The following is a 170,242-nucleotide window of genomic DNA, read 5'->3' as shown; positions in this document are numbered from 1 at the left end:
AAGCCGGATCGAAGGTCAGATCAACCCTCGATCCAAGAAACACGGCCTAGTCTTGACGGTCATGTTCATCCTCGAGCTCACCTATACGGCCCCCGTCGAACGTGTCGACACCGTTCTGGCGGACCATGCCGCATGGCTGGACAAGCAGTACGAGGCCGGAGTGTTCCTCGCCTCGGGCCGTAAGGTTCCACGCGACGGCGGGGTGATCGTCGCTGTCGGCGGGGACCGTGCGGCCGTCGAGGCCCTGGTGGCGACCGACCCCTTCAGCGTCGAGGGGGTGGCCACCTACCGGATCATCGAGTTCCTCGCCGTCAAGACGGCCCCGGTCCTGTCCGCTTACCGTCAGGAGCTCCCGCCGGCCTGACCCCGGGTGCCGGCGCACCGTCCACCCGGTCGTCTGCCGTTGCCGGATCCTGCCGGCCGCCGCCTCGGAACGGCTCCCGTGATTCGCCGGGCAGGCCTCAGCCCTTGCCGGGGACGGGGGCGCCGGAGGGCAGGCCGGCGGCGACGTACCCGTCGTAGAGCTCGTCCCAGGAGGCAGCCGGGCCGTTGTGCGGGTCCTCGGCCGGTCGGCCGTCCGCGTGGGTGTCGAGGGCCGACAGGCACAGGTCCCAGCCGGCCGCGTTGCGGGCCGCGGTGTCCCGGTCCTGCAGGACGTTGGTGAGGGTGAAGCGGGTCCGGTGCTCCCCGAGCGGTTCCAGGTCGAAGTGGAGCTCGTCGCCGCCCCAGGTGAAGGCCAGCCGGCGGGGCGGGTCGACGGAGATGATCCGTCCGCTGGACTCGGGCATGCGGGGATCGCCGGAGAAGGTGACGGTGCCGCCCGGAGTGAGCTCAAGGGTGATCTCGGGGGACGGGAACCAGTGGGCCAGTCCGGCCGGATCGCTGACCAGGGCCCAGACCTTCTCGATCGGGTGGTCGTAGATCCGCTGGAAGCGGACCGCGGGGCGGGCGTCGTCGAGTTCGAGGTAGGTGCCGGAGTTCGTGGTGATCATGGCTTGCCGGTGCCTTTCTGCTCGTCGGATCTGCGGCGCTGTGCCGGACCGCCGTCGTGCTGCTCCGCGTCGACGGCGTCAAGATGGCGGCCCAGAGCGTCGAGGCTGCTGTTCCACAGTCGGCGGTACGGCGCCAGCCAGGCGTCCAATTCGGCCATCGGTGCGGGTTCGAGCGCGTACAGCCTGCGCTGGGCGTCGGGTATGACCCGGACCAGGCCGGCCTCGCGCAGCACTCGCAGGTGCTTCGACGTGCTCGGCTGGCTCAGGTCGCAGGCTTCGCTCAACTCGCCGACCGGGCGTGGGCCCTCCAGCAGGAGGTGGAGGATCGCACGGCGGTTCGGGTCGGCCAGCGCACTCCACACGATGGTCTCCACACAGCGAATATACCTGTTCGAGAATATGAACGACAAGGAATATTCACAGAAAGGCGGCAGTCGAGCTCCGGTCGATGCCTGATGGCGGAACGGCCGCACGACATGATCGGCCGGTCAGGAGCCGAGGATCAGGCCGACGACGCAGACCAGGAGGGACAGGGCCGACACCGCGAAGGCGCCGATCATCGAGGTTCTGCGGCCGCGCTGGATGCCGAAGCCGTACAGCACCATGGTGGGGATGAAGGCCAGGCAGAGCGGGACGAGGGCGAGCAGGGCCACCGAGGTCCAGACGCCGCGTTCGCCGGTGGGCACGACCCGGTCTCCCTCGGGGGTGAGGGCGGCGGGGAAGACCTCGCCGGCCTCCGCGTCGGGGACGGTGTCGATGACGATCGGCTCGCGTGCAGGATCGTCGAACGTGAAGCGGGCCTGGCAGTCGTAGCGTCCCTCGCCGAGGGCCTCGCAGGACAGCACCTCGGCGGTGCCGGGCGTGCCCCGGTCGCCGAGCGCGATCTCCAGGCCGGGACGGGTGGTGTCGATCACGGTGTAGGCCAGGAAGACCATCAGGCCGATCAGGAAGAGCATCCCCACCGGCCCGCGCGGCCGCCGGCCGGCGACGGGCTTCCCGGCGGGAGGACCGGCGGGCCGGGGCTGCCTGCCGGCGGGTGCGGGACCTGAGGGCCGCCGGGCGGGCTTCCTCCTGGACCGCCCCTTCCGGTTGGCGTGCTGCATGCGCGTCATGCTCCTGACCGTGGCAGACGACACTTGACGATCGCCTGCAGCCTATTTACAGGGCGACGGTGCCCGGGCCCGGGCGGTTCTGGCCGTGCCGGGCTCCCAGCGTGGGCTCACAGGCGGCCTCAGCGTGTCCTCAGGAAGGCTCAGCGTGTCCTCAGGAAGGCTCAGCGTGTCCTCAGGCGGGGTCGGGCAGCGTGGTTCATGATCCCTCGCGAAGGGTCCTCACACGGAGGAGTCCGTCATGCTCGTCCCCGCCACACGCCCGCAGCGCCCGGAGGAGCTCCTGGCCGGCCCGGTCCTCTCCGAAGGGCTGAGCCGGGTGGAGCGCCGCCTGAACCGGCTGAGCACCTCCTCCCGGCTGCCGCTCATCAACCGGGCGGCCGAGCGGATCACCGCGGCCGGGGGCAAGCGGCTACGGCCCGCGCTGACCCTGGCGACGGCGCTGGCGCTGAGCGGGCGGATCGACCGGCGGGCGGTGACCGCGGCGGCGTGTGTGGAGCTGATCCACGCGGGGTCGCTGGTCCACGACGACCTGATGGACAACGCCGCCGAGCGGCGCGGCGTGCGGACCGTCAACGCCGAGCTGGGCAACGGCGGAGCGATGATCGTGGGGGACTTCATGGTGGCCAGGGCCTGGCTCGCCGCTCTCGCCTCGACCCCCAGGGCGGTGGCCGAGACGCTGGCCACCACGCTGGTCGAGCTGGCCGAGGGCCAGTTCCAGGAGACGGCCGACCTCTTCGACGCCGGCCGTACGCCCGCCGACGCCCTGGAGTCGGTCCGCCGCAAGACCGCCTCCCTGTTCCGGGCGAGCTGCGTGGTCGCGCATCCGGACGGGCGGGCCATGGCGGAGTACGGCGAGCGGTACGGCACGCTGTTCCAGATCCTCGACGACCTGCTCGATCTGGCCTCCACCGCCGAACTGCTGGGCAAGCCGGTCGGCAACGACCTGCGGCAGGGCGTCTACAGCTTCCCGCTGCTGACGGCGGTGGGCCGTGACTGCGGGGACCTGCGCCCGTTCCTCGGACGGCGGCTGACCGAGGACGAGATCACCGTCGTCCTGGCACGGCTCAGGAACAGCTCCATGATCGACGACACGATCGAGTACTGCCGGGGCCTGGCCGCCGACGCGGTCGCCGCACTGCCGGTCGTCGCCCATCCGGAGGCGGCCGCCGTCCTGTGCGGCCTGCCGGTCGCCACCGTCGACCACGCACGGGCGCTGCTGGTCAGGTGAGCGTGACGGGCAGTTCCTTGATGCCGTTGATGAAGTAGGAGCGCAGGCGGCGGGCCGGGCCGGCCTGGGCGATCTTGGGCAGCCGGTCGGCCAGGACCTCCAGCATCACCCGCAGCTCCAGCTTGGCCAGGTGGTTGCCGAGGCAGAAGTGGGCCCCGCCGCCGCCGAAGCCGATGTGCTGGTTGGGCTCGCGGCCGATGTCGAAGACGTCCGGTGAGTCGAAGACGTCCTCGTCGCGGTTGGCCGAGCTGTAGAACACCACGATCTTGTCGCCCTCGCGGACCGGCTGGCCGCCGATGACCGTGTCGGCGGTGGCCGTACGGCGGAAGAGGTTGACCGGGGAGACCCAGCGGACGATCTCGTCGGCCGCGGTGGCGGCCAGGGAGGGGTCGGCCACCAGCCGGGCCCACTGGCCGGGGTGCTCGAAGAGGGTGAGCATGCCGCCGGAGGCCGCGTTGCGGGTGGTCTCGTTGCCCGCGACGAGCAGCAGCAGCACGAACAGGTCGAACTCGTCCTCGCTGAGCGCCTCGCCGTTCTCGGCCGGCTGCAGGAGCTTGGTGATGATGTCGTCGCGGGGCTCCGCGCGCCGCCGGGCCGCCAGCTCGTTGGCGTAGGCGTAGACCTCCATGGCGGCGGTCTGGCCCTCGGCCGGGTCGGTGGCGTAGTCGGGGTCCTCGGCGCCGATCATCCGGTTGGACCAGGAGAAGATCTTCTCCCGGTCCTCGACGGGCGCGCCGAGCAGCTCGCAGATCACGTACAGCGGGAGCGGGGCGGCGATGTCCCGGACGAAGTCGGCCGACGGGCGGCCCTTGGCCTCGTCCACCAGGTCGTGGCAGATGTCGCGGATGTGCTGCTCCAGCCTGCCGATGACCCGCGGCGTGAAGCCCCGGTTGACCAGGGAGCGGCGCCGGGTGTGCTCCGGCGGGTCCTGGTTGAGCATCATCAGCCGCTGCATCTCGCGCTCCGCCTCGGGGATCTCGTTGAACAGCGCGAGTTTGCGGCTGGAGGAGAACAGGTCGGAGTGCCGGGAGACGTGGACGACATCGGCGTGCTTGGTCACCGCCCAGAACTCCGGCCAGTCCTGCGCGGGGGCGCCGTGGTGCCGGTAGACCGGGGCGTTGGCCCTGAGCCAGGCGAGCTGGTCGAGCGGGGGACCGTTGAGCGCGTACGAATCCTGGTCGACAAGATCGATATTCATGAGCCCTCCTGCGTGAATCGTACGTGCCGGGGGGCGTGGACCGGGTCGGGCACGGCTCACGGCCAGGCACTTGATCAAGCGCTTGGTCGGATACGTTTCTGAAACATGTTCTATTGCGTGCGGACGCAACAGTCAAGGGAACGGGTCGGTTGCCTTACCGAAACGCCCGGTCAACACCCTTAGTAATCCGATGTATGGCCTCTCCGGATCGGGTCTGCGGGGAACGGTGCGGGCGCGCCCGGATGCCGCCTCCCGGTCGGCGAAACCCGATGACTGTGAGAAGGGGTGCAGCGAATATCCGGGAAATCGGCATAGCCTGCACGTTCTTCCACCTAACAGATCGGATGTATCTGGTGGTGAGGCATTGACAGGCGCCCGGAGGTCCGCCAGCATCACGGGACAAGACATCCGATGTATGAACTGTATGACCCAAGGGATGCGGTGTGAAGCTGCTGCGCGTTGGACCTGTCGGCCGGGAACGGCCCGTCGTGATGGACGAGGCCGGCAACCTCCGTGTGATCTCCGAGGAGATCGACGGGACCTTCTTCGCCTCCGGGGGAGTGGCACGCGTCCGCGAGGCGCTGGAGAGCGGGACGCCGCCCGTCCTCGACGCCGGGGGCCTGCGCGTCGGCGCGCCGGTCGCCCGGCCGGGGAAGATCGTGTGCATCGGCCTCAACTACCGCGACCACGCGGAGGAGACCGGCGCGACGCCCCCCGCCGAGCCCGTCGTCTTCATGAAGGCCGCCAACACGGTCGTCGGGCCGTACGACGAGGTCCTCATCCCTCGCGGCAGCGTGAAGACCGACTGGGAGGTCGAGCTCGCCGTGGTCATCGGCGAGACGGCCCGCTACGTGGAGACGCACGAGGAGGCGCTGGCCAAGGTCGCGGGCTACGCGATCTCCAACGACGTCTCCGAGCGCGAGTTCCAGCTGGAGCGCGGCGGCCAGTGGGACAAGGGCAAGTCCTGCGAGACCTTCAACCCCCTCGGCCCCTGGCTGGTCACCGCCGACGAGATCCCCGACCCGCAGGACCTGGGCCTGCGGCTGTGGGTGGACGGCGAGCCGTACCAGAACGGCTCCACCAAGAACATGATCTTCGGGGTGGCGGAGGTCGTCCGCTACCTCAGCCGGTTCATGGTCCTGGAGCCCGGCGACATCATCAACACCGGCACCCCCGCCGGGGTCGCGCTCGGCCTGCCCGGCACGCCGTACCTGCGCGAGGGCCAGGTCATGGAGCTGGAGATCGACGGGCTCGGCCGCCAGCGCCAGACGGTGGGGCGGGCATGAGCGGGCCCGCGGGCGCGCCCATGAGCGGCTCCACGGACACGTCCGCAGGCATGAGCGGCTCCAAGGACGCGCAGGCCGCCTCCACCGGTACGGCGGGCGCCGGTTACCGGATCGTCTCGCTGGACGGCCACGACATCCGCTTCCCCACCTCGCTGGAGCTCGACGGCTCCGACGCGATGAACCCCGACCCCGACTACTCGGCCGCCTACCTGGTGCTGCGGACCGACGACGGGTTCGAGGGCCACGGCTTCGCCTTCACCATCGGCCGGGGCAACGAGGTGCAGACGGCCGCCATCAAGGCGCTGGAGCCGTACGTGATCGGCCGGGACGTCGAGGACCTCGGCGCGCTGTGGCGGGACATGGTCCACGACTCGCAGCTGCGCTGGCTCGGACCCGAGAAGGGCGTCGTGCACATGGCGATCTCCGCCGTGGTCAACGCCCTGTGGGACCTGAAGGCCAAGCGTGAGGGCAAGCCGCTGTGGCTGCTGCTGAGCGAGATGTCCCCCGAGGAGATCGTCGCGCTGGTGGACTTCCGCTATCTCACCGACGCGATCACCCCCGAGGAGGCCCTGGCCATCCTGCGCGCCGCCGAGCCCGGCCGGGCCGAGCGGATCGCGCACCTGCGGGAGCACGGCTACCCGGCCTACACCACCTCGCCCGGCTGGCTCGGATACGACGACGACAAGCTCCGCCGCCTGTGCAAGGAGGCGATGGACGAGGGCTTCACCCAGATCAAGCTCAAGGTCGGCGCCGACCTCCAGGACGACCTGCGCCGCATGCGCATCGCCCGGGAGACCTGCGGCGAGGACTTCCCGATCGCCATCGACGCCAACCAGCGCTGGGACGTCGGCTCGGCCATCGCGTGGGTGAACGCCCTGGCGCCGTTCCGCCCGCACTGGGTGGAGGAGCCGACCAGCCCCGACGACGTGCTGGGCCACGCCGCCATCGCCCGCGCCATCGCGCCGATCCCGGTCGCCACCGGCGAGCACGTGCAGAACAGGACGGTCTTCAAGCAGCTCCTGCAGGCCGGCGCGATCTCCTACCTCCAGCTCGACGCGGCCCGCGTCGCGGGGGTGAACGAGAACGTCGCGATCCTGCTGCTCGCCGCCAAGTTCGGCATCCCGGTCTGCCCGCACGCGGGCGGGGTGGGCCTGTGCGAGCTGGTGCAGCACCTGTCGATGTTCGACTACGTCGCGGTCAGCGGCTCGATGGAGAACCGGGTGATCGAGTACGTCGACCACCTCCACGAGCACTTCGTCGACCCGGTGGTGATCAGGAAGGGCGCCTACACGGCCCCCAGCCGGCCGGGCTTCGGCGCGCAGATGCACGCGGCGTCGATCGCCGACCACACCTATCCCGGCGGCCGGATCTGGAGGTCCCCCGATGACTGAGTTCGACGGCCTGCGCGCGCTGGTCACCGGAGGCGGCTCCGGGATCGGCCTGGCCACCGCGACCCTGCTGGCCGGACGCGGAGCGGCGGTGGCCTGCCTGGACCTCGACCCGCCCGGCGAGCCGTTCGTCGGGCTGAAGGCCGACGTCACCGACGACGCGCAGGTCCGTACGGCGGTCGCCGCGGCGGCCGAACGGCTGGGCGGGCTGGACATCCTGATCAACAACGCCGGCATCGGCGCCGCCGGGACGGTGGAGGACAACCCCGACGAGGAGTGGCGGCGGGTCCTGGACGTCAACGTGCTGGGCATGGTCCGGGTGACCAGGGCGGCCCTGCCGTACCTGCGCCGCTCCCGGCACGCGGCGATCGTCAACACCTGCTCGATCGCCGCCACCGCGGGGCTGCCCCAGCGGGCGCTCTACAGCGCCTCCAAGGGCGCCGTGCAGTCGCTCACGCTCGCGATGGCCGCCGACCACGTGCACGAGGGCATCCGGGTCAACTGCGTCAACCCCGGCACCGCCGACACCCCGTGGGTGCAGCGGCTGCTGGACGCGGCGCCGGACCCGGTCGCCGAGCGCGCGGCGCTGGAGGCCCGTCAGCCGATGGGCCGCCTGGTCAGCGCGGAGGAGACCGCCGCCGCGATCGCCTATCTGGCCGGTCCGCTGGCGGCCTCCACGACCGGAACGGTCCTGGCCGTGGACGGGGGCATGCAGGGGCTCCGGCTCCGGCCCCGATCGCGACCGGTGTCCCCGTGAGGGACGAGATGAGTGACCGGTCCCCCCGCGGGCCGAGACGACTGGTCAGGCAATAATCACCCCCCATATGGTTCGAAACGAGGCAAAAGGCATGAAACTCGGAACCGCGGCGGCCGGCGCGGCGCTGCTCGCGCTCACTCTCCCCCTCACCGCGTGCGGCACGTCGGAGAGCGCCGGCGGCGGGACCACGTCCGCCGGTGAGACCGGGGCCGCCGGCGGCAAGGTCGGGATCGACTTCCCGCGCGCCGACTCCGACTTCTGGAACTCCTACACCAAGTACGTCCCGGACATGGCCGAGGAGCTGGGCGTCGACCTGATGCCCGGGACCAACTCGCAGAACGACGTGGCCAAGCTGGTGGCCAACACCCAGGCCCTCGTCGGCCAGGGCGCCAAGGTGATCATCATGGCCCCGCAGGACACCGGCGCGATCGCCTCGACGCTCTCGAACCTCGAGAACAAGAACATCCCGGTCGTCTCCGTCGACACCCGCCCGGACAAGGGCAAGGTCTTCATGGTCGTGCGGGCCGACAACAAGGCCTACGGCACCAAGGCGTGCGAGTTCCTCGGCGGGAAGCTCGGCGGCAAGGGCAAGGTCGTCCAGCTGATGGGCGCGCTGTCGTCGATCAACGGCCGCGACCGGGCCGAGGCGTTCCGCTCGTGCATGAAGGAGAAGTTCCCCGGCATCACGGTCTTCGAGGAGCCCACCGAGTGGGAGGGCACCAAGGCCGCCTCCATGCTGCAGACCCGCCTGGAGCAGCACCCGGACATCAAGGGCGTCTACATGCACGCGGGCGGCGTCCACCTGGCCCCGACCCTGCAGGTGCTCAAGGCCAAGGGCCTGATCGTGCCCCCGGAGGACCCCAAGCACGTCTTCGTGATCTCCAACGACGGCATCCCGCAGGAGTTCGAGGCGATCCGCAGGGGCGAGATCGACGCCACGGTCTCCCAGCCCGCCGACCTGTACGCCAAGTACGCGCTCTTCTACGCCAAGGCCGCGGTCGAGGGCAAGACCTTCCAGCCGGGGCCGACGGACCACGACAGCACGATCATCCAGCTGCCGAACGGGCTGGAGGACCAGCTCCCGGCCCCGCTGGTGACCAAGGAGAACGTGGACGATCCCAAGCTCTGGGGCAACCAGGTCAAGTGATGAAATCTAAGGAAAAAGCGTCGGCGGCCGGGGGCGTCCCGGCCGTCGAGGCCCGTGACATCGTCAAGCGCTTCGGCCCGACGACCGCGCTGAACGGCGCCGGCATCACCATCGCCGAGGGGGAGACCCACGCGCTGGTCGGCAGGAACGGCGCGGGCAAGTCCACGCTGGTGTCGATCCTGACGGGCCTGCAGCGTCCCGACGAGGGCGAGGTCAGGTTCGCCGGGGAGCCCGCGCCGCCGCTCGCCGACCGGGACGCCTGGCGGCGGCGGGTGGCCTGCGTCTACCAGAAGTCGACGATCATCCCCAGCCTGACGGTCGCGGAGAACCTCTTCCTGAACCGGCAGACCGAGCGGGGCGCGATCAGGTGGCGGGAGCTGCGGACCCGGGCCAGGGACCTGCTGGAGCAGTACGGCGTGGCCGTCGACGCCGAGGCCATGGCCGGCGACCTCGGCGTCGAGCGGCGCCAGCTGCTGGAGATCGCCCGGGCCCTGTCGTTCGGCGCCCGGTTCATCATCCTGGACGAGCCCACCGCCCAGCTCGACGGCCCGGCCATCCAGCGGCTCTTCGAGCGCATGCGCGCGCTCCGCGAGCAGGGCGTGACGATGATGTTCATCTCGCACCACCTGGAGGAGGTCTACGAGATCTGCCAGAGCGTCTCGGTCTTCCGCGACGCCCGGCACATCGTCACCGCCCCGGTCGGCGAGCTGCCGCACCAGCGGCTCGTCGACGCGATGACCGGCGAGGCCACCGCCGCCTACGCCTACCGGTCCCGTACGGTGCCCGCCTCGGCCCCCGTGGTGCTCGCCGCCCGCGGGCTCACCCTCGCCGGCCGCTACGAGGGGGTCGACCTGGAGGTCAGGGCCGGCGAGGTCGTCGGCCTGGCCGGATCCGGCAGCAGCGGGAAGGTCGGCCTGGCCGAGACGCTGGTGGGCCTGCGCAGGGCCGACTCGGGCACGGTGAGCGTCGGCGGCGCCGCGGTCCGGCCGGGCGACATCCCGGCCGCGCTGGAGGCGGGCCTGGGCTTCGTCCCCCAGGACCGGCACCGCGAGGGCTTCGTCCCCCTGCTGTCGATCGCCGAGAACGCCACGATGCCGATCGCCCGCAGGCTCGGCCGCTACGGGGCGGTCTCCCCGGCACGCCGGCGCGAGCACGGCGCGCGGATGATCGCCGAGCTGGACATCAAGACGACCGGGCCCGACCAGCCGGTGGGGGACCTGTCCGGCGGCAACGCCCAGAAGGTCGTGCTGGCCAGGGCGCTGGCCGACGACCCGAAGGCGCTCGTGGTGATCAACCCGACCGCCGGGGTGGACGTGAAGGCCAAGCACGCGCTCCTCGGCGCGGTCGAGGACGCGGCCGGCCGCGGGGCCGGGGCCGTACTGGTCTCCGACGAGCTGGACGACCTGCGGATCTGCGACCGGGTCCTGGTCATGTTCCACGGCAGGATCGTCAGGGACGTGCCGCGCGGCTGGACCGACACCGAGCTGGTGGCGGCCATGGAAGGTATCGAGAACCGATGACACGCCCGACTGCCGGGAGAGCCCCCATGAACCGGACCCGTCCTGTGAACGCGACGCGGACCTCCCCACCCCTGGCCGAGGCCGGCGCCGTGCCCGCGCGGCGCGGGTTGCGCCTGGGCCGCTTCCGGGACCTCACGCTGGTCCCGGTGATCATCGTCCTGCTGGTCGCCGGATCGTTCGTCGATCCGATCTTCCTCACCCCCGGCAACCTGACGAACGTGCTCCAGCAGCAGTCGGCGCTGGCGCTGGTGGTGCTCGCCGAGGCGCTGATCCTCATCGCGGGCAAGTTCGACCTGTCGCTGGAGTCCACCGTCGGCATGGCGCCCGCCGTGGGCGTGATGCTGGTGATCCCGACGGCGGCCGGCGGGTTCGGCCTGGAGCTGCCCGCGGTGCTGGCGATCCCGCTCTGCCTGCTCATCGGCGGCCTGGTCGGCGCGTTCAACGGTTTCCTGATCATGCGCTTCCAGCTGTCGGCCTTCATCGTCACGCTGGCCATGATGATCGTCGTGCACGGCCTCCAGCTCGGCCTGACCCAGGGCAAGAGCCTGTTCGAGCTGCCCGAGTCGTTCCTCTACCTGGGCAGCGCCACCTGGCTGGGCATCCCGGCGGCCATCTGGATCACCGGCGCGTTCTTCGCCGCGGGCATCATCGCGCTCGGCTACTTCCGGGCCGGCCGCGCGCTGTACGCCATCGGCGGCAACGCCGACGCCGCCCGCGCGGCCGGCATCCGGGTGGAGCGGGTCGTCTGGGCCGTCTTCGTCATCGGCGGTGTGATCGCCGCCCTCGCGGGCGTGCTGGAGACCGGCCGGCTGGGCGGCATCAGCGCCAACCAGGGCGTCGGCTGGATCTTCATGGCCTTCGCCGCGGCCGTCATCGGCGGCGTCAGCATGGACGGCGGCAAGGGCACGATCCTGGGCGCCCTGACCGGTGTGCTGGTCATCGGCCTGGTGGAGAACATCCTGACCCTCAAGGGCGTGCCCGGCGAGTGGAAGCAGCTCGTCTACGGTTCGATCATCCTCGTCGCGCTGATGATCAGCCGCCTCGCGGGGGGTAAGGCACAGGATTGACGTTCTCGTGGAAGCGTGGAATGGAGCGCGTGTGGAGCTCAGCAGGTACGGCTTCGGCGGTGCCCCGATCGGCAACCTGTTCACCGCGGTGGACGACGCCACGGCGACGGCGGCGGTCGATGCCGCCTTCGACGCCGGGATCCGGCTGTTCGACACCGCGCCGCACTACGGCCTCGGCCTGGCGGAGCGGCGGCTCGGCGCGGCGCTGGCCGGGCGTCCCCGCGACTCCTACGTCCTGTCGACGAAGGTCGGACGCCTGATCGTGCCCTCCCCGGGCGGAGGCGGCCGGGACGACGAGGGCTTCGACGTCCCGGCGGACCTGCGCCGGGTGCGCGACTACTCGCGCGAGGGGGTACGGCGGTCGCTGGAGGAGAGCCTGGAGCGCCTCGGCCTCGACTCGGTGGACATCGCGCTGATCCACGACCCGGACGACCACTGGGAGCAGGCCGTCTCCGAGGCGTACCCGGCCCTGGCGGAGCTGCGCGAGCAGGGGGTCGTCAAGGCGATCGGGGCGGGGATGAACCAGTGGGAGATGCTCGCCGGGTTCGTCCGGGAGACCGACGTGGACGTGGTCATGCTCGCCGGGCGCTACACGCTGCTCGACCAGTCGGGCGGGCGCGAGCTGCTGCCCCTGTGCCTGGAGCGCGGCGTCCGGGTGCTGGCCGCCGGGGTCTTCAACAGCGGCCTGCTGGCCACCCACGAGCCGTCGGGCACCTACGACTACGCGCCCGCCCCCGGCTCCCTGCTGGCCCGCGCCCGCCGGATCGCCGCCGTCTGCGAGCGCCACGGCGTCACCCTGCCCCAGGCGGCGCTGGCCTTCCCGCTGCGCCACCCGGCGGTCGCCTCCGTGGTCGTGGGGACCCGCTCGGCCGAGGAGGTCGCCCGAAACGCCGCCCTGACCGCCCGCCCCGCCCCCGAGGCCCTGTGGGCCGACCTCGCCGCCGAGGGCCTGCTCTCCGCCTGACCGGTCCCGGTACGGCGGCCGCCGTACCGGATGGGCGGCCCGGAGGCGGCAGGCCGTACCGGATCGGCGGCGGCCCGGACGCGCTCAGGCCAGGGCGTTGCGGAGCCACTCCTCGACGCCGGCGATGTGGACGGTGGCCCAGGCCCGGGCGACCTCCGGCTGGCGGGAGGCGATGGCCTCGCAGATCGCGGCGTGCTGCTCGCGGGTCTTCTCCAGGGCGTTCTCCTGGGTGAGGCCGCGCCAGATGCGGGCCCGGGTGGTTGGCCCCGACAGGCTCTCCAGCAGCGAGCACAGCACCGCGTTCCCCGAGCCCTCGGCGATGCGCTGGTGGAAGCGCAGGTCGTTGGCGACGAGCTGCTCGACGCTGGGATCCTCGGGCAGCGAGGAGAGGATCCCGCGCAGCTCGTCGATCTCGGGCTCGGTCATCGAGGTCGCGGCCATGGCGGTGGCCGCGGGCTCCAGGATCCGCCGTACCTGGAAGAACTGCAGCACCGTGTCGTCCTGGTGGAAGTCGACCACGAAGGACATGGCGTCCAGCAGCAGCCGCGGCTCCAGGCTGGTCACGTAGGTCCCGTCACCCTGGCGCACGTCCAGCACGTTGATCAGCGCCAGGGCCCGGACGGCCTCGCGCAGGGAGTTGCGCGACAGCCCGAGCCGCTCGGCGAGGTCGGCCTCCTTCGGCAGCCTGCTGCCCGGCGCGAGCTCACCCGAGAGGATCATCTGCTTGATCTTGTCGATAGCGGCGTCGGTGACCGCCACACTTCACCATCCCGGGTTCGCTAAGACATCGGATGTCTAGGAGTGTAGGGCGAACCGGACAGGCTCAGTCCCCCCACGCATCCAGGCTTCGGGCCCCGTCCCGGGTGCTCCCTCCTGTGACTCCGTGCCCGACGCCGACGCCGACGCCGACGCCGACGCCGATGCCGACGCCGACGCCGACTCCGACTCCGGCATGCGGCGGATCACGCCGCGCGCCTCCAGCGCCCGCAGGTGCGCCGCCGCCTCCCCCGCGGCCATGCCGCGCAGCATGCCCGACAGCTCCGGCCAGGGGCGGTTCCACGTCATCCGCTCGGCGACCTCCCAGATCGTCAGCGGCCGGCCGGCCTCCGCCAGCAGGGCGGCCAGGGCCGTCAGCTTCTCCTCGTGGTGGGCGCGGATCTCCCGGGCCCGTCCCGCGGCGTCGGGGAAGGTCCACTCGTGGGCGGGCAGCGCCTCAAGCTCACCCAGCCCGGCGACCTTCTCCAGGGAGAGCAGGAAGTCGCCGAGCGGGTCGACGTCGGCGCGGTCGTAGGGGTAGACGCCGACGTGCGGGGTGATCCCCGGCAGCACGTGGTCGCCGGTGAACAGCCGGTCGGCGTCCTGCAGGTGGAGACAGAGGTGACCCGGTGTGTGGCCGGGCGTCCAGATCGCCCGGAGCGCGCGCCCGGGGAGGTCGACGAGCTGCCCGTCGTGCAGTTCCCGGTCGGGCGGGGCCGGGGGACCGGGCCGGTTCGCGGTCACCTCCTCGACCTCGACCGCGCCGGCCCCCGCGCGCCGGAGCATGCCGGCCTGGAAGTCCCGCTGCAGGCCGTCGCCGACCTGGCGCATGAGCCTGACCAGGGCCGCGTCCGCCTCGTGCATGGCGATCCACGCGCCGGACTCCTCCCGCACCCGCCCGGCGAGCCCCGCGTGGTCGGGGTGGAAGTGGGTCACCACGACGCCGCGCACCTCGCGCACGTCCACGCCCAGCGAGGCGAGCCCGTCGCGCAGCGCGAGCCAGGCGTCGGGGTGGTTCCAGCCCGCGTCGATCAGGACGGGCCCGGCGGGCGACTCGATCGCGTAGACGAGCGTGTAGCCGAGCGGATTGCCCGGGATGGGCACAGGAACGCTCCACACCCCGCCGCCGAGGTCGGTCGGGCGCTGCTCGCTGTACGGCCTGCGGCGGGTCTTCACCAGGGGTTCTCCAGTGTTCAGAGGCGTTCGAGGATGGTGGCGGTGGCCAGCGCGCCGCCGGCGCACATCGACACCAGCGCGGTCGAGGAGTCGGATCTCTCCAGCTCGTGCAGTGCGCTGGTGATCAGCCGGGAGCCGGTCGCGCCGACCGGGTGGCCGATCGCGATGGCGCCGCCGTTGGCGTTGACGCGGCTCATGTCCGGCTGGTGCACCGACGCCCACGACAGGACGACCGAGGCGAAGGCCTCGTTGACCTCGAAGCGGTCGATGTCGTCGACGGTCATGCCCGAGGCGGACAGGACCCTGGCGGTGGCGTCCACCGGGCCGTCCAGGTGGTAGTACGGCTCGGCGCCGACGAGCGCCTGGGCGAGGATCCGGGCCCGGGGGCGCAGGCCGTGCCGGGCGGCGGCCTCCCGGCTCATCAGCAGCACCGCCGCCGCGCCGTCGGAGATCTGCGAGGAGGTGCCCGCGGTGTGCAGGGCGCCCTCGCCCATCACCGGCCTGAGCGCGGCCAGCCCTTCGGCCGTGGTCTCCCGCAGTCCCTGGTCCCGGTCGACGGTGCGGGTCTCGCCGGTCGGCAGGCCGTCCTCGCCGAGGACCGGCGCGGTCACCTTGACGATCTCCCGGTCGTAGCGGCCGTCGGCCCAGGCCTTGGCGGCCAGCTGCTGGGAGCGGGCCCCGAACCAGTCGAGCCGCTCGCGTGTCAGCCCGCGCCGCTGGGCGATGCGCTCGGCGGCGGTGAACTGGTCGGGCAGGTCGACGGACCAGTCGTCGGGCCTGGGGTCGGCCGGGAGCACGTTGCTGCCGAGCGGCGCGCGGCTCATCACCTCGATGCCGCAGGCCACGGCGACCTCGACGATGCCCGCGTCGATGAGGGCGGCGGCCAGGTGCACGGCCTGCTGGGAGGAGCCGCACTGCGCGTCGACGGTGGTCACGCCCGTCCGGTACGGCAGGCCGCCGTAGAGCCAGGCCTGCCGGCCGACGTGGCCGCCCTGCTCGCCCGCCTGGGTCACGCAGCCGGCGAAGACCTGGTCCACGATCGCGGGGTCGATCCCGGCCCGCTCCACCAGGCCGTTCAGCGCCGCGGCGAGCAGCGCCTGCGGTTTCAGGCCCGCGAGCAGGCCGCCCCGCTTGCCGATCGGCGTCCGCACGGCCTCGACGATCACTGCGTTCATCCGGAAATCCCCTCGTCGGGCGGTGCCCAGCCGCCGCCGGGGAGCGCACCGCCTGCGGGTCCGCTCCTCGCGGCCGCCCACGCGCCGCTCCAGAACATCGCTCCAGTCGCCTTCCGCAAGCGACTGTAACGCGTTCTATTTTGGTGCGGAAGGAGGGGCGTCGAAATCGGCGAGCAGGCGGGCGGCGGCGATCTCGATGCGGCGCTGGATCTGCTCGTGGGTGCGGCGCCCGCGCAGCATCTCCAGCAATTCCTGCACCCACACGCTCGACAGGGAGCCCACGAGGGCGAACTGCTCCTCGGTGGCGGTGCGCACGGTGACGCCGTCGGCGGTGACGCGCAGCAGCAGGTCGGTCATGCGGTCGCCGAAGGGCGTCTCCACCTCGGCCAGGATCAGCGAGCGGATGAGCGCGTCGGCCAGCTCGGGCTCGCGCATGAGGCCCCGGGTAGCGCGCATGAGGACGTCCACGGCCCGGCCGGAGGGCGTGGTGGCGCTCGGCGGGCGGCGCTCGATGCTGCTCTCGAGGAGGTCGATCTCCTCGCCGACCACCGCGACGACGAGATCCATCTTGGAGGGGAAGTAGCGGTAGAGCGTTCCGAGCGCGACGCCGGCGCGCTCGGCGACGGTGCGCATCTGCATGGCCTCCACGCCGCCGCGCGAGGCCAGCGCCGCCGCGGCCTGGACGATGCGCTTGCGCCGCTGGTGCTGGCTTCTCGTGCGGGCGCCGGTGGACGTCGTCTCGCTGTGCACGCCAGGGACCCCCTTGATCGTGGACGGTCCGGCGGTGCTCGGGGCGGACGTGCCGGCGGGGCGCCGGGTGGCGGGCGCCTCGGTGGTGGCATGCGGGATGCGCATAAGAACACGTTATCTGATTTCTTAGTACTCCGGCTGGTTACTCATCAGTCACAAGGAAGGCTGGTTTACATGGCATATGCCTCATAACACCATCTTCTGGATTGTTGCTTCCGGACGTAGTCTGGACAAACACTAGAATCCGTTCTAGTTTGCGGGCGGCTGACCTGAACACCCCCACCGGGAGGCGCGATGCCGCGGGAAGACTCCGGGGAGACACTGGCGGACCTGCTGGAACGGCGTGCCGGCGACGACCGGCCCGGCCTCCTGTCCGAGGACCGGGTGTGGAGCTGGCGTGAGTACGTCGCGGAGTGCCGGGAGCGCGCGGCCCGGCTGGACGCCCTGGCCCGCAAGGGCCGGGATGGAGACGGCCGGGCCGGGGAGGGGCAGGCCGGAGGCGGCCGGGCGCTGCACGTGGGCGTGCTGTTCGACAACGTGCCGGAGCTGCTGTTCCTGCTGGGCGGGGCCGCGCTGTCCGGCCACGTGATCGTCGCCCTCAACCCGACCCGGGGCGTCGCCGAGCTGGCCGGGGACGCCGACGCCACCGACGTCGACCTCATCCTCAACGACCCCGGCTACGCCGACCTCGCCGCCCGGGTCACCGGCCTGCGGGCGCCCGCGGGGGAGGGCGGGCGCGCCGGGGCGCCGCAGGGGACCGGGCCGGGCGACCTCGTGATGCTCATCTTCACCTCGGGGACCTCGGGCCGGCCCCGGGCGGTGCGGGTCACCCAGCGGAAGATCGCGGTGCCGGGGACGAACCTGGCGGCGCTGCTGTCGCCGCAGGACGTCGTCTACTGCTCGATGCCGCTGTTCCACTCGGGTGCGATCATGGCGGCCTACGCGCCCGCCGTGGCCTCGGGGGCCGCGCTGGTGCTCAGGCGGAGGTTCTCGGCCTCGGGCCTGATGGACGACGTGCGGCGCTACGGCGCGACCTACCTGCACTACGTCGGCAAGGCCCTGTCCTACGTCCTGGCCACCCCCGAGACGCCCGGCGACCGGGACAACACCCTCAAGATCGCCTTCGGGAACGAGGGGAGCGCCGCCGCGACCAGGCGCTTCGGGGAGCGGTTCGGCTGCTACGTGATCGACGCCTTCGGGTCCACCGAGACGGCGATCGCGATCACCCCCGACCCCTCGGGCCCGCCCGGCTGCCTGGGCAGGCTCCCCGAGGGGGTGGAGATCCGCGACCCGGCGGGCGGCAGGTGCCCGCCCGCGGTCATCGAGAACGGCAGGCTGCTCAACGGGGACGAGGCCATCGGGGAACTGGTCAACACCCGGGACCTGGGCCTGTTCGACGGCTACTACAACGACCCCGAGGCCGACCGGGAGCGGGTCCGCGACGGGGCGTTCTGGTCGGGCGACATGGCCTACGCCGACGAGAACGGCTACGTCTTCTTCGCCGGGCGGGGCACCGAGCGGCTCCGCGTCGACGGGGAGAACCTCGCGGTGGCCCCGATCGAGTCGGCGGTCCGCGAGTTCCCCGGGGTGGTGGAGGCTGCCGTCTACCCCGTGCCCGACGCCGAGGCCGGGGACCAGGTCATGGTCGCCGTCGTCCCGGAGCCGCCCGCCGGAACCGGGGGAGCCCGTTCAGCCGGGGGAGCCCGTTCAGCCGGGGGAGGCGGCGACGACGCCGTCGGCGGATGGGACGCGGAGGCGGTGACGGCGTTCGCGGAGTTCCTCGCCGCCCGCGCGGACCTGAGCCGCAAGGCCCTGCCCCGCTACGTCCGCGTCAGCGCCGAGCTTCCCCAGACCCCCTCCCACAAGGTCGTCAAGCGCCTGCTGGTGGCGGAGGCGTGGCGGACCGGCGACCCCGTCTGGTGGCGCCCGCCCCGCGAACCGGACTGGCGCCGGCTGACCCCGGAAGACGTCAAGCAGATCGAGAACGAGTTCGTCGCGAACGGCCGAGAACACCTCCTGGAGCGCTAGTGGACTTCAATCTTGACGAGACCCAAGACGACCTGCGCGAACTCGCGGCGAAGGTGCTCGACCGCGAGACGACCACCGCCCGGCTCGACGCCCACGACAAGAGCGGCGCGCCGTACGACGCGGGCCTGTGGGGAGCCCTGGCCCAGGCGGGCCTGCTGGGCGCCTGCCTGCCCGAGGAGGCGGGCGGGGCGGGGCTCGGGCCGATGGAGCTGGCCGTCATCCTGCGCGAGAGCGGCCGGCACGTCGCCCCCGTCCCCCTGCTGCAGAGCCTGGTCACGGCGATGACCGTCGCGCGGTACGGCTCCGGCGAACAGCGCGAGGCGCTCGCCCCGCTGGCCGCCGGGGAGACCCTCCTGGCCTCGGCGCCGAAGGCGCCCGGCCGCGACCTCGGCGCGGCCCCGGCCGTCACGGCCCGGCGCGGGAGCGACGGGGGATGGGTGCTGGAGGGCCGTACGGGCACGGTGCCCTACGGGGCCGAGGCGTCGAGCGTCCTGGTGCCCGCGGTCACGCAGACCGGTCCGGACGGCGCGGGCGGCGGCACCGGCGGGACGCGGAACGCGGACGGCACCGGCGGGCAGCCGGGCGCGGGGGGCGGGATCGGGCTGTTCCTGATCCCGCGGGGCGCCGCGGCGGTGACGACCGTGCCGCTGTCCACCGGGGAGCCGGGGGCCGTGCTCACGCTGGAGGATGTCCCCGGTGAGCCGGTCGGCGCGGCCGACGGCGAGGCGTTCCGCGGGCTGTGCCGCCTGGTGACGGCCGGGGCGGTGGCCACGGTCTCCGGCGTGCTGGCCGGCGCGCTCGCGCTGACCACCGAGCACCTGCGCACGCGCAGGCAGTTCGACCGGGCGCTGGCGGAGTTCCAGGCGGTGACCATGCAGGTCGCCGACGTCTACATCGCCGGGCGGGCGCTCGACGTGGCCGTCTGGTCGGGGGTCTGGCGGCTGGCCGAGGGCCTGGTGGAGGAGGCCGAGGCGGACCTGGCGGTGGCCGCGCTCACCGCGGCCGACTCCGCGGTCCAGGCGCTCTACACCTGCCAGCACCTGCACGGGGGGCTCGGGGTGGACGTGAGCTACCCGCTGCACCGCTACTTCGCCTGGGGCAAGCACCACGCCCACCTGCTGGGCGGCGTGGAGGCCCGGCTCGACACGATCGGAGCGCTCGTCTGATGCTGATCGACCTGACCCCCGAGCAGAAGAGGCTCCGCGACGAGCTGCGCGAGTACTTCCGGGGCTGCCTGACCGCCGAGGACCGCAAGAAGATCGCCCACGACCCGTTCGGCGACGCCTACATGGAGCACTGCCGCCGGCTCGGCCGCGACGGCAAGCTCGGGATCGGCTGGCCCGAGGAGTACGGCGGCGGCGGGTACGGCCCGCTGGAGCAGCAGATCTTCGCCAACGAGATCGCCAGGGCCGAGGTGCCCTATCCGATCATCACCGTGCAGACCGTCGGCCCCACCCTCATGCAGTACGGCACGCCGGCGCAGAAGGAGTTCTTCCTGCCGCGGATCCTGGCCGGGGAGTGCCACTTCGCCATCGGTTACTCCGAGCCGGAGGCGGGCACCGACCTGGCCTCCCTGCGCACCACGGCGGTCTTGGACGGCGACCACTACGTGGTCAACGGCCAGAAGATCTTCACCTCGGGCGCGCACTACGCCCACTACATCTGGCTGGCGACCAGGACCGATCCCGAGGCGAAGAAGCACCGCGGCATCACGATGATGATCGCCGACTGCTCCGACCCCGGGTTCTCCTGGACGCCGATCGTCACCATGGACGGGCGCCACCACACCAACGCCACCTACTACTCGGACGTGCGCGTGCCGGTGGACATGGTCGTGGGCGAGGTCAACAAGGGCTGGGACCTGATCGTCAACCAGCTCAACCACGAGCGGGTCACGCTCGGGCCGGCGGGCAACATCGCGCACACCTACGACCGGTTCCTGCGCTGGGCGCGCACCACGGGCCTGATCGAGGAGCCCGCGGTGCGCCGGGCGCTGGGCCGGGTCTACGCCTGCTTCCGTACCAACGAACTGCTCAACTGGCAGGTCGCGGCCAACATGGATCTGGGCTGGCTGGGCGCCCCCGACGCCTCCGCCACCAAGATCTACGGATCGGAGCGGATGCAGGAGGTCGGCAGGATCGTCGGCGACGTCCTGGCCCGCTTCGGCGACATGTCCGACCCGGAGACGGCGGAGTTCGCCGACCGGCTCGACCACGGCGTCAAGGGCGCGCTCGTGCTCACCTTCGGCGGCGGCGTCAACGAGGTGCAGCGCGAACTGATCACCATGCTCGGCCTGAACCTGCCGAGGCCGCCCCGATGACGCTCATCACCGACCCCACCCTGCACGACCGGCTGACGGCCCTGGCCGAACGGCAGGCCGCGGCCGGCGAGGTCCGCGGGCTCGCGGCGGCCGACCCGGTCAACGTCCCGATGATCCGGCACTGGGCGGACGCCATGGGCGACGCCAACCCGGTCTACACCGACGCCGAGGCCGCCGCCGCGAGCGTGCACGGCGGGATCGTGGCGCCCCCGGCGATGATCCAGGTCTGGACCATGCCGGGGGTGAACCGCAGGGCCAGGCAGGGCCCCACCCCGGTCGACGACGTGCTGGCCATGCTCGACGGCAACGGCTACACCGGCGTGGTCGCGACCAACTGCGAGCAGACCTACCACCGCTATCTGCGGCCGGGCGACCGGCCGGTCCCGGCGACCCGGTTCACCGGGCTGACGGGCCCGAAGCGGACGGCGCTCGGCGAGGGCTACTTCGTCACCTGGAACGTCACCTGGTACTGCGACGACGAGCCCGTGGCCGAGATGCTCTTCCGGGTGCTGAAGTTCCGCCCCCGCACGGACCGCGCGGGCTCCGGGGCGCAGGACGGCCGCACGGACTCCGGGACCGGGGAGGCCTCCGCCGGGCCGCGCCCGCCGTACCCGCTGAGACCGGCCGTCAACGAGGACACCGCGTTCTTCTGGGAGGGGGCCGCCCAGGGCGAGCTGCGGATCCAGAAGTGCGCCGACTGCGGGCAGCTGCGGCACCCGCCCGGCCCGATGTGCCCCTCGTGCCGCTCGGCCGCCCGCACCCACGTCGTGGCGAGCGGGCTGGGCGAGGTCTACAGCTATGTCGTGCACCATCACCCGCCGGTCCCGGGGCGTCAGGCGCCTTTCGTGGTTGCTGTGGTCGAACTGCCGGAAGGGGTTCGCATCGTGGGCAATGTCGTGGACTGCCCGCCCTCGGAAGTGGGTATCGGTATGCCGTTGCGTGTGACGTATCGACAGATGGACGACGAACTCGTCCTCCCCATGTGGATCCCCCGGGAGCCGTGATGCGGACACTTACCGAGGACCAGGTCGAGATCGGATCACCCCTCCCCGAACTGTCGATCGAGCTGACCCCCACCGCGATCGTCTCGACGGCGCTGGCGACGATGGACTTCACCCCGGTCCACCACGACGTCGAGGGCGCCAGGGCGCAGGGCTCGAAGGACATCTTCCTCAACATCCTGACGACGATGGGTCTCGTCGAGCGCTACGTCACCGACTGGGCCGGTCCCGAGGCGCTGATCCGCGGGATCAACGTCAAGCTCGGCGTGCCCGCCTACGCCGGTGACACGCTGACCTTCACCGGCACCGTCGTCGGCCGGGAGGACGACGAGTTCACCGTCGAGGTCCGCGGCAGGGTCAGCCTCGGCGACCACGCCTCGGGGACCGTGCGCTTCGCCCTGCCGGAATAGCCGCCGGCCGGTCTTCGTCACCGCTTCCAGCCTTCACCCACGAGAGGTGCAGACACGTGTCCTCACTTTCCGGCCGTACGGCCGTCGCCGGCATCGGCGCGACCGAGTTCTCCAAGAAGTCCGGCCGGTCCGAGCTGCGGCTGGCCGCCGAGGCGGTGTTCGCGGCGCTGGACGACGCGGGCCTGAGCCCGGCCGACGTGGACGGGATGGTCACCTACACCCAGGACGCCAACCAGGAGATCGCGGTCGCCCGCGAGGTGGGCATCGGCGATCTGTCGTTCTTCTCCCGCGTGCACTACGGCGGCGGGGCGGCCTGCGGCACGGTGCTGCACGCCGCCATGGCCGTGGCCACCGGGGTCGCCAGGACCGTGGTCTGCTACCGCGCGTTCAACGAGCGCTCCGGGCGCCGGTTCGGCCAGCCCGACGCCCGGCTCGGCGGCGAGCCGTCGTCCCAGGGGCTGGAGATGAGCTGGCACGTGCCGTACGGGCTGATGACCCCGGCGGCCTGGGTGGCCATGTTCGCCCGGCGGTACATGCACGCGTACGGCGCCACCTCGGAGGACTTCGGCCGGGTGGCCGTGGCGATGCGCCGGCACGCGGCCACCAACCCCGCCGCCTGGTTCCACGGGCGGCCGATCATGCTGGAGGAGCACCAGGCCTCCCGGTGGATCGTGGAGCCGCTGCACCTGCTCGACTGCTGCCAGGAGAGCGACGGCGCGGTGGCCCTGGTGGTCACCTCGGCCGAGCGCGCCCGCGACCTGCGCCGCTCGCCCGCGGTGATCCGGGCCGCGGCCCAGGGCTCGGGGGCGGGCCAGATGATGATGACCAGCTACTACCGCGACGACATGACCGGCCTGCCGGAGATGGGCGTCGTCGGCCGCAGGCTCTGGGAGCAGTCCGGGCTGGGCCCGTCGGACGTCCAGGCCGCCATCCTGTACGACCACTTCACCCCGTTCGTCCTGACGCAGCTGGAGGAGCTGGGCTTCTGCGGGCGCGGCGAGGCCCGGGACTACGTCGCCGACGGCGGCATCGAGATCGACGGGCGGCTGCCGGTCAACCCGCACGGCGGGCAGCTCGGCGAGGCGTACATCCACGGGATGAACGGCATCGCCGAGGCCGTGCGCCAGATCCGCGGCACCTCGGTCAACCAGGTGCGGGACGTGCGGAACGTTCTGGTCACCGCCGGGACGGGCGTTCCCACGAGCGGCCTGGTCCTGTCGGGCGGCTGAGCCGGGGACGGCGGGGAGCGTGTCCCGGTGGGCGCCGGCGGACGAGTCAGCAGGCGATGTAGCAGGCGATGTCAGTAGGCGATGTCCCCGAGCTCCGCCGCGGCGAGCTCGACGCTGGGATACGTCTGGAACGACCGGTCCAGCCCCGTCACGCGCAGCAGCCGGGTGAAGCGCTCGCCGACCCCGCTGAGGACCAGGCGCCCGCCGGCCCGCTTCACCTCGTTGAGCGTCTTGACCATCAGGTTCAGGCCGGAGGAGTCGCAGAAGCCGAGACCGGCCATGTCGACGACCAGGCGGGGCGGGGAGATGAGGCGGGCGGCCTCCGACAGCTGCAGGTGCAGACGGGGGGCCGTCGCCATGTCGAGCTCGCCGGACAGGTGCACGATGACGACGTTGCCGTGCAGGCCCATGCTGGCGGAGAGGGCATCGAGTTGGTCGGGATCGATCGATCGCATCGCCGTTCGCCTCTGCTTGCGCCCCTAAAAGCGCGCCTCCGACTCCGCTCCGTGACTGTCCCGTCACCAAGCGCTTACCATATTTATCATCGCACACGGCAAAGGAGCAGCACGAGGGGATCGCGGAAGATCATTTCGTGAGAAATCCGTGCGGGCCGCAAATCACGGGCCCGCGCCCGCTCACGGGGTGACGATCGTCGGGACCGCGAAGAAGACGATCAGTGCGATCACCAGGCAGATCAGGAAGCCGACCACTTCCCACGCCCAGTCGTAGTGGTGCTCGCCGCGCTTGACCGGCTTGGGCCTGCGGCGGCTCCCGCTCTCCACCCGCTTCGGGTTCGCGGTCTCACCGGAGGCCGTGCTCCGGCCGGATCCGGCGATCGGCCGCCCGTCCGTCCCGTCCTGCGTCCGGGGCTCCGCCGCGGACGCGGGGGAGGCGAAGGCGCCACCCGCCCCCAGGCCGCCCAGACCGAGAGTGTCCCTCAGCCCGAGAGTGTCCCTCAGCCCGAGGGTGTCGCCCGGTCCGGGGATGCCGCCAGGCCGGGACTCCCGGCCGAAGGGAGGCGCCAGGCCGCCCAGCTGGTCCACCGGCAGGGGCCAGTCCGGGAGCCGGGACTCCTCGGTCCCCTTCCCCGTCCGGCCCGGGGCCTCGGTCTCGTCCGGGGCGGGGCGCGGGGCGGAGGCGACGAGCTTGTCGGTGTAGGCCAGGGCCGCCCTGGCCTCCGGGGTCAGGGGACGGAACAGGTCGCCGGGAATCGGATAGTCCAGCCGGGGCGGGTTGCTCTCCAGGATGTCCGGCGGGATGGGCGAGGACAGCGGCATCGCCACCCGGGGCCTGGGCCGCTGCGGCCGGGGGCGGCGCGGCGGCTGCAGGGCCGCGTCGTCGAGGGCGTCCAGTACCGAGTCGCGCAGCTTGGGCATGGGCTCGGTGGTCGCCTCGTGGGCGGAGACGGCCTGCGGGTCGGGCGGCGAGAAGAGGTCGGGGCCGGTCTGCGGCGCGGACGGGACACCGGGGCCCACCGGCCGGGTGGAGGGGACGCCGATCCCCACTGGCGGGGTGAGGACGTCGAGCCCGGCCGGCTTTCCGGCCTCGGGCACGGGCGGCGGCCAGCTGCCGGCGGTCGGCCAGAGCGCCTTCACCGGGAGCGACGTGATCATGGGGGCGGGGGGCGCGCCGACCCCCGAGGCGGTCAGCACGGCGGCGCGCAGGGCGCCGGGCGGGGTGGCCCAGGGGGCGCGGGCCAGCACGTCGCGGATCGGGGCGACGGCGAGCGCGCCGAACACCTCCTCGGCGCCGGGCGGGACCCGGACCGAGGCCAGGGCGGAGTTGAGCGACTGGGCGAAGCGGCGGCAGGCGCTCACGGTGAGCTCGTCGGCGGTGTCGGCGGCCACGTCGAGCACCCAGGACATCTCGACGGTGTCCATCTCGCACACGCCCGACAGGTACAGCACCTCGCGCTGGTGGGGACGCAGCTCGCGCAGGACCCGTTCGACGAAGGCGGAGGCGGGATCGGTCACGGCGGGCGACGGGGCGTAGACGACGTCGCGCCGGTGGATCTCACGGCGGGCCAGGGCGTACAGCGCGGCGCGCGGGGGCTCCACGGAGGTGACGGCGGTGAGGACGGCCACGAGGGTCGCCCCGGCGGTCTCGGGATCGCCGAGCTGGTCGTGGCAGTACGCGAACAGACCGGAGGCGTGGCGGTCGTAGAGCTCGGCGATCAACTCGCTGCGTGATCGCTGACCGAGGAGCGGCTGGGTCACGGCGGGAACCGGTTCCTCTGGGTACGGACGGGGCGGGGCGGTGAAGAGTGTGACGCGTGGTGCGCGAGAGGGTGTCATGCCCACGATATGGGCAATGATGCCAAGTCAACGAGACCCTTCGCATTATTGGATACCTATTTGATGTCGAAGGCGTTTGACTGGGGGTAAGGGGACAGATCCGGAGCGACCGCCGTAGGCTGGTCCGCGATAGATCATGGGGCGGCTGTGGCAGGGGAGCCGCGGGCCCTGCGGAAATCCAGGGGTAATGCATGATCACATTTGACGGTGTCACCAAGCGGTATCCGGACGGGACCGTCGCCGTGGACGATCTCAGTCTCGAGGTGCCCACCGGGGAGATCACCGTTTTCGTGGGCCCGTCGGGATGCGGCAAGACCACGTCGCTCAGAATGATCAACAGAATGATCGACCCCTCCGGAGGGCGGATCCTGCTCGACGGCGTGGACGTGACGACGATCGACCCGCCGACCCTGCGGCGCGGCATCGGCTACGTCATCCAGCAGGCCGGGCTCTTCCCGCACAGGAAGATCGTCGACAACGTCGCGACGGTGCCGTACCTGCTGGGCTGGGACAAGAAGAAGGCCCGCGCCCGCGCCATGGAGCTGCTGGAGCGGGTCGGCCTGGACCTCCGGCTGGCGGAGCGCTATCCCTTCCAGCTGTCCGGCGGCCAGCAGCAGCGGGTCGGCGTGGCCCGCGCGCTCGCCGCCGACCCCCCCGTGCTGCTGATGGACGAGCCGTTCAGCGCGGTGGACCCGATCGTGCGGGCGAGCCTGCAGGAGGAGCTGCTGCGCCTGCAGGCCGAGCTCAACAAGACCATCGTGTTCGTCACCCACGACATCGACGAGGCGATCAAGCTCGGCGACCGGGTGGCCGTGCTCAGAGTGGGCGGCAGGCTGGCGCAGCTGGCCGACCCGGCGACGCTGCTGGCCGAGCCCGCCGACGACTTCGTCCGCGAGTTCCTGGGCCGCGACCGGGGCATCCGGCGGCTGTCCTTCGTCCCCGGCGACGGCCTGCGCCTGCGCGGGGACCTGACCGTGCCGGTCTCGGCCGAGGTCTCCTCGGTGCGCGGTACGGCGGAGGCCTGGCTGGTCGTGGTCGGCGACGACGGCGGGCCGCTGGGCTGGATCGCTCCGAAGGACCTGCCGGACTCCGGCACGCTGGCCGAGGTGCCGGCGGCGCCGTACGGCACCTTCGTCAGAGGCCGCGACTCGCTGCGCTCCGCGCTGGACGCGGCGCTGCTGTCCCCGTCGGGGAACGCGGTCGCCGTCGACGGGTCCGGCCGGGTCGTGGGGGTGGCGACCCGCGAGGCGCTGGACGAGGCGCTGGCCCGGGTCGCGGACGGTGCCCGTGGGTGAGGAGCCGCTGGTCCGCTGGGACTGGATCGGGCGCAACTGGCCGGAGATCCAGGAACTGCTGGCCGACCACATCATCATGGCGCTGGTCCCGGTGGTCGCCGGGCTGCTGCTGGCCCTTCCGCTCGGGCTGGCGGGCGCCCGCTGGCGCTGGCTCTACCAGCCCACGGTCGGCACGATGAACGTGATCTACTCGCTGCCCTCGCTGGCGGTCTTCATCGTGCTGATCCCGATCACCGGCCTGGCCACCCGGGCGACCATCATCGTGCCGCTCACCTTCTACGCGATGGCCGTGCTGATCCCGGCCGTCGTGGACGGGCTCACCTCGGTGCCCGAACACGTCCGCCAGTCCGCGGTGGCCATGGGCTTCACCCCGCTGCGGCGGCTGCTGCGGGTGGAGCTGCCGATCGCGGTGCCGGTGGTGCTGGCCGGCCTGCGGGTGGCGACGGTCTCCAGCATCAGCCTGGTCAGCGTGGGCGCGCTGGTCGGCCGGGGCGGGCTCGGCTATCTGTTCATCGACGGCTGGCAGCGGCAGTTCCCCACCCCGATCGTCGTCGGCGTCGTGCTGACCGCGATCCTGGCCGCGGTGGCCGACCTGCTGCTGGTCGTGGCGCAGCGGTGGCTGACCCCGTGGTCCACGGCGAGGTCGAGGGTGCGGGAGGCGGCGTGAACTGGCTGATCGACTTCTTCGGGGACGCCGCCAACTGGTCCGGCCCCGACGGCATCCCGCTGCGGGTGCTGGAGCACCTGGTGTTCGCCGGGCTCTCGCTGCTGCTGGCGGTGGTGCTCGCGGTCCCGCTGGGGCTGTGGATCGGGCACACCGGCAAGGGCGCGGTGCTGGTGGTGCTCAGCGCCAACGCGGCCCGCGCCCTGCCGACCCTGGGCCTGCTCGTGCTCGTCGTGCTGCTGATGGGCGTCGGCACGATCGCGCCGGTGCTGATCCCGCTGGTGGCGCTGGCCGTACCGCCCATCCTGGTCAACACCTACGAGGGCATCCGCGGGGTGGACCCGGAGCTGCGCGACGCGGCGTACGGCATGGGCCTGCGCGGGCGCCAGGTCCTGGGCGGGGTGCTGGTGCCGGTCGCGCTCCCGCTGATCCTGCTCGGCATGCGCACGGCCGCGATCCAGGTGGTGGCGACCGCGACGGTGGCCGCCTACGTGGGTCTGGGCGGTCTGGGGCGTTACATCATCGACGGTCTGGCGACCAAGGACTATCCGCGCGCGATCGGCGGGGCCGTCCTGGTGGCCGCGCTGGCCCTGGCCGTCCAGGGACTGTTCGCACTGGTTCAGAGGATCTCGGTGTCCCCCGGGGTGAGCGGACGCCAGAGGATCCGATAAAATATGCATTACCCCCCGTTTTAGAAGGGAAAGCACGATGAAGCGCTTCTTCGGCACCGCGGCCGTGATCCTGTCCGCGGCGCTCACTCTCAGCGCGTGCGGTGGCGGCGGAGACCCGCTCACCAGCGCGTCGGCGAGCCCCGCGGAGTCCGGCGCCGCGTCGGCGCCCGCGTCCGGGGGGAAGGTCGTCGTCGGCTCGGCCAACTTCCCGGAGAACGTCCTGCTGGCCGAGATCTACTCCCAGGCCCTGACCGCCAAGGGCGTGCAGGTCGAGGAGAAGCTCAACATCGGCAGCCGCGAGGTCCTCTACGACCAGGTCAAGAGCGGCGGCCTGACGATCCTGCCGGAGTACATCGGCTCGCTGCTGGCCTACGTCGACAAGGAGGCGACGGCCAAGAGCAAGGACGACGTCGTCGCCGCGCTGAAGGAGAAGCTCCCGGCCGAGCTGGAGGTCCTGGAGCCCGCCGCGGCCGAGGACAACAACTCGCTGACCGTCACCAAGGCCACCGCCCAGAAGGACGGCCTGACCACGATCGAGGACCTGGCCAAGGTCGCCAAGAACTACTCGGTGGGCGGCCCGCCGGAGTTCCAGTCCCGCCAGGAGCAGAACTTCAAGGACACCTACGGCCTGGAGTTCAAGGAGTGGAAGAAGACCGGTGACGCCACCGCCGACGCCATCAAGGACGGCACCGTCCAGGTCGGCAACGTCTTCACCACCGACCCCAAGATCGTGATCAACGACCTGGTCTCGCTGCAGGACACCAAGAACGCCTTCGCCGCCGAGAACATCACCCCGCTGGTGAACAAGGCCGGGGTGAACGACACCGTCAGGACCACGCTGAACGCGATCTCCGCCAAGCTCGACACGGCCGGCCTCGTCGCGCTCATGAAGCGCGTCGCGGTCGACAAGGAGGACGCCGACGCGGTGGCCAAGGACTGGCTGACCCAGAACGGCCTGCTGTAGCCTCCGCGGCTCCCGGCGCCGTGCGCTCCGGGGTCGCAGAGGCCGGATGGAAGGGGTCCCCGCCCGGAGCGGGGGCCCTTTCCCGTGTCAGGGATCCTTTGCCGTGCCGGGGCCCTTTACCGTGCCGGGGCCCTTTACCGTGCCGGGGCCCTTTCCCGTGTCGGAGGTCCTTTGCCGTGTCAGGGGCCCGGGACGGGGGCGGCGGCCCGTGACTTTAGAGTGGTTCGGCGTGAGGGAGGTCGGATGAGCGAGTTCACCGAGGCGATGGCGCAGGTCGCCGGGGCGGTCTCGGTCGTCACCGTGCAGGACGGCCGTGACGACGTGGGCACCACCGTGACCACCTTCGCCTCCGTCTCCCTCGACCCGCCGCTGGTGATGGTCAGCCTGGCCAGCGGGGGATACCTCAACGAGCTGCTGCTGCGCCACGACCGCTGGGCGGTGAGCGTGCTCTCGGCGGAGCAGAAGGCGATCGCCAGCCGCTTCGCCACCCCCGGCCGCCCCGGCGCCCGGCTGCTGCTCGCGGGCACCGCGCACCACCGCGGCGAGCTGAGCGGGGCCCTCGTCGTGGAGAAGGGCGTCACCGCCCTGGAGGCCGAGACGACCCAGGTCGTCCCCGCCGGAGACCACACGCTCTATCTGGCCCGGGTCCTGGTGGTCGACTACGTCGACGCCGCGGCCGTCCCGCTCGTACGGCTCCGCGGCCGCTATCGCCCCGTGGGCTGAGGCCCGCCGGCGTCGTCCGGGACCGTCAGGTCTCCATCATCATGACGATGACGAGGCCGACGAGGTGGATCAGCACGATGAACACCATCAGGGCGACGAACAGCCACTTGGCGGGGCCGTGCTCGAAGTGCTTGTCCTCCTTCAGGGGAGGGCGCTGCGCCTGGCGGTCGGCGATCCGCTCTTCCAGGCTCTTTCTCTTCTGACGTGCCATGACCGTTCCTCGGTGACGGGTGCTCGGTGCTGTCTCGATGCTGTCTGAATTATCGGGTTATATGGCTCCCTGCCCGAATGGCGGTACGGGAACCGGGAGAGCACTGGATCGAGCGCTAATGATTAGTGTGCTAACCATTAGCTTACTAAACGGGATAGCATGGCAGCGAGTGCGCTAGGAGGTGAACATGAGTGACATAGGCGACATCGCCGAGATCGAGAAGGATGCCGTCGCCGAGGATGCCGTCGATCCGCTGGCCTTGGAGAACCAGGTCTGTTTCGCCCTGGCGGTCGCCTCGCGGTCGGTGATCGGCCTCTACCGGCCGGTGCTGGAGCCGATGGGGCTGACCCATCCGCAGTATCTGGTGATGCTGGCGCTGTGGCAGCACTCGCCGCTGTCGGTAAAGGAGCTCAGCCGGCTGCTGCAGCTGGAGCCCGCCACGCTCTCGCCGCTGCTCAAGCGCCTGGAGGCCGCCGGGCTCGTCGAACGCCGCCGCGCCGCCGCCGACGAGCGCTCCCTGGCGGTGACGCTGACCGGGTCCGGCCGCGCGCTGCGGGAGCAGGCCGAGACGATCCCCGCGGCGATCGTCGAGCGGCTCGGCATGGACCTGACGGAACTGCAGGACCTGCACCGGGCGCTCACCCGGGTGATCGCCGCCGCGACCGGAGCCCCCCGAGCCGCGGACTGAGGCGCATCCCGCCCCGCCCGCCGTACGGCAAGCCGCCCGTGAGACGGGTCCGGGGCCGGACAGGTACTGCCCACCCGTGAGGCGCGTCCGTGGCAGGCCGGGTGTCGCCCGCCCGAGCTGCGCCGCATGCCGGCCGAGCAGGACGTCCGTGACACCCGGGCGGCCGTGGTCACCAGGGCAGTCGTGATGAAGGGTGCCCGGGGGCCGTGATGAACGGGTGCCGGGGTGTTCGCCGGGGCGTCAGCCGTTCATGGATCGCTATCGGCCACGGGCCCGTCGGCCAGGGTGTTCACCGGGCTGTCTTCGCGGCGGCGGCACGGACGGGCGGCACCCGGCCCAGCGTGGACGTGCCTCACGGACGGGCGGCACCCGGCCCGCCACGCACCGCCGTACCGTCCGGTCGCGGGCGGGGCGTGGCGGGTGATGTCAGCGGATCGTCCAGGTGCCGGGCAGGATGAGCGGGCCGTACGGCGACAGGCCCAGCTCGCCGGCCAGCTGGGCCAGCGGGCCCCAGGCCTCCAGCCGGACCCTGGCCAGCGCGGCGGACCTGTCCTCGCTGGACTCCGGCGGGCGCAGGCGCTCCAGCGGGTGCAGCTTGGGATAACTGCGCACGGGGGCGTCGGCCGCCAGCCCGGCCCGCTTGCGGGCCAGTTCGAGGGCGTCCTCCAGACCGCCGATCTCGTCGACCAGCCCGCCGGCGCGGGCGTCGGAGCCGGTCCAGACCCGGCCCCTGGCCAGCTCGTGGGCGCGATCGCGGGTCAGGCCGCGGCCCTCGGCCACCTTGCCGACGAAGTCGTCGTAGATCCGGTCCAGCCAGGCGTTGACCCGCGCCCACTGCGCCTCGGAGAAGCCGTGCGAGGGAGAGAACATCGCCGCGTTGGCGCCCTCGCTCACGGTCTCGGAGGTCACGCCGATCTTGTCCAGCAGCTCGCCGATGACGGGCTTGCCGCCGAAGACGCCGATCGACCCGGTGAGGGTGCCCGGCTGGGCGATGATCACGTCGGCGGCCATCGAGATGAAGTAGCCCCCGGAGGCGGCCAGGTCACCCATCGAGACCACGACCGGCTTGCCCGCCTTGCGCAGCAGCACGACCTCGCGCCAGATCGTGTCCGAGGCGACGTAGGACCCGCCGGGGCTGTCCACCCGGAAGACGACCGCCTTCACGTGGTCGTCGCGGCGGGCCGCGCGCAGGGCGGCGCTGATCGTGTCGGCGCCTACCGCGCCCCCGCCGCCCAGCGGGCTGCGCCCGCTGCGGCCGAGCCGGATCGCGCCGCTGGCCTGGATCAGGGCCACGACCTGCTCGCCCGGGTGCGGGAGCTTCTTGGCCAGGCCGCCGCGGTGGTAGCGGGCGACGTAGAGCAGCAGGGATTCCTCCCCGGTCTCCCGCTTGACCTCGTCGTAGACCTCGTCGCGGTAGGCGAGGCGGTCGACCAGCCCGGCGTCGACGGCCTCGGAGCCGATGAACGGGCCCTGGTCGATGAGCTCGCGGACCTTGGCCGGGTCGATCCCGCGCCCCTCGGCGATGCCGGCGACGACCTGCTCGGTGACGGACTCGGCGATGCGGGCGACCGACTCGCGGTGCGGCTCGGTCATGTGGTCCTGGGTGAACATGTTCGCGGCCGTCTTGTACTCGTGCCGCTGGCCGAGCTCGTACTCCACGCCGAGCTTGCCGAGCGCGCCCCGGACGAAGCGCTGCTCCAGCGAGACGCCGGTCAGCCCGACGTCGCCCGAGGGCTGGAGATAGACCCGCTCGAAGGCGCTGGCCAGGTAGTAGGGAACGGTGCCCGCGCCGAACTCGCCGAACGTCTCGGCGAACACCACCGTCAGCTTGCCCGCCGCCCGGAACCGGACCACCGCCTGGCGCAGCTCCTGCACCATGGCCAGACCGAGCGGGTTCGTGCCGATCTTGACGATCAGTCCCTTGACCCGGCTGTCCTGCCGGGCGCGCTTGAGTCCCGACAGCACGTCGGTCAGCCGCGTCTTGCGCATGGACAGGACCGCGCCGAGCGGATCGGTCGGCGGCCTGTCCGTCAGGCCCTCGGTGAGGTCGAGCTCCAGCACCAGCGGGGCGGTGCGCCGCTGCCGGATGCGGTCGACGGTCTCGGTGATCACCTTGGTCGCGTCCATACGCCTCACCCTAAGCGACGCGTCCCGGGCTCAGGCGATACGGCGGGCGTTCACATACTTTCGTAGGGTCGAGGTGGACTTGGTGAGAGATGTTCCCTTGAGCCGGCGCTTCTCGGCGGAGGCCAGGGCGGTCTTGACCGTGGCCGCGCCGCCGGCCTTCGCGGTGAGGTTGACCGCGCCGTTCGCCCAGTTCAGCCAGGCGGCCAGCAGCTCGCTGTCGAATTTGGCCTTCTTCGTCTTCGCGGTCTTCGCGGCGGGCTTGAGCACCCGGTAGGCCGTGCCCAGCGTGGAGGCGCGCGTCACCTCGGGGAAGACCGCGCTGGCCTTGCCGATCAGGCGCAGATAACAGCCGAGCGTCTCGTCCGGCAGGCTCCCCTTGCCCCGGGTGATCTCCGCGGCCCACTGGGCGACGGTCAGGGTCCCGGCCGCCTTGCCCCGGACGCACACCGCCGGCGTGCCCGCGGGGGGAGTGGCCGTCACGGTCACGGTGACGGTCACCGTGGGCAGCGGGACGGGCGCCGGGTCCGCCGGAGGCGGGGTGTCCTGCGGGCCGGGGCTCGGCTGCGGACCGGAGCTGGGCTCCGGGCTGGGGGTGCCGGGAGTGTCCGGGGTGTCCTCGGACGGGTCGTCCCCGGGCTCGGGCTCCTGACTGACGCCGGGCTGGGGCTCGCCGCCGAGGACCGCGACGCCCAGGTCGAGGCGGGGCGTGGTCACCCCGGCGTAGGTGATCGGGCGGCCCGCCGTCCTCAGCCTGTCCAGGAGGGCGTCCGGAGCCTCGCCGGGGAACTTCCCGGCCATGAGGGCGAACGCGCCGGCGACGTACGGGGTGGCCATCGAGGTCCCGCTGTAGACCTGGGTGCCGCCGCCGGGGACGGCGGAGTCGATCTCCAGCCCCGGCGCGAACAGGTCGAGCGTGGGGCCGTGGTTGGACCAGGAGGCCACGTGGTCGTCGTCACCGGTGGCGCCCACGGTCACCGCCCCGGAGAAGCACCCCGGGGCCCCGCCGCCGGTCACGCCGTCGTTGCCCGCGGCGGCGGCGACCGCCACACCCCTGGCGCGCAGCGCGTCGACCTTCTCCTTCATCGACTGCAGCTCCGCGACGTCGTCGCACGATCCCTCGAAGAGGCCGCCGCCGAGGCTGAGGTTGGCTGAGACCAGGCCGGGACGGGAGTCCTTGAGCCTGGCCACGTGGTCGAGGGCGAGCAGGAGGGAGGACTCGTAGGCGGTCAGGCAGACCTCCCCGCTGCCGTCGCCCAGGCAGTCGTTGTCCCGGCTGAAGACCTGGACCGCCACGATGTCCGCGTCCGGGGCGACGGCGTGGGCGATGCCCGCCACGTGGGTGCCGTGGTCGCAGAGGTTGGCGCCGTCGTGCACGCACTTGGCCGTCTCGGCGTCGGCGGAGCCGGGGTCGGCCGTCTGCCCGTTGGGGCACAGGGACTCGACCGTCCCGTCCGCCGCGGAGAAGCACGCCTGCTCCACGACCTTGCCGTTCAGCGCGGGGTGGTCGGCGTCGATCCCGGTGTCGATGACCGCGATCGTCTGCCCGGCCCCCCGCACGCCCGCGGCGTGGACCTTGTCCGCGCCGATCACCTGCAGGCTGGAGGCGAGCGAGGCGAGTGAGGCGGGGGAGTAGGTGCGGTCGCGCCGTACCGACACCACCCGGGGGTCCTCGGCCAGCGCGGCCAGGGCCTCACCGGTCGCCTCGACCACGATGAAGGAGGTGTCCGGCGGCTGGAGCACGACCTCGGCGTCCGGAAGGGCCTGCGCCTGGCCGGCCACCGGGGCGGTCTCGGCCGGGGCGGTCACCTCGACGATGACGCGGGTCCCGTCGGGGTCGGAGGCGAGCCCGTCCTCCAGCTTCGGCGCGTCCCCCGGCGGGGCGTCCCCGGGCGGCGGGGTCTCGGCGGGCGGGGTCTCCGCGGGAGGCGCGCTCTCGGCCGGCGGGTCCCCGGCGTCCGGTGCGGGACTCTCCTGCGCGGCCGGGGGTGGCGCGGCCGGACTCCCGCTGACCGCCGGAGGCGGCGCGGCGGGGTCCTCGGCGAGCGCCGGCGCGGCCGGGACGAGGGTGAGCACGGTCGCCAGGGCCACGAGGGCTCGAATTCGCACGCGTCCTCCGGGGGATGAAACGGGCGATTCGGAGTCTAGGCAGACGATCCCGCTTGGTGAATACCTCCATCCCCGTTCGGCGGATCTTCTCAGGAGATGTTCAGATTCGCGGTCCGGGACGCGGGCGGAGCCGGGGGCTCAGAGGAGGGGCGGGAGCCGTACGGCCCGCGGAAACGGCTCGACCCCCCGCGGCGTGACGCGCACGGAGGGCCGAGTGCCGGAAATATTACTTGAGGCCGTTGGCGATCGCGGTGATCAGCTCACCGTTGGCCGTGTCGCCGCTGGTCTCCCAGAAGAAGGCGCCGCCCAGACCCTGGTTCTTGGCGTAGGCCATCTTGCTGCTGATGGTGGCCGGGGTGTCGTAGCTCCACCACTGGCCGTTGCAGAAGGCGTAGGCCGTGCCGCCGACGGTGCCGGTGGCCGGGCACTTGGTCTTGAGGACCTTGTAGTCCTCGATGCCCTGCTCGTAGGTGCCCGGGGCGGGGCCGGTGGCGGTGCCGCCGGGGGCGGACTGGGTCACGCCGGTCCAGCCGCGGCCGTAGAAGCCGATGCCGAGCAGGATCTTGCTGGCCGGGACGCCCTTGCTCCTGAGCTTCTGGACGGCGGCGTCGGAGTGGAAGCCGGCCTTCGGGATGCCGCTGTAGGAGTTCAGGGCCGAGTGCGGAGCGGTCGGGCCCTTCGCGTCCCAGGCGCCGAAGTAGTCGTAGGTCATCGGCATGAGCCAGTTGAGGTTCGAGGCCGCGCCGGCGTAGTCGGCGGCGTCGATCTTGCCGCCGTCGGTGCCGTCGGCGGTGATCGCCGCGGTGATCAGGGCGCTGGAGCCGAACTTGGCGCGCAGCGCGGAGATCAGGTTCTTGAACGCGGCCGGACCGCTGGTGTCACAGCTTAGGCCACAGGCGTTGGGGTACTCCCAGTCGATGTCGATGCCGTCGAACACGTCGGCCCAGCGCGGGTCCTCGACCAGGTCGTAGCAGGACTGGGCGAACGCGGCCGGGTTGGCCGCGGCCTGGGTGAAGCCGCCGGACCAGGTCCAGCCGCCGAAGGACCAGATGACCTTGATGTTCGGGTAGGCCTTCTTCAGCTTGCGCAGCTGGTTGAAGTTGCCGCGCAGCGGCTGGTCCCAGGTGTCGGCGACGCCGTCGACGCTCTGGTCCGCGGTGTAGGCCTTGTCGTAGTCGGCGTAGGAGTCGCCGATGGTGCACTTGCCGCCGGTGGTGTTGCCGAAGGCGTACAGGATGTGGGTCAGCTTCGAGGCGGAGCCGTTGGTGACCAGGTTCTTGACGTGGAAGTTGCGACCGTAGACGCCCCAGTTGGTGAAGTAGCCGACGACCTTCTTGCCCGAGGGGTTGGGGTCGACCGTCGGGGTCACGGTGGGCGTCGCCGTGGGCGTGGCGGTCGGGGTCGCCGTGGGCGTGGCGGTGGGCGTCGCCGTGGGCGTCACGGTGGGCGTCGGGCTGGCGGTGCCGCCCGTGCCGGAGCAGGGGGCGCCGTTGAGCTTGCAGTTCGTCACGCCGCTCAGCCCGCCCGGAGCGCCGACGAACCCGAAGCTCAGCGAGGAACCGGCCGCGATGCCGCCGTTCCACGACTTGTTGACGAAGGTGTAGTGGTTGCCGCTCTTGGTCATGTCGGCGTCCCAGGCCGACGAGAGCGAGGTGCCGGAGGGGAGGTCGAACTCGACCTTCCAGCTGCTCAGCGCGGTGCTGCCCGCCTTGACGGTGACCTTCCCCTGGAAGCCGGAGCCCCAGTCGGAGTCGGTGGCGTAGGTCGCGGTGGCGGGGGTCGCGGCGTCGGCGGTGCCCAGTCCCAGCGGGACTAACAGCGCGGTTGCCGCGAGCAGAGAGCCGATGGTGATGCGTCGCAAGGGTCGCTCCAGGTCAAAGAGTACTTGGCCCCCGTACTCATAGGAAAGTTTCCTATTAGTAATGGAGAGTAAGACGCCGTTCGCACAGCGGTCAATGCCCTTGGAGGCGGCATAAGGCGGATTTAAGGTCCGGCTAATCCACGGACGGACGAAGGGCCGATCATACGTAGGGTGATCGGCCCTTCACGGGAAGGCGACCATTCCGGCCCCGGGCATGGCCACCTTTTTGTGGGTACTTGTCGGGCGGGTACGGCGGGCCGAAGCTTGGTCGTGGGCGGCCGGACGGCCGGCGGGACCGGGGAAACGGGGAGGTGGGTCGTGTCCCGGCGCGAGGAGGCTCAGGAAGCCGGTTGGGAGGCGGCCAGCTTCTCCAGGCGGCGGTGGCCCCAGTCGGAGAGGGGCTCCAGGGCCTGCGAGAGGTCACGGCCGAACGGGGTCAGGGAGTACTCCGTCCTCAGCGGCCACGAGTCGTGCGCCTCCCGGTGGACCAGACCGTCGGCCTCCATCACCCGCAGTGTCTGAGTCAGCACCTTCTCGGTGAGCCCCGGCAGTTGCCGGAGCAGCTCGCTGGGACGGTGCGGGCCGGATTCCAGCAGCCACAGCAGGATCGTCTTCCACTTGCCGTCGATCACGGCGATCGCGGCGGTCACCCCGCAGACGTTCGGGTCCTGGGAACGGCTGCGCGTCATCGTCATCTCCCCAATCAGCGATCACTCGTTCTTCAAGGACTTCCAAGGAGCTGAGGCATGTCCTCGACTATCGAACAGTCTGCCGTCACCGTGCTCGGCCTGGGGCCGATGGGCCGGGAGCTGGCCGGCGCCTTCGTGGACGCCGGGCTGCCGACCACGGTCTGGAACCGGACCCCGGGCAGGGGCCGGGACCTGATCGCGCGGGGCGCGATCGGCGCCGCGTCGCCGGAGGAGGCGGTCGCCGCGAGCGAACTGACCGTGGTCTGCGTGGTGAACTACGACGCGGTGGACGCCATCGTGCGGCGTGACGCGGTCACCGCCGCACTCAAGGGGCGCACGGTGGTGAACCTGAGCGCCGACGCCCCCGCGCGGGCCCGGGAGGCCGCGGACTGGGCGGCCGAGCACGGCATCGGGTACCTGGACGGCGCGATCATGACCCCGACCGTGACCATCGGGACGCCGGAGGCGGTCTTCCTGCACAGCGGCCCCGAGGAGCTCTATCACAGGCACCGGGCGGTGCTGGACGTCCTGGGCGGCACCCACACCCACCTCGGCCCGGAGATCGGCCGGGCGGCCGCCTACGACATCGCGTTGCTCGACATCTTCTGGACCGCGATGGCCGGCTACGCGCACGCTCTGGCCGTGGCCAGGGCGGAGGGCATCACCGCGCGGGAACTGGCGCCGTTCGCCAAGGGCATCGGGGCGATCCTCCCGCCGATCTTCGAACAGGAGGCGGAGGAGGTCGACGCCGGCACCTTCTCCGGCGAGGACAACCCTCTCACCTCGGCGGCGTCGTCCATGGCCCACATCGTCGAGGTCTCGGAGTCCCACGGCATCGAAGCGAACGTGATGCGCGCAGTCGAGGGCCTGACCCGCCGCGCCATCGGCCGAGGCCACGGCGCCGACGGTTTCGTGCGGGTCACCGAACTCCTCAATCCCCGCTGACATCCGCGAACCCGCAGCACGGAAAAAGGTACAGAACCATAGTTCTGGGACGCGTAGTCCTGTATCTCATCCCGGTAGTGTCCATGCTGGTCAAGCCGGAACGGATCTTCGGCCGGGTACGGGAGTGGCAGGGGCGCGCGCAGTACCGCATCACCGAGCCGTTGATCACGTTCTATGAGGCGATCATGCGGCGCCGCTGGTCCGAGCTGGAGGTCTACCGGGCGGAGAGCGTCCGGGGCTCGTCCCGCCCGGCTTCCTGTCGCTGGGCGGGGCCAAGTGGGGCGAGACCGTGAACGGCCATCACGTCGAACGCCCGGCAAGGGCCCGTGACCTCCTCGCCGGCAAGGGCTACGACACCCGGGACACGGTCCTGGCCTGCTACGGCGGCGCGGGCTTCACCGAGGACCTGCGGGCGGAGGCCGCCGGGAACGGCGGTCTCCGCCTGATCGGCCTGGACGCCCTCTACGGGACGGGGTGATCACTCCACCTCGTCCTCGGTCAGCAGGGGCTCAGGGGCGGCCTCCGGAGCGGTCTCCGGGACGGCCGGGACGGCGGGCGGGGTGTGGCGCAGCCAGAGGGTGCCCAGGGGCGGGATGCGCAGGTGGGCGGAGTAGGGCAGGCCGTGGTGGGGCTCCTCGACGGCCTCGACGGTGCCCATGTTGCCCACGCCGCTGCCTGCGTAGTCGTAGGCGTCGGTGTTGACGACCTCCTCCCACTCCCCGCCGTACGGCAGGCCGAGGTGGTAGTCCTCGTGCGGGCCGCCGGAGAAGTTGGCCACGCAGGCCACGGCGGAGCCGTCGGCGTCGTAGCGCAGGAAGGAGAAGACGTTGCCGGAGGCGTCGTCGGCGTCGATCCAGCGGAAGCCCTCGGGGGAGTGGTCCAGCCGCCACAGGGCGGGGGTCTCCCGGTAGATCCGGTTGAGGTCGCGCACCAGCCGCTGCGTGCCCTTGTGCCCGTCGAACTCGAGCACCCACCAGTCGAGCCCGCGCTCCTCCGACCACTCCGAGCCCTGGCCGAACTCCCCTCCCATGAACAGCAGCTGCTTGCCGGGGTGGGCCCACATGAACGCGAACAGCGCGCGCAGGTTGGCGAAGCGCTGCCACTCGTCGCCGGGCATCTTGCCCAGCAGCGAGCCCTTGCCGTGCACGACCTCGTCATGCGAGAGGGGCAGCACGAAGTTCTCCGAGTAGGCGTACATCAGGGAGAACGTCATCTGGTGGTGGTGGTACTGCCGGAAGACCGGCTCGTGCCGGAGATAGGCCAGGGTGTCGTGCATCCAGCCCATGTTCCACTTGAAGCCGAAGCCGAGACCGCCGAGGTAGGCGGGCCGGGAGACGCCCGGCCAGGCCGTCGACTCCTCGGCGACCGTGACGATCCCGGGGGCCTCGCGGTAGGAGACGGAGTTCATCTCCTTGAGGAAGTCCACCGCGTCCAGGTTCTCCCGCCCGCCGTACTGGTTGGGCGTCCACTCGCCCTCGCGCCGCGAGTAGTCGAGGTAGAGCATCGAGGCGACCGCGTCCACCCGCAGGCCGTCGATGTGGAACTCGCGCAGCCAGTAGGTCGCGTTGGCGACCAGGAAGTTGCGCACCTCCCGGCGGCCGAAGTCGAAGATGTAGGTGCCCCACTCGGGGTGCTCGCCCCTGGCCGGGTCGGCGTGCTCGTACAGCGGGGTGCCGTCGAAGCGGGCCAGCGCCCAGGCGTCCATCGGGAAGTGCGCGGGCACCCAGTCGAGCAGCACCCCGATCCCCGCCTCGTGCAGCTTGTCCACCAGGTGGCGGAAATCGTCCGGCGAGCCGAAGCGGGACGTCGGGGCGTAGTAGGAGGTCACCTGGTATCCCCAGGAGCCGCCGAACGGGTGCTCGGCCACGGGCAGCAGCTCCACGTGCGTGAAGCCCATCTCCTTGACGTAGTCGACCAGCTCGGTGGCCAGCTCCCGGTAGGACAGGCCGGGCCGCCAGGAGCCCAGGTGCACCTCGTAGATGCTCATCGGCCCTTCCAGGGCCTTGCGCGAGGGGCGATCGAGCATCCAGGCGTCGTCGTTCCAGGTGTAGTCGGACCGCTCGACCACCGAGGCGGTCGCGGGCGGCAGCTCGGTACGGCGGGCCATCGGGTCGGCCTTGTCCCGCCAGATCCCGTCCGCGCCCAGAATGGCGAACTTGTAGCGCTCGCCCTCCGCCAGGCCGGGGATGAACAGTTCCCAGACCCCCGAGCGGCCCAGCGAGCGCATGGGGTGACCGGACCCGTTCCAGTGGTTGAAGTCGCCGATCACCCGCACCCCGCGCGCGTTCGGCGCCCAGACGGAGAAGGCGACGCCCTCGGTGTCCTCGTGCCGCATGATCCGGGCGCCGAGCGCCTCCCAGAGCCGCTCGTGGCGCCCCTCACCGATCAGATGGAGGTCCACCTCGCCCAGCGTGGGCCAGTAACGATAGGGGTCGGCGGTCTCGTGCGGCTCGCCGTCGCCGTAGAAGGCGCGGATCCGGTAGTCGGGGATCTTGTCCAGCCCGGGGATCGTCACCGCGAACACGCCGTAGGCCATGTGCTCCATGTCGTGGGCCTGGCCGTCCACGACCGCCTGGACCTTCTCCGCCATCGGCCGCAGTGCCCGGACGGTCACCCCACCGGGTCCGGGATGGGCGCCGAGGATCGAATGCGGATCGTGGTGCGCCCCGCCCGCCAACCGGTTCAGGTCCAGGTCCAGGTGCACGTTCATGGATCACTCCCGATAGATGGACGATATCCCCTAACCCTGCCCGCTCGACGGCGTTCAACCCACCCCATCCGTGGCCTGGTGGGAAAGATGTTCCCATCGTCTTACGCTGTTCTCGCGGAAACGAGAAGATCACCCCGGCTCGGAGTCCCAAGTGAGATTCCTCCGCTCAGCGCGGGTTCTCCGCCGTCACGTCACGCGGGGTGATGCGGAAGCCCTGCCAGTGGGTGGGCATGGGGTCGGCGTCCTCGTCACGGGCGACGTGGTGGTAGCTGACGCCCACCCAGACGACCGGGTCGGTGAGCCGCTCGTCGTTGACGTAGCGGTCGACGCTCTGCGCGCAGTCGGGGGCGGGGTTGACCGTGGCCAGGCGCTCGCAGTCGCGGTACTGGCTGACGTAGAGGTCGGCGCGGGTGAAGGCCTCGTCGTCGGGGCCACGGTACTCGGCGCTGTCGGAGTTGCCGATCTCCCAGGAGACGCGGTGCCCGTCGGCGTTGCGGGTCTCGGAGTCGGCCACCCGCCACCACCGCGTCCGCCGGTTGACGGCCGCGGTCTCCTTGTCGAGCACCTTGCGGCCGAGCGCGCGCCTGGCCGTCCCGGAGCCGGTGAAGTCGTACTGCTCCACGATGTCGCCGCCCCGGCCGGCGACGTCGAAGTCGAGCCGCCAGAAGACGTTGTGGCTGTGGCTCTGCTCGACGTGCGTGCTGCCCCGCTTGGTCGGCCAGCCGTACTCGGGCGCGGCGGTGAAGCCGGACAGCGAGCCCGTCGCGCCCACGCGCGGGGTGATCGCGCCGTCGTCGGAGAAGGCCCACTCGACCAGGTAGGTGTACCAGCCGATCTCGAAGGCGGCGTACACCACGAGCTCGCTGCCCTGCGCCGACAGGTTCGGCTCGCCGGGGCGCGGTTTCAGGTAGGCGTGGCCGCGCGGCCGTACGGTCACGCAGACGAACCGCTCGCGGCGCTCGCCACCCGGGCAGTCGGCCTCCTGCAGCACGACGGCGTTCTCGCCGAGGGTGCCGATGTCGTGGAAGCGGGGCTCGCCGCTGTCGTAGGGCACGTGGATCTGGGCCAGCGCGGTGCTGCGCAGCACGCTGATCGGGGCGCCGCCCACCGGGGTGTAGACGACGTCGGCCAGGGTCAGCCCCTCGATGGTGCGCATCTCCCAGCACAGCCGCCAGGCGGCCCCGCCGGGCAGGGTCCGCTCGATCCGGTACGGCGCGCCGCACGAGGGGGCCTGAGCCGCGGAGGCGCGCGCGGCCGGAGGGACGTGCGCCGCCCCGGTGAGGCCGGCGACGAGCGCGGCGCAGGAGAGGATCAGCAGCGGGAGCCTCACGGTCACCATTCCAGGGTCAGGATCTTCTTGGCCGACAGGTCGACGACGGTCCGGGTGGTGTTCAGCCACGTGCCGTCCGGGAGCCGGACGAGCAGCCGGACGCACCGGTGGGACGCGCACTCCCGGGCGGTGCGGTCCTTGGGGCGCGGGCTGAAGATCAGCGCCCGCAGGCCCAGCTCGGCGGGGGAGCGCAGCGCCCTGCCCGCCGCCCCGGCGTAGGCCGCGCGGACCGCCCGGCCGTGCCGCCGGTCGGCCAGCAGGAGCTCGGCGGCCCTGGCCTCCTCGCCCCTGGAGGGCGGCGCCTGCACGCCCTTGCCGGCTCTTTCGGCCACGACCCGGCCCGAGCCGAGGTCGACGGTGCGCACGATGAGGCGGTTGGCGCCGTAGTCGTAGATGTAGGCGTCGGCCCGCCGCCGGTCGGCGGCGGCCTTGTCGTCGTCGCGTTCGACGTAGAGGAACTCCACCCGCCCGCTCGTCATGTGCGCCCGCAGCGTGGCCGAGGCGATCTGCTCCGCCCGGGTGATCTCCTCGCCGGTCAGCGGGTCGCCCGGCAGCGGGGACCGCGCCGGTGCGCCCGCGGCCTGCGGGCTCTCTCCTCCGCCCAGCAGGAACAACGATCCCGCCAGGGCAGCGGCCCCCGCGATCGCCGCCGTCCGCCCTCGCCCCATGGGCGCTCCTTACTCTTCGCTTTCGTTTGTATGCGAAGAGTAAAGCCTTTCGGGCCCATAGGAGGGGAGAACGCCGGTGTTCTCAGGATGTCGGCGGGATGTCGGTGCCCGAGGCGCCCGGTGCGGCGTCAGTGCTGGAAGGCGGCCAGCGGGATGGGCAGCCAGGACGGGCGGTTGCGCGCCTCGTAGCCCACCTCGTAGACGGCCTTGGCCAGCTCCAGGGCGCGCAGCAGGACGGCGTCCTCGCCGCGCAGGCGCCCGCCGCCGGCCGAGTAGCCGGCCAGGAACGACGAGCGGTTCAGCTCGGCCCACTCGGCGGCCTGCGGCAGCAGGTTCTGCGCTTCGGGATGGTCGGCCAGCAGGTGGCGGGCGGCGTAGTCGAAGGAGCGGAGCATCCCGGCCACGTCGCGCAGCGGGGAGCTCAGCGCCCGGCGCTCGGCCAGGGGCTGGCCCGGCTCCCCCTCGAAGTCGAGGATGACCCAGTCCGTTGGGGTGCGCATGACCTGCCCGAGGTGGTAGTCGCCGTGGACGCGCTGGACGGGGACCTCGTGGGCCACCTCGCAGACCCGCCGGTAGGCCTCCTCTGCCACGTGGGCGTGCTCGGCCAGCTGCGGGACCTCGGCGACGGTCTGCTCCAGGCGGCGGAGGTACTCCTCCATCAGGTGCCTGACCTCCGGCGGATCCATCACGCCGGTGGGGAAGGCGTCGGCCAGTTCGTGGTGCACCTCGGCGGTGGCGGTGCCGAGCCGGAAGGACTCGGAGCTGAAGTCGCCGCCCGCGTCGGCGGCCGAGCCCTGGGGCCAGGCGTACAGGTCGCGCACGCTCGCCAGGGCCAGGGCCCAGCCGTCGTTGGAGTTGGCCAGGAACTCCTGCGTCATCGCCAGAGTGGTGGGCTCGCCGTCGAGGTCGGCCTCGATCCAGCCGTACGGCTGCGCGATGTGCGCGGCCTTGCGGGCGGCCAGCGCGTTGACGATCTCCAGCTCCGGGTTGACGCCCGGGATCAGGCGGCGGAACAGCTTGCAGATGTAGGCGTCGCCGTACACCAGGGAGGTGTTGGACTGCTCGGCGCCCAGGACGAGGCTGCGCAGCGAGGTGTCGATGTGCACGTCGTCCAGGTGGCGGAAGCGGAGCGGGCCGATGTCGCGGCCCTCGGCCATCGCCTCCAGCAGGGTCTTGGTCAGGTCGGCGTCGTGGGCCGCGTCGTAGAAGCCCTCGCCGATCAGCGCGTGCCGGAACCTGTCGGGCACGTCGTCGGCGCAGCAGCCCAGCAGGATCTGGTAGCGGTCGTGCGTGCCGGCCTGGTGGACCGAGACGATGAGGTGGCGAAGGCCCGGGGACAGTCCGATGTCGGAGTCGATGTCGAGCTTGTCGACCGGTCGCCCCTTACCGGCGAACCACCGCTGATGTGCTATCCAGCCGGTAAGGAGCTCCGTCAGCATGACTACGCCTCCTGGGTCGCGGGCGGCAGGGTGAACCAATAGAACCCATGCCCAGGAAGCGTCAAAAGATACGGAAGTTCGCCAATCGGAGGAAATGGGACCCCGCCCATGGTCTCCACCGGGACGGATCCTTCGAACCTCCGCAGGTCGAGTTCGACCGGCTGCGGGAACCGCGAGAGGTTGTTGACGCAGAGCATGCGGTCCTCGCCGAGCTCGCGCACGTAGGCGAGCACGCTCGGGTTGGAGGAGTTCAGCTCGGCGTAGGAGCCGAGACCGAAGACCGGGTGGCGCTTGCGGATCTCGATCATCCGCTTGGTCCAGTGCAGCAGGGAGCCGCTGCTCTTCTGCTGCGCCTCCACGTTGATCGCCTGGTAGCCGTAGATCGGGTCCATGATGATCGGCAGGTACAGCCGGCCGGGGTCGCAGTCGGAGAACCCGGCGTTGCGGTCGGGGTTCCACTGCATCGGGGTGCGCACGCCGTCGCGGTCGCCGAGCCAGATGTTGTCGCCCATGCCGATCTCGTCGCCGTAGTAGAGCACGGGGGAGCCCGGCAGCGACAGCAGCAGCGCGGTGAACAGCTCGATCTGGTTGCGGTCGTTCTCCAGCAGCGGGGCCAGCCGCCGCCGGATGCCCACGTTGGCCCGCATGCGCGGGTCCTTGGCGTACTCGGAGTACATGTAGTCGCGCTCGTCGTCGGTCACCATCTCGAGCGTGAGCTCGTCGTGGTTGCGCAGGAAGATGCCCCACTGGCAGTGCTCGGGGATCTTCGGCGTCTGGGCCATGATCTCCGAGATCGGATAGCGGGACTCCCGGCGCACGGCCATGAAGATGCGCGGCATCAGCGGGAAGTGGAAGGCCATGTGGCACTCGTCGCCCCCGGTGGCGGGATCGCCGAAGTACTCGACCACGTCGGCCGGCCACTGGTTGGCCTCGGCCAGCAGCACCCGGTCCGGGTAGAGGCGGTCAACCTCGGCCCGGACCCGCTTGAGGTACTCGTGCGTCCTGGGCAGGTTCTCGCAGTTGGTGCCCTCGGCCTCGAACAGGTAGGGGATGGCGTCCATCCGGAACCCGTCGATGCCCAGGTCCAGCCAGAACCGCAGCACCTCCAGCATCGCGTCCTGCACGTCCGGGTTCTCGTAGTTGAGGTCCGGCTGGTGGTGGAAGAAGCGGTGCCAGTAGTACTGCTGGCGGACCGGGTCGTAGGTCCAGTTGGAGGTCTCGGTGTCGATGAAGATGATCCGGGCGTCCTGGTAGCGCTCGTCGGTGTCGCTCCACACGTAGAAGTCGCCGAACGGGCCCTCGGGATCGTGGCGCGAGGCCTGGAACCAGGGGTGCTGGTCGCTGGTGTGGTTCATCACCAGGTCGGCGATGACGCGCATGCCCCGCTTGTGGGCCTCGTCCACCAGCTTGACGAAGTCCCCCAGGTCGCCGAACTCCGGGAGGATCTTCATGAAGTCCGCGATGTCGTAACCGCCGTCCCGCAGCGGCGACTCGTACAGCGGCAGCAGCCACAGGCAGTCCACGCCCAGCCACTGGAGATAGTCCAGTTTCTGGATGAGGCCGCGGATGTCCCCGGTGCCGTCCCCGTTGGAGTCGGCGAACCCGCGGATCAGCACCTCGTAGAAGACGGCGCGCTTGAACCAGTACGGATCTCGCGGCTCTTCCTCGTCGAAGGTGTTCGGGATGGGGTCGGACAGATGGCTCACGCTGCCTCCCTCCCCGACAGCGCTCGCAGACTGCCGTGCTCGGTGGTTCGCTGACTCACGTAGGACTCCCCGCTGCTCTGCCGGAGTGCGCCCGGCCGTATCACCTGTGGTTGGCCGCTCCGCGCACGGTGAAGACATGCGCGGGGTGGACGTGGGGATCGAGACGTACGTAGTTCGACTCCCGCCAGCGGTACGACTCGCCGGACAGTTCGTCGTCCACGACGAACTCGGCTTGCCAGTCGAGGCCGAGGGCGGGCATGTCGAGGGACACCGTCGCCTCGTGGGTGTGGTGCGGATCGAGATTGACCACTGCCAGAACGACGTCGCCCAGGCCGTGCCGTCGTGAGGCCGTGTCGTGGGAGCCCGCCAGGCGCTTGGAGAAGCACACCATGTTCGGGTTGTCGACGTTGTGGAACCGTAGATTACGCAATTCCTGGAGTGCCGGGTGGGCTCTTCGGAACAAATTCAGCTGCGTGATGAACGGCGCCAGACTGCGTCCCTCTCGCTCCGCTTCGAGCCAGTTGCGAGGTTTGTACTGATATTTCTCGCTATCAAGGTACTCTTCACTGCCGGGTCGAACCGGGACATTCTCTCCCAATTCATATCCCGCATAAACGCCCCAGGTGGGCGAGGCCAGGGCCGCGAGGATCGCCCTGATGCGGAACGCCGGGATTCCTCCGTGCTGAAGATATTCGTGAAGGATGTCCGGCGTGTTAACGAAAAGGTTCGGCCGCAGGAAGTGAGAGGTCTCCCGGGAGAGCTCCGTCAAATACGTCTCGACGTCGTGTTTGGAGTTCTTCCACGTGAAGTACGTGTACGACTGATGGAATCCGACCTTGGCCAGCGCCTGCATCATCGCCGGGCGGGTGAAGGCCTCGGACAGGAACAGCACGTCGGGGTCGGTGGCGTGGATGTCGCCCAGCAGCCGCTCCCAGAACGCCACCGGCTTGGTGTGCGGGTTGTCCACCCGGAAGATCCGCACGCCGTGGTCCATCCACAGCCTCACCACCCGCTTGACCTCGGCGTAGATGCCCTCGGGGTCGTTGTCGAAGTTGAGCGGGTAGATGTCCTGGTACTTCTTCGGCGGGTTCTCCGCGTAGGCGATCGAGCCGTCGGCGCGGATGTTGAACCACTCCGGGTGCTCCTTGACCCACGGGTGGTCGGGAGAGCACTGCAGGGCCAGGTCGAGGGCGACCTCCATGCCCAGCTCGCGGCTCCTGGCCACGAAGGCGTCGAAGTCCTCGAAGGTCCCCAGGTCCGGGTGGATCGCGTCGTGCCCGCCCTCCTCCGAGCCGATCGCCCAGGGCGAGCCCGGGTCGTACTGCTCGGGCGTCAGCGTGTTGTTGCGCCCCTTGCGGAAGCTGTGCCCGATCGGGTGGATCGGCGGCAGGTAGACGACGTCGAAGCCCATCCGCGCCACGGCGGGCAGCCGCTCGGCCGCGGTCCGGAAGGTCCCGGACTTCGGGGCGGCGCCCGGCTCGACGACCGCGCCCTCCGAGCGGGGGAAGAACTCGTACCAGGACCCCACCAGCGCCCGGCGCCGGTCCACCAGGATCGCGTGCCGGGGCGACTTGGTCACCAGGTCCCGCAGCGGGTGCGCGCGCAGCAGCTCCGCCGTCTCGGGAAGCTGGACCGTCGCGAAGCGGGCCCGCGGGTCGATGGCCTCGTCGCGCAGCTTGGCCGCCACCGACAGCAGCGCCGCGCGGTGCCCGCACGCCTGGCCGTTGCCCCGCGCGCCGTTGCCGTTCTCGCCGTGACCGTTGCCGCCGGCGTGGGCGGCGTGGCCCTCGGCGCCTTCGGCGCTCTCGGTCTCCTCGTCGTCCGCGGAGCCGTACCTGGCCGTGCAGTCGGCCGGGCGTACGGCCTTGGCCGCGCGTTCGAAGAGCCGGGCGCCCTCCTCGCACATCAGGTCCGCGTCCATGTCACGCGGGATCTTGATGCCCGCGTCGTGCATCCAGGTGGCGATGGGATCACTCCACGCCTCGATGCGGAAGTGCCAGGTGCCCTCGGTGGGCAGGGTCACCTCCACACCCCATCGATCAGTCCCAGGGGCCAGCTCGCGCATGCGGAGCAGCGGCCCGCGCGTGCCGTCCGGGCCGATCAGCACGGCTCCGGCGGCCACCGCGTCGTGCCCCTCACGGAACACGACGGCGGTGATCTCGAAGGTCTCACCCGCGGCGGCCTTGGCGGGACGGCGTCCGCACTCGACGGTGGGGTGAATGTCCTGGATAGGGATTCGTCCGATCATCGCGTCTCACGGTAGCGACGGCACACCCGGTACCGTCGGGAGATTTCGGGCAAGAAAGACCCCTCGCTTCTTCAAGCATCCCTTTGAACGTCACCGGGGCAAGCGGCGGACCGCCCCGGTGTAGAGGGCAGGATCGCAGGGACTGGTGGCCATAGGTTGGGTTGCCCCAATAGTCGTGCTTCATGCCTGAGATCGGAAGAGTCGTGAGTCCCGCTCGCCGACCCCGCCGGGGCTGCGCGGCAGTCGCCTCGGCGCGCCGTGTTTGGAGGCAGGTCATAGCGGTGAGGGGGAGACGCGTGAGCATTTTGGTCGCCCGCGTGGCGCTGAGTACATAGGGTCTGGCAGCGTGAGAGCTATCCGCAGGTTCACCGTCCGAACCGTTCTTCCTTCGGAGCTGGCCTCCCTCAGCGAGCTCGTGCACAACCTCCGGTGGTCGTGGCACCCCGAGACGCTTGACCTGTTCTCCGAGGTCGATCCGGAGACCTGGGAACGTGTCGGCCACGACCCCGTGGCCCTGCTCGGCGCCGTCGAGCCCGAGCGCCTCAGAGAATTGGCCGCCGACCGCCGGTTCCTGCGTCGGCTCGCCGACGCGGCCGACGACTTGCGCGAGTACATGACGGCTCCGCGCTGGTACCAGGCCCTGCCGGACGCCGCGCGGGCCATCGCCTACTTCTCGCCCGAGTACGGCATCGCGGCCGCCCTCCCGCAGTACTCCGGGGGTCTGGGCATCCTGGCCGGAGACCACCTCAAGGCGGCCAGCGACCTGGGCGTCCCGGTCCTGGCGGTCGGTCTTCTCTACCGGCACGGCTACTTCACCCAGTCCCTCTCGCCCGAGGGCTGGCAGCTGGAGCACTATCCGTCACTCGACCCGGGCGGCCTGCCGCTGACCCTCCTGAAGGAGGAGGACGGCACGCCGGTCAAGATCGCGATCGGCCTGCCCGAGCACCGCACGCTCCACGCCCAGGTGTGGGTCCTGCAGGTGGGCCGCGTCCCGCTGCTGCTGCTCGACTCCGACGTGGCGGAGAACGACCCCGCCGCCCGCGACGTCACCGACCGCCTGTACGGCGGCGGCACCGACCACCGGCTGAAGCAGGAACTGCTGCTGGGCATCGGCGGCGTCCGGGCCATCCGCGCCTACTGCCGCATCACCGGCCACGCCGAGCCCGAGGTGTTCCACACCAACGAGGGGCACGCGGGCTTCCTCGGCCTGGAGCGCATCCGCGAGCTCACCGAGGCCCGCCTCTCCTTCGACGAGGCGCTGGAGGCCGTCCGCGCGGGGACCGTCTTCACCACCCACACGCCCGTCCCCGCGGGGATCGACCGCTTCCCCGCCGAGATGATCGCCCGCCAGTTCGGCGGCGAGAACGCCTGGCCCACCGTCCCGGTGGACCGCATCCTGTCGCTGGGCGCCGAGGAGGAGCCGGGCAAGTTCAACATGGCCGCGATGGGCATGCGGCTGGCCCAGCGGGTCAACGGCGTGTCGGAGCTGCACGGCGAGGTCAGCCGGGAGATGTTCCAGCGGCTCTGGCCGGGCTTCGACGTGGACGAGGTGCCGATCGGGTCGATCACCAACGGCGTGCACGCGCCCACCTGGGTCGGCCGCGAGATCATGGAGCTGGCCGGGCGCGAGCTGCCCTCCCTGGTGGAGAAGGCCCAGGGCTGGGAGGGCGTCAGCAAGATCTCCGACGAGGACATCTGGAGCATCCGCGGCAAGCTGCGCGCGCGCCTGGTCGCGGCGGCGCGGGAGCGCCTGCGGCGGTCGTGGCTCGACCGCGGGGCCTCGCGGGCCGAGCTGGGCTGGATCGACGACGCCCTCGACCCCGAGGTGCTGACCATCGGCTTCGCCCGGCGGGTGCCCTCCTACAAGCGGCTCACCCTGATGCTGAACGACCCGGTGCGCCTGCGCGGGCTGCTTCTCGACCCCGACAAGCCGGTCCAGATCGTGATCGCCGGAAAGGCCCACCCCGCCGACGAGGGCGGCAAGAAGCTCATCCAGCAGATCGTGAAGTTCGCCGACCAGGAGAGCGTGCGCCACCGCATCGTCTTCCTGCCCGACTACGACATGGCGCTGGGCCAGCTCATGGTCCAGGGCTGCGACGTGTGGATGAACAACCCGCTGCGGCCCCTGGAGGCGTGCGGGACCAGCGGCATGAAGGCCGCGCTGAACGGCGGCCTGAACCTGTCGATCCGCGACGGCTGGTGGGACGAGTGGTACGACGGCACCAACGGCTGGGCGATCCCCACCGCCGACGGCGTCGCCGACCCCGACCGCCGCGACGAGCTGGAGTCCGCCGCGCTGTACGACCTGATCGACCACGAGGTGGCCGACCGGTTCTACGACCGTCAGGGCGACGGCCTGCCCCGCCGCTGGCTGGAGATGGTCCGCCACACGCTGACCTCCCTGGGCCCCAAGGTCCTGGCCGGCCGGATGCTGCGCGACTACGTCGTGAACCTCTACGTCCCCGCGGCCAAGTCGGCGCGCACCCTGCAGAGCGGGACGTACGAGCAGGCCAAGACCTTCGCCTCCTGGAAGCTGCGGGTCACCCGGGCCTGGCCGGGCGTGCGGGTCGAGCACGTGGAGGCCTCCGGGCTGGGCGACACCCCCGAGGTGGGGGCCAGGCTGGAGCTGCGGACCACGATCGCCCTGGGCGAGCTGGAGTCCGACGACGTCCAGGTCCAGGTCGCCTACGGCCGGGTCGGGGCCCACGACGAGCTGCTCTCCCCCGCCTACGCGACGCTGAGCCTGGAGAGCAGGGGCGACGACGGCAGGGCCGTCTTCGGCGGCACGCTCCCGCTGGAGAGCACCGGGGCCTTCGGCTACACCGTCCGCGTCGTCCCGTGGCACTCTCTGATGGCCTCCTCCGCGGAGCTCGGCCTGGTCGCCGTGCCCGAGGAGCCCGCAGGCATGACCAACGGCACCCTGCGCTGACCGGGTCGTCCCGCCGGCGGGGGAGGCCCCGCCGCGCGGGCGGGAGCGACCGGCCGTCGTGAGGGCCGGTGCGGACCGGGTTCCGGGGGATCTGCGTCCCCCCGGAGCCCGGTCCGTCTCATGGGGCCGGGACTCATGAGGGCGAGACGACCACGTCGTCCGCCCTGACGAACATGACCCGATGGCCGAACTGGATCTGGTAGTACCGCAGCTCGCCGCGGACCACGACGTGTCGGGAGGCGTCGAAGGTCACCGCACGGTAGTACTCCCCCCGGGCGGCGAGCCCGAGGGCGTACCTCTCACCGGCCGAGAACGTGTACTGCAGCGGCGTGATCGCCTGAACCGGCACGCCCTCCGGGTAGGCCTCGGGCTCGGGGTAGGCCCTGCCGTACACCGGGACGGCCGCCAGGCCCGGCCGGGGGGTGACCACCGGGCCGCGCGCGGGGACGGCCGTCGGCCGGTCGGCGGGGTTGTGGAACCAGGCCTTCTGGCCGAGGTACCAGATCGCCGTCCAGTCGCCCCGCCGCTCGGCGACCGCGTAGCGCTGGCCGGTGGCGGCGCGGGCGCTGTGGTCGTAGACGCTGTAGAGCGACTCCCCGGTCGGGTGTTTGCCGATGTCCCTGACGAGCGGGGCGTCGTCGCGCGGCTCGGTGTGCAGCCAGACCGACGACGAGCCGTGCGGGGGGCACGCCGCCTGCGGGGCGGCCGGGTCGCAGCCGTAGTAGTACGGCCGGTGCGTGTCGTAGTCCGGCAGGATCGTCACCGATCCGGCGTCCGGGCCGCCCCGGCCGTGCAGCGGCCTGCCGAGCAGTTCGAAGTAGCGCGCCCAGTCCCAGTAGGGCCCGGGGTCCTCGTGCATGCCGCGCACCGTGCTCGGCAGGGTGCCCGGCACGTTGTCGTGGCCGATGATGTGCGCGCGGTCCAGCGGGACGCCGTGCCGCAGGGCGAGGTGACGCACCAGCCTGGCCGAGGTGCGGTACATCGCCTCGGTGTACCAGGCGCCGCCCCGGCCCAGGAAGCCCTCGTGCTCCAGGCCGATCGCCTTGGCGTTGACGTACCAGTTGCCCGCGTGCCATCCGACGTCCTTGGTCCTGATGTGCTGGGCGATGTGGCCGTCGGCGGACCGCAGGGAGTAGTGCCAGCTGGCGGGGCGCGCCGGGTCGAGCACCAGGTTCACCGAGGGCTGGAAGTAGCCCTCCATGTCGTGGATGACGATGTATTCGACCTTCTGGTTGCGGGGCCGGTCCGACAGGTCGTGGTTGCCGTAGTCGCCGTCGCCCAGGTCGGCGTACGGCGCGGGGATCCACTCGCACGAGACGGTGGGCGGGCACTCGACGCCGTCGCGGCGCGGCGGGCGCAGCCCCAGCCTCTCCAGCCACCGGGCGACCTTCTTCAGGCCGGGCACCGCCTTCAGGGCGACCTTCTGCCCGTCGTCGGTGACCCGCTCGGCGCCCTCCCGGATCGCGGCGTAGACCTCGTCGGCGAAGACCCCGGCGGCCTCGGCCTCGGCGGCGCCCGAGTAGCGGGCCACCGCGCCGTACCAGTCGGCGGGGTCGCCGCCGAGCGGGGCGCCGAGCCGCCGCTGGTAGTCGGCCAGCAGGGCGGCCCCGCCCCGGATGTTGGCGGCGGGATCGGTGCGCAGCGCCAGGCGGCTCTCGCCGGTGAGCTCGGCGGCCCGCTCCAGCGTCCTGAGCGAGGCGGGGATCTCGGCGGGCGGCTCCGTCGCGGCCCGCCGGGCCCGGAGGGGACGGCTCTCGTCGCCGCGGGGATCCTCCTCGCCGTCGTGGTGACCGGTCCCCGAACCGGCTGATTCCGCGGCCAGGGCGGCGGCGTCGGTGAGGTGCATCGGGCCGAACCCGGCGGAGTTGCTCGGCAGGCCCGCGTTGGCGTCCCAGCGCGACTGCAGGTAGGACACGCCGAGCAGGACGCTCTCGGGCACGCCGTACGCCCTGGCCGCCTCGGCGAAGGCGGCCTGCCGGTCGCCGGGATCCACCCGCGGGCGGGCCTGGGCCGGCGGGGCCGCGGCGAGACCGCAGGCGGCCACGATGATCGCAACCGAGACCCGGAACGGCGCCGATCGTCGCATGGACGCTCCTCGACTGGGGGATCCGTCCCCGTCAGCGTGCGGAGTAGAGATCGGCCTGTCAATGACTTTCTTCATGCTTGTCTATGATGAGGAAAGAAATCTTCACTCCGCCCTGGACGCTGCGGATCCCCCATCGTGGTGAAGGCGAGGACGTCCGGCTTCGCGGGGAGGGGTTCTCGGCTATGCGGGCGAGTGCTGATCTGGTGGTGCTGGGGGCCGGGCCGGCGGGGCTGGCGGCGGCCTGGCGGGCGGCGCGGCGGGGGTTGTCGGTCGTCGTGCTGGAGCGGGCCGGGAAGGTGGGCGGGCTGTCGGCGAGCTTCGAGGTCGCCGGGGTCCGGGTCGACCACGGCAGCCACCGGCTGCACCCGGCCACCCCGCCCCGGCTCATGGCCGACCTGCGCGCTCTGCTCGGCGACGACCTGCAGACGCGCCCGCGCAACGGCCGTCTCCGGATCGCCGGGCGCTTCGTCGGCTTCCCGCTGCGGGCGGGGGAGTTGGCCCGGCGCATGCCTGCGGGGCTGCTGGCCGGGGTGGCGCGCGACGCGGTGACGGCGCCCTTCCGGGGCGGCGGCCGTACGGACGTCCCGGACACCTTCGCCGGAGCCCTCCGCGCCGGTCTCGGTCCCGCCCTCTATGACGCGCTCTACGCCCCGTACGCCGTGAAGCTGTGGGGCCTGCCGGGTGAGGAGATCGACGGCGACCAGGCCCGCAGGCGGGTCACCGCGGACAGTCCCTGGAAGATCGCCAGGCGGATCCTCCGCGGTCAGTCGAACGGGCAGGGGAGGGTCTTCCACTATCCCCGGCGCGGGTTCGGCCAGATCGTCGACGCGCTCGCCGAGGCCGCGACGGCCGCCGGCGCGGAGATCCGCCTCGGCACGGCCTGCACCCGCATCGAGCCCGCCGGGGGCCCCGGGAACCCGGTGACCCTGCACACTTCACCCGGATCCGACGCGGAGGCCGCCGGGCCGGACGCGGCGGGTGGCCGGATCGAGGCCGGATGGGTGTTCTCCACCATCCCGATGCCCGTCCTGGCCCGGCTGGTGCGTCCCGGACCCCCGGCCGGGGTGGCGCAGGCGGCCGGGCGGCTGCGGTTCCGGGCCATGGTGCTGGTCTACGCGGTGCACGAGGGCGGGCGGTGGACGCCGTACGACGCCCACTATCTGCCGGGCCCCGAGACCCCGGTGACCCGGATCTCCGAGCCCGCCAACTACCGGACCAGCGCCGCCGACCCGGCCGGCCGCACCGTGCTCTGCTTCGAGATCCCCTGCGCGCCCGGCGACGGGATCTGGACGACCGGGGACTTCTCCGGCCTCGTCCACGAGACGCTCGCCTCCTGCGGCCTGCCCCCGGCCGACCTCGCCGAGGTGGTCGTACGGCGGGTGCCGCACGTCTATCCCGTCTACGCCACCGGCTACGCCGCCCACCTGGCCGGTCTGGACGCCTGGGCCGGGTCCGTCCCCGGCGTGACCACCTTCGGCCGCCTGGGGCTGTTCGCCCATGACAACACCCACCACGCCATGGCCATGGGCTACGACGCCGTGGACGCCCTCACCGCCACCGGCTGGGACGCCACCGCCTGGCAGGCCGCCCGCGCCCGCTTCGCCGATCACGTCGTCGAGGACTGACGGCGGAGATCTCCCTTCCTGCCGGGGCTGTCAATCCGCCGCGTTCAGGAGGAGACTCCTGTATGTGACAGTTGAACGTGTTCAACGAACTCGCGTCGCCGGAAGGACGTTCCTGGCGGGCATGCTGGGCGGCGCCGTGGCCGGAGCGGTCACCGTCGTGCTGAGCCTCCTCGTCGTGTTCCTCACCGAAAGCGTGGGCGGCTCAGGTTCCGATCCCGCGTACGGCACCGTCCACGCCCGCGACTCCGCCGCCGAGGAGGGCATCGGGGCCGGTGAGGCCGTGGTCGCCGTGATCGGGGGCATCGCCGTCCTGGTGAAGCTCGGCGTCGTGGGCGGGCTGCTCGGGCTGTTCACGGGACTCGTCGTGGCCCTGCCCGTCGCGCCCGTCATGGCGCTGGCGGCCCCGTGGCTGGCCGTACGGCCCGCGCGGGCGCGGCTGGTGTGCGCCTGCGCGTGCGCGATCGCCACCGCCGCGCTCGAGGCGGGGATCATCCTGGTGAGCGGCGGATGGGAGTCCTCCTTCTTCGGCAACCCCCTGCTCCTGGGACCTCCGCTGGTGATCGCGGCGGTCGTCGGCCATCGGTACGGTCCGGCTCTGGTCGCCCCGCCCGCCGGATGATCGTCTGACGGGGCGCGCGTCCGGCCGGGTCAGGGGGAGTTGAGCTCGCGGTGGACGGCGGGGACGACCTTGCGGAGATAGCGGCCGATCCTGACGAAGGACTCGCCGGCGGCGCGGAAGGCGTAGCGGATGGGGACCTCGTGATAGCGGTACCCCTTGGCCAGCAGGTCCAGGGTGAGGACCTGGGCGTAGTTGTAGTCGTGGATGACCTCGGCGGCGCGGGCCGCGCCGGGGGAGAAGGCCCGGTAGCCGCTCTGGCCGTCGGTTACCTCCTGCCGGGTCATCCAGCGGACCCAGGCGGTCAGGACCCGGTTGCCGAGGCGGCGGTGAGGGAGCATGCGGTCGATGGTCCCGGCGAAGCGGGAGCCCACCACGTAGTCGGCCGCGCCGGACAGGATCGGGGCGGCCAGGAGCTCGATGTCCTCGGGGAAGTACTCCAGGTCGGCGTCCAGATAGACGACCGCCGCGGGGCCGGGCCGTACGGCCTCCGCCAGCCCGCGGCGCACGGCGGCGCCCAGGCCGAGGTTGCGCGGCTGGGACACCACGCGGGCCCCCGCCTTCCGGGCGCGGGCGGCCGAGGCGTCCGTGGAGCCGTCGTCGATCACGATCGTGACCAGCGGGCGCCCGGCGACCGTCTCCGGCAGGCGCCCGACGACCTCCCCGACGGTCTCCTCCTCGTTGAAGACGGGGATGAACGCGACGACCGGCGCGCCGGGTGGGACGGGGGACCGCTCCGGCCGCGGGGGCAGGGCGCGGGGGAGCCTGAGCCTGGTGGGGGTCACGAGCGCGATACCTCCGGCGACGAGGGAGTAGGCGGTCTTCAAGGCGTGGGTGAGCAGGGCGACCGCGAAGGCGGGGCCGGGGGCGACGCCGAGCGCGGTCAGCGCGGCCGTGGCCGCGGCCTCGTAGGAGCCGAACCCGCCGGGGGTCACGGCCACGGTCTGCGCGGCGATCGTCACGGCCGTCACGGCCACCGCCTCCCCCGGGGTCAGCGCCACCCCGGCCAGCCGCGCCACCTCGTACACCACGGCCGCCTCCAGCACCCACGCCACCGCGGCGGCGGCGAAGACGACCGGGAGCGCGGCGACCGCTCCCGGGGCGGAGGTCCGGGTCCGGGTCAGCCAGAACGTTCCGGCGATCGTCGCCAGGGCCAGGGCTGCGACGAGGGGCCAGAGCCACGGGCCCGCCAGGGCGGTGACCAGGCTCGGGGCGGCGGCGAGGGCGAGCAGGGCGACGGCGGCGAGGTCGGCGGAGCGGAGGGTCACGGTGGAGGCGATCACCGGGGCCGCGGGCAGGGAGGTCCGGTTCAGGACCGTGGTCACCCGTAGGGCCTCGCCCAGGCGGAACGGCAGGACGTGGTTGCCGAGCAGGGACACGTGCAGGGCGGCCAGGGAGTGGCCCATGGACAGCTCCGGCAGCACCCGCCGCCAGGACCAGGCCCGCAGGACGAACGCGCAGCCGTACAGCACCAGCGCGACCAGCACGCCCGGCGGGTCGCGCAGCAACGCCCGGCCCGCCGCGGCCAGGTCTGGGCCGGAGACGACCCGGGTGAGGTAGACGACGGCGACGACGAGGACCACCGGGCCCGCGACGCGCCGGATCAGCTTCAGACGGGAGCGGGGGGAACTTTCGCCTGGTCCGAGGGGAGCGCGGGACCGGCCCGCGGCCGGCCGGATCGGGATCCGGGGGAGGCGGGGGAGCCGCTCGGACGAGAACCGATGTGGAGCGCGCACTCAGGGTCCTTTGAGGTTTCCCTTAGTGAGGTTAGGCTACCTTTAGTGATTCTGCGAGAGGACGCAGGTGTCAGCAATGGTCACCGGCTCCGCCGGGTTCATCGGCCGCGCGCTGGTCGAGACACTCCTCTCCTCGGGAGAGAAGGTCGTCGGCATCGACCGGGTGGCCCAGCCGCCCCGGCCGGGTCTGACCGTCCTCACCGCCGACCTGCTGGCCGGTGACGAGCTCGTCCGGGCCGCCCTGCGGGACGCCGACGTCGTCTACCACCTGGCCGGATGCCCCGGCGTGCGAGATCGCGGCCACGACGTCGCCCGGCGCAGGCGGCGCGACAACGTGCGGGCCGGAGCCCATGTGCTGGCCGTCGTCCCCCCGCACGTGCCGCTCCTGGTCGTCTCTTCCAGTTCGGTGTACGGCGGCGCGCGCGGCGGGCGCCCCAGCCACGAGGCCGATCCGCTGCGGCCCGTCGGCGGATACGCCAGGAGCAAGGCCGTGCTGGAGCGGTTGTGCGCCGAGCGGCTGGCCCGCGGCGGCCGTACCACCGTGGTCAGGCCGTTCACCGTGGCGGGCGAGGGCCAGCGGCCCGACATGGCGCTCTCGCTCTGGCTGGAGGCGACCCGCCGGGGACGCCCGCTGCGGGTGCTCGGCTCACTCGACCGCACCCGTGACGTCACCGACGTCCGGCAGGCCGCCCGGGCCATGGCCGACCTCGCCGCCGCAGGCGCCCAGGGCATCGTGAACATCGGCACCGGCCGTGGCCAGACTCTCCGCGCCATGGCCGCCGCCGTCGCCGAGGCCCTGGACACCGAGGTCTCCTTCACCGTCGAGCCGGCCCCCGGCGTCGAGCCCGGCGCCTCCCTCGCCGACGTCCGCCGCCTGCGCTCCCTGATCGGCTGGTCCCCCGAGACCGACCTGCCCGCACTCGTCCGCCGCCAGGCCGCCCACCCCCCGGCGGAGACGCCGTGGCCGGACCCGCCGAGGCCGTCGGCGCAGACGGTCCCCCGGTCGGGCGGCCGGTTGAGGAGGGCGCATGAACACTGACCGGCCGCCGCCCTCCGCGGTGAACCCCACCGGGCCGGACCCGCCCCCTCCGGAGGCGGCCACGGCGGGTGGCGCGGCGGCGCGACCCGGCTCGATATCGGCGGCGACGGGCCTGGTCGCGGTGGTCGCGACGGCGGCGGCGCTGCTCGGGATCGGGGTGCGGGCGCGTTTCGGCGGGCATGTGGCCGTCGACGAGCCGCAGTACCTGCTCACCGCGCTGTCGATCTTCGAGGACTTCGATCTCGACATCACCGACGAGCTGGAGCAGCGGCGCTGGGCGCCCTGGGCGGGGACCCGGGCGCTGCCCGTGCAGACCGAGGTGCTCGGCGACGGCACCCAGATCAGCCCGCACGACCCGCTGCTCCCGATCATCCTGGCCGTCCCGATGGGCCTGGGCGGCTGGGGCGCGGCGAAGGTCGCGATGGCGCTCATGGCGGGTGCGCTCGCCGCGCTGACCCTGTGGACGGCGGTCCGCAGGTTCGCGGTCCCGCGGCGCCCGGCGACCGGCGGCGTGCTCCTCGCCTCGGCGAGCGCCCCCCTGGCCGTCTACGGCCAGCAGGTCTACCCGGAACTCCCGGCGGCACTCGCCGCCGTCGCCGCGCTGGCCGTCCTGACCGGTCCCGCCTTCGGGCGGTGGCGCGACATCGCCGCCTTCGGCCTTGTGATCACCGCGCTGCCGTGGCTGTCGGTCAAGTACGCCCCCGTGGCCGCCGTGCTCGCGGTGCTCGGCCTGTGGCGGCTGCGCGCCGACCGGCGGGCGCTCGCCGCCATGGCCGGGGGGTTCGCCGCGATGGGCGCCGTCTATCTGGTGGTCCACCGCCTGGTCTGGGGCGGCTGGACGGTCTACGCCAGCGGCGACCACTTCCAGGAGTCCGGCGAGTTCGGTGTCATGGGCTTCGACCCCGACTTCGCGGGCCGCGCGGTGCGGCTGGTCGGGCTGATGGTCGACCGGGGGTACGGGCTGGCCGCCTGGCAGCCCGCCTGGCTGCTGCTCCTGCCCGCCGTGGGCTACGGACTCTGGCGCCTGCGCCCGCGGAACCTCCCCGCCTCCCGCCCCTTCCCCGGTGCTTTCGCCGGTGCCGCGCTGCTGCTCCCCCTGGCCGCCGGGTGGCTCACCGCGACCTTCGTCGCGCTGACCATGAACGGCCACTGGTGGCCGGGCCGCCAGACCGTGGTGGTGCTCCCCTTCGCCCTCCTGCTGATCCTGCTCCTCCTCCGGGACCGGCCCCGGTGGCTCCACCGCACCGGCCTGGCGCTGGGCGTCGCCGGGCTGGTCACCTACGCCTGGCTGCTGGCCGACGGGTACGCCGTGCGGATCACCTGGGTGAGCGGCTTCGAGCGGGTCGGCTCGCCGCTCTACCAGGGCCTGCGCCCACTGCTGCCCGACTACCGGTCCGGTTGGGACGGCTTCTGGCCGCTCCACCTGACCTGGGCACTCGTTTCCCTCCTCCTCGTCGTGTACGGCACGCCGTACCTCACGAAAGGAAGATCACATGAAGTCGACCCCCATCCGCCTGACCGCGACGGTCCTGGCCCTGGCCGGGGCGCTGACCTTCGGCCTGACGGCCTGCGGCGGCGGTAACGAGGACGACGGCGGCTCCGGCTCCGGCTCCTCCAGCTCCTCCGAATGATCGGGACGACCGAGTAGAAGGAGGTACGCACCGATGTCCCTGCGCAGGCTGGTCGCCGTCGCTCTGATCCCCCTGGCGCTGCTGGCGTCCGCCTGCGGCGGGGACGGGGAGAGCTTCGACGACGACTCCCTCGTCATCTACTCCGGGCGCAACGAGAACCTCGTCGGCCCGCTGCTCGACAGGATGAAGGCCGCGACCGGCCTGGACGTCCAGGTCCGGTACGGCGACAGCGCCGAACTGGCCGCGCAGATCCTCGAAGAGGGCGCGGACACGCGGGCCGACGTGTTCTTCTCCCAGGACGCCGGGGCGCTCGGGGCGCTGAGCAAGAACCGGATGCTCGCCCCCGTGGCGCAGGAGGCGCTGGACAGGGTCCCGGCGAAGTACCGCGGCTCCGACGGCACCTGGGTGGGGGTCTCCGGCCGGTCCCGGGTGATCGTCTACGACCCGCGTGCCGTCACGGCCCCTCCCGAGAGCGTCTTCGAGCTGACCGATCCCAAGTGGAGGGGCAAGGCCGGCTGGGCGCCGACGAACGCCTCCTTCCAGTCGTTCGTCACCGCGATGCGCGTGACCTCGGGTGAGGACAGGACCCGGCAGTGGCTGGAGGCCATGAAGGCCAACGGCACCCAGACCTTCTCCAACAACGTCAACATCCTCGACGCCGTCGACGAGGGCAAGATCCAGCTCGGCCTGATCAACCACTACTACTGGTACGAGAAGGTCGCCGAGAAGGGCCGGAACGGGGTGCCGTCCCGGCTGGCCTACCTGCCGGCCGGCGACCCGGGCGCGCTGGTCAACGTGGCGGGCGTGGGCGTGCTGAAGGCCTCCAGGCACGCCGGGGCCGCCGCGAAGGCGGTGGACTTCCTGCTGGGCGCCGAGGCGCAGAAGTACTTCGCCGACACCACCAAGGAGTACCCGCTGATCTCCGGCGTCCCGGCCGCCTCCGGCCTGCCGCCCTTCGACTCGCTCAAGGGGCCCGACGTCGACCTGACCGAGCTGGACTCGATCGAGCAGACCGTCGCCCTGCTGCAAGACGTGGGCCTGGTCTGACGATGGCCGTTCGCCCGATCCAGGCGGAGCCGGCCGGTCGCCGCCGCACGGCGGGGACGACCGGCCGGCGCATCCCGGCGGGGCTGCTGGTCCCGGCCGGGCTGACGGCGGCGCTGGCGCTGCTGCCGGTGGGCTATCTGGCGGTCCGCGCCGCCGAGGGCGGCGGGGACGCCGTGGCCCGCGTCCTGCTGCGGGGCAGGACCCTGGAGCTGGCGGGGCGCAGCCTGGGACTGGCGGCCGTGGTGACGGCGCTGTGCGTGGCCGTCGGGATCTCGCTGGCCTGGCTGGTCGTCCGCAGCGACCTGCCCGGCCGCCGGTTCTTCGGCGTGCTGGCGGCGCTGCCGCTGGCGGTGCCGTCCTACGTGGCGGCCTACACCTGGGTGGCCGCGACCGGGATCGAGGGGTTCGCGGGGTCGGTGCTGGTGCTGACGTTGTGCAGCTATCCCTACGTCTATCTCCCGGTGGCCGCCGCGCTGCGCCGGATGGACCCGGCCGTCGAGGAGGTCGCGCTCTCCCTCGGGCGCGGCAGGTCCGGCGTCGTGCTCCGGCAGCTGCGGCCCTCGGCCGCCGCCGGCGCGCTGCTGGTCGCCATGTACGTGCTCGCCGAGTTCGGCGCGGTGGCGATCATGCGGTTCGACGTGTTCACCACGCAGATCTACACCTCCTACCGGGCGGGCTTCAACCGCACCCCGGCCGCGGTGCTCGGCCTGCTGCTGGTGGCGATCACGCTGGTGATCGTGGTGGCGGAGTTCCGCACCCGGGGCCGTACCGGTTACGCCACCCGCGGGGCCCCGGCCCGGCGGCTGCCGGTGGTCCGGACGGGCGGCGCGGCCAGGGCGGGCGCGCTGGCCTGGTGCGCCGGGCTGGCCGCGCTGGCGGTCGGGTTCCCGCTGGCGAGCATCTGCTACTGGCTCGCCGACGGCTCCTCCGCCGGGATGGACGCGGCCAGGCTCATCGAGGCGGTGGCCGCCACGCTCGGCGTCGCGGCGGCGGGGGCGGTGCTCACCACCGCGCTGGCCGTGCCGGTCGGGATCGTCGCGGCCCGCTACCGGGGCCGCACGGCGACCTTCCTGGAGCAGTCCACCTACGTGGGGCACTCGCTGCCCGGCATCGTCATGGCGCTGTCGCTGGTGTTCTTCGCGGTGCGCTACGTCCCGGCGATCTACCAGCGCTGGCCGCTGCTGGTGATCGCCTACGCGGTGCTGTTCATGCCCGCGGCGGTGGGCGCGGTGCGGGCCTCGGTGCTCCAGTCGCCGCCGGTTCTGGAGGAGGCCGCCCGCTCGCTGGGCCGCGGCCCGCTGCGGGCCGTCGCCGAGGTGACCCTCCCGCTGGCCCTGCCCGGCGTGCTGGCCGGGGCCGCGCTGGTGTTCCTGACCGCGATGAAGGAGCTGCCCGCGACCCTGCTGCTGCGGCCCACCGGCATGGACACGCTCGCCACCCGGCTGTGGACGGAGACCGGCTCGGGGGCGTACGGCGCCGCCGCGCCGTACGCCGCCCTGCTCATACTGCTCGCGGCGGTCCCGGGCTTCGTGCTCGGCCGCCGGTCCCTGGAGGAGACCTCGTGAAGCTGACCGTCACCGACGTGCGCAAGTCCTTCGGCGCCACCGAGGTGCTGCGCGGGGCGTCGCTGACCGTCGGGGAGGGCGACCTCGCCGCGGTGCTCGGCCCGTCCGGCTGCGGCAAGACCACCCTGCTGCGGATCGTGGCGGGCTTCGAGAGGCCGGACGCCGGGTCGGTGCGGATCGGCGGGCGGGAGGTGGCCGGCCTGCCGCCGGAGAAGCGCGGGGTCGGCATCGTGCCGCAGGAGGGGGCGCTCTTCCCGCACCTGTCGGTGGCCCGCAACGTCGGCTTCGGCCTGCCGCGCGGGTCGGCTCGGCGGGCCGGGCGGATCGAGGAGTGCCTGGAACTGGTCGGGCTGGCCGGGTACGGCGACCGCATGCCGCACGAGATCTCCGGCGGTCAGCAGCAGCGGGTGGCCCTGGCCCGGGCGCTCGCGCCCCGGCCCGGCGTGGTGCTGCTGGACGAGCCGTTCAACGCTCTGGACCGCTCGCTGCGGGTGAGCGTGCGCGACGAGGTCCGGGCCGCGCTGAAGCGGGCCGGGGCGACCGCCGTGCTGGTCACGCACGACCAGGAGGAGGCCCTGTCCATGGCCGACGCCGTCGCGGTGATGCGGGAGGGCGGGATCGTCCAGGAGGGCACCCCGGTGTCGATCTACGAGGACCCCCGCGACCTGGGGGTGGCGACGTTCGTGGGGGAGGCGGTGGTCCTCTCGGCGGTCCTTTCCGCCTCCCGCGGCCGGGACACCGTCTCGTGCGAGCTCGGCGACCTGGTCCCGCGCCGCCAGACGGCCCCGGCGGCGAACGGGTCGAACCGGTCGAACGGGTCGTCCGGCACGGCGGGTGTGAACGGCGCCGGGGACGCGAACGGCGGGACGGGGTCGGTGGCGCTGCGGCCGGAGCAGTTCGTGCTGCGCGCACCCGGTGAGGGCGCCGGCGGGCTGGTCGAGCGGGTGGAGTTCTTCGGGCACGACGCGGCGGTGACCGTCACGCTGGAGTCGGGGATCGTGATCCGGGCCCGCACGCGGGGCGACGTGCCGCACCGGCCGGGCGACAGGGTCGGCGTCACGGTCGAGGGCCCGGTGCTGTTCTTCGCCGGCTGACGGCGCGTGCCGCCCTGACGAGGTGAAACACCCTGATTCTCCGTTGTTTCCCGGCGCACGGGGGAAGGGATGGAGAGGCGGAACTCACATCTCGGGGGAGACCAGTGAACTCATGGACGTTCGAGAGCCAGCCCGGCGCGCTGGGTGACAACGCGGTCACCCTGGTGGAGGGAGGGTCCTTCTGCGTGTGCGCCGGCGGCGGCGACATCGTGCCGGGCGGAGCCCAGGGGGTCTACCACGCCGACACCCGCCTGCTGTCGCGCTGGGAGCTGCGGGTGGACGACGCCCCCGTCGAACCGCTCCGGGTGATCGCCGCCGAGCCGTACCACGCGACCTTCCTCGGCCGGAGCGCGCCGCGGCCCGACCAGGCGGAGAGCACCATGCTGGTGATCAGGGACCGCTACGTCGGCGGCGGCCTGCGCGAGGACGTGACCCTGCGCAACCTGTCCGAGGAGGCCGCGGGCTGCGTGGTCACCCTGCACGTCGCCTCGGACATGGCCGACCTGTTCGAGGTGAAGGCCGGACGGGTGCACCACGTGTCGGCCGTCGAGGCGACTCCGGACTCGTCGGGGCTGCGGGTCACGGCCGCCGGGCGCGGGCGCGGGGCCAGGGTGGTGGCCGATCCCGCGCCGGCGACCGTGCCGGGCGTGCTGACCTTCCGGGCGCTGGTGCCCGCGCGCGGCGAGTGGGTCGTCACCCTGCAGGTCAACCCGATCCTGGAGGGGGAGGAGTCGCCCGCGTGGTTCTCCGCCCACCATCCGCTGGAACACGCCGAGCCGGCCCGGCGCCGGGCCGACTGGGAGCGGCTCAGCCCGGTCGTCACCACCTCCAACCGCGTCCTCGCCCAGGTCCTGCGCCAGTCGAGGGAGGATCTCGGCTCCCTGCGGCTCTTCGAGGATGACAAGCCCGACGAGCCGCCGTCGATCGCGGCCGGGGCGCCGTGGTTCATGACGCTGTTCGGCCGCGACTCGCTGCTGACCTCGTGGATGGCGCTCCCTCTGGACCAGTCCCTGGCCCTGGGCACCCTGCGCCGTCTGGCCCGGCTGCAGGGCGGGGCCGACGATCCGCTCACCGAGGAGGAGCCCGGCAAGATCCTGCACGAGATCCGCTACGGGGCGCACACCGGGGCCTCGCCGTTCGCCAGCCAGGCCTACTACGGCTCGGTGGACTCCACCCCGCTGTTCGTGATGCTGATGGGCGAGCTGCGCCGCTGGGGCCTGCACAGCAGCACGGTCGAGGAGCTCATGCCGCACGTCGACGCCGCCCTCGACTGGATCACCAGGTCCGCCGACCCCTTCCTGTTCTACCGCCGCAAGACCGACCAGGGCCTGATCAACCAGGGCTGGAAGGACTCCTTCGACGGGGTCAACTTCGCCGACGGCACCCTGGCCCGCGCGCCCATCGCCCTGGCCGAGGTGCAGGGCTACGTCTACGCCGCCTACATCGCGCGCTCCCACTTCGCGAGCGAGGTCGGCGACCGCGCCGGGGAGGAGCGCTGGGCCTCCCGTGCGGCGCGGATCCGTGAGGCGTTCAACGAGCGGTTCTGGCTGCCGGATCGCGGCTACTACGCCATGGGCCTGGACGGCGGGGGACGCGCCGTCGACGGGCTGGGCTCCAACATGGGCCACTGCCTGTGGACGGGCATCGTGGACGAGGACAAGGCGGCCTCGGTGGTCGAGCACCTGATGTCCCCGGCGATGTTCACCGGGTACGGCGTGCGCACCCTGGCCTCCACCATGGGCGCCTACAACCCGATGAGCTACCACAACGGCTCGGTCTGGCCGCATGACAACGCCCTGGTCGCGGCCGGTCTGATGCGCTACGGCTTCGCGGAGGGGGCCAGGCGGATCACGTTCGGCCTGCTGGACGCGGCCGAGGCCTTCGGCTGGCGGCTGCCGGAGCTGTTCTGCGGGTTCGACCGCTCGGAGTTCTCCGTGCCGGTGCCGTACCCCACCTCCTGCTCCCCGCAGGCGTGGGCGGCCGCGGCCCCCATCCAGCTGGTGCGGACGCTGCTCCGGCTGGACCCCTGGGCGCCGCACGACCAGGTGTGGCTGGACCCCGTCGGGCTGAAGAACCTGCGGATCTCGGGACTGCAGATCGCCGGGTCCGTGGTCACGATCACCGTCGGCGACGAGGGCGTGTCCGTCGCGGGGCTTCCGGAGGGAGTGACGCTCTTCAACCAGCCGCGCAGTCCGATGACCGCCGCCCTGCGGTAGGTCCCCGACGACCGCCGCCGTGCGGCAGGTCTCCCGAGGCCGGCGTGGGCCGGCCCCACAGACGAGGTCGACATGCTTTCCACGAACGACGAGGTGCCGCGACGGACCGGGGGGATGCGCATCCTCATGATCGCTCCCCCCTGGTACGAGATACCGCCCGGAGGCTACGGGGGGATCGAGGCGATGCTGGCCGCCCTGGTCGGCGGGCTGTCCCGGCGCGGGCACGAGGTCGTCCTGGTCGGCGCGGGCAGGCCGGGCACGTCCGCGCGCTTCCTGCCCACCTACGACCTGGCGCCGTCCGAGCGGATCGGCCAGGCGATGCCCGAGCTGCTGCACGCGGCCAAGGCCCACCGCATGACCGCGGAGCTGGAGGTCGACGTCGTCCACGACCACTCCATGGCCGGGCCGCTGACCGCGGCCGTCCGCTCCGCGCCGACCCTGGCCACCTGCCACGGCGAGGTGGAGGGCGAGCTCGCGGAGTACTACCGCGCGATCGGCGGGGACCTGTCGCTGGTGGCCATCTCCGGGGCCCAGCGGCGGGCCGTACCCGACCTGAACTGGGTGGGGACGGTCCACAACGCCGTGGAGACGGGGTCGTTCCCGTTCCGCGCGGACAAGCAGGACTGGGTCCTGTGGCTGGGCCGCTTCAGCCACACCAAGGGCGCGCACACGGCCATCGACGTGGCGCGGGCGGCCGGGCGGCGGATCCTGCTGGCGGGCAAGCTCGTCGAGCAGCACGAGAAGGACTACTTCGACGAGTACGTCAGGCCGCGCCTCGGGCCGGGGGCCGAGTACGTCGGCCAGGCCGGCGACACCCGCAAACGGGAGCTGCTGGCCGCCGCGAGCTGCCTGCTGTTCCCCATCGCCTGGGACGAGCCCTTCGGGATGGTCATGATCGAGGCGATGGCCTGCGGGACCCCGGTGGTCGCGCTCGGCCGCGGCGCCGTCCCCGAGGTGGTCGTGGACGGGCTCACCGGGTTCGTCAGGTTCGAGGAGGACGAGCTGCCCGCCGCCGTCGACGCCGTCGGCGGGCTGGACCCGCACGCGTGCCGGTCACACGTCTGGCGGAAGTTCGACGTCGAGGTCATGACCGAGGGGTACGAGCGGATCTACCGCCGGATGGCCGCCGGGCGGGGCCTGAGGCTGCCCGCCGCGGCCGACGGCCTTATGTTGGGGTGAGCAGTTTCCGGGTTTCTCGGCGCCCTCGGGCGCCCGCGGTGGAAGGACGGCCATGGGTGAGTTCGTGCGAGTCGAGACCGCCGACGGAGTGGCGACGATCAGGCTCGACCGGCCGAAGATGAACGCGCTCAACGGCCAGGTCCAGCGGGAGATCGGCGAGTGCGCCCGGCAGGTGGAGGCCGACCCGGCCGTGCACGCCGTGGTGGTCTACGGCGGAGAGCGGGTCTTCGCCGCGGGCGCCGACATCAAGGAGATGGCCGAGATGTCCTACGCGGAGATGTCGGCGCACTCCGCCACGCTCCAGGACTGCTTCACCGCCGTGGCGGAGATCGGCAAGCCGGTCATCGCGGCGATCACCGGCTACGCCCTCGGGGGAGGGTGCGAGCTGGCCCTGTGCGCCGACATCCGGATCGCCGGGGAGTCGGCCAAGCTGGGCCAGCCGGAGATCCTGCTCGGGATCATCCCGGGGGCCGGCGGCACCCAGCGCCTGCCCCGGCTGGTCGGCCCGGCCAAGGCCAAGGACCTGATCTTCACCGGCCGGCACGTCGGCGCGGCAGAGGCGCTGCAGATCGGGCTGGTCGACCGGGTGGTGCCCGACGCCGAGGTCTACACCGAGGCCCTCGCCTACGCCGCGAGGTTCGTCGGCGGCCCGTCGCTGGCCCTGCGCGCCGCCAAGAAGGCGGTCGACCACGGACTGGAGGCCGACCTGGACACCGGCCTGGAGATCGAGCGCCTGCAGTTCTCGGGACTGTTCGCCACCGACGACGCCAAGATCGGCATGCGCGCCTTCGCGGAGAAGACCCAGGCGAAGTTCACCGGTCGCTGATCTGTCCTGGTAGATCATGGTTTACCGGTATCGTGCCAGATTATGGTGCGGTTACTGAAGCGTGCTCTGGTCCCGGCACGCCTGCGACGGGCGGTCCGCGGCCGGCTCGACGCCCGGTACGTCCTGAGGCCCGACCACCGCCGGGACGTCGCCGAGGTCCTGGGGAAGGTGCGGGAGCTGAGCGGCGAGGTCGCCGCGCTCCGCGCCGAGGGCGAGCGCCTGCGGGCCGAGGTCGAGCGGCTGCGCGCCCGGACGTCCGGGGTCACGGTGAGCCGGGAGCAGATCCGGCGGTGGGACGACGCCCACCGCCTGGCCCTGGAGACCGCCGCCGCGATGGACAGGACGCTGCAGAACGAGGTGCTGCTCTGGCAGGCCGTCGACCGGGCGCGCGCCGAAGCGGAGGAGGCCGGGGAGATCCGGGAGACCGGGGACGCGCCCGCGGCGGTCCCGGGCCGGGCGGGATCGTCCGGGGGCCCGGCGTGAGGGTCACCTGGGAGTCCGAAGGGAACGTCTGGCGCCTCGCCTTCCGGCTGGACGCCGAGGACTCCATCACCGGCCTGTGCTCCGACGGCCAGGCACTGAAGCTGGCCACGAACTCCATGCGGGTGGAGCTTCCGCACGCGCCGCGCGAGGTGCACCCCGACCTGCTCGCCCTGGCCGCATGGACCGTCGTCGCCCCCTGGACGCGGCGGCGGATCGTCTTCGACCGGCCGGTCTCGCCCGAGCTCGCCGACGCGATCGAGACGGGCTGGGGGATCCAGGCCGGGCCGGTCGGCGGCTCCCCGCGCTCGGGGAGCAGGCTGGCGATCTCCTACAGCGGCGGGGCCGACTCCGCCGCGGTGGCGGCGATCCTGCCCGACGCGCCGTTCGTGCACTTCCAGCGGGTCCCGCACCCGCGCGTGCCCAACCGCTGGACCCACTACCGCTCCGACGTGCTGGCCAGGCTGGCGGAGCAGACCGGCCGAGAGCTGACCGTCGTCCGCTCCGACCTGGAGTTCACCCTCGCCGAGCCCCGCCCGGGCTACCCCGAGCACCACGCGGTCGCGGCGGGGGCGCTGCTGACGGCCGGCGAGCTCGACCTGGGCGGCCTGGCCTTCGGCTACGAGCTGGGCTCGCGCTGGCTGGGCGGCGGGCGCTACCTGCACCGCTACACCCCCGACAACCTGATGTGGTCCCAGCACGGCGCCTGGGGACAGGCGTTCGCCGCGGCCGGGCTGCACATCGTGCTCCCGGTCGGCGGGGTCAGCGAGGCGGTCACCATGCGCCTGGCGCTCGGCTCCCCCGTGCGCGAGCAGGTCCGCTGGTGCCTGCGCGGGACCGACGGCCCCTGCGGGACGTGCGGCAAGTGCCTGTACAAGGAGCTCATCCACGCCGCCATCGAGCGCCGTCCGCTGCGCACCTCGATCACCCTGGACCGCGGGGTCGCCCGCAGGTGGCAGCAGCCTCCGCCGTACGGCGGGCAGGAGATGATCGAGTACGGCTGCGCGCGGGTGCCGGGCATCGAGGAGACCGTCTTCGCCAGGGCGGCCGGGTTCCTGAAGGCCACCGAGGCCTCGACCGCCTGGCTGGAGCGGTGCTACCCGCCGGCGGTGGAGGAGGTCCCCGAGCCGTGGCGCAAGCCGATCCACGACTTCATGGCCACGGAGATCGGGTTCATGAGCGAGGATGAGGCGCGCCGCGTCGAGACGTGGGGGATGACATGAGAACGGCCGCGGGGGTGGCGTCGTGAAGGTGTACGTGTCGGTGGACATGGAGGGCGTCACCGGGCTGACCGACCCCGAGGAGATGCACGCCGGGGGCCGGGGCTACGAACGCGGCTGCGAGCTGATGACCGCCGACGCCAACGCGGTCGTGCAGGGCGCCTTCGAGGCCGGGGCCGAGGCCGTGCGGGTCAACGACGCCCACGGCTCGACCAAGAACCTCAGGATCGACCTGCTCGACGAGCGGGCCACCCTGGTCCGGGGGCCGGGCAAGCCGCTGCGGATGGGGCAGGGGCTCGACGAGACCTACGCCGCCGCCTGCTTCGCCGGCTACCACGCGCGGGCCGGGGTCCAGCACGGCGTGCTCAACCACACCTGGATGGGCAAGGAGATCCAGAACGTCTACCTCAACGGTGAGATCTGCGGGGAGACCCGCCTGGTCGCGGCGTTCGCCGGGACGCTCGGCGTGCCGGTGGCCCTGGTGACCGGCGACGAGGCCGTCTGCGAGGAGGCCCGCGAGCTGCTCGGCGACGTCGAGACCGTCGCGGTCAAGAACGGCGTCGACAAGTTCTCCGCCGAGCTGCTGCCGCCGTCGGTCGCCCACGCCCGCATCCGCGAGGCCACCGCCCGCGCGCTGGGCCGCCTGGCCGACTTCCGCCCGTACACGCCGCGCGCGCCGTACACGCTGGGCGTCGAGTGGAACTCCACCGCGATCGCCGCCGGGTGCGCGATCATCCCGGGCGTGCGCTCCGCCGGCCCGCGCCACACGGAGTTCACCACCGACGACTTCGGCCAGATCATGTCCCTGTTCGGCATCTTCGCCATGATCGGCGGGCAGGTCGCCTGCGGCAGCGGCGTCTACGGCTGACGATGAGCGACTCATCTCCCGGCACGATGACGCGGCGGGCGCTGCTCGTCGGCGTCGGCGCGGCCGGAGGGGCCGGGGCGATGTACGCGGCCATGGGCGCGCTGGGACTGGCCCCCGACTCCCAGGAGAAGGCCTTCACCCCGCCGCAGCGGTCGGACTTCGCCCTGCGCGGCCGGGGGGCGGCCAAGGTCGTGGTCCTCGGCGCCGGGGTCGCCGGGCTGACCTGCGCCTACGAGCTGGGCAAGGCGGGCTACGACTGCACCGTCCTGGAGGCGTCGGACCGGATCGGCGGCAGGAACCTCACCCTTCGCGGCGGGGACGCGCTGCGGGACCTGGACGGGCAGGTCCAGACGGCGGGCTTCGAGGAGGGCACCTACTTCAACGCCGGGGCCGGGCGGATCGCGCCGTGGATGGTCACCATGGACTACTGCCGCGAGCTGGGCGTGCCGGTCGAGGTCTTCGTCAACAACAACGCCGCGGCCTACGTCTACACGCGCGGCATGCCCGCCCCGGTCCGCGCCCGCACCGCCCGCGCCGACCTGTACGGCTACGTCTCCGAACTGCTGGCCAAGGCCGCCCACGCCGGCGCGCTGGACCGGCGGCTGAGCGCCGAGGACCGCGAGCGGCTGCTGGAGTTCCTGCGCCGCTTCGGCGACATCGGCCCCGACCTGGCCTACCGGGGCTCCGAGCGCCGTGGCTACCAGGTCCTGCCAGGGCTCTCCGAGGGACTCCCGCTGGCCGGGCCGTCCTCGCTGGCCGAGGTGCTCGCCGCCGGGACGGGACGCGCTGTCACCGTGGACTTCGGCTTCGACCAGGCCATGCCCATGTTCCAGCCGGTCGGCGGGATGGACGCGATCGTGACCGCCCTGGCCCGCGCGGTCGGCGAGGAGCGGATCATGACCGGCACGCCGGTGACCGGCCTGCGCAACCTGGCCGACGGGGTGGAGGTGACGCACAGGGGAGGCGTCGTGCGCGCCGACTACTGCGTCGCCGCCCTCCCGCCCCACCTGCTGGCCCGCCTGCCGCACAACCTGGGCGCCGGGGTCACCGCGGCCCTGCGCACCCCCGCCCCGGTCGCCGCGGGGAAGATCGGCCTGGAGTACGGCCGGCGCTGGTGGGAGCTGGAGGACCGCATCTACGGCGGCGTCACCGAGACCGATCTGGACATCACCCACATCTGGTACCCGTCGCACGACTACCACGCCAGGAGCGGCCTGATCGTCGGCTACTACAACACCGAGGAGAACGCCGAGCTCTACGGGAGCATGTCCCCCCGCGACCGCCTGCGCCGCGCGCTCACCCAGGGCAAGAAGATCCACGGTGAGAAGTACCGCACGGGGCTGCGCTCCAGCCTGTCCATCGCCTGGCACCGGCACCCGCACGTCGAGGGCGGCTGGGTCCGCTGGGAGTCCCACGACGGCGGCTTAGCCCTGCTGCAGCGCCCGGCCGGCCGGGTCTACTTCGCCGGCGACTGGCTCACCCACCTGGTCGCCTGGCAGGCCGGGGCCATGGAGTCGGCCAGGAAGGCCGTCACCGAACTCCACCGGCGCGTCCTGGCAGGGCCCTCGTCGTAGGGCGGACCCGTTTCTCGTCGGTCCTCCGTCGTAGGGTTTGTCCGGAACGGACCAGCTGAGGAGGCGGAGATGTCGATCGGGACTCTGGAGTGGGCCGAGGCGGGGCAGCGGCCCGACCTGCTGGCGGAGCCGGTGGCGCGGGCGGTCAAGGGGCTCCCCGGCGGGGGCGCCGGGATCCGGGTGGCGGAGATCGACCCGGCGCTGGCGGACACCGCCGCCTTCTGCGAGCGCTACGGCGTGCGCATGGACGAGTCGGCCAACTGCGTGATCGTGGCGGCCAGGCGCGGCGGGGAGGTCCGTTACGCGGCGTGCATGGTGCTGGCCACGATGCGGGCCGACGTCAACGGTGTGGTCCGGCGGCACCTGGAGGCCAGGAAGGCCTCGTTCGCCCCGCAGGAGGAGGCGGTCCGCCTGACCGGGATGGAGTACGGCGGGATCACCCCGCTGGGCCTGCCCGAGGGGTGGCCCGTTCTGGTGGACGAGGCGGTGGCCGCCCATCCGGGCGTCGTGATCGGCAGTGGCGTTCGTCACTCGAAGCTGGCGCTCCCGGGCGCGATGCTGGCCGACCTGGAGATCGCGCAGGTACTGGCCCTGGCAAACTGACGCCGAAATGAGATTGCGTGTTACCCCGGGTTGGGAAACCGTTGAGGCATAGCAGACGTTATTCAGACGGGGAATGTGACCTGATGGTTCATCTCGTAAGCGGGGTTTAAGCCGGTATGGTGCTTCATGCCATGAATCAGGACGACCGACTGGGCCCATACCGACTGCTGCGGCGGCTCGGTGAGGGCGGCATGGGCGTGGTCCATCTCGCCGTCGACCCGCAGGGGCGACAGGTCGCGGTGAAGGTGCTGCGCGGTGAGGTGGCGGGCGACGACGTCGCCCGGCGCAGGCTCTCGCGCGAGGTCGAGACCATGCGCCGGGTGCGCAGCGAGTACATCGCCGAGGTCCTCGACGCCGACGTGACCGGCCACCGGCCCTACATCGTCACCCGGTACGTCCCCGGCCAGCCGCTGGACGAGGTCGTCAAGCAGGACGGTCCGCTGGACCTGCCCGCTCTGCTCAAGGTCGCCCACGGGGTCGCCTCGGCGCTGGCCTCCGTGCACTCGGTCGGGGTGATCCACCGCGACCTCAAGCCCGGCAACGTGCTCATCCTGGACGGCGAGCCCGTCCTCATCGACTTCGGCATCGCGCAGGCCGTGGACGCCACCCGGCTGACGCAGACCGGCATGTTCATCGGCACGCCCGGCTATCTCGCCCCGGAGATCATCGAGGGGCACGAGGCGGGGCCCGAGGTCGACGTGCACGCCTGGGCGGGCACCCTGGTCTTCGCGGCCACCGGCGAGCCGCCCTTCGGCAAGGGCACGCTGGAAATGATCTTCTATAACATCACCGCGGGCAAGGCCAACGTGTCCGGGGCGCCCCAGGAGCTCCAGCCGATCCTGCGCGCCGCCCTCCAGCGCGACCCCGCCAAACGGCCCTCGGCCGCCGAGCTGGCCGCCCAGGTGGCCCGGCTGATGCCGCCGCCCGGCCGGGGGAACCGGCCCCGCGTGCCGGACGAGATCACCACGGTTCCGCGGTTCGACGACTCCCGCCGGGGCGGGACCGGCACCCACGGGGAGACGCCCGGCCACGGCGGGACGTCCGGTCACCAGGGCCAGGGCTCCCCGGGCACCGCCGCGCCGACCGGGCCGGGCGCCCCCGGCGTGGCCGCCGCCGCGGCGGCCGGGACCGCGGGTCCCGTCACCGGCTCGCTGCTGCCCCCCGACCCGGGAGAGGTGCAGACGCCGGTCGCCTCGCGCCCGGGCACCGCCGCCTCCACGCCCTGGCCGCCCGCCGCCGTGGGGCAGCCGCGCGAATACGTCTCGCTGCTCGACGAGCAGTCGGCCGACCCCTGGCCGACCCGCCGGGTGACGCCCGAGGAGCTGCGCCAGGCCGCCGCGGCCCAGCAGGCCTCCTACGACGTGCCCACGGGCATGCTGGAGCCGGAGGACGTCCCCACCGGCCGGGTGCCGGGCCGTGACGCCTCCGCCCGGACCGGGCAGTCCGGCCAGCCCGCCCAGCCCGGTCGTCCCGGGGCCGAGACGGCCGGTCAGCAGCCCGCCACCGCCCCGGTGGGGGACGGCGACATCCCCACCCAGCGGGTGCGCCCCCACGAGCTGCCGGAGTACCTGCGCAAGCACGGTGGGTCCCAGCAGGCGCCGGCCCAGCCGCACACACCCTCCCAGGCGCAGGGGCACCCGCACGCGCCCTCCCAGGGGCAGGGTCATCCGCACGCGCCGCAGCACGGGCACCAGCCCGTCACGCCGCAGCCCTACCCGCAGCACTCGCCCTACGAGCAGGCGCAGCGCCCGCACCAGCCGGCCACGCCGCCGCCCTACCCGTACGCGCACCCGCAGGCCCCGGCCCACCAGCAGGGACCGGCCCACCACGCGGGCGCCGGTCAGTTCCATCCGGGCCAGCGGCCCGGACACGCGCTGAAGCGTTCCAGGGCCTACGACGTGGCGAGCATCATGCTGCTGGTCATCATGACGATCGCGGCCGTCATCGCCCCGGTCATCGTCACCGCCCTGGCGATCCCGGTCGCGATCCTGCTGCGCGCCGCCGACATCGCCCAGCCGCGGCTCAACGGCCGCCGGCCGGTGGGCGCCGCGGCCGCGGACGTGTTCCGGGTCTTCGGCCAGCCGGGCGCGCTGCTGAAGTCGGTCGGCGTCACCGTCGCGCTGGTGCCGTACGCGCTCATCCTGGGTCTGCCGGTGACGCTGCTGCTGGCGGTGCTGGTCACGGGCATGCCCATCGAGAACGCGCTCGCCTGGGGGGCGGCTGTTGCGCTGTGGACGATCTGCGCCGGACCCGGCGTGGAGGGCCCAGGGCGGCAGATGCGACGTACGCTGGCATCACTGCTGCCTTCCAGGAACGCGGCCATGGCAACCGCCGCGGCGCTGGGCGTGGTGGCCGCGCTGATGGTCGTCCCGGCCGTCGGCACCGTGGGCAAGGAGGCGCGGGAGGCCATCTGGACGCCTGTCGACGTCGGGAAGGTGGTGGCGGAGCTGACGGAACTACGAAAGCAGGCCACCCGATGACGACGGGGGACACCCGAGCGCCCGAGAGGCTGGGGCCGTACCGGCTGCTCAGAAAGATCGGCGAGGGCGGCATGGGAGCCGTCCACCTGGGACTCGACGAGGACGGCCGCGAGGTGGCGGTCAAGGTCCTGCACCCGCACGTCGCCGCCGACCTCAAGGCCCGCGACCGGCTCACCCGCGAGGTGGAGACCATGCGGCGGGTGCGCAGCCCGCACGTCGCGGAGGTGCTGGACGCCCAGCTGACCGGCGCGCAGCCGTACATCGTGACCCGTTTCGCCCCCGGCCGCACCCTGGAGGACACGGTCCTGCAGGACGGGCCGCTCCCCGCCGACCGGATCATCAGGCTGGCCCGGGGCATGTGCGCCGCGCTGGTGGCCATCCACGCCGCCGACGTGATCCACCGCGACCTCAAGCCGGCCAACGTGATGCTCGTCGACGGCGACCCCCTGGTCATCGACTTCGGCATCGCGCACCTGGTGAACGCCACGCGCCTGACCCAGACCGGCATGTTCGTCGGCACGCCCGGCTATCTCGCCCCCGAGATCATCCGGGACTCCGAGATCACCCAGGCGGCCGACGTGCACGCGCTGGCCTCCACCGTCTTCTTCGGCGCGACCGGCAAGCCCCCGTTCGGCACGGGGAGCTTCGAGGTCGTCTGCTTCAACATCATGGAGGGCCGGGCCAACATCGACCAGGCCCCCGTCTGGCTGCGCGGCTGGCTCCGGCGGGCGCTGAACGTCGACCCCGCGGCCCGGCCCGGCGCGCAGGAACTGCTGCGCATGGCGCGCGACCTCGACCCCTCGGTCACGGCCCTGCACGAGCAGGCCCCGGAGACCGCCGTGCTGGACCCCGGCACCAAGATCCTCGACGGCGGTTTCCCGCCGCACCCGCCCAACGGCACGCGGGTGCTGAGCGACCAGGCCCCGCCCCCCGGTACGCGGGTCCTTGGCGACCAGGCGAACGGGCAGGCTCCCCCCGCCGGGCAGGCGAACGGCACGCGGTCGCAGCCCCGCCACGACGACTACGCCGACCTCCTCCCGCCGGTCGAGTACGGCAGGCCGGAGCGGCGCGAGCGCAGGTCCCGCGAGCCGCAGGGCCCGCCGCACACCCCGGCCACCCCGCCGCCGTACGTCCCGGCCCCGCCCGGCGCCCGGCAGGCCGGATTCGTGCCGCCGCCCTACCCCGACCAGCGGGTCGCGGGCCCGGCGCCGCAGCCGACCGGCCCGGCCCGGCCGTACGCGCCGCCGCCCACCGCGCCCCGGCCCTACACCCCGCCGCCGGCCCCCCGGCAGGAACGCCCGCCGGCCCCGCGGCAGGAGCGCCCGCCGTACCGCACCGGCCACCCGCTGGCCGCCGCGCTGCTGCTGACGATCGTGGTCGCGCTGGCCTGCGTGCTGCCCGTCGTGGTGAGCGTGTCCGCGCTGGTGGCGGTGCTCTGCCTGCGCGTGGGCGAATATCTCTTCGGCGACCTGGCCCAGCGCCGGTCGGTGCGGGGCAACAGCGCCTCCGACCCGCTGATCGCGCTGGTCGGCACGCCCTGGGCACTGATCAAGGCCGGGGTCGCGACGCTGATCACCGGCCCGCTGGCCGCGATGTTCGGCATGTGCGTGTGGGGCGCCCTGGTCTACATCGGGAACATGGGCACCGACAGGGCCGCCGCCTACGCGGCGGGCGCCTTCGTGGCCGGGCTGTTCGTGCTGCCCGGCGGCGGCAAGCCGCGCAAGGCCGTCTCCCGCGTGCTGACCGGGGCCATCCGCAGCCCCGGCGCAGCCATGGTCACCACGATCCTGCTGGGCACGATCGCCTTCTTCTCGGTGATGGCCGCGCTGAGCATGCTCCCGTCCTTCGCGCCCTGGGAGCCGCCCTCCGAGGTGGTGGACCGGCTGACCACGCAGTGGCGGCAGCAGGCCCACGAGAGCGCGATGGGCGTGACGGACCTCATCGGCGGCCTGGTGGACGACCTGCTCAACGATCTCGGTCTGGGGTTCCTGACCTTCTGGAACTGACCGCTCTCCGGCGCCGGTCGGAGGGGTGACGGCGCCGGATTCTTCACGACATGTCTGTCGATTCTTCGCGATTCACATCAAGCTCGGCTCAAGGTCCGGCATGGCATGGGAAGAGCAGGAGCGTCCGGTGTGTGTTCCATGTCCGGGGATGGGTGCCTTCTCGCAATCTCTCCGTGCGGCGGGGCTCCGTCTGGGGCACGATGAAGGGGACAGGCCGGAGGGAGTCGCATGGGAGCGCCGGACGGTGATTGTCTTGGCCCGTACCGCCTGCTCTCGCCGCTGGGGGCGGGAGGCTTCGGTGAGGTCCACCTCGCACTGGATCCCGAGGGACGCACGATAGCCGTCAAGATCCTGCATCCGCACGTCGCCGCCGACGAGGCGGCCCTGACCCGTCTGGCCCGCGAGGTGGAGGCCATGCGGCGGGTCCAGGACCCGCACGTCGCCGAGATCCTCGACGCCTCGCTGAGCGGCGGGCGTCCCTACCTGGCCACCCGCTACGTGCAGGGCCGCCCGCTGGACGCGGTGGTCGCCGGCGAGGGGCCCGTCAAGGGCGACGACCTCGTACGGCTGGGGCGCGGCCTGGCCGAGGCCCTGAGCGCGGTCCACGCCGCCGGAGTGGTCCACCGCGACCTGAAGCCCGGCAACGTCATCATGACCGACGACGGGCCGGTCGTGATCGACTTCGGCATCGCGTGCCTGCACGACTCGGCCACGGTGACCACGTCGGGCGCGGTGCTGGGCACGCCGGGCTACCTGGCCCCGGAGATCCTCGAAGGCGGGGAGAGCGGGCCGGAGGCCGACATCTTCTCCTTCGCGGCCACGCTGGCCTACGCCGCCACCGGCCGGCACCCGTACGGCACCGGCCCCGCCTCCGCGGTCGGCTACCGGGTCGTCCACCACGAGCCCGACCTGGAGGGCGTCCCGCTGTGGGTGGAGCCGCTGCTGCGCGAGTGCCTGTCGCGCGACCCGGCCGCCCGCCCGCCGGCCGGCATGCTGCTGACCCGGCTCGGCGCCGCGACCCCGGTCGTGCGGGCCCCGGCGCCGCAGCCGCGCCCGGCCTACGCGGGCGCGGGCGGCGAGGACGCCGCCGGGGGACCCGCCCGCCGCACCGCCGGGAGCCTGCACGGCGTCACCACCCGGGAGTGGCGCCCGGGGCGCCACGCGCGCGGCTCCTCCTCGCCGGAGCGGGCGCGCGAGCGCCGCCGCGCGGTGATCCACCGGCGCTGGGTGGTCGGCACCGGCCTGCTGGTGTCGCTGGCGGCCGCGACGGCCCAGAGCCTGCTGCCGGAGGTGTCGCTGCTGCTGCTGTCGGTGTACGGCGCCGTCGTGGTCATCGACGGGGGCGTCGCCCTCTTCGCCCGCCAGGACCATCCGCGGCTGGCCGTGGACCTGGCCGGCATCGGCGGCTCCGTGGCGCTGTGGGCCGCGCTGGGGGCGTTCTTCAGTCCGCTGACCCTCGGGCTGGCGCTGGCGACCGTCGTCATCGTTATGATCGTCATCCTTCTGGGCAGCTGAGACGGGCAGTCCGCGGAAAGCGGGACACCGCCCGCAGGCTCCGGAACATAGTTCGGTATGGTGGGGTGGGGCCTGCCGGGTCGGCGGTCGGCGCACACGTGCGGACCGGCGGTTTGCGCCTAAGCTACCGATGGGTAACATGAACGCGGGGGACCAGGACGGGCGCGATCCGGCCGGGCCACCCGCTGTCACAGCCCTCGGGCACCTGGCAGTCTTGGCATCACGCGCACGTGCCCCGCGTGCGCGTACCGAGCATCCGGCGCCAGCCGCTTCCCGCGGTGGCGCACGCGAACACGGGAGGTCGGCCACCGGCCATGAACATCGTCGTCTGCGTGAAGCAGGTCCCCGACACGGCGACCGAGCGCAAGCTGAGGTCCGATGACAAGACGCTCGACCGCGACGCCGCCGACGGCGTCGTCAACGAGCTCGACGAGTACGCGGTCGAAGAGGCGCTGCGGCTCAAGGAAGCGCACGGCGGTGAGGTAACCGTCCTCACCATGGGTCCCGACAAGGCCAGCGACACCATCCGCAAGGCCCTGGCCATGGGCGCCGACAAGGCCGTCCACCTGGTCGACGACGCCCTGCACGGTTCCGACGCCCTGGGCACCTCCTACGCCCTGGCGCAGACCCTGAAGAAGATCGGGTTCGACCTGGTCGTGCTCGGCTCCGAGTCCACCGACGCCCGCACCGGCGTTCTCGCCGCGATGCTGGCCGAGCGCCTGAACGTGCCGCAGCTCACCTTCGCCAACAAGGTCGAGGTCAACGGCTCGGCCATCGCGATCCAGCGCGTCACCGACTACGGCTACGACAAGGTCGAGGCCTCGCTGCCCGCCGTCGTCTCCGTGGTCGAGAAGATCAACGAGCCGCGCTACCCCTCCTTCAAGGGCATCATGGCGGCCAAGAAGAAGCCGGTCGAGAAGCTGGGCGTCGCCGACGCCGAGATCGACACCTCGCAGGTGGGCCTGGCCAACTCGTGGAGCGAGGTGGCCGACTTCTCCGCCGCCCCGCCGCGCGCGGCCGGCACGATCGTCAAGGACGAGGGCGACGGTGGCGTGAAGGCCGCCGACTTCCTCGCGTCGAAGAAGTTCGTCTGAGGACGGGGGGTTAACTGAGATGTCCGAGGTTCTCGTTCTCGTCGAGCACGTCGAAGGCCAGATCAAGAAGGTCACCCTGGAGCTGCTGACGCTCGCCCGCAGGCTGGGCACGCCGTCGGCCGTGTGGGCCGGCCCGGGATACTCCGCCGAGGCCAAGGCCAGGCTGGCCGAGTACGGCGCCGAGAAGATCTACGTCGCCGACTCCGCCGACATCGCCGACTACGTGGTCGCGCCCAAGGCCGAGCTGCTCGCCCAGCTCGTCTCCTCCGCGTCCCCGGCCGCGGTGCTCGTCGCCGCGACGGCCGAGGCGAAGGAGATCGCCGGCCGGCTGGCCATCAAGATCGACTCTGGTGTGCTGACCGACGCCGTCGGCATCGGTGAGGGCCTGGTCGCCGACCAGTCCATCTTCGGCGGCGGCGTCAACGTCCAGTCCCGTGTGACCAAGGGCACCCCGATCTTCGCGGTCCGCCCGAACGCCACCCCGGTCGAGGCCGCCGCCGGCGCCGGCGCCGAGGAGCAGGTCACCGTGGCCGTCTCCGACGCCGCCAAGGTCGCCAAGGTCGTCGACCGCGTCAAGGAGGAGAAGGGCGCCCGTCCCGAGCTCACCGAGGCCGCGATCGTGGTCTCCGGCGGCCGTGGCGTGGGCTCGGCCGAGAACTTCTCGATCATCGAGAAGCTGGCCGACTCGCTCGGCGCGGCCGTCGGCGCCTCCCGCGCCGCCACCGACGCCGGCTGGTACCCGCACCAGTTCCAGGTCGGCCAGACGGGCAAGACCGTCTCGCCGCAGCTGTACATCGCGGCCGGCATCTCCGGCGCCATCCAGCACCGGGCCGGCATGCAGACCGCCAAGACGATCGTCGCGATCAACAAGGACCCCGAGGCGCCGATCTTCGAGCTCGCCGACTACGGCGTCGTGGGCGACCTCAACCAGGTGGTCCCGCAGCTGACCGACGAGATCGCCAAGCGCAAGTAGACCCGTCGCGCCGGGCCCGGCCGATCAGCCGGTACGGCCGACCGGTCGGGCACGAACAGCCGGTCGGGCACGAACGACAGAACGGCGCCGCACGGACCATCCGTGCGGCGCCGTTCCGCGTTTTCGCGCCCTCCGGATCGTTTTCGCGCCCTTCCGGGCCGGTTTCACACGCCTTCCGGGCCGTTCTCACGCGGCGCCCCGGACCTTGGTGCCCGGGCGCCGGCGGGGCGCGTCCCTCAGGTGGCCGTGGCCCTCAGAGGGCCATCTCTCAGGGGGCCATCTCTCAGGCGGCCATGGAGAGCTCGGGCTCCGGGTCGGCGGCACCGGCGGGGCGGGCCGTACCGGGCCGGGGCAGGAACCGGGCGATCAGCGCGATCACCAGGCTGAGCGCGACGGCGATGCCCAGCGCCGCCCTGAGCGAGGCCAGGTCGGACAGGAAGCCGATGACGACCGGACCGAGCAGCAGTCCGGCGTAGCCCAGCGCGGCCGTCTGGGCGATGGCCGGGCCGGGGTTGCCGGTCGCGGCGCCGGCCAGGGAGATGGCGATCGGGGAGACCGTCGCCACCGACAGGCCCACCAGCAGCATGGCCGCGACGGCGACCACCGGCGAGGCGGAGGTGATGACCAGCGCGAAGGTCGCGGCGGTGGCCAGCCCGGAGACGGCGATCATCATCTTGGCGCCGAAGCGGGTCCGCACCCGGTCGCCGGCCAGGCGGCCGAGCAGCATGCCCGCCTCGAAGACCGGGTATCCGGCCGCGGCCAGGGCCTCGGGGGCGCCGAGCACGTCACGCAGGTAGAGGCCGTTCCAGTCGGCCACGGTGCCCTCGACCATGAACGCGCAGAACGCGATCACGCCCAGCAGGTAGACGACCGCGGGCATCCGGCGGCGGGTCCCGGCCTCGGCGGCCTTCTCGGGGGCGGGGTCGGGCAGGTAGGTCCGGCTCAGGGCGACCGACGCGGGCAGCGCGAGCAGGGCGATCAGGGTCAGATGGACCGTGACCGACAGTCCCGCCGCGATGGCCGCGGTGCCGAGCAGCCCGGCGGAGATGGCGCCCGCGCACCACCCGGCGTGCATGCCGTTCATCAGCGGGCGGCCGTGGACGCGCTCGACCGTCGAGCCCTGGGCGTTCATCGCGATGTCCAGCGCGCCGAACGCCAGGCCGAACAGGCCCGCGGTGACCAGCAGCAGCGGGAACGTCGGCGCGAAGGCGACCATGGCCAGAGTGACGGCGCACAGGGGAGCGCCGACCCGCAGGATGCTCCGGCTGCCGAAGCGCGTCATCACCCCGCGCATCGACTGCATGGTGACCAGCGCGCCCAATCCCCACACGAGCAGGGTGACGCCGATCGACGACTCGGACAGGCCGAGTTTGTCGGACAGCGCGGGCAGGCGCACGGTCATCGATCCACACATGAGTCCGCCGAGAACAAAGGTGAGAATTGCCCCATTACGGGCAATCCTCAGATCGCGGGTCATGACGTAATCCCTTCAGTGGAGGTTTCCAAATGACGTGGGGCGGGCACAGAAAAGCCGGTCGCTTCCGCGCATGCGGAAGCGACCACCAGCGTGTACGGACAGTGACCCCGGGCGGGGCCGGGTGAGGGGCGGGTCTGTCGTGGCGCGGGGGAGCGCTATTCCGACAGCAGATCCAGCAGGCGCCTTTCCAGCTCCGCGTAACGGGAGTCGTCGTAGAGGCCGGGATCATGGCTGACCACGTCCCACAGCCCCTCGCAGGCCAGGCGCACGATCTGTGCGGCGGCCGGGTCGGGCTCCCTGTCGAGGCCCTCGCGGTGCCAGCGGGCCATCGCCTCACGCAGCGGCGCGAGCAGATAGGGGTTGCCGGCGGCTCCGGTGACCACCGCCCAGCGCCGGATCCTGCCGCTTCGCACGGCGGCGAGGGTGGCGGCCAGATAGTTCTTGGTGTAGGTGTCGTGCCCCTGGGCGGCGACCAGCTCGTCGAACTCCTCGATCAGCCGCTCGACCATGCCTTTGATCAAGGCTTCCTTGCTGCTGAAGTGGTAGAGCAGGCCGCCTTTGCTGCAGCCCGCGCGCTCGGCGACGGCCGCCAGGGTGAGTGCGGAGGAGCCCTGGTCCGACAGCAGCTCCTCGGCCGCGTCCAGCAGTCCCTCGCGTCTCATGGCTTTACTGTACCGGCTGGACGGTTTAGTGGTCAACGCGGGGGACGGGGCTTCACCCGGGCGCGGATACGCTTGGAAGGCTGAAAATCAGTTGCGGAGGGGAGTGCGGCCGTGGAGCCCGCCTATCTCGATCATGCGGCGACCACGCCGATGCTTCCCGAGGCCGTCGAGGCGATGACCGCCCACCTCGGCCGGGTCGGCAACGCCTCGTCGCTGCACACGGCCGGCCGCCGGATCCGCCAGGTCGTGGAGGAGTCGCGCGAGAGCATCGCCGACGCGCTCGGCGCCCGGCCCAGCGAGGTGGTGTTCACCTCCGGCGGCACCGAGGCCGACAACCTCGCCATCAAAGGCCTCTACTGGGCCCGGCGGGCCAAGGGGGCGACCCGCATCCTGATCAGCTCGGTCGAGCACCACGCCGCGCTCGACCCCGCGCACTGGCTGGGCGACCGGCAGGGCGCGACCGTCGAGCTGCTCGACGTCGACGAGTTCGGCCGGGTGCACCCGCAGACCCTGCGCGAGGCCGTCGAGCGCGATCCCGACAGCGTCGCCCTGGTGAGCGTGATGTGGGCCAACAACGAGGTCGGCACCGTCCAGCCGGTCCACGTGCTCGCCGCGATCGCCCACGACCACGGCATCCCGTTCCACACCGACGCGGTCCAGGCGGTCGGCCAGCTCCCGGTGGACTTCGCCGGAGCCGGGGTGGACGCCCTGACGATCTCCGGTCACAAGGTCGGCGGCCCGCTGGGCGTCGGCGCGCTGCTGCTGGCCAGGGGCGTCGACCCGGTGCCGGTCCTGCACGGCGGCGGCCAGGAGCGCGACGTGCGCTCGGGCACGCTCGACGCCCCCTCGGTCGCCGGGCTCGCCGCGGCGGTGCAGATCGCGGTGGCCCGCCAGGCCGAGACGGCGGCCCGGATGGCCGAACTCCGCGACGACCTGATCCGCCGGGTACGGCAGGCCGTACCCGATGTGATCCTCAACGGCGACCCGGTCGACCGGCTCCCCGGCAACGCGCACTTCTCCTTCCCCGGCTGCGAGGGCGACGCCCTGCTCATGCTCCTGGACGCCAAGGGCGTGGAGTGCTCCACCGGATCCGCCTGCTCGGCCGGGGTGGCCCAGCCCTCCCACGTCCTGATCGCCATGGGCGCCGACAGCGTCCGGGCCCGCGGTTCCCTGCGCTTCTCCCTGGGCCACACCTCCACCGAGGCCGACGTCGACCGCGTCGCCGACGTCATCGGCCTGGTGGTGGAACGGGCCCGCCGCGCCGGCCTGACCTGACCGTCCGCTCGGGCCGTACACGCACGGAAGGCGGCGGGCCGCGGGACCCACCGCCTTCACCGGGTCACGATGCTTCACCCGGTCACGAGGCTTCACCGGGTCACGAGGCGCCCTTGCCCCACTTCAGCTTGACCTGCTTGATCTTCTTCTCCACCTGCTTCGGCTTCGGCGCGTTCTTGGGCTGCTTGGGCTTGACCGGCGGCTTCGGCTTGGGCGCGACCACGGGCTTCTTCACCACCGGCTTCTTGACCGGCGGCTTGGGAGCCGGCTTGGGCGCGGTGGGGGCCGGAGGCGCCGGCGGCGTCGGGTCGGGGACGGTCGTGCAGGAGGTCAGCATCACCGAGACGCCGTTCCCGTCGCCCAGCAGCACCACGTCGGCGCCGCCGTCACCGTTGAAGTCACCGGTCCCGGCCCACGTCAGGTTGTTCCTGCCGGGCGCGAAGCCGACGGGCGTGTGGAAGGTGCCGTCGCCCTTGGCCGCCAGCACCGAGAACGCGCCGAGGACGCCCGACTCCCTCACGATCAGGTCGGCGGAGCCGTCGCCGTCGATGTCGGCCGCCACGAGGCCGTTGGCGTCCGAGCTCACGGCGTGGGGGACGGGCGTGCGGAAGGTGCCGTCGCCCTCGCCGATCAGCACGACTGCGCTGTTGGTGGTCGCGTCGAGGGTCGCCAGGTCGGGGGTGCCGTCAGCGTCGAAGTCGGCGCCGACGAAGCCCCACAGGTTCGTCCCGCCCGGGTAGAAGGCGGTCGGCTGGAAGGTGCCGTCGCCGTCGCCGAGCAGGACCTCGACGGAGTTGACGTTCATGAAGGAACCGGTCACCGCCAGGTCGGTGCGGCCGTCGGAGTCGAAGTCCCTCACGACGATCTCACTCATGGCCGCCCCGGCGCCGGTGTCCACCGGTGGCTGGAAGGTGCCGTCGCCGTCGCCGAGCAGCACGTGGACCGAGCCGCTGGAGTTCGTCGTCGCCAGGTCGTCTGCGCCGTCGCCGTCGAAGTCGCCCGAGACGGCCGAGTAGACGGTTTCGACCGTGGAGGTGGTCACGGCCGCGCGGAAGGTGCCGTCGCCGTTGCCGGGCAGGACCGAGAAGCTGGGGTCGCTGTAGTTCGTCACCACCAGGTCGACGTGGTCGTCGCCGTCGAAGTCGCCCACGGCGGGGGAGCCGACGTACTCCGGGACGGTGACGGTCGCGGGCGTCTGGAAGCCGCCGTCGCCGGTGCCGAGCAGCACCTGCAGGGAGGTGGAGGTCCCGCCCTGGGACACGACGAGGTCGGCGTGGCCGTCCTCGTTGAGATCGGTGGTTATCGTGCGGTTCGGAGTGATCCCGACGGGGTGGTCGACCGCCGGGCCCAGGAGGCCGGGAGCGCAGGTGGTGAGGGCCTGGGCGGGCGCGGCGGTGGCGGCCAGCGCTCCGGATGTCAGCGTCACCGCCGCGAGCAGGGAGACGATGCGGCGCCGGCGGGCGGTCGAGCCGGGCGGCACCGGATGGGACGTGTTCATGAAAGCGCTCCTCCGTGAGCGATGGCGCCCGCGCAGGCCCGTCCGGGGCACGATGACGCGTCGGGCGTGGGTTACCCGGACCATCGGCCGCGGCGGGCGTCTCCTGAGAGGTTCGGGACCACGCCCGCGGGACGCCCGCGGATCGCGGCGCACGCGGGAGGCGGACGGTGGCTAGGGTCGAACGGTGAGCGAAGCGATCATCGTGACCCGTGGGGTCGAGGTCACGCTCGGCGGCAATCCCGTGCTCCAGGGGGTCGACCTCGAGGTCGCGCACGGCGAGATCGTCGCCGTGACGGGGCCGAACGGGGTGGGCAAGTCGACGCTGCTGCGCTGCCTGGCCGGGCTCCGGACGGCCGACGCGGGAGAGGTCGCCGTCCTCGGCGGGCCGCCCCGCGACGAGCCCGCGTTCTGGCGTGAGGTCGCCCTGGTGGCCGACGAGCCCGCCTGGTACCCGGGACTGACCGTCCGCGAGCACCTGGAGCTGATGGCCGCGGTCCACGCCGGACCCCGGATGGACATCGGAGAGGCGCTGGAGTCCTTCGGCCTGGCCTCCCGGGCGGACGCGGTCCCCCCGGCCCTGTCGACCGGCCAGCGGCAGCGCCTCCTGCTGGCGATGACCCTGCTGCGGCCGAGCCGGGTGCTGCTGCTGGACGAGCCCGAGCGGGGACTCGACGCGGAGTTCCGGCGGCGGCTGGCCGAGATCCTGACGGACTACGCGGCGGAGGGCGGCACGGTGGTGATGGCCACCCACGACCCCGGCCTCGCCGAGGCCGCCCGCAGCCGCCGGGTCGCCCTGGCCGACGGCCGCGCCGAGACCACCGTGTGAACCCACCCGCGCCACCCGGCCCGCGCGACGTCCCGGAGCCCGGGGCCGGAACCCGGCGACGCGACGGCCGGGGCCGGAACCCGGCGTCCGGGAGCACGGGGCGGTCCCTGATCGTTTGCCGGGAGGAAGCCTTGTGAGGCCACGTGGGAGGCGCCGTGAGTCCGGGAGGAAGCCTTGTGCGGTCGTGGGGCTGGAATGCGTCGTGAGTCCGGGAGGAAGGCCTTGCGCGGTCGTGGGGCTGGAATGCGCCGTGAGCCCGGGTGGAGCGTCGTGAGGTCGTGCGGGAGGGAGAGGGCATGAGTTCGGCCGCGGAGATCAGGGGCTTCGTCCGGTCGAGGAGCCGGCGGCCGCGGAGCTGGACGGACCTCTACTCGACCGGTCTGGGGCTCGCGGTGGTCGCCGCGATGTTGTCCCAGCCCGCCTCTGCGCTCCTGGCCGCGATCGCCCGGCAGGCGGACCCGTCGCGGATGGGCGCGGGGGTCGCCCTGGTCATGCTGGCCGGTACGGGCTTCCTCGCCGCCGCCCGGGCGATCGGTCCCGTCACGCTGCCGCCCGCCGACGCGGCCTGGCTCCTGCTCTCACCCCTCGACCGGCGGGCCGTGCTGCGCGGGCCCTCGGGCGTCCTGCTCGCGATCTCCGCCGTGGCCGGGGCGGTGCTCGGCGTGGGTCTGCTCGCGGTCCTGGGCACCCCGGACCACACGGGCGTACGGCTGGCCGCGGCGATGCTCCTCGGCGTCGCGGCGGCCACGGGCGGCATGGCCGCGGCCGTGCTGGCGCAGGCCTCGCAGACCTGGAACACCTGGGCGGGCCCCGCGATCGCCGTGGCCGCGGCCCTGGCCGTGGCCGTCGCGCTGCTGGGATCCGGCGCCGGACGCCGCCTCCTGGCCGCGGCGGCCTCCGCTCCGCCGGCCGCCGGAGCGGTGCTCGCGGCGATGGCCGCCGCACTCGCCGGTCTGCTGGTACGGCGGGCCCGGAGGGTGCTGGACCGGATCCCGGCCGGGACCCTGCTGGACGCCTCCGTCGGGCGGGGTCACGCGGCCGGCGCCGCCGTCGCCGTGGAGCCCGGCTCCCTGACCTGGAGCGCGGAGGACGCGCACTGGCGGGGACGGACCCTGCGGTCCCGGCGGTGGCCCGCGCTGCCCGCCCCGATGGCGCCGGCCTGGCAGGACTGGCGGCGGCTGGGACGGCGTCCCGGGCGGCTCGCCGTACTGTTCGCGACCGCCGCGCTGCCCGCGCTCATAGCGCGGACCGGCGGGGGAGTCCTGGAGGGGATGACCGCGGCGGGAGTGAAGGGCGCCTCGGGGCTCGCCGGCACCCCCGGTCTCCTCGGCGTCTCGCTGACCGTCGGCCTCATGCTCGTCGGCGGGCTCGCCGCCGCGGCGGCGAGCACCTCGGGCGCGCGCAGGGACGGCGACAACCCGGCGCTGGCGCGGCTGCTCGCCGTCGGCCCCCGGCGGATCCTCGCCGCCCGGGCGCTGCTGCCGGGCCTGCTCGGCGGGGCCTGGCTGGTCGCGGTGCTGGCCGGGCTCACGGTGACCGGCGCCCTTCCCGCGGGCCCGTGGTGGCTGCTGGGGGCGGCGGCCGCTCCCGCGCTGGCCGCCGGAGCGCTGCGGATGGCGCGGCGGCGGCCCGTCGACCACGCGATGCCGGTCATCGATACACCGATGGGAGCGATGCCCACGGGCGTGCTCGTCTGGGCGCTGACGGGCGTCGACCTGGTGGTGCTCGGCTGTCTCCCGCTGGCGGCGGCGCTGCTGTTCCAGCCCGCCGCGCTCGGCGGGTTCCTGGCCGCCCAGGCGCTGTCCGGAGCGGCCGTCCTGTCGGTCTCCGTCCTGCGTGAGGGACGGCGTCGGCGAGACCCTCTCTGACCCCGCCTCTGACCTCGCCTCTGACCTCGCCTCTGACCTGGCCTCTGACCTGGCCTCCGAGCCGGTCCCCGGCCCGGCGGGGTCAGTTGAGGAAGGGGGCGACGGCGGTCCAGCCCGGGTCGCCGACGACGTCGACGCGGGGCCGGCCCTCCTCCCAGGTGATGATCAGCTCCTTGGCGTGGACGGCCGCGTCGCCCACCGGGTCGGCGTAGACGTGCAGCACCCGCTGGCCCTCGGCGCTCATGTGGGCGGCCAGCACGGCGGTGCCGTTCAGCCTGCTGATCCGGCCCGCCAGGCGCTCCTCGAAGTCGCGCAGCGCCTCCAGGGACGGCCCGGCGGGCAGGCCGTCGGCGTCGCGGTGCCGATAGGGCAGGGTGATCGCGATGTGCTGGTCGAACAGCGGATAGTCGACCGGGCGGAGCGGATAGCGCGCGGTGGCGATCAGGCGGGCGCCGGAGGCGGTCTCGCCCTCCAGCAGCGCCCACTGCTCCTCCTGGAAGCCGGAGGCGAGGTCGGCGACCACGCTGGGCAGGTGGACGGCGGGCACGGCGTCGATCGGTTCGAACTGGACGGCGGAGATGTCGCCGACCCAGCGGGCCACGTCGTCCTCACCGAGCAGCCAGTCGAGGGCCAGCAGCGCGGCCTCGGTCCGGGTCTCCTCGTCGAGGATGCTGAAGATCGGATGGTAGGCGACCACGTCGACGCGGGGGTTGCCGAGCGGGGCCCGCAGGCCCAGGACGAGCTTGTCCAGCGCGAACTCGTAGCCGCCGACGTCGAGGGTGAGGTCCATGGCGTGCGGGTTGGCCCGCCGGGACGGGTGGAACTCCCACAGCGCGTCGGCGGGCGGCGCGGCGGCGGCCCAGCGGTGCGCGGTGGGGCGCAGCTCGGGATCGCCGGCGGCGGTGACGATCAGGGCCTGGTCGGAACCGAGCCCCGGGGTGATCTCCCAGACCAGGGAGGGGTGGACGACCTGGACCGCGGGACCGATCCACTCGGCCAGCCGTTCGGCCTCTCCCGCGGCGACCATCGCGTCCAGCTCCGGCCTGGCCTCGGCCCACCACGCCCAGAACTCGCCGATGCCGTCGGCGGGCTCCGCGCCGGACTCGTTCTTGCGCCCGAACAGTCGCATGGTTCCGGATTCTCCCAGTACGGCGAGACCACTGCCAACCGGTGGGTGCGGCACGGCGGCATGTCCCCCGGCGCGGGTACCCTCGAAGGGTTATGAGTCTTCGTGTGCTTGCCGCCATGTCCGGGGGCGTCGATTCCGCCGTGGCCGCCGCCCGCATCGCCGAGGCGGGCCATGACGTCACGGGCGTGCACCTGGCGCTGTCCGCCAACCCGCAGTCCTATCGGACCGGCGCCCGCGGGTGCTGCACGATCGAGGACTCCAGGGACGCCCGCCGGGCCGCCGACGTGATCGGCATCCCGTTCTACGTCTGGGACATGGCCGAACGCTTCCACCGCGACGTGGTCGAGGACTTCGTCAGCGAGTACGCTGCGGGGCGCACCCCCAACCCCTGCCTGCGCTGCAACGAGAAGATCAAGTTCGAGGCGGTGCTCGACCGGGCGCTCGCGCTCGGCTTCGACGCCGTGGCCACCGGCCACCACGCCCGGATCGTCGACGGCGTGCTGCACCGCAGCCCGGACGCGGCCAAGGACCAGTCCTACGTGCTCGGCGTGCTCACCCGCGAGCAGCTCGGGCACGCGATCTTCCCGCTCGGCGACTCGACCAAGGCCGAGGTCCGCCAGGAGGCGGCGCGGCGCGGGCTCATGGTGGCCGACAAGCCCGACAGCCACGACATCTGCTTCATCGCCGACGGCGACACCCGCGGCTTCCTGGCCGAGCGCCTCGGCACGGCCGAGGGCCCGATCGTCGACGAGTCCGGCGAGGTCGTCGGCAGCCACGAGGGCGCGTACGGCTTCACCGTCGGCCAGCGCAAAGGCCTGCGCATCGACCGCCCGGCCCCCGACGGCCGGCCGCGCTACGTGCTGTCCATCGAGCCGGTCTCCAACACGGTCACGGTCGGCCCGCGCTCGTCCCTGGAGGTCACGGCCATCGTGGCGCGGCGGCCCGTCTGGAACGGCCCGGTGGACGCCCCGCGCGAGCCCCTGGCCTGCACGGTCCAGCTCCGCGCGCACGGCGAGGTGTACGGCTGCCGCGCCCAGATGTCCGGCGACGACCTGCACATCACGCTCGACGGCCCGGCCACCGGCGTGGCGGCGGGCCAGGCCGCGGTGCTCTATCTCGGCGACACCGTGATCGGCTCCGCCACCATCGCCTCCGCGGCCTGACCGCGCCTCCCCGCGTCCGGCGACGCACGGGACGGGTCAGGAGAGGTCGACGGACTCGCCGGGCGTCAGACGGCGGAACTCGGCCTTCTGCGTCTCGGCCTCCTTCTCCAGCCAGCCGTCGACCAGGCCCAGGCCGATCTCGTTGAGCAGGCCGTCGTGGGTGGAGAAGGCCCGGCCCGGCCGGACCTCGCGCAGATAGGCGATCGTCTCCGGAAGCTTCAGCCACGGCGCGTTGGTCGGCACCAGCAGCGTGGGCACCTCGACGCCCGGCGGGGTGAACGCGTCACCCGGGTAGAAGACCTCCTCCTCGACGAGGAAACCGACGTTCTGCACGATCGGCAGATCGGGGTAGGTCGGGGCGTGCCACTCACCGATGACCTTCACCCCGAAGCCCGCCGTGTCGAAGGCGTCGCCCTGCCGTACCACCTGGACCTTCGCCGGGACGTCGGTCAGCTTGGCGGCCACCGCCTCGCAGGTCCAGATCTCCAGCGACGGGTTCGCCCCGGCGGCCCGGCGCAGCCGGTCGGCGTCCGCGTGGTCGAAGTGCTCATGGGTGATGAGCACCGCCCGGACGCCATCGAGGGCCGCCTCGTCGCTGAAGCCTCCCGGGTCGATGACGAGGACCGAACCGTCCTTCTCCAGGCGGACGCAGGCGTGCTCGAACTTCGTGAGTCTCATCCCCTCACCCTAAGTCGCGGGGGTGTCCCGATCCGAGTGCCCACCGGATCGCCGGGCGGTTCCCGGCGGCGGGCCGGTACGCGGCGCGAGGCCGTGATCGACGGGCTCTAAGCTGGCCGTTGTGAATACGTTCCCGTGGGGTGAGGCGACCGCCACCGGTGTCGGGTCGCATCCGGGGGAGGACCACGCCGAGGCGGTCAGGGTCGTCTTCGGCGAGCTCCCCGCACTGCCGTACCTGCCGGAGCTGCCCGGCCGCGGCGTCGGCGCGGACATGGTGGGCAGGGCCGCCTCGCTCCTGGTCGAGCTGCCGGTGGAGGTGCAGCCGTCGGGCTGGCGGTTCACCGACCGGCCGGGGCGGGACGCCAAGCGCGCCCGCGACCACCTGGTGCGCGACCTCGACGGGCTGGAGGAGGCCGCGCAGGGATACCGGGGGCCGTTCAAGACGCAGGTGTGCGGGCCGCTGACGCTGGCCGGGACCGTCGAGCTGCGCCACGGCGACAAGGCGCTGGCCGACGCGGGAGCCGTACGGGACCTGGTGGAGTCCTTCGCCGAGGGGCTCGCCGGGCACGTCGCCGACCTGCGCAGGCGGGTGCCGGGCGCCACGGAGATCGTGGTCCAGCTCGACGAGCCGGGCCTGCCCGCCGTCCTGGCGGGCACGGTGCCGACGGCCTCCGGCTTCGGGCGGCTGCCCGCCGTGGAGGCCCCGGTGGCCGTCGAGTGGCTCCGGTCGGCGCTGCCCGGCGACGGCTTCCCGATCGTGCACTGCTGCGCTCCGGGCGTGCCCTTCGAGGTGATCCGCAGGGCGGGGGTCAAGGGGGTCTCGCTGGACGCCTCGCTGCTGCGCCGCCGTGACGAGGACGTGATCGGCGAGTGCGTCGAGGCGGGCATGGCGTTCTTCCTCGGCGTCGTGCGCGGGGTCGACGCCCCGCTGCCGGACGTCGGCGTGATCGCCGGGCCCGCCGTCGAGCTCTGGCGCCGGCTGGGCTTTCCCGCCTCGACCCTGGCCTCGCAGGTCGTGCTCACCCCCGCCTGCGGGCTGGCCGGGGCCTCGCCCGCGTATGCCAGGGCCGCGCTGACCGCCTGCCGCAAGGCGGCGCTGGTGCTCAGGGAGGACCCGGGCGAGTGAGGCCGCCGGGGCGCGCGGTGGCCAGTGGTTCCACGGAGTTTCAAGTGACGTGCAAGTATGTCCCCGTATCCATGGACATGTAGGAAATCGCACCACATGTTCTTGGAGTTCTTCATGCGTACCGGCCTCCGCGTCCTGCTCGGCCTGACCGCCGCCGCGGCCCTCACCGTCGGCGGTTCCACGGCGGCCTCGGCCGACGCGGCCGCCACCGGCTGGAAGTGGGGCCCGATCCACTCCACCGACGGCCACGCCACCGCCAAGGGGAAGGTCGTCGTCACCCAGAGCGCCTTCCAGATCCGCGGCAGCCTGTCCGACACCCGGGGCAAGGGCTGCTCCTGGGTGCTGCTGCGCTGGCAGAGCTCCGGCAACGGCAAGTGGAGCTCGGCGGGCTACTGGAACTGCACCCCCGGCACGGGGACGTTCCGCAAGAACGTGGCCCACCCCCTGCAGATCAAGGCGAAGGTCTGCCGCGGCAACTCCAGCCGGCCGACCGGCTGGTGCACCTCCTGGAAGACGATCTACACCCAGGGCGGCTGACCTCCCCTCCGTGAGGGAGGCGCGGGCCCCGTCCGTCCGTCGCCGGACCCGGCCGAATGTCGGTGTCCGGCGATAGATTCTCCCTGGTGCACGACGAGGGGAGAGGCTGGACGATGGGTGCTGAGGCAGAGGCCGGGGGCGTTCCGGTGGCCGCGCTGGAGCGGCACGCGGAGCTGAGCGAGCTGGTCGAAGAGGCCAACTGGCGTTACCACGTGCTCGACGCGCCGACCGTCAGCGACGCCCAGTACGACGCCTGGATGCGCGAGCTGTGGGCGCTGGAGGACGAGCACCCGAGCCTGCGCACCCCCGACTCGCCGACGCAGAAGGTCGGGGCGCCGATCTCCAGCGAGTTCGCGCCGGTCGCGCACCTGCGGCGGATGGAGAGCCTCGACAACGCCTTCAACGCCGACGACCTGGCCTCCTGGCAGGCGCGGGCGGAGCGGCTGGCCGAGCGCGACCCGGCCCCCTACCTGTGCGAGCTGAAGATCGACGGCCTGGCGATCGCGCTGGTCTACGAGAAGGGCCGGCTGGTCAGGGGCGTCACCCGGGGCGACGGCCGCATCGGCGACGACGTGACGGCCAACGTGCGCACGGTCACGAACATCCCGCACCGGCTGACCGGTGACGACGTGCCCGACCTGGTCGAGGTCAGGGGCGAGATCTACATCCCGGTCGACGACTTCAAGAAGCTCAACGAGCAGCTCGTCGCGGCGGGCAGGCCCGCCTTCGCCAATCCGCGCAACTCGGCGGCGGGCTCCCTGCGGCAGAAGGACCCGCGGATCACCGCGCAGCGCCCGCTGCGGATGATCGTCCACGGGGTCGGCGCCTGGGAGGGCGCGGACCTGCCGCGCGCCCAGTCGGCGATCTACGACCGGCTGCGGGAGCTCGGCCTGCCGGTCAGCGACCTCTACAGGGTCGTCGACGACCTCGACGGCATCAACGCCTTCATCGAGTACTACCGCGAGCACCGCCACGACCCGGCCTACGAGATCGACGGCGTCGTGGTGAAGGTCGACGGCATCGACCTGCAGCGCAACCTGGGCTCCACCAGCCGGGCGCCGCGCTGGGCGATCGCCTACAAGTACCCGCCGGAGGAGGTCAACACCAAGCTCCTGGACATCCAGGTGGGCGTCGGCCGGACCGGCCGGGTCACGCCGTACGGCGTCATGGAGCCGATCGTGGTGGCGGGCTCCACGGTCGAGCGCGCCACGCTGCACAACGCCTCCGAGGTCGCGCGCAAGGGCGTGCTGATCGGCGACACCGTGGTGCTGCGCAAGGCGGGCGACGTGATCCCGGAGATCGTCAAGCCGGTCGAGGAGCTGCGCGACGGCACCGAGCGCGCGTTCGTGATGCCGACGCACTGCCCCGAGTGCGGCACCGAGCTGGCCTACGAGAAGGAGGGCGACGCCGACCTGCGCTGCCCCAACACCAGGGCGTGCCCCGCCCAGCTCCGTGAGCGGATCTTCTTCGCCGCCGGCCGCCGGGCCTTCGACATCGAGGGCCTGGGCTACGTGGCGGCCACCGCGCTGACCCAGCCGCTGCCCCCGCACGAGCCGCCGGTGCGCACCGAGGCCGACCTGTTCGACCTGACGATCGAGCGGCTGCTGCCGATCGAGTCGGTCGTCCGCGACCCCGACACCGGCCTGCCCAAGACCGACCCGGAGACCGGCGAGCCCAGGGTCGTGACCTTCTTCGCCAACAAGGACGGCAGCCCCAGCAAGAACGCCGAGAAGATGCTGGAGCAGCTGGAGCTGGCCAAGGACCGGGACGTGTGGCGGGTGCTGGTGGCCCTGTCCATCCGGCACATCGGCCCGCCCACCGCCCAGGCCATCGCCGCGGAGTTCCGCTCCGTCGACGCGATCGCGCAGGCCACCGAGGAGGAGCTCGCCGCCGTCGAGGGCGTCGGCCCCCGGGTGGCCGCCGCGATCCGCGAGTGGTTCGAGGTCGACTGGCACAAGGAGATCGTCGCCCGCTGGAAGGCGGCCGGGGTCCGGATGGAGGACGAACCCCCGGCCGACCAGCTCCCCCAGACCCTGGCCGGGCTCACCTTCGTGGTCACCGGCACGCTGGCGGGCTTCACCCGCGACGAGGCCGGGGAGGCCCTGGCGGCCAGGGGCGGCAAGGTGTCCGGCTCGGTGTCGAAGAAGACCTCCTTCGTGATCGTGGGCGAGAACGCCGGCTCCAAGTTCGACAAGGCCGTGAAGCTGGGCGTGCCGATCCTCGACGAGAACGGCCTGTCCGTGCTGCTCGCGGAGGGCCCCGAGGCCGCGGCGGCGGTGGCGGTCGAGCCGGAGGCCTGACCGGCCCGCCCCGCGTCATGATCACCCGGCCGGGGCCGTACGGAGACCGCCGGCCGGGAGATCCGGGGTGTCCAACGGGTTGGAGTCCGGTGTGCGCGATATGTGTGGGTAGGGGCATGTCCCGGCTGGTTCGGCCGGGTGGGGAGTGTGCGACGCGCCGGGATGGAGGTCCCGTACGGCATGCACTGTGATGTCTCTTATTCACGCGCTTATCAGGTGATTCAGAGGTGTGTCACAAGATGGACAGTGACGGAACGTGCCCAACCGGTTTCGCGAAGTGGTCCGTAGGCCGTACTCTCCCATAGTGAACTAATGGGGGTTTTGTTACTCATGGCTGACCCAACCGATACCCGCGACATCGGACCGCGCCCGGGTTCTCCCCTGTGGACCTACCTGACGGCCGTCACGGTCCTGGGGTTCGCCGCCTTCGCGGCCGCCCAGTGGTGGACCAGCGCCGAGGAACTGGCGTGCCTGGTGGACTCGCCGCTGTTCTGGACGCTCGCCGTCCTGGTCGTGCTCGGCGAGCTCCGGCCGGTCGTGCTCAGCTCGTCGACGTCGGTGGGCGGCACCCACCCCTCGACGATGTTCACCTTCGCCGCGCTCCTGCACTACGGCCTGCCGATCGCCCTGCTGATGCAGACGGTCGGCATCGTGGTCAGCGGGGCCGCCGGCCGCAAGGCCTGGCACCGGGTCGTGTTCAACGTCGCGCAGGTGACGCTGGCCTACACGGCCGCGGGCCTGGTGCTCGGGGCGTTCGGGCACCGGCCGGCCCGGATCGTCAGCGCGGCGCCCGCCCGGGCCGACGCCTGGGGGCCGGGCGGGATGGACCTGCTGGCGATCGGGGTGGCCGGGCTCGCCTACTTCGCGGTCCGGGCGCTGCTGGTCTCCGGGGCGGTCGCGCTGCACGAGCGGCGCTCGATCCACCGGGTGCTCCGGACCACGGTCGGCCACCAGAGCCTCGTCTACGCGGGGCTGCTCGGCCTGGCCCCGCTGGTCGTGGTGGTCATGAACCACTCCCCGGCGCTGGTCCCGCTGTTCCTGGCCCCCCTCGCCGCCGTGTACTTCACCGCCACCATGTCGATGCGCCGCGACCACCAGGCGATGCACGACGGGCTCACCGGGCTGCCCAACCGCAAGATGCTCGTGCTGCGCACGGAGGAGGCGCTCGCCGAGGCCAGGACGCGCGAGGGCGCGCGGGTCGGTCTGCTCCTGCTGGACCTCGACCGCTTCAAGGAGGTCAACGACACCCTCGGGCACCCGGTGGGGGACCGGCTGCTGCAGATGGTGGCGCACCGGCTCACCCACAGCGTGCGGCCGGGCGACGTGGTCGCCCGGCTCGGCGGTGACGAGTTCGCGGTGCTGCTGCCCTCGGTCAGGGACGCCGCCGCCGCCAGGGAGGTCGCCGCCCGGCTCCGGGTGGCGCTCACCGAGCCGGCCCGGCTGGAGGGCATGACCTTCGATCTGGACGCCTCGGTCGGCATCGCGCTCTACCCCGACCACGCGCCCGACTTCGAGCTGCTGATGCAGCGCTCCGACGTGGCGATGTACCTCGCGAAGGAGGGCAAGACCGGCGTCGAGCTCTACCTCGCCGACAAGGACCGCAACAGCCCGGAGCGGCTCAGCCTCCTGGGCGACCTGCGCCGGGCCCTCGACCGCTCCGAGCTGAGGCTGTACTACCAGCCGAAGCTCGACCTGGCCGCGGGAGAGATCCGGGGCGTGGAGGCGCTGCTGCGCTGGCGCCACCCGGTGCGCGGGCTGATCAGCCCGGCCGACTTCATCCCGCTGGCCGAGCAGTCCTACCTGATGCGCCAGCTCACCGAGTACGTCATCGACGCGGCGCTGGAACAGGCCGCGCACTGGTGGCACACCGGCGTGCACGAGCAGATCTCCGTCAACGTCTCGGCCCGCGACCTGCTCGACTCCGCGCTCCCCGAGCGGCTGGAGGCCGGGCTGGCGCGCTACAGGCTGCCCCCGAAGGCGATCCAGCTGGAGGTCACCGAGCGCATCCTGATGACCGACCAGGCCTACACCGCCGACGCCGTACGGGCGCTGGCCCAGCTCGGCGTGCCGCTGGCCCTGGACGACTTCGGCACCGGCTACTCGTCGCTGGTCCGCCTGCAGCGCCTGCCGGTCTCCGAGGTGAAGATCGACGCCTCGTTCGTGCGCAGGATCTGCGACTCCCCCGACGACGAGCGCATCGTGCGCTCCATCGTCGACCTGGTCCGCTCGCTGGGCCTGCGCTCGGTCGCCGAGGGCGTCGAGTCGGCCGACGTGGCCGCGCGCCTGGCCGAGATGGGCTGCGACCTCGGCCAGGGCTGGTGGTTCGCCGAGCCGATGTCGGCCCTGGACGCCACCTCCTGGCTGCGCCGCAACCGGGGGCAGTACCACGATCCGGTCAAGCCCGTCCCCGACACGCCCGCCGCCGACGCGCTCGACCCGGACGCGCTCGACGCCGAGGTGCTCGGCGCCAAGGTGCCCGACGGCACCCCCGAGGAGATCTCCGGCGACCTGGTCGCGAGCGCCTACGAGACCGCCAGGGCCGTACTCGGCGGCCAGACCTGACCGGCGGACGCGCGCGGGGGAGGCCCGCCGCCGGCCTCCCGTCACCGGCCGCCGCCGCGGCCGGTCCGGTGTTACAGCGTGTTAATACGTCAGGCCTGCTGGACCGCGCACCCTAGGATGACAGTGTCCAATTGCCATTCACGAAACGGGTTCAACGACTCATGTCCGCCATAACCCGCGACGAGGTCGCTCACCTCGCCCGGCTGTCCAGGCTGGCCCTGTCCGACGAGGAGCTCGACCACTTCGCCGCCCAGCTCGATGTGATCATCGGTGCGGTCGCCCGCGTCGCCGAGGTGGCGGCCGACGACATCCCGCCGACTTCGCACGCGCTCCCGCTCGCCAACGTCTACCGTCCCGACGAGGCCCGGCCCGGCCTGACGCCCGAGCGGGCGCTGTCCGGCGCCCCGGCCGTCGAGGACGACCGCTTCCGCGTCCCGCGGATCCTCGGGGAGGAAGCATGAGCCTGATCCACAAGACGGCCGCCGAGCTCGGCGCGCTGGTGGCGAGCGGTGAGGTCTCCGCGGTCGAGGTCGCCCAGGCCCATCTCGACCGGATCGACGCCGTCGAACCCAAGGTCAACGCCTTCCTGCACGTCGACGCCGAGACGACCCTCGCCCAGGCGCGCCGGGTCGACGAGCGCCGCGCCGCGGGGGAGGATCTCGGCCCGCTGGCCGGCGTGCCGATCGCGCACAAGGACGTCTTCACCACCACGGACATGCCGACCACGGCCGGTTCCAAGATCCTTGAGGGCTGGCGGCCGCCGTACGACGCGACCGTGACCAGCCGTCTGCGCGAGGCCGGGCTGGTGATCCTCGGCAAGACGAACCTGGACGAGTTCGCGATGGGCTCCTCCACCGAGAACTCCGCCTACGGCGTCACCCGCAACCCGTGGGACCTGTCGCGGATCCCCGGCGGATCCTCCGGTGGCTCGTCCGCGGCGGTCGCGGCCTACCAGGCCCCGCTGTCCACCGGCACCGACACCGGCGGCTCGATCCGCCAGCCCGCCGCGGTCACCGGCATCGTGGGCATGAAGCCGACCTACGGCGGCTCCTCCCGCTACGGCCTGATCGCCTTCGCCAGCTCCCTGGACACGCCCGGCCCCTTCGCCAGGAACGTGCTGGACGCGGCGCTGCTGCACGAGGCGTTCTCCGGTCACGACGTCATGGACTCCACCTCCATCGACGCGCCGGTGCCGAGCGTGGTCGAGGCGGCACGCCAGGGTGACGTGGCGGGGCTGCGCGTCGGCGTGGTCAAGGAGTTCGACGGCGAGGGCTACCAGCCGGGCGTGCTCGCCCGCTTCCACGAGACCGTGGAGCTGCTGGAGTCGCTGGGCGCCAAGGTCATCGAGGTCTCCTGCCCGTCGTTCACCACGGCGCTGCCGGCCTACTACCTGATCGCCCCGTCGGAGTGCTCGTCCAACCTGGCCCGCTTCGACGCGATGCGGTACGGCCTGCGCGTCGGCGACGACGGCACCCGCTCGGCCGAGGAGGTCATGGCGCTGACCCGGGCCGCCGGCTTCGGGCCCGAGGTCAAGCGGCGCATCATCCTGGGCACCTACGCGCTGTCCAGCGGTTACTACGACGCCTACTACGGCCAGGCGCAGAAGGTCCGCACGCTGATCGCCCGCGACTTCGAGGCGGCCTTCGGGCAGGTGGACGTGCTGGTCTCGCCGACCACGCCGACCACCGCGTTCCCGATCGGCGAGCGCGCCGACGACCCCATGGCGATGTACCTCGCCGACCTGTGCACGATCCCGACCAACCTCGCGGGCAACGCGGCCATCTCGGTGCCGTGCGGCCTGGCCGACGAGGACGGTCTCCCGGTCGGCCTGCAGATCATGGCCCCGGTCCTCGCCGACGACCGCTGCTACCGGGTCGGCGCCGCCGTCGAGCGCGCCCTGAACGACCGCTGGGGCGGGAGCCTGCTGTCCAGGGCGCCGGAGCTGTAGGACCGAAGGCGCTCATAGGACAGTGGGACGGAGAGGAAGAACGGCGGCGTGATCACTCGGATCGAGATCGACGGGTTCAAGTCATTCTTGGACTTCGAACTCGACGTGCCGCCGTTCCTCGCGCTGGTCGGGCCCAACGCCAGCGGCAAGTCGAACCTGTTCGACGCCCTCGGGTTCGTCGCGGACGAGGTCGGCGGCCCCGGCGGGCTGCTCGGCGTGCGCAGGGGATCCCCGCACGAACAGTTCCACCGGGTCACCGAGGGTCCGGCCGTCCCCGGGTTCACCGTCGCGGTGGAGGCGCTGGTCGCCCCGGAGCCCGGCGCGCTGCTGCCGGTGCGCTTCGACACGGGCGCGGAGATGGTGCTGCGGATCCCGCGTTCCAGCGGGGCGGTCGTCAGCCACGTGGCCCGGCGCCTGCCCGAGGAACTGCTGGAGCTCATGGTCGCCGATCCCGACCCGGAGGGCACGCCGCGCCGCACGGTCGCGGCCTGGCGCAGATACGCCCCGGAGCCGCACGCCATGCGCGGGCGGTGCTCCCCGGCCGACCGCGGTCCGCTGGCCGCCGACGGCGGGAACCTCGCCGCGGTGCTCGGGCGGATGGCGGGTACGGCGGCGCTGGCCGACCTCACGGCCGACCTCGCCGCGCTGGTCCCCGACGTGGCCGCGACGGTGCCCCGCCTGGAGCGGGGTCAGTGGTCCTTCGACCTGATGCTGGACGGGCAGGGGCCGGTCCCGGCCGCGCTGCTGTCGGACGGGACCCTGCGGGTCCTGGGACTCCTGGCGGCCCTGCACGACCCGGACCACCCGGTCACGCTGCTGGTGGAGGAGGTCGAGAACGGCGTGCACCCCGGCCGCCTGGGCGAGCTGCTGCGCCGGGTCCGGCGGCGGGTCACCGAGCCGGGCGGGGCGGAGCCGTACAGGCAGGTCATCCTGACCAGCCACTCGCCGGTGGTGGTGGCCGAGCTCTACCGGACCGCCCCGGAGGCCCTGACCTTCCTGGACGCCGTGGTGCGGGTCGATCCCGGCAACGAGCGGGTCTCCCGGGTGACGGTGGCCAAGCCCGTCCAGCCGGACGGCGAGCCGGGCACGTTCGTCTCGCCCCGGCAGGTCCGCCGGTACCTCGGCGCGGCGGCATGAACCGCCCGCTGGTCCCCGGCCTGGTCACGGGGACGGAGGGGGACGGCTTCCTGGCCGCGCTGATCCCCCGGCAGCTGCGCGGGCTGCTGCGGGAGTCGCCGTACGTGGTGGACGTGGAGACCACGCGGACCGTCCCGTGCGAGCGCGACCAGACGGTCGCGGCGCTGGAGGAGCTCGCGGCCGACTGCCATCTGATCTTCGCGCACGACCGGGGCCGGGAGCGCGGCAGACCGGACGGCGTCCGCTACCACTCGCACTATCTGGTGCCGGTGGTTGCCCTGGGCGACACCGAGGCCTGGCCGCTGGCCGATCCCGGGGTGTGGGAGCGGCTGGAGGGCGGCGACCTGGCGGGGCTGCCCGCCAGGCCCGCCGACGTCGAGCGGATCGTCTATCCCCGGGACGTCATGGCGGCGGCCGCTCCGCGCAGGGGCCGGCCGGTCGGCGACTACTTCGACTACATCGGACGAAACATCGACCTCGATGTCCTGGCCCAGGTCCCCGCGTACGCGGAGTGGGTCGCGGAGACGAGGAACGCATTGAAGGGACTTGGTTACCTGTGAGCGGGAGAGAACCCGACGCAATGAGCGAAGCGGCGCGCGAGGCACGAGCGCTCCGCGCAGCGAACGAGGAGCGGTGAACGACAAATGAGCACAGACACGCTCATGCCGTACGACGAGGCGCTGGAGCGCTTCGAGCCGGTGCTGGGCCTGGAGACGCACATCGAGCTGGGCACGGCCTCGAAGATGTTCTGCGGCTGTCCGACCGCCTTCGGGGCGCCGCCGAACACTCAGGTCTGCCCGGTCTGCCTGGCGCTGCCCGGCTCGCTGCCGGTGGCCAACGCCACCGCGATCGAGTCCACCATCCGCATCGGCCTGGCGCTGAACTGCTCCATCGCCGAGTGGTGCCGCTTCGCCCGGAAGAACTACTTCTATCCGGACATGCCGAAGAACTACCAGATCAGCCAGTACGACGAGCCGCTCTGCTTCGACGGCTACCTCGACGTCGAGGTGAACGGCGAGATCGTCAGGGTCGAGATCGAGCGGGTGCACCTGGAGGAGGACACCGGCAAGTCCACCCACGTGGGCGGCTCCACCGGCCGCATCCACGGCGCCGACTACTCCATCGTCGACTACAACCGCGCGGGCATCCCGCTGGTGGAGATCGTCACCAAGCCCATCGCGGGCACCGACCGGCTCGCCCCCGAGGTGGCCCGTGCCTACGCCACCGAGCTGCGCGAGGTCATGCGCGCCCTGGGCGTCTCCGACGTGCGCATGGAGGAGGGCTCCATGCGGTGCGACGTCAACGTCTCCCTCATGCCGCGCGGCTCCTCCGAGTGGGGCACCCGCACCGAGACCAAGAACGTCAACTCGCTGCGCAGCGTCGAGCGGGCGGTCCGCAGCGAGATCGAGCGGCAGGCCGGCATCCTGGCCGAGGGCGGCCGGATCATCCAGGAGACCCGCCACTTCCACGAGGACACCGGCACCACCACCTCGGGCCGGTCCAAGGAGGAGGCGCAGGACTACCGCTACTTCCCCGAGCCCGACCTGGTGCCGATCGCCCCGGACCGCGCGTGGGTGACCGAGCTGAAGGCGGCCCTGCCCGAGCTGCCGCGGGTCAAGCGCAAGCGGCTCCAGCAGGAGTGGGGCGTGTCCGACCTGGACATGGAGGCCATGCACAACGCCGACGCCATCGACCTGGTCGAGGCGACGGTGTCGGCCGGCGCGCCGCCCGCCGACGCCCGCAAGTGGTGGATGGGCGAGCTGGCCCGCCGGGCCAACGAGGCCGGGGTCCCGCTGAGCGCCCTGGCCATCACCCCCGACCAGATCGCGCGGGTGTGCGCGATGGTCGCCGGGGGCGCGCTCAACGACAAGCTGGCCCGCCAGGTGCTGGAGGGCGTGCTGAACGGCGAGGGCTCCCCGGACGAGGTGGTCGCCGCCCGCGGTCTGCAGATCGTCAACGACGAGGGCGAGCTGTCGGCGATCATCGATCAGGTGCTGGCCGACAACGCCGACGCGGCCGACAAGGTCCGCAACGGCAAGATCGCCGCGGTCGGCGCCCTGGTCGGCGGCGTCATGAAGGCCAGCCGCGGCAAGGCCGACGCCGGCCGGGCCCGCGAGCTGATCCTGGACAAGCTCGGCGTCTCGGAGTAACCGGCGGGGACCGCGTCCCCGGAGACGAGGCGCAGGTCCCGCCGGGTCACCCGGCAGGGCCGGACCGGGTTCTTCGGGTGCACTCTCCAGAACGACGCGCAGGTCCCGCCGGATCATCCGGCGGGACCTGTGTCGATTCCCGGCCTGTTCCGTCCACGCCGAGCGCGCGACGGAGACGCGTCCGGGTCACCGGCGCCGATGGAAAGGCGGGACGGGGTCCTCAACGGGAGAAGGTGATCTCCACGCGCCGGTTCTTCGCGCGGCCCTCCGGGCTGTCGACGGCCCGGCCGTACTCGTCGGTCCCGGTGTCGGCCGCCACCGGGACGGCGGCGCCGTGGCCCCGTCCGTGGTCACCAGATGTTTCCTGGCGTTCTCGGTGTCCACGAGATAGAGGCCGTCCACCGTGGGCGTGTCGGAGGGCACGGCGGAGAACGCGCCCCCACCTCCCACCCGCCGGCGCGGTCGTGCTGCAGGACGGTCGCCGCGAAGTCGACCGTGATCAGCTTCTCCTGCCGCTGGACGGCGTAGAGGTCGATGCGGACCTTGTACCAGTTGTTCCCGGTGATCTCCCTGCTGCCGATGACCTGCTCGGCCGGGAGGGCCGGGGGAGGAAGCCCGGACGGGCTGGCAGCCCGCCGTCGGCAGTGCCGCCCCGACCAGAACCGAGATCTTCTTCGTGGCGACCTTCGTGGCGACCTTCATGGCGACCTTCATGGCGACATGAGGCTAATGCGATGTCGCCCGGTAGACGTCAACCCGAGGCTGAAGATCGTTCTCCGATTTCCGCGGTACGGCCCCGGCGAGGGTCAACCCCCCGCGGCATCTCCCGTGGGACCGGTGAGAACCGCCGACCAGGTCCTCGAATTGACGGTTAGTCCTGCTCATGGGGGTTTCCCGGCATTTCCAACTACCGGGAATGCATGTTCCCGCAAGTGACGATCACCTCGCCGGGGCGGTGGGACGGCCGGGAAATGAGTCGCTCGGACGCGGGGCCGTACGGTCGTGCGTGTGAAGCTGCTCTCGGTCAACATCGGCAGGCCCCGCCCCAACCCCTGGAAGAACCTCGGCGCGACGGGCATCGACAAGCGCCCCGCCGAGGGCCCGGTCGCCGTCCGCGAGCCCGGCCCCAAGGGCACCGGCGCGGTCGGCCTGGTGGGTGACCGCGTCTACGACATCAAGCACCACGGCGGAACGGACCAGGCCGTCTACGCCTACGCCCGGGAGGACCTCGACATCTGGGAGGGCGAGCTGGGCAGGCCGCTGCCGAACGGCTCCTTCGGGGAGAACCTCACGACCGCGGGCATCGACGTCAACGCCGCCCTGATCGGCGAGCGCTGGCGCGTCGGGCCCGACGTGGTCCTGGAGGTGTCGTGCCCCCGGATCCCCTGCGGGACGTTCCAGGGCTGGCTGGAGGAGGAGGGATGGATCAAGCGCTTCACGCGGGCCGCCCGGCCGGGCCCGTACCTGCGCGTTGTCGAGCCGGGCGACATCCGCGCCGGCGACCCCGTCGAGGTCGTGCACCGGCCTGATCACGACGTGACCGTCGCGCTGGCCTTCCGTGCGATGACCGCCGAACCGGAGCTGCTGCCGCGGCTGCTGGTCGCCGACGCGCTGCCGGAGGATGACCTGGAGCTGATCCGCAGGCGTGTGGGCGCGTGACGGGCGCCGGGCGCCGTTCCGGCAGGACGCCACGGCGGCCCGGCGCCCGTCACGCGCCCGTGCGGGAGGGCCGCCCGCGGGGATCGCGGTCGGCCGGCGGGATCACTCGTTGCGGGTACGGCCCGCCAGCGCCTTCCTGGCGAACGGGATGAACAGCACCAGGAACGCCACCGCCAGGATGGCCGCCGCGATCGGGCTGCGCACCAGGACCGTGGCGTCGCCCGCGCCGATGGCCAGCGCCCGGCGCAGCTGGATCTCCGCCATCGGGCCCAGGATCATGCCGATCACCGCGGGCGCGATCGGCAGGCCGAAGCGGCGCATCGCGAAGCCGAGCAGGCCCAGGACGTACAGCACGACCAGGTCGATCCACGAGGCGTTCAGCGCGTAGACGCCCAGTGCGGCGAACAGCACGATCCCGGCGTAGAGGTAGGGCCGGGGGACGTGCAGCACCTTGGCCCAGAGCGGGGCCAGCGGCAGGTTGAGCACCAGCAGCATGGCGTTGCCCAGGAACAGCGAGGCGATCATGCCCCACACCAGCGCCGGGTTGTGGTCGAACAGCTGGGGACCGGGCTGCAGGCCGTACTGCTGGAAGGCCGCCAGCAGGATCGCGGCCGTCGCCGAGGTGGGCAGCCCCAGGGTGAGCAGCGGGACGAGCGTGCCCGCGGCCGAGGCGTTGTTGGCGGCCTCGGGGCCCGCCACGCCCTCGATCGCGCCCGTGCCGTACTCCTCGCGGGCGACTCCCCGGGCCAGGCGCTTCTCCACCGAGTAGGACAGGAACGTGGGGATCTCCGCCCCGCCGCCGGGCAGCGCGCCGAACGGGAAGCCCAGCGCGGTGCCGCGCAGCCACGGCCGCCAGGACCGCGACCAGTCGGAACGGCCCAGGAAGGCCCGGCCGACCGGGATCACCTCTGGTTCGCCGTGCCGCAGCCGGGAGGCGACGTACAGCGCCTCGCCCATCGCGAACAGCCCGACCGCCACGACCACCACCTCGATGCCGCCGAGCAGTTGGGGGACGCCCAGGGTCAGCCGGGCCTGCCCGGTCTGCTCGTCGATGCCGATCAGGCCGATGACCAGGCCGAAGCCCAGCGAGGCCAGGCCGCGCACCACCGAACGGGACAGCACCGACGAGACCGCGGTGAAGGCCAGTACGGCCAGCGCGAAGTAGTCCTCCGGGCCGAAGGAGATCGCGAAGTCCACGACCAGGGGCGCCGCCACCACCAGCAGGGCGGTGGCGATCGTGCCCGCCACGAACGACCCGATCGCCGCGGTGGCCAGCGCCTGGGCGGCCCGGCCGCGCCGGGCCATCTTGTTGCCCTCCAGCGCCGTGATCATCGAGGAGCTCTCGCCGGGCGTGTTGAGCAGGATCGAGGTCGTGGACCCGCCGTACATGCCGCCGTAGTAAATCCCGGCGAACATGATGAACGCGCTGGCCGGCGGGACGCTGAAGGTGACCGGGAGCAGCAGGGCCACCGTCATCGCCGGGCCGATGCCGGGCAGCACGCCCACGATCGTGCCGAGGGTGACCCCGGCCAGCGCGTAGAGCAGGTTGACCGGGGTGAGCGCGGTGGCGAACCCGTCGAGCAGCAGCTGCAGCGACTCCACCTAGATCACCCCCGACAGCAGCCCGGCCGGCAGCGTCACGCCCAGGCCCTTGACGAAGGCCAGGTAGGACGCGGTCGACAGGATGATCGCGACGGCGCCGGCGCGCAGCCGGTGCGCGGCCCCGAGCGTCACCGACAGGCCGAAGAACAGCAGCGCGCCCGCGATGATCCAGCCGAGCAGGTCGACCAGCCCCGCGAAGGCGAGGAAGATCACGCTGACCAGCGCCACCGCCTTCCAGTCGGCCGGGGCGGAGGCGTCGACGTCCTCGGCCTCCTCCGGATCGCCGTGCCCGCCCCGCAGCACGTCGAGCACGTAGAACACGCCGATCAGCGACATCGCCGAGCCGACGAGGACCGGGAAGAACCGGGGGCCGAGCCCGAGCGCGGAACCGGCGGCGGTGACGTCCGCGGTGCCGACGATCACGAACACGCCCAGCCCCAGCACCGTCAGGGCCAGCACCAGCTCCGGCCGCCGCCACCCCCACCCGGAGGAGCCCCCTCCGGAGGCGCCGGCCGTGCGCGCCGGCGCTCCGGACGGGTCCGCGGCGGAGTCCCGCACAGGCGCTCCGGACGGGTCCGCGGCGGTGTCCCGCATCGGGGACGCGGACGGATCCGGTACGGCGGACCCGTTCTCCGGCTCCGGGGAGGACCGTGGTGCCTCGTGAGACGACGACATCAGGAGACGAGCCCCATCTCCGCGATGATGCCCTTGACCTTGGCCTGCTCGGCCACCAGGAAGTCCGCGAACGGCTGGCCGGTCTGGAAGACGTCGGTCCAGCCGTTCTTGGCCACCGCGTCCTTCCACGCCTGCGAGTCGTGCATCTCGGTGACCGCGTCGGTCAGGGCCTTCTTCGCCTCTTCGTCCAGCCCGGCGGGGGCGACGAACCCGCGCCAGTTGGCCAGCTCCACGTCCAGGCCGCCCTCCTTCAGCGTGGGCGCGTCCACCGAGGCCAGCCGCGCCGGGGACGACACGCCCAGGGCGCGCAGCTTGCCGGACTTCACGTGCTCGGCGAACTCGCCGACACCCGAGATGCCCAGGGCGACCTTGTTGCCCAGCAGCGCGTTCAGCGCCTCGCCGCCGCCGGAGTGCGCGACGTAGTTGACCTGCTTGGGGTCGATCCCGGCGGCCTTGGCCATCAGGCCCGCCACGATGTGGTCGGTGCCGCCGGCCGAGCCGCCCGCGATGGCGATCTTCGCCGGGTCGGCCTTCCACGCCGCCGTCAGGTCGGCCAGCGTCTTGTACGGCGACTCCGCCGGGACCACGACGAGCTCGTACTCCTCGGTCAGCTTCGCGATGGGCGTGGTGTCGGTCAGGGTGACCTGCGACTTGTTCTGCTCGATCGCGCCCACCATGACCAGTCCCATGGTCATCAGCAGGTTGCCGTTGCCCTTCTCGCCGGCGAGCTGGGCCAGGCCGATGGTGCCGCCCGCGCCGGGGACGTTGTAGACCTCGACCTTCCGGGACGGGTCGACGGACTTGAAGGCCTGCTCCGCCGTACGGGAGGTCTGGTCCCAGCCGCCGCCGGGAGCGGCCGGAGCCATGATCTTCAGCGCGCTGGCGCCGGTGCCGGACTCCGAGCCCGAGCCACAGGCGGTGAGGGCGGCGAGTGACAGGACCGCCAGAGCGGCGAGTCTGCGGAGGCGCATGGGTCATCTCCCAACAGCGAGTGGAAAAGCGTGGTGAGGATGCTGGGCGCCACGGGCCGCGATGTCGATCCTTTGCGTGCTTGCCGTCGTATCGGTCGTATTGGTCACGCTCCCGGCCGGTCGCCGCGACTGCACCGTTACCTCCGTATGTTCTGATGAGCTCTCCGACCAGGGAGTTCCAGTCATGCGGCGCATCCTCAACGCCTCCCTCGGCACCCAGCTGTTCGTCCTGCAGCTGGTGGTCGTATTCCTCTCGGCGGGCGGTACGGCGGGCGTCTGGGCCGAGCACACCCGCGACCGGCTCGACCTGCAGCACCAGCAGCGGGCCCTGGCCATCGCCGAGTCGGTGGCCGGGCTGCCCCAGGTGCGCGAGGCGTTCACGCATCCCCGGCCGGAACTGGCCCTGCAGCCGATCGCGGCCGGTGTGCAGGCCGCCACCGGCGCCGACTACGTGGTGATCGCCAACCGGGACCAGATCCGCTACGCCCACCCCAACCCGGCGCTGATCGGCAAGCGGCTGTCCACCGACGGCTCGGAGGTGCTGTCCACCGGCCGTACCTGGACCGGCATCCAGACCGGCACGCTCGGCCGCTCGGTGCGCGGCAAGGCGCCGATCCTCGACTCCTCGGGCGCCGTCATCGGCCTGGCCTCGGTCGGCGTCCTGGAGGAGAACGTCGCCGGCCAGCTCGGCGCCGCCCTGCCGCCGCTGATGTGGACCGTGCTGGCGGTGTTCTTCGCCGGGTCCGCGGGGGCCGCGCTCATCGCCCAGCGGGTCCGGCGGCAGACCTTCGGTCTCGAACCCCGTGAGATCGCCGCCCTGCTGGAACAGCGCGAGGGCGTGCTGCACGGCGTCAAGGAGGGCGTGCTCGCCCTCGACCTGCAGGGCAGGGTGACGCTGCTCAACGACGCGGCCAGGGAACTGCTGGGCCTGTCCGCCCACGACGTCGGCCGGGGCATCGCGGAGATGCCGCTGTCGGACCGGATGCGGGACGTGCTGACCGGCCACGATCCGGGCGACGACAAGGTCGTCCTGCACCGTGACCGGGTCCTGGTGCTCAACCGCATGCCGGTGGCGGTCCGCGGCCGGCGCAGCGGCTGGGTGGTCACCCTGCGGGACCGGACCGAGCTGGTACGGCTGGCCCGCGAGCTCGACCAGGCCGGCAGCACGACCGACGCGCTACGCGCCCAGGCGCACGAGTTCGCCAACCGCATGCACACCGTGGTCGGCCTGCTGGAGCTCGGCGAGTACGACACGGCGGTCAGCTACATCACGCAGACCACCGAGGCCTACGGCCACCACTCGGCCGGCATCCGGGAGAAGGTCGCCGACCCGACCCTGGCCGCGCTGCTGCTGGCCAAGTCCGCCGAGGCGGCCGAGCGGGGCGTGTCCCTGGTGCTCACCGACGACTGCCGGGTGGAGGAGGACGGGCTCGACGACCCGCACGACGCCGTGCTGGTCGTCGGCAACCTGGTGGCCAACGCCCTGGACGCCCTGGACGGCGCCGGGGGCACGGTGGAGGTCTCCGTCCGCACCGAGAGGGACGGCCTGCGCATCCGGGTGGGCGACTCCGGGCCGGGGGTCAGCCCGGCCCTGGCCGACGAGGTGTTCCGTGAGGGCTTCACCACCAAGGCCGCCCGCTCCGGCCCCCGCGGCCTCGGTCTGGCCCTGACCCGTCAGGCCTGCCTGCGCCGCGGCGGCTGGGTGCGCGTGCACAACGCGGGCGGCGCGGTGTTCACCGCCCTGCTGCCCCGGCGTGAGGATGTCCGTGAGAGCGTTCCGGCACTGAGAGGCGGAGCGGATGAGTGACGAGGCCGAAAACCGGCAATCGGACGACGAGGCCGCGGGCTCCAGGCCTGGCGACGACGCCGGGCACCGGCACCCCGCCATGCCCGAGCCGCGGCGCACGTCGTCGGCGTCGGCGCCGATCAAGGTGCTCGTGGTGGACGACGACTTCATGGTGGCCAGGATCCACAGCGGCTACGTGGCGCGGGTGCCCGGCTTCACGGTGGTCGACGCGGTGCACACCGGGGCCGCGGCGGTGGCGGCGGTGGCGCAGCACCGGCCCGACCTGGTGCTGCTCGACATCTACCTGCCCGACATGTCGGGGCTCGACGTGCTCAGGACGCTGCGGGGGGTGTCCCACCCCGCCGACGTGCTGGTCATCACGGCCGCCCGCGACGTGACCACGGTACGGGCGGCCATGCGCGGCGGCGCGGTGAACTACCTGATCAAGCCGTTCACGGCCGGGGCGCTCACCGACCGCCTGGAGCAGTACGCCGGTGTCCGCAGGCAGCTGGCCGCCCTCGGCCCCGAGGCCTGCCAGGACGAGGTGGACCGGCTGTTCGGCGTACCCGGCGGCGGCCCGCCGCCGCTGCCCAAGGGACTGTCGGCCACGACCTGCTCCCTGGTGGCGGACGCGCTCAGGGAGGCCGACACCGACCTGTCGGCGGCCGAAGTCGCGATGCTCACCGGACTGTCGCGGGTCAGCGCCCGGCGTTACCTGGAGTACCTGTGCGCCACCGGCCAGACGGAGCTGCGGCCGAGGTACGGCACCGCCGGCCGCCCGGAGCACCGATACCGGTGGACAGGCTGATTTGTTACCGCATTCAGGACGTCATTTAGCTGTTGTGGTTTAGGGTTGCCGGGGAGGAATTCGTGCAACAGGAGGAGACGGGGGACGTGCGGAACGCCGGAAGGTCCATCGACCCGCCGACGGATCCGTTCGCCGCGGTTCCCCTGCCCTCACGCCCGATCCGGCCCGGCGCCGCCGCGGGGTCCCGCAACCCGCAGGCCCCCTCCGGCGGTCCGTCGAACGGCGGCTCGGGACTGCCCCCGGGCGTCTCTCCCGACATCTTCGGCTCTCCCGCCTTCGACCGCCCCGCGGGCCCTCCTCCCGGCGGACCGGGTGCCCCGGGCGCTCCGGGAGTCCTGGGTGCCCCGGGTGGCCAGGCAGGTCCCGCCGGTCCCCCCGCGGGAGGGGGACTGCCCCCCGCCCCGATCCAGCGCCAGCCCTGGCGCATGCCCGCGCCGCCTCCCGAGCCCTCCCTCCCGCCGCGGCCGTCGCGGGGCGACGACCCGGGCCCGGCGTTCGACGGCAACGGCGCCGGTCCGCGACCCGGAACCCCGGCGCCCCAGGAGCGGCCCCGCCGCCGGGGTCGCAAGATCACGCTCGCTCTCGTGCTCCTCCTGGTGCTGGCCGGCCTCGCCTACGGGGTGCCCGCGATCGCGATGTCCGGCAAGATCCTTCCCGGTACGCAGGTCCGGGGCGTCGACATCGGCGGCCTGACGGCGACCGAGGCGGCCGACCGGCTCAGGGAGCAGCTGGCCGACGAGGCGAGCAAGCCGATGACCCTGGAGGCCGTGGGCAAGCGATACACGCTCGACCCCGCGCAGGCCGGTCTCGAACTCGACGTCGTGGCCACCATCGACCAGGCTCCCAGTGACTTCCCCTCTCCCGGCGAGGTCTGGCGGGCCCTGACCGGCACCGTCGAGTTGCCCCCGAAGGTCTCCGCCGACCCCGAGAAGCTCGACGAGAGCGTCGGGGAACTGGCCGGCAAGATCGACCAGAAGGTGGTCGAGGGCGCGGTGTCCTTCGAGGGCACCAAGCCGGCGAGCGTCAAGCCCCGTGACGGCCGCGAGCTGGAGCGGGAGGCCGCGGCCGCCGCCATCCAGAAGGCCTACCTCGGCTCCGGCGGCACCGTCGAGCTGCCCGTCACGGTCACCAAGCCGAAGGTCACCGCCGAGGTGGTCGCCAAGACCGCCGCCTCGGCGCGCAAGGCCCTGTCCGGTCCGATCACCTTGACCGTCGACGGCAAGCAGACCCAGCTGACGGTCGACACGATCGCCGCCCACCTGTCCTTCAAGCCCGACGACTCCGGCGGCATGCGCCCGGTGTTCGACGCCAAGAGCGCCCTCGCCGGCGTCGAGAAGGACCTCGTCGACCCGGCCGAGGCTCCTCGTGAGCCGACCTTCGAGATCGTGGGCAACAAGCCCAAGCTCGTCCCCGGCCGCCGCGGCCAGGGCGTCGACGACGACAAACTCGCCGACGCCGTGGCCGACCTGGTCACCGAGGGCGGCAGCCGTACGATCCAGGTCTCCCTCACGACCGTGAAACCGCGGACCTCCCTGACCGAGATGCGCAAGCTCGGCATCAAGGAGAAGATCAGCGAGTTCACGACGATGTACCCCTGCTGCGTGCCCAGGGCGACCAACATCCAGACGATCGCCAAGCTCCTGGACGGCCACCTGGTCAAGCCCGGCGAGACCTTCTCGCTCAACGGCGTGGTCGGCCAGCGCGACAGGGCCCGCGGCTTCGTCGAGGCTCCCATGATCCAGGGCGGCCGGCTGGTCCCCTCGGTCGGCGGCGGCATCTCCCAGTTCGTCACGACGATGTACAACGCCGTGTTCTTCGGCGGCCTCGAGGACGTCCAGCACATGGCGCACGAGTTCTACATCTCGCGCTACCCCGCCGGCCGGGAGTCCACGGTCTCCTGGCCGCAGCCGGACTTCCGCTGGAAGAACGACTCCAAGTACGGCGTGCTGGTGAAGTCCTCCGCGACGAGCACCTCGGTCACGGTCGCGTTCTGGAGCACCAAGCGCTACGACATCGAGTCGGTCTCCTCCGAGCGCTACAACGTCACCCAGTTCGAGAGCAAGACCGACAGCGGCCCCGACTGCATCCCCATGACCGGCCAGCCCGGCTTCACGATCGACGTGACCCGGATCTTCAAGCAGGACGGCAAGGAGGTCAAGCGGGAGAAGAAGACGACCGTCTACAAGCCCGAACTCGACCTCAAGTGCGTGTCGGCCGACGAGTAGGTTTGCGCCGGGTACGGCGGGTGGTTGGCGCCGGGTACGGCGCGGATGCCGAGCAAGGCACCGGCGCCGGTACGGCGGGGCGGGGAGCGGTGGTGGTCGGCGCCTTTTGTACGGCGCGTGGGCCGGGGTGGCGGGGATGTGGCCGGGTGTTTCACCACCGGGGTGGGGGTGGGTGGGGCGCTGGGCGGGCGGGTGTTGCGGCCGGCCGTCTCAGCGGGGCTCTGGTGCGTTCAGGCCTTCGGCCTGCCCGGGCGCGTGGGGTGCGGTCCTTTTCCTGCGCCGGTCTGCACACTCGCCCGCTCCGCGCCTGTCTCTGCCGTGCCGTACTCATGACCCGCCGTAGTGGCGGACCTTTCCCGGGCGCCCAGTGTTCCGTGGGTGGCTGAAGCAATCGGTGGCGGGGCCGTTCAGGGCGGGCCGCCGTTGCCTTGCGGCCATACCGGCGGGAAGGAGCGCAGGGTCGGCGTCCGAATGTTTCGCGATTCCATACCTGTGACCAGCTCGATTCCGTACGGCGAGAATTCGGTTCGATGATTTCGTGACGCAACTGCGGAAACCGTACGCGGACCAAGTCGGGCCGTCGCTGACGTCCGGTGGCGGGAGACCACACGGATCCCCCTGACCGAAGGGGCGATCTCCTACGGCGCCGCCTCCCCGGAGCCTCCGCCCCTTCATGTTCCGGCGTCCCTGTCGGCTTGGGCTATCCTGGCGATCCGTGGACATATACGGGTCGATCGCCTCATTCGCCGTCATCGTGGGGTTGTTGACCCTCACACCGGGGCTGGACACAGCCCTGATCCTGCGCACCTCCCTGCTCGCCGGCAGGCGATCGGCATGGGCCGTGGTGCTCGGCATCCAGGCGGGAACGCTGGTGTGGGGCCTTCTCACGGCCGTCGGCCTGTCCGCTCTCCTCACCGCCTCCCAGGTCGCCTACGAAGTGCTGCGGTGGGCGGGTGTCGCCTATCTGGTCTGGATGGGCGGCAGGATGATCTGGAACAGCCGCAAGGGGAAAGCGGAGGAAACGGCGACACCCGAGCGGCCGGAGACCGGCGGATGGGGAGCGGCGTTCAGGCGTGGCCTGCTGACCAACCTGCTCAACCCGAAGATGGGCGCCTTCTACGTCGCGATACTCCCGCCGTTCATTCCGGACGACGCGCCCCATGCGGTGATGGGGGTTCTGCTGGCGGGGGTCCACGTCTGCGAAGGGCTGCTGTGGAGCGCCCTGCTCATCGGCTTCACCGCCCTGATGCGCGGCTGGTTGAACAAGCCGTCGATCAAGCGCGGCCTGGACCGGATCACCGGAATCATCGTGATCGGATTCGGCCTGCAACTGGCGACACAGCAGCAGTAAGCCACGGCCACTCTCAACACCGGAGCACCGTCTACGGCGGCCCGCCCTGAACGGCCCCGCCACCGATTGCTTCAGCCACCCACAGAACACTGGGCGCCCGGGAAAGGTCCGCCACTACGGCGGGTCATGAGTACGGCACGGCAGAGACAGGCGCGGAGCGGGCGAGTGTGCAGACCGGCGCAGGAAAAGGACCGCACCCCACGCGCCCGGGCAGGCCGAAGGCCTGAACGCACCAGAGCCCCGCTGAGACGGCCGGCCGCAACACCCGCCCGCCCAGCGCCCCACCCACCCCCACCCCGGTGGTGAAACACCCGGCCACATCCCCGCCACCCCGGCCCACGCGCCGTACAAAAGGCGCCGACCACCACCGCTCCCCGCCCCGCCGTACCGGCGCCGGTGCCTTGCTCGGCATCCGCGCCGTACCCGGCGCCAACCCCGACGTGCTCAAGGAGTGGGCGTCAGGGTGAGGATGCGGTCGTCGTCGGGGGCGGGGGAGCCGCGGCCGTCTTTGTTGCTGGTGCCGATCCACAGGGAGCCGTCGGGGGCGGTGGTGACCGCGCGGATTCGGCCGTACTGGTTCTCGAACAGGGGGACGGCCGCGCCGACCGTGCCGTCCTGGGCGACCGGGACGCGCCAGAGTCTGCTGCCGCGCAGGGCGCCGACCCACAGGGAGCCGTCGGCGTAGGCCATGCCGGAGGGAGAGGCCTCGTCGGTGGTCCAGGTGACGACCGGGTCGATGAAGCGGGAGTCGTCGCCGACGCCCTCGACCTCGGGCCAGCCGTAGTTGCCGCCCTTCTCGATCAGGTTGACCTCGTCGAACGAGCTGGAGCCGAACTCGCTGGCGTACAGGCGGCCGGACGGGTCCCAGGCCAGTCCCTGGACGTTGCGGTGGCCGTAGCTCCAGATCACGTTCTGGAAGGGGTTGCCGGGGGCGGGGGCGCCGTCGGCGGTCATACGGAGGATCTTGCCGGCGAGGGAGCCGAGGGCCTGGGCGAGCTGGCGGTCGCCGACCTCGCCGGTCGCGGCGTACAGGTATCCGTCGGGACCGAAGGCCAGCCGGCCGCCGTTGTGGATCGCGCCCTTGGGGATGCCGTCGAGGATGACCTCGGCGTCGGTCAGGGTGCGGTCGTCGTAGCGGTAGCGCACGATCCGGTTGTCGGAGGCGGCGGTGTAGTAGAGGAAGACGAAGCCGTCCTTGTCGAAGGCGGGCGAGACGGCCACGCCCATCAGGCCGCCCTCGCCGTCCGGGCGCGCCTCGTCGATCTTCGCGACCTCGGAGACCTCTCCGGACGCGGTGACCCGCAGCAGCCTGGCGGTGTCCCGCTCGGTGACCAGCGCGTCGCCGCCGGGCAGGAACGCGATGCCCCACGGCACCGCCAGGTTCTTCGTCAGGACGCGGGGGTCGCCGGGAGGCGGCTGGGACACGGCGGTGGCGGCCGGGGCGGAGGGCGTCCTGGCCGTGCCGACCCGTTCGGCGGCGGGTGCCGAGCAGCCGGCCGCCAGCGCCAGGGCGACGGCGAGGATCGGCCATCGGGTACGGCCCGCGGGGCCGGTCGTGTCGCGTGGGGTGGTGCCCGTCATGGGAAAAGCCTCCGTCACCTCGTCCGCTCTTCCCATCCATACACGATGCACACGCCGCGGGTTCCGGGACGGCCGCCTGGATAATGCGATTCATGAAGATCTGGGTGCCCTCCAAGGCCGCCGCCGATGTCCTGAGTGATCTGCCCGATGTGGAATGCGTCGTCTACGACGGCACCGGGCCGGTTCCCGAGGGGGTGGAGGAGGTCGAGGTCTGGATCCCGCCGTTGATGCCGGTGGGCGGGATCCCGGAGGTCCTCGCCCGGATGCCGAAACTGCGCTTGCTGCAGACCGTCACGGCCGGCGTGGAGCCGTACCGGCCGCACCTGCCGCGGGGCGTCGTGCTGTGCAACGCGCGGGGCGTGCACGACGCGGGCACCGCCGAGTGGGCGGTGGGGGCGATGATCGCGATGCTGCGGGAGTTCCCGGACTTCGTCAGGGCACAGGACCGGGGGGAGTGGACCTACCGCCACACCGGCGTGCTGGCCGACGCGACCGTGCTGATCGTGGGGTACGGCTCGATCGGCGAGGCGCTGGAGCGGCGGCTGGCGGGCTTCGAGGTGGACGTCATCCGGGTGGCCAGGAGCGCGCGGGGCAACGTGCACGGGCAGGACGAACTGCCCGATCTGCTGCCGCGGGCGGACGCGGTGGTGCTGCTGGTGCCGGCCACGCCCGCCACCACCGGGCTGGTCGACGCCGGCTTCCTGGCCGCGATGAAGGACGGCGCCCTGCTGGTGAACGCCGCCCGGGGAGGCGTGGTGGACACCGACGCCCTGGTCGCCGAGCTGCGCACGGGCCGGATCACGGCGGCGCTGGACGTGACCGACCCGGAACCGCTGCCCGCCGATCACCCGCTGTGGACGGCCCCCGGTCTCCTGATCACCCCGCACGTCGCGGGCAGCACTCCCGCCTCCGGGCGGCGGATGCTGCGGCTGCTGCGCTCCCAGCTCCTGCGCTATCTCGCAGGTGAGCCGCTCAAGAATGTCATTACTGGCTCATATTGACAGAGCAAGCTGACCGAGAAAGGAATCCGGACCGTGGCTGCCCCGTGACCTTCGGTGCGTATCGTTGTCTTCTGCGACTCTGATCGCTCGCATGGTTATCAGAACGGTGACGACTGCAACGTTGTCACTCCTCAAGCTGTACGGAGAGCCCACACTGGCCGTGTGCTCTCGAGGACGCGGACGACGCGTCCGGTGGCAGCACCGTGGGCGCGGCGAAGTGAAGGAACGCCGCAGAAGCGACGGACCGAACACTGGATGGGCAGACAATGATCCGCTGGCGTGACCTCCGGGTACCGCTGATCGCCGCCGGAGTGACCGGTGCGGCAGGCCTCGTGGCCGCCCTCGTCAGCGGCGCCTCGGCCGTGGTCGTCGGCGCGGTGGCGGGAGTCGCGGCGGCCGCGACGGCGGCCGCGTCCCTGTTCGTCGCCGCCTCCCGGGTCGCCGACCGCCGCAGGGCGCTGGCCTGGCGCTGGCTGGCGGGCGGGTCGATCGTCTGGATGGCCGGAGCCGGTGCCCGTCCGATCGCCGACGGCGCGCCGTTCGCGGTGAACTTCGCCGACCTGGTCCTGCTGGCCGGGACGGCGATGCTCGCCGTCGGCACCGGCCTGTGCGCCGGCCGGCCCGCGCACGGGCGGGCGTTCCTGCGCGACCTCGCCGACGCCTACATCTGCGCGGCCTCCCTGTTCGCGATCGCCTGGGTCCTCGCGCTGGGGCCGGTCTACCGCGAGGCCGGAGGCCCGGGGGACTTCGCGGTCAACCTGGCCTCCCCGCTGCTCTGCCTGGTCCTCACATGCGTGGTCGGCCCCTCGGTGGTGCCGATCCGGCGCTCGGCCTGGCCGGTGGGCCTGGCCGCCCTCGCCGTGCTCGCGGCCATCACCGTGGGCGAGACGGTCACCGCGGTGGCCAGGCTGGCCGGGGACGCCCCGCCGATGGCCGGGGTCTGGCCGGCCCCGATGGCGTTCCTGCTGCTCGCGGCCGTTCCGTGGAGCGGCCGTACGGCCCGCGCGGTGGACGCCGAGGACGACGAGCGCGAGCCGTACGACCCGGGGCTGGCCCCCTCGCCGATCGCCGCGCTACCGCTGGTCTTCGTCGCCCTGGCCACCGCCGTCGTGCTGGTGCGGGTGCTCGGCGGCCGGGTGGAGGGACCCGCCTCCGTGCCGGTCGTCGTCGCGGCCTCGGTCGTCGTGATCCTGCTGGTGCGCCTGTTCGCGGCGCTGGGCGAGACCGGCCGCATGCGGCGCCTGCTGGACCTCGGCGAGCGGCAGCTCCACGACCTGGCCGAGAGCACCGGCGACGTGGTGCTGCTGTGCGACCACCACGGCGTGGTGCACCAGATCGGCGAGGGCGTAGAGATCACCTACGGCTACCACCCCGACGAGCTGGTCGGCAGGTCGATCTTCGACTACATCCACCCGGAGGACCTGCCGGAGATCCAGATGGCGCTGCGCGCGATGGGCGCCGAGGAGGAGCACGAGGAGGGCCCGGGGGCCTGCATGATCGCGTGCCGGATCCGGGCGGCCGACGGCACCTGGCGGCCGACGGAGTCGGTGGCCACCCGGCACGTCCACGGCGAGGGGCTGCTGCTGGTCACCACCCGCGACGTCAGCGACGAGCAGGCCCTGCGCAACCAGGTCACCCACCTGACCTTCCACGACGGCGTCACCGGCCTGCCCAACCGGGCCTACTTCGAGGAGCGCACCCGGGAGGTCCTGGCCCGTCCCGGCGAGAGCCGGGTAGCCGTGATCTTCCTCGACCTCGACGGCTTCACCTCGGTCAACGACTCCGTCGGCCACGCCAGCGGCGACTACCTGCTCGGCCAGGCCGCCCGCAGGCTCCGTGCCGCCGTACGGGCCGACGACACCCTGGCCCGCTGGGGCGGCGACGAGTTCGCGGTGCTGCTGGAGAGCGGCGTGGACGCCGAGACGGCGGTGGACCTCGCCGAACTGCTGATCCACACGGTCTCCTCCGAGCCGTTCCGGGTGGCCGACCGCGACATCGCGCTGACCGCGAGCGTCGGGGTCGCCTTCGCCGACGACGACGTGTCCTCGGCCGACCTCATCCGCAACGCCGACGTGGCGATGGCCAGGGCCAAGGAGCTCGGCGGGCGCCGGGTCGAGGTGTTCGCCGCGCACATGCACGCCGACGTGGTCCGCCGTCTGGAGCTGGCCGCCGACCTGCAGCGGGCGCTGCTGGAGGGCCAGTTCGCGATCGAGTACCAGCCCGTGGTCGACCTGGCCACCTCCCGCGTCACCGCCGTGGAGGCGCTGGTGCGCTGGTGGCGGGGTGGCGAGTTCGTACCTCCGGAGCAGTTCCTCGGCCCGGCCGAGGACACCGGCCTGATCGTGCCGCTGAGCGAGTGGATCCTGCGCGAGGCCTGCCAGGAGGTGGCCGCCTGGCGCGACTCCTCCTGGGACATCGGGCTCTCGCTCAACCTGTCGGCCCGGCAGATCACCGCGCCGCGGTTCGTGCAGACCATCGAGGCGGCGCTGGCCGAGAGCGGGCTGCCGCCCAGCGCGCTGACGCTCGAGGTGATCGAGGAGATGGTGGTCGAGGACGCCGAGGAGATCGTCACCCGGCTGTCCGAACTGCGCGCGCTCGGGGTACGGCTGGCCATCGACGACTTCGGGACCGGCTACGCCTCGCTGGCGTTCCTCCGGCAGCTCCCGGTGGACATGATCAAGATCGACCCGTCGTTCGTGTCCGGGCTCGGGCGCGACGAGACCCTGACGCTGCTGACCCGCACGATCGTGCGGCTCGGTCACGACCTGGGGCTGATCGTGGTCGCGGAGGGCATCGAGCGTTCCGAACAGCTGGAACTGCTGCGTGAGATGGGCTGCACCCGCGGTCAGGGATACCTGGTGGGACGGCCGATGGCCCCCCGCGGGGTCGACTCCCTGAGGCCCGCCACGGCCTCCAGCCTGCAGGGAAGCGTCTGACATCTCGCCTTCTGAGACATGCGTCCCATGAATTTGACGCCGGGCCACTCCGTCGGTCATGGTGGACCCATGCATCACCGTGGGATTCGCGTAGTACTTCGCCGGCGCGCAGGCCGTTAGCGAAGCACTCCGACCTGCGCGCCGCCCCAGCCCCGCCAGCCCAAGGTGGGATGGGGCCTTTTTTATGCCAGCGCAACGTTCAGCCACGTTCAGCCACGCAAGGAACGAGCCGATGACCGAACAGATGACAGGAGCCCAGGCCCTGGTGAGGGCACTGGAGCACGTCGGGGTCGACACCGTGTTCGGGATTCCGGGCGGCGCGATTCTCCCCGCCTACGATCCCCTCTACGACTCGACCAAGGTCCGGCACGTGCTCGTACGGCACGAGCAGGGCGCCGGCCACGCGGCCCAGGGATACGCGCAGGCCACCGGCAAGGTCGGGGTGTGCATGGCCACCAGCGGCCCGGGCGCGACGAACCTGGTCACCCCCATCGCCGACGCCTACATGGACTCGGTCCCCCTCGTCGCGATCACCGGCCAGGTGCCCAGCGGCGCCATCGGCACCGACGCCTTCCAGGAAGCCGACATCTCCGGCATCACGATGCCGATCACGAAGCACAACTTCCTGATCACCGACGCGGCCGACATCCCCCGCACGATCGTCGAGGCGTTCCACATCGCCTCCACCGGACGCCCCGGGCCGGTCCTGGTCGACATCTCCAAGGACGCACTCCAGGCCACGACGACCTTCCAGTGGCCGGTGGTCATGCAGCTGCCGGGCTACCGGCCGGTGACCCGCCCGCACTCCAAGCAGATCCGCGAGGCGGCCAAGCTGATCGCCGAGGCGAAGCGGCCGGTGCTCTACGTCGGCGGCGGCGTGCACAAGGCGGGCGCCTCGCCCGAGCTGCTGGAGTTCGCCGAGCTCACCGGCATCCCGGTGATCACCACGCTGATGGCCCGCGGCACCTTCCCCGACAGCCACTCCCAGCACCTGGGCATGCCCGGCATGCACGGCTCGGTGGCGGCGGTCGGCGCGCTGCAGAAGTCCGACCTGATCATCGGTCTCGGCGTGCGCTTCGACGACCGTGTCACCGGGGAGCTGTCCAGCTTCGCGCCGTACGCCAAGGTGGTCCACGCCGACATCGACCCGGCGGAGATCTCCAAGAACCGGCACGCGGACGTGCCCATCGTGGGCGACTGCAAGGAGGTCATCGCCGAGCTGATCGCGGCGGTGCGCAGCGACGGCCGCAAGGGCGACTACGCCGAGTGGTGGGCCCAGCTCAACGCCTACCGGGAGACCTACCCGCTGGGCTACGACCAGTTCGAGGACGGGTCCCTGGCGCCGCAGTACGTCATGGAGCGGCTGAGCGCCATCGTCGGCCCCGACGCGATCTACACCGCGGGCGTCGGCCAGCACCAGATGTGGGCCGCGCAGTTCATCGGCTACGAGAAGCCCGGCACCTTCATCAACTCCGGCGGCGCCGGCACCATGGGGTTCGCGGTCCCGGCCGCGATGGGCGCCAAGATGGGACGTCCCGACGCCACGGTCTGGGCCGTCGACGGCGACGGCTGCTTCCAGATGACCAACCAGGAGCTGGCCACCTGCGTCATCGAGGGCGTGCCGATCAAGATCGCGATCATCAACAACGGCAACCTCGGCATGGTCCGCCAGTGGCAGACGCTCTTCTACAACGAGCGCTACTCCAACACCGACCTGCAGACGGTGCGCCGGATTCCGGACTTCGTGAAGCTCGCCGAGGCGTACGGTTGTGTGGGCCTGCGGTGCGAGCGCCCGGAGGACGTGGACGCGGCCATCGAGAAGGCGATGGAGATCAACGACGTGCCGGTCGTGATCGACTTCGTCGTTCACCAGGACGCGATGGTCTGGCCGATGGTGGCGGCCGGGACCAGCAACGACGACATCAAGTTCGCGCGCGACATGGCGCCGGTCTGGGACAGCGAGGACTAGAACGCATGAGCAGGCACACGCTCTCCGTGCTGGTGGAGAACAAGCCCGGCGTGCTCGCGCGCGTCGCGGCGCTGTTCAGCCGCCGCGGGTTCAACATCGACTCCCTGGCGGTCGGGCCGACCGAGCACGAGGACATCTCCCGGATGACCATCGTGGTCAACGTCGAGGAACTGCCGCTCGAGCAGGTCACCAAGCAGCTCAACAAGCTGGTGAACGTGCTGAAGATCGTGGAGCTCGACCCGGCTCAGTCGGTCCAGCGCGAGCTCACGCTGATCAAGGTGCGGGCCGACGCCGACAACCGCTCCAGCGTGCTGGAGCTGGTCAACCTGTTCCGCGCGCGCTGTGTCGACGTCGCCTCCGACGCGGTGACCATCGAGGTCACCGGGACGCCGGACAAGCTGGAGGCCTTCATCAAGGTCCTGGAGCCGTTCGGCATCAAGGAACTCGTCCAGTCGGGCATGGTGGCCATCGGCCGCGGTGCCCGTTCCATCACCGACCGCTCCCTCCGGGCCCTGGACCGGACCGCGTGAACCGGATCGCGGAGCCGTACGAAACCCTGAAAGGTTCAAGCCAGTGACTGAGATCTTCTACGACGACCAGGCCGACCTGTCGATCATCCAGGGCCGTGTCGTGGCCGTCATCGGGTACGGCAGCCAGGGCCACGCCCACGCCCTGTCCCTCCGCGACTCCGGCGTGGACGTCCGCGTCGGCCTGCCCGAGGGCTCCAAGAGCCGGGAGAAGGCCGAGGCCGACGGGCTCCGGGTGCTCACCCCCGCCGAGGCGGCCGCGGAGGCCGACCTGATCATGATCCTCGCGCCGGACCACATCCAGCGTCACCTCTACACCCAGGACATCCTGCCGAACCTGCAGGAGGGCGACGCGCTGTTCTTCGGTCACGGCCTGAACATCCGCTACGGCCTCATCGAGGCCCCCGAGGGCGTCGACGTCGCGATGGTCGCCCCCAAGGGCCCGGGCCACCTCGTGCGCCGCCAGTACACCGCCGGCCGCGGCGTGCCGTGTCTGGTCGCGGTCGAGAAGGACGCCACCGGCGAGGCCTGGCCGCTGGTGCTGTCCTACGCCAAGGGCATCGGCGGCACCCGCGCCGGCGCGCTGAAGACCACCTTCACCGAGGAGACCGAGACCGACCTGTTCGGCGAGCAGGCCGTGCTCTGCGGCGGCGTGTCCGAGCTGATCAAGGCCGGGTTCGAGACCCTGATCGAGGCCGGCTACCAGCCCGAGGTCGCCTACTTCGAGTGCCTGCACGAGATGAAGCTGATCGTCGACCTCATGTACGAGGGCGGCATCCACAAGATGTACTGGTCGGTCTCCGACACCGCCGAGTACGGCGGCTACTCCCGCGGTCCGCGCGTCGTGACCGAGGAGACCAAGAAGGAGATGAAGCGCATCCTCGCCGAGATCCAGTCCGGCGAGTTCGCCAAGGAGCTCGTCGACGAGTTCGACGGCGGCCAGAAGAAGTTCACCGCCTACCGCGAGGAGCTGGCCGAGCACCCGATCGAGAAGACCGGCGCCAAGCTCCGCCCGATGATGAGCTGGCTGAAGTAGGCCGTCCGGCCGCCCGAGGCCGCCGCCGTACGGCTCCCTCCCCGGAGGGGGCCGCACGCACGACAGGACGCCCCCGCGACGATCCGTCCGTCGCGGGGGCGTCCTGTTTTTCTCCCGACCCCGGGAGACCCTCCGCGTCCCCGGCCGGGCTCACCCGGACGGGGACGCGGAGCAGGAGGGTCACCGGGGACGGCGTTCGGGCGGTGAGAGGGGGTGCTCACGCCGTCCCCGGGGGTTCTTCTAGCGGGCGACGAAGACCTGAGTCCAGTACGGCGTGCCGTTGGCGCTCTTGACCATGCCCGCGCCGATGAGGTTGTACTTGCAGTTCATGATGTTGGCCCGGTGACCGGAGCTGTTCATCCAACCGGCGACCACGGAGGCCGGGTTCCCGTAGCCCGCGGCGACGTTCTCCGCGAACGCCGATCCGCCGGTGAAGCCCGCCGCGCGGATGCGCTCCACGAAGGTGGGGCCGCCGGGGAACTGGTGCGTCATCTGGTTGCGCTCGGCCTGGGTGGCCGAGTGGTCGTGCGCGGCCCTGTTGAGCTGCGGGTCGTGCTTGAGCGGACCGCAGCCGCCCTTCTGGCGCTCGATGTTCGTCAGGCGCACGACCTCGTTCTCCTCGGCCGAGCCGACCGTGCCTGGGTCACCGGTGGGGGCGGTGGTGGGAGGCGTCGTCGGCTTGGTGGGCGTCGCGGTCGGCTTGGACGTGGGAGGCGTCGTGGGCTTGGACGTCGCGGTCGGCTTGCCGGTGGGCGTCGCCGTCGGCTTGGTGGGCGTCGCGGTCGGCTTGGACGTGGGAGGCGTCGTGGGCTTGGACGTCGCGGTCGGCTTGCCGGTGGGGGCCGCGGTGCCGGTCGGCGTCGGCTTGGGGGCGGTGGTCGCGGTGGTCGTGGAGGCGAACACCTGGGTCCAGTACGGCGTGCCGTAGGCGTTCTTGGCGTAGGCCACGGCGATGTGGGTGAGCTTGCAGTTCAGGATGTTGGCCCGGTGGCCGCTGCTCCTCATCCACGCCCTGTGGACGGAGTCCGCGCTGCGCTGGCCCCGGGCGATGTTCTCGGCCCAGCTGCGGAGCGGGGAGAACCCGGCGTTCCGGATGCGGTCACCGGGGCTGCGGCCGTCCTTCGAGTAGTGGTGGAAGTAACGGTTCTGCGCCATGTCGGTCGAGTGGCCCAGAGCCGCGGCGTACAGCCTGGCGTCGAGGACGAGCGGGGCGCAGCCGTAGTCCGCGCGGACCCGGTTGACGAGGTCGACGACCCGCTTCTCGGCGGGACGCACCACCGGCGCGGTGGGCGCGGGGGTGGGGACGGCCGTGCCGGTGGGCGCGGGGGTGGGAGCGGCGGTGCCGGTCGGCGTGGGGACCGGGGCGGCGGTGCCGGTCGGCGTGGCCGTCGGGACGGCCGTGGGGACGGCGGTGCCGGTCGGGGCCGGGGTGGGGGTGGCCGTGCCGGTCGGCGTCGGCGCCGGGCCGGAGGGCAGGGAGCCGGTCAGGTTCAGCCGGGGCGTGGTGACGCTGTTCCCGCCGCTGGTGTAGGTGACGCCCTTGCCGGAGCTCCGGAGCTTCGTCAGGACCTCGGCCACGGTCGCGTCCGGCATGGCCTGCCGCATCAGGGCGAAGGCGCCGGCCACGTGCGGGGCGGCCATGGAGGTGCCGCTGAAGCGGGCCCAGGCGTTGTTCGGGACGCTGGACTGGATCTGCACGCCCGGGGCGAAGACGTCGAGCAGCGCGCCGCGGTTGGAGAAGGACGCGACCCCGTCGCCGTTGTCGGTGGCGCCCACCGTCACGGCGCTGGAGATGCAGGCGGGCGAGCCGACGGCGGCGCCGTACCCGGAGTTGCCGGCGGCGATCACGGTGGCGACGCCGCGGCCCAGCAGCACGTCGATCTCGGACTTGATGCCGTTGCCCGAGGGGTTGGTGTCGCAGGAGGAGGCGAACTGACCGCCGCCGAGGCTCATGTTGGCCGAGGCGATCTTACGGGTCTTGCTCAGTTCCGCGACGTAGTTCAGCGCGCGCTTCTGGTCGGAGGTGTAGGACAGGACGCACGGCGCCCGTCCGCCGCAGGCGTCCGCGTTGTCGAACCGGGTGAACACCTGGATGGCGATGATGCCCGAGTCGGGGGCGACGCCGTTGCTGTTGATGCCGGTGGCCTTCTTGCCCGAGGTGATGCCGGCCACGTGGCTGCCGTGCGTGCACAGGCTGCCGTTGTTGCACTTGGCCGTCTCGGCGTTGGCGGCGCCGGGGCCGATCTGCGAGTTCTCACCGCTGGGGCAGAGGGAGAACGACCCCTGCCTGCTGTCCGTGGTGGAGAAGCACGCCTCGGCGACGATGCGGCCGGCGAAGAACGGGTGGTCGCGGTCGATGCCGGTGTCCAGGACCGCGACGTCCCAGCCGGCTCCGGTGAAACCGGACGTGTGGGCCTTGTCGGCGCCGATCACGTTGATGCTGGTCCCCAGGGCGGTGGGACGGCTGAGCCGGTCCTCGTAGATCGCCTCGATGCGCTTGTCGTCGTCGAGCTTGGTCAGCGTGGCCTTGTCGACCTCCATGACGAAGAAGTCGCGCGCGGGCGGCTGCTCCGGTACGTCGGTGGTCTGCGACAGGGCCTCGGCGCTCTTGGCGACGGGCGCCACCTGCTGCCCGCGGTCCACCTCGACGACGGCGCGGACGGTCTCGCCCTTCTGCACCTCGGCCTTGAGGGCCGGGTCGACGACGGGGGCGCCGGTGGCGGGGGGCGCGCTGGCGGCGGGCGCGGTGGGAGTGGCGCTGGGGGGCGCGGCGTAGGCCGCGGGGGCGGCGACCAGGGTCGCGGCGGTGGCGGCGAGCACGGTGGCGCTCGCAAGGAGAGACCGCAGTCTCAATGTTCCTCCGGGGGTGAGAGGTCCGGCGAGCATGCCTGTGCGGTGTCACTCGGCCGGCCGTACGGGGCGTGTCCTGCGGGGACACATGGGGGAGGGGAGTCGTGGGCGCTCCGGGCGAGAGCCGGAGCGCGTGAACCGATGGCGGTTCCCGGGCTCCCGACGGTCCTCTCCGCAAAGGAGATCATCGGGAAGCGGGGACCATGGTACATATGGGACTGGAGCGATGGAAGGGAAAGTTTGTCGATTGGGCGGATGAACTCCGCGAAATATTCTGTACTCGCCACGTTCTTGAGGAAGACCTGTTCCCGGCGGTGTTGAGGTGCGAAGCCGCAGCTGAGAGCGTCCACACGGCGGCGCCCCCGCGACGATCCGTCCGCCGCGGGGGCGTCCCCATCTCCCGGTGTGGTCCGGGAGCGACCCCGTCCCACCCGCCGTGACTACCCGGACAGCGGCCACGGGAGGCGAGAGGTCTGGGGGAACCGGTGGGGGTCGCACCGCGCCGCGCGACGCCCCACCGGTTCGGTGGTGCTACTTGGCGACGAAGACCTGAGTCCAGTACGGCTCGCCCTTGGTGTTCTTGACCATGCCGGCGCCGATGAGGGTGAACTTGCAGTTCATGATGTTGGCCCGGTGGCCGGAGCTCTTCATCCAGTCGCTGACCACGGCCGCCGGGGTCCTCTGGTTCCAGGCGACGTTCTCCGCGAACGCCGAGCCGCCGGTGAAGCCCGCGTTCCGGATGCGCTGCACGAAGTCGGGGCCGTCCGGGAACTTGTGCGTCATCTGGTTACGGGCGGCCTGGGTGGCCGAGTGGTCGTGGGCGGCCTTGTTCAGCTGCGGGTCGTGCTTGAGCGGACCGCAGCCGCCCTTCTGACGCTCGATGTTCGTCAGGCGCACGACCTCGTTCTCCTCCGCCGTCCCCACGGTGCCCGGAGGCGTCGTCGGGGTGGTGGGGTTCCCGGTCGGCTTGGCCGTGGGCGTCGGCGTGCCCGTGGGCGCAGGGGTGGGGGTCGGGGTGCCCGTGGGGGAGCACGACAGCCGGGCTGCCTTGGACTTGGCCGCGTTGCCGCGGTAGTCGACGATCACGGCGTAGTAGGTCCGGGGGGCGGGACCGCACTTGACCTTCAGGGTGAACTGCCCGTTGACCCCGACTCTGGCGCCACTCTTGAGTGTGCGGTCCGGGCCTCGCCTGGCCTGCTTGATGCGGATGCGGAGCAGCGCCCTGTCGTCACAGCCCGCCCGGGTCCCGGTCACCTGGATCTTCCCGGCGGCGTTGACGGTGGGGGCGGACACCTGCACCTGGCAGGTGTCCCGTGGGGCCGCCGCGGCGTGGGCCGCGGCGACCGGGGTGCTCAGTGCCGCCAGACTCCCGATGCAGACGAGCGCTCCCAGCGGTCTGCGCATGTCGGTTCCTCCAGAGGTTTAGACGCTGGATGGAACCCGCATTCTGTCGGGGGTAGATCCCCCTTGTCACGATTTTTAAGGAAAAGATAAGGGACTCCGGTAAACCAGAGTGATCGTTGAGGCGTCTGCGATCAACACCTCACGGGCTTTGACCAGGAGCACTCGAGCTCTGGAACGTTCGATGCCTCCCGGAGCGTGCGGACGTCAGAAATTTCGGCCGGTGCGGTCCGGCTGAACTCCGCGAGGCGGATGGCGATCTTGTCCTCGATGTCCTTGGGGGAGGCGGACAGGTACTGGTTGATCATGATCGAGAAGACCAGGAGTTCGTCGTCGGCACTCCGCACGTAACCGGACAGGGACGTGACACCGGTCAGCGAGCCGGTCTTGGCGTGGACGTTGCCGGCCGCGGGGGTGCCGCGCATCCGGCTGCGCAGGGTCCCGCCGTCCATCCGGTCCGGATCGCCCGCGATCGGCAGCGAGCCGTACCAGGTGGGGAACCAGGGCTTGCCGCGCAGTTCGAGCAGCAGCCCGGCGACCCCGCCGGGCGTCAGGCCGTCGACGCGGGACAGGCCCGAGCCGTCCCGCATCCGCAGCGTGGGCATGCCGTTGGCCCGGGCGAAGGAGGTGATCGCGGCCAGCCCGGCGCTCCAGGTCCCGGCCCCGGAGACCTTGCGCCCGAGGGACTTGGTCAGGATCTCGGCGTGCATGTTGTTGCTGAGCTTCATGAACGGCACCAGCAGCTCGCTCAGCGGCATCGAGCGGCGCTCGGCCACGGTCGCGGCTCCCGAGGGGGTCGCCCCGCGCGCCGTACGGCCGGCCACCCGCACCCCGTGCCTGTCCAGGGCCGCGCGGAAGAGGGAGGCCGCGTAGCCGGTCGGGTCGTTCACGGTGACCCACTCGTCGTAGCCGTCCGCCACGGTCCCGGTGACCAGGACCGTGTTGGTGCCGTGCCGCCGCTCGACGAGCACGTCGGTCTCGGTCCCGGTCGTCGCCCGGTTCTCGATCTTCAGGTAGTCGGTCTCCGGGGTGGTGGAGATCTTCGCGGGCCTGCCGGGGGCGTCGCCGGGCGCGACCGAGACGATCACCGACCCGGCGTCGTAGTCGGTGTCGGGGGAGGCCGTCAGCGCCGAGATCTGCCCGGCGTAGTAGTACGGCTCGTCGTCCCAGGACCAGTCCGTGCCGAGCCGTACGTCGTCGAACCAGGTGTCGTCGGCGACGAGCCTGCCGGTGACCCTCCTGATCCCGGCCGCCGCCACCTTCGCGGCCAGGGCGTCGTAGTCGGCGGCGAGCACGGTGGGGTCGCCGGTGCCCTTCAGGTACAGGTCGCCGGTGAGGGTGGAGCCCGTGCGGCGGCCGGTGGACAGCACGCTCGTGGTGAAGCGGAAGTCCAGACCGAGGCCGTCGACGGCGGCGGCCGAGGTCACCAGCTTGGCGTTGGAGGCGGGGGTGAGGATCTTGCCGTTGTCCTGGCCGTAGAGCTCCTCGCCGGAGGCGGCGCTGCGCACCACCACCCCGGCCCGTGCCGGGACGAGACGCTCGTCGCCGAGGATCCGGTCGATGTCGGCGACCAGGTCGGCGACGCCGGGATCGGGCTGCTGGGCGGCCGCCGGAGCCGAGGCCCAGGCCATGCTCGCCAGCAGCAGGAGGGAGAGGGTGATTCGTCGTGATGGCCGCATCGCTGCTCCAGGATCACTAGACGTCTGCGGTGATCGTGCGGAACGGTGGACCGGTTGACAATATGAAAAAACGTCTTGTTTCCGGTCTACCGAGCGGTCATTTGGTGCGATTCAATGTGCGAATGGTCACACCGGCGTCCGCTCCCGCCGTCGTCACCGTGCCGCGCAGCATGCGCATCGGCTACGGTGTCGGCTCAGTCTCCACCGCGACGTTCTCCACGGTCCCCGGATTGTTGTTGTTGTTCTACATGACGAACGTCCTGGCGGTCCCCGCCTGGATCGCGGGCCTGGTGGCCTTCCTCCCCAAGATCTGGGACGTCGTCGTCAACCCGTGGGTCGGCCAGCGCTCCGACCGCACGGTCTCCCGGTTCGGCGCCCGCCGCCCGTGGATGCTGGCCGGGGCGATCGCGCTGCCCGTGACCTTCGCCGCGACGTTCGCGGGCCCGCCGCTCACCGGCCTGCCCGCCGCCGCCTACGTCGCGTTCTGCTACTTCCTCACCGCCACGGCCTACGCCCTGTACGAGGTCCCCTACAAGGCGATGGCCGCGGAGATGACCGACGACTATCACGAGCGGTCGTCGATCCTGCAGTGGAAGATGGTCTTCGTCGGCCTGGCGATCCTGCTGTCCGGCGCCGTCGCGCCCGCCATCGCGGGCACCGACGTCTCGGGCTACCGGCTCATGGGCCTGGTCATCGGGGTGGTGCTGTTCGGCTCGATGATCGCCGCCTTCCTGCTCACCGCCCGGATCCCGGTGGTCACCAGGGCCGAGTCGGAGCCGTCGATCAAGGCGCAGTTCGCCGCGGCCCGCACCAGCCGGCCGTTCATGGTGCTGCTCGGCCTGAGCTGCGCCCAGATGTTCGCCGCCGGCACGCTGCTGGCCGGCGCGCCGTACTTCGCCACGTACACCCTGGACAACCCCGCGGCCACCACCACGCTCTTCCTGTGCGTCGTCGGCCCGCTGCTGGTCACGATGCCCGGGTGGGTACGGCTGTCGCGACGCTACGACAAGCGCGGGGCGATGGTCCTGGGCTCGGCGCTGTTCCTGGCCGGCACGGTCGCGATGGCGTTCTCGGCGCAGCTCGGCGCGGTGTACGCGCACGCGTGCGTGCTGGTGGTGGGCATCGGCTACGCCGGGCTCCAGCTGCTGCAGTTCTCCATGCTGTCCGACGTGATCGTCTATGACGCGGCGGTCACCGGCAAGCGCCGGGCGGGGGTGTTCACCGGCCTGTGGACGGCCGCCGAGACCGTCGTCTTCGCCTTCGGCGCGCTCGTGCTGGGCTGGATCCTGGGGGTGTCCGGCTTCGTGGAGTCGGACCCGAAGACGCCGGTGGAGCAGCCCGAGTCGGCCATCCAGGCCGCGCTGTACGGCAGCACGCTGATCCCCGCGCTCTTCATGGGGGTCGCCATCGTGCTGACGCTGCGCTACACCCTCACCGCGGCCAAGCTCAGGGAGGCCGGGCAGCTCAAGTCTGCCGAGGCGTGACGCTCAGGCCAGCTGAGGTGTGATCACGACGAAGGCGCAGTCTCCGAAGGAGATCACGTCGCCCGGCCGGACCCTGGCCGGGCCGACGAGGCGCCAGTCGTTGAGCCGGGTGCCGTTGAGGGAGCCGAGGTCGACGAGGATCCAGTCGTCGGCGTCGCGGCGCAGCTCGGCGTGCACCCGTGAGACGGTCAGGTCGGCCAGGACCAGGTCGCAGGCCGAGCCCCGTCCGACGACGTAGCGGGTGCGGGCGTCGCCGGGCAGCGCCAGCTTGGGCAGCCGGGGACGCCGCCAGGCGGACTCCACGCGCGTGGTGAAGTCGGAGACGGAGGCGACGACCTCGGTCACCAGGCGCCGCAGGCGGCCCCGCTGGGGGAGGTCGGCGACCAGTTCGTCCAGCTCACCCTGGTTGCGGGCGCGCAACGCCATGTCGACACGGCCCAGGAACGTGTCGTGGGAGAGCCGGCCTTCGACGGCGCGGTCGCGGAGCTCGTTGATCGCACGATCACGGTCTCCGTCGGATGCGCGTGCCGGAGGATGCGTCGAGCTCATCTCCCGAGTATCGGTCCCAACGGCGACGCCTGTCCAGAATATGCGGATCTCTCGTCTTCGCTTGCCGTGACCATACTGAGTATGCATACTCAGTATGCATGGCGATCCGACAAGGGCTCCTCGCTCTGCTGAGCCGAGGACCCCGATACGGCTACCAGTTGCGCACCGAGTTCGAGGCGTCGACGGGGGCGACCTGGCCGCTCAACATCGGCCAGGTCTACACGACGCTCTCGCGCCTGGAGCGCGACGGCCTGGTGGCCTCCGGCGACCAGGACGACCAGGGCCGGGTCGTCTACTCGATCACCGAGGCCGGTCGGACCGAGATGGAGCGATGGTTCAGCACCCCCGTCGCCCAGTCCGACCGGCCGCGGGACGAGCTGGTCATCAAACTGGCGATGGCGGTGGCCGCCGGCGCGGAGGTGCGGCCGGTGATCCAGGCCCAGCGCGCCGCGACGATGCGCACGCTCCAGCGGCTCACCCGGACCAAGCGGGCGAGCACCGACGGACCGGCCCAGACGCTGGTGCTCGAATCGATGATCTTCCAGGCCGAGGCCGAGCAGCGCTGGCTCGACCACTGCGAGGCCGTGCTGGCGGCCTCCCCCCAGACGCAGGAGAAGCAAGCATGAGTTTCGAACCGGTCGTACGGCTGGCGGACGCGACCCGCGTCCACGGCGACGGCCCGCAGGCCGTACACGCCCTGAAGGGGGTGAGCCTGGAGGTCGCCGCGGGAGAGCTGGTCGCGGTCATGGGGCCCTCCGGGTCCGGGAAGTCCACCCTGCTGAACCTCGCCGGCGGTCTCGACACGCCCACCTCGGGCTCGGTGACCGTGGAGGGCACGCCGCTGACGAGCCTGACGGACAAGGAGCGCGCGGCCCTGCGCCGCAGGCGCGTCGGCTACGTCTTCCAGGACCTCAACCTGATCCCCTCGCTGACCGCCGCCGAGAACGTGATGCTCCCGCGCGAGCTGGACGGGGTGCGGGCGGGGCGGGCCCGGCGCGAGGCCCTGCAGGCCCTGGCGGAGGTGGGGCTGGAGGAGCCCGACCGCTTCCCCGACGAGCTGTCCGGCGGCCAGCGCCAGCGGGTGGCGATCGCCCGCGCGCTGGCCGGTGAGCGGCGGCTGCTCCTGGCCGACGAGCCCACCGGCGCGCTGGACACCCCCACCGGCGACGACATCCTCCGGCTGCTGCGCGCCCGCTGCGACGCCGGGGCCGCGGTGCTGCTGGTCACCCACGAGTCCCGCTACGCCGCCTGGGCCGACCGGGTGGTCTTCCTGCGCGACGGCGAGGTCGCCGACACCACCGAGGCGGAGCTGGAGACGGCCCGATGAGCGCGGAGCAGGCGGGGAACGGATCGGGGGGCCGTACAGGAAAGGGCGGAAAGGGGGAGCGCCCGCCCGCAGCCGGGCGCTCCCCGTTCGCCGCGTTCCTGGCGGCCCTGCGGATCTCCCGCCGGGACATCCGGCGGGCCAGGGGCCGCAGCGCCCTGATCATGGTCATGATCGGCCTGCCGGTCATGCTCTTCTCCGGGGCCGCGACCTGGCTCGCCACCGAGGACATCGCCCCGCACGAGTCCCTGGCCTGGGACATGGGCGCGGCCGACGCGCGGCTGGACGGATCGACGTTCGGCGAACCGGTGCGGCAGAGCGCCGACGGCAACGTCCGGTTCGACGAGGACGGGGCCCAGCCGAACCGCAACAAGCGGAGGGACCTGTCCCGGCAGGAGATCGTCTCGCTGTTCGGCCCCGGCAGCCGGGCGGTGCCCTCCCGCACTTCGTGGACGGGGTACCAGGGTCCCCGGGGATACCGGGAGATCGACGTCCGGGAGATCGACCTGAGCGACCCGATCACCGCGGGCATGTACCGCCTGCTGTCGGGGCGCCTTCCCCGGGCGGCGGGGGAGATCGCGGTGAACCCCGGCCTGGGCCTGCGTCCCGGGACGGAGATCACCCTGTCCAGGACGTCCTCCGCCGCCACGGTCGTGGGCGTGGTCGAGTCACAGAGGTATCCCCACCACAGGCAGATCGTCGCACCGCCCGGCACCGTGCTGGCCGACGGGAAGAGGGTCACCACCGAGTGGCTCGTGGACACGCCCGCGCCGGTCTCCTGGCAGAAGGTGCGCGAGCTCAACCGCAAGGGCCTCGTCGTGGCCTCCCGCGCCGTGATCACGGATCCGCCGCCGTCCGGCGACATGGAGGATCCGGCTCCCGGCGACCCGTGGCGCCTCAATGGCGTGGTGATGGCCGTCACCGGCGTCGGCCTGGTCGTGCTGGAAGTCGCGTTGCTGGCCGGTCCGGCCTTCGCCGTCGGGATCCGGCGCCGCCGCCGGGAACTGGCGCTGATCGCGGCTCAGGGCGGCAGCGCCCGTCACCTGCGCTGGATCGTGCTCGCCGACGGGCTCACCCTCGGACCGGCCGCCTCGGTGCCCGGTGCGGCGCTCGGCGTCGCGGTCGTGGCCGCGATGAGTCCGTTCGTCCACCGCGGTCCCTTCGACGTGCCGCTGAACTGGGTCGTCCTGGTGGCGCTCCTGGGTGTGGCCAGCGGCCTGCTCGCGGCGCTCGTCCCGGCCGTGCAGGCTGCGCGTACGAACGCGGTCACCGTGCTGGCGGGCCGTCGCGGGCGGGCCGTGGGTGGCAGGGGCCGGCCCGTGGCGGGTTTGGCGCTGGTGGCGGTGGGGTTGGCGCTCATCGGTCATTCAGCGCAGAACGGGAGCAGGGGATTCTGGTCGGCGGGCGACGCCGGACTGCTCGCCGGGTTCGGCCTCGGCCAGCTCGGCCTGGTCCTGCTGACGCCGTGGCTGGTCCGCGCCGCGGCGGGGACGGCCGCGCGGCTGCCGCTGCCACTGCGGATGGCCGCCCGTGACGCCGCCCGCAACCGGAGTCGCACGGCGCCCGCGGTTGCCGCGGTCATGGCCGCCGTCGCCGCGTTCACCGCGACCGCGGTGATGGCCTCCAGCGACCTCGCCCGCGCCGAGGAGCGCGACTTCCCCTCCTATCTTCCCGGCAGCGCGGTCGTGCGGCTCTTCGACGCCGAACCCCGGCTCTGGACCGAGGTCAAGCAGGCCGCCGCCGAGGCGCTGCCCGGTGTGCCGTTCGTCGAGGCGGGCGACCTCGCGGAGCCGGGAAGGTCGCTCACCGGAGTGTGGGTGACGAGCGGTGACTGCGGCGAGCCCTGCCCGGCCCTGCACTCCGGTGAGCTCGGCCCGCTGCCCGTGGGCGGGGTGGACCTGCTGCGGCACGTCCTGCGCGGGACCGATCCGGTGGCCGAGGCCGCCTTCGCCGAGGGCAAGGCGGTGGTCTTCGACCCGAGACTGATCGAGGACGGGAAAGTCTCCTTCGAGACCCGGGACGAGGCCGTCGACGTCCACAGCCTTCCCGCCGTCGCCGTGCGCGACAGGGGGCTGGTGCCGGTGGCCGGTGTGCTGCCCTCCCGGGCGGTGGCCGGGCTCGGCCTGGAGGTCCGCCACGGCCGGCTGATCGTGGATCCGGCGGTGCACCGGACCTCCGCCGAGGAGATCGAACGGCTGGACGCGGTGGTGCGCGAGGTCAGCTTCTCGGCCAATGCGCAGATCGATGACGGTATCGACCGGGACAGCACGGCGGTCCTTCTGGTCCTGGCCGTCGCCGCGACGGTGCTGGTCCTCGGCGGCACCTTCGCGGCCACCGGCCTGGCCGCCGTCGAGGGCCGGCCGGACCGGACCACGCTGGCCGCGGTGGGAGCGCCCGCCCGGGTGCAGCGGCTCCTGGTGGCCGGCCAGGCGGCGTTCATCGCCGGGCTGGGGGTGGTCACGGGCATGGTGGCCGGCATGGTGCCCGCCGTCGCCGACGCCGTCGGAGCCGCCCGCCACGAGGCCGATTGGCGCAGGATGTTGCCCGATCCCGAACGGCCGGACCAGGTGGCCGGGTTCCTGATCGACGTGCCCTGGCCCGCCCTGGCCGCCATGCTGGTCGGCCTGCCGCTGGCGGCGGCGCTCCTGGCGGGACTGTGCACCCGCACCCGCCTGCCCCTCACTCGGCGGCTGTCCTGACCGCCCCGGTCCCGGTGGGCGGGCTCTGCGCCCACCGGGACCGGGGGAGGCCTACGGCAGGGTGATGCGGATCTTGGACTGCTTGTGCGGGAGCTTCTCCCAGTCCTCCATGAACCTGGCCGCCAGGCCGTGCTTGGCGGCCAGGTCCAGCAGCGTCTCGGTGCGGTAGTAGAAGTCCTCGCGCAGGACCTGGTGCTCGCGCCCCTCGGTCCGGTCGAAGGTGAAGTCGAACCAGCCGCCGGGGCGCATGACGCGGCCCACGTGGGCGAAGCACTCCTCGATCACGTGCAGCGGGGAGTGGGAGAACACGCTGTGCGCGTGGACCACGTCGAAGGAGGCGTCGGGCAGGAACTCGAACTTCAGGTCCCTGACCGGGGTCAGGTGGGGGAGCTTGTCGCGCAGGCCGTACTGGGCCAGGGTGTGCTGGGCGGCGATGAGGATGTCGGGGGAGATGTCCAGGCCGTAGTAGCCGCCGGCGTCGAGATAGTCGATGAACAGCCGGCCGGCGCGCAGGTTGCCGCAGCCGATCTCCAGCATCCGATGGTCGGGGCGCAGGCCGTGCCCGACCAGATAGTCGAACTGCATCTTGCCCAGGGCCAGCCAGCGGTCGTGCGACTTGCTGCCGACGGCCGCCTCGGGGTTGCGCGCGGTGTCGGACTTCATCACGGCCCGGTAGTAGCTGACGTGGTCGGTGGTGCGCAGCCGCAGCCAGGTGTCCCTGGCCAGCCTCCGGAAATGGGGGACGATCCGGTTGGGGTGCCGTACGGCATAGCGGATCTGATGGATGGGGTCCGTACGGGTCATCTCAGGTCACCTGGTCCTCCGTGAGCAGGTACGCGAAAACGACCGGCCCCTGCGGAGAAGACGAGCACCGCACGACGGCCGGGCCATGGAGCCCATGCTTACCGGAACCGGGCCGTTCAAAAGTGGGGAACGGCTCGCTCCTGGCTCCCCGATTACCCGGAGCGTACGTTGCCCCGGCCACGGCTGTCCCGGATGTCCGCGAATCAGTCGCGGACATCCGGAGTGACCGGTCCCCGGCGTCGGCGCGGATCAGTCCCTGACGTCGGCGCAGACGACGTGGGCGCCCAGCTCGACCATGCGCTGCTCACTGCGGGCGTCGGCCACCCGCGCCATCAGGATCGGCGCCTCGCTCGCCGCGAGCTGCGGCAGCCGGGCGCGCACCCCGCGGTGCAGGTCCCGCACCACGTCCTCGGCCGCGGACATGTGCACCTTGACGTGCAGCATGATGCCGGTGGCGCCGGAGGCCGTGCGCGCTTCGGAGATCCACACGTGGTGGATGAGCGGGAAGTCCGCCAGGAGCTGGGCGATCGCCACGCGCAGCGCGGGCAGGATCGGGTGGGTGCAGCGCTTGTAGCCGGGATCGACCATCTGCATCGGCCCCGACAGGTGCGGGCGCGGCGCGGGGATCCAGGGCTGCTCGGCCGGGGAGGACGCGGGGGTCCTGGGCGGGCTCGACTGCGCGGCCGGGCTCACCTGTGTCATCGGGCGCATCGTTGAGGTCCGCGACACCGTGGCCATCGCCCCGGTGGCGTACGCGGTCGGCGCGGCGCCGGACAGGGCCGGGGTCGGGCCGCTGCGGGTGGAGCGCAGGTACCGGTGCAGGTCCTCGATCGGCACCGCCGCCGCGGTGGGCCCGGCCGCGTCGATCACGATCTCCCGGACGCCGGTGACGCGCTGGATGTCGAGGATGGTGTCGGCGTCGCACTCCGACAGGGAGTGGGTGCCGTGGTGCCGTGCGTAGGTCTCGGCCGAGGTGTATCCGAGCAGAACTCGTTCACCGGCCTGGGTCGTGCCGAGGACGACGGAGCGGTCCGGCCGTACGGCGACCAGAAGTCCCCATTCGGCCAACGCCGCCAGCAGCCGATGCGGACCGCCGTGCTGCGCGAGCACGTCGCCGAGAGCGGGGTTCCCGATGCTCATATGACGAACGATAGGTAGAGGACCACGGCTTATGAGGGTAATCGGGAAGATTTATGGCAAGCAATACCAACTTCAAGGTTCGGCGAATGAGATTCGGCGGGAAGGGTACCGGGCGAGGCCAGGGCGCCGGAGAGCGGTTCCCCACAGGACTCGTGCGAGCCGTGGGAACGGGGGTGCGTCAGGGGCGCCCGGCGGGGCCCTCGTCTCGGATCGCAGGACGGCGCGGGCGTCCGGCGTCTCGGATCCCGGGACACTCGTGAACGCGTTCACAAGCGCCGATAGACTGCGTGAGGTCCGTGCAGCCTTCCCGTCCCTAAGGAACCACCAGTGAACAAGCCCGTCGTACTGGTCGCAGAGGAACTCTCCGAGGCCGGTCTTGCGGTCCTGGGCGCGGACTTCGAAGTCCGCCACACCGATGGCGCCGACCGCGCCCAGTTCCTGCCCGCCCTCGCCGAGGTGGACGCGCTGATCGTGCGCAGCGCCACCCAGGTGGACGCCGAAGCCATCGCCCACGCGCCCAGGCTCCGCGTCGTCGCCCGCGCGGGCGTCGGCCTGGACAACGTGGACGTGGAGGCCGCGACGAAGGCCGGCGTGATGGTCGTCAACGCTCCCACCTCCAACATCACCAGCGCCGCCGAGCACACCGTCGCGCTGATCCTCGCCTCGGCCCGCAACGTCGCCCAGGCGCACGCCGCCCTCAAGGGCGGGGAGTGGAAGCGGTCGAAGTACACCGGTGTCGAGCTCGACGAGAAGGTCGTCGCCATCCTCGGCCTCGGCAAGATCGGCCAGCTGGTGGCCCAGCGCCTGCAGCCGTTCGGCGTCCAGCTGATCGCCTACGACCCCTACCTGCAGCCGGCCCGCGCCGCGCAGATGGGCGTGCGCCTGGTGTCGCTGGAGGAGGCTCTGCGCGAGGCAGACTTCATCACCGTGCACCTGCCCAAGTCGAAGGAGACCATCGGTCTCATCGGCGAGAAGGAACTGCAGATCGTCAAGCCGTCGGCCCGCCTGATCAACGTGGCCCGCGGCGGCATCATCGACGAGAACGCCCTCTACGCCGCGATCAAGGAGGGCCGCGTCGCCGGCGCCGGCATCGACGTGTTCCCCAAGGAGCCCGTCACCGACAGCCCGCTGTTCGAGCTGGACCAGGTCGTCGTCACCCCGCACCTGGGCGCCTCCACCCACGAGGCCCAGGAGAAGGCCGGCACCCAGGTCGCCCGCAGCGTGAAGCTCGCCCTGGCCGGCGAGTTCGTGCCGGACGCGGTCAACGTCCAGGGCGGCGCCGTCGCCGAGGACGTCAAGCCGGGCCTGCCGCTGGCCGAGAAGCTCGGCCGGCTGTTCACCGCCCTGGCCGGGGAGGTCGCCACCAAGCTCGACGTCGAGGTCCGCGGCGAGATCGCCTCCCAGGACGTCCGGGTGCTGGAGCTGGCCGCCCTCAAGGGCGTCTTCACCGACGTCGTCGAGGACTCCGTCACCTACGTCAACGCCCCGCTCCTGGCCAAGGACCGCGGCGTGACCGTGGAGCTGGTCACCAGCTCCGAGAGCCCCGACTGGCGCAACGTGGTGACCGTCCGCGGCGTCCTGGCCGACGGCCGCACCGTCTCGGTCTCGGGCACGCTGTCCGGCCCGCGCCAGATCACGAAGATCGTCGAGGTCAACGGCTACGAGATGGAGATCGAGCCGACCGACCACCTGTCGTTCTTCACCTACTCCGACCGCCCCGGCGTCGTCGGCATCGTCGGCCGCATCCTCGGCGACCACGGCATCAACATCGCCTCGATGCAGGTCTCCCGGGACACCAAGGGCGGCAAGGCGCTCATCGCCCTGACCGTCGACACCGCCATCCCGGCGGAGGTCGTCGACCAGATCACCTCCGAGATCGGCGCCGACAGCGGCCGCTCGGCGGACCTGGCCGAGTAGCCCGCGGGCCCCTCGTCTCACCCGGCCGCCGTCCCCGCGAGGGGGCGGCGGCCGTCTCAGCATGTGGGAAGTCGGTACGGCGGGCGAGACGCTGTTCCGATGGCCAGGTAACCTGGGATCAAATGCGCCAGGTTCTCGTACTCATTACCTGCCGCGGCGGGGCCTGACAGACAGGCCGGCGACCCGCCGCGGTGTGGTGGCGTTCGCTGGCCGAAGTCCCGTCGCCGGTCCGTGACCCGGGCCCGCGACCTCAGGTCCGGTCCGGCTCCGCCGATCGGAAGTCCGGACCACTCCCCTCCACTGCTTCCGTGCGACACGAGACGAGACTCACCATGTACGACATGTATCCCTGGAACCGTCCCGAGGACACCGAGGACGAGGCGGCCAACGCCGTCCAGACTGCGCTGGACCGTCGTGACAACGGCGGCGCGCCCACCCGCTGAGACGCCCGATCTGTCCGCTATCTGAGATCAGTATCCGATAATCGAGACGGAGCGGTAGGGTTCCCGCATGGACTCGCGCAACATTCGTCTGGCAGTGATCCCCGGCGACGGGATCGGGGTCGAGGTCGTCACCGAGGGCCTGAAGGTCCTGGACGCCGTGGGCGGCAAGGTGGAGACCACCACCTACGACCTCGGCGCCAAGCGCTACAACAGCACCGGTGAGATCCTTCCCGACGTCGTCCTGGACGAGCTGCGCGGATACGACGCCATCCTGCTCGGCGCGATCGGCGACCCCAGCGTGCCCCCGGGCGTGCTGGAGCGCGACCTGCTGCTCAAGCTCCGCTTCGAGCTCGACCACTACGTGAACCTGCGCCCGGTCAAGCTCTTCCCGGGCGTGGAGACCCCGCTGGCCAAGTCCCGGCCCGAGGACATCGACATGATCGTCGTCCGTGAGGGCACCGAGAGCCTGTACGCCGGGGCCGGCGGCGTGCTGCGCCGCGGCACGCCGCACGAGGTCGCCACCCAGGAGTCGCTGAACACCGCCTTCGGCGTCGAGCGCGTCGTGCGCTACGCCTTCGAGCAGGCGCTGGCCCGTCCCCGCAAGAAGCTGACGCTGGTCCACAAGACCAACGTGCTGACCTTCGCGGGCGACCTGTGGGCCCGCACGGTCGACCGGGTCAGCCTGGAGTACCCCGACGTGCAGACCGACTACTGCCACGTCGACGCGGCCTCGATGTTCTTCGTCACCCAGCCGGAGCGGTTCGACGTGATCGTCACCGACAACCTCTTCGGCGACATCATCACCGACATCGGCGCCGCCGTGGCCGGTGGCATCGGCCTGGCCGCCAGCGGCAACATCAACCCCGACGGGACCGCGCCGAGTATGTTCGAGCCGGTCCACGGCAGCGCCCCCGACATCGCCGGCCAGGGCAAGGCCGACCCCACCGCCACGATCCTGTCGGTCGCCATGCTCCTGAACCACCTGGGCCTGAGCGGGCAGGCCGCCCGGGTCGAGCAGGCCGTCGCCGACGACCTGCTGGAGCGCCAGACCAACTGGACGGCCCGGACCACCCACGAGATCGGCGACGACATCACCGCCCGAGTAGCCGGCTGAGAGCCGCCCACTCGACATTCCGGACGCGCCCGGCGGCTCCCTGAGAGAGCCGCCGGGCGCGTCTTTGTGCATTAGGGCGCCCCGGCCCTGCCGGTGAGCTCTCCGGATGCAGTAGTTTCCCGTTACCCGGTCCATCGCAGAATGGACTAAAGGGTAGACCCGCCACGAAGAGAAGGATCTCCGTCATGACCACTGCTCAGAAGCTCAGCTTCGACGTGCAGACCTCCGATCACGCTCGCACCGCGGCCGAGCGCGAGCAGGTACTGGCGAGCCCCGGTTTCGGGCAGGTCTTCACCGACCACATGATCTCGATCGACTACACCGAGGGCCGCGGCTGGCACGACGCGCGGCTCATGCCGTACGGCCCGCTGCTGCTGGACCCCTCGACCTCGGTCTTCCACTACGCGCAGGAACTGTTCGAGGGGCTCAAGGCCTACCGCCAGGAGAGCGGGTCGATCGTCTCCTTCCGACCGCAGGCCAACGCCGCGCGCTTCAACACCTCCGCCCGGCGCATGGCCATGCCCGAGCTGCCCGAGGAGACGTTCGTGGAGTCGCTGGAGCTGCTGGTGCAGACCGACCGCGACTGGGTGCCCACGACCCCGGGCCACAGTCTCTATCTGCGCCCCTTCATGATCGCCACGCAGTCGGCGCTCGGCGTCAACTACCCCTCGCAGACCTACAAGTACATGGTGATCGCCTCCCCGGCCGCCGCCTACTTCGGCGCCAGCCAGGCGGTCTCGGTGTGGCTGTCGACGGAGTACACCCGGGCGGCCCCCGGCGGCACCGGCTTCGCCAAGTGCGGCGGCAACTACGCCGCGGCCTTCGTGGCCCAGCGCCAGGCCGTCGAGCAGGGCTGTGACCAGGTGGTCTGGCTGGACGCCTTCGAGCACCGCTACGTCGAGGAGATGGGGGGCATGAACCTGTTCTTCGTCTACGGCGACCGCCTGCTCACCCCGGCCCTGACCGGCACCCTGCTGCCGGGCATCACCCGCGACTCGATCCTCACCCTCGCCGGCGACCTCGGCCTCAAGGCCGAGGAGGGCCGCCTGTCGATCGAGGAGTGGCAGGAGGGCTGCGAGTCCGGCGAGCTCACCGAGGTCTTCGCCTGCGGCACCGCCGCGGTGGTGACCCCGGTCGGCTCGGTCAAGGGCGCCGACCGCGCCTGGAGTGTCGGCGACGGCACCCCCGGCGAGGTCACCATGCGCATCCGCGAGGAACTGACCGGCATCCAGTACGGCACCCGCCCCGACCCGCACGGCTGGGTGCACAAGATCTGCTGACCTTCTCCGGGTCTTCAGGAGGGTGGGCGCTCCGCGTCTTCAGAAGCGGCCGCCCTCGTCCCACGGTATGGAGAGAGCCCGCCCACCCGGGCTCTCTCCATGTCGCCCCCCATATCGGGGGCTTGGCCGGGAGGATTGTGAGATCGGGCCGGTAGCGGTCCATCTGAGGTCCGAGAAAGAGATAGATGTCAGGCCGGAGGCGCCAACCGCGACCGGCGACGGTGGGAGCAAGCTGCATCAGGAGCTCGTGGATGGCGTTGCTGCGGTCTCCGGTGGGCGACTCCCTCACCACGATCCGGCCGTTGGTGAGTTCGACGCGGCGATCCGGCCACTGTGCGGCGATCTCCGGGAGACGTCTCTCCAGCTCTGTCTCAGTGACTTCGCCGGATTCTCTGAGCGGTCAATCGAGAACCTCTGCCATGGGTCCATCGTCCCCTCCCCGTGGTTGGGCGCGACGTGTTTGACGCGCGACGTAAAGTAATCGGAAAGATTTCCGCCCGCAGGGAGCCCGCCGGACTTCTCGTCAGTGTTTTCGAATCATGGTCAGGCCGTCGGCGATGGGGAGCATGATCGAGGTGACCCGGGGGTCGGCGGCGACCATGTCGTTGAACGCGCGCATCGCCGTGGTGGTCTCGTCGTGCTCCTGGGGGTGGGCGACCTTGCCGTGCCACAGGGTGTTGTCGACCAGGATCAGGCCGCCGGGGGTCAGGTAGGACATGATGATCTCGTAGTAGACGCCGTAGTTCTCCTTGTCGGCGTCGATGAAGGCCAGGTCGACGGCCGGGAACGTGGGCAGGTCGTGCAGCCGCTCGGCGGCGTCGCCGATCCGCAGGTCGATGCGGCCCGCGACGCCGGCCTTCTCCCAGTAACGCCTGGCGACCGACGTCCACTCCTCGCTGATGTCGAAGCAGTTGAGCTTGCCCCTGGCCGTCAGGCCGCGGGCGATGCAGATGGCGGAGTAGCCGGTGAAGGTGCCCACCTCGACGGCGTTCCTGGCGCGGGTGAGCTGGGCGATCATGGTGAGGAAGCGGCCCTGGTCCGGGGCGATCTGCATGATCGCCCGGTCGCCCATGAGCTCGCGCGTCTCCATGGCCAGCGCCTCGAGCACGTCGTCGGGCCCGGTGGTGTGGGCCAGGAGATACTGGCCGACGGCCGCTTCGAGATAAGTCGCCTTCATAACCCCTATTCTGGCCGGTGAGTCCGGTATCGAACACACGGGGTGCGCATCCGGTCGCCCACCGTACGTCTCGTATCCTGAGATCGATGTGTCAGATGGTGTCGGCGTGTGGCAGACTCCGAGGCATCATGTCCTATGGTCTGCTCATTATCGGCAGGCGCGCTGGCTGACAAGGGACACCGCCAGCGCGCAGACCTCTCACGTCCGTGAGGGGTCTTTCTTGTTTCTCAGGCCGAAGCGAGCGCGCGGCGAGGCATCGGACCGCGAAGGAGAAGACCAATGACCGACGACCGCTTCCACGTGTACGACACGACGCTGCGTGACGGAGCCCAACAGGAGGGGCTCAACCTCACGGTGGTGGACAAGCTGGCCATCGCGCGGCACCTGGACGGCCTGGGCGTCGGCTTCATCGAAGGGGGCTGGCCCGGGGCCAACCCCAAGGACACCGAGTTCTTCCGGCGGGCTCGAACAGAGCTCGACCTGAAGCACGCGCAGCTCGCCGCGTTCGGCGCGACCCGCCGGGCCGGTGTGAAGGCAGCCGACGACCCACTGGTGGCCGCACTGCGCGAATCCGGCGCGCCGGTCGTGACCCTTGTCGCCAAGAGCCACGACCGGCACGTGGAGCTGGCCCTCCGCACGACTCTCCAGGAGAACCTCGCGATGATCCGCGACACGGTCTCTCATCTCCGTGCGGAGGGACAGCGGGTCTTCCTCGACGCCGAGCACTTCTTCGACGGCTACAAGTCCAACCCAGCGTACGCGCTGGAGGTGCTGCGCACCGCCGCCGAGGCGGGCGCCTCGGTGATCGCGCTGTGCGACACCAACGGCGGCATGCTCCCCGACGAGCTGGCCGACGTCGTCCACGAGGCGGTCGGCACCGGGGCCCGCATCGGCATCCACTGCCACGACGACACCGGCTGCGCGGTGGCCAACACCCTGGCCGCGGTCAAGGCGGGCGCCACCCACGTGCAGGGCTGCGCCAACGGGTACGGCGAGCGCTCCGGCAACGCCAACCTGTTCACGGTCGTGGCCAACCTCCAGCTCAAGCGGGGCTTCGACCTGGTCCCGCGGGAGTCGCTGGCCGACATGACCCGCATCGCGCACGCGATCACCGAGGTCACCAACGTCACCCCGAACTCCCACGCCCCCTACGTCGGCGTCTCCGCCTTCGCGCACAAGGCCGGGCTGCACGCCAGCGCCATCAAGGTCGACCCCAACCTCTACCAGCACATCGACCCGGCCCAGGTCGGCAACGACATGCGCATGCTGGTCTCCGACATGGCCGGGCGCGCCTCGGTCGAGCTCAAGGGGCGCGAGCTGGGCTACGAGCTGTCGCCGGAGACCTCCCGCGACCTGGTGGAGCGGGTCAAGGAGCTGGAGGCGCGCGGCTACACCTTCGAGGCCGCCGACGCCTCCTTCGAGCTGCTGCTGCGCGACACCGTGGCGGGCGAGCGCAGGCGGCACTTCGAGGTCGAGTCCTGGCGGGTGATCGTCGAGCGGAACCGGGGCGGCGAGCTGATCAGCGAGGCCACCGTCAAGCTGCACGCCAAGGGCGAGCGGATCGTCGCCACCGGCGAGGGCAACGGCCCGGTCAACGCCCTGGACAAGGCGGTGCGGGCGGCGCTGGAGCGGCTCTACCCGGAGCTGGCCGGGGTCGAGCTGATCGACTTCAAGGTGCGGATCCTGGAGGGCACCCACGGCACCGACGCGATCACGCGCGTGCTGATCACCTCCAGCGACGCCACCGGCGAGTGGGCCACCGTGGGCGTCGACGAGAACATCATCGACGCCTCCTGGCAGGCCCTGGAGCAGGCCGTGACCTACGGGCTGCTGCGGGCGGGGCACCACGCGGACTGACCCAGGGGGTTCCCTGCGAACGGGAGGGGGGGTACGGCGGCGGCCGTACCCCCCTCCCGTCAATGGGGCGGTGTCAGGAGAGCTTCGAGCCGCTCACCCGGAGGCTGACCGCGCCGTCGGAGGTCTCCACGCTGACCTTGCCGCCGGAGCACGAGACCGAGGGCTCGCCGGTGCCGGGCACCACCACGGTGAGCAGCGACCCGGTCGAGGCGGCGGAGACGACCGCGGGGGAGGCCTGCTTCTTCAGGTAGGCGGGGGAGACCCAGCCCTGGTAGGGGTCGGACGCGCCACGCACGACCTTCGAGGTGACCGGCGTGCAGGACGGCATCGCCACCTGGACGAGCGCCGCCTTCCAGCCGGACTTGTCCTTGACCACGACCCGGCCGCCGCCGCTCGACACCTTCGACAGGTCCGCCGCCAGGTGCCAGACGGTGCGGACCTTCGAGCCCTTGGGCACGGTGTCCAGCACGGCCATCACGTCCCGCCCGTGGTTGACCAGGACCGAGCGGGTGCGCGGCACGCCGTACGCCTTGTCGGTGAGCCGGAAGCTCTGCCGGTCCTCGCCGACGGAGGAGCCGGTCAGGGCCGTGGAGGTCCCGGGCCGGAAGCGGGCCCCGGCCACGATCGGCACGTTGTGCGCCTCGGGGGACATCGTCCAGCGGCGGTAGCCGGTGTTCTCATAGGAGTGGAATCCCACGTCGACCAGGACGTCGCGGCCCTGGGCGTAGTAGGTCACGCCGAGGTGGTCCTCGTGGCCGTGGTACTTGGCCCCGGGGCCGAAGCGGATGGAGTAGAACGCCGACTCCGGCTTGTCCCACGCGGTGCGGCCGTAGACGTAGCCGTTGCCGAACACCTTCACGGTCTTCTTCGGGTGCTCGTACCCGACCGGGCGCACGTCCGCGCCGCCGTCGCCGATGGGCACCATGAAACCGTTGGGCTGGGTGGAGTGGGAGATGAAGCCCTCCAGCGACTTCCACCGCTCCTCGATCGAGGCCGGCACCTTCCTGCCGCACGCCTCGATGTTGCTCATCGCCACCTTGAGCCGGTCGTAGACGTAGATGGCGTAGCGGGGGGCCTGCTCGCGCAGCGCGCCCTGGGAGTCGACGTCGATCCGGACCGTCTCGGTCAGGCGGCGGATCGCCAGCCCGGACCACTCGTCGCGGTTGTAACGGCAGCCGATGCCCAGCAGCGCGATGTCCTGGTCGATGCCGTGGTTGTGGCCCTTCTCGTACAGGGCCGGGTTGGAGAGCATCTTGGCGTGCTCGGCCAGGCTCCCGGTCAACCAGGAGCCGCCGACGTGCCTGCTCAGGCAGACGAGGGCGGGGGCGCGCAGCGCGATCGGGTGCTCCTGCCAGGCGTACGGGCTGCCGCCGCCGCGCAGCGGGTTGTCCTTCACCCAGTCCTGGGCGATCTCGGTGGCGCGCGCCAGGTAGGAACGTTCCCCGGTGTTCTCGTAGTCGGCGACCAGCCGGCCCATCCAGCGCAACGAGTGGAAGACCATGCTCCAGGAGCGGTTGCGGTAGGGGTCGGTCCGCCAGTTGACGTTCTTGCCGACCTCGACCGCGGGCAGGTCGAGGAAGCTCAGCCGCCCGTCCATGATGTCCGGCGAGGTCGGAGTCGCCGGCAACCAGTCGCCCTGGCACTCGGCCGTGCGTTTGACCTTGTCCGTCGCCTCCGATGTCCCTGTCATCCCGCCGCTGGTCAGGAGGAGAGCGATGGAGAGTGCGATTGCTTGTGTGCGGCGGCGCACGCCTGTTCCTTCCGGGACTGGTGGGAGAGCTGATTATGCTGTCCGAATCCCACCAAACCGGTCAAGCCGAGAGATGACCTTCGCGGACATCGTTAGCAACTAGATGCGGGGAACAGGTTTGAGCGGCGGTCAGCCGCCTCGATGAGTCTCGGAGAGCCCCGGACGGAGTTTCCGACGTTTTCCGACGGAGCCCTCCGGACGGAGCCCTCCGGACGGAGTCCTCAACCGGCGACCTCCGCGGGCTCCTGCCGGGTGCTCGCCCAGATGTCCGGGCGCGGCAGCGGCCGGTCGGCTCCGACCGCGGCCGTCCACTCGGCGGTGGTGGCCACCGCCGCGAAGTTGGAGGCCATCACCACCAGCACGTGGCGGTGCACCTCCTCGGCGGTCAGCCGCCCCGCCGGGGTGGACAGCGCGACGGTCCCGGTCGCGTCCGACAGGAACTCCACGGCCAGGCCCCGGTGGTAGGCGTCGCGGGCGGTGGACTCGTCGCAGTTCTGCGTCATGTACCCCGCGACGGTCACCGTGTCGATCTCCCGGGCCTCCAGCCACGCGCCGAGGCCGGTGCGGGCGAAGGCGGAGGCCATCGTCTTGTCCACCAGGAGGTCGTACGGCCTGCCCGCCACCTCCTCGCGCAGCTCCCACCCGTGCCCGCCGGAGGCGAAGATCGGGGATCCGGCCGGGGCCGTGTGCCGGACCACGACCACCGGGACGCCGTGCGCGCGGGCGGTGTCCATCGCGGACAGGACGCTGGCCAGGCTCTCCTCGCGCGGAGGGTGGGCGATCGGCAGGTCACCGGTGAAGTACTCGTTCTGGACGTCGATGACGACGAGGGCTCGCTTCATGCCTCCCAGCCTGGAGCGGCCGGCGGCGTCCGCGTGAGGGCGGCCTCAGCCACCCACCGAGAGATTCGCGCCAAAGGTCTCCCGGTAGGCCGTCGGGGAGACCCCCACGTGACGGCGGAAGTGCGGGCGCAGCGCCACCGCCGAGGCGAAGCCCGCCCGGCGGGCCACCTGCTCGACCGGCTCGGCCGTCGTCTCCAGCAGCCGCTGGGCGTGCAGGACCCGCTGGTGCAGCAGCCACTGCGCGGGAGTGGTCCCGGTGACCTGGCGGAAGCGCCGGTCGAAGGTACGCCTGCTCATCAGCGCCCGGGCCGCCAGGCCGTCCACGGTGAGCTCGCGGTCCAGGTGCCGCAGGGCCCAGTCGAGGGTGTCGCCGAACGGGTCGCCGGTGGCCGGGGCGGGGACGGGATGGTCGATGTACTGCGCCTGGCCTCCGGACCGGTGGGGCGGCGTGACCAGCCCGCGGGCGATGCTGTTGGCCGCCTGGGTGCCGTGCGAGCGGCGCACGAGGTGCAGGCAGAGGTCGATGCCGCCGGTGCTGCCCGCGGAGGTGAGGATGTCGCCCTCGTCCACGTAGAGCACGTCGGGCCGGACCTCGACGCGCGGGTGCATCGAGGCCAGCAGCCCGGCGTAGCGCCAGTGGGTGGTGGCCGGGCGCCCGTCCAGCAGGCCGGTGGCGGCCAGCACGAACGTGCCCAGGCACAGCGAGACCACCGTCGCGCCCGCGGAGTGGGCCCGGCGCAGCGCCTCCAGCGCCTCGTCCGGGGGCGGGTCGTCGACCGACGGCCGCCGCCAGGTCGGCACGATGACCAGGTCGGCGCCCTCCACGGCGTCCAGGTCGTGCGGCGCGGCGAGGGTGACGCCCGCGTCCGTGCGGACCGGGCCGCCCTCGGCGGCGATCACCCGCACGTCGAACTCCGGCCGGTCCTCCCGCCGCTCGCCGAACACCGCGATCGGCACCGAGGCCTCGAACAGGGGGATCCGGTCGAACATCAGCACCGCGACCGTGGAGAACCCCATGGCGGGATCCTATCGGTCGGCGGTATTCCAGCCACTCGTCTCGTGAGGCCGTACGTGGCGGGATCCTATCGGTCGATGACCTCCCGGCCACTCGTCCGGCGGACCGTACCCGGTGATCCTGGTCCCATGAGACTCGCCGACATCGTGATCCCCGAGACGCCCGCCGCCCGCGCCGCGCTGGAGGCGGCCACCGCCTACTGCCCGCCCGCGCTGCTCAACCACTCGATCCGGGCCTACCTGTGGGCCGCGGCCTACGCCGACCGGCGGGGCATCGCCTTCGACGCCGAGCTGCTCTACGTCTCCTCGATGTTCCACGACATCGGCCTGGTGGCGGAGTTCGACAGCCACACGGTGCCCTTCGAGGAGGCAGGGGGCCACGTGGCGTGGATCTTCTGCGCGGGCGCGGGCTGGCCGGTCGAGCGCCGCGTGCGCGCCTCCGAAGTGATCGTCCGCCACATGTGGGACGAGGTCGACGTCGCCCAGGACCCCGAGGGCCACCTGCTGGAGCTGTCCACCGGCCTCGACATCTCCGGCCGCAACCCCCAGGACTGGCCCGAGGACCTCCGCGCCGAGGTCCTGGAGAGCTACCCCCGCCTCGGAATCGCCGAGGAGTTCACCGCCTGCATCACCGCCCAGGGCACCCGCAAGCCCGACAGCCTCGCCGGCGGCTTCGTCCGCAACGGCGTGGCCGCCCGCATCGCCGCCAACGCCCTGGACAGGTAAGCCCTGAGGGGGCGGGTACGGCGGGCCGTCTGCGGGGCGTGTTCACGGTGGGCCGGGTGCTGCCCACCCGTGAGGCGCGTCCGTGGTGGGCCAGGTGCTGCCCACCCGGGCTGCGCCGCACGACAGCCGAGCCGGCCCACGGCACGGGGCGTTCACGGCATCCGAGCAGCCGGACACCGGAGCAGCCGTGACGAAGGGCGGGCGAGGAGCGCCGGGTGGGCACCGGGGTCCACTGCCTGGTGACCAGTCTGAAGGTCAGGAGCGATGGCCTGGGCACCGCCACAGGTCCTGACGATTCGATGAGCGCTGACGCCGAGGCCGTCCTCGGCGCTGATCTACCGGAACCGCCCGGCGTCCTGGCGCCCGCGGCGGACCCGGCTGCGATACGGCGCGGCGTCGGTGGGCGACACCCGGCCCACCGCAGACCCGCTCCACGGGCGGGCGGCACACGGCTGACCACGCACCGCCGTACCCGCTCTCAGCCTCAGGACCCACCCGTACGGCGGGCAGTGGTCAGGCCTTGGGGCCGGTGCTCTGGACGACTTCGAAGGACCAGATCTCGGACCCCGAGGCGGCCGGGCCCTGGCCGTGACCATGTCCGTGGCCGTGACCCTGGCCCTGCGCCTGCCCGTGTCCGTGACCCTGGGCGCCCGCCTCGGCGGCGGCCTGGGCGTGGCCGCGCTGGAAGGCCTGGCTCTCGGTCCAGCGGGTGAAGTCCTCCTCGGACCGCCAGCGGGTGTAGACCATGTACCGGTCGGTGCCCTCCATCGGGCGCAGCAGCTCGAACCACTCGAACCCGTCGGCCGACTCCACCATCCCGGCCCGGTTCGAGAACCTGCGCTCCAGTTCCTCGCGCATCTCCGCGGGCACGGTCAGAACGTTGATCTTCACAACCGACATCGTCGCCTCCTCACGTGACTTCCACGATCACCCTACGGGCCCCGGCCCGGGCGATGCCCACGCGGTGGTCTTCGGCGGGCCGGGCTTGACCTTGCGGTATGCCAGCACGACCACCGCGCCCACGAGCCATCCGGTCAGGAGCCCGAAGAGCACGCCGTCGCCGACCAGGAAGGCGATCGGCAGGATCTCGTAGTCCAGCGATGTCCAGCGATGTCCAGCGATGTCCAGCGATGTGGTGATCCGGGTGATGAAGAGGGCGGGCAGGCGGAGCAGACTGACGAAGCCGCCCGCCAGCGCCGTACAACCCCAGCCGAGCAGGAAGAGGCCGACCGCGCCGCCCACCCATCCGAAGACGAGGACCCGGGTGGCGGCGACCTCCCTGCGGAACCGCGCCCCCTGGCTTGTCTTTACCTGCTCTCCGGCCCGGCGGGCGCAGCGGGCACGAAGATTCACAGGACACCCCTTAGCCTTGGGGGGTGCGTATAGCGAGGTTCTCCACAGGTGAAGGTGTCGGATTCGGCGTGGTCGAGGGCGGGCCGGGGGAGGAGTTCATCTCCGCGATCTCGGGGCACCCGTTCGGCCCGATCCAGTTCACCGGCGAGCGCCACTCGCTCTCCCAGGTCAGGCTGCTCGCGCCCATGCTGCCCAGCAAGGTCGTGGCCATCGGCAAGAACTACGCCGACCACGCCCGTGAGATGGGCGGCGAGGTCCCCGACGAGCCGCTGGTCTTCCTGAAGCCGTCCACCTCGGTGATCGGCCCGGCCGAGGCCATCGCCTATCCGACCGCGCTGTCGGAGCGGGTCGACTACGAGGGCGAGCTGGCCGTGGTGATCGGCCGGCTCTGCCGGGAGGTCCCGGTCGAGCGGGCCCACGAGGTGATCTTCGGCTACACCTGCGCCAACGACGTCACGGCCAGGGACCTGCAGAAGAAGGACGTTCAGTTCACCCGGGCCAAGGGCTTCGACACCTTCTGCCCGCTCGGCCCGTGGATCCAGACCGAGCTCGACCCGGCCGACCTGGGCATCACCACGACGGTGAACGGCGAGGTACGGCAGAGCTCGCGCACCTCCAAGCTCATGTACGACATCCCGGCGCTGATCGCCCACGTGAGCGCGGTCATGACCCTCATCCCCGGCGACGTCATCCTGACCGGGACGCCCGAAGGGGTCGGCCCGCTCCAGGTCGGGGACGAGGTCAGCGTCGCCATCGAAGGTATCGGCACTCTCACCAACCGGGTGGTTCCCCGTGATTAGGGTTCGTTTCGCTCCCTCGCCCACCGGCATGTTCCATGTCGGCGGCGCCCGCACCGCGCTGTTCAACTGGGCGCTGGCCCAGCAGGCGGGCGGCCGGTTCGTCCTGCGCATCGAGGACACCGACGCCACCCGCAACCGCCCGGAGTGGACCGAGGGCATCCTCTCGGCCCTGGCCTGGATCGGGATCAGCGAGGAGAGCCCGGTCTTCGAGGGACCGTTCTTCCAGTCGGCCTTCGAGCCGCAGCACCGCGAGGCCGTCGCCAAGCTGCTGGCCGACGGCAAGGCGTACTACTGCGACTGCACCCGTGAGCGGCTCCAGGAGCGCACCGGCTCCGAGCACAAGGGCTACGACGGCTTCTGCCGCGACCGCGGCCTGACCGAGGGCGCGGTGCGCTTCCGCACCCCCGACGAGGGCGTCACCGTCGTGGACGACCTGATCCGCGGCCGGGTGGAGTTCCCCAACGACGCCCAGGAGGACTTCGTCATCGCGCGCAGCGACGGCTCCCCGCTGTATGTGCTGGCCAACGCCGTCGACGACATCACCCAGGGCATCACCCACGTGGTCCGCGGCGAGGAGCACCTGGGCAACGCCCAGCGCCAGGAGCTGCTGTGGCCCGCGCTGGGTGCCAACCCGCCGGTCTGGGCGCACCTGCCGGTCATCGTCAACGAGCAGCGCAAGAAGCTCTCCAAGCGCCGTGACAAGGTCGCCCTGGAGTCCTACCGCGAGGAGGGCTACCTGGCCGAGGCGATGGTCAACTACCTGATGCTGCTCGGCTGGGGCCCCGGCGAGGACCGGGAGATCATGCCCTGGTCGGAGATGATGCCGCTGTTCAAGCTGGAGAGCGTCAACTCCGCCAGCGCCTTCTTCGACGAGAAGAAGCTGCGCGCCTTCAACGGCGAGTACATCCGGGCGCTGTCCCCCGACGAGTTCGTCAAGCGGGTCGAGCCCTGGCTCGACGCCGACTGGGACCGCGCGACCTTCGCCAAGGTCGCCGAGCTGGCCCAGACCCGCGTCGCCGTGCTGTCCGAGATCAGCGCGAACGTCGACTTCCTCTTCCTGGACGAGCCCTTCTTCGACCAGGCCTCGTGGGACAAGGCGATGAAGGGCCCGGCCGCGGAGATCCTCAGCGGCTATCTCGCCCGCCTGGAGACGGCGGAGATGGACCCCGAGTCCCTGAAGACCGCCCTGGAGGAGGTCGGCGCCGAGCACGGCCTCAAGCTCGGCAAGGCGCAGGCGCCGGTCCGGGTGGCGATCACCGGCCGGACCGTCGGCCTGCCGCTGTTCGAGTCGATCGAGGTCCTCGGCCGCGAGCGCTCCACAGCCCGGCTGCGGGCCGCTCTGGAGCGTCTGCAGGGCTGACGACGGTCTTCACCGCACCGGGTACGGCCTCCGCCGCACCCGGTGCGCTCTTCCGCACGCCCGGTACGGCTCTCGCCGCGCGGAGCACGGCCTCCGCGGGACCGGGCACGGCTCCCGCGAGGCCGAGGGCGGCTCCGGCGGCCATGGCCAGCCAGACGCCGGTGACGCCGAGCGCGGAGCCGAGCGCGTAGGCCAGCGGCAGCTGGACCGCGAACCCCGCCAGCGTGGCGGCCAGCAACCGGCCGCCCCTGCCGCTCGCCTGGAGCACCCCGCCGAAGGCGATCAGGCCGCCGAACGGGACGAGGTACAGCGTCGCCCAGCGCAGGAAGTCCACGGCCTGGACGGCCACCGCCGGATCGCCGGTGAACAGCCCGGCCGCGGGCGCCGCGACCGCGTTGAGCACGGCGGCCACGGCCGCCCCCGTGGCCAGGCCGTACCGCAGCACGGGCTCGGCCGTCGGCCCGGCTCCGCCGCTCCGCGCGGCGGACGTGGCGACCGGTCCGGCTCCGCCGTCCTCCGGGACGGGCGGGGCCGTCGCCGTGGCGGGGCCGGTACGCGTCCCGGCGGGTTGCGCGGCGGGGTGTGACGCGCCCGAGCGGGCGGTCCGGATAAGTGCGGCCTGGCGCAGGGCGTAGAACGCCATCACCCCGGCGAGCATGATCTTCATGCCGATGCCGTACCCGGCCAGTGCCGTGACCCCGAACCCGGCGACCAGGTCGACCAGGAGCATGCCCACCAGGGACCTGGCCAGGAAGTCGCCCGACATGGGCAGGCCGGTGCGGACGACGGCCGCGGCGTCGGCGAGGTTCGCGCGGGCCCGCCCTACCCCGGCCTGTGCCCGCCGGGACAGCAGCACCAGGGAGACGGCGAGGGCGAGCAGCCTGGCCAGGACGGTGGCCAGGGCCGCGCCCGGCACGCCCAGGCCGAGGCCGTAGATGAACAGCGGGTCGAGGGCGATCACCAGGGCGTTGCAGAGCAGCGCGGTGCGCATCGGCGTCCCGGTGTCGCCGTGCCCCTTGAAGATCCCGTCCACCAGGGTCTGGGCGAACAGGACCGGGATCCCGGCCATGGAGACCAGATAGAAGTCCGCCGTCAGCCCGGCCGTCACGGCGTCGCCGGTGAACAACCGGGCCAGCGGCTCGCGGAGCAGCACCCCGGCGACCGCCAGGGACAGGCCGGCGGCCCCGCACAGCAGCCACGCCGTACGGATCACCGGGGCGGTCGGTTCGCGGCCGTCCCGCCTGCCGACGAGCACGGTCGTGCCCGTCGCGACGGTCAGGATCATCCCCAGGGCGAGGTGTTCGGTGGTGGTCGCGATCGTCACCGCGCCCACGGCGGCGCTGCCCAGGCCGGACACCCACAGCAGGTCGATCAGGCCGACCGCCACCACGGCGCTCAGCAGTTCCACGTAGACGGGCAGGGCGAGACGGGCCAGCTTCATCGGTTACCTCGATTCGATTTATATCGATTAGAGGTATAGCGATACGATGCGCCCATGGCAAGCGGAGACCTGACCCTGTCGATCCTCGGGCTCCTCGGCGAGGGGCCGATGCACGGCTACGAGCTCAAGGCCCGCATCCACCGGCTCAGCGGCCATCTCCGCCCGGTCAGCGACGGCGCCCTCTACCCGGCCATCACCCGGCTGGAGAAGGGCGGGCTCGTGGAGCGGCACGAGGAGGAGGGGGCCGGAGCCGCCCGCCGTCAGGTGCTGACCCTGACCGACGCCGGGCGGGCCGAGCTGCTGCGGCGGCTGCGCGAGCCGGCCGATCTCGACATCAGCGACCAGACCCGCTTCTTCGGGCTGCTGACCTTCCTGTCCCAGCTGCCCGGGCGCGCCGACCGGGCCAGGGTGCTCCGCCGCCGCCTGGCCTTCCTGGAGACCCCCGCGAGCTTCTTCTACGAGGAGGACAGGCCGCTGCGGGCCGAGGAGGTCCCCGACCCCTTCCACCGCGGCATGCTGCTGATCGCCCGGGCCACCGGGGACGCCGAGAAGCGGTGGCTGAGGGAGACCCTCGCAGAGCTGGAGTCCTGACGACCCCGGCCGCGCTCCTGATCGCAGGGACCGTGGAGACCGCGGAGACGGCCGGGGCCCGCCGGGGTCGTCCCGGCGGGCCCCGGACAGTCCCGGAGGGGCGCAGCGAGCACTGGGGCCCGTTAGAGCCCCGGCGCGTCAGCCGCCCCAGCAAGCCCCGGCGCGTCAGCGCCGCCAAGCGGGCCCCGGCGCGTCAGCCGCCCAGCAGGCCGCGGCGCTCCAGCAGCGGCTCGATGCGCGGGTCGCGGCCGCGGAAGTCGCGGAAGGCGTCCATCACGTCCTTGGCGCCGCCGACCGACAGCAGCGTGGACCGGAAGTGGTCGCCGTTCTCGCGGGTCAGGCCGCCGTTCTCCTTGAACCACTCGACGCTCTCGGCGTCCAGCACCTCGCTCCAGATGTAGGAGTAGTAACCGGCGCTGTAGCCGCCCACGCTGCCGGAGAAGATGTGCGCGAAGTAGTTGGTCCTGTAGCGGGTGCGGACCAGCTCGAAGGCGATCCCGGCGCGCTCCAGGGCCGCGTTCTCGAAGGCCTCGGCGTCGGCGACGGTCTCGCCGGGGGCCAGCCGGTGCCAGGCCCAGTCCAGCAGGGCGGCGGCGAGATACTCGACGGTGGCGAAGCCCTGGTTGAACTTCTCGGCGGCCCGCATCTTCTCCAGCAGCTCCGCGGGCACCGGCTCGCCGGTCTCGTGGTGCTTGGCGAAGTTGGCCAGGACGGACGGCCACGTCGCCCACATCTCGTTGACCTGTGAGGGGTACTCCACGAAGTCGCGGGGGACCGAGGTGCCGGAGACCCGGGGGAAGCGCACGTCGGAGAACAGGCCGTGCAGGGCGTGGCCGAACTCGTGGAAGGCGGTGTTGACCTCGTCGAAGGTCAGCAGGGTCGGGCCCTCGGCGGGCTTGGTGATGTTGAGGTTGTTCATCACCACGGGCCGCTCGCCGAACAGGTGGGACTGGTCGACGAGGTTGTTCATCCACGCGCCGCCGCGCTTGGTGGGCCGGGCGTAGGGGTCGAGCAGGAACAGGCCCAGCGGCGAGCCGTCGGCGTTGGACACCTCGTGGACCCGCACGTCGGGGTGGTAGCCGGCCAGGTCGGGCCGGTCGGCGAAGGTGATGCCGTACAGCTCGGTGGCGGCGTGGAAGATGCCGTCCCTGACCACCCGGTCCAGCTCGAAGTAGGGGCGCAGCTCGGAGCTGTCGAAGTCGTAGCGGGCCTTGCGCACCTTCTCGGCGTAGAAGGACCAGTCCCACGGCTCGATGGGGAAGCCGGCCTGCTCGCTCAGCGCCTCGGCCTCCCGGCGGGCGTTGGCCACCGCCGGGCCGGTCAGCTTGCCGAGCATCTCCTCGACGGCCTCGGTGGTCTTGGCCGTCTGGTCGGCGACGGTGTAGGCGGCGTGGTCCGGATAGCCGAGCAGGGCGGCGCGCTCGGCGCGCAGGGTCGCCATCCTGATCGCCAGCTCGAAGTTCTCCGGGGCGCGGTTGATCGACAGCTCGTACAGCCTGCGCCGGGTCTCCCGGTCGGTCAGCTCGGCCAGGGCGGGCTGGTTGGTGAAGTTCAGCAGCGGCAGGACGTACTTGCCGTCCTTCTCGATCGCCTTGATCGCGCTCTCCGAGAGCCCGTCCAGGTCCGCGGGGTCCTCGACGACGAGCGCCGAGGCGGTGGTGGCCTTCAGCAGGTTCTGCGAGAAGGTCGTGCCGAGCGTGGACAGCTCCTCGTTGAGCTGCTTGAGCCGCTCCTGCTCGGACTCCGACAGGTCGGCGCCGGCCCGGACGAAGTCCACCCGGTACTTCTCCAGCAGCCAGGCCTCCTGCGGGTCCTCGGTGGAGACCTGCTTGATCCGCGCGTAGAGGGCGCGGTCGAGGTGGATGGCGTCGTTGTGCTTGGTGAGACGGGGGGAGATCTCGGTCTCGATCTCCCGGATGCCGTCGGTTCCGTCCGAGGCGGCGATGCTGAAGAACACGGTCGCCACCCGCTTGAGGACGCGGCCCGAGCGCTCGAGGGCCTCGATGGTGTTGGCGAAGGTCGCCGGCTCAGGGTTGCCCGCGATCTCCGCCACCTCCCGCAACTGCTCGGCCATGCCCTGCTCGAAGGCGGGCAGATAGTGCTCCTCGCGGATCTGCGCGAAGGGCGGCAGGTTGTAGGGCAGCGTGCTGGCTGCGAAAAAGGGATTCTCGGCCACGGCGCGGGCTCCTCTTATGCGAAGTATCTTCTGGAGCAGCGTTACATAACGGGCCGTCGATAAGCACTCGGGAGGCGCCCGGTTCGCTCCGGGCCGACTGGCCGCCCCCGTTTTGGCCTTGGCCCTCAAGGTGGGCTATTCTTTCGGAGTCGCCAGGGAGGCCCGCAGGGCAGCCCGGAGCGGTGGGGTATGGTGTAATTGGCAGCACGACTGATTCTGGTTCAGTTAGTCTAGGTTCGAGTCCTGGTACCCCAGCGGTAACTCCTCCCGGAGTTGTCAGGATTCGGCTATGCCAAATCCACCCCCAGTGTGCAGGGTCCCGTCGTCTAGTGGCCTAGGACGCCGCCCTCTCAAGGCGGTAACGCCGGTTCGAATCCGGTCGGGACTACCAGTCGCACACACGCAAGGCTCCGTCGTCTAGTGGCCTAGGACGCCGCCCTCTCAAGGCGGTAGCGCCGGTTCGAATCCGGTCGGGGCTACCTTGTGGAACCCCCGGAAGCATCAGCTTCCGGGGGTTTTCTGTGTTTCCGGGCTTCTCCTCTTGACTGGATAGCACTGCTGTCCAAGTATTGGATAGCGACACTATCCAAAGAAGGGGCGAAGATGATCACTTTGCTGGCGGACGGCCGGGAGAGCACGGTGGAGGGCATGGTCGTCCCGTACGGCGCGACCGTCCTGGGCTGGGAGCGCAAGCCGCACGGCTGGTGCCGGGGCGACGCCTGCCTGCCCGCGTTCCGCGCCGCGGCGGCCGAGACGGAGCAGGGCGTGGACCTGGCGGCCTTCGCCGGGCTGCTCGGCCGGCCGGTGGTGGCCGACGCGGAGGAGGGGGTCGTCGCGATCGGGGAACCCGCCGGGACCGCCCTGGACGTGGCGCCGGAGTTCGAGGAGCTGACGCGGCTGCGCGGCCGCAAGGTGGCCCTGGTCTTCTGGGCCTCCTGGTGCGGCTGCCGCTACGACCTGCCCGCCTGGGACGAGCTCCACCGCGAGCTGTCCGATCGAGGTTTCAGCGTGCTCAGCGTCTCTTTGGACCGCGAGCCCGCCGACGCCCGCGAGTGGCTGGCCGGCACGGACCATCCGGCGGTGGTGGACGCCGACGGCCGCATCGCGGAGCTGTACAACGTGATCAACGTGCCGACCGTGGTCTGGGTCGACGAGGCCGGCCGGGTCGCCCGGCCGCAGGACACCATGACGGCCACCGACACCTTCCGCTCGATGAACGGCCTGTCCTCCGAGCGGGCCGTGGCGGCGCTGCGCCGGTGGGTGGCCGACGGCGAGGCCGGCACGACCCTGCGCGAGCTGCGGGCCCCCAGTGAGGACGAGCGCCTGGCCCGGCTGCACGCGCGGATCGCGGCCTGGCTGCTGCGCTCGGGCCGTACGGCCGCCGCCGAGCGGCACCTGGAGACGGCCGCCGGGCTCGCCCCGCACGACCTGGCCATCCGCCGCGGGCTCCTGCCGCTGCGGGGCGTCGATCCGTTCGGCGAGGAGTACTTCGCCCTGCGCGAGGAGCTGGAGACCGCGGGCATCCCGATCTACCGTCCGCTCCCGGACTGGCAGGAGAGCGCCTGACGGCCCCGGCCCCGGTGCCGGTACGGCGAGGCGTCCGGCGCCGGGGCGCGACGGGCGGCCCGGTCAGTTCTCGTGGGAGCGGGCCTTGAACAGGGCGCGTTTGGCGGCCTTGCCGACCTGGCGGTCGGGGTGGGCCTTGGCGATGGCCTCCAGAAGCTCCTCCAGGTGCGGGTGGCGGACCTTCCAGATCACGTCCAGCAGGGGGACCAGCGTGGAGGCCGGGCCGATGTCGTCGAGGCTGCCGACGAACTCCGGGCGCCCGAGGCCGGCGGAGATGGTCAGCATGTCGAGGATCAGCCAGTGGGTGTCGGCCTGGGTGGGGGCGGGCGCGTCTTCGATCCCGAGCTGGGCCAGGTGGGTCGCCGCGTAGGGGCGCAGGGACGGCTCGTCGAGGGCCTCGCGCCAGGCGGGCACGGCAGCCTCGCCGAGCGAGCCGACCACGCTGGCGGCCTGCACCCTGACCAGGGCGTCGGCGTCGTCCTCCGCCGCGGCCCGCAGCAGCTCCCCGGCGGCCTGGCCGGGCTCGCGCAGCTCCATCCAGGCGTCGAACTCGGCGTCCGCCTCCTCCTCGGGCAGTTCGGCGCTGAAGGCGAGCAGGTCCAGCGCCGTCATCGCGTCGATGGCGGGCCGGGCGTCCAGCTCGATGTCCTCCTCGTCCACGAGGTGGACCAGGCCCTCGGTGCCCAGCGGCGTCAGCCGTACATGCTCGTGCTCGACCTCGACCATGCCGTAGCCGCACAGCCAGTCGAGCACCGGGTTCAGCGGGTCGCCGTAGCGCTTGGTCGCCGCCGCCCACGCCTCGGCGCCCAGGTCGTCGTATTCGGCGGCGGCCTCGGCCAGCTCGGAGCGCAGGTCGGTCAGGGACTTGGAGCCGCCGGCCAGCAGCACCCGCAGCAGCAGGGCCCGGGTCAGCCCGGACAGGGCGATCGTGGCCTCTTCGTCGTCGAGCTCGGGGTCGCCGTAGTCGATCGAGTGCAGGCCGGTCAGCCAGGCGTCCAGGACGTCGTCGTCGTCATCGAAGGGCCACTCGGCGGCGTCGGGGTCGGCGCTGACGGTGTCCTCTCCCTCCGGCTGGAGGAAGTCGAGGTCGATGGCGAGGTTCCAGACGTTCCAGAGCGCGGGCACGGAGTCGGCCAGCGGGCCGCCGTCCGCGGCGGGCGGGGGGAAGCCCAGGGCGGCCACGGCCTCGGCGATCTCGGCGTCGGTGAGCAGGTTCTCCTCGCCCACCCGGCGCGCGGTGCCGACCCAGACCGCCAGGTCGCGGGCCTTGCCGATCAGCACCGACGCGCGGGCCGCCGCGGCCAGCTCCGAGTCCGGGCGCAGCCGGATCGTCGGCAGCGCGGCGAGCTCGTCGGCGAACGGCTCGAAGTCGCCCAGCCCTTCGACCTGCTCGTCGTCCTCGTCGTCGTAGTCGTCGTCCGAGACGGCGTCCTCCATCGCGTCGACGACGTCGTCCTCGATGCGGTCGAGCTCGGTGAGCAGGTCACGCAGCGGGGCCGAGCCCTTGACCAGCCGGCCCGTATCCGACAGGAAGGTCAGATAGGAGCGGACGGCGGGCACGATGCCCTCGGCCGCGGCCTCTGGGTCCTCCACCACCTGGGGCATCCGGTCGATCAGGACCGCGCGCAGGTCGGCCGTCCTCCACCGGCCGGCGTCGTCGGAGGCGATGAGCCGGTGCCACAGGGCCACGGAGCCCACGAGGCCTGAGTCGCTGCCGGGCGCGTTCTCCCGCGCCCAGAGGATGAATTCTTGGAGCAGGGGACGCAGTTCAGCCGCGGCTGCCTCGATGCGATCTGTCACCCGCCCAGCCTAGGGGCCCGCCGGGGTCCTTGCCTCCCGATATCGAACGGCTCGCCCGGATGGGCTCAGCTGTTGCGCCGCATCGACTCGGTGATCCGCTCGGCGGCGGCGACCACCGGGGCGGCGTGCATCCGGCCGGGGGTCCGGGTGAGGCGCTCGATCGGCCCGGAGACCGAGATGGCGGCCACGACCTTGCCGCCGGCGCCCCGGATCGGCGCTGAGACGCTGGCCACCCCCTGCTCGCGCTCGCCGACGCTGTGGGCCCAGCCCCGGCGCCGGACGCTGGACAGCGTGGCCGCGGTGAACTTGGCGCCGCGCAGGCCGCGGTGCAGGCGGTCGGGCTCCTCCCAGGCCAGCAGGATCTGCGCCGCCGAGCCGGCGAACATCGGCAGCGCCGAGCCGACCGGCACGGTGTCGCGCAGCCCGCTGGCGCGCTCGGCGGCGGCCACGCACACGCGCTCGTCGCCCTGGCGACGGTAAAGTTGTGCACTTTCTCCGGTCATGTCCCTGAGCTGGGTCAAGATCGGCGCGGCGACGGCCAGCAGCCGGTCCTCGCCGGCCGCCGTGGACAGCTCCGACAACCGCGGTCCCAGTACGAACCGGCCCTGCGTGTCGCGGGAGACGATGCGGTGGTGCTCGAGCGCGACCGCGAGCCGGTGGGCCGTGGGACGCGCCAGGCCGGTCGCCTGGACGAGTTGCGCCAGGGAAGCCGGGCCGGCCTCGAGGGCGTTGAGCACGAGAACGGCCTTGTCGAGTACGCCGACTCCGCTAGAGTTGTCCATACACCGATACTGCCGTCTCGACATATGAGAAAGCAAGTCGGAGCCGTGCCGATGCGACGGAGCGGCGCGCACGGATAAAGGATCGCGAGGAGGCGACATGGGCCGCACGCTGGCGGAGAAGGTCTGGGAGCAGCACGTCGTGCGACGTGCCGAGGGAGAACCCGACCTGCTCTACATCGACCTTCACCTCGTCCACGAGGTGACCAGCCCGCAGGCGTTCGACGGCCTGCGCATGGCGGGGCGCAAGGTGCGGCGGCCGGACCTCACCATCGCCACCGAGGACCACAACGTGCCGACCCTGGCCGGCCCGATCTCCGACCCGGTCTCCAAGACCCAGGTCGAGACGCTGCGCAAGAACTGCGCGGAGTTCGGCATCCGGCTGCACCCCATGGGCGACGCGGGCCAGGGCGTCGTGCACATCATCGGGCCGCAGTTCGGCCTCACCCAGCCCGGCATGACCATCGTGTGTGGGGATTCTCACACCTCCACCCACGGCGCCTTCGGCGGCATCGCCTTCGGCATCGGCACCTCCGAGGTGGAGCACGTGCTGGCCACCCAGACGCTGCCCGCCTACCGGCCCAAGACGATGGCCATCGAGGTCTCCGGGGAGCTGCCGACCGGCGTCACCGCCAAGGACCTGATCCTGGCGATCATCGCCAAGATCGGCACCGGCGGCGGCCAGGGCTACATCGTCGAGTACCGCGGCGAGGCCATCCGCAAGCTCTCCATGGAGGGCCGGATGACCGTCTGCAACATGTCCATCGAGGCGGGCGCTCGGGCGGGCCTGATCGCTCCGGACGAGACCACCTTCGGGTACCTCAAGGGCCGTCCCCACGCGCCGACCGGCGCCGCCTGGGACGCCGCGGTCGAGTACTGGAAGTCGCTGGCGACCGACGACGACGCCGTCTTCGACACCGTCGTGGAGATCGACGCCTCGACGTTGACCCCGTTCGTCACCTGGGGGACCAACCCCGGCCAGGGCGCCCCGCTGGGGACGGCCGTGCCGGTCCCCGAGGAGACCGACGACCCGGCCGCCGCCCGCCGCGCGCTGGAGTACATGGGGCTGACCGCGGGCACCCCGCTGCGCGAGATCGCGGTGGACACGGTCTTCGTCGGCTCCTGCACCAACGGCCGCCTGGAGGACCTGCGGGCCGCCGCCGAGGTGCTGCGCGGGCGCAAGGTCGTCACCCGCACGCTGATCGTCCCCGGCTCGATGCTGGTCAAGCTCCAGGCCGAGCAGGAGGGCCTGCACGAGGTGTTCAAGGCCGCCGGCGCCGAGTGGCGCGAGGCGGGCTGCTCGATGTGCCTGGGGATGAACCCCGACACCCTCGCCCCCGGCGAGCGCAGCGCCTCGACCTCCAACCGCAACTTCGAGGGGCGCCAGGGCAAGGGCGGCCGCACCCACCTGGTGTCGCCCGCCGTCGCCGCCGCCACCGCCGTCACCGGCAAACTGACCGCCCCCGCCGACCTGGCCTAGGAGACCTGACGATGGAAGCCTTCACCACCCACACCGGCCGGGTCGTGCCGCTGCGCCGCAGCAACGTCGACACCGACCAGATCATCCCGGCCGTCTGGCTCAAGCAGGTCAGCCGTACCGGCTTCGAGAAGGGCCTGTTCTCCGCCTGGCGCGAGGACCCCGGCTTCGTGCTGAACCAGCCCGCCTACCAGGGCGCCTCGATCCTGGTCTCCGGCCCCGACTTCGGCACCGGCTCCTCGCGCGAGCACGCCGTGTGGGCCCTGCAGCAGTACGGCTTCCGCGTCGTGATCGCGGCGCGGTTCGGCGACATCTTCCGCAACAACGCCACCAAGATGGGGCTGCTCCCGGTGGTCCTGCCCGCCGAGACCGTCGAGGCCCTGCAGTCGGCCGCCGAGGCCGACCCCACCCTGGAGGTCACCGTCGACCTGGGCGAGCGCCAGGTCCGCTGGGCGGGGGAGAGCGCCGGGTTCGAGATCGACGACTACACGCGCTGGCGGCTGATGGAGGGCCTGGACGACATCGGACTGACCCTGCGCAACGCGGACGACATCGCGGCATACGAGAATGGTCGGCAGTCATGGCTGCCGACGACCGTCTGACACGTTCAGAAGAGGATCTGGCGCGGCGGTTGCGCGAGGCGCACCGCCGCGTCCGCATGCTGCCCGTCGCTCCGGAGGTGAAGCAGCGCCTGTACCGGCGCCTGCTGAGCATCTGCGACCTGTCCAAGCGCGACCTCGAGCACGCCGCCACGCGCCTGGAATCGTTCCTTATGGATGCAGATGACCTGGTTTCGAACACGCGGAGTGCTGGAAATATTGCGGAAGGTGATTGAGTCGCACGCTTCCGTCCCCTAATTTCAAGCGGGTAAGGGGTTTCTCGCTCCGCCAGAGACCCCGCCGCGACACATCGGGTGAGACGGGCTTTCTTTTCCCGGGCCCACTCCCGTACATCTGCAACAAGGGGAGCGCAACCTTCATGAACAAGAAAGAACTCGTCGACGCCATCGCGGGTCGGGTGGGCGACAGGAAGACGGCCACCGAGGCCGTGAACGCGGTGCTGGACGCCATCCAGAGCGCCGTCGCCAGTGGCGACAAGGTCTCCATCACGGGCTTCGGCGCCTTCGAGATGGTGCACAAGCCGGCCCGCACGGCCAGGAACCCTTCGACCGGCGCCGAGATCAAGGTGGCCGAGAGCTGGGCGCCGAAGTTCCGTCCGGGCTCCGACTTCAAGGACCTGGTCAACGAGGGCGGCAAGAAGGCCGCCAAGAAGTAGGACCTCCGCACGCAGGCGCCCGGATCCCCGCAGCGGGTCTGGGCGCCTGCGCGTGTCCGGGCCCGGAGGGCGGGAGGACGGGGCTCAGCCGGGCACGGGGAACGTCGAGAGCGTCACGTAGGTGATGAGGCCGCCGTCCATGACGATGTTGACCCGCTGCCCCGATCGCAGCAGCCGCAGCGGCCCGGCGTCGAAGGCCGCCGCGTCGAAGGGGACCTCGGTCCCGTCGTCCAGGAACACCGAGCCCGCCCGGGTCTCCGGGTCAAAGATCCGCACCGTCGCCTGCACGCCACCACACTAACGCCCGCGCCGTCCGCGCCGCCCGGGCTCCCGCAGTGCGCCGCCCGTCGTGCGGGAGAGGGCCCGCGGGCCCTCGTGGCCGGGGCGTCCGCCGTACGGAAAAGAGTTTGACCGGCCGGGCGGGGGCGAGGACGATGCGTGATCGTGCGTGCCGGGAGCAAGGGCGCCGGGATGTGGCGGGACAGGTCGTTCCGGTTGTTCCTCGGGGCCGACGCGATCAGTCAGTTCGGGACCCAGGTCACCCTCGTCGCACTGCCGCTGACGGCGGTGCTCACCCTCGGTGCGGGCCCGATGGAGATCGGCCTGCTCACCGCCGCCGAGACCGTCGCGTTCCTGCTCCTCGGGCTGCCCGCCGGGGTGTGGGTGGACCGGCTGCGCCGCCGCCCGATCCTGATCTGGAGCGACCTGCTGCGCGCCGCCGCGCTGCTGTCGGTCCCGCCGGCCGCCGCGCTCGGCGTGCTCACCCTGCCCCAGCTCTACATCGTCGCGCTGCTCGTCGGCCTCGGCTCGGTCTTCTTCGACGTGGCGCACATGAGCTTCCTGCCCTCACTGGTCGGCAAAGACGACCTGCTGCGCGGGAACGGCGTCCTGGAGACGCTGCGCGGCACCAGCGTCCTGTCCGGTCCCGCGCTGGGCGGCTGGCTGGTGCACGTGCTCACCGCGCCGATCGCCCTGCTGGCCGACGCGGTCAGCTATCTGGTCTCGGCGCTGCTGCTCGGCGGGGTCCGCGCGCGGGAGGCGCCCCCGCCCGCGGGGGAGCGCCGCAGGCTCAGGGACGAGGTCGCCGAGGGGGTCCGCTATGTGGCCGGCCACCCGGTGCTCCGCCGGGTGGCCATGGTCGGCGGGCTCGTCATGCTGTCGAACGGCGTCTGGCTGGTCGCCCAGCCTCTCTTCCTGCTCAAGACCCTCGACGTGAGCCCGGCGGTGTACGGCCTGCTGCTGACCGGCGGCGCCGTCGGAGCGCTGGCCGGCGCGGTCCTCGCCCCGCGCTTGGCGGACCGCTTCGGGGTCGGGCGGGCGATGTACGGCGGGGCGGCCGGGGCGGCCGGGGCCATCCTGCTCGTCCCGCTGACCGCCGGGGGCTGGCGGCTGGCGCTGTACCCGCTGGGCTGCCTGCTCAGCGGCGTGGCCGGCTCGGTGTTCAGCATCAACCAGCTCAGCTATCGTCAGCGGATCACCCCGGAGCGCATGCTCGGCCGGATGAACGCCAGCATGCGGTTCCTGATGTGGGGCGCCGCGCCGCTCGGCGGGCTGCTCGGCGGAGTGCTGGGGGCGTGGTTCGGCCCGCACGGGCTCCTGTGGATCGCCGCGTGCGGCATCAGCGCGGCTCACCTGCCGGTGCTGACCTGCCGCCGGATTCTCCGGCTGTAGCGGCCTCCTCGACGAAGGAGGCCAGGCCGCGGATGACGATCTCCACGGCGAGGTCGAACCGGTCGTCCTGGGAGTCGGAGATCATGTGGGGGGCCAGCGCGCTCAGGTTGGGGAACCGGTCGGGCGGCAGGTCCTTGAAGTACTGCTGGAAGCTCTCACTGACCTTCGTCCACGAGAAGTCGGGGGAGTCGCGGTAGCGGTCCTGCCAGATGCTCTCCTCGAAGGCGAACGCGTCGACGAGCGTGGACAGCAGATCGCCCGCGCGCGCCGCCACCGGGTCGGGCAGGCCGGCCGAGCGGAAGATGGTGACGAGCCGCTCCATCTGCGGCAGCACCTCGGGGCTGAACGGCACCCCGACCATGGAGATCCTGGCCATGTCGCGGTGCCGGCGCAGGCGGTCCAGGCCCTCGCGGGCGAACTCGGCCACCTGCTCCCGCCAGCGCTCGGGATCGGGATCGGGCACCTCCCAGCCCCGGAAGAGCCGCAGGTACATCAGCTCCAGCAGCTCGTCCTTGCTGCTCACGTGGGTGTAGAGGGCCGAGACCGCGACGCCCAGCTCGGTGGCGACCTGACGCATGCTCAGCTTGTCGTAGCCCTCGCGGTCGAGGACCACGTAGGCCGCGTCGACGATCCGCTCCGGAGTGAGCGGGACCCGGACGGGGGCGGCGCGACGGCGTGACCGGTCCCAGGGCGGCGTGGGCAGCTCCTCACTCATATCCGCAGTCTACCGGCATCAGAACATTGATCTGTCTCGGCGAACACTGATCAGATTCAAGACATATCTTGTCGGGCCGGAAGATGCGTCATATCTTGAGAACACCGCACAGCTCACTGAACGATGTTCACCAGAGGCGTGTCGGTGGTGTACGGTGAACGCTGTTCAGATCTACTGATCAGTGTTCACCTCGGAGTTCCGAGCCCTGAGATCCCTGGTCCTGAGATCCCCAGTCCTGAGACCCGAAGGAGTCCCCATGTCCGCAGACGTGAAGACATCCGCCCCGTCGCCGCCGGTGCCGGCCGCCTACCGCTGGCGCTGGGTGGCCCTGTTCGTGATCCTGGCCGCCGAGGTGATGGACCTCATCGACGCGATGGTCACGAACATCGCCGCTCCCAGCATCCGCGAGGACCTGGGCGGCACCCCCGCCACCATCCAGTGGCTCGGCGCCGCATACACGCTCTCGATGGCCGTCGGCCTGATCACCGGCGGGCGGCTCGGCGACATCTTCGGGCGCAGGCGCATGTTCCTGATCGGAGCCGCCGGCTTCACCGTCGGCTCCCTGCTGTGCGGGATCGCGCAGTCCCCCGAGATGCTCGTCGGCGCGCGGGTCCTGCAGGGCCTGTTCGGCGCGGTGATGCTGCCCCAGGGGCTCGGCATGATCAAGGAGATGTTCCCGCCGGACGAGATGGGCAAGGCCTTCGGCCTGTTCGGCCCGGTGATGGGCCTGTCCTCGGTGGGCGGTCCCATCCTGGCGGGCTGGCTGGTCGACGCCGACTTCTTCGGCACCGGCTGGCGCATGATCTTCCTCATCAACCTGCCGCTCGGCCTGGCCGCCATCGCCGCCGGGCTGCGCTTCCTGCCGGAGTCCCGCTCGCCGCACCCGCTCAGGCTGGACGTCCCGGGCGTGCTGCTGGCCACGCTGGGCGGGCTGCTGCTGGTCTACCCGCTGGTCCAGGGCCGGGAGAGCGGCTGGCCGGTCTGGTCCTTCGTCATGATGGGCGCCTCCGTCGCGGTGTTCGGGATCTTCGGCTGGTTCGAGTCCCGCAAGAGCCGCACCGGCGGTGACCCGCTGGTCGTGCCCAGCCTGTTCCGCAAGCGGGCCTTCACCGGCGGCCTGGTGACCGGCCTGGTCTTCTTCTCCTCGATGGCGGGCTTCACCCTGGTGTTCAACCTCTACACCCAGATCGGCCTGGGCTACTCCACCCTGCAGGCCGGTCTCGTCATGATCCCCTGGTCGCTGGGCATGGTCGCCGGCTTCGGCGTCGCCCAGGCCGTCCAGCGCTTCGGCCGCAAGGTCCTGCAGGGCGGCGTGCTGGTCATGCTCGCCGGCACCCTCGGCCTGCTGTTCACCGTCTCCGCCGCGGGGGCGACGGTGACTCCCTGGCAGTTCGTCCCCGCCCTCGTGGTCACCGGCATCGGCATGGGCATGCTGATGGCCCCCTTCTTCGACATCGTCCTGGCCGGCGTCGAGCAGCACGAGACCGGCTCGGCCTCCGGCACGCTCACCGCCGTCCAGCAGCTCGGCGGCGCCTTCGGCGTGGCCCTGCTCGGCACGGTCTTCTTCGACCTGCTGGCCGCGCAGGCGGTCCCCGACTTCGGCGGGGTGATGGCCGCCATCCTGTGGGTGGTCGCCGGGATGCTCCTGCTGACCTTCCTGGTGGCCTTCCTGCTGCCCCGGCAGGCCCGGCAGGAGGAGCACGCCGGGCACTGAACCGGCTGGACCGTCCCGGCGCCGGACGCGCCGGGACGGGTCAGATCAGGGGGGTCTCCCGGCCGGGGGACCCCCCGACGCGTTCGGCCACGGCGAGGGTGCGGGGGCCCACGCCGAGGGCGAGGGCGGCCCGCAGGTCGTCGGGGGTGTCGACGTCGCGGCGGACCGAGTCGACCCCGTTCAGGCACAGTTCCTTCGCGCCGCGCCGCAGGTGGCGGTCGCGCGACTCGCCGCCGAAGCCGGGGGTGAAGGCGGCGCCGGGCCGTACCCCGTAGAAGGTCGTGCCGACCTCGGCGGCGTCGGGCAGGAAGGACTGCTCGAACTCCGCGGCGGCGGCCAGGACGACGGCCAGCTCCGCGGGGCGCAGCGCCGGCAGGTCGGCCTGGAGCGCCCCCACCGCGTCGCCGGGCGCCAGCCGTACCGCCTCACCGGCGCCGTGGCGCAGCGCCGCGTTGAGTCCGGCCTCGGGATCGGCCACCACGTGGGCCCCCACCCCGGACAGCGCGTCGGCCGCCACCGGGTCGCCCGTCACCACCACGACGCGGGCGACGGGCGGGCAGCGCAGCGCGGCCTCGACGGTGTCGCAGGCGATCGCCACGGCCAGCGCGACCCGATGCGGGCCCGCAGCCTCGGCCAGCCGGGTCTTGGCGGCGACCAGCGTCTTGACCGGGACGACGAGGGTCCATCCGAAGCTCTGGTGAGGAGGCATAACCTTAAGCATCCCGCCTCGACACGGCCCCGAGCCAACCGGGAGACTTGAGGCGCACCCCGTGCAGATGGAGGAGCACATGAGACGTCCGGGCTGGCCGACCAAGTTCTGGGTCGCCCTGGCAGTGGTGATCGTCAAGCCGATCTCCTGGCTCCTGGTGAAGAAGGACTGGCGGCGGGCCGACCTCCTGCCCCGCGAGGGCGCCATGATCATGGCGACCAACCACCTGTCGTGGCTGGACCCGATCCTGATCGCCCACTTCCTCTACAACAACGGGCGCTGGCCGGTGATCCTGGCCAAGGCCGCGCTCTTCACGGTGCCGGGACTGGGCCGCGCGGTGCGCTCGCTGCTGGCCATCCCTGTCTACCGGGGCAGCGCCGACGCCATCCGCTCGCTGGGGAGCGCCGAAGAGCGCATCGCCGAGGGCTCGTGCGTGATGTTCTATCCCGAGGGCACCTGCACCCGCGACCCGAACCTGTGGCCCATGGAGGGCAAGACCGGGGCCGCCCGGCTGGCCCTGGAGACCGGCGTGCCGGTGATCCCGGTGGCGCACTGGGGCGCCCAGGAGATCCTGCCCTACGGCAGCAAGCGGCCCCGGCTGCTGCCCCGCAAGACCTTCCGCGTGCTGGTCGGCCCGCCGGTGGACCTGTCGAAGTACCAGGGCCGGCCGATCCAGGCCGACGTCCTGCGCGAGGCCACCGCCGACATCATGGCGGCGATCACGGCACTCCTCGCCGAGCTGCGCGGTGAGAAGGCGCCCGATGCGCCCTTCAAGAAGCCCTCTCGCGGCTGAGTTCGGCGTACGGTGATGAAATGACCAAGGCGGCCGTATTCGGGACGGGCTCATGGGGCACCACCTTCGCGATGCTCCTGGCTGGGGCGGGCACGGAGACGACCCTGTGGGGCAGACGCGCGGAGATCGTCGAGGCGATCGACCGGCGCCATGAGAACCCCGACTACCTGCCGGGCACGGTGCTGCCCGACGCGCTGCGCGCCACCACCGACCCGGCCGAGGCCCTCGACGGCGCCGACTTCGTGGTGCTGGCCGTGCCCTCGC

General features: G+C 72.1%; 141 protein-coding genes and 3 tRNA genes (1 of these 144 cut by a window edge). 93 read left to right on the top strand and 51 right to left on the bottom strand.

The features are described 5' to 3' along the window. Nucleotides 1–61 precede the first annotated feature (61 nt). Complete coding sequence (locus Psi01_RS15895) at nucleotides 62–364, top strand: YciI family protein (RefSeq protein WP_204064773.1); 303 nt, start codon at nucleotides 62–64, stop codon at nucleotides 362–364. Nucleotides 365–461: 97 nt separating this feature from the next. Here Psi01_RS15895 and Psi01_RS15890 read toward each other — a convergent pair whose 3' ends face one another. The 3 genes from Psi01_RS15890 to Psi01_RS15880 form a co-directional block, all read right to left on the bottom strand. Further along, complete coding sequence (locus tag Psi01_RS15890; RefSeq protein ID WP_204064772.1) at nucleotides 462–992, bottom strand: SRPBCC family protein; 531 nt, start codon at nucleotides 990–992, stop codon at nucleotides 462–464. Further along, complete coding sequence (locus Psi01_RS15885) at nucleotides 989–1,366, bottom strand: ArsR/SmtB family transcription factor (RefSeq protein ID WP_307819236.1); 378 nt, start codon at nucleotides 1,364–1,366, stop codon at nucleotides 989–991. The genes Psi01_RS15890 and Psi01_RS15885 overlap by 4 nt, the downstream gene beginning before the upstream one ends. A gap of 114 nt (nucleotides 1,367–1,480) precedes the next feature. After that, complete coding sequence (locus Psi01_RS15880; RefSeq protein ID WP_204064771.1) at nucleotides 1,481–2,104, bottom strand: hypothetical protein; 624 nt, start codon at nucleotides 2,102–2,104, stop codon at nucleotides 1,481–1,483. A 238-nt stretch (nucleotides 2,105–2,342) separates the two neighbouring features. Between Psi01_RS15880 and Psi01_RS15875 the strand changes: the two genes are divergently transcribed. Continuing rightward, nucleotides 2,343–3,332: a polyprenyl synthetase family protein gene (locus Psi01_RS15875; RefSeq protein ID WP_204064770.1), complete on the top strand. Its 990-nt coding sequence runs from the start codon at nucleotides 2,343–2,345 to the stop codon at nucleotides 3,330–3,332. Here Psi01_RS15875 and Psi01_RS15870 read toward each other — a convergent pair. Next, nucleotides 3,325–4,530, bottom strand: a complete 1,206-nt coding sequence (locus Psi01_RS15870; RefSeq protein WP_204064769.1) for a cytochrome P450 — start codon at nucleotides 4,528–4,530, stop codon at nucleotides 3,325–3,327. The genes Psi01_RS15875 and Psi01_RS15870 overlap by 8 nt on opposite strands. A gap of 443 nt (nucleotides 4,531–4,973) precedes the next feature. On the opposite strand from Psi01_RS15870, the gene Psi01_RS15865 reads away from it, so the two are divergent. From Psi01_RS15865 to Psi01_RS15835, 7 genes are all read left to right on the top strand, one after another. After that, nucleotides 4,974–5,816 (top strand): fumarylacetoacetate hydrolase family protein, encoded by an 843-nt coding sequence (locus Psi01_RS15865; protein WP_204064768.1) that lies wholly within the window; start codon nucleotides 4,974–4,976, stop codon nucleotides 5,814–5,816. 50 nt (nucleotides 5,817–5,866) lie between these two features. After that, nucleotides 5,867–7,207, top strand: a complete 1,341-nt coding sequence (locus Psi01_RS15860) for an L-fuconate dehydratase (protein ID WP_204064767.1) — start codon at nucleotides 5,867–5,869, stop codon at nucleotides 7,205–7,207. Beyond that, a complete protein-coding gene (locus Psi01_RS15855; protein ID WP_204064766.1) occupies nucleotides 7,200–7,961 on the top strand; it encodes an SDR family NAD(P)-dependent oxidoreductase in 762 nt (253 codons plus the stop codon). The genes Psi01_RS15860 and Psi01_RS15855 overlap by 8 nt, the downstream gene beginning before the upstream one ends. A 91-nt stretch (nucleotides 7,962–8,052) precedes the next feature. Continuing rightward, on the top strand, nucleotides 8,053–9,108 hold the full coding sequence (locus Psi01_RS15850; protein WP_204064765.1) for a sugar ABC transporter substrate-binding protein: 1,056 nt from the start codon (nucleotides 8,053–8,055) through the stop codon (nucleotides 9,106–9,108). Then, nucleotides 9,108–10,628, top strand: coding sequence for a sugar ABC transporter ATP-binding protein (locus tag Psi01_RS15845; RefSeq protein ID WP_204064764.1), 1,521 nt, complete (start codon nucleotides 9,108–9,110; stop codon nucleotides 10,626–10,628). The genes Psi01_RS15850 and Psi01_RS15845 overlap by 1 nt, the downstream gene beginning before the upstream one ends. 26 nt (nucleotides 10,629–10,654) lie before the next feature. Continuing rightward, nucleotides 10,655–11,695 (top strand): ABC transporter permease, encoded by a 1,041-nt coding sequence (locus Psi01_RS15840; protein ID WP_239127720.1) that lies wholly within the window; start codon nucleotides 10,655–10,657, stop codon nucleotides 11,693–11,695. Nucleotides 11,696–11,726: 31 nt separating this feature from the next. Beyond that, nucleotides 11,727–12,659: an aldo/keto reductase gene (locus Psi01_RS15835; RefSeq protein WP_239127719.1), complete on the top strand. Its 933-nt coding sequence runs from the start codon at nucleotides 11,727–11,729 to the stop codon at nucleotides 12,657–12,659. Between the two features lie 84 nt (nucleotides 12,660–12,743). On the opposite strand, the gene Psi01_RS15830 is transcribed toward Psi01_RS15835, so the two are convergent. The 4 genes from Psi01_RS15830 to Psi01_RS15815 form a co-directional block, all read right to left on the bottom strand. Further along, nucleotides 12,744–13,418 (bottom strand): FadR/GntR family transcriptional regulator, encoded by a 675-nt coding sequence (locus Psi01_RS15830; RefSeq protein ID WP_204064762.1) that lies wholly within the window; start codon nucleotides 13,416–13,418, stop codon nucleotides 12,744–12,746. A 36-nt stretch (nucleotides 13,419–13,454) separates the two neighbouring features. Next, entirely contained in the window at nucleotides 13,455–14,591 is a 1,137-nt protein-coding gene (locus tag Psi01_RS15825; RefSeq protein ID WP_204064761.1) for an MBL fold metallo-hydrolase, read from the bottom strand. Nucleotides 14,592–14,608: 17 nt separating this feature from the next. Then, nucleotides 14,609–15,766 carry a steroid 3-ketoacyl-CoA thiolase gene (locus Psi01_RS15820; protein ID WP_204064760.1) on the bottom strand — a complete coding sequence of 386 codons (1,158 nt, stop codon included), beginning with the start codon at nucleotides 15,764–15,766 and terminating at the stop codon, nucleotides 14,609–14,611. A gap of 135 nt (nucleotides 15,767–15,901) precedes the next feature. Then, entirely contained in the window at nucleotides 15,902–16,621 is a 720-nt protein-coding gene (locus Psi01_RS15815; protein WP_204064759.1) for a TetR family transcriptional regulator, read from the bottom strand. A 189-nt stretch (nucleotides 16,622–16,810) separates the two neighbouring features. Here Psi01_RS15815 and Psi01_RS15810 point away from each other — a divergent pair, with 189 nt between their 5' ends. The 6 genes from Psi01_RS15810 to Psi01_RS15785 are packed head-to-tail and all read left to right on the top strand — an operon-like array spanning nucleotide 16,811 to nucleotide 23,504. Beyond that, nucleotides 16,811–18,544: an AMP-binding protein gene (locus Psi01_RS15810; protein ID WP_204064758.1), complete on the top strand. Its 1,734-nt coding sequence runs from the start codon at nucleotides 16,811–16,813 to the stop codon at nucleotides 18,542–18,544. Beyond that, on the top strand, nucleotides 18,544–19,710 hold the full coding sequence (locus tag Psi01_RS15805) for an acyl-CoA dehydrogenase family protein (RefSeq protein WP_204064757.1): 1,167 nt from the start codon (nucleotides 18,544–18,546) through the stop codon (nucleotides 19,708–19,710). The genes Psi01_RS15810 and Psi01_RS15805 overlap by 1 nt, the downstream gene beginning before the upstream one ends. Beyond that, entirely contained in the window at nucleotides 19,710–20,864 is a 1,155-nt protein-coding gene (locus Psi01_RS15800) for an acyl-CoA dehydrogenase family protein (protein ID WP_204064756.1), read from the top strand. The genes Psi01_RS15805 and Psi01_RS15800 overlap by 1 nt, the downstream gene beginning before the upstream one ends. After that, the gene (locus Psi01_RS15795) at nucleotides 20,861–21,868 is read left to right on the top strand and encodes a bifunctional MaoC family dehydratase N-terminal/OB-fold nucleic acid binding domain-containing protein (RefSeq protein ID WP_204064755.1); all 1,008 of its coding nucleotides are present in this window, start codon (nucleotides 20,861–20,863) and stop codon (nucleotides 21,866–21,868) included. The genes Psi01_RS15800 and Psi01_RS15795 overlap by 4 nt, the downstream gene beginning before the upstream one ends. Next, nucleotides 21,868–22,275 carry a MaoC family dehydratase gene (locus Psi01_RS15790; RefSeq protein WP_204064754.1) on the top strand — a complete coding sequence of 136 codons (408 nt, stop codon included), beginning with the start codon at nucleotides 21,868–21,870 and terminating at the stop codon, nucleotides 22,273–22,275. The genes Psi01_RS15795 and Psi01_RS15790 overlap by 1 nt, the downstream gene beginning before the upstream one ends. Before the next feature lie 56 nt (nucleotides 22,276–22,331). Beyond that, entirely contained in the window at nucleotides 22,332–23,504 is a 1,173-nt protein-coding gene (locus Psi01_RS15785; RefSeq protein WP_204064753.1) for a lipid-transfer protein, read from the top strand. Between the two features lie 71 nt (nucleotides 23,505–23,575). Here the strand turns inward: Psi01_RS15785 and Psi01_RS15780 are convergent, their stop codons facing one another. Both Psi01_RS15780 and Psi01_RS15775 read right to left on the bottom strand, forming a co-directional pair. Next, nucleotides 23,576–23,959: an STAS domain-containing protein gene (locus tag Psi01_RS15780; RefSeq protein WP_203877016.1), complete on the bottom strand. Its 384-nt coding sequence runs from the start codon at nucleotides 23,957–23,959 to the stop codon at nucleotides 23,576–23,578. Between the two features lie 180 nt (nucleotides 23,960–24,139). Then, on the bottom strand, nucleotides 24,140–25,720 hold the full coding sequence (locus tag Psi01_RS15775) for a hypothetical protein (RefSeq protein ID WP_204064752.1): 1,581 nt from the start codon (nucleotides 25,718–25,720) through the stop codon (nucleotides 24,140–24,142). A 269-nt stretch (nucleotides 25,721–25,989) separates the two neighbouring features. On the opposite strand from Psi01_RS15775, the gene Psi01_RS15770 reads away from it, so the two are divergent. The 5 genes from Psi01_RS15770 to Psi01_RS15750 all read left to right on the top strand — a co-directional run bounded on the left by Psi01_RS15770 (nucleotide 25,990) and on the right by Psi01_RS15750 (nucleotide 30,115). Beyond that, on the top strand, nucleotides 25,990–27,093 hold the full coding sequence (locus Psi01_RS15770) for an ABC transporter ATP-binding protein (RefSeq protein WP_204064751.1): 1,104 nt from the start codon (nucleotides 25,990–25,992) through the stop codon (nucleotides 27,091–27,093). Further along, a complete protein-coding gene (locus Psi01_RS15765; protein ID WP_204064750.1) occupies nucleotides 27,086–27,760 on the top strand; it encodes an ABC transporter permease in 675 nt (224 codons plus the stop codon). Before Psi01_RS15770 ends, Psi01_RS15765 begins: the two co-directional genes overlap by 8 nt. Further along, complete coding sequence (locus tag Psi01_RS15760; protein ID WP_204064749.1) at nucleotides 27,757–28,428, top strand: ABC transporter permease; 672 nt, start codon at nucleotides 27,757–27,759, stop codon at nucleotides 28,426–28,428. The genes Psi01_RS15765 and Psi01_RS15760 overlap by 4 nt, the downstream gene beginning before the upstream one ends. Before the next feature lie 37 nt (nucleotides 28,429–28,465). Beyond that, a complete protein-coding gene (locus tag Psi01_RS15755; protein WP_204064748.1) occupies nucleotides 28,466–29,392 on the top strand; it encodes an ABC transporter substrate-binding protein in 927 nt (308 codons plus the stop codon). A gap of 243 nt (nucleotides 29,393–29,635) precedes the next feature. Then, complete coding sequence (locus Psi01_RS15750; RefSeq protein ID WP_204064747.1) at nucleotides 29,636–30,115, top strand: flavin reductase family protein; 480 nt, start codon at nucleotides 29,636–29,638, stop codon at nucleotides 30,113–30,115. A gap of 25 nt (nucleotides 30,116–30,140) precedes the next feature. Here Psi01_RS15750 and Psi01_RS15745 read toward each other — a convergent pair whose 3' ends face one another. After that, nucleotides 30,141–30,326: a hypothetical protein gene (locus Psi01_RS15745; RefSeq protein ID WP_204064746.1), complete on the bottom strand. Its 186-nt coding sequence runs from the start codon at nucleotides 30,324–30,326 to the stop codon at nucleotides 30,141–30,143. Between the two features lie 187 nt (nucleotides 30,327–30,513). On the opposite strand from Psi01_RS15745, the gene Psi01_RS15740 reads away from it, so the two are divergent. Next, nucleotides 30,514–31,014, top strand: a complete 501-nt coding sequence (locus Psi01_RS15740; protein WP_204064745.1) for a MarR family winged helix-turn-helix transcriptional regulator — start codon at nucleotides 30,514–30,516, stop codon at nucleotides 31,012–31,014. Between the two features lie 426 nt (nucleotides 31,015–31,440). Here the strand turns inward: Psi01_RS15740 and sppA are convergent, their stop codons facing one another. From sppA to Psi01_RS15720, 4 genes are all read right to left on the bottom strand, one after another. Then, nucleotides 31,441–33,141 (bottom strand): signal peptide peptidase SppA, encoded by a 1,701-nt coding sequence (gene sppA / locus Psi01_RS15735; protein ID WP_204064744.1) that lies wholly within the window; start codon nucleotides 33,139–33,141, stop codon nucleotides 31,441–31,443. 30 nt (nucleotides 33,142–33,171) lie between these two features. After that, nucleotides 33,172–35,247 carry a S8 family peptidase gene (locus Psi01_RS15730; RefSeq protein WP_204064743.1) on the bottom strand — a complete coding sequence of 692 codons (2,076 nt, stop codon included), beginning with the start codon at nucleotides 35,245–35,247 and terminating at the stop codon, nucleotides 33,172–33,174. A 226-nt stretch (nucleotides 35,248–35,473) separates the two neighbouring features. Beyond that, nucleotides 35,474–37,108 (bottom strand): glycosyl hydrolase family 18 protein, encoded by a 1,635-nt coding sequence (locus Psi01_RS15725; protein ID WP_239127717.1) that lies wholly within the window; start codon nucleotides 37,106–37,108, stop codon nucleotides 35,474–35,476. 338 nt (nucleotides 37,109–37,446) lie between these two features. Continuing rightward, complete coding sequence (locus tag Psi01_RS15720; protein WP_204064742.1) at nucleotides 37,447–37,797, bottom strand: winged helix-turn-helix transcriptional regulator; 351 nt, start codon at nucleotides 37,795–37,797, stop codon at nucleotides 37,447–37,449. 57 nt (nucleotides 37,798–37,854) lie between these two features. Here Psi01_RS15720 and Psi01_RS15715 point away from each other — a divergent pair, with 57 nt between their 5' ends. The 3 genes from Psi01_RS15715 (at nucleotide 37,855) to Psi01_RS15705 (ending at nucleotide 39,220) form a co-directional block, all read left to right on the top strand. Continuing rightward, the gene (locus Psi01_RS15715; protein ID WP_204064741.1) at nucleotides 37,855–38,742 is read left to right on the top strand and encodes an NAD(P)-dependent oxidoreductase; all 888 of its coding nucleotides are present in this window, start codon (nucleotides 37,855–37,857) and stop codon (nucleotides 38,740–38,742) included. 77 nt (nucleotides 38,743–38,819) lie between these two features. Beyond that, nucleotides 38,820–39,035 (top strand): hypothetical protein, encoded by a 216-nt coding sequence (locus Psi01_RS15710; protein WP_204064740.1) that lies wholly within the window; start codon nucleotides 38,820–38,822, stop codon nucleotides 39,033–39,035. After that, on the top strand, nucleotides 39,032–39,220 hold the full coding sequence (locus Psi01_RS15705; protein ID WP_204064739.1) for a hypothetical protein: 189 nt from the start codon (nucleotides 39,032–39,034) through the stop codon (nucleotides 39,218–39,220). The genes Psi01_RS15710 and Psi01_RS15705 overlap by 4 nt, the downstream gene beginning before the upstream one ends. Here Psi01_RS15705 and glgB read toward each other — a convergent pair whose 3' ends face one another. From glgB to Psi01_RS15675, 6 genes are all read right to left on the bottom strand, one after another. After that, complete coding sequence (glgB, locus tag Psi01_RS15700; protein WP_204064738.1) at nucleotides 39,221–41,452, bottom strand: 1,4-alpha-glucan branching protein GlgB; 2,232 nt, start codon at nucleotides 41,450–41,452, stop codon at nucleotides 39,221–39,223. Nucleotides 41,453–41,618: 166 nt separating this feature from the next. After that, the gene (locus Psi01_RS15695) at nucleotides 41,619–42,782 is read right to left on the bottom strand and encodes a copper amine oxidase (RefSeq protein WP_239127707.1); all 1,164 of its coding nucleotides are present in this window, start codon (nucleotides 42,780–42,782) and stop codon (nucleotides 41,619–41,621) included. 2 nt (nucleotides 42,783–42,784) lie between these two features. Continuing rightward, complete coding sequence (locus Psi01_RS15690) at nucleotides 42,785–43,450, bottom strand: hypothetical protein (RefSeq protein ID WP_204064736.1); 666 nt, start codon at nucleotides 43,448–43,450, stop codon at nucleotides 42,785–42,787. Nucleotides 43,451–43,578: 128 nt separating this feature from the next. Then, entirely contained in the window at nucleotides 43,579–44,889 is a 1,311-nt protein-coding gene (locus Psi01_RS15685; protein WP_204064735.1) for a maltokinase N-terminal cap-like domain-containing protein, read from the bottom strand. 2 nt (nucleotides 44,890–44,891) lie between these two features. After that, the gene (gene treS, locus Psi01_RS15680; protein WP_204064734.1) at nucleotides 44,892–46,595 is read right to left on the bottom strand and encodes a maltose alpha-D-glucosyltransferase; all 1,704 of its coding nucleotides are present in this window, start codon (nucleotides 46,593–46,595) and stop codon (nucleotides 44,892–44,894) included. Between the two features lie 100 nt (nucleotides 46,596–46,695). Next, nucleotides 46,696–48,843 carry an alpha-1,4-glucan--maltose-1-phosphate maltosyltransferase gene (locus Psi01_RS15675; protein ID WP_204064733.1) on the bottom strand — a complete coding sequence of 716 codons (2,148 nt, stop codon included), beginning with the start codon at nucleotides 48,841–48,843 and terminating at the stop codon, nucleotides 46,696–46,698. Nucleotides 48,844–49,189: 346 nt separating this feature from the next. On the opposite strand from Psi01_RS15675, the gene glgP reads away from it, so the two are divergent. Continuing rightward, nucleotides 49,190–51,772, top strand: coding sequence for an alpha-glucan family phosphorylase (gene glgP / locus Psi01_RS15670; protein ID WP_204064732.1), 2,583 nt, complete (start codon nucleotides 49,190–49,192; stop codon nucleotides 51,770–51,772). A gap of 133 nt (nucleotides 51,773–51,905) precedes the next feature. Here glgP and Psi01_RS15665 read toward each other — a convergent pair whose 3' ends face one another. After that, complete coding sequence (locus Psi01_RS15665; protein WP_204064731.1) at nucleotides 51,906–53,858, bottom strand: N-acetylmuramoyl-L-alanine amidase; 1,953 nt, start codon at nucleotides 53,856–53,858, stop codon at nucleotides 51,906–51,908. A 182-nt stretch (nucleotides 53,859–54,040) separates the two neighbouring features. Between Psi01_RS15665 and Psi01_RS15660 the strand changes: the two genes are divergently transcribed. After that, on the top strand, nucleotides 54,041–55,483 hold the full coding sequence (locus tag Psi01_RS15660; protein ID WP_204064730.1) for an FAD-dependent oxidoreductase: 1,443 nt from the start codon (nucleotides 54,041–54,043) through the stop codon (nucleotides 55,481–55,483). A gap of 64 nt (nucleotides 55,484–55,547) precedes the next feature. After that, the gene (locus tag Psi01_RS15655; RefSeq protein ID WP_204064729.1) at nucleotides 55,548–56,102 is read left to right on the top strand and encodes a hypothetical protein; all 555 of its coding nucleotides are present in this window, start codon (nucleotides 55,548–55,550) and stop codon (nucleotides 56,100–56,102) included. Between the two features lie 29 nt (nucleotides 56,103–56,131). On the opposite strand, the gene Psi01_RS15650 is transcribed toward Psi01_RS15655, so the two are convergent. Further along, the gene (locus Psi01_RS15650) at nucleotides 56,132–57,682 is read right to left on the bottom strand and encodes a lysylphosphatidylglycerol synthase domain-containing protein (protein ID WP_204064728.1); all 1,551 of its coding nucleotides are present in this window, start codon (nucleotides 57,680–57,682) and stop codon (nucleotides 56,132–56,134) included. Between the two features lie 229 nt (nucleotides 57,683–57,911). On the opposite strand from Psi01_RS15650, the gene Psi01_RS15645 reads away from it, so the two are divergent. The 18 genes from Psi01_RS15645 (at nucleotide 57,912) to Psi01_RS15560 (ending at nucleotide 81,245) form a co-directional block, all read left to right on the top strand. Continuing rightward, the gene (locus Psi01_RS15645) at nucleotides 57,912–58,874 is read left to right on the top strand and encodes an NAD-dependent epimerase/dehydratase family protein (RefSeq protein WP_204064727.1); all 963 of its coding nucleotides are present in this window, start codon (nucleotides 57,912–57,914) and stop codon (nucleotides 58,872–58,874) included. Further along, a complete protein-coding gene (locus tag Psi01_RS15640) occupies nucleotides 58,864–60,456 on the top strand; it encodes a hypothetical protein (RefSeq protein WP_204064726.1) in 1,593 nt (530 codons plus the stop codon). The genes Psi01_RS15645 and Psi01_RS15640 overlap by 11 nt, the downstream gene beginning before the upstream one ends. An 82-nt stretch (nucleotides 60,457–60,538) precedes the next feature. Further along, nucleotides 60,539–61,552: an iron ABC transporter substrate-binding protein gene (locus Psi01_RS15635; protein WP_204064725.1), complete on the top strand. Its 1,014-nt coding sequence runs from the start codon at nucleotides 60,539–60,541 to the stop codon at nucleotides 61,550–61,552. Between the two features lie 2 nt (nucleotides 61,553–61,554). Then, nucleotides 61,555–63,117: an ABC transporter permease gene (locus tag Psi01_RS15630; RefSeq protein WP_204064724.1), complete on the top strand. Its 1,563-nt coding sequence runs from the start codon at nucleotides 61,555–61,557 to the stop codon at nucleotides 63,115–63,117. Further along, the gene (locus Psi01_RS15625) at nucleotides 63,114–64,211 is read left to right on the top strand and encodes an ABC transporter ATP-binding protein (protein WP_204064723.1); all 1,098 of its coding nucleotides are present in this window, start codon (nucleotides 63,114–63,116) and stop codon (nucleotides 64,209–64,211) included. The genes Psi01_RS15630 and Psi01_RS15625 overlap by 4 nt, the downstream gene beginning before the upstream one ends. A 104-nt stretch (nucleotides 64,212–64,315) precedes the next feature. Further along, nucleotides 64,316–66,427, top strand: a complete 2,112-nt coding sequence (locus tag Psi01_RS15620) for an amylo-alpha-1,6-glucosidase (protein WP_204064722.1) — start codon at nucleotides 64,316–64,318, stop codon at nucleotides 66,425–66,427. 72 nt (nucleotides 66,428–66,499) lie between these two features. Beyond that, entirely contained in the window at nucleotides 66,500–67,606 is a 1,107-nt protein-coding gene (locus Psi01_RS15615; protein ID WP_204064721.1) for a glycosyltransferase family 4 protein, read from the top strand. Between the two features lie 52 nt (nucleotides 67,607–67,658). Continuing rightward, entirely contained in the window at nucleotides 67,659–68,432 is a 774-nt protein-coding gene (locus Psi01_RS15610; RefSeq protein ID WP_204064720.1) for an enoyl-CoA hydratase/isomerase family protein, read from the top strand. A 42-nt stretch (nucleotides 68,433–68,474) separates the two neighbouring features. Further along, nucleotides 68,475–68,915, top strand: coding sequence for a hypothetical protein (locus Psi01_RS15605; RefSeq protein ID WP_204064719.1), 441 nt, complete (start codon nucleotides 68,475–68,477; stop codon nucleotides 68,913–68,915). After that, entirely contained in the window at nucleotides 68,912–70,135 is a 1,224-nt protein-coding gene (locus Psi01_RS15600) for a DUF6395 domain-containing protein (RefSeq protein ID WP_204064718.1), read from the top strand. Before Psi01_RS15605 ends, Psi01_RS15600 begins: the two co-directional genes overlap by 4 nt. A gap of 22 nt (nucleotides 70,136–70,157) precedes the next feature. Continuing rightward, complete coding sequence (locus Psi01_RS15595; protein WP_204064717.1) at nucleotides 70,158–71,000, top strand: M55 family metallopeptidase; 843 nt, start codon at nucleotides 70,158–70,160, stop codon at nucleotides 70,998–71,000. Between the two features lie 2 nt (nucleotides 71,001–71,002). After that, nucleotides 71,003–72,574 carry a flavin monoamine oxidase family protein gene (locus Psi01_RS15590; RefSeq protein ID WP_204064716.1) on the top strand — a complete coding sequence of 524 codons (1,572 nt, stop codon included), beginning with the start codon at nucleotides 71,003–71,005 and terminating at the stop codon, nucleotides 72,572–72,574. Nucleotides 72,575–72,643: 69 nt separating this feature from the next. Then, nucleotides 72,644–73,177, top strand: coding sequence for a YbaK/EbsC family protein (locus tag Psi01_RS15585; RefSeq protein WP_204064715.1), 534 nt, complete (start codon nucleotides 72,644–72,646; stop codon nucleotides 73,175–73,177). Nucleotides 73,178–73,308: 131 nt separating this feature from the next. Beyond that, nucleotides 73,309–75,657, top strand: coding sequence for a serine/threonine-protein kinase (locus Psi01_RS15580; protein ID WP_204064714.1), 2,349 nt, complete (start codon nucleotides 73,309–73,311; stop codon nucleotides 75,655–75,657). Then, a complete protein-coding gene (locus Psi01_RS15575) occupies nucleotides 75,654–77,663 on the top strand; it encodes a serine/threonine-protein kinase (RefSeq protein ID WP_204064713.1) in 2,010 nt (669 codons plus the stop codon). The genes Psi01_RS15580 and Psi01_RS15575 overlap by 4 nt, the downstream gene beginning before the upstream one ends. A 228-nt stretch (nucleotides 77,664–77,891) precedes the next feature. Then, nucleotides 77,892–79,178 (top strand): serine/threonine-protein kinase, encoded by a 1,287-nt coding sequence (locus tag Psi01_RS15570; protein ID WP_204064712.1) that lies wholly within the window; start codon nucleotides 77,892–77,894, stop codon nucleotides 79,176–79,178. 314 nt (nucleotides 79,179–79,492) lie between these two features. Then, a complete protein-coding gene (locus Psi01_RS15565) occupies nucleotides 79,493–80,272 on the top strand; it encodes an electron transfer flavoprotein subunit beta/FixA family protein (protein WP_204064711.1) in 780 nt (259 codons plus the stop codon). Between the two features lie 19 nt (nucleotides 80,273–80,291). After that, nucleotides 80,292–81,245 carry an electron transfer flavoprotein subunit alpha/FixB family protein gene (locus Psi01_RS15560; RefSeq protein ID WP_204064710.1) on the top strand — a complete coding sequence of 318 codons (954 nt, stop codon included), beginning with the start codon at nucleotides 80,292–80,294 and terminating at the stop codon, nucleotides 81,243–81,245. A 283-nt stretch (nucleotides 81,246–81,528) separates the two neighbouring features. Here the strand turns inward: Psi01_RS15560 and Psi01_RS15555 are convergent, their stop codons facing one another. Continuing rightward, nucleotides 81,529–82,722 carry an MFS transporter gene (locus Psi01_RS15555; RefSeq protein ID WP_204064709.1) on the bottom strand — a complete coding sequence of 398 codons (1,194 nt, stop codon included), beginning with the start codon at nucleotides 82,720–82,722 and terminating at the stop codon, nucleotides 81,529–81,531. 155 nt (nucleotides 82,723–82,877) lie between these two features. Then, nucleotides 82,878–83,384, bottom strand: a complete 507-nt coding sequence (locus Psi01_RS15550; protein WP_204064708.1) for a TetR/AcrR family transcriptional regulator — start codon at nucleotides 83,382–83,384, stop codon at nucleotides 82,878–82,880. A gap of 111 nt (nucleotides 83,385–83,495) precedes the next feature. On the opposite strand from Psi01_RS15550, the gene Psi01_RS15545 reads away from it, so the two are divergent. After that, nucleotides 83,496–84,659 (top strand): cysteine desulfurase family protein, encoded by a 1,164-nt coding sequence (locus tag Psi01_RS15545; protein ID WP_204064707.1) that lies wholly within the window; start codon nucleotides 83,496–83,498, stop codon nucleotides 84,657–84,659. Nucleotides 84,660–84,759: 100 nt separating this feature from the next. On the opposite strand, the gene Psi01_RS15540 is transcribed toward Psi01_RS15545, so the two are convergent. Beyond that, a complete protein-coding gene (locus Psi01_RS15540) occupies nucleotides 84,760–86,157 on the bottom strand; it encodes an FG-GAP repeat domain-containing protein (RefSeq protein ID WP_204064706.1) in 1,398 nt (465 codons plus the stop codon). 184 nt (nucleotides 86,158–86,341) lie between these two features. Here Psi01_RS15540 and ccmA point away from each other — a divergent pair, with 184 nt between their 5' ends. Next, entirely contained in the window at nucleotides 86,342–86,983 is a 642-nt protein-coding gene (ccmA, locus tag Psi01_RS15535; RefSeq protein WP_204064705.1) for a heme ABC exporter ATP-binding protein CcmA, read from the top strand. A gap of 296 nt (nucleotides 86,984–87,279) precedes the next feature. Continuing rightward, a complete protein-coding gene (locus tag Psi01_RS15530; RefSeq protein ID WP_204064704.1) occupies nucleotides 87,280–88,851 on the top strand; it encodes a DUF6297 family protein in 1,572 nt (523 codons plus the stop codon). An 82-nt stretch (nucleotides 88,852–88,933) separates the two neighbouring features. On the opposite strand, the gene Psi01_RS15525 is transcribed toward Psi01_RS15530, so the two are convergent. Then, nucleotides 88,934–89,980, bottom strand: a complete 1,047-nt coding sequence (locus Psi01_RS15525; protein WP_204064703.1) for a DUF695 domain-containing protein — start codon at nucleotides 89,978–89,980, stop codon at nucleotides 88,934–88,936. A gap of 92 nt (nucleotides 89,981–90,072) precedes the next feature. Between Psi01_RS15525 and mnmA the strand changes: the two genes are divergently transcribed. After that, the gene (gene mnmA, locus Psi01_RS15520; RefSeq protein ID WP_204064702.1) at nucleotides 90,073–91,143 is read left to right on the top strand and encodes a tRNA 2-thiouridine(34) synthase MnmA; all 1,071 of its coding nucleotides are present in this window, start codon (nucleotides 90,073–90,075) and stop codon (nucleotides 91,141–91,143) included. Nucleotides 91,144–91,179: 36 nt separating this feature from the next. Here mnmA and Psi01_RS15515 read toward each other — a convergent pair whose 3' ends face one another. Beyond that, the gene (locus Psi01_RS15515) at nucleotides 91,180–91,821 is read right to left on the bottom strand and encodes an MBL fold metallo-hydrolase (protein ID WP_204064701.1); all 642 of its coding nucleotides are present in this window, start codon (nucleotides 91,819–91,821) and stop codon (nucleotides 91,180–91,182) included. Nucleotides 91,822–91,942: 121 nt separating this feature from the next. Between Psi01_RS15515 and Psi01_RS15510 the strand changes: the two genes are divergently transcribed. From Psi01_RS15510 to Psi01_RS15465, 10 genes are all read left to right on the top strand, one after another. Next, a complete protein-coding gene (locus tag Psi01_RS15510; RefSeq protein WP_204064700.1) occupies nucleotides 91,943–92,947 on the top strand; it encodes a methionine synthase in 1,005 nt (334 codons plus the stop codon). 114 nt (nucleotides 92,948–93,061) lie between these two features. Further along, nucleotides 93,062–93,484, top strand: a complete 423-nt coding sequence (locus Psi01_RS15505) for a hypothetical protein (RefSeq protein WP_204064699.1) — start codon at nucleotides 93,062–93,064, stop codon at nucleotides 93,482–93,484. A gap of 113 nt (nucleotides 93,485–93,597) precedes the next feature. Beyond that, complete coding sequence (gene ligA / locus Psi01_RS15500) at nucleotides 93,598–95,784, top strand: NAD-dependent DNA ligase LigA (RefSeq protein ID WP_204064698.1); 2,187 nt, start codon at nucleotides 93,598–93,600, stop codon at nucleotides 95,782–95,784. A 330-nt stretch (nucleotides 95,785–96,114) separates the two neighbouring features. After that, nucleotides 96,115–98,346 carry a putative bifunctional diguanylate cyclase/phosphodiesterase gene (locus Psi01_RS15495; protein WP_204064697.1) on the top strand — a complete coding sequence of 744 codons (2,232 nt, stop codon included), beginning with the start codon at nucleotides 96,115–96,117 and terminating at the stop codon, nucleotides 98,344–98,346. A gap of 161 nt (nucleotides 98,347–98,507) precedes the next feature. Further along, nucleotides 98,508–98,807 carry an Asp-tRNA(Asn)/Glu-tRNA(Gln) amidotransferase subunit GatC gene (gene gatC, locus Psi01_RS15490; protein ID WP_204064696.1) on the top strand — a complete coding sequence of 100 codons (300 nt, stop codon included), beginning with the start codon at nucleotides 98,508–98,510 and terminating at the stop codon, nucleotides 98,805–98,807. Beyond that, the gene (gatA, locus tag Psi01_RS15485) at nucleotides 98,804–100,294 is read left to right on the top strand and encodes an Asp-tRNA(Asn)/Glu-tRNA(Gln) amidotransferase subunit GatA (protein ID WP_204064695.1); all 1,491 of its coding nucleotides are present in this window, start codon (nucleotides 98,804–98,806) and stop codon (nucleotides 100,292–100,294) included. Before gatC ends, gatA begins: the two co-directional genes overlap by 4 nt. 48 nt (nucleotides 100,295–100,342) lie before the next feature. Further along, nucleotides 100,343–101,431 (top strand): AAA family ATPase, encoded by a 1,089-nt coding sequence (locus Psi01_RS15480; RefSeq protein ID WP_204064694.1) that lies wholly within the window; start codon nucleotides 100,343–100,345, stop codon nucleotides 101,429–101,431. Continuing rightward, on the top strand, nucleotides 101,428–101,991 hold the full coding sequence (locus Psi01_RS15475) for a hypothetical protein (RefSeq protein ID WP_204064693.1): 564 nt from the start codon (nucleotides 101,428–101,430) through the stop codon (nucleotides 101,989–101,991). The genes Psi01_RS15480 and Psi01_RS15475 overlap by 4 nt, the downstream gene beginning before the upstream one ends. A gap of 84 nt (nucleotides 101,992–102,075) precedes the next feature. Further along, nucleotides 102,076–103,581: an Asp-tRNA(Asn)/Glu-tRNA(Gln) amidotransferase subunit GatB gene (gatB, locus tag Psi01_RS15470; protein WP_204064692.1), complete on the top strand. Its 1,506-nt coding sequence runs from the start codon at nucleotides 102,076–102,078 to the stop codon at nucleotides 103,579–103,581. Between the two features lie 1,008 nt (nucleotides 103,582–104,589). Then, a complete protein-coding gene (locus tag Psi01_RS15465; RefSeq protein ID WP_204064691.1) occupies nucleotides 104,590–105,240 on the top strand; it encodes an MOSC domain-containing protein in 651 nt (216 codons plus the stop codon). Nucleotides 105,241–105,342: 102 nt separating this feature from the next. On the opposite strand, the gene Psi01_RS15460 is transcribed toward Psi01_RS15465, so the two are convergent. The 3 genes from Psi01_RS15460 to Psi01_RS15450 all read right to left on the bottom strand — a co-directional run bounded on the left by Psi01_RS15460 (nucleotide 105,343) and on the right by Psi01_RS15450 (nucleotide 108,488). Then, complete coding sequence (locus Psi01_RS15460; RefSeq protein ID WP_204064690.1) at nucleotides 105,343–106,842, bottom strand: tripartite tricarboxylate transporter permease; 1,500 nt, start codon at nucleotides 106,840–106,842, stop codon at nucleotides 105,343–105,345. After that, nucleotides 106,843–107,400, bottom strand: coding sequence for a tripartite tricarboxylate transporter TctB family protein (locus Psi01_RS15455; protein WP_239127703.1), 558 nt, complete (start codon nucleotides 107,398–107,400; stop codon nucleotides 106,843–106,845). A gap of 116 nt (nucleotides 107,401–107,516) precedes the next feature. Further along, nucleotides 107,517–108,488 carry a tripartite tricarboxylate transporter substrate binding protein gene (locus Psi01_RS15450; RefSeq protein ID WP_204064688.1) on the bottom strand — a complete coding sequence of 324 codons (972 nt, stop codon included), beginning with the start codon at nucleotides 108,486–108,488 and terminating at the stop codon, nucleotides 107,517–107,519. 184 nt (nucleotides 108,489–108,672) lie between these two features. Between Psi01_RS15450 and Psi01_RS15445 the strand changes: the two genes are divergently transcribed. The 4 genes from Psi01_RS15445 to Psi01_RS15430 all read left to right on the top strand — a co-directional run bounded on the left by Psi01_RS15445 (nucleotide 108,673) and on the right by Psi01_RS15430 (nucleotide 114,658). Beyond that, nucleotides 108,673–110,295, top strand: coding sequence for an ATP-binding protein (locus Psi01_RS15445; RefSeq protein WP_204064687.1), 1,623 nt, complete (start codon nucleotides 108,673–108,675; stop codon nucleotides 110,293–110,295). Nucleotides 110,296–110,374: 79 nt separating this feature from the next. After that, the gene (locus Psi01_RS15440) at nucleotides 110,375–111,082 is read left to right on the top strand and encodes a response regulator (RefSeq protein ID WP_204064790.1); all 708 of its coding nucleotides are present in this window, start codon (nucleotides 110,375–110,377) and stop codon (nucleotides 111,080–111,082) included. An 86-nt stretch (nucleotides 111,083–111,168) separates the two neighbouring features. Continuing rightward, nucleotides 111,169–113,307 (top strand): VanW family protein, encoded by a 2,139-nt coding sequence (locus Psi01_RS15435; RefSeq protein WP_204064686.1) that lies wholly within the window; start codon nucleotides 111,169–111,171, stop codon nucleotides 113,305–113,307. A 715-nt stretch (nucleotides 113,308–114,022) separates the two neighbouring features. Then, nucleotides 114,023–114,658, top strand: a complete 636-nt coding sequence (locus Psi01_RS15430; protein WP_204064685.1) for a LysE family translocator — start codon at nucleotides 114,023–114,025, stop codon at nucleotides 114,656–114,658. Nucleotides 114,659–115,102: 444 nt separating this feature from the next. On the opposite strand, the gene Psi01_RS15425 is transcribed toward Psi01_RS15430, so the two are convergent. After that, nucleotides 115,103–116,239, bottom strand: coding sequence for a PQQ-dependent sugar dehydrogenase (locus tag Psi01_RS15425; protein WP_204064684.1), 1,137 nt, complete (start codon nucleotides 116,237–116,239; stop codon nucleotides 115,103–115,105). 92 nt (nucleotides 116,240–116,331) lie between these two features. Here Psi01_RS15425 and Psi01_RS15420 point away from each other — a divergent pair, with 92 nt between their 5' ends. From Psi01_RS15420 to ilvC, 5 genes are all read left to right on the top strand, one after another. Beyond that, a complete protein-coding gene (locus tag Psi01_RS15420) occupies nucleotides 116,332–117,240 on the top strand; it encodes a 2-hydroxyacid dehydrogenase (RefSeq protein WP_204064683.1) in 909 nt (302 codons plus the stop codon). 266 nt (nucleotides 117,241–117,506) lie between these two features. Continuing rightward, complete coding sequence (locus Psi01_RS15415) at nucleotides 117,507–120,176, top strand: putative bifunctional diguanylate cyclase/phosphodiesterase (protein WP_204064682.1); 2,670 nt, start codon at nucleotides 117,507–117,509, stop codon at nucleotides 120,174–120,176. A 184-nt stretch (nucleotides 120,177–120,360) separates the two neighbouring features. Further along, nucleotides 120,361–122,145 (top strand): acetolactate synthase large subunit, encoded by a 1,785-nt coding sequence (locus Psi01_RS15410; RefSeq protein ID WP_204064681.1) that lies wholly within the window; start codon nucleotides 120,361–120,363, stop codon nucleotides 122,143–122,145. Between the two features lie 5 nt (nucleotides 122,146–122,150). Then, nucleotides 122,151–122,675 (top strand): acetolactate synthase small subunit, encoded by a 525-nt coding sequence (gene ilvN, locus Psi01_RS15405; protein ID WP_203875054.1) that lies wholly within the window; start codon nucleotides 122,151–122,153, stop codon nucleotides 122,673–122,675. Nucleotides 122,676–122,718: 43 nt separating this feature from the next. Further along, a complete protein-coding gene (ilvC, locus tag Psi01_RS15400) occupies nucleotides 122,719–123,708 on the top strand; it encodes a ketol-acid reductoisomerase (protein ID WP_204064680.1) in 990 nt (329 codons plus the stop codon). A 240-nt stretch (nucleotides 123,709–123,948) separates the two neighbouring features. On the opposite strand, the gene Psi01_RS15395 is transcribed toward ilvC, so the two are convergent. The 3 genes from Psi01_RS15395 to dacB form a co-directional block, all read right to left on the bottom strand. Next, nucleotides 123,949–126,561 (bottom strand): CAP domain-containing protein, encoded by a 2,613-nt coding sequence (locus Psi01_RS15395; RefSeq protein ID WP_204064679.1) that lies wholly within the window; start codon nucleotides 126,559–126,561, stop codon nucleotides 123,949–123,951. Between the two features lie 528 nt (nucleotides 126,562–127,089). Continuing rightward, on the bottom strand, nucleotides 127,090–127,962 hold the full coding sequence (locus tag Psi01_RS15390; protein ID WP_204064678.1) for a CAP domain-containing protein: 873 nt from the start codon (nucleotides 127,960–127,962) through the stop codon (nucleotides 127,090–127,092). 131 nt (nucleotides 127,963–128,093) lie between these two features. Continuing rightward, nucleotides 128,094–129,638, bottom strand: coding sequence for a D-alanyl-D-alanine carboxypeptidase/D-alanyl-D-alanine endopeptidase (gene dacB, locus Psi01_RS15385; RefSeq protein ID WP_204064677.1), 1,545 nt, complete (start codon nucleotides 129,636–129,638; stop codon nucleotides 128,094–128,096). A 122-nt stretch (nucleotides 129,639–129,760) separates the two neighbouring features. On the opposite strand from dacB, the gene Psi01_RS15380 reads away from it, so the two are divergent. Further along, nucleotides 129,761–131,122 carry an MFS transporter gene (locus tag Psi01_RS15380; protein ID WP_239127699.1) on the top strand — a complete coding sequence of 454 codons (1,362 nt, stop codon included), beginning with the start codon at nucleotides 129,761–129,763 and terminating at the stop codon, nucleotides 131,120–131,122. Between the two features lie 3 nt (nucleotides 131,123–131,125). Here the strand turns inward: Psi01_RS15380 and Psi01_RS15375 are convergent, their stop codons facing one another. Beyond that, nucleotides 131,126–131,671, bottom strand: coding sequence for a DUF1707 and FHA domain-containing protein (locus Psi01_RS15375; RefSeq protein WP_204064675.1), 546 nt, complete (start codon nucleotides 131,669–131,671; stop codon nucleotides 131,126–131,128). Nucleotides 131,672–131,769: 98 nt separating this feature from the next. Between Psi01_RS15375 and Psi01_RS15370 the strand changes: the two genes are divergently transcribed. Genes Psi01_RS15370 through Psi01_RS15360 form a run of 3 tightly spaced genes read left to right on the top strand, consistent with a single transcriptional unit; the run spans nucleotide 131,770 to nucleotide 135,694 of the window. Then, entirely contained in the window at nucleotides 131,770–132,297 is a 528-nt protein-coding gene (locus tag Psi01_RS15370) for a PadR family transcriptional regulator (protein WP_204064674.1), read from the top strand. Next, the gene (locus Psi01_RS15365; protein WP_204064673.1) at nucleotides 132,294–132,998 is read left to right on the top strand and encodes an ABC transporter ATP-binding protein; all 705 of its coding nucleotides are present in this window, start codon (nucleotides 132,294–132,296) and stop codon (nucleotides 132,996–132,998) included. Before Psi01_RS15370 ends, Psi01_RS15365 begins: the two co-directional genes overlap by 4 nt. Continuing rightward, on the top strand, nucleotides 132,995–135,694 hold the full coding sequence (locus Psi01_RS15360; protein WP_204064672.1) for an FtsX-like permease family protein: 2,700 nt from the start codon (nucleotides 132,995–132,997) through the stop codon (nucleotides 135,692–135,694). Before Psi01_RS15365 ends, Psi01_RS15360 begins: the two co-directional genes overlap by 4 nt. Before the next feature lie 51 nt (nucleotides 135,695–135,745). On the opposite strand, the gene Psi01_RS15355 is transcribed toward Psi01_RS15360, so the two are convergent. Beyond that, nucleotides 135,746–136,498 (bottom strand): class I SAM-dependent methyltransferase, encoded by a 753-nt coding sequence (locus tag Psi01_RS15355; protein ID WP_204064671.1) that lies wholly within the window; start codon nucleotides 136,496–136,498, stop codon nucleotides 135,746–135,748. A gap of 249 nt (nucleotides 136,499–136,747) precedes the next feature. Next, a complete protein-coding gene (locus tag Psi01_RS15350; RefSeq protein ID WP_204064670.1) occupies nucleotides 136,748–137,638 on the bottom strand; it encodes a hypothetical protein in 891 nt (296 codons plus the stop codon). A gap of 327 nt (nucleotides 137,639–137,965) precedes the next feature. Between Psi01_RS15350 and serA the strand changes: the two genes are divergently transcribed. The 4 genes from serA to Psi01_RS15335 all read left to right on the top strand — a co-directional run bounded on the left by serA (nucleotide 137,966) and on the right by Psi01_RS15335 (nucleotide 142,392). Continuing rightward, nucleotides 137,966–139,555: a phosphoglycerate dehydrogenase gene (gene serA / locus Psi01_RS15345; protein WP_204064669.1), complete on the top strand. Its 1,590-nt coding sequence runs from the start codon at nucleotides 137,966–137,968 to the stop codon at nucleotides 139,553–139,555. A gap of 308 nt (nucleotides 139,556–139,863) precedes the next feature. Continuing rightward, entirely contained in the window at nucleotides 139,864–139,998 is a 135-nt protein-coding gene (locus tag Psi01_RS44110) for a hypothetical protein (RefSeq protein WP_275424526.1), read from the top strand. Nucleotides 139,999–140,065: 67 nt separating this feature from the next. After that, a complete protein-coding gene (locus Psi01_RS15340; protein ID WP_204064668.1) occupies nucleotides 140,066–141,112 on the top strand; it encodes a 3-isopropylmalate dehydrogenase in 1,047 nt (348 codons plus the stop codon). A 176-nt stretch (nucleotides 141,113–141,288) separates the two neighbouring features. After that, nucleotides 141,289–142,392 carry a branched-chain amino acid aminotransferase gene (locus Psi01_RS15335; RefSeq protein WP_373872496.1) on the top strand — a complete coding sequence of 368 codons (1,104 nt, stop codon included), beginning with the start codon at nucleotides 141,289–141,291 and terminating at the stop codon, nucleotides 142,390–142,392. 523 nt (nucleotides 142,393–142,915) lie between these two features. Here the strand turns inward: Psi01_RS15335 and Psi01_RS15330 are convergent. Further along, nucleotides 142,916–143,569, bottom strand: coding sequence for an O-methyltransferase (locus Psi01_RS15330; protein WP_204064666.1), 654 nt, complete (start codon nucleotides 143,567–143,569; stop codon nucleotides 142,916–142,918). Between the two features lie 279 nt (nucleotides 143,570–143,848). Between Psi01_RS15330 and cimA the strand changes: the two genes are divergently transcribed. Beyond that, on the top strand, nucleotides 143,849–145,426 hold the full coding sequence (gene cimA, locus Psi01_RS15325; protein WP_204064665.1) for a citramalate synthase: 1,578 nt from the start codon (nucleotides 143,849–143,851) through the stop codon (nucleotides 145,424–145,426). Between the two features lie 73 nt (nucleotides 145,427–145,499). On the opposite strand, the gene Psi01_RS15320 is transcribed toward cimA, so the two are convergent. The 3 genes from Psi01_RS15320 to Psi01_RS15310 all read right to left on the bottom strand — a co-directional run bounded on the left by Psi01_RS15320 (nucleotide 145,500) and on the right by Psi01_RS15310 (nucleotide 149,035). After that, the gene (locus tag Psi01_RS15320) at nucleotides 145,500–147,116 is read right to left on the bottom strand and encodes a heparinase II/III domain-containing protein (RefSeq protein WP_239127697.1); all 1,617 of its coding nucleotides are present in this window, start codon (nucleotides 147,114–147,116) and stop codon (nucleotides 145,500–145,502) included. 281 nt (nucleotides 147,117–147,397) lie between these two features. Next, a complete protein-coding gene (locus tag Psi01_RS15315; protein WP_204064663.1) occupies nucleotides 147,398–148,018 on the bottom strand; it encodes a cysteine hydrolase family protein in 621 nt (206 codons plus the stop codon). A 45-nt stretch (nucleotides 148,019–148,063) separates the two neighbouring features. After that, nucleotides 148,064–149,035, bottom strand: coding sequence for a helix-turn-helix domain-containing protein (locus Psi01_RS15310; protein WP_204064662.1), 972 nt, complete (start codon nucleotides 149,033–149,035; stop codon nucleotides 148,064–148,066). Between the two features lie 126 nt (nucleotides 149,036–149,161). Here Psi01_RS15310 and Psi01_RS15305 point away from each other — a divergent pair, with 126 nt between their 5' ends. Further along, nucleotides 149,162–149,758, top strand: coding sequence for an HD domain-containing protein (locus Psi01_RS15305; RefSeq protein ID WP_204064661.1), 597 nt, complete (start codon nucleotides 149,162–149,164; stop codon nucleotides 149,756–149,758). A 513-nt stretch (nucleotides 149,759–150,271) separates the two neighbouring features. Here Psi01_RS15305 and Psi01_RS15300 read toward each other — a convergent pair. Next, nucleotides 150,272–150,658 (bottom strand): antibiotic biosynthesis monooxygenase family protein, encoded by a 387-nt coding sequence (locus Psi01_RS15300; protein ID WP_204064660.1) that lies wholly within the window; start codon nucleotides 150,656–150,658, stop codon nucleotides 150,272–150,274. A gap of 27 nt (nucleotides 150,659–150,685) precedes the next feature. Further along, nucleotides 150,686–151,111 carry a hypothetical protein gene (locus Psi01_RS15295; protein WP_204064659.1) on the bottom strand — a complete coding sequence of 142 codons (426 nt, stop codon included), beginning with the start codon at nucleotides 151,109–151,111 and terminating at the stop codon, nucleotides 150,686–150,688. Nucleotides 151,112–151,134: 23 nt separating this feature from the next. On the opposite strand from Psi01_RS15295, the gene Psi01_RS15290 reads away from it, so the two are divergent. Both Psi01_RS15290 and gltX read left to right on the top strand, forming a co-directional pair. Then, on the top strand, nucleotides 151,135–151,911 hold the full coding sequence (locus Psi01_RS15290; protein WP_204064658.1) for a fumarylacetoacetate hydrolase family protein: 777 nt from the start codon (nucleotides 151,135–151,137) through the stop codon (nucleotides 151,909–151,911). Between the two features lie 28 nt (nucleotides 151,912–151,939). Next, nucleotides 151,940–153,271, top strand: coding sequence for a glutamate--tRNA ligase (gene gltX, locus Psi01_RS15285; protein WP_239127743.1), 1,332 nt, complete (start codon nucleotides 151,940–151,942; stop codon nucleotides 153,269–153,271). On the opposite strand, the gene Psi01_RS15280 is transcribed toward gltX, so the two are convergent. Next, nucleotides 153,165–154,712, bottom strand: coding sequence for an MATE family efflux transporter (locus Psi01_RS15280; protein ID WP_204064656.1), 1,548 nt, complete (start codon nucleotides 154,710–154,712; stop codon nucleotides 153,165–153,167). The genes gltX and Psi01_RS15280 overlap by 107 nt on opposite strands. Nucleotides 154,713–154,766: 54 nt before the next feature. On the opposite strand from Psi01_RS15280, the gene Psi01_RS15275 reads away from it, so the two are divergent. Next, nucleotides 154,767–155,303 carry a PadR family transcriptional regulator gene (locus tag Psi01_RS15275; RefSeq protein WP_204064655.1) on the top strand — a complete coding sequence of 179 codons (537 nt, stop codon included), beginning with the start codon at nucleotides 154,767–154,769 and terminating at the stop codon, nucleotides 155,301–155,303. Nucleotides 155,304–155,496: 193 nt separating this feature from the next. Here the strand turns inward: Psi01_RS15275 and Psi01_RS15270 are convergent, their stop codons facing one another. Then, a complete protein-coding gene (locus tag Psi01_RS15270) occupies nucleotides 155,497–157,479 on the bottom strand; it encodes a M3 family metallopeptidase (RefSeq protein ID WP_204064654.1) in 1,983 nt (660 codons plus the stop codon). 183 nt (nucleotides 157,480–157,662) lie between these two features. Here Psi01_RS15270 and Psi01_RS15265 point away from each other — a divergent pair. The 4 genes from Psi01_RS15265 to Psi01_RS15250 all read left to right on the top strand — a co-directional run bounded on the left by Psi01_RS15265 (nucleotide 157,663) and on the right by Psi01_RS15250 (nucleotide 159,045). Beyond that, a tRNA-Gln gene (locus Psi01_RS15265) sits at nucleotides 157,663–157,734 on the top strand. 60 nt (nucleotides 157,735–157,794) lie between these two features. Next, nucleotides 157,795–157,870: transfer RNA gene (locus tag Psi01_RS15260), tRNA-Glu, on the top strand. Between the two features lie 15 nt (nucleotides 157,871–157,885). Next, a tRNA-Glu gene (locus Psi01_RS15255) sits at nucleotides 157,886–157,958 on the top strand. A gap of 124 nt (nucleotides 157,959–158,082) precedes the next feature. Then, the gene (locus tag Psi01_RS15250) at nucleotides 158,083–159,045 is read left to right on the top strand and encodes a TlpA disulfide reductase family protein (RefSeq protein ID WP_204064653.1); all 963 of its coding nucleotides are present in this window, start codon (nucleotides 158,083–158,085) and stop codon (nucleotides 159,043–159,045) included. 63 nt (nucleotides 159,046–159,108) lie between these two features. Here Psi01_RS15250 and Psi01_RS15245 read toward each other — a convergent pair whose 3' ends face one another. Next, complete coding sequence (locus tag Psi01_RS15245) at nucleotides 159,109–160,845, bottom strand: hypothetical protein (protein WP_204064652.1); 1,737 nt, start codon at nucleotides 160,843–160,845, stop codon at nucleotides 159,109–159,111. Between the two features lie 65 nt (nucleotides 160,846–160,910). Next, entirely contained in the window at nucleotides 160,911–161,627 is a 717-nt protein-coding gene (locus tag Psi01_RS15240) for an IclR family transcriptional regulator (protein ID WP_204064651.1), read from the bottom strand. Nucleotides 161,628–161,724: 97 nt separating this feature from the next. On the opposite strand from Psi01_RS15240, the gene leuC reads away from it, so the two are divergent. The 4 genes from leuC to Psi01_RS15220 all read left to right on the top strand — a co-directional run bounded on the left by leuC (nucleotide 161,725) and on the right by Psi01_RS15220 (nucleotide 164,376). Then, nucleotides 161,725–163,104: a 3-isopropylmalate dehydratase large subunit gene (gene leuC / locus Psi01_RS15235; RefSeq protein ID WP_204064650.1), complete on the top strand. Its 1,380-nt coding sequence runs from the start codon at nucleotides 161,725–161,727 to the stop codon at nucleotides 163,102–163,104. An 11-nt stretch (nucleotides 163,105–163,115) separates the two neighbouring features. Continuing rightward, the gene (leuD, locus tag Psi01_RS15230; RefSeq protein ID WP_204064649.1) at nucleotides 163,116–163,703 is read left to right on the top strand and encodes a 3-isopropylmalate dehydratase small subunit; all 588 of its coding nucleotides are present in this window, start codon (nucleotides 163,116–163,118) and stop codon (nucleotides 163,701–163,703) included. Next, nucleotides 163,682–163,936 (top strand): SCO5555 family protein, encoded by a 255-nt coding sequence (locus Psi01_RS15225; RefSeq protein ID WP_204064648.1) that lies wholly within the window; start codon nucleotides 163,682–163,684, stop codon nucleotides 163,934–163,936. Before leuD ends, Psi01_RS15225 begins: the two co-directional genes overlap by 22 nt. Nucleotides 163,937–164,079: 143 nt before the next feature. Next, nucleotides 164,080–164,376: an HU family DNA-binding protein gene (locus Psi01_RS15220; protein ID WP_204064647.1), complete on the top strand. Its 297-nt coding sequence runs from the start codon at nucleotides 164,080–164,082 to the stop codon at nucleotides 164,374–164,376. An 84-nt stretch (nucleotides 164,377–164,460) separates the two neighbouring features. Here the strand turns inward: Psi01_RS15220 and Psi01_RS15215 are convergent, their stop codons facing one another. Continuing rightward, a complete protein-coding gene (locus tag Psi01_RS15215; protein WP_204064646.1) occupies nucleotides 164,461–164,664 on the bottom strand; it encodes a hypothetical protein in 204 nt (67 codons plus the stop codon). A 150-nt stretch (nucleotides 164,665–164,814) separates the two neighbouring features. Between Psi01_RS15215 and Psi01_RS15210 the strand changes: the two genes are divergently transcribed. Further along, complete coding sequence (locus Psi01_RS15210) at nucleotides 164,815–166,047, top strand: MFS transporter (protein ID WP_204064645.1); 1,233 nt, start codon at nucleotides 164,815–164,817, stop codon at nucleotides 166,045–166,047. Here Psi01_RS15210 and Psi01_RS15205 read toward each other — a convergent pair. After that, a complete protein-coding gene (locus Psi01_RS15205) occupies nucleotides 165,995–166,762 on the bottom strand; it encodes a TetR/AcrR family transcriptional regulator (protein ID WP_204064644.1) in 768 nt (255 codons plus the stop codon). The genes Psi01_RS15210 and Psi01_RS15205 overlap by 53 nt on opposite strands. A gap of 256 nt (nucleotides 166,763–167,018) precedes the next feature. On the opposite strand from Psi01_RS15205, the gene Psi01_RS15200 reads away from it, so the two are divergent. Then, the gene (locus Psi01_RS15200) at nucleotides 167,019–168,476 is read left to right on the top strand and encodes an MFS transporter (protein ID WP_204064643.1); all 1,458 of its coding nucleotides are present in this window, start codon (nucleotides 167,019–167,021) and stop codon (nucleotides 168,474–168,476) included. 40 nt (nucleotides 168,477–168,516) lie between these two features. Here the strand turns inward: Psi01_RS15200 and cofC are convergent, their stop codons facing one another. Then, entirely contained in the window at nucleotides 168,517–169,197 is a 681-nt protein-coding gene (gene cofC, locus Psi01_RS15195) for a 2-phospho-L-lactate guanylyltransferase (RefSeq protein WP_204064642.1), read from the bottom strand. Between the two features lie 67 nt (nucleotides 169,198–169,264). Here cofC and Psi01_RS15190 point away from each other — a divergent pair, with 67 nt between their 5' ends. Together Psi01_RS15190 and Psi01_RS15185 are read left to right on the top strand one after the other, a co-directional pair. Further along, nucleotides 169,265–169,978: a lysophospholipid acyltransferase family protein gene (locus tag Psi01_RS15190; RefSeq protein WP_204064641.1), complete on the top strand. Its 714-nt coding sequence runs from the start codon at nucleotides 169,265–169,267 to the stop codon at nucleotides 169,976–169,978. 20 nt (nucleotides 169,979–169,998) lie between these two features. After that, nucleotides 169,999–170,242, top strand: the 5' end (the start) of a protein-coding gene (locus tag Psi01_RS15185; protein ID WP_204064640.1) for an NAD(P)H-dependent glycerol-3-phosphate dehydrogenase. It continues 764 nt past the right edge of the window; only the first 244 of its 1,008 coding nucleotides appear in the window; it begins with the start codon at nucleotides 169,999–170,001; its stop codon lies beyond the right edge, outside the window.

The organism is Paraplanobispora siamensis, assembly GCF_016863175.1.
Taxonomy (GTDB): Bacteria; Actinomycetota; Actinomycetes; order Streptosporangiales; family Streptosporangiaceae; genus Planobispora; species Planobispora siamensis.
This window is presented reverse-complemented; position numbering and strand designations above follow the sequence as displayed.

What these genes read in the sequence shown, in the direction of transcription:
- Psi01_RS15610 (WP_204064720.1), top strand. Translation starts at nt 67,659, where the DNA reads ATGGGTGAGTTCGTGCGAGTCGAGACCGCCGACGGAGTGGCGACGATC.
- Psi01_RS15810 (WP_204064758.1), top strand. Translation starts at nt 16,811, where the DNA reads ATGCCGCGGGAAGACTCCGGGGAGACACTGGCGGACCTGCTGGAACGG.
- Psi01_RS15570 (WP_204064712.1), top strand. Translation starts at nt 77,892, where the DNA reads ATGGGAGCGCCGGACGGTGATTGTCTTGGCCCGTACCGCCTGCTCTCG.
- Psi01_RS15790 (WP_204064754.1), top strand. Translation starts at nt 21,868, where the DNA reads ATGCGGACACTTACCGAGGACCAGGTCGAGATCGGATCACCCCTCCCC.
- Psi01_RS15350 (WP_204064670.1), bottom strand. Translation starts at nt 137,638, where the DNA reads ATGAGCATCGGGAACCCCGCTCTCGGCGACGTGCTCGCGCAGCACGGC.
- Psi01_RS15615 (WP_204064721.1), top strand. Translation starts at nt 66,500, where the DNA reads ATGCTTTCCACGAACGACGAGGTGCCGCGACGGACCGGGGGGATGCGC.
- Psi01_RS15340 (WP_204064668.1), top strand. Translation starts at nt 140,066, where the DNA reads ATGGACTCGCGCAACATTCGTCTGGCAGTGATCCCCGGCGACGGGATC.
- Psi01_RS15630 (WP_204064724.1), top strand. Translation starts at nt 61,555, where the DNA reads ATGGCCGTTCGCCCGATCCAGGCGGAGCCGGCCGGTCGCCGCCGCACG.
- Psi01_RS15645 (WP_204064727.1), top strand. Translation starts at nt 57,912, where the DNA reads ATGGTCACCGGCTCCGCCGGGTTCATCGGCCGCGCGCTGGTCGAGACA.
- Psi01_RS15375 (WP_204064675.1), bottom strand. Translation starts at nt 131,671, where the DNA reads ATGAGCTCGACGCATCCTCCGGCACGCGCATCCGACGGAGACCGTGAT.
- Psi01_RS15420 (WP_204064683.1), top strand. Translation starts at nt 116,332, where the DNA reads ATGAAGATCTGGGTGCCCTCCAAGGCCGCCGCCGATGTCCTGAGTGAT.
- Psi01_RS15815 (WP_204064759.1), bottom strand. Translation starts at nt 16,621, where the DNA reads ATGCGCATCCCGCATGCCACCACCGAGGCGCCCGCCACCCGGCGCCCC.
- Psi01_RS15605 (WP_204064719.1), top strand. Translation starts at nt 68,475, where the DNA reads ATGGTGCGGTTACTGAAGCGTGCTCTGGTCCCGGCACGCCTGCGACGG.
- Psi01_RS15440 (WP_204064790.1), top strand. Translation starts at nt 110,375, where the DNA reads ATGCCCGAGCCGCGGCGCACGTCGTCGGCGTCGGCGCCGATCAAGGTG.
- Psi01_RS15360 (WP_204064672.1), top strand. Translation starts at nt 132,995, where the DNA reads ATGAGCGCGGAGCAGGCGGGGAACGGATCGGGGGGCCGTACAGGAAAG.
- Psi01_RS15585 (WP_204064715.1), top strand. Translation starts at nt 72,644, where the DNA reads ATGTCGATCGGGACTCTGGAGTGGGCCGAGGCGGGGCAGCGGCCCGAC.
- Psi01_RS15330 (WP_204064666.1), bottom strand. Translation starts at nt 143,569, where the DNA reads ATGAAGGCGACTTATCTCGAAGCGGCCGTCGGCCAGTATCTCCTGGCC.
- Psi01_RS15365 (WP_204064673.1), top strand. Translation starts at nt 132,294, where the DNA reads ATGAGTTTCGAACCGGTCGTACGGCTGGCGGACGCGACCCGCGTCCAC.
- Psi01_RS15220 (WP_204064647.1), top strand. Translation starts at nt 164,080, where the DNA reads ATGAACAAGAAAGAACTCGTCGACGCCATCGCGGGTCGGGTGGGCGAC.
- Psi01_RS15505 (WP_204064699.1), top strand. Translation starts at nt 93,062, where the DNA reads ATGCGTACCGGCCTCCGCGTCCTGCTCGGCCTGACCGCCGCCGCGGCC.
- Psi01_RS15690 (WP_204064736.1), bottom strand. Translation starts at nt 43,450, where the DNA reads ATGGGGCGAGGGCGGACGGCGGCGATCGCGGGGGCCGCTGCCCTGGCG.
- Psi01_RS15320 (WP_239127697.1), bottom strand. Translation starts at nt 147,116, where the DNA reads ATGACAGGGACATCGGAGGCGACGGACAAGGTCAAACGCACGGCCGAG.
- Psi01_RS15515 (WP_204064701.1), bottom strand. Translation starts at nt 91,821, where the DNA reads ATGAGACTCACGAAGTTCGAGCACGCCTGCGTCCGCCTGGAGAAGGAC.
- leuC (WP_204064650.1), top strand. Translation starts at nt 161,725, where the DNA reads ATGGGCCGCACGCTGGCGGAGAAGGTCTGGGAGCAGCACGTCGTGCGA.
- Psi01_RS15300 (WP_204064660.1), bottom strand. Translation starts at nt 150,658, where the DNA reads ATGTCGGTTGTGAAGATCAACGTTCTGACCGTGCCCGCGGAGATGCGC.
- Psi01_RS15250 (WP_204064653.1), top strand. Translation starts at nt 158,083, where the DNA reads ATGATCACTTTGCTGGCGGACGGCCGGGAGAGCACGGTGGAGGGCATG.
- Psi01_RS15355 (WP_204064671.1), bottom strand. Translation starts at nt 136,498, where the DNA reads ATGACCCGTACGGACCCCATCCATCAGATCCGCTATGCCGTACGGCAC.
- gatB (WP_204064692.1), top strand. Translation starts at nt 102,076, where the DNA reads ATGAGCACAGACACGCTCATGCCGTACGACGAGGCGCTGGAGCGCTTC.
- Psi01_RS15685 (WP_204064735.1), bottom strand. Translation starts at nt 44,889, where the DNA reads ATGCTGACGGAGCTCCTTACCGGCTGGATAGCACATCAGCGGTGGTTC.
- Psi01_RS15315 (WP_204064663.1), bottom strand. Translation starts at nt 148,018, where the DNA reads ATGAAGCGAGCCCTCGTCGTCATCGACGTCCAGAACGAGTACTTCACC.
- Psi01_RS15425 (WP_204064684.1), bottom strand. Translation starts at nt 116,239, where the DNA reads ATGACGGGCACCACCCCACGCGACACGACCGGCCCCGCGGGCCGTACC.
- Psi01_RS15540 (WP_204064706.1), bottom strand. Translation starts at nt 86,157, where the DNA reads ATGAACACGTCCCATCCGGTGCCGCCCGGCTCGACCGCCCGCCGGCGC.
- Psi01_RS15860 (WP_204064767.1), top strand. Translation starts at nt 5,867, where the DNA reads ATGAGCGGCTCCAAGGACGCGCAGGCCGCCTCCACCGGTACGGCGGGC.
- Psi01_RS15880 (WP_204064771.1), bottom strand. Translation starts at nt 2,104, where the DNA reads ATGACGCGCATGCAGCACGCCAACCGGAAGGGGCGGTCCAGGAGGAAG.
- Psi01_RS15855 (WP_204064766.1), top strand. Translation starts at nt 7,200, where the DNA reads ATGACTGAGTTCGACGGCCTGCGCGCGCTGGTCACCGGAGGCGGCTCC.
- Psi01_RS15555 (WP_204064709.1), bottom strand. Translation starts at nt 82,722, where the DNA reads ATGACCCGCGATCTGAGGATTGCCCGTAATGGGGCAATTCTCACCTTT.
- gatA (WP_204064695.1), top strand. Translation starts at nt 98,804, where the DNA reads ATGAGCCTGATCCACAAGACGGCCGCCGAGCTCGGCGCGCTGGTGGCG.
- Psi01_RS15820 (WP_204064760.1), bottom strand. Translation starts at nt 15,766, where the DNA reads ATGAACGCAGTGATCGTCGAGGCCGTGCGGACGCCGATCGGCAAGCGG.
- Psi01_RS15770 (WP_204064751.1), top strand. Translation starts at nt 25,990, where the DNA reads ATGATCACATTTGACGGTGTCACCAAGCGGTATCCGGACGGGACCGTC.
- Psi01_RS15875 (WP_204064770.1), top strand. Translation starts at nt 2,343, where the DNA reads ATGCTCGTCCCCGCCACACGCCCGCAGCGCCCGGAGGAGCTCCTGGCC.
- mnmA (WP_204064702.1), top strand. Translation starts at nt 90,073, where the DNA reads ATGAGTCTTCGTGTGCTTGCCGCCATGTCCGGGGGCGTCGATTCCGCC.
- Psi01_RS15310 (WP_204064662.1), bottom strand. Translation starts at nt 149,035, where the DNA reads ATGGGGTTCTCCACGGTCGCGGTGCTGATGTTCGACCGGATCCCCCTG.
- Psi01_RS15640 (WP_204064726.1), top strand. Translation starts at nt 58,864, where the DNA reads ATGAACACTGACCGGCCGCCGCCCTCCGCGGTGAACCCCACCGGGCCG.
- Psi01_RS15740 (WP_204064745.1), top strand. Translation starts at nt 30,514, where the DNA reads ATGAGTGACATAGGCGACATCGCCGAGATCGAGAAGGATGCCGTCGCC.
- Psi01_RS15560 (WP_204064710.1), top strand. Translation starts at nt 80,292, where the DNA reads ATGTCCGAGGTTCTCGTTCTCGTCGAGCACGTCGAAGGCCAGATCAAG.
- Psi01_RS15205 (WP_204064644.1), bottom strand. Translation starts at nt 166,762, where the DNA reads ATGAGTGAGGAGCTGCCCACGCCGCCCTGGGACCGGTCACGCCGTCGC.
- Psi01_RS15200 (WP_204064643.1), top strand. Translation starts at nt 167,019, where the DNA reads ATGTCCGCAGACGTGAAGACATCCGCCCCGTCGCCGCCGGTGCCGGCC.
- gatC (WP_204064696.1), top strand. Translation starts at nt 98,508, where the DNA reads ATGTCCGCCATAACCCGCGACGAGGTCGCTCACCTCGCCCGGCTGTCC.
- Psi01_RS15850 (WP_204064765.1), top strand. Translation starts at nt 8,053, where the DNA reads ATGAAACTCGGAACCGCGGCGGCCGGCGCGGCGCTGCTCGCGCTCACT.
- Psi01_RS15390 (WP_204064678.1), bottom strand. Translation starts at nt 127,962, where the DNA reads ATGCGCAGACCGCTGGGAGCGCTCGTCTGCATCGGGAGTCTGGCGGCA.
- Psi01_RS15795 (WP_204064755.1), top strand. Translation starts at nt 20,861, where the DNA reads ATGACGCTCATCACCGACCCCACCCTGCACGACCGGCTGACGGCCCTG.
- Psi01_RS15575 (WP_204064713.1), top strand. Translation starts at nt 75,654, where the DNA reads ATGACGACGGGGGACACCCGAGCGCCCGAGAGGCTGGGGCCGTACCGG.
- ilvN (WP_203875054.1), top strand. Translation starts at nt 122,151, where the DNA reads ATGAGCAGGCACACGCTCTCCGTGCTGGTGGAGAACAAGCCCGGCGTG.
- Psi01_RS15895 (WP_204064773.1), top strand. Translation starts at nt 62, where the DNA reads ATGTTCATCCTCGAGCTCACCTATACGGCCCCCGTCGAACGTGTCGAC.
- leuD (WP_204064649.1), top strand. Translation starts at nt 163,116, where the DNA reads ATGGAAGCCTTCACCACCCACACCGGCCGGGTCGTGCCGCTGCGCCGC.
- Psi01_RS15660 (WP_204064730.1), top strand. Translation starts at nt 54,041, where the DNA reads ATGCGGGCGAGTGCTGATCTGGTGGTGCTGGGGGCCGGGCCGGCGGGG.
- Psi01_RS15275 (WP_204064655.1), top strand. Translation starts at nt 154,767, where the DNA reads ATGGCAAGCGGAGACCTGACCCTGTCGATCCTCGGGCTCCTCGGCGAG.
- Psi01_RS15445 (WP_204064687.1), top strand. Translation starts at nt 108,673, where the DNA reads ATGCGGCGCATCCTCAACGCCTCCCTCGGCACCCAGCTGTTCGTCCTG.
- Psi01_RS15190 (WP_204064641.1), top strand. Translation starts at nt 169,265, where the DNA reads ATGAGACGTCCGGGCTGGCCGACCAAGTTCTGGGTCGCCCTGGCAGTG.
- Psi01_RS15550 (WP_204064708.1), bottom strand. Translation starts at nt 83,384, where the DNA reads ATGAGACGCGAGGGACTGCTGGACGCGGCCGAGGAGCTGCTGTCGGAC.
- dacB (WP_204064677.1), bottom strand. Translation starts at nt 129,638, where the DNA reads ATGCGGCCATCACGACGAATCACCCTCTCCCTCCTGCTGCTGGCGAGC.
- cimA (WP_204064665.1), top strand. Translation starts at nt 143,849, where the DNA reads ATGACCGACGACCGCTTCCACGTGTACGACACGACGCTGCGTGACGGA.
- Psi01_RS15665 (WP_204064731.1), bottom strand. Translation starts at nt 53,858, where the DNA reads ATGCGACGATCGGCGCCGTTCCGGGTCTCGGTTGCGATCATCGTGGCC.
- Psi01_RS15410 (WP_204064681.1), top strand. Translation starts at nt 120,361, where the DNA reads ATGCCAGCGCAACGTTCAGCCACGTTCAGCCACGCAAGGAACGAGCCG.
- Psi01_RS15370 (WP_204064674.1), top strand. Translation starts at nt 131,770, where the DNA reads ATGGCGATCCGACAAGGGCTCCTCGCTCTGCTGAGCCGAGGACCCCGA.
- glgB (WP_204064738.1), bottom strand. Translation starts at nt 41,452, where the DNA reads ATGAACGTGCACCTGGACCTGGACCTGAACCGGTTGGCGGGCGGGGCG.
- ligA (WP_204064698.1), top strand. Translation starts at nt 93,598, where the DNA reads ATGGGTGCTGAGGCAGAGGCCGGGGGCGTTCCGGTGGCCGCGCTGGAG.
- Psi01_RS15800 (WP_204064756.1), top strand. Translation starts at nt 19,710, where the DNA reads ATGCTGATCGACCTGACCCCCGAGCAGAAGAGGCTCCGCGACGAGCTG.
- Psi01_RS15720 (WP_204064742.1), bottom strand. Translation starts at nt 37,797, where the DNA reads ATGACGCGCAGCCGTTCCCAGGACCCGAACGTCTGCGGGGTGACCGCC.
- Psi01_RS15635 (WP_204064725.1), top strand. Translation starts at nt 60,539, where the DNA reads ATGTCCCTGCGCAGGCTGGTCGCCGTCGCTCTGATCCCCCTGGCGCTG.
- Psi01_RS15280 (WP_204064656.1), bottom strand. Translation starts at nt 154,712, where the DNA reads ATGAAGCTGGCCCGTCTCGCCCTGCCCGTCTACGTGGAACTGCTGAGC.
- Psi01_RS15675 (WP_204064733.1), bottom strand. Translation starts at nt 48,843, where the DNA reads ATGATCGGACGAATCCCTATCCAGGACATTCACCCCACCGTCGAGTGC.
- sppA (WP_204064744.1), bottom strand. Translation starts at nt 33,141, where the DNA reads ATGGACGCGACCAAGGTGATCACCGAGACCGTCGACCGCATCCGGCAG.
- Psi01_RS15870 (WP_204064769.1), bottom strand. Translation starts at nt 4,530, where the DNA reads ATGAATATCGATCTTGTCGACCAGGATTCGTACGCGCTCAACGGTCCC.
- Psi01_RS15530 (WP_204064704.1), top strand. Translation starts at nt 87,280, where the DNA reads ATGAGTTCGGCCGCGGAGATCAGGGGCTTCGTCCGGTCGAGGAGCCGG.
- Psi01_RS15475 (WP_204064693.1), top strand. Translation starts at nt 101,428, where the DNA reads ATGAACCGCCCGCTGGTCCCCGGCCTGGTCACGGGGACGGAGGGGGAC.
- Psi01_RS15755 (WP_204064748.1), top strand. Translation starts at nt 28,466, where the DNA reads ATGAAGCGCTTCTTCGGCACCGCGGCCGTGATCCTGTCCGCGGCGCTC.
- Psi01_RS15890 (WP_204064772.1), bottom strand. Translation starts at nt 992, where the DNA reads ATGATCACCACGAACTCCGGCACCTACCTCGAACTCGACGACGCCCGC.
- Psi01_RS15840 (WP_239127720.1), top strand. Translation starts at nt 10,655, where the DNA reads ATGAACCGGACCCGTCCTGTGAACGCGACGCGGACCTCCCCACCCCTG.
- Psi01_RS15750 (WP_204064747.1), top strand. Translation starts at nt 29,636, where the DNA reads ATGAGCGAGTTCACCGAGGCGATGGCGCAGGTCGCCGGGGCGGTCTCG.
- cofC (WP_204064642.1), bottom strand. Translation starts at nt 169,197, where the DNA reads ATGCTTAAGGTTATGCCTCCTCACCAGAGCTTCGGATGGACCCTCGTC.
- Psi01_RS15715 (WP_204064741.1), top strand. Translation starts at nt 37,855, where the DNA reads ATGTCCTCGACTATCGAACAGTCTGCCGTCACCGTGCTCGGCCTGGGG.
- Psi01_RS15240 (WP_204064651.1), bottom strand. Translation starts at nt 161,627, where the DNA reads ATGGACAACTCTAGCGGAGTCGGCGTACTCGACAAGGCCGTTCTCGTG.
- Psi01_RS15495 (WP_204064697.1), top strand. Translation starts at nt 96,115, where the DNA reads ATGGCTGACCCAACCGATACCCGCGACATCGGACCGCGCCCGGGTTCT.
- Psi01_RS15525 (WP_204064703.1), bottom strand. Translation starts at nt 89,980, where the DNA reads ATGCGACTGTTCGGGCGCAAGAACGAGTCCGGCGCGGAGCCCGCCGAC.
- Psi01_RS15225 (WP_204064648.1), top strand. Translation starts at nt 163,682, where the DNA reads ATGGCTGCCGACGACCGTCTGACACGTTCAGAAGAGGATCTGGCGCGG.
- Psi01_RS15450 (WP_204064688.1), bottom strand. Translation starts at nt 108,488, where the DNA reads ATGCGCCTCCGCAGACTCGCCGCTCTGGCGGTCCTGTCACTCGCCGCC.
- Psi01_RS15305 (WP_204064661.1), top strand. Translation starts at nt 149,162, where the DNA reads ATGAGACTCGCCGACATCGTGATCCCCGAGACGCCCGCCGCCCGCGCC.
- Psi01_RS15565 (WP_204064711.1), top strand. Translation starts at nt 79,493, where the DNA reads ATGAACATCGTCGTCTGCGTGAAGCAGGTCCCCGACACGGCGACCGAG.
- Psi01_RS15780 (WP_203877016.1), bottom strand. Translation starts at nt 23,959, where the DNA reads ATGCGATCGATCGATCCCGACCAACTCGATGCCCTCTCCGCCAGCATG.
- Psi01_RS15845 (WP_204064764.1), top strand. Translation starts at nt 9,108, where the DNA reads ATGAAATCTAAGGAAAAAGCGTCGGCGGCCGGGGGCGTCCCGGCCGTC.
- Psi01_RS15590 (WP_204064716.1), top strand. Translation starts at nt 71,003, where the DNA reads ATGAGCGACTCATCTCCCGGCACGATGACGCGGCGGGCGCTGCTCGTC.
- Psi01_RS15580 (WP_204064714.1), top strand. Translation starts at nt 73,309, where the DNA reads ATGAATCAGGACGACCGACTGGGCCCATACCGACTGCTGCGGCGGCTC.
- gltX (WP_239127743.1), top strand. Translation starts at nt 151,940, where the DNA reads ATGTTCCATGTCGGCGGCGCCCGCACCGCGCTGTTCAACTGGGCGCTG.
- Psi01_RS15745 (WP_204064746.1), bottom strand. Translation starts at nt 30,326, where the DNA reads ATGGCACGTCAGAAGAGAAAGAGCCTGGAAGAGCGGATCGCCGACCGC.
- Psi01_RS15380 (WP_239127699.1), top strand. Translation starts at nt 129,761, where the DNA reads ATGGTCACACCGGCGTCCGCTCCCGCCGTCGTCACCGTGCCGCGCAGC.
- Psi01_RS15415 (WP_204064682.1), top strand. Translation starts at nt 117,507, where the DNA reads ATGATCCGCTGGCGTGACCTCCGGGTACCGCTGATCGCCGCCGGAGTG.